Here is a 226,272-nt window from a genome sequence, read left to right on the forward strand (position 1 = left end):
CTTCTGCCAATCACGATGAAAGTTCTTCGTGGCAACCGCGAACAACACGCCCTGATCACTTTGGGTCAGGCTTTGACGGGTATCGTGGCAGCGGTTGTGTTGCTGGTGGTCTTTGGTGGCTCTGACAAAACTGCTTTCAACAACGGTCTGATCTTTGACGGTGTCACTCAGTGGATGGGTATCATTGCCCTGGCTGGTGCGGGTGCCGCGATGGTTATGATGTATGAAAATCCGGCGACTACGGGCAAGCAGTTCTCTGAACTGATCTTCCTGGCGATGAGCAGTGCGGTGGGGATGTTGATCCTGGTTTCCGCAGTGGACCTGCTGATGGTCTTCATCGGTCTGGAAATGATGTCTTTGGCACTGTACCTGATGATCGCCATGAGCCACGAGGAAAAACTTTCCAAAGAAGCGGCCTTGAAATACTTCATCCTGGGTTCTTTTGCTTCGGCATTGTTCCTTTACGGTGTGGCTTTCATCTTCGGTTCTACCGGTGGCACAAACATCCTGAGCTTCATGGACAACGCTGCTGAACTTGTTCAGACCAGCCGTTTGTTCCTGTTTGGTGTAACTTTCGTGATCCTGGGCTTCTGCTTCAAGGTTTCGATTGCTCCATTCCACGCTTGGACTCCGGACGTTTACCAGGGGGCTCCGACTCCGCACACGGCCTTCATGGCCACAGCGGTGAAAACAGTGTCCTTCGCAGCGTTCTTGAGAATCATCGCAACCAAGTCTTTGACGGGTTCTGATCAGTTGTTCGACATCCTTCAGTGGATGGCTGTTATCACCATGATCGTGGGTAATGCCGCGGCTATCATGCAGAACAACTTCAAACGCATGATTGCTTACTCTTCCGTGGCTCACTCTGGTTACCTGATGGTGGGTCTGATCACGGCGGGTGTCAGCGACAACGGTGCGTTTGGTGCTTCGGGCGTGATCTTCTATCTGCTGGCTTACGGTTTGATGACGATCGGTGCGTTTGCGATTGCGGCGATGCTGGAAAAATCTGAAAACCATATCGTGAACATCGATGATCTGGCTGGTTTTGCAAAACAACGTCCGATGCTGGCTTTGTGTTTGACGGTGTTCCTGCTTTCTTTGGCAGGTATTCCGCCAACACTGGGCTTCTTCGGTAAGTTCTACATGTTCAACGCAGCTATCGGTGAAGGCCTTCTGTGGCTGGCAATCTGGGGTATGTTGAACTCTGTGATCGGTGTTTACTACTACCTGCGCCCGATCGTTGTGATGTACATGAAAGAAGGAAACGCGGAAATCGCGGGTCACTCTTTGAATGCAACCACAGTGACGGCGGTGGTTATGGCTCTTGCCATTGTTTTGATGGGCTTTGTATCTGGTCCCATCTTCTCGGCTGTCGAAAAAAGTCTGTTGTAGGACTTTCGCCTTGTGAACAGGGCGGGATCTTAGAATAAGACATAAATAAAGCCTCGGTGAACCCGGGGCTTTTTTATTTTCCAAAAAAGGTTTGGTCACCGCCGCGACGGACCTTATCCTATCAGTCTATGAACACCAAGTTTCACGATCTGATTTCTGAAGCCTCGAAAGTTGTCCTGGATAAGAATGTGGAAATCCGTCTGGCCATGACGTGCCTGCTGGCCGGGGGACATTTGTTGATCGAGGATCTTCCGGGCGTGGGTAAAACCACGCTGGTGCAAGTGCTGGGAAAACTGACCGGCTTAAAAACCCGCCGTATTCAGTTCACAATTGATCTTTTGCCCGCAGATGCCATCGGTGGTCAGGTGTTTCATCCGCAAGAACAAAAGTTTGTGTTTCATCCGGGTCCTTTGTTTTCCCAGATGGTGATGGCTGATGAACTCAATCGCGCGAGCCCTCGCACTCAAAGTGCGCTGTTGCAGGCGATGGAGGAAGGTGAAGTGTCCGTGGACGGAACCACCTGGCCTTTGCCAAAACCTTTCTATGTGATCGCGACCCAGAATCCGCATCAACAAACCGGAACCTTCCCGCTGCCGGAAAGCCAACTGGATCGTTTTTTGATGAGCCTGGAACTTCACCACGCTTCGAAAGAAACTGAAGTGCGTCTGCTGCAAGGGGAAGATCCGCGCGTAAGACTGCAGAAGATTTCTTCCCTCTTTACTGACGGCGAAATTGAGGCGGCGTTGGCGTCTGTGCAATCCGTGACCGTGTCGCCGGTGGTGGCCGGATACATTGCGGAGATCTTAGAGCGTTCCCGCCGTGCGGGATTTGAAGGGGCGCCACTTTCCACTCGCGCTGGCATGGCGCTGGTGCGGGCGGCGAAAGCGTGGGCGTTCTTAGAGGGACGAGATTATGTTCGTCCCGATGATGTGCAACAGGTTCTGGTTCCGGTACTGGGACACCGACTGGGAGGAAATCATGGCATCAAACGAGGTCGTGAGTGGGCCCATGCCCTTCAAAAAGCGACTCCAGTCCCTGTTTAAGAAAAAAAAGAGAACCTATATCATGCCCTCCAGATTTGGAATGGCATTCGGGGCGATGGCCCTGACGCTGTTCTTTTTGGCCGTGGGGTATGCGAACAATCTGATTTATATCTTCGTGTTCTTTCTGATCTCGGTCGCCTTCACCGGGATTCTTTTGACCAATAAAAACATGGACGTCGTGCAAGTTGAGGGACTTGAGAACGAAGAGCTTTTTTCCGGCGAAGAAGGATTGCTGCGAATTTCCCTGGAAAACCCTTCCGTGACTCCGGCCTGGGATGTGGAAGCGGTGTTGGGTAAAGATAAAAACACCCTCCGTAAAACGTCAATCAAGCCGCTGTCCCATGGGGATTTGCAGATTCCCTATCGTCCCGGCAAACGAGGCTGGGTGAAACTTCCGCGCATCACTTTGCAAAGCACATATCCCTTTGGACTTTTGCGGGCGTGGAAATACATGACCTCTCAGGATTCCGTGTTGGTGTATCCGGCGCGTTTGGGTGAAAAACAATTCCCCACCGATGCGGTGGCCGGAGAAGGGCAGCAGGCCACGGGTTTATTTCGTGATCATCGCGGTTTTCAAAGTGCGGATTCGCTCAGTCGTATCGACTGGCGAGCCAGCGCGCGCCGGCAGGATCTGCTGGTGAAAAACTATGAAGAACCGGAAAAACCTGCTTTGCATTTTAAGTGGGAGCAGACGGAAAGCCTTTCAGATCTTGAAATGCGCATCAGTCAGTTGTGCCTGTGGGTGGATGAAGCCGAAAGGCAGGGCTTTCAATATTCACTGAGTGTCGGATCACAAGAGATCAAACAGAACAAAGGCCCGCACCACCGCGAAGCATGTCTGACGGTGCTGGCGTTACTTCAGCCGGAGGCGCTGTCATGAAACGTCAGTTCTTTGCCCAAACATCTCTGGCGGTTTCTTTCATCACCGCGATGGTGATGGTGGGGCTGGAAGTGTCGCCGTGGGTGGCGTTGTTTTCTTTGGGTCTTTTGATCTGGAAGTGGGGAGTTGAAAAGTTTCACTGGAGAAATCTGTCGCGCAAAGTGACGGGTGGTTTAAGTGTGCTGTTGCTGGCGCAGATTCTGGTGCAATACCGCACGCTGATTGGTCAGGATCCTTCTTACACATTCTTGCTGGGTCTTTCGGCCTTGCGGGTGATGGATTATGAAAACGAAAGGGATCATCGTTTTCTGGTTTTATTGGGTTTTGTTCTGATTTCTATCAAGGCCCTTTTCAGTCTGGATATTTACTGGATCGTTCCGTCGGGGCTGGCGTTTGCCGGTCTTTGGTATTCACTACTGTCACCGGAACTTCCTCAGCGCGGAAAGATTTTACTGAAGGTCTTTGCGCTGTCGGTTCCCGGGGCGGTGATCTTGTTCTTTGCTTTTCCAAGGTTTGTGCTTCCGTGGGCGATGTCTCGCGGTGAAGCCACGGGGCAGATTGGTTTTAGTGAAGAGCTCAATCCCGGACGCGTGGCTGAACTTGCCGGTGTCGCCAACATGGTTTTTCGGGCGAAGCTTTCTGATTTGCCGATCAAATCCAGTCAGGAACTTTATTGGCGTGGATCAGTTCTGGTGAATTCCCGCGGCTTAAGCTGGCGGCCGGGAATGCTGGGGATCAAACCCCGCAATGAAGCCGAAGGTGAAAAGCCTGCAGACAAACACTATGAAGTCGCCCTGGAGCCCCACGCGAACACGTTTTTATTTGTGCTTGAAGGCACTGAACAGGTGCAGCTTGAATTGGGGAATTCATTTTCTTTGAATGCCTCGGTGTTTCGCAGTGCCCGACCTTTGATGACCACGACCGTGTATCGCGGAAGATGGAATGAAGGCTCGATTGATCGTCAGACCCCGGATGAAGAGTATCTGAAAATTCCGGAACTGCGCGGGCAGGTGGCCGCCTGGGTGAACATCACCAAAGAAAAGCACCCTACACCGGCGGCAAGGATTGAAGCTTTGCAGGCGTTTTATCAGGAAAATGATTTTACCTACACTTTGAATCCCGGTGCTTATGGTGGCGTCAACGAACTGGAATCGTTTTTGTTCCATCGAAGACGCGGTTTTTGTGAACACTTTGCTGGCAGTTACGCGACCCTTGCCAGGGCTTTGGGGATTCCGGCCCGGGTGATCGTGGGTTATCAGGGTGGCAGATACAATCCGATGGGGGAATTCTGGCGGGTCAGTCAGCGCGATGCCCATGCCTGGGTTGAAATTTTCAACGACGGCCGCTGGCAACGGGTGGATCCCACCCAGTGGGTGGCGCCGTTACGTTTGGTGATCGGTGCCGAAGATTTCTTCAATCTGTCGGAAGAAGACCAAAAGGTCTTTGCCCGGGATATTCAGTGGCGTCCAAAGGCGGGGGATAGCATCACGTTGTGGGACCGCGTGGGCTTTGTGATGGATGATCTGAACTATCGATGGACCTACTTCCTGGTGGATTTTGATCGCACCTCGCAAAAAAGCTTCTGGCAAAGTCTGATCGATCTGAAACTGCAGCTTGTGGTGGGATTGATCTTTGTGGCGGTTCTTTGTGTTTTGATTTTCCGCAGTCTTTTCAAAAACAAAGGTTTACTGAGCGAAGAACAAGTTTTGTATCACGCGGTTTTAAGCTGGGGTCAAAAGCAGGACATCTTCCCGGAAGAAGCTGAAACTCCGCTGCAGTATCTCGAGCGTTTGGGGAAAGAACATCCATCCAAAAAAGCGATTTTACGCAAGGTCAGTGAATACTATGACCAGAAGGCTTACGCGAAAAAGCCGCTTTCCGGAGAAGGCGCAAAAATTCTGACGGAATGGAAAGAGGCCAGCCGGAATTAAATATCGTGCTGGCGAAGGGCATTGATCCCGGATTTGAAACCGATGCGCACGATGCGCGCCAGGATTTCCGGATTCAAGCTGAAGTGATCGACAAAGAACATTTCATAGTTCTGTGGGCGCGGAGCCACATAGATGTAATCCACTTCCGGACGATAGTTCACACGATTCCTAATGATTTCAAGGATCTTGTCCCGGTGTTCGCCCGGCAAGTTCTGCTGCTTGAAGTAACCATCGACTGCGTTGTAGATACCGCGGATGTCGTTTTTATACTGGATATGACGGGTGATCTTTTGCTGCACCACCTGATACAGCGCCTGATTGGCGATCAGGGGAATCCCATAATCATGAAGCGAGCCCATCTCTTTAGTGTAGTGATAGGGCTGGATGGAATATGAGGAAATCACAAGATCCGCGCCATAGTCCGCCGCCACGTGGGTGGACAGGGTGTCGCGGATTTCGCCGTCATAATAGAAGATCTCTTTGCCATCCGGGCGTTTGATTCCATACGGAGAAAACACCGGAGGCAAAGCCGTCGAACAAGCCACCGCATCACTGATCGTCGCATAGTTGATGTATTTGGTGGTCTCGGTTTTAAAGGAATCGGGGAAGTTCCCGAAGATGGCTTTGCGGGTGTGATTCAGTTGAGTTCCGATGATAAAGAGCTCAACCCCCAAACGGGCAAAGTCATTGTCGACCAGAACCTCTTTGCGCAGATAGTTCTCAATCCCCTTTGTGGAAAACAGGCCATTCAGTTTCAGCCCGTTTTTCAAAATGGATTCAAGACCCCCGGTGACCAGGGCTTTTTCCATGATCGAACGCGGGATGAACTTCATCAGGCCGGAAGAGTTTAAGTTAAACAGGCTGCGATAAGAAATCGGCTTCAGATAACGAAGATCGGATTTATCAAAAGTAGGATCAGAACCCGAACCGACCTGGAAAGCGTTGATCAAAGATTCCACTGGATAACCAGCGGCAAGAACCGAAGCGACAAACGCCCCGGCGCTCGAACCGACATAAAGACGGATCGTCATCGGATCATCGGACCCGAAGTTCTGACGCACCATCTCTTTGGTGCCGCCGGCAAATTTGAATCCCTTTTCTTGAAGGGCCAAGCAAACCCCGATGTGGAAGGCGGCGGCTTTGATGCCTCCACCACTTAGAACCAGGGCTACTTTCTTTTTATCTCTGATACGCATATAGCTAATTTAAATTATCGGGTCTTTGGTCAAAAGGCGCAAAGAATTCTTTTATTCCACCAGAAATCCATGACTTAGGGTTGCGTAGTCAGACTTTGGTCCAGTGAATAGGCAATGGCTAACCAGATCAAGGTCCTGAATTTAGTTGAATTTGAGTAAGTGTTCACACAAAATTTGACAGACTGAAGTCCTGTGATAATGTTGACTACGCAAGCTGAGTAGGGATACCACCTTCCTAAAAGGCTAGCTACTGAAGCTTCGGCGCCACCGAGGCAGAAAGTATAAGAGGATTTAATGAACGTTGAGAGCTACGGTTCTTGGTTACCGCTAACGGACTACTCTACTAAATACAAAATTAGTGTGAGTACCCTCCGCCGACGAATCAAAGCCGACGACATTAAGTTCCGCTTTGAAGACGGCAAGTACTTCATCATGGACGAACCGATGGGTACCCATCAAAGAGTACATCGCCCCTCCCAAGAAAGCGACCTGGCTTTGGTGGGTGCTCATCAAGGAATGATGAAAGGTTATGAAATGGCCACTTCAAAGGACGAAACAAAGACCACAGACCTTGCCGACAAAGTGGTAAAGGTGAAAAACGATGAGCCCATCCTGACAGCGGCCAACAAGCTGCTGAATGAGCTCAAGAAGGCCTACACCCAAATCCTTCATGAAAAAGAGGAGCAAATCCTCCACCTGAAGGAAGAAGTGACGGACCTGAAGACTCTTGTTCGTGTTCTTGAATCCGAAAACGACCGTTTAAAAGGTTTTAAACAGTAAATTCTTTTAAGTTCTTGTAATACTCTAACTGTTATTTCGTAGAGTCTCTTTTGCGAAATATTTTTTATATCTATCGTTTCACTTTGAAACAAGCCTGTTAAAGAATGATCTAAAATACTCCGTAAAGACTGTTATGCGGTTTATACGGAATTTTTTAAAACACACCGTCAGTATAACGACGATTCTAATTTCCCTTATGGGTTGTTCCGAGCAACAATTGGACTGGGTTGGTACCGGCAGTAAAATTTCGGGAAAGCTGGCCGGCTTTAATTTAGAAGGACTTTCAAATAAATCCGAATTTTCTACGCTGAGCTGTTCAGCTCCGCAAATCGAACTTTACAAGCTATCGACTAAAGGCGAACGAATTGAACCCGTGTTGGCGACCACCCCGGTGGCTGCCGACGGGACATATTCGTTCGTATTAAAAGATCTGAAACTAAAGTTGGTCGAAGGTAAGCCCACGGAGCCACTCATTCTGTCTGCCGTAGGATGCAATTCTCAGTTATCTCTGCGACCGGTCACTGGGTATTCCGAGCAGGATATTTCCAAAGGCTCCTCGTTGATCTCTTATATTCTGAATACCGACTATAGAGAACGCGTTATAGAGGTCTTAAAGGAAAAGCCCGAACAACTTAATCAGTTGATCGCAGCCCTGCAAAGTACGACGACCCTTGAAGAGGCTTATTCTGTTCTTTCTGGAAGTTCGACTGCAAATACCAGGTTTACTGAGATTTTCGGTGGATCTCCCAATATCCTGGTGTCCGCGGCACCTGAGGTGCAAGGTGTCAGTGTTCCAAGCATGACGTCGGAATTGCAAGTATTGAAGATGTCCGTGACGGTGACTCATTGGTCGCAAAGCTACGTTCCCACTTACAGATGGTTCCTGGATAACGTTTTAATTGGTAGCTCATCATCAGTGAGCACGACACCTGGGGCTAATTCTCAGGGGAATAAAACTGTGAAGCTATTGATTGGCGAAGCAGATGGGCATGGAGCAGTAGATCTTACGAAGCCCTATAAAGAGCTTACTTACATACTAAAGATTGAAAACAATGTCTTACCTACGGCGCCATCATTTACCGTAAAAAGCCCTGTTTTGACAGGAGCATCCCCAATAGGTACGCGCAGTCTTGTCCTTGAATTAAACACGGGTACACTGAAGGCTAACTGCGATTCATTTACCAATCTGCTGATAACTGAAAATAAATCAGCCCAACCGAAGAGTTCAGACTTTTCGTCTCTTTCGTGTACTAGCGAGGGAACTCAGGACATTAGTTATACCTTGTCGTCATCAGGAGACGGGGTAAAGACCCTCAGATTATGGGTGATGGACAGCGCGGGGACTGTTTCAAGTCTTCCATCCGAGGTATCCATTTCTATAGATACGGGAGCTCCGATCATCGACAGTCTGTCAACGCCTGCGACAATTACAAGCTTAGCTTCGCAGTCGTTTACATTCCAGGGCTCTGATAACGGTGGAGTGTTGGATCGTTATGAATGTCGTTTAAATTCAGAGCCTTTTTCTCCGTGCTCATCTCCTTTTACTGTGGGCCCGGTTGGACAGGGAAGCCATAAGTTTTCCGTGAAAGCCATCGACACCGCAGGAAATGAATCCGCAATAGTAGATAGAACTTGGATTGTGGATTTAACAGCACCCGTGCTGACTTTACTGTCGAAACCGATGACTCCCAATAATCAGTCTCTTCAGGAGTTCACTTTTAGTGCGACTGATCTTGGCGGTGGAGCCGTTGCTGGATACGTTTGTAAAGTTGACAGCGGTGCCTGGCAAAGCTGTTCATCTCCATTTTCGCTAGCGTTGCCTGCGGACACTCATTCATTCAGCGTAAAGGCCAAGGACACTGCCGGAAATACTTCTGATGCGGCTGTTTATAACTGGATTATCGATATGACGGCACCGAACGTGGCGCTTTTATCAAAACCACTGGCGACTACGAATGCAACGACGGCAAGTTTCTCTTTTGCTGGTTCGGACGTAGGCGGAGCTGGGGTTGCGGGATATCAGTGTAAGATTGATTCGGCTGATTTTTCATCCTGTACCAGCTCAAAATCCTATTCGGGTCTTTCGGCAGGAGGCCATACATTCGCAGTGCGTGCTTTGGATCATGCGGGCAACGTAGGCAGTGCCGCGTCTTATAGTTGGACCATTGATCTTACGACACCTTTAGCATCTATAAACGCATATCCTTCCAGTATCACAAATAACACCACAGCCACTTTTGAGTTTTCGGCGAACAACCCCAGTGGCGGAACGATTACTGGATATGAATGCTCTTTAGATGGAGCTTCCTTTGTAAATTGCGCCAGTCCCGCGGTATTTCCCGGATTGAGTGCAGGTAGCCATTCTTTCTCAGTAAGGTCTGTAGACAACAATGGCAGCAGAAGCAGCGCCAGTTTGTATTCATGGACGATTGATCTTAATAAGCCCGTACTTTCAATTATCAGCAAACCTGCAGCGCTGACTAATGATTCAACGGCAAGCTTCGTCTTTTCCTCTGTCGACACCGGCGGAGGATCGGTTGTCTTATTTGAATGTAAAATGAACTCGGGTGCATTTGTTCCTTGTGCTTCTCCGATCAATTTAAGTTCGTTAAGTCAGGGATCTTACGTCTATGAAATCAGATCATTGGACAGTGCAGGCAACTATTCTGATAGTGCGACGGTAAGTTGGAACATTGACTTAACTTCGCCGACTATTGTGATTAGTGCCAATCCTCAGGCTATTACCAATGCGCAAACAGGCACGTTCCAATTTTCTGGATCCGACACGGGTGGTGCGGGTGTAGATAAATATGAGTGTTCTTTAAATGGCGCAGAGTATTCATCTTGTGTCAGTCCTAAGACTTTCACTGGCATTTCCGCGGGATCGCAAGTTTTCAAGGTGAGGGCTTTGGATAAAGCCGGGAACTACAGCTTAGAGCAGAGCTTTAACTGGACTATTGATCTTATCCCTCCGACTGTTGCGATATACTCTAAACCTGCGGCAATTACTAATCAAACGTCTTCGGTGTTTTCATTTACAGGAAGTGACACGGGCGGTGGCCTGATAGATCACTATGAGTGTAAAATTGATTCAGGTTCTTATTCTGCCTGTACCACGGGCATTTCATATACGCTGACCCAAGGGGTTAGAACTTTCAAAGTGAAAGCGATAGACACCGCTGGCAATGTCAGTGCCGAGGAAAGCTATAGCTGGACCATTGATACGACCGCGCCCACGCTGGCCATTGCGACACCATCATCCAACGGGTCGGTAGTTCCAGCAAGCTCGGTTTCAAGTTTTGTAATTACGGGCACCTGTTCTGAAAATGGTCGCTCGGTTCAGATTTCCGGATCTGTAACAAGCACATCTTCTTGTAGCAGCGGGTTGTGGTCGACAACGATGGATCTTTCATCTGTAAGTGATGGAACATTGTCAGTCACGGCTTTGCAGACCGACGCCGCTGGAAATTCCGGATCAAGTTCAGCAAGAACATTTATAAAAGATACAATATCGCCGCAAATAAATATTACGACGCCTATACTGACTCGCGGGAATGGAACTTACGGATCTGTTTTCTGGACACTGACAGAATCCAATGTTGTCTCTGGATCAAGCTTTACTGTTGAACTGTATGATGGATCGCAATGGAATTCAGTGGGAAGCAAGGCTTTAACTCCGGGAGCAAACTCAAATACTTCATACAGTCTGATTAATTTCTTAGTTCCGGCTGTGGAATCTGCGGCAGCAATGATTCGTATTTCAGTTGTGGATGCGGCTGGAAATTCATCAACAAAGAACTCAGGCACGTTCACGATTGATTCCACCAGTCCGACTCTGAATAATGGATCATTCACCATTAATAATGGCGCATCCGAAACGGGCAGCAATTACCTTTCTCTTAACTTTGGTTTATCCGACAACAGAAGTGTGCACTCTTTCTGTGTAAAGCATAACTCAACGATACAGCCTGCCGCTGATGATACTTGTTGGGTTGAGGTGTCTGCGCCTATTGCCGGTTCTCATACACCGGGTCCTGTCATTTCGATTGCAGATTATGCTTATCAGTTGGGGTTTGGTGCTGGTAACTACCAAGTGTATCTTTGGGCTAAGGATGCGGCGGGAAATATTTCAACTCTTTCTAATTCCGGATCCGGTACCGCGGGTAAAGACTTTGCTATGATCAATTTTGATCCAGGGGCTGCGCCGGCCATTGTATCTTTTACTGCAACCGCGGTCGATTTGCCTCAGTCCCCGCCGTCCAGATCTGAACTTTCAGCGCCACTGAATTCAGATCTATATATTAGATGGCGAGTCACAGACGACCGGGCTTTGCCATCGGGTTCGATTTCTTTGTTCTACTATAATCTTACGAATAGCTCTTGGACTCAAATTCCGGGTGCCGCTGGACTTTCTAACGGCAGTGGATCGGGCTGTACGATAGATAATCCGGCTACTTCTCTTGAAGAGACCGGTTGTTTCCGCTGGACAGGAGGATCTCCGTCATCCAGTTCATATCAGATTCAAATTCGAGTTACAGATAGCAATGCGATGACATCGTTGACGACCTCGGCGCCCTTGAATTCTGGCAATATTCGAGTCATTGCCGGAAATACGGACCTGGGCGTTGGCGGCAGTGCCAAAGGTGCGATCTTTAAGATGGTTGGTGGCGGCGACCAAACCTGGCTTAATCAATTTGTTGTGGCTCCAAATGGATATATCTTTATCAGACAATCAGACGGGGTTTATCGAATTAAACCAAGTGATGGCGTACTTCGCCTTTTCTTAAAACAGAATGCATCTGCAGACAATGGAATTGGTGGGGTCGTTAGTGCCGCTTCATTTAGGTCTGTTAGCAGTCTTGCACTTGATCACTTTGGGCGAGTTTATGCGCGAACCTCCGGGGGAATATACAGATTCAATTCAGTCGATGAAGATCCGATTATTAGCCGTGTTGTTGGGGGAGGAACGTCAACAGAGGATGGCGTGACCTTGAATCAAGTGGCGATGGAAGGCACGAACATGGACTATCTTGTCATGACTATCACACCCAATAATAAAATCTATCTACCAGGCAACAATCGCCTTCGTGTTTTTGATCTGGATAATAATATAGCAAGCAGTATTAGTTTCACTGGAAAAGGCTTGTACGGATATCCCAATGTGGACATAGCCCAATGTCATCGTCCTGTAAACTATGGGTTGGCCTATAACAAGTCCACATCAGATTTGACGTACTTCTTGCTTGGTAACTGGCAGGTTCTAACTGAAGTTTGCGGAAATACCGGAAATGTATCTATGGGGCGTATCAATCCATCTACATTTGCGTTGATGAGTTCTTCCACTCAGCCTGCGAATACCGTCAGTCAAAGTTGGACGATGTTGGGAGCATTCAAAACGGGCATGGATGGTCGTATGTACACGACGTATCTTAAGGGTGGACGTTTTGCCGTTCTTAATGAGGCGACGAATACCTTTGATAACATTCTGGCAATTGGACAGGGAAATTGTATTGACGGCACTTTAGCAAAAGACTGTAAGGCTTCGCCTCAAGATATTTTTGTGGCACAAAATGGAACAATTTACTTCATTGATGCCGGACGTATTCGTACGATTTTGCCGGATAAGACAGTTAAGACCCTTTATGGTGCCTGGGGAGCCGACGGTGATGATGGCAGTCCTTTGGCGGCGCGACTAAGTGACGCTAACTATATTCAGAAAGCGACGGATGGAACTATTCAGGTCTTCCAGAATGCTTTCCATGTTATTCGTGAGTTTACTCAAAGTGGAAACATCACAAGACTGGCGGGAGACGGTAATGAGGCAAATCCGTCGCCATCCGTTGTTGCAAATGAAACTTCTATCAGAGGCACTAACTCTTGGAGTCTGACACCTAACTTCTATATGGACCCTGCGACCAAAGATACTTATTTGGCAATGCAAGATGCTGGTGTTTACAAACTGACCTATTCCACCAAAAAATGGACGAGAATTATGGGAACAGGCAGTGGCAGTGGGACCAATCCAGACGTTTCCGACGGAGTCGGTGGCATGTCCATTCGTGCAAATGGTGGTAACATCAATATTCTGGGAATTTACGATGGAAAGATTTATGTCAGTTTCCAAAGACAGATCGGTGGACCGACAGCGGGAACCTCTGCAGATCAAAAGCTGATTAAAACATATGATTTGGCATCACCTTATACCCAAAATCATTTTATCGGTGTGAATACATATGAGACCTCCGGCAACACATGTTCGGATGGCATGGCCTATTCCAGTTGCTATTTTAAACCAAGTATCAGCAATGGTGTTCCGGTCTATGATTCGGTTGGAGGTCGGTGGTACTTCCCGGCCGGTACGGAAGTATACTTAAGAAATTCGGATGGCACCTTCAAGAAAAAGACAACTCCTCGGAATTTCAATGTCAGTGCCTATCGAAGGATACCATTTGTGGCTCCGGCGACAGAGGACACAGAGCTGCTTTACTACTGCAGCAGCGGCCGATTGTACAAATGGAATCTAAATACGAATGTTGAGACCGCTCTTCCTTGGATCAGCGATACCAGTTTCTCTTGTGCGGGAAAGACGATGCTTTATGACAACTCTATTGGAAGCTTGGTTTTTGTTTACTCCAAGAATGGACTTAACGGCGTAGCTGAATACTATGATCCTTAGTTTGGCCCGCAAAGCCGCCTGAATTATTGGCAACTGAGTGGCCGCTTTAAATTCAAATTCTGGGAAAAGACCGTGCGCTGACGGCTGATTTTGGTTTGGATATCCCCGACGGTCTGTCCTTGATTTCGTTTTATGTAGCTTTCCGAAGCGTCCAGCTTCAGATCAAAAAGCACCGTATTAAAGCAGACATTGTTAGCGGCATTCAGCATGTCCGGGATGAAGTTGGCCGGCTCCACCCGCTGGCCTGATCTGGTGGCCAGGTACCCGATGTTGAAGGAATTGATGGTGAAATCCACATGGGGGTTTTGCAAAAGAACGGTTTCAGCCCGGGTGTTTTCATCCAGCTTGATCAAACTGCGATCGCTTTTTCGTAAACACAGATAATAAGTATTTGATGAGTACACTTCCGTCCCGGTGATAAACACTGAGGTTTTCGGCGTGATGCTGCTGCCGTTGGCCGTGGGCGGGGATTTCAAAATCACACTCACATAGTTAAACTTAATGGGGTTCCCCGCCGAGTCCACCCGTGCCTGGTCATCATAGGGATCCAAAGTCGCATTCAAGCGCATCGTGTGGGTGGACACCTTGTAGCGCCGGATGTACCGGCGATCGGCATCGACCAGAACAAGTTCCCGCGGCGATTTCGAAGTCCCGAACATGGAGCTGGTGGTGGCATCCGCCGTCAGGCGCAGTTCATGAGAGCTGCCGGTTTTATTCACATCAGCCATTTCAGACCAGGCGCGAAGCACACGTTCTGAACGCTGCTTTCGATCCAAAGTGGTGTAGCGGATGACCGAACCCGTGGAATCGTTCAGGCACACCGACGGTTCAAGGCCGGGTGTCAGAGAGGTCAGCCCGAAATAGGTAACACTGGAAGCTGAGGTCAGATTTTCCACCGGATCAAAACGGATGACATTACGGATGTCGCCTTCGGCATTTTTTAAAGCCATCGACATTTCAAGTTGTCCACCGGACCAGACTTCCAAATTGCGCTGCTCGGAAAAGAAGTTGTGAATCAGATAGGTCACAATCCCGATCACCACCGTGGAAATGCTTACCGCCAGCAAAAGCTCCATGACAGAGTCACCTGATTGTGAATCAGGCGGGCTCCGGTTCCGCTGGAATACCCGTGCACATGCAGGGTCACTTTTTTCAGTGTGTTGGAATATTTTGGAAGCTTCAACGACGGAGAACTGAAATCCGCACTGATACTGGTGGCAGGTTCAACCTCCCATACAACTTGAATGCTGTCTTTGGAGGGCTCCGGAAGTCCGCACAGCGGCGGGTTTCCGGCTTGAGTCACTTCGTTTTGAAATTCAGTCTGGTAATTGTATGTCCGAACGATGCAATTCCCGGGAAGGGGGATATCCGTGACCGCGCGGCCTTTCAGCTCGATGGCGTTGTTGGTCAGAATTTCTTTGAGGATGATAGAGCGATCCACTTCGGATTTGTGAGTGCGATTGGAAAGAGTCAGCTGCATCAGTACTGTCAAGCTGATCAGGGAAATCCCGATTGCAACAAGCACCTCCACCAGCGTCATGCCGGAATTGTTCAGAGGTTTCATATGCATCTATTGTCGGGTCTCCAGAATAGGCTGGTCAATCCCGATGATAGAGCCCAGGTTGCGGTAATCCACAGGTGGATCAGCATGAACAAAGATATAGCGTCCGTTATTCACTGATGGTTGAGTGCCATAGTAATCCGGCTGACTGGAGTAAGCTGCTTCCCGGTGAGTCAGGTTGGCCACAAGACAGGGCGTTCCCGGCGCCATCGGATTGTAATAAGCAGAGCTGGTCCATTGCATGTTTTTATGGGCCAAAGAAAACTGCGTTCCATAGTTTCCGCGCGTGTCGGTCACGGTGTGAAGTGGAGTGTTCAGATTTCTTTTTCCTGAAGGAACAAAATCATCAAATGTCGTGTACATGCGAATGCCGGTGAAAACCAGATCAGATTCCTCGCGAGTGGCATTAAGACCCGCGGCCCGCTGAACCCAGAAGATCGCAGAATAGTAGGATCTTGGGAAACGATCCGTGACACCATTATAGTATCTGGAACTGAGCGGAGGAATCGGAGAATTCGGTGCTGAATGATAAGGGGGAATATTGGCCGTCGTCAGAATGTCGTTGCCCGGAACGGGAGTCAGAGTGTGTCCCGCCATGGAAACCATACACAGATTGGAAGGGAACTGACTGTCGGTGGAATCAGGTCCGCTCCACAGGCCTCTCATTACAAAAGGATTTGAGGTGTCGATATTGGCATTGGTGATCAGACTGACATTTTCCATGCGGAAGGTGCGATACCCATAGCGGAAGCCGTCGTTTTCCTGGCGAATGTAATCTGTATAATTGTGCAATACAGGCCGAATCTGCCCGCTGACAACGGGCCAGTATCCCTGCAAATAGTTGTAGGTAGCTGGAACATATTGGGGACTCAGTAAGTGCACGCGTTCTGGCGACAGCAAAACCATCGGCAGCGGTTCTTTGCCCGCATTCGTGGCATCAGCATTAAAGACCACTTCGCGCAATCGTCCTGGATCCGTGTCCAGTGGCGAAGTGTTGTCCTGCTGATATCCGCGCAAGGCCAGAGTGTCTTCGGAAACAACCCACAAAGAAAAATTCTTTCTTGCCGCATTCGCCGACAGAGAGCCCAGCATCAAACCCTGAGAGGCGGTCTGGCGAATCTCGGTGGGTACTTTTGTGTAAACCACACGACGAAGAAGGCGCTCTTTTAAGGCCGGATTCGTCAGTTGCCCTGGATTGAAATTATTCAGGGCCAGGGAATTCATGTCGATGGTGGAAACCTGCCCACAGACGTTGGATCCGGAACTGGTGGCATATTTTTTCTGGAACTCCAGATCCCAGATGTCGCAATCCTGATAAGGGCTGGTGGGGGTGCTGATGACGGTGCCGCACGCTTGCGCATCTTCTTCAAGCGCTTCCATGTTATCCCAGTTCAAACTTGGAGAAGGAATTTCTTCCGCATCCGCGGTGAAAAGAGTTCCTTCAAGTCCTGCATCCTGACGCCATTTGGAAAAACCGCGCGGGAAGTGTTCGGAATGAGAACAGATCTTTTTAGTCGTGCCCGCATCGGATCTGGAAATACAGGTGGCATCAATACGGATACCAAAGCCGTTGGCCCCACCCCAGGCGTAGTTAAAGATGCTGTAGCGATCCGGATTATTAAAATAAGTCCCTGAATCTGTCGCGGACCATGATTGCAGGGGAGGTGTCCCGCCAAACAGGGCAATCGGATAAACTTCGCTGGCCACCGAGGCCTTGCTAAGCGGGCCCGGGGTTGCGTCAATCACCTGCTGCTTTAAGGTCTGTGCTTTGCTGTATGACCTTCCGAGATCAGTTCATAGTTCTTGGTGGTGAAATTGTACTTGGCTGAAACTTTCCACTTCATGCCGCCGGCAAGTTCGCCCTCGACATTGAAGTCCTCCGACTTCAGACAGGCGTTGTCCGGTGGCGGTTCCCACATGCGTCTTTGCAAAGCCGCTTCCATCACGGCAAAAGCTGACGTGGTGACTTCGTTCAAAAGCACCTGATCGTAATCTTTGGTTTTATAGTCGTAGTTGCGTTTGTGGATATCAGCCGAATTCAGGACGAAAATAGTCCCGATAGCACACAATACAGTTACGAACAGAAGGGTGCTTTGCTCCAGGCGGTTGAGTGTCATTACTTACAGAGTATGACTGTTAGTTGTTTAGCACAAGTTACAGGGGGTGTTTCTGGTCTTGCAGTGACAGAAAGTGTGTCATCACGAGACACATTCACGAGTGTGATTCCAAATAGACAGAAGGCCGGGTTTACCGGCCTTCTGCTGTAACATCACTTTTTGGGAGGGGCGATGTGTGGCTTGCGGATTAGGCCGCAAGCGATTTGGTCTTTTTCGGATCTTTCTTCGCGGCAGGCTTTTTCTCCTGACCTTTTGCCGACTTGTCGAAGGCAACTGCGAAGACTTCGTCCAGATTTTCTGCAAGGATGAAGTTGATCTTATCCTTGAACACCTTAGGGATATCAGCAAGATCCTTTTGGCAAGCCATCGGGATGATGATGTTTGTAATACCCAGGTTCAAAGCGGCAAGACACTTCTCACGGATACCACCGACCGGCAGTACACGTCCTTGCAAGGTCACTTCACCAGTCATCGCGATATCGTGACGAACCGGAGTGCCTGTCATCAAACTCACAAGAGCGGTCGTGAGAGTGATACCTGCAGATGGACCGTCTTTCGGGATCGCACCGGCTGGCAAGTGCACATGCACATCGTACTTTTCAAAGAAGTCCTCTGGGATACCCAGTTCTTCCTGGTGAGCACGAGCGTAAGACATTGCTGCGTGAGCGGACTCTTTCATCACGTCGCCAAGCTGGCCCGTCAATGCAAGATGTCCTTTACCTTTCATTTTCAAAGCTTCGATAGTGAGAACTTCACCACCCGCTTGTGTCCAGGCAAGACCCTGAACCACGCCCACCTGAGAATCCGCGATCTTGTCATCACGCTGGAATCTTGGAGGACCCAGAAGCTCCGGAACGGTTGTTGCGTTTACTTCAACAAAGTTCGTTTCTTCCATCACCACCATCTTAGCCACTTTACGGCAGACGGAACCCACTTCACGCTCCAGGTTACGAAGACCCGCTTCGCGAGTGTAGCCTGCGATCAGGTATTTGATACCTTCGTCAGTGAACTTGATGTTTTCCTCAGTGATACCGTTGGCTTCGATCTGTCTGCGGATCAAGTGTTTCTTCGTGATCAACAGCTTGTCATTCTCGGTGTAACCAGGAATGTTCAGGATCTCCATACGGTCACGCAAAGCTGGTGGAATATTTTCCAACACGTTGGCTGTTGCGATGAACAACACATTTGAAAGGTCGAAGTCGACATTCAGATAGTTGTCACGGAAAGTGGCGTTTTGTTCCGGATCCAGCACTTCCAGCATTGCTGCAGAAGGGTCACCACGGAAGTCAGAACCCAATTTGTCAATTTCATCCAGTACGATCACTGGATTGCTTGTTTTAGCCTGACGAAGAGCCTGGATGATTTTACCCGGCATCGCGCCCACATAAGTGCGGCGGTGACCACGGATTTCCGCTTCATCCTTCACGCCGCCCAGAGCGATACGGAAGTATTCACGGCCCATCGCACGAGCGATGGATTTACCCAGGGATGTTTTACCCACACCCGGAGGACCGCCGAAGCACAGGATTGGTCCTTTCAGGTTTGGTTTCAGCTTGCGAACCGCCAGGAATTCCATGATGCGGTCTTTGGCTTTTTCCAGTTCATAGTGATCTTCGTCCAGAATTTCTTTGGAACGTTTCAGGTCAATATGATCTTCAGATTTCTTGCTCCAAGGAAGATCCGCCATCCAGTCAAGGTATGTGCGAACCATTGTGGCTTCAGATGCATCCGGGTGCATACGCTCCAGACGGCCCAGTTGTTTCAGGGCTTCTGCTTCCACATGAGGAGGCATGCCGGCGTTCACCAGCTTTTCGCGCAACTCATCCATTTCCTCTGATTTGGAGTCGCCTTCTCCAAGCTCATTCTTTATAGCCTTCATCTGCTCACGCAGGAAGTATTCGCGCTGGGACTTGGACATGTCGTCCTTGGCGCCTGTGCGATTTTTGGATTGTGTCTGCATCACTTCAAGTTCAGCAGCCAGAATCTCGTTAACCAGTTTCAGTCTTTCTGTAGCATCAGAAGTTTCCAGAACCTTCTGTGCGTCCTGAACTTTGATGCCCAGGTTGGAAGCGATAAGGTCAGCAATACGGCCTGGATCAGAAACATCATCCAGAACCAGCAGGATGTCCGGAGAAAGAGGACGGCCCAAAGCGATGATGCGCTCGATGTGCTCTTTCGCGGTTCTGATCAAAGCTTCGTTTTCAACAACGGTTTTTTGAACCGGTGTTTCCTCGATCTTTTCAACAGCCACTTCAAAGGAAGGGGAGGTCTTGGTGAAATTTTTCACGCGGCCTTTAGCGACACCTTGGATAAGGATTTTCACGCGGCCGTCGGAAAGTTTTCTCATTCTCATGATCATCGCCACTGTACCAACAGTGTAGATGTTGTCTGGAGATGGATTTTCTTCAGTGATGTCTTTCTGGGAAGCCAGGAAGATCAGGCGATTTTTTGCCAAAGCTTCTTCAACTGAGCGGATCGAAGCGTCTCTGCCTACGAACAAAGGAATGATCATGTAGGGGAATACTACGATGTCTCTCACAGGTAGCATGGGAAGGGTCTGTGGGATTTCTAGGACTTTATCGTCAAAACTCATACCGCTCCTCCGCGTGATGCGGGAATTTATGTTTCTGGTATGAGTCTTCTCGGTGTGAGACAGTTTTTTCTAAACTGCAATCGTTGAATAATTTAAAAAATTGGACTGACATCCATGTCAGTGGACCTCATCCAATGAGTTTAAATATGAATGTTATTGGAAGAGGCCAGTCTGGCTTTCTTGTTCTTCCATGCAGTCAATACAAAGGGCTGTGAAAGGTCGTGCCTGCAGACGGCGAGCATTGATAATTTCAGTGCAGGATTCGCACTGGCCGTAGGTCCCGTCAGCGATCTTTCCCAAAGCTCTTTCGATCGCGTACAAAGCGGTACGGTCACGTTCGTGCAAGTGAATAGAGATATTGTTGGAGATATCCTGAGAAGCGGCTTCCGCTTCATCCGCAACCGCAGCCATGCTGGATTGTTCCTCTTTAAATTCATGTGATTTATTGAGGATCGTGCTCTTTTGGAAGAGCAGGGATTCTTTTAGATTTTGCAGTTCAGTTTCAGTCAACTCTGTGAGTTCGGTTGCGTTCATCTCACCCCCCGATATGATGATCCTTGGCCGAAAATTGATCGCATATTACGGGGGAATGATTATCTGTCACTAAAAATGCACAGCGTGATTATTTATCGCGCAAACTTACGACTTACCGCTTCTCGCATCTCGGCACCCTCGATGGACAAGCGAGTCCACGGAATTGCCAGCAACCTTTCAGATTCGATAAGTTCCTCGGTCTCTTCGCAGATTCCGAATGTGCCTTGCTCGATGCGAGCCAGGGCCATCTCGATCTCGACCAGTTGATTTCTCATGCGTGCTTGGGATATCAAAAAAGAATGTTCTTCGATGTGGGCGACAGATTGATCTGCTTCGTCACCGCCACGCTCCGCATGGACCAGTTCGCGCTGGGCTGTTCTGAAACGATTCAAAACATCCTGTTTCGCGGTAAGAAGTTTTCTTCTGCACTCCATCACTAAGTTTTCAGAGATACGACTTGTCATAACAACCCCCTTCTAAAGATTTGCGACTCTCTTGGTCGCTGGTGTTCCTAAGACAGGGCACCACAAGAAGGGGGTTAAAAAATCGTCATTAAATTAACTTATAGCTGCTATTTGCGGACTTTAAGGGGAATTACTTCGCCTTTTTCAATAGTTAGAGCGGTCACCGGGCGCTCAATTTCGCGCTCAGCATTAATACTGAGGCTTCCTAGCGATCCAGGGAACTTGTTGAGCTGGCCTAGCTTCTGCACCAATTCCTCGCGGGAGCTGGCTCCGGCGGCAATCAACTGACGCAGAATAAGACCCGCATCATAGGCCTGAATTTCAATCAATGAAGGTGGTTCATTGTAAAGGCTGCGGTATTCGTTCACGAAACGTGAGCGGTCCTGATTCGCTGGAGTCATGCTGTCCACAAACACCAGATTCTGCGCAAAGTTGCCGGCACGTTTGGCGATGTCTTTGGTGTTCCAAAGATTGGTGCCCAGAAGTTTCACACCACGCACGTCATTGTAAGACAGCATCGCTGAGATCTGTCCCATGGCGCGGGCCGAGTCGGGGATAAAGATCGCATCAAAGTCGGTGATGGGTGGCAGCACATTTTCAAGATTGCTCTGACGAACTGAGTGTTTCTTGCCGGAGCTTTGCAGTTCTTTTAAACGCATGTTGAACTCATCCTGACGGGCCTCACCGAAGTAAGTTCCCACCAGACGCTGCACAACCAGGCGGAAGTCTGTCTCTTTTACAGAGTAAGTCTGAACAGCGGTGATCTCGCCTCCACGGGCCAGCACCTCATCCCAGAAGATGTTGGTGAATTCGATGCCATAGGGATCGTTCGGGTAAAGCACCGCGAACTTTTTCATGCCCATGTCTTCCATCGCCGTGCGAACCAGCGCGCGCACCTGCATGCCGCTGGTCAGAGAATTTCTGAACACGGTCGGGCCCACTTCCGTCAAACCGGAACGCTGGGAAAGGGCAATGGTCGGCACACCCAGTTCATCGGACTTCGCCGCCACAGCCGGAGCCGTCTTGGAAAGCAAGCTTCCCACGATGGCGATAACGTTGTCTTCTTTCACCAGACGCTCGACTCCGCGGCGGGCGGAGTCAGGATTGCCTTCACTGTCCATCACGGCCAATTGGAAGCCCGAGCCGGGGATATGAAGGCCCAGGCCCATTTCAAGGCCCCGCAGCGCACGCTGGCCCACAGGGGCGTTACGGCCACTCAGTGGCAGCACCACGCCCACGGTCTGGGACTTTACGTTCTTGGCGGAATCAAGCTGCAGTATGATCTCCTGGGCTCTCAGTGCCAGATCGCTGCCCGGAACAAACTCCGTCACAGAATTAAAATACATTTTTGCATCGGAGGTGTCTTTTTTATCCAGGGAAATTTCCCCCAGGCGGAACATCGCATGCCCGCGCAGGAATCCAAAGTCGGATTCATCCGCCACGTCCTCAAGCTGATCTTCGTTCAATTTGTTTTCAACGATGTCGATTGCTTTAAGGCGGTAAGATTCCTGATCTGCTTTGCTGGGTGCTTGCACGGCCTGATTTACGAGGGACTTGAGTTGTCCCAGCACATCGGCGGTTGGAGTGGCAGGCACGCTCAAGGTTTCACTTTCAATCTGCTCTGGCGGTTTTCCGGTGGTCAGACCGCCGACGGCTTTTGGTTTTTTACCCGCAGCGGCCGTCGTTGCGGCCGGTTTCATCGGGGTGCGTTTCGTAGCTACTGTCGTACAGGAAGCCAGAAGGCCGGCCGTCAGCAAGAGTGAAAAGTAGAGTTTCATTTACGCGTCCTCATCAGTTGTGCGACTTTATCCTGGAAGGCTTTCACCAGCGGACTTGTGTCCGTGGTCTTGGCAAGTTCTTCCACCAGTTCTTTTTGTTTGTTGCTCAGGCTGCTTGGGGTGTCCACCAGAACGCGCACAAGCATGTCGCCGGATCCAAAGCCGCCCAGTTTAGGGAAACCTTTGCCCTTCAGACGGAAGGTCTGGCCAGAGTGTGTTCCCGGAGGAATGCGGATCATGGCTTTTCCCGTCAGGGTCGGAACTTCGATGTTGGTTCCCAAAATCGCATCGGTGTAAACAATCGGAAGATCCAATGTCACATCGTTTTCGTTTCGTTTAAACAGCGGGTGTTCCTGAATGTTGATAATCACATACAGGTCTCCGGCGGCAGCGCCTCCGGAAGCATCACCTTCGCCGGCCAGTTTCAGGCGCTGGCCTTCTTTCACGCCGGCAGGAACATTCACGGAAAGTTTCGCAGGCTCTTCACGGCCGCCACGCTGGCGCATGAAGCTGATGACTTTTTCGCTGCCCAAGGCGGATTCTTCAAAAGAGATATTCAGTGTATAGCGCAGGTCCGTGCCTTTGGAAGGACGGCGCGCGCGAGCTCCACCAGCTCCGGGTCCGCCACGGGCATTGCCGAAGATCTCACCAAAGACATCCCCGAAGATGTCCTGGAAGGGATCGCCACCGGCCCCGGCTCCAGCACCGCCAGCTCCGGCACCACCAAAGCCACCGAATCCCCCGGCACCGCCGAACGGGCCGCCAGCTCCGCCAAAGCCCTGGGCCCCGGCGTGACCGAACTGGTCGTACATTTCACGTTTTTTGGTATCACTCAAAACCTCGTAGGCTTCGGTGATTTCCTTGAATTTTTCCTCGGCCTTTTTATCGCCGGGATTTTTGTCCGGGTGATACTGCATAGCCAGCTTGCGATAAGATTTTTTGATCTCATCAGCAGTGGCCGAGCGGGAAACATTCAAAAGGGAGTAAAAATCTTTTTTAGACAAGCAGGTTCCTTACTCTGGCTTCTTGGCAACAACCACTTGGCCAGGTCTGATCACTTTATCATGAAGTTTGTAAGGCTTTTTAAACACACGCACCACGTGGCCAGGGGCCATTTGGTCTGTCGCTTCGCTGCTCAGCGCTTCGTGAACGTTCGGATCAAACGGTGCGCCTTGCGCCGGGATTTCGGTCACATTGTGACGCTGAAGCAGGGATTTTAATTCCTGAGCGGTCATATCCACACCCTGTTTGAAGGTGTTGAAGTTCTCAGCACTCACGTTCACGCTCAGGGCGCGGTCGAAATTGTCCACCACTTCCAGCAGGTCGCGCACCAGACGCTCGCCGCCGTACTTCGTCAACTCGGAACGTTCCTTGATCGCGTTGCGTTTGTAGTTTTCAAACTCAGCGCGCAGATAAAGATAGTCGTTTTTGAACTTTTCCGCTTGTTCCTGAAGTTTCTGGATCTCAGAAGCGATTTCGCCATTTTCTGGATTGGGAGGATTGGAGTTTTGAGAGTTGTTTTCTTCTGACATGAGACTTCCTTTCGCAATACTTAAGATTGTGTATTCACGAAGCAATGTCAATGTCAGGGGGGCGGAAGAAAAACTCCTAGCCCCTTAGAGATCTTCTTGAAGGAAAGTCAGTTCCTGGAAAACACGGTTGCTCAGCACAAGGCCCTCGCGCGTCAGTGACCAATGCCCGTTGTCATGGCGAATCCAGGATTTTTCTTCCAGATTTTTCATGATTTGCAGGACCTTTTCGCTGACGTTTTGCGGGAATTTGGCTTGAAGCTGGCCCACATTGAGTCCACGCATCAGACGCATCGAAGTATGACAAAAGTCTGTAAGCGCCTGATGCATTTCCAGCACTTCCACCTGATTCGATGGCAGATGGCGCACCGGAGAATCAAATTCCTGACCGTCAAATGCCAGAATTTGCTTTTGGTATTCGTTGATGGAATTGATGTTCCAGTAACGCGTGCCCCAGGCGGATTCTTTGGAATAGGAATGTGCGCTCAGGCCCAGGCTCCAATATGGTTCATCGACCCAGTAAAGCATGTTGTGACGGGACTCAAAACCGGGCAGGGCAAAGTTGGATATTTCGTACTGCTGAAAACCTTTGCGCGTCAGTTCATCAGCGATGATGTCAAACATTTCAACCTGTTCGTCGTCAATCGGGCGGCCTTTTGACAAAGGATGCCCGTCGGGAACTGTCAGACAATAAGGGCTGATATGTTTGGCCCCTTGTTCAACAGCGATTTCCACATCACGGCGCAGGCCCTCGACAGTTTGTGAAGGCAGTGCAAACAGAATATCAAAGCTGAAATTCACTCCATGAGCCCGAAGAAGGTCGAGAGTCTCCAGGGTTTGTTTGGCCGAATGCTCGCGATGAACCATTTTCAACAGGCGATCATCAAAGGTTTGAGCACCCACACTGAAACGGTTGATGCCGTTATCCAGATAGGTTTTCAGTTTTTCTTTGCTGACGGTCGCCGGATTGATCTCGATGGTGATCTCGGTGTCAGGTCTAGTTGTAAATCCATATCTACCCAGCTCTTTGATAATCGCTACAATGAGATTTGCAGGGATGAGGCTCGGCGTGCCTCCACCAAAGTAAATGGTGTCCAGACTTTGGGGAGTGTAATAGCGGTGCTTCTGGCGAATCTCCTTAAACAGGAGTTCGACGTACTGATCCGGCGGCAGAATCTTGCTTTGCTCATAAGTGGCAAAATCGCAGTAAGTACAGCGCTGGATACAGTAGGGAATGTGGATATAGACGCCAAATGCCATGGGAGTTATGTAGAGTATGTCTAAGAAATTTCAACTAAAAAACGGTATGAAAGTCCTTTTACTGGAAAGCCACAAGTCTCCGGTGGTCTCAGTGCAAATGTGGGTGAAAACAGGCTCGGCGGATGAAAAAAAGACCGAAGAGGGGATCTCTCACTTTATCGAGCATTTGGTGTTTAAGGGGACCCGCAAGTACAAGGTGGGTGAGATCGCGGCCACCGTGGAAGGCTCCGGCGGGGAGCTGAATGCCTACACCTCTTTTGACCAAACTGTGTTTTATGTGACCATTTCCAAACAATTCTCGGATGTGGCGCTGGATGTGATCAGCGAAATGATGGGCTATCCCACTTTTGACCCCCAGGAAATCGACAACGAACGCGAAGTGGTTCTGGAAGAGATCAAACGCGGACAGGACAGCCCGGGCCGCAGAGCCAGTCAGCTGCTATTCACCAACGTCTTCCCAAAAAGCCCTTACGGCATTCCGGTGATTGGTTATGACAAGGTCGTAAAAAAAGTTTCCGCAAAAAAAATCCGCGAATTTTATCAGTCCCGTTATGTGCCATCAAATATGTTCCTGGTGGTGTCCGGCGACTTTGATTCGAAAGAAATGAAGACCCGCGTGCAGCAGATGTTTGGCGGTTTTGCGCCGTACAAGCTGCGCAAAGTGGCGCGCAAAAAAGAACCGGCGCAAAAAACCGTCCGCATCAAGGTTGAGCAGGCGAAATTTGAACAGACCACCGCCTATCTGACCTGGAGAATCCCAAGCGTCAAACACAAGGACATCGCGGCCCTTGAGGTGATGTCAGCGATTCTGGGGCAGGGGGATTCCTGCCGTCTGATGCAGACCTTGCGCATTAAGGAGCCTCTGACCAATTCGGTGGGGTCATTTGCCTATTCCATGCAGGACGACGGTCTATTTGCCGTGTCGCTGGGCCTTGAAAAAGAGAATCTGACCAAAGCGCTCAGCGCGCTGATTCCGGAACTGGTCCGGATTGTGACGGAGCCACCCACGGTCGCAGAAATGCAAAAAGCCATCACCAACTTTGCCAGCCACGAAGTTTATTCCATGGAGACAGTGGATAACATTGCGAGAAAAGCCGGAAGTAACGAGTTCTATTACGGCGATCATGACTACTACAAAAAGTACATGAAGCAGGTCTATGCGCTGAAACCGGAAGATATTCAGAAGATCGCCAAAAAATATCTAAAGGCGGACAGCTTTGGTCTGTCCATGATGACAAACATGGATAAGAAAAACGCGGACCGCATCCTGAAAGCGTTTGCCAAAGACTTAAGAAAAGCCCTGCGTGAGGCAAAAGTCGTAAAGCAGAAAGCACCGCGCTTTGCCGCGAAGAAATTCAATATCAATGCCGGCGCGGCCAAGGGCGTTCCAACCACGGAGCGTATTGTACTGGATTCCGGTGCGACCCTGTTGATTCGCGAACAAAGTGATACGCCGTACGTGGCGATGAAAGCCGCGTTCCTGGGCGGGGCGCGTGTTGAGCCGGAAGGTCAAAACGGTCTGACGGAACTCTTTGCCAGAAACTGGATGTCGGGATCCAAAAACTTCACTGAAGATGACATCAATCTTCGGGTGGACGAGTTGGCAGCGGGGATTGGCGCATTTGGCGGCCGAAATTCCGCAGGTCTTTCCATGGATTACCTTTCACCATTTGAAGACAAAATGCTGGAGATCTATGCCGACTCCCTGCTGGCGCCGCAGTTCCCGGAAATCATCCTGGAGCGCGAAAAGGTTGTCCTGAAAAATCAGATCAAAGCCCGCAATGACAATCCGGCCCAGCTTTGCATTCTGGCCTTTATGCAGGAGATCTTCAAAGGGCATCCGTACTCCCGCGATCTGGTGGGAAGTGAGACGACGGTAAACGCCATCTCGTCCGCCGACCTTCTGGGCTATTACAAAAAAATCGCCATGGCGAAGAACGTGACGTTCTCGGTCGTCGGGGATGTGGACACCAAAAAATGGGTGAAGATGCTGAATGAAATCACGAAAGAGCTTCCCAAAGGGGAGCGCGTGAAAAATCATTTTGCCGCACCAAAAATCACAGAGTCCAAACGCCTGTTCCGTGAACTTAAAAAAGAACAAAGCCACATTATCGTGGGCTATCAGGGTCTGACACTTTCAAGTCCAGAGCGCTACACGATGGAAATCATTCAGTCCATCTTAAGTGGTCAGGGGGGACGGCTGTTCATCGAGCTTCGTGATAAAAACTCGTTGGCTTATTCCGTGTCACCAATGCACATGGAAGGGATTGAGTGTGGATATTTCGGTGGATACATCGGTTGTTCACCCGAGAAATCAGAAAAAGCCATCCAGATGCTGAAGGCGGAATTCAACAAGCTGGCGACAACGAAGATTTCCCCGGAAGAACTGGTGCGCGCGCAGAGATATTTGATCGGCAGACACGATATCGAACTGCAAAGAAAGAGCACCATCGGCAATGCCATCTTGTTCGATGATATCTATGGCCTGGATTATCGTGAAAGCCTGGATGTGGCGGACAAGTACTTTGCGGTCAGCCCTGAGGATGTTCAGAAGCTCGCGCAAAAAATCTTTTCCCAGCCTTCGATCGTCAGTCTGGTGGGACCTACGGATGTGAAATCCTAAAGTTCGCGACGGAAGTCCTCGATGATTCTTTGATTGAGGGCTTCCAGATTCTTGAATCCGCGGGGTTTGAGTTCTTCAGGCCCCTTGTTCAGCTCCAAGTTTAGATGTCTTTCTAAAATCGCAAACACCTTTGGAATCAAAGTGCGCTGATAGTTATCACTGCCAATGCGGGTTTTTACGATCTGCCAAAGTTCCCAACGCGCGGGCAGGAAGGCATAGTACAGATCACCGCCGAACTGCGAATAGAAAGGATATTCTTTTTTCCAGCGCTGGCGCGACAGGTGGTGGCGGCCGTCGGTAAAGTCACGAAGCTGCAAAACGGTGGAAGTGTGCGGGCGATAGTTTTCCCCGGTGCTTTTTAAAACTTTGGACATGGCCTTGGGGTCCTTTGTTGCCACCATGGACAGCGAATCCGCAAAGAGCTCGTGTACGGCGCTGCGAAGACTCCAATGGGCCGAAAGCTCCTTGCGGCGCTCGGCGATGGCGTCGATTTCTTTGATGACTTCATAGATTCTTCGGTCCAGATCCTGGCGAACTGCCGGGTCGGTGGTCTTTTCCTGTTCGGCCATTAAAGCATCATTCTTTGCGTGCAGGAGGTCTTCGCGAGTATGCAGGGAAATCTGCTCTTCGCGCAAAGTTTTGTAGCCGGGGGATTTTAAGGTCATGTTCTTTTCAAAAACCGCGTGGGCGTACTCATGCATCAGGGTGTTTTGATTGATGGACGGATGTTTTTTACCCATTTTTTCCGGGCGCACACCGACACTGATCTGATAGCTCTGGGCATTGAAGGTGGAAAAGATAAAAGCACTGTCGACCTGGATCTGCACTTCGTGGGGAACGGCGAGGTCACCCAAGAGGGAATTGATTTTATCAACTGTGTGGGCGTAGTCCCGGGCCGGAGGCCCTTTCTGACCGGAAGGTTTGACTTCAATCTGACCCAGCTTCGCATACTCGGAAGCAAAGACCGGCCCGCACTTTTCCCCGAAGGCCCACAGGGACCCGGGCGCAAAAGCGCTCAGCACTGCCAAAGTGATAGTCATCCATCTTAAGTTCATTCGGAGTACAGCTCCTTCAAACGGGCTTTCCTAAATGAAATGCAAAGAGGGCGCCGGAACAGTGTCCCATTGTGAGACTTTCGGCCAGCTTTGCAAAAAACAACTAACCGAAAACCATTCAGAATTTGTTAAACTAGCAGTATGCGGGAAAAGCGTTCGACACCGACAGTTGAGCTTTTTGTGAGCCCAGAGGGCTACTTCCAGGAACTGGTTCAGAAAGGTCTGTCCCAGCGTAAGGTTCAGACCTTTCCGATGGTTGAGGCCTATCTTGTGAACTTATTACAGCACTATTTGGATGCGCGAAATCTGCACGATCCAGCCTACGCCAGCGAAAGCGGCACCAGAAATCCCCAGACACTGGCAGAAATGTATCTGACAGCACAGAATGCCGAAAGTTTTGTGAAAGCTGAAATGCTGAGAAAACTCGGCGACCGAACTCTGTATATCAGCGGCTTCTTTGGGGATTCTCTTTCTCGCAAGATCATTGATGTGGATTACTATGCGGAGATTGGCGGAGCGGCTTACGCGTCATTGGCCCATTGCACCCGTGAAGACACCATGGCGCGTGTGTACACAGTATTCTCGGACCGTTTCCTGGAGTTTGTGGATGTGCTGACGTACATCAGTCATCATTCGTTTATCAAAAGCGATGAAAGCATTTTGAGGCTGTATGAGCGCTACATGAGAACAGGATCTGAGCTGGCTCGAGAAAAGCTTGAGGAAATGGGAGTTTTGACCCTTCCTCAGGATCAAGTAAAGCTTGGCAAGCAGAGCTGATTCCTCTATTCTGGCGCCATGTTTGGCTTAGGTATGTCTGAAATTATCTTCCTTGCGGTTCTTGCCCTGATTGTCATCGGGCCCAAAGAGCTTCCGGAACTGGCAAGGACTTTGGGGCGCTTTCTCAACGAGTTGAAAAGAAGCACCGATTCCATGGGTGATGAACTCAAGCAACAGATGCGCTTGGATAAGTTAGACAAGTTGAATATGGACACCATCCGCAATCCTCAACAACAAGCCCATCAGAATGAAGCAGAGCAAGCGCCGCTGGCTGCTTCCGCTGAGGCCGCGCCGATCGTTGAAGAACAGCTGGAGTTCCCGCAAGCCACCGCTGACGAAAAATCAGAAGAACAGAAGCCTTCATGAGACGCGAAGAACTCGATTCCAAAGCCCAATCTTTGTATGAGCACCTGTCAGATCTTCGTAAATGTCTGATCAACTGTGTCTGGATTTTGCTGATCGCAACCGGAATCTGTTACGGCTTCAGCGAAAAGATTTTCGATTTCGTGCGTGAACCAATTCGTCCCTACCTTCCAGGTGGCGGTCTGATCTATACCGGTCCTTTGGATAAATTCATCGCTCACTTAAAGCTATCCTTCGTGTGCGGGATCCTGTTGTCTTGCCCGTTCTGGCTTTATCAGGTTTGGAAGTTTATTGCTCCGGGCCTGTATGCCAAAGAACGCAAGTACACCATGGGCTTTATTGTTTCCGGCACGGGTTTGTTTGTGTTGGGGGCGGCGTTTTCTTATTGGATCGCGCTCCCGATGGCTTTCCAATTCCTGATGACTTTCGGGGGCGAGGTCGACAAGCCGATGATATCCATCGACCAGTACATGGGTTTCTTCACCCAGATGTGTTTGATGTTCGGTGTGGCGTTTGAGTTGCCGCTGGTGATTGTGGTTCTGGGAATGATGGGCATTGTGTCCCAGTCCTTCCTGCGCAAGAACCGTCGTTATGCCATCATGACCATTGCGGTGATTGCTGCCATCATCACTCCACCGGACCTTTTGAGCATGGTGATGATGCTGGCGCCGATGTGGGTTCTTTACGAAGCGGCGGTCCTGATCGTCGGTGTCTTTGAAAAGAAGCGTGAAGACAGCTACGCTGTAAACGAGCGCGAGTAGCCATAGTTCCTGCCCCGACAACAGTCGGGGTGTTCGGCATTTAATGTGAAATATGAGAATCTTAAGAGTACGCTCAAAAAGTGTACAAATGCATTCTTACGTTCATGGAGGAACTGTGAAGTCTTTGATCTTCTTGTCCCTGATGGGTCTTTCTTTGTCTGCGGCCGCCAATATTGCGGACTATGAAAAAGCATCAAAACAGTTTGCGTGTATCAATCAAGTCAACATGGCGACGATGGATATGGGCTTCGGCACAGAGCCGGACGGTGCTGCATTCGCTATCGGCACTGATGGTAAAACCAATGTTTTGGATTCCGGAAAAATCGTTTCCCGCGAAACCAAAGACGGCGTTGAAACGATCGTTTATAAAGCGAAAGTGGTGACCGGATTCAAAGACGGCAAACCGGTTTTTGAAACGGACCGCAAAACAGTGGCGATTCGCCGTGATGATCAGGGTCGCGTGGTGGCGGTGAACAAGGATATGAATCTGAAAACCCAGATTCAAAACCGTGATGCTTATCTGAAAACAGAATGGGGCAAACACGCCAAAGGTAACTATCCGTTGATCAAAGGAACTGAGTCCACGTTCACTTACGAAGGGGATTCCTGTGATGTCGCGCAAAGTGTTTACATGCAGATGCAGGACGAAAATTCCAAAGTGGAAAGTAAAGTCACTTATGACAAAGTTTTCTGCGACCGCATGAAGCCGATGATTTCTAAAATGGGTTCTCAGAACGCGGCTCAGTGTGGAAACTTGATCGGTATGGCTCAAGGCGCCTTCGATCAGCGTAACGCTGAACTTGCGAAAGAGGGCAAATCTATGGCCGGTGGTGCATTCGGTATGTACGCGAATCCTTACGGTGGCGCACCTTCTTCCAATGCCAAAACCAAACAAGCGGCTCAAAGCAGCGCCTTTAATATCGGCGGTGCGATTGCCATGTGTGCCTCTATGGCTGATGGTGGCATGGGCATGATGGGTGGCTACTACGGCACGGGTATGGGTGGCATCATGGGTGGTACCGGTGGTATCGTCGGTACTGGAGGTATTGGGGGGAGCGTTCCAGCGAAAGCCAAAACGAACCAGAAAGACGCTAAAGGCACCAAGTAAGACAAAATAAAAAAGGGGCTCCAAAGAGCCCCTTTTATTTTTTCCAAAATGTCGTCTGAAGACTATGGTTCTTCGAACTTGATCAGAACCGCTCCGGATTCAACCGAATCGCCCTGTTTCACGCGGATCTCTTTGATCTTCACATCACGAGTCGCACGCATTTCGTTTTCCATCTTCATCGCTTCCATGATCAGCAAAGGTTTGTTGGCCTTCACGATTTCACCTTCTTTGGCGAAGATTTCGATGATTTTGCCAGGCATACCGGATTTCAGTTCCTGATCGCCACCGAAACCGCCACCTTTCTTCAGGGATTCATGCAACAGCATTTCATCATTGAAGACCTTGATGGTGCGGAATGAGTTACGCGTAAAGACCGTGTACTCGGTGTCCTGTCCGATGACGTCGATCAGATAGGACTTACCGCCAAACAGGAAGCTGATGTATTGTTCAGCCTCTTTGTAGTCGTTTTTGGAGATGTCATAGTGGATCCAGTCTTTGCCCTCTTCCTGCAAGGAAACCTTCCAGGTCGTGCGGTGCTCGGTCACATCCACTTTAAATTTTTTACCTTTAAGTTCTGCCTCAAAGTACATGGTTACGTCCTCAATTGAAGTTTGCGGCTGATACGCTTCCAGTTGGAAGTCAGGTTCAGCTGGCGAACGTCTTTGGATTTACGATCGTTGTAAGCAGTGATTGCCGCCGCGATCAGGAATACAGGGTCTTCAACTTCTTTGAAAAGATTTGGTTCGATCACTTCGAAGTTCTTTTCAATGAACTGAGTTGTGTAAGAGCCATCACGGAATTTTGCGTGATCCAGGATGGTTTTATGAAGAACGATATTGGTTTTAATACCGGTCAACACGAACTCACTTAAAGCACGTTGCATTCTGTCGATGGCCTCTTCGCGCGTCTCACCCCAAGTGATCACTTTCGCGATCATTGGATCGTAGAAGATAGGCACTTCATAGCCAGGGTAGGCGTAGGAATCCACACGCATAAACGGACCTTGCGGGTGACGGCAGGCACGAATCACACCAGGGTGTGGTTTGTACGTGATCGGGTCTTCCGCGCAAATACGGGCTTCAATCGCGTGGCCTTTTTGTTTGATGTCTTCTTGTTTGAAGCTCAAAGGTTTGCCCGCAGCCACATAGATCTGCTCTTTCACCAGGTCATAACCCGTCACGATTTCGGTGATCGGATGTTCCACCTGAAGACGAGTGTTCATCTCCATGAAGTAGAATTCTTTGGTGGCGTTATCGAAGATGAACTCAATCGTTCCCGCGCCCACATAGTTGATCTGTTTTGCTGCGCGAACAGCGGCTTCACCCATGCGCAGGCGCACTTCGTGAGGCACAGATGGGGACGGACATTCCTCGATGATCTTCTGGTGACGGCGCTGCACAGAGCACTCACGTTCAAACAGGTGAACGTGGTTGTTGTGAGTGTCGCCGAACACCTGGATCTCGATGTGTTTCGGGTCGTTGATGAATTTTTCGATATATACTGTCGGATCCGCGAAATAGTTCTGACCTTCAGAGCGGCACGCACGGAAAGCGCTTTCCAGCTCGTCCATCTGACGAACCACACGCATCCCCTTACCACCACCACCGGCGGAAGCCTTGATGATGATTGGAAGGCCGATTTTTTCTGCGATCTTCTGGGCTTCCTCAACGGATTCAACGCCGCCATCAGAGCCTGGAACCGTCGGGACACCGGCTTTTTTCATCAAAGCCTTGGCGGAAAGTTTATCCCCCATGGCTTCAATGTTCGCAACTGTCGGTCCGATGAAGGTGATGCCTGCATCTTTCAAAGCTTGCGCAAAAGTGGTGTTTTCAGACAGGAAGCCGTAACCCGGGTGAACGGCGTCCACGCCGGCTTTTTTGCAGACCTCGATGATCTTGCTATAGTTCAGGTAGCTTTCACGCGAAGGGGACGGGCCAATGTGATAAGCCTCGTCCGCCAGGAATACGTGCAAACTGTCGCGGTCCGCATCGGAAAACACCGCCACAGATCCGATACCCAGCTCGCGGCAGGCACGAGTGATACGGATGGCGATTTCCCCGCGGTTGGCGATCAGGATTTTTTTAAACAATGCCATGTTCGCTCCTACAGAGGGATGTTTCCGTGCTTTTTAGCCGGAGTAACGTCACGTTTATGTTTCAGCATTTCCAAAGAGTCGATGATGCGTTTACGAGTCATCGCTGGCTCAATAACCTCATCTGTGTAGCCCAGTTCAGCGGAGACGTATGGATTGCTGAACTTGGCTTCGTATTCTGCCGTCAGGCGCGCGCGCTCGGCCACAGGGTCTTTGGCTTTGTTGATCTCTTCACGGAAGATGATGCTGACCGCACCATCAGCGCCCATAACCGCGATTTCTGCAGACGGGTAAGCCAGGTTCACGTCAGAGCGAAGAAGTTTCGAGCCCATAACGATGTAAGCACCGCCGTAAGCTTTGCGGGTGATAACGGTGATTTTTGGCACCGTCGCCTCGGCATAAGCATAAAGAAGCTTCGCACCGTGAGTGATGATGCCATTCCATTCCTGGTCTTTACCCGGCAGGAAGCCTGGTACGTCCACGAAGGAAACAACCGGGATGTTGAAGGCGTCACAGAAGCGGATGAAACGAGCACCTTTGCGGGACGCTTCGATGTTCAGGCAGCCAGCAAGGATGTTGGGCTGATTCGCCACGATACCCACAGGACGGCCGTTGAAGCGTGCAAAGCCCACGATCAGATTCTGAGCGAAGTGTTTGTGCACTTCCAGGAAGTAACCCTCATCCACGCACTCTGTGATGACAGAGATCATGTCGTAAGGTTTCTTTGGATTTTCCGGGATCAAAGAATTCAAAGCTTCAGTCAAACGGTCCGGACGGTCGTTGGTTGGAAGAACCGGAGCATCGTCAAGATTGTTGGATGGAAGGAAGTTCATCATCTCGCGGATCAGAAGCAAGCAGTGCTTGTCATCTTCAGCAGCAAAGTGAGCCACGCCGGATTTTGCAGAGTGAGTGGTCGCTCCACCCAGTTCTTCCTTGGTCACATCTTCGTGAGTCACAGTCTTGATAACATCAGGACCGGTCACGAACATGTAAGAGGTGTTTTTCACCATGAAGACAAAGTCCGTGATGGACGGGGAGTAAACCGCACCACCCGCGCACGGGCCCATGATAGCGGTGATCTGTGGGATCAAACCGGAAGCCATGGTGTTTCTGGTGAAGATGTCCGCGTAACCACCCAGGGATTCAATACCTTCCTGGATACGCGCGCCACCAGAGTCATTGATAGAGATAAAAGGAGCCCCGTTTTTCATCGCCAGATCCATCACTTTGCAGATCTTGTTGGCTTGAGTGCGGGACATGGATCCACCGATCACGGTGAAATCCTGAGAAGACAAATAAACCAGTTTGCCGTTGATACGGCCGTAACCCGTGATGACACCATCACCAGGAACCACGTTTTTATCCATGCCGAAGTTTGTGCAACGGTGAGAAACAAAACGATCCATTTCAACAAAGCTGCCTGGATCCAGCAAAACATCCACGCGCTCGCGTGCAGTCAGACGACCACCTTGTTTGTGTTTCGCCAAACGAGCTGCGCCACCACCGGCCATTGCGGCTTCGTTTCTTTTCTCAAGATCTGCCAATCGTGCTTGAATGCCAGATGAAACTTCTGTGCTCATAAAATTCCTTTTCTTGTGAGGAACCATCCTCAAAAAACAAGGAACCAATCTAGCACTTCAGTTCAAAGAATCATCTTAAAACTAGAGACGCAGAGCATACTTTTTATGCCCCGCGTGAATTGATCTATGTGTTTGAAATTACGGAACTAACTGCTGAATGTACTGAAGCGCCTTTTCGACATTGATGCGCCCTCGAGTATTTACTTTAAACTCGTGTCCGGAAGACACGTCCACAGACTTCAAAATTGCCTCTTTAACTTGCACTGCTGTGGCCGTCGGTTTGGCACTCCAAACCAGGGCTGCGGCACCACTGACGAACGGTGCTGCCATGCTGGTTCCTTCCATATAAGCAGTGGATCCGCCCGGCACGGTGGAAAGAATTCTTTCCCCCGGAGCCGCAACGTGCACCAGAGAAAAACCACTGTTGGACCAAGAGGTCATGAAGTCTGAAACCGAAGCGGCAGCCACTGTGATCTGATTGGCCATATTGAAGGACGCGGGGAATTCCGGATACACATCCACATCGCGCCCGTCATTACCCGCAGCGACGACAACCAGAATGCCCTTTTTCTCAAGCTCTACAAAAGCGTTTCGCAAAGAGGCCACACACGGAGCTCCACCCCAGCTGGCGTTGATGATCTTGGCCCCACGACTGGCAGAGTACTGCATGGCAAGAACGGCATCCCCCAAAGATCCACCGCCATCATTGGCAATAAACTGCGCGGGAATGATCTGCGCCTGGGGAGCCACACCTTCAATCGAACCATAGCGAGAATCCGCGGCGATGATACCCGCCACGTGTGAACCGTGCGAGCTTGGAGTCTGGTTGTTACCTGGCTGGGAAACAAAGGCCGCGCCATAGTAATCATCCACGATCCCGTTTTTATCGTCATCAATGCCGTTATTCGGGATTTCATCCGTGTTCACAGCAATGCGTGGAAGCAGTTGGGGATGGGACACATCCACGTAAGCATCCACCACGGCGACTTTCACGCCCTGGCCGTAAACGCCCTGGCTCCACACCGTCGGGGCGCCAATGCGCTGCTGACCCCAGCTGTCGGTGAAGGCTGTTGCCGACACTTCGCTGGATCTTTGCAGTTGGATCACGCGATCGTAATCAACGTGTTTGATATTTTCCAATTGAGGTTTGATGAAATTTTCTTTGAATTCTTCGGCATTGGCCGCGGTTTCAGTTGTGAAACTGCCGTCCTCCCATTGCACGATGAATTTGTTTTCAAGAGCCTGACCACGACAGGCGCTGGAATCAAGCGCGCCATTTTCTGGAAAGACTGTTTCAGCGGATTTCTGGCTACAAGCTGCAAATACAAAGACGCAAGCGACCGCCGAGAGAATTTTTTGAACATCCATGTTCACTCCCTGTGCGAGCCCAACGGGTCCCATCAATGGGACGCACTACAAAGGCCCGACCGGTTAGCTCTTCGGCTATTATATGTCTTATTTTGAGGCTAAATTTCAGAAACTGGACTGGACCGTTTTGTCAGGTCCAACCCATTAGATATGAGCGATGAACTCGCGCAAAAACGAGGAGAATTGCATCTCTACTTGCTTGGCTGTCTCTGTCACTTCGTCGTGGGAAAGCTTTTGAGAAGAAATCCCTGCCGCCAAATTCGTGATGCAAGAAAGAGCCGCGACACGCAGACCCAAGTGGTTGGCTGCGATGGTTTCTGGAACCGTGCTCATGCCGACCGCTTTACCGCCAATCAGTTTCAAGTAACGAACTTCAGACGGAGTTTCATAAGTAGGACCGCTCACACCGCAGTACACACCTTTGTGATAGCGTGTGCCCTGTTTCATCAGCACGTCTTCCATGATCTGGATCAGGCGCTTGTCGTAAGCTTCCGTCATGTCTGGGAAACGAGGGCCCAGTTCCTTGATGTTCGGACCCATCAAAGGATTCGTGCCCATCAGGTTGATGTGATCTTCGATGACCATGAAGTCACCGGCCTGCATGTTTTCACCGAAACCACCGGCAGAGTTGGTCAGAATCAAAGTTTCCACACCCAGCATCGCCAAAGTACGAGTCGGGAACACAACACTTTCCATGCTGTGGCCTTCGTAATAGTGGTTGCGACCCTGAAGGATCGCGATGGATTGACCATTGATTTTACCGAAGATCAGATTTCCGGAATGTCCTTCGACAGTCGGAGGGGAGAAGTGAGGAATGTCTTTGTAAGGAATGGTCGTTTCAACTTCCACTTCTTTCACAAAAGCGCCAAGGCCCGATCCCAATACAACACCGATTTTCGGTTTTGCCGAAGTCTTGGTGCGGATGTAGGTCATGGATTCTTGTAGCTTATTGAGTACCAAAATATTCTCCCTTTTCGACCTTGAGTATTAGCTCAAAGTTTTGAGTATCAAACTAGGCTTTGTCGTCTTTTGCAAGGAAATTGTCATTGCTGAACGAAGCATCGGCAGAGCTGATTGCAGCAGATCTTTGTCGTCGCCATGCAATGTAAACACAGTGTCGCCGACCTTCACTTCATCACCCACTTTCACATGGAATTCGATGCCCGCAGTTGGGGCAATGATGTCCGTGGTTTGTGCGCGACCCGCCTTGATCAAGATGCCCGCAACGCCAATGCTTTCGGTGTGGAAGCCACCCACCCAGCCGGCTTTGTCAGATTTGACTTCGATGGAATGTTTCGGTTTTGGCAGGGCCTTCAAATTGCCACCGTGGATGGAGCAAAGTTCTTCAAACTTCGCCATCGCTTTACCGGACACCAGAATGTCTTCAGCAATCTTGTAGGATTCTTCTTCGTTCTTGCCAACACCCGCCAAAAGCAGCATGTGCGCAGAAAGTTGCAGACTCAGTTCACGAGTGTCTTCGTAAAGATCATAACCGGCAGGGCCGATGAATTTTTCATTTTTCATGATGGCCACGCATTCTTCGACTTCCACCGAGTTGCCGGCATAGCGGCCCAGGGGCTGATCCATATTGGTCAGCAACGCGGTGACTTTTTTGCCGTAGCCTTTGGCAATCGCCATCAGGTTCACCGCCAGTTCTTCCGCCAGCACCGGGGTTTTCATGAAGGCACCGGATCCGAACTTCACGTCCAGCACCAGGCCATCAATGCCTTCCGCCATTTTCTTGGACATGATCGAAGCACAAATCAACGGCAGGCTTTCTACCGTCGCAGTCACATCACGAAGCGCATAGATTTTTTTATCAGCCGGGCAGATCTCTTTGGTCTGACCGATGAAGCAGATTTTGTGTTTGTGAACCAGCTCGATAAATTCAGGCAGGGACTTTTGCGTATTGAACCCCGGAATGGATTCCAGTTTGTCCAAGGTTCCGCCGGTGTGACCCAGGCCACGGCCGGAAATCATCGGCACCGGAATGCCGGCGGCGGCCACGATCGGCCCCAGAATCAAACTTGTCTTGTCGCCCACGCCACCGGTGGAGTGTTTGTCCACTTTGAATTCTTTTACGGAAGAAAAATCCACAACTTCACCGGAGTGAAGCATGGCTTTCGTCAACGAAAGAGTTTCTTCGGTGTTCATGCCACGGAAGAAGATCGCCATCAGCAAGGCTGACATCTGATAATCAGGAATCTGCCCGCGCGCATAGCCCAGGATGAATTCGTTGATTTCTTCATAAGAAAGCACGCCACCGTTGCGTTTGATTTTAATAATTTCAGCAGGAAGAAAAGCCATTAGTAACCACCTTGTACAGAGCCGCCTTGAATAATTGTGATCCCTGAGCTTGTGCCAAGACGGGTGGCTCCAGCGTCGATCATTGCTTTTGCTTGTTGGGCATCTTTGATGCCGCCGGAAGCTTTGACTTCCATGGATGAGCCCACAACGGACTTCATCAGTTTCACATCATCCACCGTGGCGCCGCCGCCCCCGAAGCCGGTGGAGGTCTTAACAAAATGTGCTCCGGCTTCCAGGGCTGCCTTGCACGCCAGGGTTTTGTCTTCCTGATTCAGCAACGAAGTTTCGATGATGACTTTCACGGTGTGACCAGCCGCTGCCTGAACCACGGCCTTGATGTCGTCACGAACATAGTTCAGACGGCGGTCTTTCAGTGCGCCGATCTGAATGACCATGTCGATTTCCTGCGCGCCGTTGGCGATGGCCGTTTTGGTTTCAAAGGCTTTGCTGGCCGTGTCCATGGCACCCAAAGGAAAGCCCACCACGCAGCAGACTTTCACAGAAGAGCCTTTCAAAAGTTCAGCGCAGGTTTTCACATAGGACGTGTTCACGCAGACAGAGAAGAAGTTGTGCTCTTTGGCTTCCGCGCACAGCTTTTCGATCTGGGCGGTTTGGGCTTCAGGCTTTAAAAGAGTATGGTCAATGTAACGACTTAGTTGCACGGGGCACCTCAAGAATGTTTAAATTAAAAAGTTATCTCAGATCATTGCAGGAGGCAATCATGACACCACAGAAGTGGACCTCAGTTTTACTCATATCTTTGCTCATTTTCACTTCATCCACTTCGACGGCCCAGGCCAATCGCAGTGTAAAACGCAATGTCGCCGCCGTCCTGTTTTCCACTCTGGGCGGGGCCATTCTGGGATTAAGCACGCTGTCTTTTTACGGTGAACCGCAGGAACACACCGGCAATATCACGACCGGTGCTCTGGTGGGTTTGTTAGGCGGGGTGGGGTATGTTATTTATGACTCTTCGCGCCCAGCGGCGCCTCAGTATGAGTATTCCCAGAACCTGGGGATGGACTTTAAAAACCGAAGGGCCTCGGAAACTTTCGTCGCCAAGGCCCCTCCCATGATTCAGTATTCGTTTACTTTCTAGTTTAGCCCACTTTGGTGCGTGGGGTGCCGCCAGCCATGGTCGCCCCTGGCTGTACGCTGGTGTCGCCACCACCGGCCTGACCCAGGAAGGTCTTGGCATCGGCTGCGGAAACTTTACCCTTACGAACCAGATCCTCAATGTACTTTTCAAACAGAACCATACCTTGAGTGGCACCGGTCTGCATGGCAGATGGGATCTGGTGGACTTTACCTTCACGAACCAAGTTCGAGATGGCTTTGGTGTTTCTCATGATCTCGTAAGCCGCCACACGACCTTGTCCGTCCGCGCGGGAGAACAGGGTCTGAGCGACAACTCCGCGCAGGGATTCAGCCAGCATCGTTCGGATCTGTTGCTGTTGACCGGCAGGGAATACGTCAATGATACGATCGATGGTTTTCGCCGCACTGTTGGTGTGCAGGGTTCCGAAAACGATATGACCTGTTTCGGCAGCAGTCAGTGCCAAAGAAATTGTTTCTAGGTCACGAAGCTCACCCACCAGCAGAATATCCGGGTCTTCACGCAGGGCCGCTTTCAGGGCGTTGGCGAAACTTTTGGTGTGGCTTCCCACCTCACGCTGATTGACCAAAGATTTCAAATTCGGGTGAACGAACTCGATCGGGTCTTCCACCGTGATGATGTGGGCTTCACGGGTCATGTTAATTTGGTGAATCATCGCCGCCAGAGTTGTGGACTTACCAGAACCTGTCGGACCGGTGACAAGAATCAGACCACGATCGCAATCGATCATGTCCATCACGGCCGGAGGCAATCCCAGTTCTTGGGCGGTTTTGATTTTTTCCGGGATGATACGCATAACGGCGCCAAGGCCTTTACGCTGCATAAAGATATTGCAACGGAAACGCCCGATACCTGACAAAGTGTAGGCGAAATCCAGTTCCCATTTTTCCACGAAAGCTTTTTTCTGCTTTTCAGAAAGAATCTCAAACAGCAGTCCCTGTACGTCCTGATTTGTGAGCTCGCGATAGTTCAATGGAACCATGTTTCCATGCAGGCGCAAATAAGGGGCGGCTCCACTTGTGATATGCAAGTCGGAGGCACCTTGTTCCACCATGAGTTTGAACAATTCATCAATTGTTGCCATCGTCGTCTCCTAAGGTCTCTAATTCAGTGATCTTTTCGGTCAGATATGTTTCAATATTAAATATTAATTGCTATCGGTCTTGTTTCTGGACTATTGAACTAAGACCAGCCCCGTTCAAGAGGGGTTATATTCGCCAAGGAGTCGCCTGTGTCTGCTGAAATTCTGATTAACGTTCGACCACAAGAGACACGTGTAGCCTATGTTGACGGCGGGATCCTGACCGATTTGAAAATTGAACGAAAAACGTCCCCCACCTTGGTCGGGTCCATCCATCGGGGCACGGTGATTCGTGTTCTTCCGGGCATGCAGGCGGCGTTTGTGGATATTGGTCTGGAAAAAGCAGCATTCCTGTATGTCGGGGATATCCGCGAAGACGTCGATGACAACTTCCTTTCCGCGGTGGACCGTGAAGAGCCGATGGATGAAGGGGATGACGACAAGCCGCTGACTCACGCAAATAAAACTCCGATTCAGGATCTAGTGAAAGAAGGCCAGAGCATTCTGGTTCAGGTTTCCAAGGATCCGCTGGGCACCAAGGGAGCACGTTTGACGACGCACCTGTCCCTGCCAGGCCGTTTCGTGGTGTTTTTGCCGACGGTGCGCCACCTGGGTATTTCCCGTCGTATCGAAGACGAAGGCGAGCGCGAGCGCCTAAGAAAACTGGTTCAGAAAATCAATCCTTCCGGTGGCGTGATCGTAAGAACCGCCGGGGATGGGGCTTCGGAAGAGATGTTGAAAGCCGACATCGAGTATCTGGATCGTTTGAGCAAAGAGATTTTCAAAAACTACGAAAAGAAAAAAACGCCGGGTCCGCTGCACACCGAACTTGATGTCGAGCTGCGCGCCCTTCGTGATCTGATGAGTGAGGACGTCACGAGCGTCTGGGTCGATGACGTTGAGATTCACAAAAAAGTTGTGAAGTTCGTGTCCCAGTTCATGCCCAAGTACAAACAAAACATCGTGCTTTATGAAGAGAAAAAGCCGTTGTTTGACCTGTACGACATCGATATTGAGATCTCCCGCTCGATGGAGCGCAAGATCTGGCTTAAATCCGGCGGTTACATCGTGATCGATGAAGCCGAAGCCCTGGTGGTTATCGACGTGAACACCGGTAAGTTCGTCGGTAAAAAAGATCTGGAAGACACCATCTTAAAAACCAATCTGGAAGCGGTTCGCGAGACCGCGCACCAACTGCGTGTGCGTAACTGCGGCGGCATTATCATCATCGACTTTATCGATATGGAAAAAGAATCCCACCGCGAAAAAGTTCTGGAGGCCTTGGCCGAAGAACTGGCGCGCGACCGTGCCCGCACCAACATCGTTTCCATGTCCCAGTTGGGCTTGGTGGAAATGACCCGTAAGCGCATCCGCCCAAGTCTGATCAAGACTTTGTGTGAACCGTGCTCTTACTGTGAAGGTAAAGGCTACATCAAACGCAAATCCACGGTGGCCAATGAAATCTTCCGTGAACTTGAGCGTGACGCTGACATGCTGATCAATAAAAAAACCAACGTGGTCATTCATTGTCACAGTGAAGTGGTGGACTGGATCTACGAAGTCGAAGGCGAAAGCCTGGAAGGCATCGAAAAGAAACTGGGCCGCTCTGTCGCGTTCAAAATCGAACCAAATTATCACCTAGAACAATACGAAATCTTCTTCGTCTAGGGCGGCTGAACCCTTTTGACCAGCCGCTAAGTTTTTCGGGAATTGTGGAATCATTTTGGGATTGCTGGACCTTGGGCTGTTGAGCCGGGGGTCTGGTGTTCCGATAGATTCTGTATGAAACATCTTTTGATTTTTCTTTTAGGCATTCTATTTTCTTTCGTTGCACACTCCGAGCCGCTTTTTTGCGGCCCGAAGCCTTACCAGCTAAAAGCTCTGGCGGATGTTTCCCGCAACACTTGTATGGAGACTTTGAAGTCCAAAGAGTGTCAGGATCTTTTTGCGAAGATGCGCGCCAATGGGGAAAAGCCTGAGGATAAAGCGCTGAAGTGCCATGATCAAAGCTCTCTTTCGCGTGTGGCGGAAAGCACCTGGGGTTACACTTCGGGTTGTGCGGTGGGTGGCTGGAATTTTGTAAAAGACTCTTTTGTCGCTATTGGTACGGCGATTGGTGAAGGGGCGGCGAAGATCGCGCTGGATATGGAAGCGGAAGCGGCTGCCAACAAAGCCTGCGAAGCTGATCCCAAAGGTAAAGAAAACCTGTTCAAACAATATAACAGCACGGTGCCGAAACTTTTGCAGGTGCAGATGCCTGAAGCCTCTGTTTTAAAGCGCGCCAACTGTGCGACCGTAAAACGCATCATCAAAATGCAGGGCATGGACAAGGGCAATGCAACCCTTCGCCTTGTTATGATGAAGGGGGATAAAAATCTTTCTGCCGATGAACGGGAATATGTTCAGTGGAGTCAGAAACAGGTCACGCCCTCAAACGTTGATCTGGTGGGGATGGCTAAAGCCAAACTTAAAGAGATGGGTGTGCAGATCGAATGCTACAACGCCCAGCAGGCCGCGGCGATCGTCTGTGAAGCTGTGGCCGAGGTGGCGACTTTGGCCGGCGGACCAGCCGGAGCGGCACTGAAGGCCGCCAAAGCCAAGAACATCATGAAACTGGCCGGGGTGAGTGCGGATGCTGGAAAGGCCTCTGCCGCGACCAGAACCGTGGCTTCTGCAGCGGAACTGGAAAAGGCCGCCAAGTTGTCTAATATAGAGCGTGTGGCCGCGGCGGAAAAATCCCTGGGTCGATCTTTAAGTGAGGCGGAAAAGAAAGCGCTGATCTCGGCCCATGAAGTGGGTAAGGGCACCGGCCGGGGTTATGGGACCTATTCAAAGACGGATCTCAGCGACAAGGCCAATATATTGAAGAACGCCGGGTTCAAAGCTGAAGAGCGCGATCTATTAATGCGTCAGGGATTGGCGGGAAGCCTGTCTGACACCAAGGCCGCGCGGGACTTTGCCAACAAGGCCCGTTTGGAAGCTGATAAGCTGCGTGTGTCCGGAAATATCTCAGAATCTACCAATAGTTACCGCAAGGCGTCTGACTCTTATGAAGTCTTTATGAACGATGTTAAAGCGCCCAAATCTTCGCGCGATTATTGGGTCGGGGCGAAGATGAATGCCTCGGCTGAAAGATATGATAAGGCTGCGGAATATTTCATCAAAACCGAGCAGGCCACCAGCCGTTCGGACGTGAAAGCGCAGAACATCTTTGATGCCCTTAACCGTGAAAAAGATGAGTTGCGCGTTATTGCTGCCCGGAATCCTGCCAGCAAGTCCGCCCAGAAAAATTATCAGGATCACAAAAAGCTGATTGAAGCGGTGGTTAATAGTAAAAATCTGCAGTTGGGTGACGCCTGGAAACGGGAACTTTTGAAGCCGTGAGTTAAGCTAAGGTGCTGAAAATATAGGCTTTTATTTAGCACCTAGACCTTGCCAACTTTTTCCAAAAATATTTGCATTTGAGGGGGGTTAAAGCTAACCTCTCTTTCTCTCGTAAAAAGCTGAAAAAAATAGCATGTATTAGGTTGACAAAGCCTAGTGCAAAGTGGCATTTACCATTGGCTTAATTCGGGTAGCTGGAGGTATTACATGTACGCGATTATTCGTACTGGCGGGAAACAATATAAAGTTCAAGCTGGTGACGTAGTTCAGGTTGATAAACTTGAACAAGCACTTGGTGCAGAGTTTGAAATCAACGAAGTTTTGATGGTTGGTGGTGAGTCCACTGCTGTTGGTCAACCTCTTGTTAAAGGTGCGAAAGTAACTGTTGTTGTTACTAAACAAGCTAAGACAAGAAAAGAGATCGTCTTCAAAAAGAAGCGTCGTCAAGGTTACAGAAAGTTCGCAACTCACAAACAAGAGTTCACCGAGCTGTTTGTTAAAGCAATTTCCTTCGATGGAAAAACTGCTAAATCTGATGAAGCAGCAACTGTTGTTGACGTGAAAGCAGTTCGTGCTGAAAAAGCACAAGCTCGCGTAGCAGCTCGTAAAGAGCGCGCAGCGAACAAAGGTACTGCAGAAGTTGTAAAAAAAGCGGCTAAAAAAGTAGCGAAAAAGAAAGTTGCGAAAAAAGCAGTTAAAAAGACTGGTACTAAATTCCACTTGGGTAACAACGTAAAAATGGGTCGCGACTACACTATCTATTCTGTAGTTGAAGGTCTTGTTAAATTTGAACGTTTCTCCAAAGAGCGTTTCAAAGTTAGCGTTTATCCTAAAGCTGTTTAATCAGTCTTAAGATAAACCGATACATTTTTTCACAAATGGAAAAGGAGCCATCCCATGGCTCCTTTTTTGTTGTATAGACAGTCAGTTATGAAATTCATTGATGAAGTCAGTATCTCTTTAGCTTCGGGACGTGGCGGCCCGGGTTGTGTAATGTGTATAAGAGACAGCTTTAGCTTCGGGACGTGGCGGCCCGGGTTGTGTCAGTTTTCGCCGCGAGTCCATGCAAGCCCGTGGCGGCCCAGACGGGGGCAACGGCGGCAAGGGCGGGGATGTTATTATCCGTACATCTCGTCATATCAATTCTCTGGTAGATATTAGACAAAATAAAAGATACGCCGCTCAATCTGGAAGAATGGGTGAGGGTCGTCAGAAATCCGGTATGGATGGCGAAGACCTTATCCTTGTTGTTCCTCAAGGCACTGTATTCCGTAATATGGATGGTGAAATCATCATCGATATGACCGGAATTTCCGAGCACACCCTGCTTAAAGGCGGTCGTGGTGGAAAAGGAAATGAGTTTTTCAAAAACAGTGTGAATCAGGCTCCAGAACATGCGCAACCCGGTGAAGAAGGTCAGGAAATTGAAGTTCGTCTGGAACTGAAACTGATTGCGGATGTGGGTATCGTTGGATTCCCGAACGCCGGCAAGTCCACACTGATTTCCCGTATTTCTGCAGCAAGACCGAAAATTGCGGATTATCCGTTCACAACCCTGACTCCGAATCTGGGAGTGGTGAAGGCCGGGGACTATTCCTCGTTCGTGGTGGCGGATATTCCGGGACTGGTGAAGGGCGCACACGCGGGTGTGGGTCTGGGTATCCAGTTCTTGAAACATATTGAACGTACACGCCTGTTCATCCATCTGGTTGATGCATCCGGAATGTCAGGCCGTGATCCTTTAGAGGATTTTACGGATATTAACAACGAACTTAAAATGTACGATGAAAACAACCAGGACAAAGAGGGTTTCTTCCCTCTATCCACGCGTCCTCAATTGGTTGTGCTGAACAAGATCGACACTTTAAGTGAATCTCAGCTGACGAAGCTGAAAAAACAGTTCAGGGAAGCCAGCGGCAGCGAGCCGTTTGCGATTTCCGCAGTGACTGGCAAAAACATCAAAGAATTTGTTCAGGAACTGGCTCGTCAGATTCTGAAAGAGGAAGAAGAATAATGAAAATAGGTATTTTCGGAGGCAGTTTCAACCCTCCACACATGGGTCACATCAACGCCATTCAAACCGTAGCGAAGAAAGCCGGTTTGGGCAAAGTTCACATCATCCCTGCGGCTCAGAATCCTCTGAAAACTCCGGTGGAAGGTCCAACGCCTGAACAGCGTGTGGAACTGACTCGTCTGGCGTTTGCCCAGTACGGTGAAACTTACTTCGTGGACGATCAGGAAATCAAACGTGGTGGCATGAGCTACACAGTTGATACCGTGATGAATCTGCGCAAATCCTATGATGCCAACGACCTTTACCTGGTTGTGGGCGCAGATAAATTTGAAGAGCTGGCTCAATGGAAGGACTATCAAAAGATCCTGACCGAGGCGAATCTGATTGTCACAACCCGCCCGGGTTACGACATGCCGGAATCTCTGGAAGAGATGCCGGGTTTCCTGAAGCCCCTGGTTGCAGAATTTGATTTCAACTTCATCGAACTGAACACGGGCCGCAACATCCAGTTCATCACTTTGCGTGATGTGGAAGTTTCCTCCAGCGAAGTTCGTAAATGGCTTCGTTCCGGCAAGCCGGTTGAAAAATACCTGCCATTGTCTGTTGAATCCTACATCAAGGAACACAAGCTTTACCGCAATCTGGGTGACCGTATTGGGGACTACAAAAAGTTCACCGCGTTCTGCGCCGATGTTCTGTTTGCGAAAAAAGGCATCAACGTCCGTGGTTTTGACCTGACTTCCATGTCGGCTCCAAGTGAATACACTTTGATCGCGTCCGGTACCTCCACCCGTCATGCGGCGGCGATGGCGGAAAACATCGTGATGGCGGTGAAAGAGGAATACAACGTACACCCACAAAGCATCGAGGGTGTGGACGAGGGCCGCTGGGTTCTTGTCGATTACGGTTCTTTGATCATCCACGTCTTCTACGACTTCGTTCGCCAGGAATACAGCCTGGAAAACCTGTGGAGAGAAGGCAAAGACATGGGATTGAAAGATCCTTATGTTGGCAAGGGTGAGCAGTAGTCATGAAGTTCATTTTGTACAACCTCGCAACGGCCAAGGAAGCCTGGGCGGACGAGGTCAGCGAGTTGTACAAGAAGAAGATTTCCTTCTTCATTCCCTTCGACATTCAGTCACTAAAAGCCAAAAAGTCCGCGCGTGAAGACGCGGACTTTAAGCGCAGCGAAGAATCCGATTTAATCCTTAAAAATATCAACAGCGACGACTATGTCGTGCTCTTTGACGAGCGCGGGTCCGTGCTGGATTCGATTCAGTTTTCAAAAAAAGTGGAAAACATTCTGGGAAGCTCCAAGAAGCGCGCGATTTTCATTATTGGCGGCGCTTTCGGAGTCAATGAAGACGTCCGTAAACGTGCGGACCTGAAGGTGGCTTTATCGCCCATGGTGATGAATCATCTGATGGCCCAGGCGATGAGCTTGGAGCAAATCTACCGGGCCTTTACGATCATCAAAAAAATCCCGTACCACAATATCTAGAGCCAAGGTGGCTCGTTACCCAGTTCTTTTTCCGGATCACGGTCCAGATCCAGCAGGCGGTTCCATTCAAGGCTTAGGAAGCTCTTTTGCTCCGAGATCGCCTCTTGTTCTGTCAGGGCCCGTGGATTCAGGCAGTCTGAACCCGGATCAAATGTTTTGTGGGAGCAGATGGTGTATTGCACCTGGCTTTTTTCGCCACCGACGGCTTTGTTCCATTCAACCAGTGTCACGGGTTTTTCCGGATTGATGGCTGGATCAAAAACATAAACGTCGTTACCCACGCGGTAAGTAACTGCGACGTGATACCACCAGGAAACGGAACCGCCCGGTGCGTTCTGAGTCGGCGCATACAAGTTTCCGAAGACAAAAATTTTCTTCGGTGTTGTGAAGTGATGTTCAATCAGCTCGGTGGCGGCCATTTCGGCGCGGGCATAACAGCCATCGTCCGGATACATCCAGGTCAGGCGGCGGGCAAAGGGTTCTGCATCGGTGATGAAGCGGGTGTCGCGAACGTATTTGAATTCACGCTCAAGATCCGCGTAAGAACCCACATCGGGAATCTCCTGGATGTTCAGCTCTTTCATGGGTTTTTTCATGCGATCAGGATAGCTGTTGCGACCGAAGAGTTCCCACACCGGAGTGCTGCGCTGGCGGGCAGCCTCAAAAGATTCACCAGAGTGTCGGATGGAAGAAAGACCGGCCACGGCCGTGGCGGAAGCAGACAGAATCATCAACGAAACGAAAAATGCCCTCATAAACCCCTCACTCTTTCGGTTCTAGGCCCGCTGTCAGGGACTGTCAAAGAATTTGCAGTGACGCGAAAGAATGAATTCTGTGTTGAAAACCCTTAAGACCCGACTGTCCGCCTGTCTGCATTGCGGATCGTTTCAGGTGGAACAGGCGGGCCTGTGTGTTCCCTGCCATGAGGTGCTGAATCATTACCCGCATCGCGCGCGCCGACGGCAGGATTGGCTGAGGGCTCTATATTCTTGGAATCCCGGGGAAAGTGATCTGTTGTCAGCACTGGTGCTCAGTTTGAAAGGCCGGCATAACAAGGCGGGGTGGGAGCACTTTGCCCGGAAGATGGTGCAGCAGCAGGTGCCCCGTCTTTCCGGCGGGCGAAGGTTGCACTTTGTTCCTGCTCCGTCGAAGTCCGGTGCTGAAGATCATGCTTCACTTTTTGCCCGGGCGCTGGCAGCGCACATGGGTGGTGTTTTTAACCCGTGTCTTCGTAAAGCCTCGTCAGGAAAACAAAGGCGGTCCGACCGGGGAGAGCGGGCTCTGATCGCCATGGAGCTGGTTGAAAAAAATACAGAGCTGTCTATAAACTCGACAGACATCCTCTGGATCTTTGTCGACGACATCCTAACCACCGGCTCTACAGCGCGCGCCGCCCGGCTGGCGCTCGGGAGTCCCCCTCACTTTGAAGTTTGGGTCTTGGCAGAGAGGGGCCTCTCTTGCGGAGCGTCCACGGATATGCTACAAAACCCGCATGCTTAGATCGACTCTTTCCCTGGTCCTGACATTCCTGTTTTCTTTGAGTGCTATGGCGGCCGTCACCGGCAACGGCGCTCTTCAGAAAGTCGCAAAAAAATACCGCACCACCAAGCTTGTGGAAATGAATGTGGAAAAGACTGTGAAGTCTGAACTGCTTGGCAAAGAAACCAAGTACGACGGCAAGATCTATCTGGCGAACGGAAAGTTCCGCTGGGAAAACACCAAGCCGGAAGAAACTCTGCTGGTGTTCGACGGTAAAACCATCTGGAGCGTGCAGGTGCCGCCAAAAGAATTCGGCGGACCGGTGCAGGTGGCAAAGGGCATCGTCGACAAAAAGACGAAATCCCATATCCTGATTTCCTCTTTGCTGGGCGAGGATCTGAACAAGAACTTCAAGATCCTGAAAGAGGAAAAAGACGGGGAGCTGGTCAACATCGAAGTGCAGCCGCTGAATGACGGCCTGACCGTGAAATCCCTGAAGCTGACTGTGAAGTCCAAGGACAACACTCTGCAGACGATTTCCTACCTGGACGATATCGGAAACCTGACGACCATGAAGTTTTCCGATGTGAAGTTCCTGAAAAAAGAAAATAAGAAACTGTTCAAATATCAACCGCCAAAAGATGCACAGGTAACCGACCTATGAAACAAGAGACTGCTCAAAACAAAAAAGTTCACTTTATCTCTCTGGGTTGCCCGAAGAATCTTGTCGACAGCGAAATCATGGCCGGCACTTTGATGAAAGACGGCTATGAAGTTGTGGGCGAAGCGGATCAGGCCGACACGGTTATCGTGAACACCTGTGGTTTCATCGAAGACTCCAAAAAAGAATCCATTCAGCGCATTCTGGACATGAGTGACCTGAAACAGGAAGGCAAAATCAAAAAGGTTGTTGTCGCGGGTTGCCTGACCCAGCGTTATAAAGACGACCTGGTGGAAGGTTTGCCGGAAGCGGACTTGTTCGTGGGCTCTGGTGAGTTCCAGAACATCGCAAAAATCCTGAAAAACTCTGACGAAGGCGAAAAACAGAAAACCTTCTTCAACCTGCCGACCTATCTGCAGGAAGAGGCGACTCCGCGTGTGAACTCCCAGCCGGGTCACCGCGCATATTTGAAAATCTCTGAAGGCTGCATGAAGCGTTGTGCATTCTGCGCGATCCCTCTGATCCGCGGCAACCTGCAGTCCCGCTCGATCGACGCGATCGTGGCCGAAGCCAAATTGCTGGTTGCCGGTGGCGTGAAAGAGCTGATCATCATCAGTCACGATTTCACTGATTACGGTTTTGATATCCGTCGTAAAGATCCGACTCGCAAGGAAAGCCCGGTGGAGCTTTTGAAAGCTCTGGATCAGGTTGAAGGTCTGCAGTGGATCCGTTTGATGTATCTGTATCCAGATGGCATCACGCAGGAAATGGTTCAGGTTATCAAAAACAGCACCAAGATCGTGAAATACTTCGACATGCCTTTGCAGCACGTGAACGATCAGGTTCTGAAATCCATGAACCGTAAAATGACCCGTGACGAAATCGAAACGGCACTGATGAACATCCGTGAACATCTGCCGGAAGCGGTGATCCGCACGCAGTTCATCGTGGGCTTCCCGGGTGAAACCCAGGAACAGTTCGAAGAGCTTCTGAACTTCGTGGCGGAACAGCAGTTCGACCGCGTGGGTTGCTTCAAGTACTCTCCGGAAGAAAACACTCCGGGCGGTCGCATGGAAAACCAGATCGACGAAGAAACAAAACAATACCGTCACGACGCTTTGATGGAAGTTCAGCAGAACATCTCCCGTGAAAAGCACAGCGACTTTGTGGGTAAAACTTTGCAGGTGATCGTGGAAGGCTTCTCAGAGGAAACAGACCTGTTGTTGCAGGGCCGTTTCTGGGGTCAGGCTCCGGACATCGACGGTGTGGTTCTGATCAATGACGGTCAGGCGCAGGTCGGTGACATGGTTAAAGTTCACATCACCGACAACATGGAATACGATCTCATTGGTGAGATCGTGGTGGAAAACTAGAACGTACAGTTTTCCGACGCCTGTTCAAACTGGTCGGTCCATTTGTTATTTTTCGCGTTTCTTAAAACTGTCGTGGCTCTTCTAAAGGCCACGGCATTTTTTTTATCAAATTTGCAGGCGTTTTTGTAAGCCATCAGTGAAATGTCATACTTGCGCAGCTCAAACGACGTGGTGGCAAGCCCCAGCCACGATCTTGCCGCCTGGCTGTCGGCTTCCGTGCCGGATTTAAACACCTTCATCGCATCGATATAATTCTTCTGCTCTTCCAGCAGGGCGCCATAGTGGTACTGCGCCAGCTCTGACTTGGGGAAGTCGTTGGCGGCCTTTTTAAGCGTTTTTACCGCGATGGCGTCTTCCCCCAGGGCCTTGTATGAAAGTCCCAGATAAACGTAAGCATCGGCGATTTTAGGGTCTTTCTGGATGGCTTCCTTGCAGGACTGCACCGCCGGTTCGTAAGTGCCGTCACGGGTGTTGATCTCACACAGCTTTCTTAAGTACTGCGGGCGCGGGCCGATGTTTTGAACCATGTCCTGCAAAAGAATGCGCAGTTCGTACAGATTCGGCGTATCGCGCTTTTCATAAAGCGAGATCAGACCGTCGTAAGCCGGTTCGTATTTCGCATTCAACTCGATGGATTTTTTGTAGGATTCCATCGCGTCCTTGGTTTTTCGCTGAAGGGTGTAGGCATTCCCCATCAGGCTGTAAGCCTCAAAGTCCTTTTCATCCTTACCCAGAAGCACGTTCAGGGAGCGGATCATTTCGGTGGGCTCTTTGCGTTTTTCATGGGATCTCGCCAGAATCAGAAGTCCGCGACGGTCGATTTTGTCGACGTGTTTCCACAAAAGCAAAGTGACCTTTTCGTATTCCTCTTTTTTGTAAAGCTCGTCAGCCAGATCGACAATCAGGCGGGCGTTTTTGGGGCTGGCGCGGATTTCCTTTTTCAGGCGCTCGATTTTTTGCTCAGGTGTTTCATCTGTCGGAACAGCTGCGACCGGAGCGGTAACCGCCTCGGGCTTTGGCACGGTGGCAGTTGCTTTTTCCGGAGCGGCCGGAGTGGCCGGTGCCGCAGGTGTGTCGACTTTCGGAGTCTCCACTTTGGGTGCCGTCACCGTAGGTTTAGTTACGGTCGGTTTGCTGATGGTGGGGGCGGTGGGTTTTACGACCGGAGGAGTCGGTGTCGCCGCCGGCTTCAGTTCCTCTTCAAAGAGAGAGAACTCGTCTTTGGTCTGCTCTGCCGCAAGGGCACGGGGCGGATCAATGACCAGAAATGAGACAAAAGCCAAGAACACTGTAAATATGAGTCGATTGAAATTCAGTCCATTGGGCATATGCTGTATTATGACCTAAATGCTCTTACGAGTGAAGAAATCTCAACTTACATCTGGACTACCCAGCGAGCGAGGTCAGGCCGCGCTCGAGTATGTCCTTATGCTCGTGATCATTGTCGCATTATTGATCGGGCTGACGTCTCAAATTATCAAACCCATGGATGCCTTCATCAAAAACTACATGGGTTCTTACGTGCAATGTTTGCTGGAAATGGGTGAGCTTCCTTCCGTGGGAAGTGAAGACACCACCGTAGCCGATGAAGGGTGCAACACCCGATTCCAGGCGGGAACGTGGGCGAACGGCCGTCCTCCGAATGGTAGTGGCGGCGGGGGTTCCAGCGGCAGTGGTTCGGGCTCCAATAAAGATGGATCAGGCAGCGGTTCTGGCAGTGATGGCGGTGGCGGCAGCGGAAGTGGTTCCAGTGGCGGCACTTATGCCGGTTCTCAGTCCCGTGGGGGCAGTCGTTTCATAAACCGGGGTCGTCGTCCGTCGTCCGGGGTGGAATCCGGTGGAGGCGCTCAAGGCAAGGTCGTTGAAATCGCCCTGGAGGGCGGTGGCAGCGGTGGATTCTTCCGGGGCAGCAGTGGTGGCAGCTATGGGCCCCGTCCCGTTAAAACCCGTTCCGTGGCGATTTCGGGGTTGACCGAAGCAGAGCGCAAAAAGCTTGAAAAGAAATCAAATGGCGAAGGAAAAGCCTCGATTGTTACGGGAGAGTCCTTGACTCCTCCGGTGAAGAAGCTGGCGGTGAAAAAACCGCCAGTCCAAACCTTTGAAAAAGAGGAAGAACCTTTCACCATTGGAAATTTTATAAGAATCCTGTTCATCGTCGCCATCATTCTGGCGCTGGTGGTGTTCTTGGGCGGTCAGGCACTGCAAATGTCGAAGAGTTTTGAAAAATAGTCTGCGTCGCGTTTAGAAATTCTTCATAGAAATTCTTAAGTTGTCTGTCATGTCGTTAATTTCTTGAAACAGTACATTCTTTAAAGGATACAGCCTATCTGTTCAGTGATGGGGGAGTTCCTTTGGAAAATGTGATTGAAATCAATCGCAATAAAACGTTCAGCTTGGATGAAGCACGCAAACTGCTTCCCGTCATTTACCGTATGACCGAAGAGGCCTGCCGTGAGGTGAAACAGCACCTGAACCGCATCGATGCCTATTCCGATAAAAGCCACCCGTCGGTGGCGGTTATTGAAACCCAGATCAACACCGTTATCGACCGCTGGCAGGTTAAAATCGAAAAGCTGGGCGGCGAGCCCAAGGGCCTGTGGATGGCTGATTTTGACAATGGGGATGGCTACTATTGCTGGAAGTATCCAGAAGTTGAAATTAATCACTGGCACGGCTACCAAGATGGCTTTTCTGGGCGTATAACGATTGAATGAGAATCGCCGTCGCCCAAATAAATCCAGTTCTTGCGGACTTTCAGTTTAACAAAGAAAAGATCCTCGATTTCGTCAACCAGGCCGTGCAAAGAAAATGTGATCTGGTTGTCTTCCCTGAATGCACCTTGTTTGGTTATCACCCGTTTGATCTTTTGGAGCGTGAAAAGCTCGTCGCCAAACAAGAATCCGAATTCAAAGACCTGATAAAAAAGCTTCCTAAAAATATCGGCGTGATCATGGGCCTGATCACCAAGAACCCGGCAAAAAAAGGGCGTCCCTATTTCAACAGTGCCGCTTTGATTGCCAAAGGTGAAAAGCCGCGCTTCTTCCATAAACAGCTTCTGCCGACGGGTGACGTCTTTGATGAAGCCCGTTTTATTGAGTCCGGCGATTTGTCGAAAAACTATTTCAAATGGAAAGGGAAGAAGTTCTTCCTGACCATCTGTGAAGACATCTGGGCGTGGCCCGATGCAAAAGGGAATTCGCCTTACCGTGAAAACCCCCTTTCCAAAGTTAAAAAACAAAAGATCGACATGGTCATCAATCTGAGCGCTTCGCCTTACTTTGTAGGCAAGATGAAGCAGCGGGAATATGTCACCCAGAAAACGGCGGCGTATTTCAATGCTCCGATCATGTATGTGAATCTGGTGGGCGCGCAGGATGAGATCATCTTTGATGGTGGCAGTTTCGTGCTGGATAAAAAAGGCAAAAAACTTCTGACCTGCCAGCAGTTTAGTGAAGACATTAACGTGATTGATCTTAACACCCAGGAAGTCTGGAACAAGAATCCCAAACTTGAAGCCATAGAAGAACTTCGTCGTGCGCTGGTGTTGGGAATCCGTGATTTCTGTGAAAAGACCGGCATTAAAAAAGTTCATTTGGGTCTTAGCGGCGGCATTGATTCCGCTGTTGTGGCGGCTTTGGCGGTGGATGCCCTGGGTCCTGCGAATGTTGTGGGTGTGGGGTTGCCGGGTCCGTTCAATGCTCCACAAAGTCTGACTTTGGCAAAAGATCTGGCATCCAATATGGGCGTGGATTTCAAAACTGTCGAAATCGGTCCGATGTATGAGTCCGTGTTGAAGGCTTTGAACAAGGGCCTGGGTCTTGAGGGTTTTAGCATCGTGAATGAAAATCTGCAGGCGCGTTTGCGTGGCCTGACTTTGATGGCGTGGTCCAACAAAGAAAACAGCATGCTGCTGACGACAGGAAACAAAAGTGAATATGCGTCCGGCTATTCCACTTTGTACGGGGATATGTGCGGTGGTTTGGCGCCACTGGGGGACCTGACCAAGGCGCAAGTGTATGCTCTGGCCCGATACTATAACAAACAAGGTGAAGTGATTCCGCAAGAGATCATTGACCGGCCACCATCGGCGGAACTTCGTCCGAACCAGAAAGATCAGGACTCTTTGCCTGAGTACGATGACCTGGACAAGGCTGTGACTTACTTGGTGGAAAAATCAGGTCCGGCAAAATCAGCGACTGAAAAATGGCTGTTGCCTGTTTTGATGCGCACGGAATTCAAGCGCTGGCAGGCGCCGCCGATTCTGAAAGTGTCGCAGCACTCGTTCGGCCGGGGCAGAAGATATCCGGTGGCTCACCGGGCGCGGGAAATCTAGAAACTAAAAAGCCCCTTTGCAGGGGCTTTTTTTATTTCGCACAGACAGAGACATCTTTGCAAAGCTGGATGCACTCGCGCTGGGCTCCGGCGATGGCGCCCCGGCACTCGGCTTCGGCCAGCATCTTCAGAACACGATCAAGGCCTTCGGGCATCGAGTTTAGACATTTAAAACTCCTTGAGCTGATAGAAATAAAAAAGGCCCCGAAGGGCCGTTTCTTAAAGACCTCCGAAGAAGTCCATTTGTTTTGGCTGGCGCACGATTTGCGGGAAACGCAGTTCGGGTTTGCCGGTCAGGGCGATCAGGTTTCCGACCTGCGGGGCCTGTCCGCCGATCGAGATTCTTTTCATCATCTGGCTGAACATGTGGCCCAGATAAGTCGCATCTTCTTCAGCGCGGTGGAAGTTGGAAGTTGGGATTTTCAAATGCTGAACCAAAGTTCCCAGTTTGTAGTTCGGAAGACCCGGGAAGACCTTACGCGCGATTGGCAGGCTGTCCAGAATCACTCCGCGAGGAGCTGTGGTTTCATGCTTTTTGATGTCAGCAATCAGGAACTGGGAGTCAAAAGGAGCATTGTGCGCCACCAGCACATCTTCACCGCAGAACTCAGCAAAGGCCGGCAGGATGGTGTCGATCAGGGGTTTGCCTTTAACCATATCATCAGAGATACCATTCACGGCGGAAGCCCCCGGCGGAATCGGGCGAAGTGGGTCAATCAAAGTGGCAAAGATCGCCTCGGGCTGGCCATCGATAAAACGAACGGCACCGATTTCTACGATTTGATCTACTCCAGGAACTGTACCAGTGGTCTCTAAGTCAAAAGCTATGAATCTCATAAAAACATTGATACAAAATGGATGGGGCTGTTTCAACTAAAGAGTGTCCCCGTGAAGGAGTTCCTGACTGTGTCATCCAAGTCTGGAAAAATTATAAGCTTTTTGCCTGAAAATATTGATGTCTCAGTGAGTCAAAAGGATCATTCCGTTTTGGATGTGGCCTTGCGGGCGAAGGTGCCGTTGAACCACACCTGTGGCGGAAACGCGACCTGCGGGACGTGCCGGGTTTTCGTGGTGAAGGGGCTGGAAAAGCTGCCTCCACGCAATGAGCTGGAGCAGGAGATGGCCGAGGACCGGGGCTTTCAGCCTTCGGAGCGGCTGGCCTGTCAGATCGAGCCCGTGGACGGGCTCACGGTTGAAATTCCACTAGCAGATGATTAAGGGCGAACGTAGAACGGGTTTGTGTAAATCCACGTGATCCATTTTTTGGCGTCCGGGATGGGCAGCATCGGACTGACCCGCACTTGCACGCGATAAGTTCCGGGCTCTTTCAGCTCAAACACCGTTTCAGGTTCGTTCTTTCTTGCCACCACTTCGCCGTCTTTGATGATCATGATTTCAAAAAAGTCCTGAGGCTTCGCGGGCAGAGTCACTTTCAGACTCATGTTTTTGCTGAATTTCACCTCTGAACCCATCATGTGGCTGTGACTGCCGTCTTCGATGGTGGCGGAAAACCCTTTCGGGTCACCCAGCGTGTCCAGTGCAATATAGAAGCTTCCGTTTTTAATGGCGTTGAAGATCTTGGTGCGGTCACTGTTGAAGCTTCCGGTCAGTTCGGATTTCAGCAGCACGTGATTGCTCATGAATTCAAAGCTGCGTTTGTAGCTTGGGAAGCGGATGAAATAATTCGCCAGTGGAATCGCCCGCGCCGAGGCTTCAGTTCCGGCATAAACAACCACTTTGCGCTGCTGGCTGAGTTTGTTTAAAAGCGCGATTTCATCCGTGGGTTCGGTGTAAAGTCGAATGAACGCCAGGCGCGGATTGAAAGGGTAAATCAAAAGACTCCAGATGGTAGAGACCTTGGATTCCGCCCAGGCGCGATTGATCAGACTTTTCATGTTCAAAAGCTCAAATCCATCAAGACCCGAAGGAATTTCACCGGACCAGGAATAACCCGCTTTGTAGGGATGAGCCAGAATCGTCAGGGTGTCTTTGCTGGCGCCGGTTTTCTGTGAAAGCAGATCGGACAGCTTCACCTGGGCGTCGCCAAGGTTTGCGCCGATGCTTTCCTGATTCAGGGAATAGTAGATAAGCCGTGAATCCAGATAGCTGTACTTGCCGGCGTTAAAGACGAGCAGATTTCCATGGTAGGATTCAAACGTCGTCGGGATGTTGAAGATATTGTAGTCGGTGAAAAAGATGAAATCCAGGTTGGCAAGTTTTGCCGACGTGATGACAAAACTTGAAGTGGCCGAACCACTGGAAAGATCGGTGTGCACGTTCAGCACACCTTTGTAGTCATACAGGTTTCTGGAGGAATGTTGCGAGGTGATCTGTGGCGGCACCACAGCCAGTTCGTACTGATTCAGATAAAATCCGTACAAGAAGAAGGTCACCAGTAAAAAAGAAAGAGTCGCAATTACTTTCATGGTCTTGTGAATTCCAACAGGACAAAGTCAGGAGAGATTTTTCGAATCTCTTTCATCTGCCATTGTTGTTCGGAAATCCACTTTGGTAAACCATTTCTCTCGCGCTTCACCAAATAAAAAACATTCCCTTGCGGTTCGGCCTCGGGAAGTGTGTCAAAGAAGTCATAACGGCTGATTCCCTTGAGCTTAAACACCGGAACCTTGCTGAAATACCAAAGTGAGGACGCCATCTGATAACTGCTGGCGTAAAGTGGACTCACTTCTTTGGCCACGGTGCTCAGTTCCTGGAAGACATAAGGTTCTTCCACTTTGTCACTGAGTTTGCGCAAAGATGGAGTGAACAGGGTGGCGAGCACAACAGCGACAATCGCTCCCCAGAAGATCATGTACACCTTGGTCCACTTTTGTACTTTAGGATGGAATAGGGCCAACGCCAGCACCGCCGGATAGGCGATGATCGGCCAGTTGGCCTCCACTAAAGCGCGGAAGGACGTGAACAGGAAAAACAGCAGTGGCCCCCAGCCAAAGTAAAATAGCCAGCGCAGGGTAGTGGGAACCTTCGCACGCAGGGCCGCCCAGAAAATCAGCGGGAACACGATCAGGATCTGTCCCAGAATATAGGACAGTGTCCATTCCGGATTGTAAGAGCTTTTTTCAAGGCCGTGTTTGATCTGAAATTCAAACGACGCAAAGTCGTTTTGATAATTCCACAAAAGAACCGGCGTGCAGAAGATCAGGCCGGACACTAGAGTCAGCAAAACCCCGCTCCAGCGCACATCCTTCCAGCGTTTTTCCAGGGTCAGATACGCCAGCAGGCACGGCACGAACAAAACGATGTGGTACTTGGAGCAGAATCCCAGACCCAAAGCCACACCCAGCCAGAGGTAGCTGGAAAGAGCTTTTTTGTCGAGAGCCTGCAGGGATAACAAGATGGCCAGGGACCAGAAGAACATCACCGGCAGATCCGGTGTTACGATCAAAGAGCCAAATCCCAGAAGCGGGGAGAACAGCACCAGATAGGTCCAAACTTTGATTTTATCAAAGTCGATCTTGTCTTTCAGGATATAGAACCATACTGCCAGTAAACCGTGGCCCAGAATCACTGCCGGCCAGCGGACCGCGTGCATGAAAGGCTCAAGGAAGTGTCCAAGATAGAACAGCCAGGACACCAGTGGGGGATGGTCGAAGTAGCTAAGCTGCGGGCGCTGCGCCCACACCCAGTAGTAAGCTTCATCAGCACTCAACGGGATGAGTGCTGACAGAACAAGTTTCACCAGAAGGCTGATCCACCAGATGCGGAATAGATCTTTCAAGATTAGTAGCTCAGACGGATTGGTTTACCAAGATCACCCGGAATGCCGATTTCTTTTCCATTCAAAATCAGATTCACAGCGCCACCGTTGGAGAAATTGATCTTCAGACCGCTTTTGCTTTTAAAGGTGTGAACCTGCTCTGCAGAAAGACGGATCTTTTGTGGTTTGCCGTTTGGAGCGGAGTACTCGATCTCCACAGAATCCAGTGCCTCAACGATCAGCTCAACAGGCTTTCCAGCCTCAGGTTTCGGAGTCGGAGTGGGTGTCGGGCTTGGAGACGGCGAAGCCACTGGCGTCGGCGACGGAGTGACTGTTGGAGCAGGACTTGGAGTTGTCGTCGGCTTCGGCGTTGCGGTCGGGGAAGCCGCCGGGGTCGCCGGCGTGGACACTGCCGGAGTCGGAGACGCTGCAGGGGTTGCTGTGGAGGACACCGGTGCCGCAGGCGTTGGTGCCGTCGTCAGGTTGCCCAACGGACCGGGAGTGGTGTTTGGTTCCACTTCCGTCAAAGTGCCGCCATCAATGGAGGTGTCGACCACCACCGGAGTTGCGCCTTCCATGGTTTGTGCCACTTCGGCGCTTGGAACTTCGGCTTCCTTGGAATACTTGTCGATCATTTTTTTTGTAAACAGAATCAAGCCGACCAGAACAACACCCAGACCCAGAATGATATAGGTTTTGGTGTTCTTGTTTTCTTTCAGGGACTGCATTCCGTGATTGGAGCTGGTTGGTGGCGGAGTCTTGCGAATCGGAGTGACCGTGGCTTCCGGAGCCGCTGTCGTTTCGGCAGTCACTTCGGTTGAGGCTGTTGCCGGTTTTGCCTCGGGTTCGGCCGGGGCCGCCGCTTTGGGTTCGTCAGTCTGGCGAATGTAAGGCTTTGGTTTTGTGGAACCCATTTCCTCGTAGAAGACTTCAAGGACCTGATCGGAGTTCAAGTGCAGGAAGTTGGCATAACTCTGTACAAAGCCGCGCAGGAAGGTCTTTGCCGGCAATTGGGTTTCGTCGCCCTCTTCAATGGCTTTCAGAACCTTGCTGCTGATTTTCAAAGAAAGACCAATTTCGTGCAGGGAGAGGCCTTTTTCCTCGCGGGCTTTCTTTAGAATTTCTCCGGTCTTTTTCATTAATGTCCCTTTCGAATCAAACTGAGCATTCCCTTGGCTTTGTCGCGGTACTTACCGGTGGGATAATATTTTATCAACTCTTCAAAGCGGGCGACAGATTTGGATTTTTCGCCCAGACGATAGTAGGAAAGTGCACTGTAGTAGTGGGGCTCATCGAACAGAATCTTCTGACAGAACCCGATGGCGCGATCCAAAGCTTCGGCAGCACGACCATAGTCCTTTTCCTCAAAGAATGTACGGCCGTAATAAGTGTTGGCAACGCAGTCGTCCGTTTGTGTGTCCATGACTTTGCCAAAAGCGGTGCGGGCAGCGCCGTACTCTTTTTGATTGAATTTCACCAGTCCCAGATTGATGTAGGCTTTTTCCGGATTTCCGTAGGTCAGATCATTGATCACCGTGCGAATTTCTTTTTCTGCGTCGGCGTAGCGGCCTTCTTCAATCAGCACGCGGCCCAGATTGTTGCGGGCGTCGGAATAGCGCGGCTCAAATTCCAGTGCCTGACGAAGATGTTTCTCGGCCAGATCAAAGCGATCGCGATAGAAATACACCTGACCCAGGTTGTTTTGAATGACGGGATTTTTCGGATCCAGCTCCTGAGCTTTCAGCAGTTCCTGCAAAGCGTAGGGATAGTTGCCGCTTTCAATGTGTGCAGCACCCAAACGAAGGTGAAGTTCAGCTTTTTGTTTTTCCTGTGCTGATCGGCTGGCACAACCCAGCATGGTCAGGGCGCACAGAGCGAGAATCCATTTACGCATGCTAAAAAGGTATCATTAGAGGACTAAGAGTCAACCCTGAGTTCCGCAATAGTTTCCACATGATCCGTCTGCGGGAACATCTCGAAAGTCTGCACCCGGTCGAGCTTGTACTTGATGCCCATTTTCTGCGTCTGAGCAAAGAACCAGTTAAGATCCCGAGCCAAAGACACCGGATGGCAGCTGATGTAAATGATCTTGCGCGGCTGGGCGGCGGCGAGGGTCTGCATGGTGTATTCACTGGCTCCGGCCCGCGGCGGATCCAGGACCACCAGATCATCTTTCCCGATGCTGGCCCGGCGCATGTAGGTTTCCACGTCCGACATGAAGTAGGTCATGCGTTTATCGGTGATTTTGGAGCGGGCGCGCTCCACGAGCTTCGGATTCAGCTCGACACCGATGATTTCTGAACTGGCGTATTTCGCGGCAAGGGGGAAGGTGAAGTTTCCGGCACCCGCATACAGGTCATAAACTTTTTTGTACGGACCGTCGCCCGCCCAGTCCAAAGCCGTGCGCAGCAGGTCTTCGTTCTGAAAGCGATTCACTTGAGAAAAACCGATGCCGTCATCCTCGTCCGTGATCAGGCCGTAGCGCACATCGCCTTCTTCAGCGATGTACATCTCAAGACGCTGAAGATCTTTCGCATTTTTCTTTTCGGCCCAGGCTTTCACCTCGGCAAACTTGTCGGTCAGGGTTTCTTCCGTGATCAGGCAGTCCATCGTTTCCACGATTTGGTGGGAATTGCGCGCAAAGAAGCCGAAGCGGCCGTTTTTGAACTTCGGCTGAATGCGGTTGCGATAGCGCAGCACACGTGGACTGGGCTGGATCGGCAGATAGTTGAATTCCAGATCGCGGTTGAACTTCTTGATCGTTTCCAGAACCAGAGTGTGTTTTTGGCGGCGCTGTTCTTCCTCGGTGATGTGCTGCCAGTTGCAGCCGCCGCAAGTGTGCGCCACCGGGCACGGTGGTTCGCGACGATGAGGGCTGGCGGACAGAACTTCGACCACGCGGGCTTCCATGAAGTTCTTTTTTACCAGAGTGATTTCCGCCAGGATTTCTTCATTGGGCGCTGCTTGAGGAACGAAGACAACCATGCCCTCGTGTCGAGCGACTCCAGCACCGCCAATGGCGAGTTTTTCAATATTCAATTTGATCTTTGAACCAAGAAGGGGAGCTTTCGCTCCCCTTTGGTTTGATTTCGCAGACATTTTATATCGCTAATTTCAAATTTGAATCTGTGAACGATTAAACGTTGCAGATTTCGTGTTTTTCGAAGAACAAAGCCAATTCACGAGCTGCAGACTCTGGAGAGTCAGAACCGTGAACAGCGTTTTCACCCACGTTGTCGCCGAATTTCGCGCGAACTGTGCCTGGGTTGGCTTTTTTAGGGTCAGTAGCGCCCATGATTTCGCGGTTTTTCAAAACTGCGCCTTCACCTTGAAGACACATCAACATAACCGGACCGGAAGTCATGAAGGACACAAGCTCACCGAAGAATGGGCGTGCTTTGTGTTCAGCGTAGAACTCTTCAGCTTTTGCAGTTGTAAGAACGGTGATTTTCGCAGCAGCGATTTTCAAGCCGTTAGCTTCAAACATGCTCACGATATCGCCGATAGCGTTTTTCTTCATGGCATTTGGTTTGATGATAGAGAATGTTTGTTCGATAGACATGGTGTCTCCTTGTTTATTAATGACAAACTGTTTTAGTAATCTCAAAGAACCTAGGAGTTTTAACGAATTGAGTGACACATGTCCACTCTTGGTTTCCTTGGTTTGCGGTGTTCACAACCAGTTTTGTCTGAACGGCCAGATCGTGACCTTCGGACGGGGTGGTGAAGTTCTGGTAGGTGATCTGATAGCTTTCGCGGTTCTGCCAAAGATTCAGGGTGAACTCGACATCTTCGGTGGTCATGATCTGGATTTCATCAATACGACCGGCGAACGCGGGACTGGCTGCCAGCAAGGCAAAAACCAATAATTTCTTCATCTTAGATCTCCTGGATGGCCCTTAAATAGAGGCCGGAAAGGGCGCTGTCAACGGAAAATTGCCGCATGGGGTTATAAGCTCTTCTATATTCGAACTGAATCCTGGGATAGCGTTTTTTCCATGCACTCTGCTAGATGGATCCTCACTTCTGTCGCGATTCATGCCCTGGCTTTGTCAGCCCTGTGGTTGGGAAAACCCGTGCCTGTCCAAGCGCCCACCAGTTCTGATCCTGTCCCGGTGGAATTTGCAGTTGTTGAAAAATCCCCAGTGCCTTCCGCAGGCCCGAAAAAAGGGATCCCTTCCGGAGCATCGAGACTTGAGGGCGCGAAATCAGCGGCAATCACCAAGTCCCTGTTTAAAACCTATGACTTCAGTGATCGCGAGGATGTCGCCGTAAACTCTGCAGGTCCCCAGAAAGACTTCCGGGATCGCGCCACTTATGCGCTGGAAAGCGCCAATACTTTTGCTGACACCGACAACTGGGATTATCACCGCGAAGTCTTTAAACGCATCGACAGCGAGCTGATGTTTGATTCTATTCTGGCCCAGTATAATCACTTCGGCACCGTGATGCTGCAGTTTGAAGTCGATGCAAAAGGTTATCTGCTGGAAAAATCCCTGCGCGCCTTTTCTGAAGATGCCGTTTTGAAAGTGCATGCCGTGCGCGCCGTAAGAAAGGCCCTGAAAGAACAGTTTAACGAGCTGAAGTGGAGTTCAGAAAGCACCATCTTCCAGGCCAAGTTTGAATTCCTGAGTGATTCGCATTCATTGAATTTTCGCAAGCAGCGGGAGTTTGGCAAACCGGTGCTGAATTTCACCCGCGCCACCCAAGAAAAGCCGGTGGCGACGAATCTGCAGGATCATCTGCTTTCCGGCGGAATTCATTACGACCCCTTTGCCCTGGCTGATCGATGGCAAAAGTACAACAAAAGAAAGCGCCTGGCGGTGGGCGAATATGATCCTTTCGCCCACTATCGCAAAGACCCGGCGTATCGTCTTTAGAACCGAATCTTAAACGAGAAACCCAGACTTAGCGGGAAGAAACTGTCGTCATCCTCGCTGTTAAGGCACTTTTTCAAAGACAGGCACAGGCCTTCCGGCAAAAAGAAACCCATCTCGAAACGGTCCGGGCTTGCCGGTTCGTTGATTGACGTATTGATGTTATCCACAATATTCAACGACTGCAGAATGGATTTTTCTTTGGCCATGCCTTCTATCGACGAAGAGCGCAGGCGCACGCGGCGGATGATGCGGTCGCTGGCTTCGCGGTCCTCATCACTCAGATGACGGGGAATATTTCTAAGAATGAAATGCACAAACGTGTGCCCGCGTTTGATTTCCTGAAGCATCGAAAGATCCGACACACGCACTTGCGCCACGGTGGCCGCGTCCCGACGAACGGCCACACGGATCATGTTGTTGGATTCCCGGGCTGAAGGCAGAAGGAACAACAGACTTGTGCGTCCGCCGCGCACGAAGCCGACATTGGAATCCCGGGCCGATCTTTCAGCCCTGCGCGAGCTGTCCACTTCGCCCATAAAGTCCCACTCATCAATTGGAATCGTCATCACCACAACACTGATGGGGTTGAGTTCATCAACGGCGCACAGATCCTCTTCCAAAGGCATAAAGGTTCGGATCTGATCCCGGGTTCTTTGGCAGTCGGCCTGATCGCGGGTGTCGGTGGCCACCATGATCCCGCGGGCATAGGTCTCGCGCTCTTCCAAGAACGAGTTCGCCTGCGTCGTCAGGGACGTCAGCATCATTGCAAATGTAAGTATCAGCTTGGCGTTTTTCATCGTCAAATCTGTCTGTCCCTTGGGTTAAATGGAGCGCATAAAGCTAAGCGCAAATTCCACGTTCTTTTTAATAGCTTCAATTTCTTTCATCTGAGCCGAGTTGATCAGGCTTTCCACATTCTTTTGCACTTCATCATAGATGTCAGATCCCTGGCTTTGTTTGTGCGAGGAAAGACGCTGAACCTGTTCCCAGTCTTGTTCAGTTGGCAAACCGTAACCATCCGCACCCTTCAGGAAGGCCGCTGGTTGCGAGAACATGTCGCTGATCTCAGTCAGCGCGGTCACGATTTCTTTCTGGCGGGTGGTCTCGCCACGTTTGGCGGCTTGTTTTTCTTCTCTGATCACATGCTGGGTCAGATCCGCCTTGATCGCCGCCGTCAGGAAGCGGTGAGCACCGTTTTCCAGCAATACAATAGCGGCCGCAGCTTTACGGCGGGTTTTGCCTTCCAGCTTGTTGATGCGGGAATACAGACTGCCACGCTGGGCAGCCGTCAGGGCTAGCAGCTCGCGGAAATCTTTTTGATTAACTCCAATGGTGTTTTTCAGAACCTTGAAGCTCATTTCATAACGGTCACGGTAAGAATCAAACAGGTAGCCGGTGTTGATGGCCTGAGTGCGGTTGGCAAAAACGCGGTTATCGGCAATCTTCAGACGCAACAGATCCTTTTCAAGACCAATCGGGGTTTTGGTTTGAAGATAGATCAGCTCGGGACGGAACAAAGAACCCTTCATCAGGTTCAGTGATTCCACCGCGCAGTTGTTCGAGGTGAAATAGTAGCGGCCATCGTAAGACCAGTGTGTTTCGATTGTGCGGGTCACGAACTGACGGATTTCATCACGGGAAAGATTCATCGGCACACTTCGAAGATCGCGCAGCTCGGTCTTGGTGTATTCCTCGATCACCTGATGCATCGGCACCAGGAACAGACGGGATGGATAGTCCCCGGTCAGACCTTTAAGGGTGTTGATTTGAATGCTGTTCACAAAGGCGCGGTAAGAAAGCACGATGTGCTGATCCAGATCTTTCAGGCAGTCAGGACCGACCTCTTTTCTTTCCGGAGCACACATCACCAGACGGAACATGGAATGACCCCAGCCGCTCATCATGGCTTCGCCCTCGGCCGCCAGCAGATAATGAACCTGATAGATGCGGCTTGGATCGATACTGCGAAGAGGGCTGTCTTTGCCTTTAAAGTCTGGAATCACATAGTTCAAAGGCACCTGACAGCGACTGTTCGGGAATGGTGTGTGATTGAATTTGGAACGGAACAGGTGATACAGCGAAGGCCGACGGCAGGCATAGTCCGGGTCCATCAGGAAGTATTCCATGTTCACCGGGAAGGACTCAAAGGCGCTGGTCAGCTCATAGATGTCAGGACTGCGGTGTTTCATCCACGATTCATCACTGTCGACAAAACCTGCGATCATCGTGAAATAAGGATTCTGCGAATAACTGCGATACATGTTTTCGTAAGGACGGCACTCGGGGCTGGTCTGGTTGTTCTGGCGATCGTCTTTTTCTTCTTTGCAGATGCGGATCATGCGGGATTCATCGGCATCATGCACATTCAGTTTGTCATAGGCGTGAATGGTTTCGTGAACCACTGTGGCCAGAATCTCACGATAGAAGGTTTTATGAGTGCGGTTGATGCGGGTGGCGTTGTTTTCACCACGGCGGATTTCTGCCACGGCCTTCAAATCAATGCGCACCTTGCCCCAGGACAGTTTTCCCAAGGCGTGATCGCCGTTTTCTTTTAAGCTTTCAAATCGGACTTCCAGTGGTTTTTTGAATTGGGATTTGATCGAAGCCGGCAGCAGTTGTTCTGCTTGTTTTAGCAGGATCTGGGCGTTTTGTCTGAACTGTTTGTCAGAAGGTCCCTCAGTCAAAGAGTAACTGAATGAAGCATGAGCGCTGGAAGCCATCAGCATCGCGGCGACAATCAATCCTGCTTTGTTCATCGGGCTCTCCTTGTTTCAAAATGAGACAAACCTGCCCGGACTTTGGAAAATCCAAGCCCTGCTCTGAAAGTTAATACAAATTCAGTGCCAGACTATGGGGACCTAAGTGATTGATTTGAAAATAAAAAAGGGCCACCTTGCGGCAGCCCTTTTCCAGAGAAGAGGAGGAGATAAAGCGCGAATTACATCTTCAAGATGCCTTCAGCGATCTCAAGATCGGAAGCCTGAAGTTTTGGGTTTTCAGCGCGGATTGCTTCCACAGCTTTTTGGAAAGAGACGCCACGGATAGCGCCATCAGAAGCAACCATCGTTGCGGCATCTTCTTTAGCTTCAACAACAAGTTTCAAAGTCTGACCAGAGATAGAAGCCGATGTCGCTACAACACCACCTGTAGTCATCAATGGAATCGCCAGGATGGAGTCTACTGTGGAAGTCACAGAAGCAGAGTATACCTGAGAAATCTCAGTAGCTTGAGCCATAGTAGCGGACAACAACAACGCAACGATAACGGACTTTTTCATGGGCACTCCTAAAAAGGGTTTAATGTGTTTTGGTTACTGGCTGGGGAGTATTGCAGCAACAGTGCCAAGGTGTCTCAGTACGGGAAATCACGCATTTGCCGGAAATTCGCGGTAAATCCGATGAGGGCTTGTGTTTAGGGATTGAACAGCGGGCGCCAATAAGCGCCCGTGTTTGCAGGAAAATCAGGAAACACTCACGCGGAGATTCTTAGAGTGTCTGCAGGAATTGAATCAGATTGTATTTGTCTTCGGCGGAAAGAATTTCTTTTCCATCTTTGATGAAGATGCCTTCATCGTGGCCCATGTTGCCCATGCCGGCTTTTCTTGTGTCGTACAAATGCTCGCGTGTCTTCCACGCTTTCGGTGTTTTGTCGCCTATCGGGTAGCCACCGCAGGCGAAGTCATAGTCGGTGTCTTTGTTCAGCGCTTCGCCGGAGTAATAAATCGACGGACGCTTCTTTGCCGGAGTCAGCAGGACACACAGATTCGGAATCGAGTTGTTGTGCATGTACGGCCATCGGGCCCAGATGCCCACCAGTGGTGGTGGCACATAGCCTTCCTGCGCTTTGATCACGATGCCGTTCTTTTTGGAGATCTCAAGGTCATTCAGTTGTTCCAAAGACTTCATCCCCTGACGGCGGTAGGGATCCGTGCCAACATTCACCACCGGGGTTTTTTCTTTGTAGCGGACTTCCACTGTTTTCAGGCGCTCCGCGGGCGACAGCACCAGGGCATGTGGCAGGTTCCAGGCTTTTTCATAGTTCCCGTGGCACTTGGCGCAGTTGTTTTTAAAGATCTGTTCGCCCGCTTTGGCGCGACCCAGATCAATTTTTTCCGCCGGATAAAAGTCAGTGATGTGCGGGGCTTCCGAAGCAAAAACGGCCGTGGTCAGCTCTTTGATCACATGATCATTTTCCGCCAGCCACTGTTCCAGTTCGTGCAAGTCGGCACCGCGGCCGATTTCATTCCAGATCAAATTGGTGAAAATGGGATTTCCGCTAAGAACACTTCCGTCTGACAGCCAGCGGTTTTTGTATTTTACATTCCACCAGACGGCAGGTTTTGAATCTGCAGGCTTGTCATCAAGATAGGCATCGGCACGCGGCGATCTTGCGGCTTTGTCGCTGTAGTTGGCGTAGCCGTCTTTCGCACGACGATTCAGCGACAGACTGACCTGCGCCAAAGACGTATCCAAGCCCAGTGCAATCGGCTGCTTCAGGGCGACGGACTTCAGGCGCTCTTTGGATTCCACCAGCAGGGCGGTTTCCGCATCGGTGGCGCGGGTGTACGCCTGAAAGATGTGGGGATCCATCAAAGGCATGACTTTCTTGGCCTTGATGAAGAATTCATTCGCGCGTGGGAATCGGTTGGTCATGCCCAGGACAGTTTTGCCAAACAGGTTCGATGAATGGCAGGCCGCACAGCTGAACGTGAAGCCTTCGGCGCCGTTTCGTTCAATCAATCCAAAACCCATCAGGGTGTCGGGGCGAATTTCGTCTGGATAGGGAACAGCATAAACCCCGCGCTCGTTTTCAAGCGGGTACTTGTGCAGGCCGAGGTTTTCTAAAACATCTTCAAAATTTTTGAATCCGCTGATTCCCTTCATCAGGCTTTGAATCCACTTGCGCAAAGGATTGCTGTTCTTTTCCTCGATCAGGCGGCGCACGGGTTCATAAGGGGGCAACATCCCGGTGACGGTGACCGGATAGACTTGGGCGTGGATCTTTCCCTTATTTTGAGACGTCTGGAAATCGAAATCGTTCCACGAGTATATGTTGGATCTCCCACCCGGAGGGACGGCAACTCCTGCAGTCCAGTCGGGTTCGGATTGGGCAAAAGCCGTTGCGGAGATCAGGGTCAGAAGGAAAAAGAACTTCGTCATTCCCGATGCTTACAATGTCGTAAGATTACTAGACAATAATATTCTGTCGTTTGACGGGGAGAGCAGGCCCCCAAAGCTTTTTAAATGGGGCCTTATGAAAAATTGTAATGGTGTGTTCCACAAATCTGGAAGGGAGCACTATCTGCGGACAGGATCTGGTGAAAGAAAAATTCTAAGTTAACATGAAATTGTTAACAGGAGTTTTATGGGTGCCGAGTCCGTTAAAGTGATTAAAGTAGTGCGTTCCTCTTCAACATCGCGAGTTGATTCCGGGGCTGCGCCATTAGCCGACAATATTACCGAGATTCGTGAAAAAGCCCGTGAGTTCTTGCTATCGGCTTTGCAGATGCTGGCGCCTGAGGCTGAAGGTATCGGTGTGGATATTGTCATTGGAGAAAAAACCACCCAGTACGTCGTGAGTTGTCCGAAAGAAGCCATTGGCCGTGTGATCGGTCAACGGGGTGCCACGATCATGTCCTTGCGCCAGGTTCTGGGTGCGATCATGGGGGCGGCCGGAGCCCGCGCCGTGATTGAAATTCCCTACTATCCTGCCGACAAATAAAAAACCCGCGGTTTTCACAGCGGGTTTTTTGAATTCTTATCTCATTTTTACCAGACTGTTCAGGCTGACATTGTGAGTGCCTGAGTAACCGTTCAGGGTCACCTGGGCAGTGCCATTGCCGAACACGGAAATCACTTTGCCGGTGTAGCTGCGATCATATGTCACGCGGTCACCAGCACAAATGCCTTTGGAGCAAGTCACAGGCTTAGTCAAACTTTGCAGGGACACGGTGTGAGTGCCGTTGTAACCTTCAATCGTGATCAAGGCCTGGCCATGACTGAAGACCTTCAGAACCTTGGCTTTCATGGTGAAATCATACATCAACTGATCGCCAGCACAGATGCCGCTGGCGCAAGTGACTTTTTTGCTCAAGGTGCTGATAGCCACTGTGTGAGTGCCATTATAACCTTCAATTGTGATCAGGGCCTGGCGGTTGTTGTAAACCTCGATGACCTTGGCTTCCATTGTGCGATCGTACATCAGGGAATCGCCTGCACAAACACCGTCAAGGCAGCGGGTGGGACGGGAGATTTCAGACACATTGATCATGTGAGTGCCGGAATAGCCTTCGATGGTCACCTGCACCTTGTTGTTGGAATAAACTTTCAGGATCTTCGCCTTCGTGGTGTTGTTGTACATCACAGAATCGCCAGCACACAGCTCACGCAGGCACTGGATGGAATTGGCAAGCTCTGAAATATTCACGATATGGAGGCCGGAATAGCCACTCAGCACCACTTGAGCTTTGCCATTGGTGAAGAGTTTTTTGATAGTTGCATCGTAGGAATTGCTATAAAGCACCTGGCGATTGATACAGAAGTTCTGGTGGCAGTCGACGGATTTGGCAAGTTCGCTCAAATTCACAATGTGCAAACCGGAATAACCATCCAGCACCACGCGGGCTTTTTTGTTCGCAAAGACTTCTTTAATTACGCCACTATAGCTATTAGAATAAAGAATGTTGTATCCACCGCAAAGTCCATCCAAACACGCCGTTTGAGTGGCGATTTCACGCAAATCCACATCATGAGTGCCGCTGTAACCATCCAACGTCACACGCACTTTTCCGCCGCCTAAAATTTGCGTGATCGTACCGACGTAAGAGCCGGAGTAGACGATCTTGGCGCCCTTGGCGATGGCTGACGGAGTGCTGTTTTGTACCGAAGGTTCGTTGCGCACAGGAACAACAGGATTGGAAGGTGCCGGAGGAGCCGTCGGAGTGGCAGCCACAGGCTCGACAACACTTTGCAGTGCCAGGCGAGGAACCTCGGTCGCACCAATGGCGCGCAGACGGATATTCGCAGCCCCACCATAGGATTCAGCAACCAGTTCGAGGGAAACAACGCGGTCGGACAGATTCAGATTTTCAGACGTCAGTGATTCCCAAGTGGAAAGCACGCGGCTGTCTCTGAATTCACGCACGGCAATCTGCTGACCACGCTCGGTGATGAGCGATGCAGAATGGATTTTCAGTTTGTTGACCTCTACGATCAGTTCCAGGCGGTTCAGGACCGCAGAGCGCTGCAGATCAATCTTATAAGTGGCGCCGCCGGATTTGCGCGACATCGAGGTGATGGAAAGTTCACCTTTAAACTCTGTCTGAACAGGTGCTGTCGGTGCCGCCGGTGCTGTTGTCTGGCTTTGAGTGGTGTCTTCCGCTGGCGGGGCAGGAGGCGTTGCGGGTGTTGTGACGACATCGCCTTCGAATTCGCCTGGGAAAGGCAAATCGACGATGATTTCAGCGCGGGCTGCATTGTGAGTCAAAGACAACAGGGCCATCAAAGTGGCCAAACCAGAACGTTTCATAAACTCTCCTAAATTGATCAACGCGTAGCTTGTTACAAGAGCTGTTCCATGAAAAATGAGCTTTGAAATAAAACAGGAGGCTTTAAAGGCGGGGGGACTGTCGTGGGATTAGACAGGGATCGAAAATGGTCAGCTTCGGAAACAAAAAAACCCACGACATTTCTGCCGTGGGTTTTTCAAAGTTGAATCTAAAAACTTAGAACTACTTTTTCAGCATGGATTGCATTGTCGTGCCCATGTCCGCTGGGGAACGGGAGATTTTGCAACCTGCAGCTTCAAGCGCTTTGAACTTCGCTTCAGCTGTGCCTTTGCCGCCGCTGATGATTGCACCAGCGTGACCCATACGTTTACCAGCCGGAGCCGCAGCACCCGCGATGAACGCCGTCACTGGCTTTTTGAAGTGAGCTTTGATGTACTCTGCAGCTTCTTCTTCAGCCGTACCACCGATTTCACCAATCATGATAACGCCGTCTGTATCTGGATCTTCATTGAACAATTTCAAAACGTCGATGAAGTTTGTGCCGTTCACCGGGTCACCACCGATACCCACGCAAGTGGATTGGCCGATACCAAGTGCCGTCAACTGACCCACAGCTTCGTAAGTCAATGTACCAGAGCGGGAAAGAACGCCGATACGGCCTGGTTTATGAATGTGGCCAGGCATGATACCGATTTTGCATTCACCTGGAGTGATAACGCCCGGGCAGTTAGGACCTACCAAACGAGTGCGTTTACCCTTCATGTATTCTTTCACTTTCACCATGTCCAAAACGGGAATGCCTTCAGTGATACAGATTACAAGATCCAGATCCGCATCAACTGCTTCCATGATGGAGTCCGCAGCGAATGGAGGTGGAACGAAGATCACGGAAGCGTTGCAACCCGTGGCTGCTTTGGCTTCTTTCACGGTGTTGAACACCGGAAGACCGATGTGAGTTGTGCCCCCTTTACCCGGAGTCACACCACCAACCATTTTAGTTCCGTATGCCAATGCCTGCTCAGAGTGGAAAGTCCCTTGAGCACCAGTGAAACCTTGGCAGATTACTTTTGTGTTTTTGTTAATAAGAATTGCCATGTTCGCTTATCCTTTAATCGCAGCAACGATCTTTTTAGCTGCATCAGTCAGGTTGTCGGCTGGAGTGATGTTCAAACCAGATTCTTTCAACATCTTTTTACCCAATTCCACGTTTGTACCTTCAAGGCGAACAACCAATGGAACTTTCAGGCCCAATTCTTTGGACGCCGCGATCACACCTTCTGCGATGATGTCACATTTCATGATACCACCGAAGATGTTAACCAGGATGCCCTTTACGTTTTTGTCTTTCAGGATGATTTTGAACGCCTCAGTCACTTTCTCTTTGTTGGCGCCGCCGCCAACATCCAGGAAGTTTGCAGGTTCAGCACCGTGCAATTTGATGATGTCCAAAGTCGCCATCGCCAGACCCGCACCGTTCACAAGGCAGCCGATGTTACCGTCAAGCTTGATGAACGCCAGATCGAACTTGGAAGCTTCGATTTCAGAAGGCTCTTCTTCGTTCAGGTCACGCATCTCAACGATGTCTGGATGACGGAACAAAGAGTTGGAGTCGAAGTTCATTTTTGCATCCAAGCAAAGAACGTCACCTTCTTTAGTCACAACCAATGGGTTGATTTCCGCGATAGAGCAGTCCGTGGCAACGAATGCGTTGTAAAGACCGGCGAAGAATTTCACCGCTTTGTTCACGATTGCTGGTTCCATACCGATTTGGAAAGCCAGTTCGCGAGCCTGGAACGGCATCAGACCCACAGTTGGATCGATGTCGACTTTTTTGATCGCGTCTGGATTGTGTTCAGCAACTTCCTCGATATCCATACCACCTTCGGAAGAAGCCATCATAGCGGCTCTGCCCGTAGCACGGTCGATCAGGCACGCAACGTAGTATTCTTTTGCGATGTTGCAGCCTTGTTCGATGAAGACTTTTTGAACAACTTTGCCTTCAGGGCCTGTTTGGTGAGTCACCAAAGTCATGCCGATCATTTTCTTGGTGTATTCAGAAACTTCGTCCAGGGACTTGGCAACTTTAACACCGCCGCCTTTACCGCGACCACCAGCGTGGATTTGGGCCTTAACAACCCAAACGCTTCCGCCGATTTCTTTTGCCGCAGCAACGGCCTCTTCAGGAGAGTGAGCAAGTTTGCCTTTCAGCGTAGCCACTCCGAACTTTCTCAAGACTTCTTTAGCCTGATACTCATGAATATTCATTTAATTACTCCTAAAATTCCCAACGAAAATAAAAACTTGCGTTCGATGACCCATTCAATATCAAATCGTATTTAGAGACAACCATTACCGCTGGGCGCAGAGGCTCCCAGAGAGAGAATCTGGACCGAATGAGCATCATCAGCCTGAAAGACGTGACAGTGGCCTTTGACGACCTGGTGGTGTTGAAGTCCATCAACCTGGAAATTCAGGCGGGCGAATCATTTGTGATTGTCGGACCCAGCGGGCAGGGTAAAACAACTTTGCTCAAGACCATGTCAGGCTTGGTAAGTCCCCGTAATGGCAAAGTATTTGTTGAACAAAAGGACTGGTCGACGCTAAGCAATAAAGAGCGTCTTCCGCTGCTTAAAAAGGTCGGGATTCTGTTTCAGAAAAACGCCCTTTTTGATTCCCTGACTTGTGTTCAAAATATCAGCTTTCCGTTGCGCGAAACCACAGCGTTGTCGGACTGGGAAATAACAAAAAAAGCAGAGTATTTCTTGGATGCTGTCGGCATTCCTCATGCCCGCGATTTGTATCCGGATGAAATCAGCGGCGGGATGCAAAAGCGCCTGGGAATCGCCCGGGCACTGGCTTTGGATCCCGAGATCATTTTCTATGATGACCCAACCGCAGGCCTTGATCCGATCACTTCGCGCAAGATCATCGATCTGATCATGACGTTGAAAAAAGAAAAAGGATCTACGGTTGTTGCGATCACCAACGACATGAATCGCGCTTTTCAAATGGCGGATCGAATCGGCATGGTGGTGGATCAGGAACTGCTTATCACCGGAACACCTGAAGAAACAAAGAATCACACCGATCCACGCGTGCATCAGTTCATTCGCGGATTACTTTCCGGCCCTCTCACCACAGCTAACGTCTAGTTTGTTAACATCATCGTACACTAGTCGTAGAAATGTCGGATTGACCGTGTGTGAACACGCCTCTACCATGAGTCAGTGATTGAGTTCAAAAACCTCGTGAAAAGATTCGGTACAAGGACAGTACTCAACGGATTAAATCTGAAAATCCGCGAGGGCGAGATCATCTTTATTCTGGGGACATCTGGGACAGGAAAATCCGTTCTTTTGAAAAACATCGTGGGTCTGCTGACTCCGGATGAAGGCGAAATCTGGATCGACGATGAAGAGGTCTCTAAATTCTCTGAAGAACAATATCTTCCTATCCGCAAAAAATGCGGCATGGTCTTTCAGCATCCGGCCCTTTTTGATTCCCTGACAATTTACGAAAATGTAGCCTTCGGGCTTCGCCGTCACTATCAACTGTCTGAAGAAGTCATTCAGGCAAAGGTTTCAAAGGCCCTGCGCCTGGTGAATTTGCACGGGGTGGAACAAAAACGTCCCGGCCAGATTTCTTACGGAATGCAAAAGCGCGTGAGCCTTGCCAGGACCGTGGCCCTTGAACCAAGAATTTTGCTTTTTGATGAGCCCACCACCGGACTTGATCCCGTCACGACAACGGCGGTGAATCAGTTGATTCTGGATCTTTCCCGAGAATTGAAAACAACTTCCCTGGTGGTCAGCCACGATATGAATTGTGCGCTTTCCATTGCCGATCGCATTGTCGTTCTGGACAAGGGAAATATTGTGGCCTTGGGTACTCCGGAAGAATTGAAAAAGTCAAATCAGCCACTGGTGAAAGACTTCCTGGCGGAGGTTTTAGAGGCATGAGTATGATCACCTCGTTCCTCGACCAGGTCGGGGCCACATTGTTATTTCTGCAAAAAATCCTGCGCACGATGATGTTTAAGAAACTCAAAACGCACGAAATTTTTGAGCAGATTTGGAAGGTCACTGTCGACAGCTTCCCGACCACCGCAATGGCCGGTTTCTTTGTCGGCGCAATCATGACCGTGCAGTTTGCGATGCAGGTGAAAGAGTTTGGCGCCCTGGGGTATCTGGGGGCTTTGGCCACCAGTGCGACTTTCCGGGAAGTGGGCCCGCTTTTGATCGCCTTCATGCTCAGCGGGAAAGTCGGGGCGTTTACTTCTGCGGAACTGGGGACCATGAAAGTCACTGAACAGATTGATGCCGTTCGCTGCCTGGGCGCAGATCCGATTCAGGAAATCATCGTTCCGCGATTTGTGGGCATCATTGTTTCAAGCTTCTTCCTGCTAGCGGCGGGTTTGATGATGTCGGTTTTTGGCGGCATGCTGCTGGGTGAGCTTTTTGCCGGTGTGAATTATGAAGAATACCTGCGCCATGTTCCTCTGATTGTCAGTCCGGTATCTATTTTAAGCGGCCTTGTGAAATGCGGCACTTTTGCGGTGGTGCTGGCGACGATTTGCACCTATCAGGGCTATTCCACAACCGGCGGAGCCAAAGGTGTGGGCCGCGCGGTGGTGGCAACTGCCGTGACGACGATGATTTGTATTGTGGTGATGGACTGGATGACCAGCTTTATCGGGGACATTATCCTGACGATGGTGCGGGGGTTTAGACCATGATCACATTGATTGCTGAAACCCTGACCGGGGTGTTCACTCCGCCGTTTCGTCGCAAGGAATTCTTCCAGCAGCTGCATTTTGTGGGCAATAAAAGCCTTTTTATCGTGGTTTTTTGTGTGTGTTTTGCCGCGATTGTCACAATCTTAGAATCCTCTTTCCATATGAAGAGTTTTGCCGCGATTGTCACAATCTTAGAATCCTCTTTCCATATGAAGATGGTCATTCAGAATGACTCGATGGTGCCGGGTTTTGCCGCTGTTTTGATTCTGCGGGAACTGGGGGCGATCGTTACGGCGTTGCTTTTAAGCTCGCGCGTGGGTGCGGGATACGCTTCCGAAGTGGGTTCCATGCAGATCACTGAACAGGTGGATGCGCTAAAAATGCTGGGGATTGATCCGGTCAATTATCTGGTGGTCCCGCGTTTTTTGGCCTGTGTTCTGGGTGGCATGATGATCACAGTCGTCGCCAATATGGCGTGCATCTTTTCGGCGATGGCGGTCAGTCAGTTTTATCTGGGTTACACACCGGGGATGTTTTTGACTTCGATGCAGCGTTTTGTGGATTTCAAGGATCTGATTTTTGCAATGATCAAGGGTGCGTGTTTCGGAGGCGTGATTCCACTTGTGGCTTGTTACTTTGGATTCCGTTGTCAGCAAGGTGCCGAAGGCGTGGGTCGTGCGACAACAAACACGGTGGTCGTGTCTTCGATTGCAATCATTGTGATTGATTTTATTTTGTCCTATACTTTTAGTTATCTTTACTAGGGGAACGTATGAAGGTTGAAACCAAAGTGGGCCTGTTGGCTCTGGTCTCGGTAGTTCTGATTGTGGTCTTTGCCTACTTCATGGGATTTATTTCCCCGTTCTCCAATTCCAAAGAACTGAATGTCATGTACAACTATGCCGGGGGGATTGAAGAAGGTTCTCCTGTGCGTGTGATGGGTATCAAAGTGGGCAAAGTAAAGGCAATCACTTTTGATCCGGGATACAAAGCGCCTTCCGGTGAAGAAGTAAAACTTCGCCTGACGATCACTGTCGACAAGAAAGCCTGGACCAGTGTCCGGAAAGATTCCAAATTCTTCATCAACCTTGCGGGTGTGATTGGGGAAAAGTTTCTGGAAATCTCGCCAGGCTCTGTGGATTCCGGTGAATTTTCCTCCGGCGACTATGTTCGCGGTGAAGATCCCCCGCGTGTGGATCAATTGATCTCTCAAGGTTACGGTTTGGCCGGCAAAATCATCGAACTTGTGGAAAAAAACGAAGGTTCGGTGACTAATATGATCCAGCAACTGAATTCTTTGACGACAAACTTCAATAAAACGCTGGTTCTGCTGGATAAAACCACGAAGAATAAAGAAATGGCCAGACTGCTTGATAATGCGGTCAAAATCAGCGATGACATGGCATATTTGACAGACAAAATGAGATCGAAGAAAGCGGAAGAGACTTATGAGCTGGTTCATAAGCTTCTTTTCAGGCTCGAACCGCTGGATGGTCCGGCTTTGAAGAAATTCTTCCAGCAAGAGGGTGTGAAAGCCCGCGTTTTCTAAGATCTCCTCGAGCACAGGGAGGTCCTCTATGTTGAAACTTTCTATCCGTCATGCGGTATCCACCGTGGTGTTTTTTGCAGCCCTGCAAACCCAAGCAGCCACGGTGATCCTGGGCGCAGACTCCAACACCATCAACACCAAAGCACGCTCTATCGAAACTGAATATGCCCAAGGCATGCGTGATGAGCGCCTGATGAACACTTATTCTTCGACATTAAGCATGCGCCAGCAGTTGAAAGTCGGCGCCGGTATGTCCGTGGGCGGAGCCCTGGGTACCATGGGCTTCAATTTGGAATTGAACGTGGAAGATGCTGACGGTGCCATCGCCGGATTCGGCACGGGTCATGGTTACAACTCTTTCCAACTGGCATGGAAACATGCTTTCGAGGGTGATTATCTGGCTCCTTATTTCACCGCCGGTTATTCCCGCTGGTATAATTCCAGCGGCAGCACGTCGGCTGCGAATCATTCCGGAATTCTGGACCGTGTTTTGACCACGGAAGAGAAAAAAACCGGCCGATTTGGCACAGATTTTGTGAATGCTTCGTTTGGCCTGCAATATAATCAGCTTTCCGGCGACTTCCGAGGTGTCTCGGTTTATGCAGAACTGATGGCCATGACCGAAATTAAACGCGGCATGCTAGTTCCGACCGGTACCGTAGGCGCCCTCTACTACTTCTGATCGGTTGGTGAAAAGGGCCCATCCACTTCGTTGTCGGGCCTTTTACTTCTCTCCGACGTGCTTGGAGCACGCCTCCGTTTCGTAAAAAACCCTCCGCCTCGCGGCTGAACCCTTTTGACCAACCTCAAGCTTTTTGGGTTGGTCTTTTTTTTACTGGCTCTCGCTTCGCGAATCGCGGGGCGCCTTGCTTTCGCAAGAGCGTTTTTTGGGATCTGTTTTTAATCGAGATTTTTTGGCGAAATTGAAAAATGGGAGTCGGCCGGAAAGCCGCTCTGGTGGCGGGTTTTGGGCATAAAAAAACCCCAGAGTTGCCTCTGGGGTTCAAGAACTAAAAACTAGTTCCTAAGAAAGACTACTTCGCAGCTTTCTTAGTAGCTTTTTTAGTAGCTTTCTTAGCTACTTTTTTTGTAGCTTTTTTTGCTACTTTTTTAGTAGTTTTTTTAACTGCTTTTTTTGTAGCTTTTTTAGCTGCTTTCTTTGCCATGTGCTCCTCCTAGGATGCAAACGTTGTTGTTGTTTCTTAACTTACAAAACTTTACTTACTTAAGTTTTTCCTAATTCGACCACCGACGTCAACAAAAAATTTACCTTGCATATTTTTTGCGAGCAACCGGGTTCAAGGAGGTGCCCTTTGCTCATCGTTTTTTCGATTTCGCTGTTCGGACATGCGCTCGTTCACCGAATTTTTTCATCGGTGGCGCGGGATTTTGCATTCTCTCAACACTGGGTTCGATCTTTTTCGATCATGAACCTGGTTGTGATCTGCTTTCTCACCGTCGCAGCCTCGACACCCACCTTGCTCTGGCTTTTCATCGGCATTCTTTTAATAACTTTAAAGTTTTTTCCGGCAATTTTGCGTTTTTTCTTAATTCGAAGACTGCGAAGTGCGCTGATTCCGCTTCTTGATTGCATGATTCTGGGTTTGCAAACCGGAAAATCCTTCCGCGCTTCGTTCTTTTCGGCCGTTGAATCACAAAGCGGTTGGGTGCGTGTGCAGATGTTTGAAGTGTTACATTCGCTGCAGTTTCCGGAATCAAACATCGCCGTGAAATCCGCTCTGCTGGCGGATTTCCTGTCAGAGATGCACACCATCGATCAGTCGCAGACCCGGTGTGTGGAGCAGGTCAAAGCCCTTCGCCGACATTATAAAATGCTCGAAGATTTTCGACGTAGGTCCGGACAAGTGAGTCAGCAGATCAAGATGCAGGCGATAATTGTCACCGCTCTTTATCTCGCGCTTTTTGTCTTTGTAATTATGCAATTTGGTTTCGAGAAGCATCGAAATCTGCTTTTTGGCTCCGGTTTGGTGTTCATCGCGGGCCTTGTTTTCATTTTTTATGTGGGTCGGAGGATGAAATGGACGGTGTAGCACCTCCGTTAAAGCTTTTATTGGAGGTTAAACGTGCGGTGGAGCGCGGGCAGTCGGTGCGTCAGGGTGTTTTATCTTATGTAAAGACCTCGCACGATGACTTTGTCCCCGTTGTAACCCAGTGGTTGGCGCTATTGCAGCAAGGACAGGATCCGAAAGAGGCGCTGAAGGCTGTGCCCTCCCTTTATCGCCGCAGTCTTCTGCAGGTTCTGGAGCGCGGTTTGCGGGGCGAGGCCGTTTTTAATGTGCTGGTGCAGTTGGAATCGGAGCTGGTGGAGGCCTGTCAGGAGGAAATTTCAGGAAAGATAGCGCGGTTGCCGTTTATATTGCTGATCCCGCTTCTTTTGTTTCAGTTTCCGGCGTTTCTGCTGCTCCTTTTTGGTCCTCTTCTTCAAAATTTTTTTCACTCTTTGGGAGGGGGGTGATAGAGTGCCTTCTGTTGGAGGATTCCTATGGCTCAGGCTGATAAAAAGCAGGTGGCACTTGAAAAACTGGTGGACGAGTTGATGAAAGATCAACCCAGTCGTCAGCTTGTTAAGCAGCTGACCAACGAGCTGGGAATGCCTTATTCCCTGGATCCAATGACTCAGATCAATACGGTCCTGCAGTCCATGAACACATCCCACCTTCGTTCCAACCGAAGAAAAGAACTAGAAAGATAGTCCCATGTCACAGATTTACGGTTCCATTCTCGAAGCTATCGGAAACACCCCGATGGTGCGTTTGAACAACGTCACCAAAGGTTCCAAACACCAGTTTTTCGCCAAAGTTGAGTACTTCAACCCGGGTGGAAGCATCAAAGACCGCGTTGCGGTGGCGATGATTGAAGAAGCGGAAAAGCGCGGGGACTTAAAACCCGGCGGCACTATTGTGGAAGCCACTTCCGGAAACACCGGTGTGGGTCTGGCTTTGGCAGCGGCGGTGAAGGGTTATAAGTGCATTTTCGTGATGCCAGAAAAGATGAGTGACGAAAAACGCGCGATCTTGCGTGCCTACGGCGCGAAAGTGGTTATCACACCGATGGTGATGCCGGAAGATCCGATGAGCCATTACTCTGTATCAAAAAAGATCGCCGATGAAACTCCGGGCGCGTTCCTGGTGAACCAATTCCACAATCCTGACAACCCTGAGCGTCACTATCGCACCACAGGTCCAGAAATCTGGAAGCAGATGGATGGAAAAGTCGACATGATCGTGGGTGGCGCAGGCACCGGCGGAACTTTGTCCGGTATCGCTCGCTACATGAAAGAGATGAATCCGCAGGTGAAGGCCATCTGTACGGATCCAATCGGCAGTATTTTGTATGATTTGTTCTATCATAAAAAAATCGTGGATCCTCCAGGCTCTTATAAAGTTGAAGGTGTTGGTGAGGACATGCTTCCTGACAACGTCCATCTGGACATCTATGACGGCTTTGTTCGTGTTTCTGATCCAGAAGCTTTCGCGATGACCCGTCGTTTGGTGGCTGAAGAAGGTCTCTTGGTCGGTCCATCCAGCGCTTTGGCCTTGGTAGGAGCGATGAAAGCGGCGGAAAAACTGGAAAAACCTTCCAACATCGTGGTGATTTTCCCGGATAGCGGTCGCGCTTATCTGAGCAAAGCCTTCAACGACAAATGGATGGTTGAAAACGAATTCCTGACTGATGCTGACATGAAAAACGCCTTCAATCGCGTGGTTTCTGCAGAAGAAGCCCTGGCTGACCTTAAAAAATAATAGAGCAGGTGAATGAGAAAAAAATGAACGACAATCTTGGTTTTTCCACTCGTGCGATTCATGCTGGCCAAGCTCCGGATCCTTCTACCGGCGCCATCATGACGCCGGTTTATTTGACCTCGACTTACGTACAAGAATCTCCGGGTGTTCACAAAGGCTGGGAATATTCCCGCACGCACAATCCCACTCGTCACGCCTATGAAAGCTGCATGGCAAGTCTTGAGGGAGGCAAACATGGTTTTGCGTTTTCTTCCGGTTGCGCGGCGACGACAACTGTTTTGCACCTTCTCAAAGGCGGCGATCATGTGATTGCCATGGATGACATGTACGGCGGCACTTTCCGTCTGTTTGACAAAATCCTTAAGCACGATGGCATGGAGTTTTCTTTCGTTGATCTGACGAAGGTTGAAAACTTTGAAAAAGCCGTAAAACCAAACACCAAGCTGGTGTGGTTGGAAACTCCGACCAATCCGACTTTGAAGCTGGTTGATATCAAAAAGATCGCAGCCATCGCCAAAGCCAAAGGCATTCTGGTTGCAGTTGATAACACGTTCATGAGCCCCTACTTCCAAAGACCTTTGGAGCTGGGTGCGGATATCGTGGTTCATTCTGCGACAAAATACATCGGCGGCCACAGTGACACTGTCGGTGGTATGGTCGTTGTATCCCGTGCGGATCTGGCAGAAAGAATGGCGTTCTTAAGCAACGGTATCGGGGCGACTCAAGGGGCGTTTGATTCCTTTATGTTCCTGCGAAGTTTGAAAACTTTGCCACTTCGTATGAAAGCCCATCAGGAAAATGCCATGGCGATTGCGAAGTTCTTGGAAGGACATCCAAAAGTGGACAAAGTCATCTATCCGGGTCTGGAAAGCCATCCTCAGCATGCTTTGGCGAAAGAACAAATGCATGGTTTCGGTGGGATGATCACTTTCTACATTAAAGGGGGCCTGGATTCGGCTCGTAAGTTCCTGGAAAACGTGAATGTCTTTTCATTGGCCGAGAGTTTGGGAGGGGTAGAGTCCCTGATCGAACATCCGGCGATTATGACGCATGCCTCCGTTCCGCCTGAAAACCGCAAGGCTTTGGGGATCGACGACACTCTGATCCGCCTTTCTGTGGGCGTAGAGGATCTGAACGACCTGATTGCCGACCTTAAAACTGCTTTTGATAAGGCTTAACTGTTGACATGCAGGGGGCCAATGGATAAACCTTTGGTCTCTTTGAACGCATATGTTCCAGTGGCTTGGTAGCTCAGTTGGTAGAGCAGAGGACTGAAAATCCTTGTGTCGGCGGTTCAATTCCGTCTCAAGCCACCATTTTTCTTCAAAAGTTCAAGGCAACTAAACCCGCTTAATCAGCGGGTTTTTTCGTTTTTGATCCCTAAAACGAAAAAAGACGGAGAATCCTCCGCCTTTTTTATTTTTCTATCTGGGTCAGTTTCCGACCCCATCCTACCGTTATTCGCAGGATTTATTTTTATCCAAGCAGTCAGTTACGCACTGACCAAACTGATCGTCAGAAGCCCCGTATTTGATAAGCAAATCGCAGTGATTGGCGCAGGTCATTTGTTCGCTGATGGAATAGGTAATTTCAGCAATGCATTTGTTGTATTCAGACTGACGGAATTCTTCAGTCACCTCAGGAATGCTCAGGATCAATTCGCAATCTGCTTTCGTCACATTGGCAGCATAAGAAATTTGAGAGAATAAAATTGCAGAAACAAGAACTAGTGATTTCATATTAACCCTTCTATGGAATGTAGATAGGGGTGTTTACCACTCTCTCTATCAGGGTTAAATAGAGATGTGTTTTGTTGTAAATATACCCCTAAATTGCACTTGTGCAATCAAGGAGCGAGCAAGAACTAAGTGAAATAAATCAGCAGACACAGGTACTGCAGGGCGGTTCCGCCCATCACGCAGACGTGCCATACGCCGTGGCCGTGTTTGATGCGTTCGTCATTCAGGAAAAAGAACATGCCGATGCCATAACTGATGAAGCCTGCGATGATCATCGCAAAACCCATCGGGGGAATCGCATCCATCAGATATTTGATAAACGGGAAGATGGTCACGGCCATGGTGGAATACAAAAGCAGCGAAGGCAGACGGTTCTTCGGATTTAGAAGTTCCCAGAAAATCCCCACCACCGCCAAAGACCAGACGATTCCCAGAATCACCCAACCCAAAGTTCCACGCAATGCCAGCAGGGCATACGGAGTATAACCTCCGGCGATCTTCAGATAGATGCCGATATAGTCCAGACGACGATACAGATTTTTTCGTTCTCCGCGGGTGCCGTGATAGATGGTGGAAATACAGTAAAGACCGACAGTACAGACCGCATAGACACCGAAGCTGAAGATTTTCCAAGTGTCATGCTTTGTGGCTGCAAGTCCCAGCAGCAGAGCGCACCCGATCAGTGCCAGTAACGCTCCGATGGCGTGGGTGACGACGTTGAGCCTTTCTCCATGTTCGATCTTTTGAATCATTCCCTAAAACCTGCTGAATATAACCTGTTCCGTATGGGTCCAGCTTACCATCATTGGTGTGTCCAGAATGAATAAAAAATTTTATCAGTCCAGTAAATTGATCACTTTTTAGAAACGAACAGATGATCGCGCAGATAAAAACGCAGAGGCCATTTTGCCGCTTCACCGGCATAGTCGACACCCACACGTGCCGTTGGGATAATTTGTTCTTTTGAAACTTTGAAATCATCGTCTGTCACATAAAGATCAGAACTATTTTTCCACAGCTTGAGCCCGTCATGCTTTCGGGTGATGTCGTAGTACTTGCAAAGCTTGCCCGGACCGTTGGTTTTTAGGTCTTTTTTTCGCAGATTTTCCTGTGCTGGCAGTGGTTCCACCGCACGAATCAAAACTGCTTCGGGATGTTCATGGGTGCGGGTCACGAAGTTCAGGCAAAAATACATTCCATAAATCATATACACATAAGAATGCCCGCCATTCAGATACATGGATTTGGTGCGTTTGGTGCGACGGTCTTCAAAGGTATGACAGGCGGGATCCTCAATGCCTAGATAGGCTTCGGTTTCAATGATGCGGGCTTGTTGGATTCCACAGTCAGTGCGGATATTCAGAACTTTTCCCAGAAGAGACTGAGCCACCAGGGTCGTGTCTTCAAGGTAAAATTCCTGCGGCAGTATCATGTGCGGCAGATGAAGCTGATCTGGCGCCCGGATTTTTCCTTGTCCCGGCGGTAAGAGTGAAATTCGCTGTTGGTGACCGTGTCGATATGCAGATCAAACAAGCGCTCTAGAACGATTCCCTCTTGTTCAAGCTGAGTGCGCACGACAAGATTCAGATCCACCAGGGACTTTCCATCAGTAAGATTTTCGAAATACTGAGCGCGTTCCGCCGGGCTTAAAGGTCCCAGACTGGATAGAATCTGATCGCGCACGTCGTTTCCGACCTCAAAACTGTTTTTCTGAATGTGCGGTCCGATGATCACGTTCAGCTCTGAAGCAGTTGCACCTTCAGAGATAAGTTTCTGTATGGTCTTGGGGATAATTCTGTTGGCAACTCCGCGCCAGCCGGCGTGGACACCAGAAATCAATTCCGTCCCGTGATGATAGAAAAGCACCGGCACACAGTCGGCGGTGATCACACACAAAGCCAAATTCTTGCTGCGAGAAAATTGCGCATCCCCCAGGACTTGATAGTCCAAAGAACTGTCTTTGCTTTCGACAACGGCATCGCTGTGAATTTGTTTTAGGCGGACAAAATCAAACTGAGGATAGGCGGATTTTAAGTCCGCCAGCGGAGCCGCAGCGCCGCCGAAGAAGGCCGTGATATGCGGGGTTTTGAGTTCATATCCAAGCGGGGTTTTTTCCAAATTCACAGCAAACCCCATTTTTTAATCAGCACCAGAACATCTTCTGGCCAGTCTTTTGTGAAGAACATGCGCTCTTTGGTGCGGGGATGAGTGAACCCCAGCTCTGCTGCGTGCAGCAGGAATCTTGGTAAAGTACGAAGGTCTTCCTGGGTCGCGCGGGCTTCGATGGATTTGATCTTGCGATCGGCTCCATACAAAGTGTCACCGGCAATCGGCAGACCGCTTTCAGACATGTGCACACGGATTTGGTGTGTACGTCCGGTTTCAAGCTTTAGTTTCAGATAGCTCATGCCGCTTTTTCTTTGCAGCACTTCAAAGTGGGTGACCGCCCACTTGCCCAGGCCCGGATCATCATTCGGATCAGTCAGGGGCTTGCGGTCATCCCCCAGTACAGACGCATAACGTTTGCGATCCACCGGGTGGCGGGCCAGGAAACTACGAACACTGCCGGACAAAGTACGCGCGGTTCCCAAACAGACGGCATAATAAATTCTATGTGTGCTGCGCTCTTTGAACTGTGAAGTCAGGGATTCATGGGCTTTGTCGTTTTTGGCAATAACGATGATGCCGCTGGTTTCTTTGTCCAGGCGGTGCACGATGCCGGGACGTTCTTCGCCAAACTTCATGGAAAGATCATCCGTATGATGGATCAAAGCATTCACCAAAGTGTCATGCGCATGTCCCGCCGCCGGGTGAACAACAAGGCCGGCGGGTTTGTTGATCACAATCAGATCTTCATCTTCAAACAGCACATCCAGTTTCAGATCAAAGGGCTGAAGTTCGGATGGTTCAGGTTCGGGCAGTTGAATTTCAATCAAGTCGTTTTCTTTGATGGCGACAGAGGCTTTGGTGGGTTTCCCGTTTAACAGAACCGCGTTGCTTTCAAGCAGATGGCTTGCGCGGGAGCGGGTGCCGATTTCAGGAATAAGGGCCATCGCTTTATCCAGGCGAAGTCCACTCATCTCTGCTGTGGCAGTGACCGAAATAGTCGTGTTGTTCTTATTTTCCAAGTTTGTTTTTAAAGTGTGTCATGTATGAGTCGGCGACCTTTTTTTCGTCCAGACCCAAAGCTTTGGCAATTTGCACCACATAACCACGAACGAAAACCACAACCGGCAGATTGCCCGGATCCATGTTTTCAATGGCTGTGACATAGTAGGAATTGATTTTGGTGATCTCACTCATGCGTTGAGTGGTGATCTTTTTGTACTCGCGAACCTTTTTAAGGAAAGCGCCATCCCAGTCGGTGCGGGCCGCGATTTCTTTTTCGAAGGTTTCATCCTTTTGATAAGCCGCTGCTGGTTTTTCAACTTTGGTTTCAGGGAAAACCTGTTTGCTGGCTTCCAGGATGGATTCATAAGTCAGATCGTTCAAAGAAGAACGGCCGGACAAAAGTCTTTGATCATAGATGTTGCGAAGGATCTTGTTACCAAGAACCTGATAGGCCTCTTCGATCACAACCAGAAGCTCGCGAGCTTCCTGTTCAGAGAAAATAGTGTAGATCGCCGGATTGTCCCCGGAATAAGTCGAGCGAGCGCGCTCATAGGCCGTCGTCACCTCATGTTGAGGAGCGTTGGCTGTGAGTTCCAGGACTTCGTAATAGTTGTATCTAGACGTCGCTTGCATCGTAGCTATTATACTACGGCGCGAAGCTCCTCTGGAGCAATAAGTTGTTTGCAGGTTGCCAAAAATTGTCCTGCAAGGGGAGTGAAGGGTTGGGCGACAAGCACGTGTTCTCTCACACGCACGGACTGCCACACCGCATTGTCATAGTCGATCGCGCCGATGTAATCAATACCAAGGTCGTAGTACTTGTTACAGACACTTTTCATCGAGTGACCCAAGTCATCGTTGGCCTGATTGCGGGATGTATTCACCAACAAACGAACTGGTGTTGAGGAAAGAGCCTCAAAGAAGTCATAGTGAATGCCGGTTTCCTCTTTCAGATAAGAACGGAAAGAGAACGGCTTGCTCAAAGTTCTTTGGCGGTGATTGCGCAAAGTGGAAATCATGTTGCCGTAAGCATCCGGCGTGGAATTTTCACGCAGGGAATAGCACATGAAAGATTCAATAAAACGATAGGTCTTTTCAATGCTGGTTGGTTCCGGAGTCGTGATCAGGAACTTTTCATCAGCCACTTTGAACAGCTCCAGGTGAGCTTCCAAAGCGCCAGCGCCCAGGTCCACGATCACATAATCCGCGCGCAGGTTTTTCAACTGCGGGATCAGGCTTTGAATCTGGTTTTGGGAAAAATCAGTCGGTGTCCAGGCATCCCAGAAGCCCTGAACATAGGAAAGATGCGGATACGGAGTCGGGATCACCAGCTCTTGCAGGGTCTTAGCACCTTCAAAATAGTGACGGATGTTCATGTGAGAAGGATTCAAACCCAGCACCGTGTGGATGTTGGAACCGGAAAGATCCAGATCGACGATCACAACCGAGTGGCCCAGCTTGGAAAGAGTCATGCCCAGGGAAGAGGATACAAACGTTTTACCCACGCCACCTTTACCGGAAGCGACCACCCATAGTTTGGTGTCATGATCTTTGTTTGCGTGAGTCGGTTTGAATTCCAATACAGCCTTATCCATGGTTGCATCCTCTTGCTATTTCAATGGTGAGATAAGAATCCCTTTTTTTGTCTCTTCGGCTTCAGATGCGCGAATATAAAGAGGAACAAACGATTTCCAGTCCAAAGTTTGACCTTTTTTTGCACGGGCTTCCGCCATCAGACCCAGCGTTGTCGCCAGCGGATAGTCCGGCAGGCCGGAATCGCGGTGCATTTTTTTCGCAAGCTCTTCAGGGAAGTATTCATGATAGGCCTCCCACCCGTCACCCACGACCAGGACGTCCTGACTGATGTGTTGGGAAAGTTCGCGAACGGGAATGGCCGCTGGACCTTTCAGATATTTCGGTTCTTCACCGGACATATCAAAAAGACCTGTGTACACCATGTTTTTATAGGCATTGATGATGGCCAGAACCGGCTTATCCGATCCGCGCGCGCGTTCAGCCAAAAGTATCAGCGAGTCAATAGTGACCAGGGGCTTGTTGAAGCTGTAGGAAAAAGTCTTTCCCGCATTGGCGGCAACCCGGATGCCGGTGAAACTGCCCGGGCCCTGGCCCACGGCAAAGACGTCGATGTCTTCCAATTTCAATCCGGCTTTAAGCAGACAGTTTTCAGTGAAGGGACTGATGATTTCGCTATGGGTTTTTTGCCGCAAAGTGGTTTCCTCGGCGACGATATTTCCATCCACGATGATGGCAACACCGCCGACGGCGGTGCTGGTTTCCATAGCTAATACTTTCATAGGCCAAACAAGCGGGTGAAGTCATTAAACAGGGCAAAGATCATAAGACTCATCAAAATCGCCAGACCCACTTGCTGGGCGATTTCCATTTTCTTCATGCTCAGCGGAGCACCTTTGACCAGCTCAATCACATAGAACACCAGATGACCACCGTCAAGCACCGGCACCGGCAGCAAATTCAGGATGAACAGATTCACCGAAATGATAGCCATCATCTGCAGGAACTGAGTGATACCAATCTTGAATGTCTCGCTGGCGGCCTGACCGATAGAGATCACACCACCGATATTTTTCGGAGAGATCTTGGCCTGGAACAAACGAACAAAGCTCATGACCGTCATGACCGACACTTCCCACGTTTTTTCCGTGCCGCGGATCAAAGCATCCACCGGGTTGGAAGAACGAAGGGTCATCAGCTCCGGCATAGCGATGTTCGGAATAGGCGAAATACCGATGGTATAACGCTTTTCCTCAGCACCGGATGCCGTCATCTGCTTGGTCATCTTCGGAGTGATTTCCAGATCAATGGTTTTGCCTTCACGCAGAACGGACAAAGACACCGGATTTTTGCCGTCGAAGGATTTGATGTTGTTCAGAACATCTTCCCATTTGGACAGGGTGATGTTGTTGATCTTCACCAGACGATCCCCGGCGCGCAGACCCGCGGCCTGAGCCGGGGAGCCTTCAATCACACGGGACAGATACAATTCAGAACTTTCAAGCCCCAAAGACGCCAGTGAAAACGCCTTGATGGATTCAATTGGCGCCATGGTCACGGTGATGGCTTTATCAGCCTTGTCACCTTCGCGCATGCCCATTACTTCCAGGGTCAACGGCTCTTTGGCGCTGAATTTTGCCAAAGTGTCTTCCAAGGATCTCCAGTAAGAAACCTTGACGCCATTAATGCTGGTGATGGTGTCACCGGTGCGAAGACCCAAAGCATGCAGCGGAGAGTTTTCCAAAACACCGATCGTTGTGCCCGCGGAATAAGGGGAAATCCCCTCCACATTGGCCATGTATTCATAGCTGGAAAGCACATTTGGATTGGGTTCCGGTTTGGCGGTGGTGGAAACCGTCAGGGATTCACCCGTGCCTTCACGTTTCACATCGACATCAATGTGCAGGTCGTGGCTTTCTTTCAAGGAAAGGGTGCGCTGAACATCTTCCCAGGTGGTGATCGGTTTTTGGTTGATGGAAACAATCTGATCCCCAGAGCGGAAGCCCGCCGTGTAGGCCGGAGAGTCTTTCGCCACATCACCCAGTACCGGGATCTTGGCATCTTCGCCAATCAGGGCCACGGTGAAGAACACCAGGATCGCAAAGAAGAAGTTCATCAGCGGGCCGGCCAGAACGATGGCGATACGCTGCCATACGTTTTTGTGGGTGAAAGAGACTTTCTTGTCTTCTTCCGAAATGCCTTCGCCGTTTTGTTCGCCGAACATTTTCACGTAACCACCCAGCGGGATCAAAGACAGTGCGTAAGTGGTGTCACCTTTTTTATAGGTCAGAAGCTTTTTGCCAAAGCCCAGACTGAAGACCTCAACACGCACTCCGCACCAGCGGGCAACAAGGAAGTGTCCCAGCTCATGAACGAAGATCAGGATCCCCAGCAGGATGACAAATGGAACAATTGCAGACAGACCAGATTGTAAGAATGAGAAAATATCCATTGGTCCATTCTAGAGTGAGCCAAGGATTAAGGGGTAGAAAATTAAGGGATTTTTCCTGTGGGGCTCGACGTTTCTCTTAAGACAAAAGATGAGACAGAATCAAAACTCCGCCTAAAACAACAGGACTTGCGAATAGGACGCCGTCGACTCGATCCAGGACACCACCATGACCCGGCATGATTTTGCCTGAATCCTTCACATCCGCCACACGTTTCAGCAGAGATTCGAAGAAGTCTCCGAATTGACCCACAAACCCGGAAACACCACCCAGAAGCAGGAAGACACCAACACTGTTTTCCGGGAACAGGAACAACCAGCAAATCAGACCCGCGGTCACAGAACCAATGATGCCACCGACCGAGCCCTGCCAGGTTTTCTTAGGGGAAACTGAAGGCATGACTTTATTTTTGCCAAACAGCACGCCAAACACGTACGCCAAAGTGTCACCGGCAAATACAACTGCCAGCAGGAAGATGAACCAATAAAGGCCATACGCCTGATCCAGCAAACGGAATGCAAAAGAAGGCAAAAGACCCATATAGAAAAGGCCCAGAGCCGATTTTGCCTGAACAGAAGCCATGTGTTCCAGGTTGCCTTCTTTATGCGAAGACAAAAGAACCGTGATGATCATTCCGATCACGGCCAAAGAATAAACGATGGACCCCATGCTCAGGGACGTGATCGACGCAATGAAAACCGCGTAGGTGAAAATTCTGAAAAGTGTTTTGATCAGTTGGGACTTTTCACGCTGGAACAAGATGGCCGTCAGTTCCCAGTTGCCGATAACAACAATCAGACCCACCGCAATTTTAAGTCCCATCAGCCCCAACGAAACATAAAGTCCGATGATCAGGGCCAGGGCCACAATTGCAGAAACAGATCTAGTTAGGAAGCTTTTCATGGTTGTTGTCATTGGATGAGACCTTGCCATAACGGCGTTGTCTCATCGCAAAAGCCTGAAGGGCTTCGTCGAGGTGAGACTCGGTGAAGTTGGGCCACAGTACTTCTGTGAAATAGAATTCAGAGTACGCAGCCTGCCACAGAAGGAAATTCGAAAGACGCTGTTCCCCACTGGTACGGACGATCAGATCCGGATCCGGTGTTGGGAAAGTGCTCAAAGAGGAGTTGATCACGGATTCGTCGATGTCAGCAGGGGACATTTCCCCGGCCGCGATCTTTTCCGCGATTTCACGCACAGCTTGAGTGATTTCCTGGCGAGAACCATAGCTCAAGGCAAAGACCAGATTCAGGCCTGTGCATTGAGATGTGGCTTCGATGGATTTTTCGATGGCATTGGCAACATCCAGCGGAAGGCGCGACAAATCGCCAATCACCGAGAAGCGGATGTTTTCTTTAACCAGGTTGTCTGTTTCGCGTTTCAGGTAACGGCTCAGGATCAGCATCAAAAGGCTGACTTCCTCTTGAGGGCGGAACCAGTTTTCAGTGCTGAAAGCGTACAGGGTCAGGTTTTTGATCCCACGGCGTGAACACGCCGTGATGATCTTTTTAGCGACACGGGTGCCTTTGATATGCCCGAACGTGCGAGGACGGCGCTTGAGCTGAGCCCAACGACCGTTCCCGTCCATAATGATGGCAATATGCTTTGGCAAACCCATGATCTTATAAGTCCCTGATTAGATGGTCAGGATCGCTTTTTCTTTTTCGTCAGCAACCTGATCCACTTTTTTGATGAAATCGTCAGTTACTTTTTGGATGTCTGCTTCGGCTTTTTTGCCTTCGTCTTCGCTGACAGCTTTGTCTTTTTGAAGTTTTTTAACTTCATCGTTGGCGTCACGACGAGCCATACGAACAGCGACGCGTGCTTCTTCAGCGATCTTTTTAACTTGTTTCGCCAGGTCTTTACGGCGCTCTTCAGTCAGGTCAGGAACTTTCAAACGAATCACTTTACCGTCGTTCATTGGGGCCATGCCCAGTTCAGACTTGATGATCGCTTGTTCGATGTCTTTAAGGATAGCGACTTCCCAAGGTGCAATCAGGAAGGATTTTGCATCCGGAGTGGAGATAGAAGCCACCTGGGATAGCGGGGATGGAGTTCCGTAGTAGTTCACACGGATACCGTCCAGCATGGAAACCTGAGCACGGCCTGTACGAACTTTTTTAAGTTCTTCAGACAAAGAGTTCAAAGTCTTTTCCATTTTTGCTTGTGCATTCTTTTTAACGTCTGCGATAGCCATAGCTGTCTCCTTATTAATGTACCAGCGTTCCGATGGTCTCACCCTGAACGGCTTTCAGGATGTTGCCCGGTACAGTGAGGTCAAAGGTGATAATAGGAAGTTTATTGTCCATGCACATGCTGATCGCCGTGGAATCCATCACCTGAAGTCCGCGGTTGAGCACGTCGATGTAGCTGATCTTGTCGAATTTCTTCGCGTCAGCGTGTTTAGCAGGGTCTTTGTCGTAGATACCGTCCACTTTGGTTGCCTTCATGATCACCTGAGCGTTGATCTCCATGGCGCGAAGGGAAGCCGCAGTGTCGGTCGTGAAGAAAGGATTCCCGGTGCCTGCGCCGAAAATCACCAGACGATTCTTTTCAAGGTGACGAATCGCTCTGCGACGGATGTAAGGTTCAGCGATTTCCGCCATTTCGATGGCAGTCTGAACACGTGTAGGAACGCCTTGTTTTTCCAAGGCGTCCTGAAGTGCCAGGGCATTGATACAGGTCGCAAGCATTCCCATATAGTCAGCACTTGCGCGATCCATGCCCTCAGCAGAGGCGGCAACACCACGATAGATATTGCCACCACCGATGACCAGGCCAATTTGAACGCCTGCTTTGTAAGCCGCTGCCACGTCCTGCGCGATCTGAGTGATCGTTGCAGTGTTGATACCAGTCCCTTGCTTTCCAGCCAGGGCTTCACCACTAAGTTTCAGCAAAATGCGCTTATAAACAGGCTCTTTCAAACTAGTGTCCTTTCATCTGAGCAGCAACTTCAGCTGCGAAGTCGTTGGTTTTCTTTTCGATACCAGCGCCCAGTTCGAAGCGAACGAAACGTTTTACAGTTACGTCTGCGCCGATTTCTTTGCCAACAGCTTTCGCCAGGTCAGACACTTTCATGTCCGGGTTCTTAACGAATGGCTGATCAAGAAGGCAGTTTTCAGCAAGGAACTTGCGGATTTGACCTTCAACGATCTTTTCGATCATTTCTGGTTTTTTGCCGGACTCAAGATTTTTTGCAGTCAGGATTTCTTTCTCTTTAGCAACAACATCCGCAGGGATCTGTTCAGAAGAGATCGCCATTGGGTTCATCGCAGCGATGTGCAATGCAACGTCTTGAGCGAAAGTTTTCAATGCAGGAGCGTTTGCAGCTTCTGGCTTGGAAACGGAGGCTTCAACCATAACACCGATCTTGCCTTCGCCGTGCAGGTACGTGTGTACCAGGGAAGTTGCAGTTGCAGTGTATTTTTCGTGACGACGAAGAACGATTTTTTCACCGATAGTAGCAGTTGCTTCAGTGAACAAATCACCCAGCTTTTTGGAAGAATCAGCAGCGTAAGGCTGAGCCAATACATCACCTTCAAGGTTTGTCTTAGCCAAGTGGGCAACTACGTTGCCAGCCAATGCTTTGAAACCATCGTTACGAGCAACGAAGTCAGTCTCAGAGTTGATTTCAACAACAACACCAGTGTTGCCATGAAGTTCTGCGAAGACAGCGCCTTCAGCAGCAATACGGTCAGCTTTCTTAGCGGCAGCGCCAAGACCTTTTACGCGCAACCATTCAACAGCAGCATTGAAATCGCCAGAAGTCGCCTCAAGCGCCTTTTTGCAATCCATCATACCTGCGTTAGTTTTTTCTCTTAGCTCTTTAACAAGAGTAGCGGAAATAGACATTAGGAAGACTCCTTAGTTTTTTGCATCGCGAGCGGGCCGCGGATGACAATATAAATTAAGTTTTTAGATTCAGGACAAAGAAAAGGGTGGCTAGGCCACCCTTTTTTGAACGATCTGCAGATTACTCTGCGGATTCGTCAGACTGGCCTTGTTCAAGCTCAGCTTGGATCTCAACTTCTTCTGCTGTACCAGCAGCAACAAGTTTGCGAGATTTAGTGGCTTTAACAACTGCAGGACCAGCGGATTTCTTAGGAGCTTCTTTTGCTCCGGCTTTCGCGCCAGCACCACGTCTCTTAGGAGCTTCTTCCTTGCCATCTGCTTTTGCTTCTTTAGCAACGTCAGATTGCTTGTCAGTCATAGTGCGAAGTTTACCTTCCCACTCTTTAGCACCTTCAAGGTAAGCATCAGCTACCAAGTTGGAGAACAACTTGATGGAGCGGATAGCATCGTCATTGCCTGGGATCGCGTATTCAACAGACTCTGGATCAGAGTTTGTATCAGCGATAGCAACAACCGGGATGCCCAAGCGTTTTGCTTCAGCAACTGCGATGTGCTCTTTTGGCAAATCAACTACGAACATTGCGGAAGGCATTTCCTTCATGTCGCGGATACCAGCAAGGAAATCAGTCAGGCGAAGGTATTCTTTTTCAAGCTTCGCGCGCTCTTTCTTAGTCAGGTAGTTGAATTCACCTTTTTCTTTCATGGTGTCGATCTTGCGAAGACGATCGATAGAAGACTTGATCGTTTCGAAGTTCGTCATCATGCCACCCAACCAACGCTTAGTAACATAGTACTGACCGCATTTTGCTGCAGCTTCTTGGATTGGTTCGATCGCTTGTTTTTTAGTACCAACGAAGATCAAACGACCACCGTTAGCAGCGATTTCTTTTACGAACTCAGCAGCTTTGTTTGCGCGTACAACAGTCTTTTGCAGGTCGATAATGTGAATACCGCCGCGAGCTGTGTATACATAAGGTTTCATCTTTGGGTTCCAACGCTGTGTTTGATGTCCGAAGTGGACGCCAGCGTCTAGCATTTCTTTCATGGTCACTTGTGCCATGGTAGTACTTCCTTTCTGGTTAATCGTCCTCGCAGGTAGAGCCAGCTTATTTTGTTTCGCCGGAAGACCCCCTTTTTCAGTACTTGGGGGACCAGTTGATGCCTGTGAGTGCTTATTGTTGGACTCTCGGGATATCACAGGGCGCCATTGACCGCAAGCAGTCTTTAAAGCTCTTTTCTGAGACGCTTTCGTTACAAACCACGGTCTTCATTAAAAGATGTTTAGACGCACTGAATAATAGCCGATGATAAATAGGTAATCTCCCAAAATAATCCAGAACGTAAGCGGTGGGGAATGAATCAGCAACGGGGCGGTCGGAACGATCCTGAAGTGCAGCGAATCTTCCTGGAGCAATCCAGGGAAATCCACATTCGCGTCGATCGTGGTTTTTCAATTCTTCTTTTAATTCAATGGGTTGCAGCTATCGTTATGGGTATATTGCTAACCCCTACAACGTGGCTGGGAAGCTTTTCGGGGGCGGTGGAAAACGCCTTTGTGGGCCTGATTTTCGGAGGGCTTTTCAGTCTGCCCGCAGTTTACTGTGTCTATGTCTTCCCTGGGGAAAAGTGGACCCGCCATGTGGTGGCGGTCTCACAGATGTGCTTTTCGATTCTGTTCATCCATTTGTCGGGGGGCCGGATTGAGACCCACTTCCATGTCTTTGTTTCACTGGCGGCGCTGGCCTTCTATAAGGATGTCGGGCTTTTGGGGGTGGCGTCCTTTATTGTGATCACGGATCACATCCTGCGCGGGTGCATGCTGCCGATCTCGCTGTACGGGGTGGCTGAAAGCAATCAGTGGCGGTGGCTGGAGCATGCGGCCTGGATCTTGATTGAAGACATCATCTTAATCATCGGGATCGAACGCATTCGCGGTGAGCTTTATGAGATGGCCTATTCCAAATATCAACTGGTGCAGGCCCGCGAAGAGGCTTTGCAGTTATCCTCAATCAAATCCACATTCTTAAGCAATATGAGCCATGAAATCCGCACACCCCTAAACAGTATCATCGGTTTTGCGGATATTCTGCGCGACACTCATCTGGACAAGGATCAGACTGACTATGTCGGTACGATCCAGCGCTGTTCGGATTCGCTTTTACACATCATCAATGACGTTCTGGATATTTCAAAAATTGAAAACGGACATCTGCAAATTGACCGGCACAAATTCGATGTGAAAGAGCTGCACACAGACATCTTTAAGATCTTCGAAGCCAAGTGCCAGGAAAAAAACCTGCAGTTGAAAGTCGACATCGATCCCAGTATTCCGGCCTTTGCGATGGGGGATTCCCACCGCCTGCGCCAGATTCTGATGAATCTTGTGGGGAATGCGGTGAAGTTCACTGACAAGGGCCGTGTTTGCATCAGCCTGCAAAGGCAGCCGGGGTCAGGGCATTATGTTTGGAAGGTCGCGGATACCGGCCGGGGCATTCGTGTGGAAAATATGTCGAAATTATTCCGCAGCTTTTCTCAGGAGGATGTCACGATTTCCCGCACCTATGGCGGTTCGGGGCTGGGTCTGATGATTTGCAAAAATCTTGTCGAGATGATGGGCGGGGATATCAAAGTGGACAGCAAGCCGGGTGAGGGAACCACGTTCCACTTCACCCTGCCGTTGGAAGAGGCTTAAAGAGCAGCCTCTGTCATGGATTCAGATTCATCGGATACAGAAGGCATTTCAGATGCTTCAACTTTGAAGCCCAAAGATGCCACGACCATTTCGGCCTGCAAAAGAGCGCCGACCAGGTTCTTCTGCTCGTGCACGGTTGCAGAGGCAATCCACAGATTTTCAAGTTCCGGCATTGTCATATTGGCGCTTAGTTTGATGTCGCCATTGCCCGCGATGATCGGAGTCACAAAGATTCTTTCAAGCTTCACGTTGTCCAAAGCTTCCGGATAAGCGCGTTTGATCTGGCGTTTGATTTTCTTCAAAGCCGTCCCCACAACTTCGCTGTCTTCAGTCACTTCCTGTTCGATGAAGGTCATCCACTGGGACGCCTGCAAAGGTGCACCCTCAACTTCAACCGGCGCATGGAACTTGCCCACGCATGGGCCGATTTCATCCTGAGTGGTGCCGTTCAAAACGTGCATCGCCGTGGAGTCCGTCACCGGTTTGGCGTGGCAGATATCCAGGCACAAAGAAGTCCAGTAAGTGTTTTTAGCAAGCTTCGTGCGGGCGCGAACAGAGATCGCGTCTTCCGGAAGAAGCAAAGCCAGATCCTTCACAGAGCCGGCAAAGATGAAGTTCTGAGCGTGCACAGTCTTGGAACCGTTCACCGTGACGTGAGTCACGCGCTCGCCTTCCTGGTGGAACTTGGTCACATAAGAACGCGGCATGAAAGTGCCGGTGAATTTTTCAAACAGCATCTGGGTCCACTGATAAGGCTCCACCGCCAGATCCAGGCGTTTGCTGGAAGTGAAGTAGCTGAACTCTTCATAGAACGCCGGTGGGTTTTCACCAAAACCCAGGAAGGTTTTGAAGTTTCCGCCTTCGTAGGTCACAGGAGCTTCTTCAGAAGCTTCCGGTGCCACATTCACGTCAATCAGGCTTCCCAAAAAGCGCAGGGCTTTTTCAGAAAGCACAGAGTCCGGAACAAAGCGCAGACCGTTATTCATCGGTCCGGTCGGGAAGTTGACCTTTTTGTTGGAGCCAAAAGGAAGATCGGCCGCTTCAATCAGGGCGATATTCTTTGTTTCGCGGCTAAGTGCCGCTGCGATGCTAAGTCCGGTAAGTCCGCTGCCAATAATTGCGTAATCGTAGATATGAGCCATGCAAATACCTTCCCTCATAAGGAAGCCGCTTTGCAAGCCTCAAACGGACGAATTATCTGCTAACGCATTTAATCAAAACGCGGAGAGCGGCTCTGACTGAGGGTTTCAGCCAGGAGTGCTTATCGAGTAAGCAAGCAATGCGAGGGGAGTACTTGTAGTAGACAGCGATGAACTTTCTGCCCCAGTTGTGGGTTCGCAGTTGTGTGTCGCGGAAGGCGCGAAGCTGCATGACCTCAAAGGCGGCAGGGTTTTCAAAAGCCGAGGTTGCGATAAAGCAACGAGGGCGTTCCTTGTCGGACATCTTCAGGAACTGTTTTACGATCTGTGGGTTCTTGGCGGTTTTCTGGAACGACTCAGCTTTGCGGATGATGTCCGGATAAATCGGCGTGAACTGGATGAACATGGAAAGCTGTTTCGCAGCATTCATCATGCGATCCTGATACTTTTCATGCGTGTCATAGATACGCAGCAAGTCCCAGTACACCGACGCCACCACGGTCAATTCGGTCGTGCGCGCGCTTTCCTTGAAAGCTTCCGGCTTCAGCTTTTCGCCTTTTTTGATGTCAAAAACGATGTCCAGAATTTTCAAATATTTTTCGTAGGAAATGGCGGCTTCAGAATAAAGCTTCTGACCCATGCACATGCGCGCTTTTTTAATCAGCATCACACGGCTTTTCCAAAGCTGCAGGCGGTGCTGCTCGCGGGCCCGTTCCTGCTGCATCAACACACCACCACTGCTGGTGGCAACGGTGCGCTTCAGATCTGAAATGCATCCCGCACAAACCTGTGGAGGCAAATTGCTTTCGCCAGCGGCCTGAAGCTTACTGATAAGCTCCGGATCCACCGGGTGCAATTCGGTCACTTGTATTCCACATCGCGGGCATTGAATCATTTTATCGGTCCTTAACCTTCTATTTTAGGTAAGGGCCGTCACTAAAGCAAACTCATTGGATCGATATCGATTAATATTTTGACCCCTGAAGGAACCCAATCCTGGTCACCCAAGAGTTGTCTTGAAAAGGGATTCGCGGCTGCGGGCTGCGTAGTTTTTATTAGAAGATGATATCGGAATTGGCCTCGCAGTTTCGACAGCGGAGCCTCTGCCGGGCCCAAGACTTCAATCGAGCCATATTGCGGGAACTGAGTTTTTAAAGCCTGAGCTCTTCTGGCCAATAGTCTCGCGGTTTCCTCAACCTGTCCCAGTTTGGTCCCTTGAATGCGGAAGCTGACCAAGCGACCCATCGGGGGGTAATGAAGGGCCGAGCGGATTTCCAGTTCATGCGTGGCAAAGCCTTCAAAGTCATGGTTCTTTGCAAACGTGATGCTGTCGTGTTCGGTGTTGAACGTCTGAATGATCACAAGCCCGGGGCTTTCTCCGTCTTTGACGTGTCGACCACTGCGGCCGCTCATCTGTGTGATCAGTTGAAAACTTCTTTCGGTGGCGCGGAAATCAGGAAGGTTGAAGCCCACATCCGCCAGTACCAATCCCACCAGTTTCAGCTTCGGGAAATCCAAACCTTTGGCGATCATTTGGGTGCCGACCAGAATGTCGATCTCACCGGATTCCATGTTGGCAATCAGATCTTCCAGATCTGCACGGCTTTGAATTTCATCGCGGTCCGCACGGGCAATTTTTTTACCCGGGAACAGGCGGGTCAGATCTGTTTCCAAAAGCTCGGTGCCCAGGCCGATGGCTTCCAGTTGGCCTTCTTTGCAATCAGGACATTTGGTTTTGAAATTTTCGTGATAGTCGCAGTAATGACAAATCAAATGCGAGTGCGCATGCAGGGTCAGTGAAATGTCGCAGTTGGGGCATTCCCGCGTGTGACCACAGGCCGGACACACCACCATCTGGGCAATGCCACGACGATTCAGGAACAACGCGGCCTGATCACCGCGATCCAATACCTGATGCATGCGCTCGTACAGGTCGGGGCTGAGCCAGAACGGCAGATGCGAGTACTTGGTGATGGCTTTTTGTTTTTCCTCGTCATCGGATTTCAATTTTCGTAAATCAATGACTTCAATGTCCGGCAAGGCACGATTGGCCACACGACGGCTAAGGCGGTGCAGGTGATACTTGCCTTCCACCGCGTTCTTCCACGTTTCAAGGCTTGGTGTGGCGGAACCCAGCACGACCGGGCAGTTCATTTGTTTGCCGAGCATCACGGCGGCATCGCGGCCGTTGTATTTCAGTTTTTCATCCTGCTTGAAGCTGGGCTCATGCTCTTCGTCGACGATGATCAGGCCCAGGTTGTCGATCGGGCAGAATAAAGCGGACCGTGCGCCGATCAGAATGGATTTTCGTCCCTCGACGATGTCCCACCACTGATTGGTGCGTTCGCGATCGGTCAGTTGGGAATGTAAAGCTGCAATCTTGTCGCCGAATCGGCGCGCAAAACGCTGAATCAACTGCGGGGTCAGAGAAATTTCCGGCACCAGCACGATGCCCCGTTTGCCTTCGGAAAGCACCTTGTCCAAAAGACGCAGGTACACTTCAGTTTTACCAGAGCCCGTCACACCAAAAAGCAGGTGCGTGGAAAAATTGGAAAACTTCGCAATGCTTTCAAAGCACGTTTGTTGTTCGTCTGTTAGGTGCAGGGCGGAATCCGCTTCCAGTTGCGGGATGACCGGTGGTCGCTTCGAGGCGCGCTGCTTTTCGGATTTTCGTAAAGGTGGAAAAGCCGATTGCACGACCTGACCCACGGGGTGCAGATAATACTGCGCCAGCCATTCCAGCCACTTTACATAGGGCTCTGGCAGGGGTGCGTATTCTTCCACAATACTATCCACAGTCTTGACTTCAAACTCGGGAACTTCCTGAGTCGGACCCAAAATCAGGCCGTGAACTTTTCGTCCCCCGCGGCCCAACGGCACGGTGACAAGCTGGCCTCTTTGCAGAGGCAGATCAGAGCTGTAGGTCAATGCCTCGGGAAGAGGAGCGTCGGCCGCAACTTTCCAAAGTTGCGTCGAACTCATCTAAACCTCGTGTAGAACTCCGTGATAACGTCTTTCGTTGCCAAAGAGTTGATACCATCCCATTTCAGGTTCGCATCCAAAGAGGAAGGCTGGAACAGCGCCACCGCCGTTTGTGGACGGGCCGAAGCGCTGATCAAGCGGATGGTCACAGTGTTGTTGCCCCAGCGAATCGTGCGGGAGCGCGGATAAGAAAGATTTCGGGCGAAATTGTTATAGTTGTTCGCGCTCATCTCCACCTGGCTTGGCAGGCGCAGCTTGCGCACGACGAACTCATCCTGCTGAATCCAGATCCCCGGCGAACCGGCTTCCTGATCCACCGGCGTCGCCACACCCAGCGCGTAGTTCACGACGCCCCCAGTGCGGGAAAAACGCACCCAGCTTTCCGGGTCATGTTTGATATCGGCGGCATTTTTTGGAAGAGGCTTCTTGTTAAATGCACCTGCGGGAACAATTTTGAAATGCGCCAGGGTGTTAGCGAAGATTTCCGGATTGCGCATGTTCAGGAATTTTTCCAAAAACTCTTCCGGTAGCTTTTCGCTTTTGCGGTTGCCGCCGGTCATGCTCCACTTCTGGCCGCCGTTATAGACAAACTGCAGACGGAAAGAGTTTTGCAAATCCTTGCCGCCAGTGACAGTCAGGCGCAGGGTGCGGTCGCTGTCGACCAGCCAGGTTTCTTTTACCAGAGTTGTTTCTTCGCCATTGGAAAACTGAACTTCCTGTTCGATGGCGTAAATGCCGGAACCGGCGTTCTCGCTGGTTTTTTGCAAAATCGTGCGAGTCGGAAGAATGTACGCCGTCGCCAAAGCTGGCAGCAGCAAAGTGGAAAGGGCGGCGGAGAAAATCATTTTCTTCATCGGGGACTCCTTACTTCAGTTTTTCAGCCAGGCTTAGAATATAGGATTTCAGTTCCTGATTCAGTTCCGGACTTTGCAAAGCCAGTTCAATATTGGCCTGCAGGTAACCCAGCTTGTCGCCAGCATCAAAGCGCTGCGCGGTGAAAGTCATCGCGTTCAGTCCATGCTGGGCACAAAGCACCTTCATGCTGTCAGTCAGTTGGATTTCTCCATTCAGGGTTGGTTTGGCATTTTGCAGAATATCCATGATCGCATTGTCGAAAACATAACGACCCGGAAGAGCCCAGCGGCTGTTGGTTTCACTGGCTTTGGGTTTTTCGACCAAAGAAGTCACTTTGAAGAAGCCCGTGGATTTTTCCTCGATCTCGGCAATGCCGTACTTGGAAACGTCTTTGTCTTCAACCTTCATGACCGAAATGGTGGAGGTTCCGGTTTCTTCAAAAGAGCTGACCAATTGGGAAGTCACATTCGGTTCACCGTGGAAGCCCATGGTGATTTCATCCCCCAGAAGAACCGCAAAGGGTTCTTTACCGACAATCGGAAGACCGCAAAGCACGGCGTGCCCCAGGCCCATGGCTTGCTTTTGGCGGATGCTGATGATGTTGGCGGAATCGCGGATGCGGGTCACACGCTCAAGCAGCTTCTCTTTGCCGTCCTTTGCCAGTTTGTCTTCCAGTTCGTAGGATGTATCGAAGAAATCCTCGATAGCATGTTTGCCACGCCCGGCAATCAGGATGATGTCCTCAATCCCGGCTTTCACGGCTTCTTCCACCACATACAGAATGATCGGAGCGTCCACGATGGTCAGCATTTCTTTCGGGACAGTCTTGGTGGCAGGCAGGAAACGGGTTCCGAGGCCGGCAGCGGGGATAATGGCTTTTTTAACTCTTGGCATAGACTATAAAATCTCAAACGTTTCATTCTAAGACAAGCCTTAACGAGGCCTGTCTCAATATGAAAAAGACTGCTGTTTTTCGCCAATATGCCGAAAAGAGATATGTTAGTCTAGGTACAGGGGAGTATTCCATGAAAGTGCGTTTTAAAAAGGCGACCTGGCGTGCAGCGGGCGGCATCTTTGCCTCCTTCGTGCTGATTGTGTCGTTCCAGAACTGCGGAAAGGCCGGATTTGATTCGGACCTGGGCAGTGAGGTGGAAGCCGGCCTGACAGATGCTGAACTTTCAGCGAAATATGGTTCCACAACCGGGGCCAAAGTATCCGCCATTCCATTTGCGTTTGATGCAGGGTTTGACACGATCACTTATAACTCCTGCGCGGACACTCATTTGCGCAACAATCCCGCTTTCTTTTCCATTAAAGCCGGTGCCTACAGTACCGGTGGTATTAAACTGACGAATGAATTCTTTGATTACGCGGATACGAATTTCAATCCCGTGTATCCGGCGACCGAGCTGACTGAAAACCAGTACAAGGAATATCTGGCGGACTCTCCGGCCAACAATGGTGCGGTGGCGACGATGGCGATTCGTGTGAAAAACAGCCTGACGGATGTTTACACAGCCACGAACAAACTGACGTTGTGGACCGATGTGATCCCTCTGGTGGCGCCCTTGACAGATTCCCTGGTGATGGATTCTTTTGCTCAGAAAAACACGACTGCGAACTATTTTCCGTTCTCGCCTGAGTCCCGTGTGATGGAAGCTCAGATGAGTTTCAACTCCAGTGAATCACTGGCGAACGAGTACCGCAGTACTTTTATGACGGCGGCTATCTTGAGTTTGACCTTTATGCCCAACAATGGCGAGCTTTATGAAGTTCGTGCGCCAGCGGCAACAGCGCCGGTGAAAACAGCGTACGGCAAGGGTTACTCCATGGTGTTCACGCCTGCGCCGGTAAGTGGTGCGGCGGTGAACAATCCGAATAATATTCTTTCCAGCATTACTGAATATGATCTGCAGAATCCGACGACAGTGACCAAGAACTGGAACTGTGGTCGTCGTTATGCAGTTATCAGAACTCAGGACGCATCTTCCCTTTGCCCGGCGCAGTCCTACAGTGACATCTCCGGCAATGCGACTTATCGCTCTGAATTGGCGGTGATGCGCCGTCATCTGCGTTCAGATCAGTGGGATGTGAATGTGGCTTTGAAATGTGTCGTTCCGAAGGGCGGAGTTTCCTGTTACAAGGAAGAATCCATCAACGGTGCGCCAGTCACGGAATATGACCTGAAGAAAGAATGCTTCCGCGAAAACGGAAGCTATTCAACCACGGTTCCCAACAGCCGTTGCATGCACTGGGTGACCGTGTGCACGCGTGACTAGTTTGCAGCTACGCGCGCTTCCAGCATCGCTTCCATGTGCGATGGATAAGATTTGATGTATTTGATAGGGTCGACCATTCGACCCTTTTTCTTTACGGCGAAATGCAGATGCGGGCGGGTGCAGTAACCTGTGCAACCCACTTCGCCGATTCTTTCCCCGGCAGAAACTCTTAAGCCCTGGCGGATTCTTTTATCAATGCGATGCAGGTGATTATAGGCCGTTTCCATCCCATTGGAGTGCAGCAGGATGATATAGTTGCCCGCGGCGTGATTGCGCCCATAACGGACCACTGTGCCCTTGCGGGGAGCATATACCGGCTCGCCCACCGGAAGCTCAAAGTCGATTCCCAGGTGCGGTTGCAGGCGTTTGGTGATCGGATGAACGCGGTTGGGTTTAAAGCGGCTGGCGATTTTCAGATAATCTACTGGTGCATAGAACGGCTTGTTTTCAAGCAGGTCGCCGGCGGCAAAGAAGACGCCTCCACCTTTGTTGTTACGGACAAACTTTTTCTGAACTGGTCGGCCATTGATATCCAGTGAAGTCTGCAGAACCTCTCCGTATTTCACGAACTGACCCTGTTCGAACTTTCTTTCCACCACCAGCCAGAAATCAGCGCCACGGCTGACGGCTCTGGGGGCGATATCAAAGGCATAGGCATCCATAAAGCGGGTCGCCACCCAGTTGCTGTTGATTTTGGAAAGGATGCTTCCCAGCAGGGATCCGTACACTTTTCCTTCCACGCGTGCATGGCTGATTTTGTACTGCGGATCATAAGCGAAGGCCTGAACCCTGCCGGATTTTTTAACGATGCGGAAAGCGTCCGAAGTTTGAGAATCAAACATGCGCAGCTCGGTTTCGCCCTTGGATTGGCGAACCAGATAGCGTGTGTCGAGAGTGAGGAAGAGGTTGCGAAGCTTGCTGTTAGAGCCTACAACTGATTCACGTTCACTCTGAGAAAAGCCATGCTGGCGCAGAATTGAAATCAGATTGTCGCCAAGACGAACAGGTTTTGCGGTAAATGTGCTGGCTCCGGCCTGGGCCGATTGATAGGATGTGAATGCCAAAAGAAATGCACTCACTAGTGTTACGAGGTGAAGATTCATGATGCCCCATCCTTTGAGCTTGTTAAAAAAACTTCCTGTTTTTTTCTGCTTTTATCTTATCGTGAACGTGGCCCATGCCCAAGTTTATAATTCCTCGACATCCGCAGCCACAGGTGGAACTGGACGTGCGACGGTGGAACCTGGTGATGTGTCATTCATGAATCCGGGTACTATGGTGCACTTAAAAGGCCGTCACTTCTTTTCTTCCTTCGCGGAAAATCAATTCGCTGTCAGTTTGAGCGATAACACAAAAGACAGCGCGATGCCGGCGGCACTGGCCTTCGTCAAAAAAACTTCGGACGTGTCGCTGGGTCAGTTGGAAGAAAGTGATCTGACTTTGACTCTGGCGGAATTTGCGACGGAAAAGTGGGCGATGGGTGTGACGGGTCACTATCGTGAACAAAAACTTCCGAATACTTCTTATCGTCAGACCAATGCGGATATCGGCTTCATCTACACGCCTCGCGCGAACATCGGTCTGGCTTTGGTGGGGTATAACTTGTTCGGTGAAGATAAGGATGCTCCTGAAGAGCTTCGCCGCAAAACCTCAGCCGGGGCGGGATTCAACTATATCCACAACCGCATGGTCCGTTTCCGTCTGGATGCCACGACGGAATCAGAAGTCATGGGGGGCCTTGAAACTTATGTGAACAATTTTTTGGTCAGCCGTCTGGGGTACTATAACGACACCAACGACAATAGGGAGCTTCTGACGGCCGGATTGGGCTTTAATGGCCCTAGATTCGCTTTGAACTATGCCTATGAAGGAAATCCCAAGGAGTCTGGGGATTACAGGCATTCAGTTGACTTGGGGATTCCGTTTTGATAACTAACTCATTCCGTTAAAAACCTAGGGGATAAAATGGCTTCAAAAACAAAAAAGACTGAATATATTCGCGAAAGAAAAAAAGCGACTAGCGGCAAAAAGCGTAAAGCTGCAGCTCGCACTAAGGGCACTACTAAATCTGCAAAGACTCTTTTCAAAGACTAATTGTCTTCTGATTTAAAGCACTTAGATCAAAGCCCCTGGAGACGTCCAAGGGCTTTTTTTTATGCTTAAAACGCCCTGGTAAGGGGCTGAAACGAAAAAAGGGCTCCGTCTGGAGCCCTTTTGTTTTTTGGTCTGTTCTTATCTCTGACCAACGCTGCGTCGCAACATCCCACCATCTTCCACTGCGCCACCTTTAAGGTCCCAGCGGAACGGCAGTTCAACCCAGCCTTCCTGACCTGGATAGAAGCGCCATTTTTTCAGCGCCGCCAGAGTCTTAGCATCCAGATTGCGGAAGCCGGTCGATTTCATCATTTTGAACTGCTGAGGATAACCCTCTTTCGTGATGTAGGCATAGAAGGCTACGGCACCCTGATCGCCGCGACGACGTTCTTCGCGTGAATATTGCGGGCGCGGGTTGCCGGGCATTTGACGAAGCTGATCCAGACTGCGAACTCCGGTTGGAGTTCCCGCCAGTTGTGTGCCCTGACCCGGAGAACCTGCGTTTCCGGCGCCTGCACCTTTACCCATACCACGTCCGTTACCTTCGCCACCAAGACCGGCTTTTTTACTGCGCGCTTCGCGTTCCGCAGCTTCACGAGCGGCTGCTGCCATTGCCGCCGCACGTTCGTTGGCTAAAGCCGAAGCAATTGCCTTGGAGTTTCTTTGGCGCAGGTCTGCTTGTTGCGCAGCCAGTTGGTCCGCTTCCGCTTTGTTTTCTTCATCCAAAGCGGCCAGAGTTTCATCCTGCTCGGAGGCAAGGGCCGCCGCCAGTGCATCCATGGACTTCTTTTCATTTTCGATCGCCGCCCCTTGAGCGCGATCCATGTTATCGAAGTCCTCGTTGAAGTCTTCATTCATGCTGGAGGCCACGGCGTGTTTAGCCAGTTGGCCTTCATCCAGTTCTGGAGCTTCAATATCATCAATCGTCATTGGAACAGCTTTGAACGCCGTCTTCGGAGCCACACTACGACCGCCCTTGGCTGCCGCCACAGACGCTTTCGCAGCAGATTTAGTGGCCTTTACTGGAACAGCTTTCGGAGCTTTTGCCACGTTCTTGGCTTTGGCTTCCGCTTTAGGTTTGGCAACAACCATATCACCCGGGCTGCCGGCGTCCTCGAGCTTTTCAACCACTGGAGTGTCTGCCGCAACTGGAGTTCCACCTTGAGTCGGCGGCACTTTTGCTCCACGAGGAGTGATCATTCGTTGAGGCACGTCTTCGATTTCAATCGTGATGGTTTCAGTTTTTACCTGCTCAACCAGGGGCACAGTGATCATTGCCACGATCAGGATTGCCGCCGCGTGAATGGTCGCAGAGATAGTCAGGAAGCGAGAGGTTTTGCTTTGTTCCGGTTCGCGGTGAGCCAACAGGAAGGCATCAAAATCAATAGCCGTATTGTCGGCAGCAGACTTCTTTGCCGGGGCAAAGTCAGCATTAGGCAGCTTGTAGTCGAACAGACTTAGCTGATCTTTTGACTTGTCATTATCGAGGTTAAAACCCATAGGCACTCCTGTAGCTATCCAAGAGTGCATTATCAATTCCCGGGCCACCCCTGCTGGGGCTGGTTTGCAGCTCGGGGGTGGTGGGCCTGTACTTATTTCAGGGGTGTTAGGGCGATTGTCAGCTTTTAATAAGCGGGGATGGTTAGGCTATAGGCCCTCAAGTAGTCAAAGTACAAATCAACCGCGGCGATCTCTTTGGGGGTTGCGCGGATATCGTAGATGGAGAGCGGCAGATACTTGTCCCCCAGCTTCAGATGTTTGGGCGTACTGTCCGTGTCGTTGTAGACCACCTCAATGGCGATGTCTTTGGTGCTGATTTTGCTAACACGAGACATATAGTCGTACTCGAATTCAAGTTTGGATCCATTGGGTTTGATAACAGAGATCATGCGATCATCATCGTTGTAGGTCATGGAAAACTTGTAGCGATCCACGACAACACCGGCCGCGACGTTTTCGTGGATGGCTTCCGCTACCAGAGAACGACCTGCGCCGACACGGTATTTGTAGAAGTAATTTTCCAGGACATTGGAGATCTTCACCACCAGTCCTCGGTCGTTGCGCACAATCTTAGTCAGCACATCGCCATTCAGCCTGCGTTCTTTGACCTCAATCACATTGCCGTGCTCGTCATATTTGAATTCTCTGCGAACGGCATCTTCGTCAAGCTCTGCCGCAAGAATTCTGCGATTGTCCATCGAATAGGTGTAGGAATAGGCTTTTTCAACGATCACATCGTTGTCACATTTCTTCGTAACTTTGACGGCATAGCGGGGAGGCTTTTTGGACTGGTCAACTTTATAGGAATAGTCTTCCGCACAGATGTCAGTGCCTTTCAACGCCAGCACCCAGTCGTTGGAGTTGTATGAAAGAAGAATTTCTTTTCCGTTGGGCCAGATGGCCTTTTTCATGTTGTTGTTCTTTTCGTAAGAGTACTTATAGGTGTTGCCCCAGAAGTTGGTGGCGCTGACCAGATTTTCACCTTGATACTCATACTTTCCAACCACCTGGGTCGGGGCTTTTGCACCTTTGTTCTTGAAGGTGATAGTTTGGACAAAGCCTGTCGGCGTTGCTTCAATCGTCACCACACGTCCGGAACTGTCGACAAGCTCTTTAGGCAGGCCGCGTTCATTGTACTTAAGTGCGACAAAGTCGCCGTTCTTTTTCACTTCCTGCAGTTTTCCGTGACTGTTAAATGTTTCAATCGTGCCGTCGGTGAAAACACGCTGGAAGACGTCGCCGGCTTTGCGGATAGTGCCGGGGCCCCCGGTGGTGGAGCGATAGTCTGAGCCCATTTTTTTGTATTCATGCTCCTGCCCGTCGCCGCAGTGGCGGATGGTGATTGCGTCTTCGTGATTGATCAGAACTGTCTCCAAGTCTGTGCACCAGCCGTAGCCAAACCATCCTTTGAAAGTGGAGCGACTGTTATATGTGCGCTCCAGCTTCACGCGCAGATCCAAACCTTTTCCGTCGAAATCAATCCAGGAATGCATGAATGAACCTGTGGAGGTATCAACCAATGCGTGGGCTTGAGATAATACTGACAAAGCCAGAATGAATACAGCGACCTTCTTCATGAACACTCCCTGATGCAAAACTATTATCTATTTATTTTTTTGGTCCTGTAAAAAGAAAAAGTTTCGACTTGGACTGAGGTGTGAATGTAACCTCGTTGAAGTAGGTAGGTGATCATGTTTGCAAAATTGATTGCAGTGGTGACGTTTGTATTTAGCTTCTGTGCTTATGCCTCTGATCCTAATATAGACAGTTACAAAAAAGCCGGCGAATGTTTCACGGACAGTCCCAAAGAAAAGTGTGTGTACTGTCCTGAAAAGAAAAAGTTCATACCACTTCCGTCCAGCTCTGCGGACACAACTCCGAAAGATAGCGACTACGAATTTATCGACAAGGCCGCGCCTGTTGAGGATGGTAAGCAGTAATGAAACGTCAGTCTGCTTTTGTTGTTCTTGTTGTGTGTGTGCTGGCGTTTGCAACTCCTGACACTTCTTATGGTATGGCAAAGACCATCAACTTCCTGTCAGCCGCGGGAAGCAAGATCGCAGATCTGTTCGGAAAAGCCAAAGGGGCCTTCAGCAGTTGCACGAACTGCGAGTCTGGCTATGATGGGCCCAAGCCGCCGGATTCAGCAGGGCTGCCGAAGTGGCAGATGCATCCACAAGGACAAGCTTGGACGAAGTATACTCTTGATGCGATTGATAAAGAGGGTCTGGCTAGTCTTAATCCCCGCGATGCTAAGAATTATTGTCCAAACTGGGATAAGTTGACGTTAGAGCAAAGACGCCAGTTTTGGTTGGTTTTGGTGGCCAAACTGTCGGAAATTGAAAGTTCATTCCGTCCAACGTTGTCTTTTCAGGAGACAAAAGGGCGATCGCGTGGAACTTCAAGCAATGGTTTGTTGCAGATGAGCGTGAAGCAGTGTTCGAATCTGCAGACTTCGGCAGACACCTATGATTCTCAGAAAAATCTGTCTTGCGGAGTCGAACTTATGAAGCGTTTGATTACCCAGACGGGAGAAATTGGTACAGGCGGGAATAGTGGTCTTTGCAAGAACTGGCAACCGTTCTGTGATAATCCCAAGCACTATGTGGCGCAAACAAGGGCCAATAAAGCCGCTATCTTACGCACGACTCGAGCAATTCCATTTTGTAGAATTGGTTACACAGAGCCTGCCCTGAATCCGAAGCCAGAGTCAAATACGACACCGGCTCCAGCAACGACCGAAGGCGCCAGATAGTTATTGTGACCCTTCCAATGATTCCAAGGCTTCATCGGCGATGAGGCGCACCTGTTTGGCGCAGCTGCCCACGACACTTCTTTTGATGCGATAGATGGAATTAAGCTCTGCTTCGATATCCCCAGCGGCTTCCGAGGGCGTGTACTCGCTGCTTTTGGATTTTGGTGCAGGCCCCAGGCTTAACAGTGCTTGGTTGGCGCGATTCAGTGAGGCATTGAGGCTTGCGGCTTTGGTGGCATGGCCCTTCAGGGTTTCCTGCAGCTTTGAGTACGCCAGCTGTAGCTTCTTTTGTGCCTGTGTCGTCTGATCGACGACTTTTTGTTGGGCATTGTTTTTACGCTCGCTGGAGGCTTTTTCGATTTCCTGCATGTGCGTACCGGAAAGATTCAGCGTGTTTTCTGCCTCGTCAATGACGACACGCAGATTCTGAATCTTCTTTTCAAGAACATCCTGACGCTGACGGGCGGCTTCGTTCACCGCGATTCTCTGCTGGTCAAAGTCGCTCATGCAAGAGTGATAGAAAGCCACCAGCTGCTGACGCTTTTCTTTGGCTTTGCCGATGTAAGTGGCAGGCGTCGTGTTGGCGCCAGGGTAAAGCTGAACAAACTCTTGTTGCAACTTTGCCAGTTCAGCAACGCACTTTCTTTTCGCCGCAGACTCGGACAGCATGATCAGCGTGCGGGCGCGGTCACGGTGGGACTGGGTTAGTTGCCCTTGCAGCTCCAATACCTCATCTCCCTTGCGGCGGATGATTTCTTTTACTTGGTTCTGTTCATTCTGAAAACTGACCAGTTGTTCGCGGCTGTCGCGCTCCAGCTGCAGTTTGTTTTCATTCAGTGTCTCGCGGGCTTCGGAAAGCTCTTTTTCAGTGTCAGTCATCATCTGGCTGAATTCATCCTGGTCGGCGATGCGTTCTTTGTTCAGCTCGTTCAGTTCCTCCTGAAGGTCTTTGATCTCTTCCGTGATCTTGTCTTTCTCGCTAAAGTAATCACGACCATTCATCTGTGGGCATGGTCCTTCTTTGCCCGCTAGGGCCGTGGCAGGAACACCCATCATAACAGCAAACGATGACAGAGCATCATAGGACGACGTTCCTGACTGTTCGGCGCATTGTTTGGCTTTGGTGACGCAATCAGAGCTGCCGGAAAGACCGCCCTTGCGGCAGGCTTCGGCGATCTTGCGATTGGATTCATCAATCTTTTCGACCGCCTTCTGGCAAGCTTGCGCCTCTTTATCGGCTTTCGCTGCGGCGGCTTGTTCGGCGCGGTGCTTGATCTTGTCTTCAAGCTCGCGCTCCTTCAGATCGTGTTTCTTCTTTTCCGCGATAGCTTCTGATTTTTTTGGAGCTGGCTTATCGTCTGCAAAGGAGGTGCAGGTTGCAAATAGTAGAACCCAACAGATCGTCTTGATAATGACCGTCATTGTTGCGGATCCTTTCATTACGGAAGCAGGCTGTGCTTCACAGCCTCATATCGATTTTTTACTTTAAGCCAGATATTTGAATGGGGACCCGTTATTCCGTCCACACCACTGGGAACTCCGTTTCCAGCAAGGCCGCGATAGGTGCCGGGTGCACCAGATTTGGGCAGGAATCTTTCTAGATCTGGATTTGATCCCATTTGATAGCCGGAAAGCGCTTTATAAGTTTTCTCTCCACCTTGATCTTCCAGATCTACTTTTTCGTATGTCTTTTCAGGTTCACCCTTGGTGCCAGAGGCAGATTGAGTGCCTGCCAGGATGTTGGTGTTAGGGCCCGGCTTTGCGCCTTTAAGACGCTTTTGGAGGCCACCCTGAAGATTCGGGGAGCCTAAGCTTGCTCCTGAGCCTTGGCGGCCGTCGACACTGTAGTCCGGCCCTGAAGGTGGGCGCTGGGCATGACCTTGAAGCCCAGCAAAGCCTACTTGGTCGCGGATGGCTGCGGTGCTACTTGGTTTGCCGATCTTGCGGCCTTCGCTTGTCATGTAAGGGGCCACTGATTCCTCAGTGGCTTTTTGATTCATACATTCTGGAGCTGTTGGGGTCTTTGAGCATATACAAACTCGGTTCGAGGTCATGTCGGGATGACTGCAATCCATTTTCGCTTGTTGCGCGCATCCGACCGCTGTCGGATCCGTCGCACAGATGTCAGGACTGCCAGTTCCGTTCGAAAGCATTGAGCATGCCTCGGAGTTGGCCTTGAGAGTTGCAAAGTTCTGAGCCGCAGCTGCAGCTTGGGTCATTTTTGTTGAGAAGCCTTGGCAGGAGGATAGGTTTCCAGCCATGGCCGTGCGGGCACTGGCGGTAGTTGATACAGAAGATTGGCTACCACTGCATTTCGGGATCAGCGGGGCTGAGCATGCCGACACGCAGCTGTTTACGGAGGTGCCGCAAAGCTGGCGATACCCCATCACCGCCACATTGGCGGCTTGGGCAACACGGCCCATCTTAGAGCAGCTTTCCTGAATACCCGCAGCAGACTTCTGACCGGCAATCACGCTGACCTCGGTGATCGCATTCATCGCGGCACTGAGGCCGGAGCCATTCTCATCGCAAGCACTGGCCGCCTTGAGAGTGGCTTGTTCGCAAGCGCCAACCTCGGCGTCGTAGTCTTCGCGGCATTGTTGGGCTGGAGGTGGATTTTCTTCGGCGGTAGTCGCTGGGCCGTCCGGAATTGTGCCGGGTTTGTCGGGAGGAGCTGGGCTGGGAGCGGGGGAGGGGCTTGTGCTTGTTCCGGGCCCATCTGATGGTAATAGGTTGTCTGACTCAAGTAAATTTTGTGAATTACTGAGCTTCTTTTCTTGTTCTACACAATATCTATAGCACTGCTTGAATTCTTCCTGCCGGGTCTTAATATCGCGAACTACGGTGAACACGCTATCGCAATCAGCGACGCACTTCTGGCTTGCCTGAGTGGGTAAATATGACAGCCATGTAATGAAAGAAATTAGCCTGAAAGTACTGATAAGATTTGTGAACATACCGTTACAATCGGACGGGCTATTTGTCGGCTGAATAGATATAAAGATTAATTGTTTATAATATAGTCGATGTATAGGAGATTCGGGTGGGCCGGGATTCATAGAAACAGAAGAGGGCCTTAAGTTGGTGAGCATTACGCGTGCTGGAACTGGTAGAGGCGGGAAGAGCTGCAACAAAGAGGGTCTTCTGTCCAGGATAGATGCTCACTATAACTTTATCAGACCCTTTCTTGAGTAGTGCGGTACCTAGTGTAGTTTGATGTGCACTATTCTGTGCTGCAACGATGGTTTTTAGTTCTATGCCTTCATTGGTTCCTAATGAAAAGCTCAATGTTCCTTTTTCTATTTTTGGTTTTATGCAGCTGCCAAGACAGTGGGGTGACGTCTACATTTGCCATTTCTTCAGATTCATCAATTATCAGAGGTGAGAACGTCGAGCCTCAAAGCGAAATTGCGCAAAGCTCTGTCGTTCTGACCACGTATTTTGAGAAAGATGGAAAAGTAGTTTATAAGAGTCGATGCTCCGGAGTACTAATCTCGCTAAGAAGTGTACTTACCGCGGCTCACTGTTTTATTCCGGACAACGTTGAGTATGCTTCGAGTCGGACATACGTCACATTTCTCGTGAATTTGGAGAATATAAAGGGATCAGACTCTCAATGGATTCAGTCTTGGGTGGCAAACCGTCAATATATCGATGGAAAAAAAGATCCGGAAAACGACATCGCAATTGCCCTTCTAAAAAGCGATGCTCCAAGTCCTTATAAACCTGCAAAGATTGCGAGAGCGGACCAGGTGCCAAAGCCTGGAGATTTCATTACTTCCGCCGGCTATGGGATTTCTTCTGAAGTTCCGAGGGTGGAATCAAATAGGTTGAAGAAGGTTCAGCTGAGGGTTCAAGGAGTCTACTACGCAATCGTTGTGGTAAATGAGACAGACCAGGGCTCTTCCTGCTTTGGAGACTCTGGTGGTCCGTCCTTTATTGATAGTGAAGATGGATTGATTTTATATGGAATCAACGTAAGTGGGCGAGGAGTAAACGGGAAGCATTGCAATCAGAGCGGGTCAATCTTACTGCTCTCATTTCATCGCAGTTTCATTGCCCCATATCTATAGATCTCTTTGAAAATAGTAAATGCAGGTATGTTTGTAATGATATACAAACAGGAAGTCTGATAAGGTTCCCCAAAAAATTTGAGGACCAGCATGCGGAACCTATCGATCCTAATTCTTTCTCTGTTCGCAATTTCGTGTAGTAATTCATCCAACAATTATCACGTCAGTGTTGAAGAGCAGTCCGCTATCATCGGCGGATCCCCAGTTGTTAAAACGAGTCCGATTGCCACTGGTACCGTTGGTGTTGGCGTGGTTTTTTATAACAAAGATCAGGTTGTGGCACGTACGCAGTGCTCGGGTGTGCTGATTTCTACCAAAGCAGTGTTAACTGCTGCGAGTTGTTTCTTTAAGCAAGGTGTAGCGACTAATTCCTATAAAGCTTTTGTCTTCTATGGAACAATTGTGAATGATCCCACCACCGTAACGGAGTGGGCGGGTAAGGTCGTCGTTCATCCGAACTACAACCCAGCAAATCCAGCGATGCAGTACAGAGATCTGGCTGTTGTTGAACTTGCCAAGCCAGCAAATAAACTTTATCAGCCAGTCAAGATTCTGAATGATCTTAGTAAAATCAGAGTGGGATCTACCCTTCTTTTTGCGGGCTTCGGGGTCGATAGCCTAGAGCCATTCCGTTATTCCAGTGTCATGAGATCCGCATTGATGTCGGTCCAAAAAGTAGGGATTTCTGAGTTTGAGATTGCTCCAACCAAGTATTCTCGAGTGTGCGTTGGTGACGCTGGAGGACCCGTATTCCTGAATACAACTGCCGGTATAGAGCTTGTGGGCGTGAATCGAAGCAATTTCAGTGGTGAAGGTGCGGATCAGTGTCAGACTGCCATTGGAGTTGCACGTATTGATTTCAACAAGGGATTCTTGGCTCCTTATCTGCAAGACAACAGAAGAAAACTTTATGTGTTGTCGGCAGTTACGGACAGGGGCTATCCAGTTCTTCAGATGGGTTATGGGCCCAATCGTGAATCGGTAGTTAAGCAGTTCGAGTATGGCGCGGCAATCAGACGGTACGTGAAGGAAGCTATTGAATGTAGCGAAGGCTGGGTTGCTACTGTTAATCATGCTCACTACAGAGTTCATGGCGCTTCATGTGGTGCTACTACGAAGGAACAATCACTTAGCAAGGCTCTGGAGAAGTGCCGCCAGGCAAATTCTCAATGTGGTGTCGCAGCAGCGGATCACAATATGTCGGTTTCTTGGGGCTACTTTGTGCCTGGTGATCATCTCGAAGTGCCGGACTATTTCTTCTTTGACGGGAAAAGTGACGGGGGTGGTGAGCACTGTGCCTTTGGCCAAAACTGCACTCCAATGGGTGCCGCAATGCTGAATCGTCTGGGCTTTGTCGATATCACAGGTAGACGATAAAAGTACTAAGACACCAACCGCAAGCTCACGCCATTACGGCCATTTTGTTTGACGGAATAGAGGGCTTCATCGGCTTGTTGAATCAGGCTGTCGATGTTGCCTTGTTTGTCGGTGGCGGTGTAGCAGGAAACTCCCGCACTGACCGTCACAGTCAGGTTCGGAGCCAGGTCCGTAAAATCACACAATGAAATTTCACGGCGAATGCGTTCTGCCACTTCTTTAGCCGGCAATGGATCTGTGAATGGCAAAATCGACAGGAATTCTTCCCCGCCAATTCGTCCAATCATATCGCCTTTGCGTAAAGCCTTCTGGCCTATTTCAGCAACACGTTTGATCACCTCATCACCCACGGCATGTCCGAAGGTGTCGTTGATGCGTTTGAAGTGATCGATATCAAAGATAATCACCGACATGCCTTTGCCCTGTCGTTGCGAGGTGCTGAGGCTTTGTGCGCCGTATTCCAGCACATGACGACGGTTCGGGATGCGGGTCAGCTCGTCCGTCATCGCCAGTTCGCGCATGCGGCGGGCTGTTCGCACCTGGCGGATAGTAAAGATCGCAGTCACGCTTAAAAGCAATGCAATCAGACTGAGCGACATCAGTTGCAGGCGCTGAATGCGATGAGCATCCTGCAGCTGTCGTTCCTGTGATTGATTTTGCGCTTTCAAGATTCGGTTGGCCTCTTCTTTTTTGCCCAGATCAAATTTGAAATTCAACTGGCGCAGTTGCTCATCGGCGCGGATCACGTGCATTTGGTCTGAATACTTTTTAAAGCCTTCTAAAGCTGCATAGGCCTGCTTCCACTGACCCGAGCTTTGATAGATGCGGCTTTCTTCCGAGAAAATATCCGCCGCCAACTGCACCGAATTAGGGTTGCTGTTCAGGCCGTGGGCCTTTTTCAAATTCAACAATGCTTGCTTGTTGTCGCCCAGCTTTGCATAAGTTCGACCCAACTCAAAATACAACTGCCCCAGAGATTTGGGCAGGTTCATGCCTTCCAGAGTAGTCACGGCTGTCTTCAGATGCTCCAGCGCCTTCAGCGGCTGGTTCATGCTGTTGTAAAGGCTTCCCAGAGCGCGCTCGACAACGGCGATGGACTTGGTATTGCCAAGTTCGCGATGAATCTTCAGGGACTCTGTGAAGTGCTCGCGTGATTTTTCAAACTGGTTCAGGTCTTCATAGCGGCGGCCCATGTTGTAGAGAACGACGGCGACGTTGCGGGTTTTGTTCAGGTCGCGATTTTTTTGCAGAACTTCAGCGAAGTATTCCAAAGCGCGTTCGTGTTCCCCCATGCGTCCGTAAAGCACCGCGATCGAGTTCAAAGTGATGCGCTCTTCGTTTGAGTCCTGCAGCTTTTTGAAGATTTCTTTGGCTTGCAACAGATGCTTCAGACTTTCCGAAAACTGATTTTGATAGGATAGCAACTGACCCATGTTCAGGTGTGCCTTGCCTTGCTGGGCGGGCAGGTTCAGCTTGCGGCTTTTTTCCAGCAGATAGGTCAGGCCTTCCATCGCCTTGGTCGCCTGGCCCGAGGCCTCCAGCGCTGAAAAATGACAAAGCTCCAGATTCATCAGCACATTAGGTGGCAAAGAAGCGTGACCCAGATAAGGGCTGGTGGATTTTAATGCTTCTTTGGGATCGTCATTGTCGACCAGGATCTCGCATTTCAGCAGATCCTTTTCGGCCTGCAGCAAGGCATCGTTTTTCGCAGCCGAGTTTTCAATCAGTGAAAGCAAATGCAGGGCTTTGCGAGGATCAGTCCCCGCAAGGGATTTGGCTTCGTCGATCTGTGATGTCGTCGAAGTTGCAAAAACCGAGGAACTGAAGAGCAGTCCCATAATGATACAGCCGGCTGCCAGTACGTGCATACTTCCAGATTCATCGGACAAAGCCGGGCTGGACTAAAGTGTTTGCCGGTTCGGGAATAAAAAAAGCCCGTCAAGAATCAGCCTGACGGGCTTTGGAAGTTTTAAACTTCAGTTCTGAAGTTCAGCAGACTAGTGGTTTTCTTCTTTCAAAGAACCCGCTGGAACTTCTTTTACTTTCACGGACTTGTTCAGGAAAGCGATCACTTTCTCTTCAGTCAGCATGTAAGTCAGGCGGGAAGCCTGCTCTGGACGACCGTAGAATTCCTTGATGCGGGATTCTTCGATACCAGTTTGTTGAGCGTACTCAGCAAATTTAGCATCCAAGTCTTCTTTTTTGCAGAACAAATCATGTTTCTTGGCAATAGCATCAACCAGGAAAGAAGACTGAATCATTTCAGCAGCCGTCTTTTCGAAATCGCCATCCCATTTTTCAACGTAAGAAGCGAAGTCATCTGGACCCATGCCTTGTTCAGACATGCGTTTTTTGAAGTCTTCAACCAAAGACGCTTTTTGTTCTTTCATCAAAGATGGAGGAACTTCAACCGGGTTTTCTTTAACCAAAGTTTTCAAAAGACGGTTTTTGAAAGCGTCTTCGATGCGTTTGGTTTCAGTTTGCTCAAGGTCTTCCTGGATGGACTTTTTCAAAGTCTCTAGATCAGAAGGACCGCCCAGAGTCGCCAGGAATTCGTTAGTCAGTTCCGGTAAAACTTTGGCTTTGATCTGGTTCAAAGTCACTTTGAACTCAACTGGTTTACCAGCAAGCTCTGCAGAGTGGTATGGATCCGGGAATTTCAAAGAAAGAGTTTTAGTCTCGCCTTTTTTCATGCCCACGATACCGTCTTCGAAACCTTCGATGAATTGTTTCGCGCCCAGTTCAAGGTGGTGATCTGTGCCGGAACCGTTTTCAAGAGGCTGGCCGCCCATGAAACCTTCAAAGTTGATAACAGCGATATCGCCCATTTTTACGGCGCGGTCTTCAGCAACAACTTCGAAAGTTGCGCGGGAAGCACGGATGTTTTCAAGAACCTGATCGATCTTCTTTGGATCGAATTCAGCTTTTTCTTTTTCAACTTCCAGGCCTTCGTATTTTTTCAGAGTGATCTCTGGACGAACATCGAATGCTGCAGAGAAAGAGAAGTCTTTGTTCTCTGTTGGATCTGCAAATTCGAATTCTGGGTAGCTGATTGGCTCAAGCTTGTGCTCATTCAATGCTTCAGCGTAGTGCTTCTGGATAAGATCCTGAACCACGTCTTGTTTTACACGGTCACCGTAAAGGCTTTTTACAGTCGCCAAAGGAGCTTTACCTTTGCGGAAGCCTTTGATGGTCACTTCTTTTTGGATGCCATTGAAGATCTTTTGGAAAGCTGTCTGAACTGCCGCAGCAGGAACTTCGATGTTCAACTTTCTGGAAAGGTTAGAGACCTTTTCTACGTTTGATTTCATGTCTATTTCTCCTAGATTACGCCAACGCGTTATAAACTGGTGGATACTAAAAGACGGGCCGACTTTAGGCAACTGTAATGCTATGCGTAATGCCTATAAATCAGAGGTCAGCGACACTCTTAGAACCTATGAAGCAAGAGATTCACTTTGTGACCGGAAAAGGGGGCGTGGGGAAGTCGGTTTTAGCCGCATCCCTGGCGCTTAAAAAGAGCCAAGAGGGTAAAAACACCCTCCTTGTCGAGCTTGGAGATCAAAGTTTCTTTAAGGATTTCTTTAATTTACCCCAAGTTGGATTCCAGCCAGTTTCGATCAGGCCCAACCTTTCCCTTGCGCTTTGGACGGGGGAGGCCTGTTTACAGGAATACGCCCGCCATTTCATCAAGGTGGAAAGTCTGGCGAAGCTCTTCTTTGAAAATGCTGTGATGAAGGCCTTTATCAACGTAGCTCCGGCACTGCCGGAACTTGCGATCTTGGGAAAAGTCACCAGCGGCCCCCGCAAACACGGTCCGCCGCTGCCGTTTGATTGCATCGTGGTGGATGCCTTCGCCACGGGGCACTTCATTGCTTTGCTTGAAGCCCCAAAGGGCATGGCCGAGGCGGTGCAGTTTGGTCCGATGGGGGAGCAAAGCCGCAGCATTGATGCTCATATTCGCAATCCTGAAATCTGCAAGTACCACGTGATCACGCTTCCGGAAGAGCTTCCGCTGAAAGAAGCCTCCGAACTGATCGCGCGATTGAAAAATGAATTCGGTGTCACCGCAGAGTTGATCATGAACAAGATGATCGAAGCCCCGGTGTCCGAGCAGACTCTGCAGGAAGTGCAGGCGGAAAATTCCGATCTTTCAAAATTTGCCGAGTATCTGGACGGTCACATTCGCCGCCAGAATCAGATGTGGCATCAGGCGCAAGGTTTAAGTTCGCAGGTCACACGCGTGCCTTTGTATTTTGAATCCAGCGCTTGGGCCCTGGTGGAAAAAGCGGCGGAGGTGTTGAAGTGAGCCTGTTTAAAGACACCAAAGTTTTAGTCTGCGTGGGAAGTGGCGGCGTCGGGAAGACCACGATTGCAGCATCATTGGCCGTGCTTGCAGCCCAGGAAGGCAAACGCGTCTTGGTACTGACCATCGATCCGGCGAAGCGTCTGGCGCAAACCCTGGGGATCGAAGGCACCAAAGACATCACCAAAGTTCCGGGACAGAATTTCAAGGGCGAACTTTATGCCTCGGTGATTGATCATAAGAAAACTTTTGATGACTTCGTGGCCCGCGCGGCAAAAAAGACCGAATCCGCACAGAAGATTTTCAACAACAGTCTGTACAAGCAGCTTTCAACCAATCTTAGCGGATCACAAGAGTTCACAGCGTTGGAAAAACTGTATTCTTGTTACGAATCCGGGCAGTTTGACCTGATCGTGCTGGATACGCCGCCGACAAAGCATGCGATTGATTTTTTGAATGCTCCCCAAAAGCTTTCAGCCTTGTTCAATGAAGGCGTGGCGAAGTGGTTCCGCGATCCGGAAGGAAAAAAAGGGGGCTTCTTCGGTCACCTGTTGCAGACCGGAACCCGTCAGGTTTTGAAAGTTCTGGAGTCATTGACTGGCTCGAACTTCATTCGTGAACTGGGTGACTTTTTCATCAATATTGAACAGTGGCAGGGAAAACTTCAGGCCCGCACTATTGATGTGCACCGAATGCTGGTGGCGCCTACCACGCAGTTTTGTCTGGTGACGGCCTTTGATCAGGCCAAGCTGAAGGAAGCAGAGTATTTCTCAAGGGAAATCAATAAAGGCGGCTACCATCTCGGAACGGTGGTTTTGAACCGGGTCTTCCCTTACTGGCTGGACCTCCGTTCGGCTCAAGAGGTTGGAAAAGGTCATGAGGATCTTGTGAAGTTGTATTCTCAGATGAGGTCCTACTACAATCAAAGGGATCAACTGTATCAGCAGTTTGAGTCGGGCATGAAGAATCAGGCCCGCATCTTCCGCATCCCTGATCTGGTGAAGGATATTTCCGACCTCGGGGGGCTTGAAGAGCTCAGCGCCCTGATCGTCGAAGGAGAAAAGAAAGCATGAGACTGATTCTGTCCGCCGCCCTGGTTCTGCTTTCAGGATGTTCCTTGCTGGGTCAACGAAGTCAGCCGGATGAAACTCAAGCGGTGCGAGCCACCGAGCTTGCGCAGATCACCAATGCGGAAAAAGTTCTGAACAACGGAAGCTTTGATCAGTCATTGATTCTGTATAAGGAATTTCAGGGCCTGCATCCCCAGTCCACCTTCTTGCAGGCGGCCCGCCTTGGGGAAGCGCAGTCTTTGGCCGGTCTTGAGCGCTGGCAGGAGGCTTTGGAGCTTTATCGCGACATCACAGTGAAAACGCGCAACTATCAGCCCGAAATTGCTGCCCAGGCTCTGTATCGGATGTCTTTTGCTTATGAGGCCCAAGGTGATGATCTGCGCACGGTTTCAACCTTGCTGGATGCAAAGAAACTGGGTCAGTATCTGCCGCTTGAAACTGCACTTGCAGAAATTCCAGCCCGTCTGGCCATCGTTTATGGTCGTCAGGATCGAGAAGACGACGCCGTGGCGTATTTGAACGAGGCCGAGCGTGGAATTGAAAAAGTTCAGGCGGAAAAAGGCACCGAACTTCCGAAAGAGTGGCTGGCAAAAACTTATGTGCAGATGGGTGGAGTTTCCACCAATCAGCTGGGTGTTCAGAACTTTTCAGCCTTCGTGCGCGGACAGAAGCTGGTGCAGATTTATTTGTTCCGCGCTGTGCGTTTGAATGACACGAACTGGTCCACTCGGGCAAAAACCCGTTTGCAGGAAACCTACCGAGATCTGTTCACCGTGGTGGAATCCCAGCGTGAGCAGCGTCGCTTGCAGTCTGCTTTGGGTGCCGAACTTTTGGGTTTGATTGACCAGGCCGAATTGTACCGGCCACCCACGGGTCAGAAAATGAATTCTCATGAAACAGAATTCTTCGCGTTTCTGGCTGATGTAAGAAAGAAAACTGAGGATATTGTATATACCAACGATGAAGTCATGGGGTTGACCGAGGAATCCCAGCGACTGAACAGTCTGCGCAGGTCCGGTCGAGTCAAAGCCGACTCGCTCTTGCCTGCTGAAGAGAAAGCCACTATACCTCTTCCTCCCAAAGTGGTTCCCTCGGAAGATCCTAATCTGTAATTTCTGTCGCTTTGGCCTTAAGGAGATACTATGGCGAAACTTATTCTGCACAAACAAACCCTCGCCAACATGAACGAGATCTGTGCCTGGTTTGCTTCCAAAACCGCAAACATGTCTTACCCGATCTATTCCAGCTATGACATCCGTGATTCGGGCTACAAGATTTCCAATGTGGATGCGAATATTTTTCCGGCAGGCTTTAACAATATCTGCCCAACCGACAAAGAGTCAGCGCCGGCTCTGGTCGACAAGTACCTCACCAAACACTATGGCGCTGGCATCAAGAACATCATGCTGGTGACCGAAGAGCATACCAACAACGCTTTTTACTGGGAAAACGTTCACACCATCCGCAAGCTGATTGAAGCCACCGGTCGCGTGGTGAAGGTCGCGATCCCTCGCGATCTGCCAGAGCCCTTGAAACTGACCAGTTCTGCTGGCAACGAAGTGATCGTTCATTCCGCCTTGAAGGGTGGAGAGCTTTTGAAAAGCTTCACTCCGGATCTGATCATCAGTAACAACGACTTTTCTGAAGCTTACGAGGAATGGGCGCCGACCATGAGCGAATTCCCGATGAATCCACCAAGGGAGCTTGGCTGGTATCAGCGCAAGAAAAGCACATACTTCAAATATTACAACCAGTTGGCCAGCGAATTTGCGGAAGTGGCCCAAATCGACCCGTTCCTGCTCAGAGTTGAAACCGAACTGTTTGAACACTTCGATATCGGAGACGAAAACAGCCGCAATGCCTTGGCGGAAAAAGTCGATCAGATGCTCGCGCGTCTGCGTGAAGACTATAAAAAACGCGGCATCAACCAAGAGCCCTTCGTGTTTGTGAAAAACAATGCCGGCACTTATGGTTTGGCGGTGATTCGCGTGGGTTCGGGCGAAGAAGTGAAAGCCTGGTCTTACAAGTCCCGCAAAAAAATGAAAGCGGCCAAGGGCGGTCGTGATGTGGAAGAAGTTATCATCCAGGAAGGCATTCCTTCCATCGTGGAAGCCGACGGGGCCAGCGCCGAGCCGGTGATCTATATGGTGGGCTGCGAGCTTGTTGGGGGCTTCCTGCGCACGCATGCCGAGAAAAGCTCCACCGAAAGCCTGAACAGTCCGGGAGCGGTTTATAAGCGTTTGTGTGTGTCAGACCTGGCAATCAATACTCCGGGCTGCCCGCAGGAAAACGTGTACGGCTGGACTGCTAAATTGGGTCTTTTGGCGATTGCCATGGAGGCGCAGGAAATGGGTGCGGTCTTTAAGGGCTACACACCGGTTGGTTGCGGCAAGCAATAGTTTGATTCTCTGAAAAACAAAAAAGGCCCCTCTGAAAAGAGTGGGCCTTTTTCTTTTGTCGTACCGAAGTCAGACTAGCGACAGGCGGGAAGTGACTGTGGATTTCCAGAGGCGGAAATGGCCACGGTGCCGTCACCATTGGCAAGGTTCTGGATAAACTGAACGTTGCCGTCGTCGTTCATGCAAGGGGTGCCCCCCAAGCCCACTTCGGTCAGGTTCATTTTTTTGTCGAATGTGAACGTCGTGTTGTAAACGCCTGTTTTGAACAGATCCGGAACCAGTTCGTAGGTGACGCCTTTGTAGTTCAGCTCAGTTTTCTTGTTTACAGTCCCATCAACGCGAATCACATTTTTGGCACGGTCAAAGAACCACAGATTGCCAAACACAGCGTATCCGTTGCTTTCCGGAATGATCAGCATAGGCAGGTTGCAGGCCCCCTCACGGGCAAAGTCAGCGTTCACTCGCAAGGTACGGATGTTTCCTTCATCCAGGGTCACACGGCCCATTTCGGCCACTTTGCTGTCGACACAAGCGTATTCCATGCCGCCGTGACCGAAGTACTGGTTGGCAGAAAGGGAGCCGGACAGAATGCGGCCCAATTGATCTATGAACAATTCGGAATTCGTCCAGAAACCTTCCGGCGTGGTGTATCCCAAAGAAAGCTTCAGGCCGTTTTCCTCGTAAGTGGTCAGATGCAGTTCCTGCAGCATTTTCAGATAATCTTTTTTCAGAAGGCTGCGCACGTGCTGGGCATGAATAACGCCGTTGAAGATGCGCACGCGTTCAGAGAACATCTCATTTGCAGGGCTGTTTATGACTTCGCGGTAGATAGCCTCGTGAAGGATCAAAGCGGCCTGATTGTCGGCATCAAGTTGATTCCACAAGTTGGCGTTTACCACGTAGCGGGCTTTGTTCAGAATGGACGGATTTCTTTGGAAGATGACCTGCTCAAGAGCGCAGTCCTGCGGCACTGTCACCAGGCCCAGGTCCGGAGTCTGGCGAATTCCCAGATCAGTCACAAACTGCGCCGAGTTCATGAAGTCCAAAGCGCTTTCTTGGTACTGGCGCATGCGAGCCGGATCCACAACTTCCAGGCGGGAAGCAAGATCCACGGCTTTATCCACAGCCGTGTCAGCCTTGGAGTATTTCACGACACCCAGATCACGAGTGGTGACTTCGTAAAGATCCAGCACGATCGGCGCTTTGCCGGTGCAGAACAGGGCAAAGCCGGCGTTGCCACGGTCATACCAGTTGTTGGCGTGAGCAGACACCGCGATCAGGGACAGCAGGGATGTGACGACTAGTTGGCTGAATCTCATTTTTGCACCTTCGTTACCGGGAACAGTTGCACGTTCAGATTGTAAACATCCGTTTTTGGTCCCTGAGTCATCAGGGTGGCCATTTTGCGGCGGAAGTTTCTGATCAGGCGTTTTGCTTCAGGGATTTTCTTGCGGTTCATTGGGAATGTGATCGAAGTCACATCACGCAAATCCAGCGGCACGCGGTCCATGTTGTCCAGAACCTGAACCAGAGATTGTTTGTGAGAGCGGCGCAGGGATTCAGAAGGGATGTTGTGGCTGGTTTCCAGTTGTTTGTGAGTGACGATGAATTTTCCGTCTTCGATCTGCAAAAGACCCAGACGGCACAGGCGTTCAATGGCGGCCTGGGCGACTTCAACCGGGATGTTCAGGCGGTCGGCAATCCAGTTGGCGTTGGGCTGGAATGTTTTTACTGGCACCAGTGCCAGAATTGCAAAGTGGTACCAGTCGCAGATAACACCGAATTCGTCTTCTTTAAGTTGAACTTCCGGCAGCAGAGTTTTGACTTTGCGTTTGTCGAATTCGATCAGGTTTTTCAAATGAATGAAGTCATTTTCACCCATACCCAGGCCCTTGATAACCTGTTTCCCCACGGACATGGTCATGATCCGGCGGCCGTTGATATAGTCACTGAGGCGGCTGGATGGAATGCCCAGAATCTTGGCGAATTGGGCATTGGTCAGTTGAGGCGCTGAAGAGCGTCGTCTTTGATACTCGTTTAATAGAAATTCGGACGTCTTATTCATAAGGATTGGGTTTATTGCATGCTTTTTCAGAGACTAAAAGGGGAAAAACCCAGAGGGAAAATAGAGGTAAAATCAGATTGGTAATTACCGTGTTTTAAGGGGATGACAAGTGTTCCAGCCCCGGAACACCGGAAAATATTTCAGGTAATCTTACGAGAATTTCATCTCGACCTTGGTAGGCAAATCCTGCGACCTACGGCCAGCCACTCACAAAGTAGGATATGTCGGAAAAACGCCGTGCTATCCTAAACAAAAGAGGGATCGCAAATATGAGAAAATTCTACGGAGTGGTCGGTCTGTTCACCGTGTGTTTTGTGGCAGGCTTTGCTTTCTTAAAATCCAACACTGACGAATATCAAATCAACCGTGATCCCGCGGCCGTCAGAAACAACTTCGACTTCTCTCACCTGCGTGGTGAACAACTGCAAGAGGCTGTCCGTCAAAGACTGCTGGCGGGTTTGGAAATCAGAAAAAACACTCAAGGGGCTGGCATCGGACTGGGACACTTTGTCTTTATCGATGAAAGCGGCAGCAAAAAACTGGCTTGTCAGGAATTCCAGAAAGTCTTCCTGAGCTTTGAGGCCGAGGGTGTTTCTATCGGCGGTGACAAGCCTCAGATGGAAGTCGAAGGTCGTTGTGATGTTTCTTCCGACATGTCCCGCATCAACGCCTTGTATGTCCCTGTTCAAAAAATTCTGGGCGAGCATCCGGGCGACGGGGAGTTTCAGTTCAATGAAGGTCCGAAAGTGACCGTGCGTTTTACGAATCTGCCGGAAGAATGGCCGCGCACATGGTTGTTGAAGTCCGTGAAACTGGTCAATGAAAGCGCTTCTGAGGCGCTGGTCGTGGAAAGCGACGAGGTGGCCAAAACTCTGGGCCACCCGGTCGTCTTTAGCTGGTAATCTGCTTCGTCATCGGCGGATTGCAGGATTATTTTCCTGAAACCGCAGAGTGTTCAATTCCGTCCATCGTGATGGCTTTGAACGCTTTGGCTTTATTATAGTGCGCCAGAACCACGCGGGTCGCACACATCACACCTTCACATTTATGAATCACCAGATCGCAGTCTTCGGCTTCCACCGTGCCGGTGCGATGATCGATGTGGGTCAGACGACCTTTCATTTTCACTTCTTCTGTCAGTTCCTTGCTGGCAATCACGGAATTGTCGCGATCCACAGCACTAGAAACTTCTTTTTCCATGGTGATGATCACATCTTCCAGGCCGTCATTAGAGTTGGACCGAACCCCTTTCAGATATTCAGGCATGAACTCCAAAGCGCTCATTTCTTGTTTTGTAAAGGTCTGCTTGTCGGTGCGACCGGAAGAAATCAGTTTTCCTGAGTAAGATCCTTTTTTCATGTGGATCATATTGCCATAGTTCATGGTGAACTTGTCTTTGGCGAAGGTCACAAAGCCGAAGTTCTTGTCGCAGGTGTACTGGATAGCCACCGTGGTTTTGATCATCTTTTCTGTTTCCTGCAGCTCACGCAGGTAAGAGTTCACATCGGCCAGAGAGGTTGAAGAAAAGGCCAAAAGAGCCATCAGGGAAAGTACCGGTTTTTTCATAATCTATCCTTTTTGGTTGATAGCCCCTAAAGAGCAAAGCCCTTGCCAGTCAGGCATTACCAAAAAAGCCGGGTACGGGGCCATGGGAGCCCATTTTAGAGGATTTGGCGCAGACGAGTGAACGGGATAAAAAAGAGGGGATGTCGCGGATTCAGTCAGTGGTGACAAAAAAAATCCCCTCGCAGCCAGGGCTGGAGGGGATGAAAGCTCTCAGATTGTGCCTGAAAAACTATGTGTACTGCTTCGCGATTTCAACGAAGGTACGGATCATCGCGCCGGAAGCGCCTTTCTTAGGGCAATAAGGCAAACGGTTGCCCACAGCCCAGCCAGTGCCCGCGATATCGAAGTGCGCCCAAGGGATGCCTTCGCCCACGAACTGCTCAAGGAAGGCAGCGGCTGTTGCAGAACCTGCACCTTTGCCGGAAGAGATGTTGGAAAGGTCAGCATAAGTGCCCTTCATGTCTTTCACATGGAAGTCTGTCAAAGGCATGTTCCAAACCCATTCGCCGGATTCAGCAGCCGCTTTTTCAACTTTCGTTTTCAAAGCAGAGTTGCGAGTGAAGTAACCCGTGTGAGTGTTACCCAACGCGATAACCATCGCACCCGTCAAAGTCGCTGCATCCACGATCATTTGTGGTTGCAGTTCAGTTGCGTAAGAAAGAGCGTCTGCAAGGATCAAACGACCTTCAGCGTCTGTGTTGTTCACTTCGAATGTTTTACCATTGCGAGCTGTGTGCACATCGCCTGGTTTTGTCGCAGAACCATTGATCAGGTTTTCAGTGGAAGCAACAAGGCCGACAGCGTTCACTTTCAGTTTCAATTTTGCGATCGCCAGCAATGTGCCGATAACGTTCGCGCCACCGCACATGTCGTATTTCATCTCTTCCATGCCAGCACCTGGCTTAATGGAGATACCACCGCAGTCAAAGGTCAGGCCTTTACCCACGAAGCAAACCGGCTTTTTGGAAGCGGCTGCGCCTTTGTATTCCATGATAATGAAACGTGGTTCCTGGTCAGAACCGTTGGAAACGCCCAGAAGGCCGCCCATTTTCTCTTTTTTGATGCGCGCTTTATCCCAAACAGTCACTTTCAGGTTGGCGATGCCTTTGGCACCTTCAACTGCAGAGTCTGCAAGAATGGTTGGAGTCATCAGGTTGCCTGGCAAATCGCCCAGACGGCGGGAGAAGTTCACAACAGAGCCCAGGATCGCGCCTTCGTTGAAAGCAGCCTTCACAGCTTTGTCGTTACCCATCTTGGAAACAACGTGAACGTTGATTTCTTTGGCTTCTTTTTTACCGGACATCAGTTCGTTGAACACGTATGAAGTCAGGATCAGACCTTCTGCAGTTGCTTTTGCAAAGTCAGCAGCGTCTTTTTTGCCAGCAGTGATGCCGTCGAAGTGAACGGCAGCTTCAGTCACGTTCAAAGCCTTGATCGCCTCGTAAGCAGAAGCCATGGATTGACGAACGGATTCGTGAGTGATTTCGTTTTCTTTACCAAGACCCACCACGATTACGTGACGGAAACCTTTGAAGCTGAATTCACGGAAAACAACAGTTTCCTGATGCTTGCCGGAGATCGTTTTTTCTTCCAAAGATGGCAGCAAAGCTTTGTGAAGCTCAGAATGAGTCACTTTTGCGAGCTTGTCTTTTTGAGAAGAAGACTTGGAAAACACGACCAAAGCCGGGCAGGTCAGTGTGTCGATGTCTTTGTTAAGTAAGTTGAAAGCCATAAAAACCCCTTAATATTATTCGGTTTTGTTGTGCGTTAATAGATGTAGCACAGCAGTTTTGGGGGTCAAAGGCTTTTTGATAAAGTCCTGCCATAGTATTCCGATAGGTAGCACAGTATGACACCTCAATCACAACCACAGGAGACAGCAGTGGCCCTCATACCTTACGTCATCGAGCAGACCTCAAAGGGTGAAAGATCTTACGATATTTACTCCCGACTACTAAAAGACCGCATTATCATTCTTGGTACTGCCGTTACTGATGAGGTGGCGAACTCTATCATTGCCCAGATGTTGTTCCTTGAAGTGGACAATCCTGAAAAACCGATTCATTTGTACATCAACTCTCCAGGCGGCAGCGTGTCTGCGGGTCTGGCGATCTACGACTTTATGCAGTTCGTAAAGTGCGACGTGGCGACCTATTGTATGGGTATGGCTGCGAGCATGGGTTCGTTGCTGCTGACCGCGGGTACGAAGGGCATGCGTTACAGTCTGCCGAACACTCGTATCATGATTCACCAGCCGCTTTTGTCCGGCGGGGGTCTATCCGGTCAGGTGACGGACATTGAAATCCACGCCAAAGAACTGGTGAAGACAAAAGAGAAATTGACTCGCATCTACGAGACACACACTGGCAGAGACTATGACACCTTGAGAGCGGCCATGGAACGCGATAACTTCATGGATCCTTATCAGGCGAAAGAGTTCGGTTTGCTTGATCATGTGGTTGAATCCCGTAAGGCAAAAAAAGGATAAGAGCCGATGACTACTAAAGATACCAATGGTGCTTTGAGATGCAGCTTCTGTGGCAAGGGCCAAAAAGAGGTCAAGAAATTGATCGCCGGTCCTGGCGTTTACATCTGCGACGAGTGTATCGATCTTTGCAATGACATCATTGACGAGGAAAAAGAGCGCGAGACGGCAGTTAAGGGCACGTTCAAAGTTCCCAAACCTTCCGATATCAAAACTTATCTTGATGACTATGTGATTGGTCAGACGCAAGCCAAGAAAACCCTGGCGGTTGCGGTTCACAATCACTACAAGCGTGTGAATGCAATGTCTCAGGGTAAAAAATCCGCAGACGTTGAAATGCAAAAATCCAACATCCTTCTGATCGGTCCGACAGGTTCCGGTAAGACTTTGTTGGCTCAGACAATTGCCAAGGTTCTGAATGTGCCATTTGCGATGGCCGATGCGACAACTTTGACGGAAGCCGGTTATGTCGGTGAAGACGTTGAAAACGTGGTGTTGAACCTGCTTCAGGCTTCTGACTATGACGTGGAAAAAGCGCAAAAAGGCGTGATCTACGTGGATGAGATCGACAAGATCTCCCGTAAGTCTGAAAACCCGTCCATCACGCGTGACGTGAGTGGTGAGGGTGTGCAGCAGGCGTTGCTGAAAATCCTTGAGGGTACTGTGGCGAACCTGCCTCCAAAGGGCGGTCGTAAGCATCCTCAGCAGGAATTCATCCAGGTTGATACGACGAACATCCTCTTCATCGTGGGTGGTGCGTTCGTGGGTCTGGATAAGATCATCGAACAAAGAACGACGAACAAAACCATGGGTATCGCGGCGGACATCCGCACATCCGAGGAAGTTGAAAAGAGCGCGAATCTGCTTTCCAAAGTGGAGCCGGACGATCTTTCCAAATTCGGTCTGATCCCAGAGTTCATCGGTCGTTTGCCGGCGATTGCGGTTCTGGCTCCATTGGATGAAGAAGCTTTGCTCGACATCCTGGTTCGTCCGAAGAACGCGATCACGAAGCAGTACCAGAAGCTCTTCAGCTTTGAGGGTGTGGAACTGAAATTTACGGAAAAAGCCCTGCGTGCCGTGGCCCAGATGGCTTTGAAACGTAAAACCGGTGCCCGCGGCTTGCGTGGAGTTCTGGAAACAGCGATGCTGGATGTGATGTACGACATTCCTTCAAAAAACAATGTGAAGGAAGTTGTGATCGATGAAAACGTGATCAACGAAGGCGCTCAGCCGATGCTCGTCTACAAAACGGACGAAGAAATTCGTGCTGAGGAAGAAGAAGCGAAAAAGAAAAGCTCCGCCTAGTCGGGGAGCTTTTCAAGAAATACACAAGATTAAGTAACTGTTTTGACGATCCGAAGGCCTCATTGTCTAATCAACTGATGGCACTCGGATCGTTTCTTTTTTTATTCCTGCACGCTTTCTTGGTGGCTCAGCCTGCGAGTGCGGCTGAGGTTGTGCAGGTGGGTCTGATTGAAGATGTGCTGCGGGATTACAAATTATTCCTGCAGGAACGTGATCCGGTGAAAATCACTAAATTTGATGGCAAGCATTCACGGCGTGATGTCGTTGAAGTTGTTCTATTCATGCAGGCTTTGCGACATGGAAAGTTTGCGGGGCAGGTGCAACTGGTGGGGCTTCCCTCCACGGGGCGCCTTCTTGAGCAGTTGCGAAAGGGCAAGGTGGCGGCCCTGGCAAATTCAGCCTGGGCGGAAAGTGTGCCTGATTCCGAAGTGCTGAAGACCGAACCATTGATTCGTGATGGAGAATTCGTGGTGGGGATTTACACCCGTCCCGGGCATCAGAAGCTTCTGAATGCCAAACTTCCTGAACATTTCCCGAATTTTTCCGCTGTCACCAATCCCGACTGGGGGCCGGACGTAAAAGCACTTCACAACCTGAACGTGGGAAAGGTTTTTGAAGTCGGCCACTGGGAGCTGATGACGAAGATGGTTTCTTCAGGACGGGTGGATTTTACTCTGGCACCATTTAGAAACACCCTCGACAAGACCTTCACAGTGGGGAAAGAGATTTATGTGCCGGTCCGAAACTACAAGGTGAACCTGAAGGGCACGCGCCACTGGATGACTTCCAAAAAATATCCTGGAGGTATGGAGTTGCATCAGGCCCTTGAAAAGGGACGTCATTTCCTGGATCAGGAGGGGATTCTTCACCGCGCTTACCGCGAATCGGGATTTTTTCAGGAGGATGTGAAGGATTGGATGCTCTTAAACCGCTGAGTCTGAAAGCTTCAGGTCTTCACGGACAGCATCGCCCAGGCGGCTGAAATCCACGGGCTTGCTTAAGAAACGGGTGGCCCCCAGGGATTCGGCCTTGTTGCGGAATTCCGAGGATTCATAGGCGCTGACCATATAGAAGGGCACCTTGATATGCAGGCCCTTTACCGCTTGAAGCAGTTCAAACCCGTCCATGCCGGGCATGTTGATATCTGAAAGAATCAAGTCGACCTGGGCCCCTTCCGGGGTGTTTAGAAAGTCCAGGCAGTCCGTCGCATTCAGGAAAGAGGTCAGATTAAGATCTCCCCAGTGCGCAAACAGCTTTTTGAACTTCAATTTATAAAGCAGATGTGTGTCTGCTTCATCATCGACTATCACAATGTGGATCATGAATTCGGTCTTTCGTGTGTAAGGGGCAGGGACATCGAAAACTCAGTCCATTGCCCGAACTCGCTATTGTATTTTAATGTGCCACCGTGTTTCTGGGCAATATTAAATGCAACAGTCAGGCCGAGTCCAGCTCCTTCACCCGCGGATTTTGTCGTCAGGAACGGATCGAAGATTTTTTCACCAAGAATTGTCGGGATGCCCACACCATTGTCGCGGATGGTGATTTCCACCATGTCCCCGCGCACGGCTGTGGACAAAATAAGTTCTGGTTCAAAGTTCTTATTTGCACGCACTTTCTTTTCCAAAGCATGGATCGCATTGTCCACGATGTTGGATAGGGCTCGCAGTAGCGACGTGGTGTAAACCGGTGCTTTGACCGACTCACCCAGGCGGTAAGTCACTTTCGGCGGCACATAGCTTGAACCCAATGAGCGGGTTGAAACCGTGTCCTGATAGGACTGTTTCACGATCTCATTGATGTCAGCAACCTCCAGCACGTCGCTGTCGTAACCCGACAGGATCTGCATGGAGCGGACGATCTGGTCGATGCGCTGACTGTGTTTCAGAATCACACGGCTGATCTCTTTGATCTCTTCCAGGTTTTCTGAGTCGGTCAGAAGCTCACTGAAGTTCAGAACAAAGTTCAGTGGATTGCGGATTTCATGCGCCACGCTGGCAGTCAGGCTTCCCAAGGATGCCAGACGTTCCTGAGCAACCAGTGTCGCCTGCATGCGTTTGATCTGCATCATCGCCTTTTCCAGGCTTTCATTTTTGGTGGTCAACTGGCGCGTGCGTTCAGCAACCTTTTGTTCCAGGGCCTGATTCAGGCTTTCCAGTTTTTGGTTGGCTTCCAGCAATTCTGAACGGAACTGATTGATGGACTCCACCAGAACATCCAGTTCATCCTGGCCCTTGTGGGCCCGGCGCTTCAGCTCAAGATCCTTGGCATCGCGGCCGCGGTTTTCCGCCAGATACCGGGCGATGTGCTGAATGTGAACGACCAGAATGCGGTTGAAGATGAAATAAAGGAAGAACACCACGACCGCTGTTTTGGCAGCCTGTCGGATAAAGATCCAAATAGCTTCCTGGAAGTACTTTTCACGTAGGCTCTTGATATCAAGTTCGACATCCAAAGCGCCCAGGATTTCGTTGGTGTTTTTGTGATAGATGTCGAAGCGCTTGTGGCTTTCTTCGGTCGGGTCGGATTTCCCGGTTTCGTAGATGGTTTTGTTGTCAGCCACCAAACGCAGATAACTTACACCCTGCAAACGACCCAGACCATCGAGCTGAATTTCCAAAAGTCTTGTGTCATATGACCACAGATGTTCGGCCATGGAATCAAGGTAAGAGTTCTTGATGATGGTAAAGTTGTTCTGCAACTTATCAAAATCTCTTTGATAGTCCATGATGAGTTGAAATGCGGTAAGAATCAGTGTCGCAAACGAGCTTACAGCCCAAGTCGCTATGAGCAGCTTGAGTGATAGCGAGTTGGTGCGGAACCATCTTTTGCTGTCTCTGGGTGTCACATAGCACTTATCGAACAAAATGGGCTAAAAGGGCATAAAAATGTTAGGACCTGGAATTACAATTAGGAAAGATTCTCAATTTCCGACACTTATTAGAATTATTTTCGGTTAGCATTAGGGCTCATTATGATGCCTAAATTTAGGGCAAATTGGACTCGCTGCTAGGACCAGAAGTCTTTTTCACTGCAATATATTTACTTCCCAGTAATCGTTCACATAGTTAGACTGAGTATAAGAATTTGCTCAGGGTTGAGATGGATTTTTTAACCTAAGCAGATTTGGTTCGGTTCTAAGTTAGGAACGAGCCTGCTCGTTAACCCACAGGGAGGGATAGGATTATGAGCGAGGGAAAAGTACAACAACTACCACTTTTGCCCCTAAGAGACCTCATCATTTTTCCGCATATGATGATGCCTTTGTTTGTCGGTCGTGAAAAGAGCATCAACGCTCTTGAAGAGGCGATGAGCAAACAAACCGACATCGTTTTGGCCGCTCAAAAGGACGCCAAAACCAACAATCCCGAACCTAAAGATATCTTTGCAATCGGCACGGTTGGAACAATCATCCAATTGCTTCGTTTGCCGGATGGAACTGTGAAGGTTCTGGTTGAAGGTAAACGTCGCGTAAAGATTAAGAATTTCGTAAACAACGATAACTTCTTCACAGTGGCTGTTGAGGCTCTGGATGAAGATCCGACAAACATCGTTGAAGCGCAGGCTTTGGTTCGCTCCGTAAAAGGAACGTTCGAGACCTACGTGAAGCTGAACAAGCGTATCCCGCCTGAAATTCTGATGCGTGTATCCACCATCGAAAATCCAGGGGAGCTTGCAGACATTATCGTGGCTCAACTGAACCTGAAACTTGAAGACAAACAGACTGTTTTGGAGATCATCGATCCTTCCAAGCGTCTGGAACACCTTCTGAACCTGATGACCGGCGAGATCGAAATCCTTGAAGTGGAAAAGAAGATCCGCACGCGCGTGAAGAAACAGATGGAGCGCTCTCAGAAAGAGTACTATCTGAATGAACAGATGCAGGCCATCCAGAAGGAGCTTGGTGAGAAAGACGATTACCAGGCAGAACTTCAGGATCTTGAGATCAAGACCAAGAACAAAAAAATGAGCCAGGAAGCCAAAGACAAGGTCATGAAAGAGATTAAAAAGCTCAAAATGATGTCACCTATGTCTGCGGAAGCGACAGTCGTTCGCAACTACATCGACTGGGTTCTGTCTTTGCCTTGGGCTGATTACACAGAAGAAAAACACGACATCAAAAATGCCCAGCGCATTCTTGATGACGATCACTGGGGTCTGGAAAAAGTCAAAGACCGTATCCTGGAGTACCTGGCAGTTTTGTCCATCTCCAAAGACATGAAAGGCCCTATCTTGTGTCTGGCGGGTCCTCCGGGGGTGGGTAAAACTTCCCTGGCTAGATCCATCGCGGAATCTTTGAATCGTCCCTTCGCGCGTATCTCTTTGGGTGGTGTGCGTGACGAAGCGGAAATTCGCGGTCACAGAAAAACATACGTGGGTGCGATGCCAGGTAAAATCCTGCAGGCGCTTCGTAAAGTGGACAAAGGCAATCCACTGGTTCTTCTGGATGAAATCGACAAAATGGCCAATGATTTCAGAGGTGACCCGGCTGCTGCGATGCTTGAGGTTTTGGACCCTGAGCAGAACAACAACTTCCAGGATCACTACCTGGAGCTTGAATATGACCTGTCCAAAGTGATGTTTATCGCGACAGCGAACTCCTTGCACACGATTCCAAGACCTCTTTTGGATCGTATGGAGATCATCAACCTTGAAGGTTATATCGAGCAGGAAAAATTCCACATTGCGAAGAACTACCTGGTTCCGAAGCAGTTGGAAAACCACGGCTTGAAAGACTACAAAGTCACCATCAAGGATGAAACTATCCGTGATGTGATCCGCTACTACACTCGTGAAGCGGGCGTTCGTAACCTGGAAAGACAGTTTGCAAACGTGGCTCGTAAGGTCGCCAAAGACATCGTGATGAACGAAACTTTGGAAAACTTCAAAGCTGAAGCTAAAACCGAGAAAAAAGCTGCTGCAGCCAAAAAAGGCGCGAAAACAGCGAAGACCTCCACGAAGAAGAACGAAGGTTATGTGGTTACTCCGCAGAAACTGGTCGAGCTTCTGGGTCCGCACAAGTACAAGTTCGGTATGATCGAGACTGAAAACGAAATCGGTCTGACGAACGGTATGGCTTGGACGGAAGTGGGCGGTGACCTTCTGGCTGTCGAGGTGAGCGTGGTGCCTGGTAAAGGCAAGTTCACTGTGACCGGTCAGTTGGGTGATGTGATGAAAGAATCCTGTGCGGCGGCGATGAGCTATGTTCGATCCAGAGGTCCTTTGTTCGGTTTGGACAAAGAATACTTCTCTAACATCGACGTGCACATCCACTTGCCAGAGGGTGCAGTTCCTAAGGACGGTCCTTCTGCAGGTATCGCACTGACGACTTCCATCGTGTCAGCGATCATGAAAGTCCCTGTGAAGCGCACAGTGGCGATGACGGGTGAAGTTTCATTGCGTGGACGTGTGATGGCCATCGGTGGTCTGAAAGAGAAGATCCTTGCTGCTCACCGCGGTGGCATCAAGCTGATCATCTGCCCTAAGGAGAACGAAAAGGATCTTAAGGACATCCCTAAGGATGTAATGAAGGATCTGAAAGTGATCCTGGTGGACCATGTGGATCAGGTTCTGATCAATGCTCTGGATATCAAGTCTCCAAAAGAATTGTTCAAGATTCAAAAGGAGCGCGAGTTCGGAATCAAAGCTCAGTACACGGGTCAGTCGGTACACCACCACTAAGAGTGGTTGGAAATTAGAGATTGGAAATTTGATTTAGGTCGAATTGGAAAGGCCGGTAGAAATACCGGCCTTTTTGTTTTTGCAATTTGGTTTTTATCTCTTGCTGCGGGATGCGCGCAGGTCTTTGGCGGTGAAGCCGCGTTTGCAGAAGTTTTTGAGTGCTGTTTCATAGGAGGCATAGTCCATCATGTTGCGGCTGGTGTAAGGAACCGCCTGATAGTCAGAAAGCTGAGTCATTCCGTCTGAATATACAACGTTGTACGTGCCCTTATAGTTGCTATCGTGAACCGTCAGGATGTAGCCATTCGCGGTTCTTTTCATGTCTACCACCAGCCAGGCGTGCGCCGTGATGCCTTCAATCTGCAGCATTTGGTAAGGGATGATCCCTTTACTGACTTCCACATACAACTCATCCATGCGTTTTTTCATTTCCGCTGCGGGAATGCTGTGATTGCCGGTGACACCGCGAACCCAACCGAACATCAGGCCACCGTCGACGATTTGACCTTCTTCCAAAGCCTGTTGAATTTCGTTCCTGTGAGCATATGAAAACTCGGACAAATTTTTAAAGCCCGGAATCTCAACAACGCCTCGGTTGGCGGAAATGTCCATGATGATCTGGCGGACTTCGTTGCGATTGGGGCGGGGTTCTTCGGGACGATAGATGGTCAGATAATTTGCGTTGCGGGTGAACATGGAATGCCACCAGCAAACACCCGCATCACCCAAACCACCGCGATTGGTGAAGGAAAGCTGGTTCTCGGTATCAGCCAGAAGGGCTCGCATAGCGGCCGGTTTGTGGGCCATTTCGCAGAATTCGGCTTTCGTGGTGGGGGCTTTGGCGTGGGCCCAGGCTGCGATTAAACTGGTGGCGGCAAAGGCGGTAAAAGCTTTCCATTTCATGGCGGACTCCTTGTTCCTGTAAGCTAGGGCAAGGCAGGTGCCAAAATAAAAGGGATTCAGATATCTCTGACTCCCTCCCTGAGTTTCCGCGAAGTACCTCGGCTGCCACAGGGCCAACAGGTGTCTATTCTTTAGACGCCTCTTTTACTGGGGCTTTGTCACGCATCGGAAGCCGACGTTATTCATCTTCAGATTCCAGGACGCCGGGGCCTGCATCTCATCGGCGGTAATATCCCCGATGTTGGCGGTGAAGATTCCCGTAACACCTTTGGAATGAATGCAAAGGGCGCCTCCGCGAATGACTTTGCCAGAGCTTCCTCCGAACAAATTCCCCATCGAAGTGTCTTTCTTTCCGGCATCTGCAAGACCCGTGAAATCAAACAGCGCTTTGGAGCCCGGTTTCACGTCCCAGTTGTTGTTGTGATACTGGCGTCCATAGAAACTTGAAAGATCCGGATTGTACGAGTTGCCATAAATGGTGTCGCTGACCCACTCCCAGGCATTGCCACCGAAATCCCAGATCACTTTGCCGCTGGCAAGAACAAACGTTCGGCGCTCGCTGCCACTGGTTTTGCCGGTGCTGTCGTAAGGGTTGGTGACATCTTTGATTTCCACGGGCTCACTCCATCCGGAATAGTAGCCGGTGTACAGGGTGTCTTTCTTGTTTTTATCAATCCAGTTTTCCTGGGTGTTGTAAATTTCCAAAGCTGCCGCATTCCACTCGGAATTTGTTGGCAGGCGGTAACCCGCACCCAGAGCGGCACACGCGTCGGTGGCTACGGCTTTGGTGGCCAGCCAAGGTTTGTTCGCGGCCGTCGAAACAGCTTTTCCGCCCACTTTTTTCATTTCAAATTTCGCGATACAGAATGCTTCGGTTTTCACCGTGCTGTTGGCAGCAACAAGTTCATAGTTCTCTGGACAACCACTGATGGGAGTCGGCACAGGCTCAGGAACTGGTGCGGGTTCAGGCACAGGCACCGGAGTCGGAGTTGGTGTCGGCTCTGGTGTTGGCTCCGGAGCGGGTTCTGGCGCCGGCGCGGGAGTCGGTGCTGGAGTTGGCTCGGGTGCTGGTTCCGGAGCCGGTTGTGGAGCCGGCGCAGGGCTTGGTTCCGGCGCAGGGGCTGGCGAAGGCTCTGGAGTTGGAACTGGAGCAGGAGCAGGCTCTTCCGGAGTTGGAGCTGGTGATGGCGATGGCTCTGGAGTCGGAGCCGGTTCTTCCGGCGCAGGCGCTGGAACTGGCTCAGGGCTTGGCTCAGCAGGCGTCGGCGTTGGCGCCGGAGTCTGCTGGCTTGGTGGTTGCGTTGGATTTGCCTGGGGAGGATTCTCCGCAGTCTGATCTTCTTGTCCTGATTTCTTTCCGCTAAAACTTCCTGAGCACGCAGAAAGAGTTGTCGTCAGACTCAAACACAAAATAATCAGTGGCAGGTTCTTCATTCAGAATCCTTCGTTAGGGGGCTGAACTTATTTTCACTGATTTTTAACGAACTTCGGAAAATTACTTATGTTAGCAGTCAAAACTCGCCTTAAGCCTTTCGCCTGAAAGGGTTACTCATTTTTTTTGCCAGCCCTTGGGTGGGTCGTGGTAAAGGATGTGTTATGAACGACAACAACCCGGAAAACGCCACCCCTATTGAGATTCCCAAAGAAGCCCTGAGTGAACAGGCCCTGCGCGGAGTGATTGATAACTTCATTCAGCGTGAAGGCACCGACTATGGTGTGAATGAAATCTCTTACGAAACCAAGATGCAGCAGGTGCAAAAGCAGATCGACAAAGGGCACGTGCGCATCGTTTTTGATCCCAACACCGAAAGCGTCAGCTTGATGCCCGAGCATGAGTGGAAGAAGTTCCAGAGGCGCTGAAAAGCGCTCTCCTAGCGATTTCTTCACCTCACACGCCGCAATAATGCAGCTGGTTTCATTACCGGCGCATTACATTCCTGAAATCAATTCTCACTATGCTCAAATTTTCAGCAACTGTCCGCGTCTTACATTGACGTATTCCTGACAATCTGTAAAAACCTGTCCCTCGCGAGTAATTTGTTTTTTGTTTTGGAGTTTTAAGACCTTATGAGCCCTACTGATCGTGCTTTCGAGCTCGGCAAGCTTTACTACGACCGGGGAGAGTTCACGCCTGCCGTGGACAATCTTCAGGAAGCGACGAAAGCTTTCTTTGCCGAGAAGAATTTCTCTCAATACTTGAAGTGCATCAATTTGCTTCTGCGTATCTTTGCAGAGCGTGAGCAATTTGAAGAAGTGAATCTGACAAAAGAAAAACTCCAGGATTTGGTTCTGAAAGAGGGCTTCGAACTGAATTCCAAGACGTACTACACGCTCGCGGTGTGTGCGTCGTACAAAGGTCAAATCGACACAGCCATGGACTATCTCCAAAAGGCCCTGGCTATCGCGCTTGCTTCTGACAACAAGGAAGACATCTGTCACGCCATCTTCGGTCTTGCGATGGTGTACTCTCATCCGTCTTCCGCTCGCTATTCTGATGCTTTGAAAGAGATCTACAATCTTCAGGTCTTCTTCCAGGTTTATCAGATGCCGGATCTGCAGGCGTCCTCCCTGTTCCTGAATGCAGACATCCTGAAACAGATGAAAAAGTATGACGAAGCTATCGAGGTCCTGTGGAAGGCCTACGATATCGTTCGTGAAACCCGCAACGTGGTTATGTCCAACTATCTGATGGGCGCCCTGGCGGACACATACTTTGAAATCGGCGACAAGGACATGGCCCGCACTTACATCACTCTGGCGCAAAGATCTGTGGACACTGAAAACCACAAACGTCTGGCGCGCATGGTGAAAAACCTGGCGGAAAAAATCGGTGGCGAAACCCAGAGCAACTTCGACCTTATCTTTGATGAGGCCAACCACTCTGTGATCGAAAAGAAACTGGGTCGCATTGATTTTAAAAACCAGTTCATATTATTGGATCGATCTTCTGCGCCTGTTCGTTCAGAACCAGGGTCAGATTTATTCCAAAGAATTCCTGGTTGAGAATGTCTGGAAGCAGCCTTATGATCCTGCCATCCACGACAATAAGATTTACGTGACGATCAAACGTCTGCGTAAACTGATTGAACCGGATTACGAAAAACCTAAATATATCTTTAGAGCCAAAAACGGATATTACATGAATAAAGCGGCTCGAGTTCATTTCGAGCACTAAGGGGGATTCATGTTGAGCAAAATTTTGATCGCAACTTTGGTGACTCTATCGGGACTGACGTTCTCTGCAACTGCCTTTGCGAAGGATGAAGAGCACATCATGCCAGCCAGTGATGACCGCTGGGTCCCATGGCCAATGCACTTGGCACAGCCATTCCCATGGCAGGACATCCAGGGTCTTTGGAAAGCCCAACAGGGTGATTTCACGTCCTACTTTGCTCTGAAAGTGGTTCGTCAGAAATCCACTGGTGTTCGCCAGCTTCAGGTGAAGCAGTTCGACGGCGAAACCTGCCGTGTGATTGCGACGGGCGTGGGTATTGAAAGAAACAAAAAGGTTCTTTCTCAGATGACCAGCAAGGGCGGAACAACCTTCCGTGTTCAACTGACGGCCTTTGATCAGAAAGATTCTCCACTTCCACCGTTGCGCGGGAACCTGCCGACGGAGGCTGTGATGCTTCTATCCTTCGGGGCGCTGGAGCAGCGTGGGACCGAAGAGCTGATTCATATGCAAATTATGAAGATTTCAGCGACTTTGACCCAGAAAACGTGCATGGACGACCTGAAGGCACTAAAAAAGTACTAAAATTAAAAAAAGATATTGATTAAGGGACGGACCGTTGTTAGAAATGGTCCTCTCAAGACGATAGGGAATTAGCTCAGTTGGTAGAGCGCCACCCTTACAAGGTGGATGTCGTCGGTTCGAATCCGGCATTCCCTACCAAACTTCTTCTAAGAAGTTTAAATCAACCACCGCCAAGGTGGTTTTTTTATGCCTAAAATCTGCCGCCGCATATTTAGCCCTCCTTTGCTTGAACAAAATTCCTGAATACACAATTGTTACACAATGCACAAATTTTGTACGGGCTATGTAATCTTTCTGCTAGAAGCTCTCCATCTTGAAACGACGAATTTCGTCCCTGAGGCGGAATAATTTTCTAAAGAGGAGAGATCATGAATCGTCTACTGACTGTATTTGGCCTTCTGCTGGTGGCAACTTTGGCCTCCTTCAATGCTTTTGCTCAATCTTCCGCTCTGGAGCGCAAACTGATGGTAGAGGATTCTTACGAAGCTCCTCGTGGCCGTTTGTTCAATGAACAGGCTTATCTGCGTGGTGAAACTTACCTGAGCCAGTACACGAACGTGATCGTCATCAATAAAGCGGCATCCGGCTCCCAGGCTCAGACTCTGCGCTTGTACACAAACCGTCAGTTGATGCTTTCCACATATGTTTCCACTGGCCGTGAAGACGTTGAATACATCAGCAAAGTGCGCGGTGTTGTGAACAAGATCTTTAAAGGCACGACGTCTTCCCACTGGAGACATACTACTCGCGGCTTCTATACTATTAAGCGCGTTCACGGTTACAACTACCGTTCTGGCGAATCCAAATTCCAGATGCCATTTGCGATGTTCTTCAATGAACAGCGCGGCTTGGCAGTTCACCAGGTGCCGCCGGATCTTTCCGGCGGTGAAGCAGCTGGTGAGGCGATGCTGGGTAAACGTGCGTCCTCTGGTTGCGTGCGCGTTCATAAATCTCAAATTCAAACCATCCACCGTGCTGTGACTGCAGCGGACCGTGGCATTGTTCCAGTGCTGGATACTCGCACTGGTAAGCCTAAGTACGATCAGAACGGCAAAATCCGTTACGAAAGCGGTTACAAAACTATCGTTATCGTAGAGGAATATTAAGAGCGGGGCTTTAATAAGCCCCGATCTCTCGCGACACGCTCTGGTGGCTTGTTGACCTCGCCCCGAAAGGGGCATAAAAAGGCTGGGTTTCCCCGGCCTTTTTGTATTTTAGGAGTGACTATGAACCTGATTGAAATCGTAAACACCCCCGATGAACAACGTGACCATCAGTGGGAGATCGACTTTTTCATGGCGGTCACTCAAGGCAACGTCAAGCTGATCCATGAAGTCCCTCAACAAGGTCCGGATGGCTGGCCTTACCTGCTGGTGGAAACCGGCGCAGAGGCGACAGAGCCCGCAAACAAAATCATGCAATGGGCCGCAACCAAAGGTGTGGGCCTGGTTGTGAATCCCATGAAGTCCTATCCCGACTATGTATTCACTTACGGCATGCTTTGGAACTTCAAAGAAACCGGCCGATTCTATCAAGAGGCTGCTCAGTCTCCGGTAGGCACCGTGGAAATGGAAAAAGGTCAGGGTCTGCATGCAGGTCCCCCAGCGCCACACTATCTGCCTCAGTACGTTCGCAACATCCTGAAAGAATTCTTCCGCGATCAGGGCGTTCTGCGCCCACGCATTCTGGTGATGAGCCAGGACCGCAAACACTACGACCTGGCATTCTCCCTGGAGTCTTTGGGGAACCCACCAACCAAAGAACACCAGGGCATCGCCGAAGCCCTGAGCTGGTTCCTGCCACCGCACTATTCCGTGGTGCTGGTCTCCGAAATCGGTTTGCCACAATTCTCAGATCTATAAAAAAACAAAAACCCCGCCAACAAAGCGGGGTTTTTTTATTAAGCTCCTAAATCCAATTCCCAATCTCAAATTTCCAATCGCCACCTAGTATTCAACCACCACAGTTTTCACTTCAATGGTCTTCGTGCTCTGAGAGCCATCCTCATGGGTCACCAGAACCTGGCGCTGATAGCCTTGAGTCGACATCTTGGGAATCATCGTTGTGCTCGGAGTGATGTAGGCGGTTTGCAAAGGCTCAAGCACTTTGCCGCCAGAGCGAAGTTCCAGATTCATTTTGTCTTCGGAAGTCCAATTCAGTTCAAAGTTCACAACACCTTTTTGCGAGCGCACGGAAGTGATCAGTTGGCGATTGATGTAAACATCCACCACCGCACCGTCTCTGGCTTCTGTCAGAATGCTCAGGGCTTTGATATCGCGAAGCTGGGAAGGCTCGCTGGTGACGTCGGAGGAAAGGCGGCCAGCTTCCACGATAGTCAGGCTCACTCCGATAGTCCCGCTGGTCATGCCCGCAGAGGCGGAAAACGCACTAAGAAGCAAAGAACAAAACAGCAGGGAGGTGGCAGCGATCTTCATGGAACAGACTCCTTGGTTGATTTCAAGCTTCTGTCTAAAGCAAGGCCTGTACCTGTTTTAAATAATGCTGCTTAGATTTGACCAAACGGAGCTGTCTAAAGTTAAGACACCTGATGCCTTAAAGAGGGCGATACCAGCAAGCGGGGCGTTCTTGCAAAAGCGCACTGGCGCGGAACGTGTCCAGTCTGCATTGCGGGCTTGGGTAGCCTAACAACGTGGCTGGCGGCAGATTTGTTTCTTCGGCATCTAAAGCCGGGACCGGCTGATTATTTGAAAACACATTCCACTGCAAGCGAGCCATCAGGGCGCCGGACTGCAAAGCGCGACGGCAGACGGTGGGTTTGGCGGAATTAGCACAAGTCTGCTCAAGCAAAGCTTCATCGCGTTCTGACAGGCGCACTGTCGGGGTTTTCATCATTGAAGCTATGCGGGTGAAGCAGCCACGAATGGAATAATAGTCCGCCGCGCCTTCGGCCGAAGCCCACGTGTCTTTGCCGTCGCCGTCCGGGAAGTAGGGTTTGCCGCCTTTGTGGTGGCCGACCTCATGGCAGATCATCAGGGCCAGGCTGTCTGGGGTGGTGGTGGGCTCGCGCACCAATCCGCCATAGACGATGATCAGCTTGGATTCATCAAACCGCAGGGCCTGGGCATTGATGGTGTTGTTAAACCAGCTCGATTGAAAGTCGATGTCGGGATAGATTTTTTGGAAAAGCGTCAGCAGTTGATTCAGTTGGTCTTCAGAAAGGCCTTGGTCAACCTCGGTGCTGGCATTGACCGGCAGCAGGGCCGGGCACAGCACACGTTGCACGGCCACCTGGGAAGGGGCCAGCACGGCAAGAAGAAGAAGGGTGAACAGCAGCACTTTCATCAGGCCGGGATCATAAACCCGGGTTCGAAGGGGCTCCACTCAAATGGCGGCCAACTGAAAAGATTGCAAAAAAATCGCGGGATCTTTCGACCCCGCGACTGGTGGTTTTCGTGGTGTTTTAATCAAGCTCGCCCGGGCGGGGCAGCAGATCCATCAGGCACTCACGCCAGTACTCCGGCGCCTCGTCGCTGTAGTCCACAGCCACATAGAAACCTTTTTTACCCAGAAGCTGCGTGCGCGTAATCACGCCAGAAACTTCAAGATTCATTTCCTCCAGATGCATGAACACGCGGTCGCCAATCAGGCAATCCAGGGTCAGCGTCTTGCGCAGGGCTGATGGAATCAGATCCTCGCGCTTCACCAGAAGCAAAAGTCCGGTGGAAGAGGCTTCGACGATCTCACTGTTCTTTGCGATCTTTGCAAAGTCATCCAGTGATGTGAGATACGAAATATGAATGGGAGAGACTTCGGTCCTTGGAGCCACTCTGCGGTTGTATTTTGAACTTCCCATTTTTCACCTACCTTAAAAACAAACTGCATTAGCGTCGGTTAATAAACTCTTCGGCAGGACTCGACCAAAGTTAAGAGGGAAAAATAAAAAAGGCCAAACTCCAGGTGGAAATTTTCTTCACGACACCCCTGTTTTCAGAGGAGGAATTAAACGTTTCATAGTTTGAAAGACGGAATGTCTCAGTCTGAGAATCTATATTTTCCCACGACCCTATAGAAATTTTAGAGATCACCGAGGGCTGATCATAGGAACGAAGTGCTTTAAAACAAGCCTCTTTCGCACACCACAAAGCCGCCGCACCGGGGGCCGTCGCCAGTTCCTCTGGTGATGACACGCGAGCCACCGTTTTGTCGCTCACACGTTCGGTGACTTCAACATCGACACCAATCGGATGGGGGGAAAGCACGATGACACCCAATCCTTCCGTGTGGGAAGTGGATGAATGCCAGTTTTCAGGAAGAAGTTTTTGAATTTCCGCACGGATCAAGTCGCGATGTGCGGGATTGTGGCTTCCCCATTCCGGGCGGGCATGAACTTGCAAGCCCGGTGACTGAAGAAGCTTTTGCGCGGACTCTGTCAGTTGTTCAGAAAGAACCAAAGAGTCCATAAAGAATTAAACCGTGAATTCCGCAGGCCAGCTGACGGGTTTGCCGCTGGTGATGTCCATCATGCGATCCAAAGACACCTTGGCTTTCAGGCGCAATGCCTCATCCAGGCCCACTTGCGGCTGGAATGTTTCCAAAGCGTGTTTGATTTTTTCCATGTTGTTCATCTTCATGTACGGGCAGTTGTTGCAAGAACAACCTGCATCCAGAACCGGTGCCTGAATCAGCGTCACGTCCGGACGAAGTTTCTGCATTTGGTGGAAGATGCCGGTTTCAGTGGCCACGATGAACTTCTTCGCCGGGTTCTTTTGAACCTCTTCCAGCAAACGGGAAGTGGAGCCTGCCACGGATGCATACTGCAACACGGATTCATCGCACTCCGGGTGCGCAATCACCACCGCATCCGGGTGCTGGGCAATCAGTTCGTGAAGTTTTCTGGCATTGAACAGCACGTGCACTTCGCACGCCCCTGGCCACAGGACAAATTCACGATTCAGTTTTTTCATCAACCAACGACCCAGATGCTGATCCGGTCCGAACAAAATCTTGCGGTCTTTGGGAATGGATTCCACGATCTGCTGGGCATTGGAAGAAGTGATGATCACATCAGAAATGGATTTCACTTCCGCACTGGAGTTGATGTAAGTCACCGCAATCCCGTCCGGGTGCTGCCGGCGCCAAGCCAGGTACTGATCGTAAGGCGCGCCTTTAACAAGAGAACAACTGGCTTCCATGTCCGGAACCAAAACTGTTTTGGTGGGATTTAGGATCTTCACGCTTTCAGCCATGAACACAACACCGGCAAGCAGGATGGTGTCTTGCTGAACTTGTTGGCCCATTTTCGCCAGATAGAAGCTGTCACCGACATAATCGGCGATATCCTGAATATCACCATCTTCATAATAGTGAGCCAGAATGACGGCGTTTTTTTCTTTTTTCAGGCGCTGAATATCAGCAGCAATATCATAAGACATATCTACCTCGGGCCTATTGTAACCCAAATGAATACAGATGGGCCTCATATAGCACGAAGAGAACGAAATGCAACCCCACAAAAGCCCAGCCCTGACGGCCAAACTCTATAGAGTGGTGCCACCTTTCAACACGTTGATAATGGATTTAGAAACGGTTTTAAGCGATTCAAAGACGCCACGGCCTTCAGAAGCGCAGCCTTCGATTTCAGGGGCGTTATAAGGGTTCAGAGCGCTTCTAAGCTCTGCCAGGGACGCCACGTTCGGCAAATCACGCTTGTTGTACTGCATGATCAGCGGGATTTCGCGGATGTCATAGCCTTGTTGTTCCAAGTTTCTTTCCAGATTGCGCAGGGACTCTAAGTTTTCATCCATACGCTCAATTTGAGAGTCCGCCACGAAGATCACGCCGTCCAGTCCTTTCAGGATCAGCTTGCGGGAAGCATCGTAAACAACCTGACCCGGAACGGTGTACAGGTGGAAGCGGGTTTTAAAACCACGGATGTCACCGACGTTCAGTGGCAGGAAGTCAAAGAACAAGGTGCGCTCAATGTCCGTATTCAATGCCACCAGCTTGGATTTTTGGTCCTCTGCTGTTTTTTGATAAACCCACTGGATGTTCGTGGTTTTACCGCCCAAGGAGGGGCCGTAGTACACGACTTTGCAGTGAATTTCTTTGGCATTGTAGTTAATAAAGGACATTACAGCTCCACGCGGTTTTGCAGGGCGCGACCCATCGTTCTATCATCTACGAAATCGATGTCGCTGCCAATAGGAACTCCATGGGCAATGCGAGAAAGTTTCAAGCCTTTGCCCTGCAGTTGCTTCGCCAGGTACAAAATGGTGGTGTCGCCCTCAAGGTCCGCATCCAATGCAAGGATGATTTCCTTGATCGCAGGACCCGTGCCGTTCAAACCGTCTTCAACTCGGTCGATCAGCTCTTTGATTTTCAATTCTTTAGGACCAATGCCTTCCAGTGGAGAGATCGCCCCATGCAAAACATGGTAGCGGCCACGGAACGCGCCCGAAGATTCAATTCTCATGATATCGGATGGTTCTTCCACGACACAGATGGATTCGTCGGAACGGTGAGAATCCTCACAATAACGGCAGACATCGGTGTCGGTGTAGTTGAAGCAGGTCGGGCAGTCGTGAACTTCAGCCTTGACGCGCAAAAGCGCCTCACTCAAACGTTCCGGGTATTCGTTCCCGGTGCGCAGAATGTAATAAGCCAGACGCTGAGCAGTCTTTGGCCCGATACCAGGCAGACGGCTCAACTCGTGGACTAATTTTTCAAGGGCGCTAATGTGTAACATCTAAATTAAAACATTCCTGGGATATTCAGGCCGCCAGTGATTTTTTCCATTTCTTTAGCGGAAGTATCACGGGCTGTTTTAACTGCTTCGTTGGTTGCAGACAGGATCATGTCCTGAAGCATCTCAACATCGCCAGCTTTCAAAACTTCAGGGTCGATGGTCAAAGCAGTGATCAAGTGGTCGCCGTTCACTTTTACTTTTACAGCGCCGCCACCGGAAGTCGCTTCGTACTCAACTTTTGCAAGTTCTTCCTGGGCTTTCTTCATTTTCATCTGCATTTGGTTGGCTTGCTTCATCAGCTGGGCCATTCCGCCGGGCATACCCTTCATAAAATCTCCTTTTTTAGTGGCCGCGCTTGTTCAGTTCAACGATGGACTTGATCTGTCCCTTGAACACGGTTTGAGCGGCTTTAACCATCGGGTTTTCAATGATCTTGTTGCGCAGATCCTCTTCGGCCATCTGCACTTTTTTCTGCTGGATGGCTTGGGCGGATTCGCCGACCTGATCACGACTCATCAATACTTCAAAAGAATACCCAGCACCCCAGTACGAATCAATAAATCCCTGTAGTTTTTTGCGCACTTGGGCGTCAGCCATTTGGTCTTTCAGGAAGGCCAATTTCACAGGAACGCCAAGGCTGATCAGCTTTCCCTCTTCCTTAACAAACAGTAAATTTTCCACTTTTGCTGCAAACAAAGCGTCGTCCTGGCGAAGCAGTTCGACAAAGTTCACCCAGCGCTCTTTAGAGGTGGAACCAGAGGCAATTTTCGGTTTGCTTTCAACAACCGGAGTTGGTTGAGCTGCCGGAACCGGAGCGGCCGGTGCGGTCGCCGCAGGCTTTGCCACTGGTGCGGGATTTGATTTCAGGGAAGAGGCCGCGGAAGAAGCTTTGTTCAGCGCTGCCTTCATCGCCTCAAGGCCGGTCGGGCCATCAAGAACCTTCTGGGATTCCTCGATGCGATCATGTCCTTTTACGGGAAGGCTTACCGGCGGAACGTAGGGCCTGGCCCCACCTGCGCTGTGAGTGGGAATAGATCCGCCTTGCAACAAAGTCTTCAGATCCACAAGTTTGGGAGCAGAAGCCATGCGCAGCAAAGTCACTTCAAGCACAATGCGAGGATCCTGGGCGCGAGGAATGTCCGAACCGCCTTTTAAAGCCATGTCGAAGAGCATGTGGATGTCCTCTTCCGGCAGACGCTGAGCCATTTCGCTCAAAGCCTGCAGTTCAGAATCCGGCATTTCCAGAATCTGACTGGCTTGCGCTTCAGACACCTTGATCAGAAGCAGGTTGCGGATCATTTCCAAAAGATCCTGAGAATACAAGTGCGGCTCAAAACCGGCCGCAGCGATTTTCTCAATCACTTTCAAAACCGCCTGAGAGTTGCGATCAATCAGAGCGTTCAAAGTTTCAAAAAGCAAAGCCCGGTCCGTCAGTCCCAGGATTTCAACCACACTGGCGCGGGTCAAAGGACCGTTGGCAAAAGTGATCACCTGATCCAGCAAACTTTGCGAGTCACGCATGGATCCATCACCCTGACGAGCCACCACCCACAAAGCTTCATCATCCGCTGTCACGCCTTCACGATCACAGATCAGTTTCAGGCGCTCGGTGATAGAGCGGGTGGAGATACGGCGGAAATCAAAACGCTGACAGCGGGACAGAATCGTCTGCGGGATCTTGTGCACTTCGGTGGTGGCCATGATGAACACCACGTGGGAAGGCGGCTCTTCCAATGTCTTCAACAGGGCGTTGAAGGCGCTGGTGGAAAGCATGTGCACTTCGTCGATGATATAGATTTTGTATTTTCCACTGGAAGGCATGAAAGCCACAGTGTCGCGAAGCTCACGGATCGCATCCACACCGTTGTTGGAAGCTCCATCGATTTCGATCACGTCGATGCTGGAACCCCCTGCGATTTCTTTACAGGAATCGCACTCGTTGCACGGAACAAAGTTCTGGGCATTCGGGCAGCGAAGGGCTTTGGCAAGGATACGAGCGGAAGAGGTTTTTCCTGTACCACGCGGACCTGTGAAAAGCAGGGCGTGAGGCAAGCGACCGTTTTTAAGGGCATTGGAAAGTGTTTGGGTAATATGATTTTGCCCGACAACGTCGGTAAATGATTGGGGACGCCATTTGCGTGCAATCACCTGATAAGACAAAACCCACCCCTCATCACAAACAGGAAAAAAAGTGGCCGAGCACCCCATATCACATAGTCCCTCGAGTGCCGTTGCTTCCTTCCGGACCTAGCGGGATTCGTCAAGAGAGCTATTGTATGGGACCCGGCCACCGCTGGATGTATCCCATTGGTGGGGGGATTACATTCGATAACTCGCCGCGCATTTCAGTTAGTTTGGGAGGGGAACCCCGCTTCGTCGGGCACGCCGTCCGGGCTCTGCTGGCGCCGGGGCGGGGCCCCGGTTCGGGCCGTCCGGGCCCCGCCAGAGGCCCTCCTTCGGGGGTTCCCCTCCCAAACTAACTGAAATACCCGAAGCTATCGAAAATACTGGGGAATGGGATAACTGGGCGGTGGTGCTTGGGGATTTTCTGGCTGGCCCTGCGGGCGCCGCGGTTTTTCTGGCTGGCCTTCGGCGCCGCCTTTTTGGGGCTTGGCCCCTTTCCCCCCGGGGATGGGGAGCGGGGGAGAGGGTTAACTGGGAATTGTTGGGTTAACTGGGAATTGTTGGGGTGGGTCGTTGCTTGCTGTTCCTCATTCCTTGCGCGAGGATTATTCAACTTACCGAGGTGAATCCTATGATGAAATTGATCCTTTCCCTGTCCCTGATCAGCTCCTTTGCTTTTGCTCAATCCGTCGGCGTGAAAGACATCCCGGCTGATGGCGACACCACCATCGAAATCAAAAAAGGCTCTAAAACTCAAAACGAGTACGAAGTCATCCAAAGCGAAGACGAAATCGAAGGCGATGCAGCTCCACTCCTGAAAGAAGCCCGTGTGAATTGGAAAAAAGCCTGCGCCGATTGGAAAGCTGAAACCAAAGATCTGAACAAAGAAAACCGTGTCTTGACCCTGAGCTGCGGAAAAATGGAGTGCTCCACCGTTGCGATGGAATCCACTTGCCGCTCTAAAACCAACGCCAAGATTAAAGTTAAGGTAAAATAGGGTAATTCTTTCCACGCCTATTTCGAATAAAGCTCAACGTGTCTATATTTCCGGGCATGTTGAGCTTTTTTATTTCCCTTCTTCTTTCTTCCGTTTCTCCGGTTCAAGCGGCCACTGTGGGTTCCTGCAAAGGCGTAAACGGTGCAGTTCGTGAAGTGATCTTTCTCGAGCACCAGGACTGTGAACTGGCGGCAAGTCTGTCTGACATCTTCAATGAAATGGCTCAGACCTTTCAATCCACCGCCTCCGTGAATCTTGTGATCGGGGGGCCTTCTGATAATGCCAGCTTTGACAACGGCTCTATCGTGCAGGTGCCTTATCGTATGTTGTTTTACGGAAAGTACGGGCGCAGTTACGAAGTGCCGCTTTCAAATTTGTACGTCAGTGCGGCTCACGAATATGGTCATGCGATTTTCCACGAGGCTCTTCGCAAGTCGGCCGGGGATGAGTATAAAAATCTTTTTGCAAAGCTGGATGATCTTTCGGCACGCAAGCTGGCAATTCTAAAAGGGGCTTCGGATGTGAATTTTGTCGGTGATTCGACGGCGCTTTACTATTCGCCCGAGTTTCGTCACATCAGTTCGCGCATGGGGGCGTATTCGGAATTCTTTGCTGATGTGCTGGCTGTGTATCACTTCAATGACCGCCGGGCGATGGTGAAAGCGCTTTATCACGATGGTCTTGATGACTTTCAATATAACTATATTCGGATGCGTGATTTTTCTTCTGATCCTGATCCCAAGTGGCAACATCTTATGACCGAAGATCACGCCAAGCTCGCGCCCACCAGGGCTTTCGTGGGTCGGCACCTGTGGCCCGAAACTTCGGTTCAGGCCGGGGAGCTGGCGGACTGGATTTTATTTTCGGTGCTTCGTATGCTGACCGAAGACCTGATGGATGACGAAGAGCCGGAATGGGAACTCGCCAACCAGAATCTGATTCGCGAGCTTGAAAGTTTACCGCCTACAGTTGGCAAAGCGGCTTCTGTTCGGTAAGTCCTCCGTCTTGCGGGGTTGTCAGGAACTTGCAGGGATCATATCCCTTGTCCTGCAAAAATATCGTCAGGTCCTTCAGTGTCGCGGCGGGCAGATCCGGAGTGCGTGACAGAATCCAGCCGTAATCGCGGCTTGGGTGGCCCACCACCGCGAACTGATAGTTTTCATCCAAGCGGATGATCCAGTACTTTCCTCCAAAAATGTAAATCCAGCGGTCGCCAATTTTTACGAACGTCACTTTCAGTTTGGCGTTCGTCGTGGGATCCACGACTTTGCCACGGCCCTCAGACTGACTGCGATCGCCGCTGGCGGTCTGACACGAATTCAGAACTTTCACTTCGTTGGTGTCGGTCAGTAGTTCGTACTCTGCGGTGGTGTTACTCACACATTGTTTTTGAAAAGATTGAGGAATCGAGGCGATCTCGTGCCACTTTCCCATATAGCGGGGAATGTCCACTTGATCCACCACCGGCAGATCTGCGGCAAAGGCGAAGCTCGTGGAAGAGAACAACAGTAAGCACAACAGCAGTGGCTTCATGAAAACTCCTTGGTGTTTGAACTTTATACCTCTTTTGGTCTTGAAGGGGTTGGTCCTGTGCTAAAAGACAAATCTTCTTTCAGAGTATTCTCTGAACTGGATGCGCTTATTTAAAGCTGCCTCGCTTTTTACTAACCCTTCCTCCAGAACGAGAGGGTCCTGTCTATGAAAAATATGTAAGCATTGTAGGCTGACACTTCCTTGCGAAAACGCAATGAAGGAGATCAGATGAAAATTAAGAATCACGCTATCACTATGATCGTCGCTCTGGGCTTGCCTCTTATCGGATGTCAGGGCGGATCAGAAGACTTCCAGAACTATTCCAGCACTTCTTCAGCACAAAACGATTCCCAAAATATCACCGACCCCACAGACACCACGGTCGAAGACAGTCACGATATCGCCGATCACATTCACAACGACATTACGGAAGCCATCAGCGAAGACATTCAGGCGCTGGGTTGTGTGAAAGCTTCCACGTCACAAAAAAAGCAAGTGAACCTGGGGCTGTCCAAAAAAGAAGAGTTCCTTGCAAAATGCTCCAAAGAGACCAACGGCTCTTCCTGGTGTGATGAGCTGGTTCGTCCGAATCCACGCAGTGTGAACACATTCCGTTGCACCTACGGTTCGTCCCAGGCGCACAACCTGATTCACCCGGATGAAAGCACCTGGAAATATCCAATCGCGGGTGTGCGCATCCTTCAGGATCTTTCTGCGAAAGGCCTTAAAATCAGCCAGATCTACAACTGGTGGAGACCTGAGCCCTACAACAAAAACGTCGGCGGGGCCGCCGGTCGCCATCCGTACGGAACTTCCATCGACGTTCGTTTCGCCAGCAACAGTGAAGCGGACCGCGCCTTCCGCGAGCTTTGCAAAATGCGTAAAGCCAAACGCCTGCGTGCGATTGGTCACTATGGCAGCGCCTCTTTGCACATTGGTGTGGGTGATAGAACCGCCAACACCTGGGGCAAAAGCTGCAACTGATTTTAATCTAATATCCAAGATTGTCCGTCCCTGAATCTGGACGGACCGGACGCCGAAGACCCTCTTCGGCGTTTCTATTTGAGCTGGCGGGGCCGCGAGTCTGGCCCGGGACTTGATATCTCCTACTTCCGAAAATAGGAGATGCTATGAAATCACTTTTTACCGTCCTTCCGTTTGCTCTGGTTCTGGCGGCTTGTCAGCCGGGTTCTGACTCCAACGGCGACCGTCCCCAAGAAGTCGTTCAGACTGCAAATCCCGACGACCCTCAGAATCCGGACTCGAAGTCCACTTCAGAGCCCTCCGTCACAGTGTCTTTAGATCGTGAAGCAGAGCCCGGTGCAGTTATGGTTCGTATCACCAAAGATAACAGTTCTTTCGGCATCGAGACGGTCGAAAGACTCGAAGTGAGCTCGGGCACTTCGGTCAGCGTTCCGGTCAACGGGGTGGATGTTGTTGATCGTCTTACCACCTCACGCAATGACCTGCGCCCTTGGCACTATAAATATGTCATTCACACAAATCACGGCCAGTTGGTTAAAGAGGTTCGGGTTTTAAAGGATTGGACCTTGGCAGAATCTGTTCGTATCTCTGATTTCAAAATCGAATCCAATCGTATTGAGCTTCGCAAACTGATTCTGAAAGAGGGAGCTGTCCTGATCACTGAGGGGCGTGACCTGCAGATTGACGCCGATGAACTTCGCAGTGACGCTTACACAAGCCTTCAAACCTTCACCGCTAAAGACATTGAAATGTCCAACACCACAAAGGTTCCTGGTCAGGGTGGGGGACGTCTGATTCTGAATTTTAAATATGCGACCGGCCTGTTGAAAATTGAAATGCGCGGACATCGCGGTTCTCGTGGTGAAAAAGGCATTGATGCGACTCAAGAGCGTCCGGCCCAAGCTGCCAGTGGCACGGCGGGAGCATTTCATCCGGGTTTTCCGGGCGGCCTTGATAACGGTGGCGAGCGTCCGAGCTGTGTCAGACAGCCTACCGACGGTCAGAGAGGTGCGAATGGCGTAGCGGGTGCCGACGGCTTCAATGGCTTCCAAGGAGGTTCTTCCGGTTCACTTTATCTGACGCTGCAATCAGCAAGGTTCTTTGACTACGAAGTCGTCTTTGTTCCTGGTGAAGGAGGCGAGGGTGGTGAGGGCGGCAAAGGCCAGCCGGGAGGCTTGGGTGGTCCGGCAGGAGCTTCTGCGCCTCTTTGCAGAAAAGCGAAAGCTGGAGCAGATGGTGCCAGCGGAGCTACCGGCCTTAAAGGCCAACAAGGCGCTGTGGGTATTTTGGGTGAATTCTGTCTAACGGTGGGGAGCAAAGGCACTTCTTGTGTGACCCGCGATCGATTCTCTGGAGGTTTATAATGAAAAACAAACTTATTCCCCTGACGGTAAGTGTGGTGCTGACCTTGTCTGCTTGTGCCCCTCAAAAAGAGACAGTGCGGGAGATCGTTCGTACAGGGGACAGCGCCGATATTCTCGATAACACATCATTATTTCCATTCTGGGAACAGGTGGCGGCGGGCAGAAGCCCGAACCCAGCCCTGGCCGAGCTGTTGATCCCGTATTTGTCAGAGCAGGATCGCTCCAAGTATCTGACAGCCAATGCGGCTGATGACACTGTTCTTGCGGCACTTGAAAGTGACCGTCAGATGGCTAAAAACATTTATCTGCTACAAACCCTGGGCTTCCGAAATGATCCCTCGGTTTTGAATTTTACTTTGAACTATAAATACAACCAGATGTCCTTTAGTGCGAAGGGCCTCAGGGATGATTTCAATTTGAAATTGCAGATTCAGAGGCAGAATCAGGCCATGGACAGTCTGTTGAAAACTTACTCTGAAAGAGCGCAGAAGCTGGCAACCGAACTGATGCCGGCCTACATTCAGCAGCTAAGCCCCGAGGATCAGAAAAAACTTTCTGCTGCTGTTAAGGGTCCTCGCGCTGAGGCCATTGAAAATACAGTTGAGATCCTGAAACGTTACGACAAAATTCTTGCCGCTTATAGTTTCCACGACGAAGACAACACCAAGCTGGTTGTTATCGGGCTTGTGGCCGGGGCTGTGGTGGATCACCTGGCAAAGCAACCCAGCATCCAAGAGCTGATTAAGAAAGCCCGTGAGGTCGGAGATATTGCTGCAAAGGTGCGTGAAGCCGCGTCCTTGGTTCAGCTGATCCAGGACAGTCGTCAAAAGATGGGCGACGACTGGAAGTCGGCCAAAGGCGCCATGGAAGCAATCCTTCAGGAAATCAAAAAAAGCAAATGGGAGCTTGAGTTCCGCCCAGAGACCCGTGTGGAATCTCTGCGCTTGATGAGCGACGCCCTGACCGGGAATCTGCAGTCCGCCGAGGGGCAAGGGCCTTTAAGTGAACCACAGGCCATCAATAAGAATATTGAAACATTTGTTAACAGTGCAGCTTCGGCGGCCGGTCGTCTGGACACGATCTTGAATGCGACGGAAAAACTGGCGGTCACGCTGGGAATCAAAATTGATCCGGGTGTGCAAAAGGCTATTGATACGGCTCGCACTGTGGCCTCGGTAGTAAATCTGACTCAGTCGGTGATGAGCGCTTATGCCTCTGGAGGATTGATCGGTGCGATGAGCATGGTGGCTGGTGGTCCGGGGCCGGCATTGATGGGGGCTGTTTCCGGAGCGGCGATGCAGGCAGAAATGGCGGCCGACCTTAAGGCCATCCGTCGTGAGCTTGCAGAAATCAAACAACTGCAAAAGCAGATGATCGAAATTCAGCTTGAAACCATGAAAATGATCCGCGAACTCGCAGTTGTTGTTGAAGCTTATCACAAGATAGAAATGCGCAAGCTTCAAGAAATCAAGTCCATGATTGTGATGGATATCGAGGCGCAAAGACTTCTCACGCACTCAGAAATTAATTCTTGCGAAAAGATGATTCAATACGGTGTCAGCATGAATGCTGATCGTTCCCAGCCGTATCGCTTGGGTAGTGTTCGTACCGTTGAGGCCACAAGGCAGCTTCTGAAAACCTCTTTGCAGGAAAAAGGAGCGCTGGTGCGATTTGCCCGTTCCTCGGGAGAGTCTAACTATGAAACCTGCCAGCGAAGCATGACCAAAGCTTTTGGCAGCAAAAACGCCAACGAAAATCCGGTTCAGTTTGTGGCAAACTTCCGCAATGACGAGCTGGCGACTTTTCACAAAGATATTTACCAGCCTCTGGTGGAAGCTCTTCAAAGCAAAAAGATTATTTCTTATCCGGTCATGCTGACGGGTTTGCATCTTCCGGCGGTCAATGCAGATTCTTTAAGACGTAAGGTTGAATATGCAATCCGTGGTGAAGGAGCTGTTCACGGTGTTGAACAGTATGACCTGATCAATCTGATTTCAACGGAGGGGCTTGAACGCTACGTGGAAAATCTGCTGGTGCTTCATCCAATTCTTTCTTATGACAAGGCTGATTGGCTGGCGGCAGAAAAAGACGTCAACACTCTGAAAGAGCGCTACAATATCAGCTGGGCCAGATCTAATTATTGGCTTGAAAATGCGCTGTCTCTGGTGCAGTCCGCGATTGCCCAGGAAAGTCTGATGGCTGGAGAGCCCTTGATGCCGGGTTTGGCGGATCAGTTTGGCAGCTTGAGTGAAGTCACAGAATGCAGGGAAGACAATCTTCCCAGCCAGCGTTTGGCGTGTGCCGTCCGTCGCAATGGGATTTTGAACAAGAACCTTCTTGGTTTCGTGATCAGACAGCGTATTCCGGTCGAAGGGTTGCGAACTCACTATCAGAAGGCGCTTTCCGGACTTAAGACTCAGGCCCTTGAGCAGGCTTTGGGGTTGGACTTTGCTGGTAAAATCAAAGTGAAAGAGCCTAAAGAAAAGGAGGAGGGCAAAGAAAAGTATCTGGTCTTTTCCTGGCCGGATAAAGACGGGCTTTACGAAACCCGTTTGCCATCTCCTGATGAAGTCATTCGTGGGGAAATTGTATATACCAGCAACATGAAGCGCCTGCTGGTACTTCAGGATAAGCTGATTGAAGCCTATCTTGAGGTGACTCCAATGGCGGTGGATGAAAGCGTGCAAAAACAAGTGCGCCGGATGATTCTGCAGAAATAAAAAAAAGAGGAGCCTTGCGGGGCTCCTCTTTCATTTTGTCTTTTAGGACAAATCAATTACATGGAAAGAGCTTTTTTCAAGTTCTCATCCAACTTCGCCAGGAACGGCTCAGTGTTCATGTACTTGTCAGCTGGAACTTTGTCGCCATAGATGCAAACGGCAAGGTCTTTGGTCATGAAACCAGCTTCAACAGTCTCAACGCAGACTTTTTCCAAAGTCTGAGCGAACTTCACAAGCTCCTGGTTGTTATCCAGGTTACCACGGTGCTCAAGACCGCGAGTCCATGCAAAGATGGAAGCGATTGGATTCGTGGAAGTTGGCTTGCCTTGCTGGTGCTGACGGTAGTGACGAGTCACTGTGCCGTGCGCTGCTTCAGATTCCATGGTTTTACCGTCTGGAGTGACCAATACGGAAGTCATCAGACCCAAAGAACCGAAACCCTGAGCCACGGTATCGGACTGAACGTCGCCGTCGTAGTTCTTACATGCCCATACGAAGTTACCATTCCATTTCAAAGCGGAAGCAACCATGTCGTCGATCAGACGGTGCTCGTAAGTGATGCCGGCAGCATCGAACTTCACTTTGAATTCTTTTTGATAGATCTCTTCGAAGATGTCTTTGAAGCGACCATCGTATTTTTTCAGGATGGTGTTTTTAGTGGATAGGTACAACGGCCATTTTTTGCTCAACGCCTGGTTGAAGCAAGAACGTGCGAAACCAGTGATGGATTCGTCAGTGTTGTACATGGTCAATGCAACGCCATCACCTTTGAAGTTGTAAACTTCGTGAGTGATCGTTTCGCCACCGTTTTCAGGCTGGAAAGTCACAGTCAGCTTGCCTTTGCCTTTGGTAACGAAATCAGTTGCACGGTATTGGTCACCGAAAGCGTGACGACCGATGCAGATGGGCGCTGTCCAGTTAGGAACCAAACGAGGCACGTTTTTGCAGATGATTGGTTCACGGAAAACAGTACCATCCAAAATGTTACGGATAGTGCCGTTCGGGGACTTCCACATTTGTTTCAGGTTGAATTCTTTTACGCGAGCTTCGTCCGGAGTGATCGTCGCGCATTTGATACCCACGTTGTACTTTTTGATCGCTTCCGCAGCGTCAACAGTCACTTGGTCGTTGGTGGCATCACGATGCTCCATGCCCAAGTCGTAGTACTTAATGTCGATATCAAGGTATGGAAGGATCAATTGTTGTTTGATGAATTTCCAGATGATTCTTGTCATTTCATCACCGTCGAGTTCAACGACGGGATTGGCAACTTTGATTTTTTTCATAAGTCGGTGTCCTTTGTGATTGGATTATAGAAGCCCTGAAAATATAGAATGCCCCTGCCGCGATGACAAAGAAAAACAGGGCATCAAAACCTTCGGACAGCGCCTGAATGGCTGTTTAAGCCACAAAACTGAAGTGAATGCCCTGTTAACGCAAAGTATTGAAATCTCGGAAGAGTTCAAAAACTTCTATTTCAAAAGCGCTCGTTCCAGAAAGACCAGATGGCCGTCGATAGCTTCGTTCAAAGCGGCCTTATTGGTCAGGCTTTGGAATTGACCATCGATCATCAAAACCGAGAAACCATGAATGCCGGACCAAACCGACCGGCCCGCCTCTTCGGGATTGGATTTTTTAAAGATCTGGGACTTCATGCCGTCGTGCAGGCAGTCGGCCAGAATCGCAAAGGCCTTATAGCCCGCGGCTTCAAGCTCTGCGCGCTGGTCTTTGGCGCAGCGAAGCTCCTGATGAAACATCGCCCGGTAATGACCTGAATGGCTTAAGGCAAACTCAATATAAGTTCTTCCCAAAGCCGTGAGACGCTGACGGGGGCTGCGAAGGCCTGCGGTGGAATTTTCAAAAGCGGCAATAAGGTTGTTAAAACCCTCTTCGGCGATATGTGAAAGCAGATCCTGCTTGGATTTAAAGTGGCGGTAAACAGCGGTGTGGCTCACTTTGAGGCTTTGCGCGATTTCGCGTAAAGTAAAATCGGCTTCGCCTTTTTTTTGAATGATTTCAACCGTCTTTTTAATGGCGGCCGTTTTAAGGTCACCATGATGATATGTCTTTGCCATGAAATAAAGACTAGCACCCCTTTTCTATGTTTACAATGGTCACATTAATGTTAACATTGTAAACATGAAAAAGCTCAATGCCTTTTACCGTATGTTAATCGTGTTTTCTTTGTTGGCGCTGGCGGCCAAGGCCGGCGGACTGCTGGCCACCTGGAGGGAGGTCCCTCTGTGGATCATGATTCAGGTCTTTTTCTTTGCCGGGGTCAGTCACTTTACGCCGCTTCGTCATGAGTTCGTGAAAATGATTCCGCCGGTGTTGCCGGCGAAAATGCTTTTGGTCTATGTGACCGGGGCGCTGGAAATTCTGGGCGCCGTGGATCTGGCAGATCCGGTCACGCGTCCTTTTGCCGCCAAGGCGCTGATTGTGTTTTTGATTCTGGTTTTCCCGGCCAATTACTATGCCGCCAAGCATGACATCCGCTTCCGGGGTGCCAAGCCATTGTCAGTGCTTCAGCGCGGTTTGGTGCAGGCCGCTTTCATTGCCGCTTTGTATGTGGGGGGTGTCGCATGAAAAAGATTTTGATCCTGAACGGTCATCCGAACGAAGCAGCACTTTGCGGGTCCTTGGCGCAAAAATACTTTGATGGTGCGAAGGATGCCGGATTTGACGTGAAGTTGGTGCATCTGTCACGTTTGCAGTTTGATCCAATTTTGCATAAAGGTTATCTGCAGATTCAGGAGCTAGAGCCTGACCTGGTTCAAATTCAAAAAGACATCCTGTGGTCGGAACACATTGTGATCGTTCATCCCATCTGGTGGGGAACGGTGCCGGCTTTGTTAAAAGGTTTCCTGGATCGAGTCCTGCTTCCGGGTTTTGCATTTAAGTATCGCAAGGACAATCCGTTGTGGGATCGTTTGTTGAAAGGTCGCACGGGCAGACTGATTATTACGACGGATGCACCATGGTGGTGGAACAAGTTTGTAAATTGGAATCCGGCGATTCATATGATGAAAACCACCGTGTTGGAGTTCTGTGGCGTCAAACCGGTGAAGGTCACACAGTTTGATGAAGTCAAAAACAGAAAGGCCCCACAGATAGAGGCCTTCCTGCAAAAAACTTACGAATTGGGAAAGAAGGGGATTTAAGCCCCCTTCCACCGATTACCTTTGCAGACTGAAAGGGTTTTGTAAGCGGGTTTCCAACAGCTTGGTTTCTGTCTCCAAAGTCTCGAAAGACTTTTCTGGATTTGAATAGCGCACCAGTTTCGGTCCATTGATCGTCCAAGACGCCAATGCAAGCATCATCCTTGTGGATTTGTACGCGAGGTACAGAAGGAAGCTTGTTACTTGACCGGCCTTTTTCACGCTTTCAACAGAAACATCAGCTGAGGTTTCGACGAGACTCATAAAGTATCGTTCGTTTTGGAATTCCCATTCTTTCTTCTTACGCATTAGAGCGTTCATAGCTTCCTCCTCAGGATTAATGATGCTTGCAAGGCGCGGTGGCAAAAGGCCGTTTTGACCGTGCGGATGCAAGAGTTGAAATTTCAGACCGTCAGGCGAAATCGCCCCATGCGAACACGCCTGAGGGACTGAAAAAATAAAATTGTTTTTGGGTTAAGATCCAAGAATCAGACGCGGCAAAGCGTTTTAATTCTTAGAATAGCAGTTCAATTGTCGTGGGATTGAATCTGAGTACCTATGATTGGATATCAGAGGCCATCCCGATGACTGCGGATCCGTGGTGATTGGATTTTTTAATGTTCATCAATTTCATTGATGGCCTCCTTTCAATAGAGTGATTTCAAATATCGGCGAAGATGCTGAAAAAGTAAACTAAATTTTTTGAAATCATTGATCAGAGCCAGTTCCAAGTTGGAACTTGAATGCGTAATTACGTTTTCTTTGTCAGAGATTCGACAAGTTGTTTGAAATACGGCGGCATTTCGGTGCGTGGATACCATGCAAGCGCCACGGAATAATCCAGATGCAAATCACTCGCAAGAAGACAAAGACTGCCCTCTTTAATATAAGGCCGCGCGAATTCTTCCGTCAGAGTCGAATAACCCAGTCCCTGTTGCAGCATGTAGGTCAGCGCATCGATGTTGTTGGCATAGTTACGTAATTTTTGCGCTTTTCCGGCAAGTTTGTACTTCTTTAGCAGATCCAACGTCACCGTGTCTTGAGGATCAAAATCAATAATCGGTTCGTTGGTTAAAATATCATCGAGCGTTCTTTTCTTCCACGCAGAAGCTCCCACCAGAACATATCGTTCCGGGGCGAGCGTCTTGGAATCCAGCTCCAGCCCCACTTGACTTGCAGGCAAAGCCCCAATCTGGGCAAAGCCGGTTTTTAGTTTTCCTAAAACACTGTCGGTGTCGGTGATATCAAAGCGCACGCGCAGCTTCGGATTCTTTTTCATCACCAAGCTGGCTTTAGGGATGATCCGCGAACGCATCAGTGTGGAAGTTCCACTGATGCAGACTTCAAAGAAGCTGGATTCTTTTTTGCCGGAAATTTTAGACAGGGTGTCCCCTTCGAGATCGCGGGCGGCCTGGACATAGCGCAGAAGGGATTCCCCTTCCTGGGTCAGACGCATGCCTTTACGGGAGCGGGTGAACAGCGTCACACCCAGTTGCTTTTCCAGGCTCCGGATTCGTTGGGTCACCCCTGTCTGGGTGAGATTTACCATTTTAGCAGCTTCCAGGACCGTGCCCTTTTGGACGACGGCCCAGAAAGCTTCAAGGGAAGGGCTCAGTAAACTCATTTAAAATCATATTAAAATAAAATATATGAATTATACAAATACTTTGTTTGAAAATAATTTCGCCTCCAACAACGTAGGAGGTTGTCGTGAAATTTAAGTCTTTGATGGTTCTTTCCGGTTTGATTCTTTCCACCACAGCGGCGCAGGCGGATTGTTTCCTTGATCGTGCCAGCAGTTATCAGTGTTCTTTCCCGAAGCAGATCACCTGCACGAAAGAAGCGGACCCTGCCACTGGCGGTAACACGCAGCAATTGTCTGTAACTTTCGATGACCAAGGGAAAGTGACTTACGATCTTTCAACTTGGGTTGCTGGGAAATGTCCAAGCCGTAACTGCGGCAGCGAAGTCCAATACACGAACGAAGGTTCCAGCGCAGAGCCAGGAAAAACCGGCGGCGTGAACAACTACAATGATCACCAGTTGGTTTTGAATGTTGCAAACGGCAATGGCCTTGAGTTCCTGATGATCCTGGAGCACAAAATGCCACAGGCTTTGCAGTCCTTTGTTCCGATGACTGTGAAGACTTTGCAGGTTCAAGGCACAGAGCTGACAGGAAAAGGCACAAAGTGGGTCTGCCACTAGTCTGCTGACCGGATTATCCCACGACAAAGTGGTATTTCGGGGCTTCTGAGTCGCGGTTTAAAGGGTCTTTTTGACAAAAGACTTGGAAAACCGTCAACTGATTCAGGGGACAAACTAAGGCCGATGCCTTTATAGTGGCCTCGGGTTTTAGTTTGGACAAAGGAGTCCCGGATGAAAAAACTTTTAGCAGGTGTCTTTGGTATTGTGGCGATGAGCATGTCGGCACAAGCGGAAAAAAAGGCATCGAACTGTGAAGTCACGGGACTTGTGGATCGCATGACCTGCCCTTACTTGGAAAAGCTGGTGTCCGGTCCGCACCTGACTCGTCATGTGAAATACTCCCTGCCTAAGGGAAAAACGCCGAAAGCGGGATGGCCCACGGTCATTCTGTATCAGGGCAGCCTTTTCCCGGTGGAGTTTTCCCGCAGCAGTCTGATGATTGCCGGGGGTTATAACGAAATTCGTCTGATCCAGACGCTGCTTGATTCCGGTTTCGCGGTGATTGCGCCGCCGGCAATTGAAGGCGTGGCCTGGATGACGAATATCGTGGGCATTGACTATGACACTTCTGAAGATCGCTATTTCGTGGAAGAGCTATTAGTAGCCATGGGGAATGGGGAATTCGGGAAGTTGAACATGGATCGTCTGTATGCCACAGGGATCTCCAGCGGTGGATATCATTCCAGCCGTATGGCGGTGGCCTTCCCAGGGGTGTTTAAAGCCCTTGCGGTTCACTCGGCGTCTTATGCTGATTGCGGGGGGCCGATGTGTTTTGTTCCGGCACAAGTTCCGGAAAATCATCCACCAACAATCTTTCTGCACGGCCGATTGGATCCGGTGGTTCCAGTGCGCACGATGTATCCATATCACGAGACTTTGAAAAATCAGGGTGTTGAAACCGAGATGTTCGTCAGCCCTTGGGCTCGTCACGAATGGCTGGAAGAAGCTCCCGAGCTGATCACCAACTGGTTCATCAACCATAAATAGTTGAAATAGATATCGTTCAATTAACAAAAGCCAGGCGTCACAACCTGGCTTTTTTCATTTCTTAACTGATCAATCACAAGCAGATTGACGTCCTCTTGTGCCTTGCGGGTCTTGGTGGGTGTAAGGTTGCAACTATCTCAGAAAAAAGACGACCGAACTTTTTCTTCAGTTCAACCTAGGCTTCCAAATTCAAACCAAACCAAGACGAGGAGGTCTTTATGAAAGTAAGAAATATTATTGCGGGCTTAGTATTCCTGGCAGCGAACTACGCGGTGGCGTATCCGATGGTGGGGGATAAAGTGGAATGGAAAGGCACGGTAGTGGGCACTGACGGCACTTCTACAGAGGTGTTGGGTTCTAAAGAAGTTCTTGAGCAGGATCCAACCACAATGAAGTGGCTGGTGAAATCCTGGTACAAAATGGGCAAGTGGGAAAAAATGGAAACGAAGTACGCTAAAAAAATGTGGACTCCGGAAAAGTGGACGACTCTTCAGACAAACTGCGTGGCAAGGGGCGGGGTGCTTGAAGACGTGACCGTTCCAGCGGGCACCTACAGCACTTGTAAGCTTACGAAGTCTTCCGAGGACTTTGTCGGTCTTGGCAAGCATGATGATGACGATGATGGAACCATGACAATGTGGATGGGGGATGTTCCATTTGGCGTGGTGAAAGTCATGCACACAGGGGACAAAGGAACAAAAACGATCGAGTTGAATACCGTTACTTTGGGCCAGTAAGTGCCTGACTTTCAACTTCAAGAGCCGCCCAGTGCGGCTCTTGTTTTATAACAGCAAGGACATGATTTTAAAGGCCACCCGGAAAGAGTTCTCTACACTAGAGTCAGCAACATGAACAAACCGAGGAGCCAATCATGAGACATGAACAAGTAAGAGAAAGTTCACGTGGCAGAAAAGCCGTTCGCGCCAGTTCTGTCGGCAGCTCAAAAAAAACGCGCAGAAAATCCGCCAGCGCAAAAAAAGCGGTCGGTGGATCCAAAGTTCGCAGCGTTCGTAAAAAAGCCGCGGCAAGCAAAACCGCCAAACCTAAATCCGCAGCAAAAACCCGCACGCGTCGCGCAGGGGCGTCTAAAACCATCGGTGGCACGGCTAAAAGAAAATCCGCCAGCAGCAAGGCCACACCACGAGCCCGCAATGAGGCCACAATTGACGAGATGAGCTTTGCTCGCGGCAGTGAAGAAAGATATTCGCGCGCAACGGCTCAGCCTAAAATGAGATTGCCACGCAAAGGGTTGCAAAAAGGAATTTCAAACCTCAGTGCCCGTGCTGAAAAGGACATTCTGCCTTCAAATTCCATCAACCCGGCACTTCGTCGACGTTGATTCTTTCAACAGAATGGCTGAAATGAAAAGACCCGCTGTTATGCGGGTCTTTCTTTATCCGATCTTCCAGGCGATCTTTTCCAGGGCTTCAACTTCTTCCGCCCAATAGGTGTATTTGTTAAATTCCGGGAACAGGCGCGGAAAGCTTGGATCTGTCCAGCGTTTTGCAATCCATCCGGCATAGGAAACAATCCGCAAACCCCGAAGCATCGGGATCCAGGACCACTGATGATCCGGGAATTCGCGCAGTTCTTCATAGCCTTGAATGATCTGCATGCGCTCGTCATCCAGACTGTCTTCATCACCTGACAACAGCATCCAGAAATCCTGAATGACCGGGCCGTTGACGAAATCATCAAAGTCGACCAGGAAGAATTCTTTGCCGTTATTCAGTAAATTGCCTTTATGGCAGTCGCCGTGAATGCGGATAAATTCGGACGTATCAAAGCTGTCGTCAATGGCGTACAGAATATCTTCTGCGGCGATGTTGTAGCGTTCACGCAGTTCCGGGGTGATCCAGTCTTGCAAGAAATCCAATGTGTCCCAACCACCATAATAGCTGGTATCCAAAGTCGGACGGTGCGGGGCGGGCTTTCTTGCGCCGACGTTATGAACCTGCGCCATCAGGCGGCCGACCTTATGCAGTTCGCCGGATAAAAATTCTTGCGGCATACGGCCCAGAACCTTTGGGAAGAAAGCGACGTACATGCCATCGACTTCCTGGATGGTGGAATCATGGCCCTGGAACAGGGGGGCCACCGCCGGGATGCCTTCGGCTTTCAGAGACAGCAGAAATTCATGTTCTTCCAGGATGGCGTCTTTGCTCCAGCGCTGGGGGCGATAGAATTTGGCGATGACATTGTTGCTTTGGGCGCCGGGAAAGCTCGGCTGTTCCAGCTTGATATCAAAAACGCGGTTTTCATAGGAATTTAGCTGCGTGAATTCGCCGGTAGGATAAAAGCCCGCGTGTTCTGCTGCCAGCAGCACTTTTTCAGGGTCTAGACTGTAAAAAGAAGAGCTTTTATCCATTATCAGATCTTGCCAGTTTTTAAGGCTTAAGTCATTCTCTGACTGATGAGCGGCAAAGAAACTTTTCTCTTCGCAAAATGGCCTGTAGAGGTGCATCGACGGAATTTTCGTCGCTCGGTTTCCATTTATCTTTATCCCAATAAACCCATCAAGGTTGTCGCGGCGAAAAGCACGCCCCAGAAGGTCATCGTTGATTTTCTGATGGCGAAAAAAGACTGGATCGAAAAGAACTTTGAAAAGTTCCAGGAAATCGCCGAAAAGTTCCCGGATAAAAAGATCAAAGCCTATGAAAACTTCCCGTTCAAAGGCAAAGAGCGAAAACTAAAAGTCGTCATCACCCTTCACAAAAAAACCTTTGTGTCGGTGACCGATGAACATCTGCTGCTTCACATTCCAAGAAACGACTGGAGTGCCAATTCCCTGATCGAAGAGCATCCGACCGCTTTAAAGGAAATCCGCCACTTCTACAAACGTGAAGCCGTGGATTTTTTAAGTGAGCGTGTGAAGTTTTGGGCGGGTGAAATGAACCTGCATCCTTCACAGGTGAAATTCCGCGAACAAAAGACCCGCTGGGGCAGTTGTTCTTCGCGCAAGGTGATCAATTTGAACTGGCGCCTGATTGTGTTTACCCAGGAAATCATCGACTACGTGATTGTGCATGAGCTTGCGCACTTGCAGCACATGAATCATTCCAGCCACTTCTGGAGTCTGGTCGAAAAGTACGTGGAAAACTATAAAGACATCGTCAAAACAATGAAGGAATCCCAGTATCTGGTGGAATTCCTTTCTGAAACCTAGCTAGTAAATGCCGTTGCTGGTTTTCTTGCGCATCAGTTGCAGGGCCAGCAAAGTGCCGACATAACCCACACACGCACCAAAGATAATATCGCTGACAAAGTGGTCATGCACCACCACGCGGGTCAGGCAAATCAGCATCGCAAACGGAATCCAGAACCATTTGAATCTTGGGAATGCCACGCTCAGCATGGTTGCCACGGTGAAGATCACCTGCGAATGGCCGGAAGAAAACGAATGCCAGTGCCAATGCGTCGTAAAATGATCAAAGACGTAGGGATCGAAATCCGGTGTTTTGTGCGGACGCTGACGGCCGACGTTGAATTTGATGATATGGGTGATGGCACCAGAAACCAGCAGGGCCACAAAGAAATTCAAAGCCCAGCGGCGATAGTAGTCCACGCGGTCCAGATGTGTTTGCAGGAAGCTTAAACGGGGGCCGATCCATTTACAGAAGATCCACACCAGCAAAGCACCCACGAAATAGTACTCGGATAAAGCGATGTCCGTCAGGATGCGGGCAGGGGCGCGGATCAGGCCTTTGACTTCTTGTTCAGCAAAATACAAAGAAGCTTGTTGATCCACGAACACCAAGGCCAAACCAGCCAGGACCAGGGCGATCAGGGTGACTTTAAGAATATGTCGAATCAGTTTTTTTGGGTCGCTCAGAAGCTCGCCGAATTGTTGTACAGGCATGTAATTCCTTCTAAAAGCCAGTCTAAAACCTATCTGTATTGAAATACAAGGCCTGATGAGGGGTGACGAAATCTGGCCCGAGCCTTGCTAAAGGTCCTTTCTGAATTGGTTTATAGAAAGAATACTTGGAGGTTTCTCATGTTACCAATGCTTCACAAGCATACAATCATTACGGCCGCTTTGTTGGCTTCTTTGTCTCTTACTGCGTGTGGTAAGAAAAAAGACGTATTCAGTGAGCCTAAAAAAGAGGCGACTCAAACAGACTCTAATAAGACGAGCGATACCAACGATAAATTAGGTGGCGGTCTTCCTGACCCTGCAGATCCTAATGCGGGCTCTAAGCCTCAACCACTTCCGGGTAAACAGCCGTCAACTCCGACGCCTCCTCCTCCACCAAAAACTCCAGAGGCGCCTCAGACTTCCAATCCAACACCTCCACCGGCACCAGTTCCAACGACTCCGCCGCCAGTGGTGGGCACTCGTCCCGCTCCGGCTCCAGGCACGAATGTGATTCCTGGGGACTATAACGAAAAAGACCCGAACAGTCTGAATCGTGACAATCTGACAAAACGTATGACTGGTGGCGTGACTGAAGACGGTCTGGTTTATACTTCGTCATCTACCGATGAGCTTTTGAACTATCTAAGAGCTCGTAACGAAAAAGTTAGCTATGAAACTCGTCGTTTGAACAACGAAGCGGCGGCTTCTGTTCAGTCTGCGAAAATGTCTGTGGATGGTTTGTCCGGTGACGTGATCATCACTTTGAAAATCAAAGAAGGTAATGACATTAAAGTGTACAACGTAGCGGGTTCTTCCGGTGAAGGTGCTGCTTCTCCGGTAAGATCTGTGCGCGCTGGTAATGGTGAACGTTCCACAGGCACTCGCGCTTTGGAAGGCACTGTGAAATGTGTGGACTTGGATGGTCTTTGCGAAACAACTTTCGCGCGCTTGAAAATCGGTTCCAGCCCCACTTCTGCGATCATCAATATCGTATTCAGAAACTCTTCTGCTGACTTGTTCTTCAAACTTCCAGGCAACTACTCTGACAACCCAGAGTATCTGGTTCTGCGTGAGTTCATGAGAAACACTTACTTGAATGAAAACACTCAAGATAAAGTGAAGTCCGTGAAAATGTCCTCTTTCGAAGTTGTAAACGGTCGTTCCGGTTTCACAGTTCTGATGAAAGGTGGCAACAGCGAATTGCTGGCTTTTGCCGGTCCGTTGCTGGCTCCTGAAGCGGGTACGGGTGTGAACATTCCTCTTTCCCGTATCGCGAAAGATCAGGAAGACACTTTGGATTTGATCTCTTTGAACAACACCAAACTGACTTATGCTAACTGGATCGGCGAAGCTCGTCTTGTGGCGAACAACGGTTTGGGGCAGATTCGTTTGGCTTTGAAAATGAGAAAACGCGCAACTTATGCTCAAGATCAGTTCGCGATCACGTTCATGCGTAAGATCAAACCTATCGTTGATCTTACTGATGACAACTTGAAATAGTCCCTAAAAGAACCCTTTCGAGGGTGGTTAATGTGTTGAGGGTCACTGATACTCCAAGGTCAGTGGCCCTTTTTTCGTTTTTCAGGGTCATTTTGGCCTCCAAAGGGTTGGTACGCGGGTTGCTTTAAGGGTCGGTGGGGGAACTTTCTAACCACTTGGGGGACATAATGACTCTAAAAAACAGCCTTTTACTCTCTTTTGCCGCAATTACTTTATTCACCGCTGCTGCTGAAGCCTATATCGTGCCGGGTGGTTCTCGTCCGGGCCCAGCTCCGATTCCAGATGTCGGCCCTGGCTTCCCAGGTGATTTCGGACCGGGCGGTGATTTTGGACCAGCTCCAGGTTATCCGGGGGACGACTTCGGTAATGGCGGTGGTTATGGCCGTCAGGAACGTAAGGTCATCTATTTGAACCGTCGTGTGAACAACGAAACTTTGCACCTTCGCCAGTTGGCGGGCATCGGTGAAAACTATCGTGGTTATGTTGTTGAGTCCGTGGAAGCGGAATTCCGCAGCAGCGGTTACAACACGGAAGTCATTTTGCTGACTGATGGCCGTCGTGAGGAAAGTGTTTATTCTCCTCAAGGGTCTGTTCTGCTTCGCCCGCAGTATCGTGCCGTTTTGGGTGAAGACATCCGCACTTTGCAACTAGAAATCCGTGGCAATGCCCAGCTTGAATCCGTCACTGTAAACTTGCGTGAACAGGATTCATACAATCCTCCAGGTCGTCCTGAGCGCACAATCGACGTGCCGTTGTATGTGAACCGTCGTTTGTACGGGAATGACCGTTTGGATCTGGGCATGTACCTGGATATGAACCGCTACCGTGGTTACAGAATCCAGGCGATCGAAATCGAGGCCAATGCTGTTTATAACGTGGCTTTGATGGATCTTCTGATCAACGGCTTTAACCAGGGTCAAACAATCCAGGTAGATCGTTACGGTCGTCGCCAGACTGTGTACCCGCAAAATGCTGTGATCGGTCAGACGGCTTCCAGCATCGTGCTTTACACTCGCGGGGACTTGGATGTTCGCGGAGTGACTTTGAAGTTGTCCCGTCGCTAATTGCTGAACGTTTTAAAACTTAGACTAGGAAAAGGGGCTCCAACAGGGGGCCCTTTTTTTATGCCTTGCAATAAGTTAAGGATCTTTGCGCCAAATCCGCTTGTTTTGAGGATTCAAATCAGGTGAACTAGTTTGAGTGCAAAGGAGAACCATTTCTATGCAAAACCGCCAGCCAGAGTTTAGCAAAGGCAAAGAAATTTCAATGGGTTCGCTCGTTCCGCCCGTATTATCTGATTACATGAACTATCGCCAGTTCTTGGCGGACTTCTATCTGTTTAAACGTAAGGCTTCCAAAGGCTCTTTGCGCGCATACACGTATGCCGTGTTCTCTGCCGCAGCCAATATCAAATCCCCGAATTACTTGAAAATGATCATCGAAGGAAAAAGAAATCTTTCCGACGACATGATCGGCAAGTTCGGTAAAGCCCTGGGCTTTATGAAAGATCAGACCGAAGAATTCCGTTTGCTGGTTCAATTCACGCAAGCGATGGATCCGGCTGAACGCAACATGTACCTCAAGAAATTGAGCGAACACCGTGTGGCGGGGAAACTGAAATCCGGCGAAATCGATCGCAAGACCTGGGAAAAAGTTCCGAACTGGGTGGCGTGGATCATTTACGCAATGATCGATCAGGACGGTGTTTCCTTCGATACAGCGACGCTGAAAAACCTTCTGCGTGGCAAAGCTTCTGAAGATGAAATCGATAACGCCCTTTCCACTTTGATCAGCTCTGGCGACCTTCGCCGTGACGAAGTGACGGGTGAATTGAAAAAAGCCCGCAGCCTGACTGAATCCCCGGAAGAAATCCCGGTGGCTTTGGTTCGCAAGCTGCAATCCCAGTTGATGTACTTGGGCCTTGAATCCCTGTACCAGGATCAACCAACCGAGCGTGAGTTCGGCACGTTGACTCTTTCTTTGACCAAGTCCGAGTTTGAAGAGATCAAATTCAAACTGCGCCAGATGAGAAAAGCCCTGCACAAGGACAACTCCATCGCGCGCATGAAGGACAAGGGCGAAAGAGTTTACCAGTTGAACATCCAACTGTTCCCGGTGACTAACGCGGTTGAAACTGCGGTGAAAGCACCAGCAATGAAGTCGGCTTTGGATATCCAGGTTGAGACTCCGATCGTTGAGACGACCCCTGTGGAAGCACCGGTGATGATGGCTGAGGCTCCAGCGGTTCCTCAAGCAGCAGCTCCGGCTGCCCCTGTCAGCGCTAAAGAACAGAAGAATGAACGCTCCAATGTGAGCTCTCTTGCCGCAACTGCAGCGTCCGCTGCCGACCTTTTCCGTTAATTCTGCACAATCTAAGGGCTGTCATTGAACGTGACAGCCCCTCGGATAAATTTAAGATTCTTAAATTTTGGTGTCAGTTTTGCCCCATTTTTCAGCCAACAATGTGGATAACTCTGTGGAATAGCCCCATAAATGGTGGATATCTCAACCGTTTGGCGTAAATTGTCCCTTGCTAACGTTAGGATCTGGTTAGGATGACACCACCCAAGCAAGACAAAAGTCCTGCGTCACGAAAAATTTAATCGTTGAAAACAGGGGTCCGAGTGGGAAGGATAAACGATTTTCATTTTCCCGCGAAATGCGAGATGATGAGAAAGAACTGTTTCACAACATGGGGGCGTACTGGCTTCGACGTGGGTGCTGAAGCATAAGGAGCATACCGGGGCGCATGAGGACCTCGTTAAAAACGTGCACTTTGTAATTGGCAACGATTACGCACTTGCAGCTTAATTAAGCAGCACGATCAACCTTGTGGTGGTTCCGCACTTGGATTGATCGTCATTTAGGGACCTCGGCGTGTTGGGTTTTCTCCAGCAGACATGCTTAAATTTACTGGGGGAGAGGTCTTAGGGATTTTGTCTGTGGAAGCCCGAGGACCAATCTAAAACACTGACTAAGTATGTAGCGCCTTATCGTGGATCATTTGCGGACGGGGGTTCAATTCCCCCCGCCTCCACCATTTACTGCCATTGAACCTGAATTAAATAGTATTAAATGTATAGATGCTTCCCCTTTTTGGGGAGGGAGATTAGTTTAAATAGTCGTGTTAGTTTTTTGCTTTAGATAGCAATAATAAGATTTCCCCAATGTAACCAAGTTTTCTGTTGGACATCCGTCTAGAAGTGTCTTTAAAAACATAGTTAAGTTTACCAATCAATAAACTAAATTTAGTATTTACATCATTGTGGCAACGATTGACGGAATTCAAATATATAAAGATCCGACTATATGTCTGTGCATCATCAACTCTTTCACTCCCGCTCTTAAAGAGTGTGCAAAGAAGCGACTTGTATCTGTGTGCCATGGTTCAAGTAGGGCTGAACTAGACGGTGAGTTCTATACATATAATTCCACTATCAAAGAGTTTTGGGAGAGGCTGAAAGAAAAAGACCCGCCGAAGAAAATGGGAATGGTCGCGGAATTTTTAACCCATGTTCTAATTTTGGAAATCTTTAAGGACTTCTTTCCTGCCAGTGTATTCTTCAATCTTGAAGAGCGGAGCGTAAAAAAAGGTTTTGATCTGGTTTTTAAAAATAAAGCGGAGATATGGATAACGGAAATCAAATCAGGGCTCAAAAACACTACAGACACATCTAATGATCGCATTAAAGAGCTAATTTCGATCGCCAAGAGAGATATCAAAGAGAAATTAAAAGAAGATCGATCTACCCTGTGGCAAAATGCAGTTAATCATGTGGACATTGCTTTAGTCCAAAGCGACGAGCGTAAGGCTATCAAATCTATTCTGATGCAAGGTAAAACGGCAGCCCTTGCTGGAACTGCTCAACATCAAAATCATAATGTGGTTCTTGTAGCAGGTCTGTTTGCGAACGTAAGCGACCTCATACAGGACACGACCATTAAAATGGCGGCACAAGCAATTCGAAATGAGAATATTTTTAAAAAGGAAATCGTCATAGCCTTTCAAAAGAACACTTTTGAAACTGTTGTTAACTTTTTTGAAAGCGAAGCGCAGAATGCCTGATATTACTTTTACCACCCTTAGAAAGAAGGACGGGGATTTTACGGCGTTTCGTGAGCTTTATACTAAGCTCTTACTAAACCAGCAGCTAGATGAATTTCAACTTCAAAAGCTATTACAGATTGCAATCGTGTTCCTAAACTCAAAACGCGAACTTGTTCGATTTTTCGGCTATCGAATAATTCTTCAATATGCCTTGGCAAAAAACGATTTTACTGCTTTGAACGACATCTCCTTAAACTTGGGATATATTCCCATCTCAAAAATCCTGGAAAAAACATCTATCAATTCAGAATTTCAGGGAGAGTTTTTTAAAGAATTTCTGAGTTCTTATAAAAACTCCTTTCGCACAAGTGCTGGAACCTTTTTGACAGAGGGGCAGCGTGCTTTGCAGAGAGATCTTTTTGATAAGAAGAAAGACTCTAATAATGTCGTAATCGCGCCCACCTCATACGGTAAGTCGGAGGCCATTGTCTCTACAGCTCTCGAGGTTCCAAAGAGCTGTATCATTGTCCCAACAAAAGCACTTTTAGCGCAGACCAAGAAACGCTTCCTAAACTCTGGCGCTGATCTATCCGCAAAGACGATAATTATTCATCATGAAATGTATTCGCCTTCTCAAGACAATTTAATTGCAATTCTCACCCAGGAAAGGTTGTTGAGTCTTTTGCAAGAGAATCCCAAGGCATACTTTGATAAAGTTTATGTGGATGAGGCACATAACTTATTGGAAAAGGATTCAAGAGCAAACTTACTCGCCTCTTGCTTGGTTCTCTTGAAGTATCGAAATAAGAATACGGTTTTCAATTTTTTTACACCATTCTTAAATGATGCGAGAAATCTTGAAACCAAGTTTCTTAGCTTGAATGCAGCTGAGCTTCGTAAAAATGAATATATAAAATCCGAGAAAATATTCTTGATTGATTTTAGAAGGTCCGATGAGGCCTTGCTCCACTTGTATGATCAGTTCATGAATGAATTTATTGAGATTCCAGAGGCTACATATCGTTCTGATGTTGAATTTATAAATAGGCAGGCAGCTCATAAAAACATCATATACTTTAATACACCTAAAGATGTAGAATCGTATTGTTCTCAACTAATAAAAAGCCGACCTCTGATAACTTCAGATTTTGTGTCAAAAGCATATGAAAGTATTAAAAACTACATTCATAAAGACTATTTTTTGCTGAGATGCCTGTCTCGGGGAATTGTTTATCATCACGGCTCGATGCCAGATAACGTAAAGTTGTATATAGAGCAACTCTACATTGAAGAGCCACAGATTCAGTTTATAGTTACAACGTCGACGCTTCTTGAAGGCGTCAATATCCCAGCAGATCAAATCTTTATAATGTCGACGTCTAAAGGCATTCGGGATTTGTCATCATCTCAGTTTAAAAACTTAATTGGCCGGGTGTGTCGATATGGTGACATTTTTTCTGGCGGGAATCCCGAAAATCTTCAAAAGCTTATGCCGAAGATATTCTTGCTAGGAACAGAGTACTCGAGATCAAAATACAGAGGTAGATGATAAGTCGACAGAAAAATCTCTTGTGGAGTTGATGGAAAGTATTGAAAAAAATTCAACTGGCGTCGAGGTGAGAAGAGCTACCACAGCATTTGGAAAATCATGTTTCAAAAATCGCATTTCAGAATTCGATATTTTTGAATTTGAGGGAGAAGGTCAAGAGAGTGTCGAGGCGCTGTTGTATGCCAAGAGAAAGGCCGATGACGTCCTGAAGGTCATGGAATTGGTCTTTGAGCTATTCGTGGAGCCTGTAAGAAGTAAATATATAGATTCGGGCAATGATGATCTTCTTAAGAAGGAGTATAAATTCTTTCAGCTGGCAATCCAAGGGGCCCGAAATGCTTATGCCATGTATTTACGTTGGAAATCAGAAAGCATTTCTTTCAGTCAAATGATTGCAGTTGTTGTGCAGCATTGGAAGCAAAATAACGAAGATGGGCTTGTCTATGTTGGCAAATGGGGCGATGTCAGTAGGGATAGGATGGGTATATGGAAAAACTGGATAAATATAAAAAAGAAGACTGAATACGAATTGGTAAACATTGCCATTGTGAGAGTCAAGGATGAGCAAGACTATGTTGATCATTCTCTATTCAAGTTTATTGAAGTTCTAAATGATATGGGACTTGTTGAGGAAGACTTATTCCTGAAATTGAAGTACGGTACTGCAGATCAAAATAAGATATTTTTTATCAAGGCTGGCTTTAGCTCGTCATTAACAAACCTATTGATTAATAAGTACAAGGATAAAGTGACTTTTGATATAGAGAAGAATGTGATTGTGATAGATCCAACTCTAATTGTAATGATGAATCAGAACGAGGAAAATGAGATCGTGATTCATGAAGTTACATATCACATCAAATCTTAGATATGGTGAATTTAAGTTGGGAAGCTTGATGCCTTGATTTCTTTTTTTCTTCGGCTTAAATATGCGATCACTACTTGTAAGGAATCTTCATGGAACTACCATTCTCCGCCGCTGCCGATCGTAATAAAGAACCCATCCTGGAAGTTCTTAAAAAAGTCATCCGTCACGAAGACCATAATCTGCTCGAGGTCGGTGCCGGCATGGGACAACACGCGGTTTACCTTGCGCCCTTCTTCCCAAAGATGGAATGGACTCCGACCGAAGTGGCAGAAAACCTGCCGATGCTTCGTGAGCGTATCCAACAAAGCGGGATTCCGAATATCAAAACTCCGTTCCGAATGGTTGTCGGGGAGGATGATTTCCCGATTCGCACTTTCGACGTGATTTTGACGATCAATACATTCCACATCATGTCCTGGAAAGAGTGTAAGACTTTTATCAAATTGATCGCGGGCCGTTTAGAGGAAGGCGGGAAGGTTCTGATTTACGGGCCGTTCAACTATAACGGCCAGTTCACGACCCCCAGCAATGAAGAATTCGACAAATCCTTGCGCGAACGAGATCCGCAAAGTGGCATCCGCAATTTTGAAGACGTCTTAAGCGCGATGTTTAAAAATGGTTTTGAGTTCGTGAAAGACTTCGAAATGCCAGCGAACAATCGCATGCTGCTTTTCCGCAGGCTTAAATTCGTAAGAAAGAAATAGTCCTCATTTAAATTTAAAGGTCTCAGGCTTTGTTGTTAGCAACTATTTTGATATAAAGCCCGCCAAGAATAAGGGCCGTTGCAATAAAAAGTCTGAGACTTGTTTTTTCATTCAAAAGCAAGATTCCACCAAAGGCCGCGATGACCGGGCTTGACAGCATGGCCACGGCAGCAGTGCTTGTTTTCAGACTTTGCATGACGATATACCACAGTAAATATCCCAGCGCCGATGTCAGTGCTCCGGACAAAACGGCCCAAGTGGCACCCATGGTTGTCAGTTTTAGACCAAACACAAGATACAAAGCCAAAACGACCGGAAGGGTGAAGATAAAGTTCATTGCGGTCGCGGTGACGGGATCAGCGGCTTTCTTTCCAAGAATAGAATAAATCCCCCAGGATATTCCTGAAAGAGCCATCAATATAGAGGCCTGAACCGGAGGAACATCAAAGCCCGGAAGCACTAGATAAACCAATCCGGAAAGCGCGATGATCACGCCCAGCTTTTCAAAGCGTGACAGTTTTGCCCCGTTGTACATCGAGTATCCCAGCATCGTCATTTGCGCCGCCGGAAATACAATCAAAGCGCCCGTACTGGCGGTCATCTGTACATAAGCCAGAGAAAAGAAAAGGGCATAGGAAAACAGCATGAACGCCGGGAGTAGGGCCACCCTATTAACGATGATTTTTTTGTCGTGGTAGGCCTTCAGGGCCAAAGGCAATAGAATCGCAGCCCCAGCAAATAATCTTAAGATAGTAAAAGAAACCGGATCATTTGAGTGGTCGCTCAACGCCAGCCTGCAGAAAATGGAATTTGCTGCAAAAGCCGCCATCGTCAGTGAAGTGAGTAGGATGATCCTAAGGTTCATTCAAGCATTCAACGTCACTGACTTTGGTTTTGCATCAGTAAAGAGGGTTTCTAGGTTCTTTATCTGATGTTCAACATACGGGTGACTGAAGGCAGTCTTTTTAATTTTTGGTCTGTAATATCACGATGGCTTGTCCGGTGCCTTTGATCGCAAGTTTTCCACTTTGCGCAAGAAGGCCGTCACCGTCTTTTATGTCTTTCCCGTTCCAAGAAAGATCCCCAATAGAAACCGCATAGGCGAACTTGTCTTCAGGAATTTCAAAGACCTGTTCGTCACCTTCAATCTTAGCAGCATACAACCACACATCCTGTCGGATATTCAGTGGGGCAGCACTAGGCCCCGCCAACAGATTGAAGCCCTTTTGGGTAAGACCTGCTTGCTGCACCACCGGCGTTCCCGATTTTGAATTCGGATGGATCCAGATCTGCAGCAGACGCAAAGGTTGGTCGCTGAGGTTCCCTTCCGCATGAAAAATCCCATCGCGAGCACTCATTAGTTGCAGATGCTCCGCCGGGACTTCCTGATTCGTTCCTTTGTCATCCAGATGCTGAAGCTTTCCATGAACCACCCAGGTCAGGATCTCCATGTCGTTGTGGGGATGATCGGGGAAGCGGGATTTGGGTTGGATTTTCGCATCAGCCAAAACCAGCAGATTTTTCAGTTGTTCGCCGCGACCTGAATAAGGTCCCACGGTTGCGATAAAGTGATCTTTCAAAGACAGCCAGCCCAGATTCATTTCTGGCAACTGGGAATAAGGCCTAACTTGAATTTCGGATGTTTTTGAATTCATAGAGCTGTCTCCTAAAATCGCAAAGTGAAACAAAGCCGCCACTGAAAGAATTCCGATACCGGCAAACACAAGGAATCTTTTTCTCATTCTTCACGGCTCCTTATGGTATTCTGGGGCAGGTGGTATCTTTAGTAAAGTAGGGGTATTTTGGAAACTAGTTTCCTGGAGTGAACTAATGGCAAAAAGTAAATCATTGGAAGCCTGCCCGGTATATAAGACGGCGATGATTCTGGACGGAAAGTGGACGATTCTCATTTTTAGAGACTTGCTGGCTAATAAAGTCGTCCGGTTTAACGAACTTCGCCGGTCCCTGGGATCCATCAGTCCCAAAACCCTGACCGAGCGCCTGACGGAGCTTGAAGATCAAGGTTTGGTGAACAGAAAAGTCTACGCTGAGGTCCCGCCACGGGTGGAGTACTCGCTGACTGAAAAAGGCAAAGGCCTTTCTGCAGTTTTTGATTCCATGGCGAAATTCGGAGACAAGTGGCTGAGTTAGATCAAGCCACCTTCCTGAAGCAGAAGCCTGCCGGAAATTTCAGGCAGCTCTGTCGCCAGGCTTTTTAGCAAGAATTCAAAACGTGCGATAGCGGCTTCTTTTCGTTCTTGATCAGTGCCTTCAAGGCCATCCGCCAGTTCGCGCCATTCCGGTGATCTTAAAAGGACTTCCTGCAATGACTTGGTGAACACATCCGCCCACGTCGGTTGGCTGAATGTAAAGTTCAGTGAAAGGGATTCTTCTTCGGTGGTTGTTTCATGCCAATAACCGCGGGGAACAAACAAAACACAGCCCGGCTTCATTATGACTTCCATGCTGTCTTCATCCAAAGCATCGATCAGGTGAGCGTGGCACTGTTTTTCCAGGGCTGCCGGCATTTCTTCTGAACCCGTCGTAAAACGTTCGGTCGGGAATTCCACGGATTCATTCGGTGCAAGTCTCCATGTCTTGGTGCCTTTGATTTGAATAATGAAGTTTGCATTGGCATCAAAGTGCAGACGGGTGCCGCAACCAGCTGGTGTGGCATAGGCAATCGAACGTGCTTTGCACAGATCGTTTTCAGCTCCACCTGTTACCAACCCCAAGTCCGCGCGGACGTTCCCCAGCATGTCGGCAATTGTTGCATCCTGGCTTTGCATAGAATCAAAAACCAAGGTCATGTTGTTGCGATAGGCTTTCAGTGCATCACTGGGTTCAAGATGGATCGAGCTGTATTCGTCGTCAAAATCAGGCAGACACGCACGAACCTTGCGCTGACGGGCCGAGATCAAATTTTTAAGGTCTTGCATTTGCTCTAAGGCAAAGATGTCCTGCAGTTTCCCCGGGGTCGCCGGAATAAACAAAGGCTCTACAGGCCAGTGGGAATTAAAGAATTCAGGAAGCGTGACAGGGGCCAATAGTTCTGCAAGACCAAGTTTTTTCATGTCTTGATTTAACCCCGAGAAACCGATCAGCGCTATCTATTCTTTACGGTGCAAGCTCTTCAGCAAAGACTTTTTCGGTCACACGCCAGAACTTGTCCTGTTTTCTGGCGATGACAAAGATCGGGGAGCGGAAAAGCTTCTGGAACCGGATGACTTCCTGAGGGCTTGTCAGATCCACGGCCAGTTCCGGCAGTCTGAGGTGGGATCTTAAGAAGTTGATATTGAACTTCTTCACAGCTGTTGTGTTGTTGAAGAAGTGGACTTCGCTGAGGTAATTGGATTCCAGATCGTAATAACGGATTTCAAGGTAAGGATTTGAATTCTTGTCCTTGCGCTCTTCAAAGGAAATCCGGTCCGGAGTCATCACATGGGCGTTCTTGGAAAGCTTCGCCTGCTTCAGTTTGGCTTCAGCATCAATTAAGACGGCATCGCACTTTTCGCAAGCCTTGGCCGTGATGTCGTTTTCACAGGAACAGTTATGGCAAAGTTTAAATCTGAAGCGGAATCCGCAGGGCTTGATTTCCAATGTGTTCGGGTCTTGAGAGGCCCCTTTGCATTTTCTGCCGAAATGTTCAAAGACCACGCCGTCATCATCGGCATAACCCCAGAAATCATTTTCAAAGGCACACTGGGGGCAGGCCACTTTGACCGGGACGGTGTCCTTGGCCGGGCGCTTGTCGCTGATCTCCGGGGCATAGATGTCGTGACCGACCCCGGTGTAATCCAGAACGTAACAGTCTTTTTTGTCTTCAGATAAACGAAGTCCGCGACCCACAATCTGCTGATACAGACTGTTGGATTCCGTGGGGCGCAAGATCGCAATAACATCGACGTGAGGCGCATCAAATCCGGTGGTCAGGACGGAGACGTTGACCAGGTACTTGAATTTCTTCTGTTTAAAGTCGTGGATGATCTGCGCACGCTCTTTGATATCCGTGTCACCAAAGACAACGCGGGCCTGATCCGCCGGAAGATAGGTCATGATTTCTTCAGCATGTTTAATGGTGCTGGCAAAAATCATCACACCCTGACGGTCGTACTTTTCCGTGATGTCGATGATGTTGTTGATAATCAAAGGGGTCAGGCGCTTTTGATTCTTAAGAACTTCTTCAACTTCGGCGGTGGTGAAGGCGCGGTCTTTTCCCAGCAGGTCTGAAAAGTCATAACATGTGACCGGAATATCAACTTTCACCGGGATGGTCAGATAGCCGTGGCGGATCATGTAGGACAGTGGCAGTTCATACACGCACTGCTTGAAGAATCGACTTTGTTCGGTTTTAAGCTCGCCGCCTTGATTGTATTCATAGATCCAGCCTAAGCCCATGCGGTAAGGCGTGGCCGTCAGGCCCAAGACACACAAAGTGGGGTTGCGGTCCTGCAGCTTTTTAACGACTTCTTGATATTGTGTTGCGCCCTCTTCGGCGACACGATGGCATTCATCGATGATCAGCAAAGAAAAGTTGTTGAAGAATTCATCCGGGGCGCGGGCCACGGACTGCACGCTTCCAAAGATGGCCTTCTGATCGTGATCTTTCTTCCCCAGGCTGGCAGAAAAGATGCCGGCTTCCAGGCCATAGCTTCGGTACTTGTCATGGTTTTGTTCGACCAGCTCTTTGACGTGTGCCAATACCAGGATGCGGCCACGGGCGATGCGGGCCAATTCGGCAATAACCAAACTTTTTCCCGCACCTGTCGGCAGCACAATAACAGCCGGTTCCCGTTTTTTCTGGAAATACCGGATCGTATTTGTAACCGCCTGCTGTTGATAGTCACGTAACCTGTACATGGGCCTACTTTACAGGATTAGGCTGAAAATCTCACTTCTTAAGTTTCTCTGGACACAAGCTTATTTACAGCTGAAAGCGCCATGACTAAACTGATTTTACAGGAGGTCTATATGGATGAAAGTGATTTTGAGGGAACCTTGGTTCTTGAGAAAATTGCAGAGATCAATAAGATTGACGAGTTCTTTGAGGCTCTGGATTCCGACGACTTTGACCAGGCCCGAGCCCTGATGAGACGCGCCGGGGTGGACGGCGAGACCATTATGATGGTTTTAAGAAAAATGCGTGCGGCGGACGGCGAACACTGAAATTGTCCCCGTTCGCAGATTGCTTGAATGATCCAATCCGGTTAGATATGATCCCATGTACTGCTAGAGGGACGTGGTTTTGGCGTTAAACGACAAGAAAAAGACAATTGAGTATTTTAGTTCATGGCATGTCCAGAACAAGATCACTTTGATCTGCCTGATTTCCATTTTGCTGCTTTCAGCCCTGTTTGTGGCGGCAGCGATCCTTCTACCGGCCATCACCACCACGCAAATTATTGCTTTTATTATTCTGATTCCAGCCATCGCCTGCTTCGGCATTGCAACCTGCCATTCTTCCGGTCTGGAGTTGGAAAAAGCCCGTCGTGACTACGACAAAATGGCGCAGCGTTTGTCCGAAACCGAAGATTCGCAAATCACTCTGGATCGTTTCTTTACCATTTCCAATGACCTGATGGCGGTGGCGGGGAAAGACGGGCGTCTTAAGAAAGTCAGCAAGTCCCTGGTGAATACTCTGGGGTACAGTGAAGAGACTTTGCTCAGCACTCCGTTTTTTGAATTCATTCATCCAGATGACCGCGTATCCACCCGCGAAAACATCAAGGCCTTAAGTTTGGGTCTGCGTTCCGTGGACTTTGTGAATCGCTATCGCACGGCCGAGGGCTCTTATCGCACCCTGAGCTGGAGTGCCGCCGCCGACGACGAACTGGGTGTTCGTTTTGCTTCGGCCCGCGATGTGACCGATGAAAGAAACTTCAGAACCCGTATGCAGCAGATCCTGGATTCGGCTCCGTTCCTGCTGATTGTGAAAGACACCGAAGGCACTATCACCAATTGCAATGACGCCTTTGCCGGGATGGTGGGTTTCACCCGCGAATCCCTTTTGGGAAAAAACATCCGGCTTTTAAAATCTCCATTCCACTCGGCTCCTTCTGAAAAAGAGCAGGAAGTTCTAAGATCGCAGATCCCGGTCACCTATGACGAAGTGTTGGTGACAAATGGGACTGAAGAAAAGTATCTTTCCACGGTGTTCCCGATTGTGGATCAGACGGGCAAAGCGATTTCGATCGGTAAAGTTTCAGTAAAGGTTTTACAGTAACCTTGGGAGGCCTTCATGGCTGCTAACGACAAAAAGATTTTGATCTATCTTCCAGATGAATACGCGGACTGGGAGGGCGCTTACCTGATGAGCGAACTTTCCCAGAACAAGATTCCTTTTACCGTTGTGTCTGAAACGAAGAACACCATCACCTCCATCGGAAGCCTGAAAGTGCAGCCTCAGGCGGCTGTCTCAGACTTTACCGCAGATCAGGTGTCCGCTTTGATTCTGATCGGCGGGGAAAACTGGCCGAATATGGATCGCAATAAAGACGCGCGCGCACTGGCAGCCCAGGTTCTGAAGCAAAACTCTTTGCTGGCGGCGATCTGCGGGGCGACTTTTGCGCTGGCGCAAGAAGGTTTGCTGAAAGACCGCAAACACACCAGTAATGATCTGAATATGCTAAAGGCTTTTGTGCCGACTTACGCTGAAGACGCCAATTACCAGAACAAGCTTGCAGTGACGGATGGAAATCTGATCACGGCATCCGGTGCCGGCCCGGTGGACTTCACGTTGGAGCTTTTGCGCGCTTTGGATGTTTACACCGAAGAAAAGCGTCAGCACTGGTATAACCTGTTTAAAAACGGAACCCCGCCACCGGCAGAGTTCTGGACATAGTTTTCGAGGGCGCCGACGGGAATCTGAAGGGGAGCCATGATTAAATCTCACAGCAATAATTTCCAGGCCGAACATTCCTTTTCGATCAGCTCTGAAGATGAGCTGGTGAAATCGTTCCGTGTGCGTGATCAGAAGAAATTGGTTCTGCCCGATCGCCTGCGCTATCCGCTGAACATTCGTTCTTACTTCACCTGGAAAGAGCCTTCCGGCGTTTACACCTATCTGGTGATGAAGATGCCGAACTGGGATCTTCCCAAAGGGGTTGCGTTTAAAAGAACAGCTCCCAGCGGTGAGCCCACGGGCGGGCTGTGCAACTGGTGCCACGCCTATGGATCTTCAGAAGAAATCGGCCTCTTGTCGGTGGCGATGAGTGCCAATGTCAGTAATTCGTACATGATCTGTCAGGACTTGCGTTGTATCGAAAAGATCGAAGAAGCGGCGATGCTGGCTGGAAAAGATCCTGAAAAGAACATCAACGAGCTTTATCAGAAGATGCAAAAGCTCTTTGAAAATATCAGCGGCTATCGTCCTGATTAGGCTTTTAGAATTTCAAAATATCTTTTTAAGGAATCATAAAGAGCATTAAAGGCTTTGGGGTCTTCAAGGCCTTTTAGCATTCCGTAAAAACCCTCATGCGCCATCACCACGAAATGCGCCACCTGACGGGTGTTGATATCTTCACGCAGATACCCCGCTTTTTTGGCGCGCTTGAGTTCCTGATCCATACCATCGATCCAATAGTTCAGAGCATCTTGCAAACGTGCTTTAAAGCCCGGATCCACCGGAGCCATTTCCTGCACCAGATTATTCAAAGGACAACCATAGCGAAGTTCCTGAGGATCGGCTTTGCCGATCAGGTTTTTTAGCTGCAACAAGATCCCTTCCAGGGGGTTTTCATAGGTTTTCAGTGGATCAATCCAGCGGGCGTAGGTCATCGGTTTGATGACTTCATCGACCAGGGCATAGCCCAGATCCAGTTTTGTCGGGAACTGATGGTAAAAGGCCCCTTTGGTCATCGATGTCTTTTTGACAATTTCATCGATGCTAACCCCTTGAAATCCGCGGGTAAAGACCTCCCAAAAGGCCGCATCTAAAATCTCTTTGCGGGACTTTTCCAGGTTTCGGGTCTTTTTAACGGGTGCTTTCTGCCCCTTTTTTCCTTCTTCCATGTAAAGAGTCTAGCAAAAAAGACCGATCTTTACAACATACTAAATAGTATGTTAATGTTTCTCATATAGGAGGTCGTTATGTTGATCAAAGTAGTCGTGGGTATGCTGGTTGTCGTGGCACTGTTTTTGGCCTTTATCGCCACTCGCAAGGGTGAGTTCCGTTATGAAGTCAGCGAAGTGATCGCGGCTCCGCCGGAAAAGATCTTTCCATATATTAGTGATTTGAAGCTGGGCGGGGAGTGGTCTCCTTTTGAAAAAGTGGACCCCAACATGAAAAAAGAATTTATCGGTGAACCGAATCAAGTCGGCAGCAAAATGACCTTTGCGGGGAACAAAGACGCTGGCGCAGGATCAATAGAAATTATCCGAATTATTCCCAACGAGCTGGTGCAGCTTCGTCTGCTGATGACGGAGCCCTTGGCTGCTGACAACATTGTGGAATACCGCCTGACCCCCGAAGGACAAGGCACCCGTTTCAGTTGGTCCATGTCCGGTAATGGCGGTTATGTTGGAAAACTTGTTACATTCTTTATCGATTGCGAAAAAATGGTCACGGATCAATTCCGCCAGGGTTTTGAAAATCTTAAAGCCATCGTGGAAGTAAAGTAAGGAGCTGCAAATGAAAGGTGAATTTTGGATCAACCTTCCTTCGAAAGACATTGAAAAGACCCGCAAGTTCTATACGGAGCTGGGTTTTGAAATGAACACCGCCCATGCAGCCCCGCACATGGTGGGAATGTTTTTGGGAAGCAAGAAGGTGGTGCTGAACATATTTCCGGATGTGATGTTTAAGGAATTTATTGGTGGATCTGCTGTGACGGAAAGTCATGAATCCGGAGAAGTGTTGTTTTCATTGGGTGCGGACTCGGTCGAGGAAGTGGATGATTGGGCCCGCCGCGCTGAAAAAGCAGGGGCTAAATCCTTTGGGGATCCTGGAGACAAAGACGGTTGGATGTACGGATGTGGCTTTGCCGATCCCGATGGCCACCGCTGGAATATTTTATTTATGAACATGAGCAAGATGCCGAAATAGGAGGCCGTTATGAAGATTGATCCAAAGCTTGATCTGGTGCTTGAAAGAGTTATTGATTTGACCCTTGAACAGGTATGGAAGGGCTGGACGACTCCAGAGATTCTGACCAAGTGGTTCTGTCCAGAACCATGGAAAACCATCGAAGCCGAAGTGGATCTGAAGCCCGGTGGGATCTTCCGCACGGTGATGCAGTCTCCGGAAGGTGACAAGTACCCGAATGTCGGCTGCTTCCTGGAAGTTGAAAAAAACAAGAAGCTTGTGTGGACCGATGTTTTGGCTCCTGGATTCCGTCCGGTTCCGACGGTGGAATCTGGCGCGGGCTTCCCGATGACGGCTTTCATTTTGCTGGAAGAGCATCAGGGTAAAACCAAGTACACGGCCGTGGCTCGCCATCGCAGTGAAGAGGACCTGAAAAAACACGAAGCCATGGGTTTTCACGAGGGCTGGGGCATTTGTGCCGATCAGCTTGTGAAAGTGATGAAGAGTCTTTAAAAAGAAAAAGCGGCTTGTAACAAAGCCGCGTTTTTTATTTCTTCAGTGTCAGGCGCACCGGACAGTGGTCAGAGCCCATCACATCCGGGCAGTGAGCCGCTGCTTTGAGGCGGTCGGAAGCCTCTTTGTTCACCAGGAAATAATCCAAGCGCCATCCGATGTTCTTTTCGCGAACTCCGGGCCGGTAGCTCCACCAGGTATAATGATCAGGCCCCTGTTCAAATTTTCTGAAACTGTCGACCCATTCAAGCTTATCCAGGAACCGTGTCATCCATGCGCGTTCTTCGGGAAGGAATCCGGCATTTTTCATATTGGATTTCGGATTGCGCAGATCGATCTCTTTGTGGGCGATATTAAAGTCTCCGCAAATGATGACCTCGCGGCCTTTTTTTCTGAGTGCCTGCAGGCGCTTTTCCGCCGCCGCACAGAATTCAAGCTTAAAGGGCAAACGGGTGTGTTCGCGCTGACTGTTTGGCCAATAGCTGTTCACAACGGTGATGGGGCCAAAATCCGCCTCCAGCCAGCGGCCTTCGACATCAAACTTGGCAATACCCAAACCAATGCGCACATCGTCGGGTTCTTTCTTGGAATAAAGCGCCAGGCCGGAATAACCGGCTTTTTCCGCAAAAGCCCAAGAAGAATGGTATTTCGCTGGATGATAGAATTCTTCATCCTTTTTGATGGCTTCGTCGGTGATTTTAATTTCCTGCAGGCAGACGATGTCGGCTTTTTCTTTTTCGAACCATTCGCGGAAATTTTTGCGGTGGACCGAGCGCAACCCATTAACATTCCAAGAGATCATTTTCATAAGCCCTACAATAGGGGGTTTTGCCGATGGAGGTCAAGGCCGGTCGAGGGTTGCCGTCGCCCGGGTTTTGATATTATAAAAGGCTCAGCTTTCAGGGACGTTTAAAGATGAATATGAACGAATTTAACATCGCAGCTCAGGACTTTTTGCAGAGGGTATTCAACAAATTGGATGCTCAGAATATCCAATTGGATAAGCACTGGTTCATTGACCATCTTTGTTATCGCGTTTCTTCTTTGGAAAATTATAACGCCTTCAAAGTGCAGTTCGCGTCCTTTGCCGAACTTTTGATTGAAAGCGACGTGAACGGGCGTCCAATTGCCACGTACAAGTTTGCAGAGCCGATTCTTTTTAGAGATTGGTCGATTCAGGTGGTGGAACTTCCGGCACCCAAGCCGGGTAAAGTCACTATTGAAGGTTTCGAACACTTTGAGGTGGTCGCCGATATCGGCTTTGATGAAATCAAGTCTCGCTATCCAAATGCGGTATTCAGTGAATCAGGCTTAAAAAAGGATTTTAATCCGGAGCTTGAAATTTCGCTGGATGAACTGGCGATCAAATTTCATCCACTGTCTTTGGAATCTGTTATCCGACTGGAAAAGAACGAAGCCGTTTATGCGGCTGTGAAAAGTTCAGGTGTTCTGAAATCCCTGAAGGAACATCAGCCCCTGTTGGTGGGAACTTACCCGCTGGGTCTGAATGTTTCCGGATCTGACGTGGATGTTCTGATCAACGTTCCAGATCTGACGACAGCCGAGACCTTGTTTAAAAAGCATTTCTCCGGCTTTGAAAAATTCAAGGCCGAAACCCACGGGCAGTATGCTGCGGTGACAGCTTCTTTTGACTTCCACGGCGTGGCCTTTGAGGTCTTTGCTCAAGCGAAAGACACAGCCAAACAAAACGGAAACCTGCACTTCCTGGCAGAAGAGCGTCTGTTGCATGTGGGTGGATCATCATTGGCTGAAAAGATTCTGGCTTTGCGTAAGGGCGGGGATAAGACCGAGCCTGCTTTTGCCAAGGCTTTGAATTTGTCAGGCAATCCTTATGACGAGCTTTTGCGATTACAAAAGCTCATTGAGTCTGAGCTTCGTCAGCTTCTGAAATAAAAGAAAGGCCGTGGGTATTCACGGCCTTTTTCATTCTTACTTTTTTGCCAGTAAGTCTTCCAGTTTGTCGAAGGATCCGGTCCATCCTTGAGTCATTCCGGCGCGGCCCTGAACAAAGGTTGCCAGTTCCTCTTTCGTCCAAGTGCCGTGAGCTTCCCAGGTGATTGTGACCCGGGTTTCATCCGGCGCTTCCTCGGTCAGCAGTACCGTGGTCTTCATGGATTCAGGCCATGTGGGCGCCAGTGGGTGACGGGATGGTTTTTCGTCCTTATCACAGAACTGCTGCGTGTACACGATGCGGTCCGGGCGATTGATTTCCAGATAGTGAGCGCGGCTATAGAATTCGACCCCCTGTCCGTTGGTCATCATGCAAAGCGTGCTACCGCCAGTTTTAATATCCGCACGCAGGAACTTCATGGTGAACCCTGTCGGTGGAATCCATTTGGCAAAGTGTTCTGGATTCGTCCACATTTCAAACACCGTGTGGATCGGTGCTTCAAACGAACGGTTGATCACAAAGGTCTCGTGTCCGGTGGATTCCTTTTCCAGATATTCTGCCAGACGGTCCCAAGTGGAATTGCCACCTGCAGCTTTGATAAACTTTTTGGTTTCTTGAGCGGCTTCCGGTGTCGGCAAAGTCATGGTCATTTCAAGTTTGGTTTTGCCTTTGACGTCCTGGAATGTCGCCGTCACACGGAACAGAGGAGGCCTGTCATCATTACCTCCATGATCGTACACCAGGCGGGAACGCTCTACGACTTCATGATAGATGGTTTTGTTTTCCCAGTTGGTTCCGTCAGGTCCATGCATGGTGTAAGCCCAGTGGCCGCCGGGGCGCAGGTCCTTGCTGTGAGTGGTGATTGTGAATCCTCGCGGACCCCACCACTTGGCGACTTGATCAGGGTCCGTCCAGGCATCCCACACGGCCTTCACCGGAGCATCGTAGATTCTGGTAATTTTAATTTCGTTGGATTTACTTTTTGCGGCCATGTTTTTTCCCTTTCGGTTTTTCTTTCACAGTGACGGTTTTTAAGTAGGCATCTAAGCGATCAAGGCTTTCTTCCCAGAAGACCCGGTATTGCTCCATCCAGTCGGCGACATCTTTTAAGCCGTCGCCATTCAATTTGCAGGGGCGCCACTGGGCCTCTTTGGATTTCGTAATCAGGCCCGCTTTTTCCAGGACCTTCAGATGTTTGGTGACAGCAGGCAGGCTCATTTCCTTTAGAAATGGCTTTGCCAAATCCGATACATTGGCTTCACCTTTTGAAAGCTGAGCCAGCATCGCCCGGCGGGTCGGGTCGGCAAGGGCGGCAAAGGTCAGGCTAAGATGGTCTTGCATAATACACCTATCGGTTAATTAACTAATAAGTTAAATATAAACCTCTGGAAAGGGTCTGTCAAATTTAGCCTTAAACCAAGTGATTTCAGTAAGTTATAAATATCACAAAAACGCGTGGCAAAGGCCCTGGTCTGTAATAGAACACAGCCATGGTGAAAGTTTCCCGAATCCTGCATGCTGGTTACGTCTTTGAGTGCGAGGGCACGCGTGTGGCCTTTGATACGATCTTTGAAAATCCCTTCAGTCGTAATTGCCATGCATTTCCTGCGGTGGAATTTGATAAGGAGCAGATTCGGGATCTGAAATTTTCCGCCGTTTTTATTTCACACTATCATGACGACCACTGTTCTTTGGACAGCTTGAACCTGCTGGATCGAAGCACGCCGATATACATGTACTGTGTTTTTGACGAGATCTTTGATTGGATTCGACAACTTGGGTTCACGAACGTGAACTCTTTGGCGCTGAATGTGCCAGTCAAGATCGGGGAATTTGAAATCATCCCGCGCCGGGCTTTGGATGCGGATGTGGATTCGTTGTTTCAGATCAAGGCCAAAGGTTTAAACATTCTGAATGTCGTGGATTCCTGGATTGACTACGACACTTTGGATTTGTTGCGTGCCCAAGGTCCCTGGGACCTGATTATGTGGCCTTTTCAGACCATGCGGGAAATTGAAGTCATCGCCCCCAGAAGTGCGGCCCCGTCCGATGGTTTGATCCCAAAAGAATGGGCCGAACAGCTTAAGGCACTTAATCCCCGTTTTGTGATCCCAAGCTCTTGTCAGTTTTCGATGGAAAGCTGGTCTTGGTATAATCATGCCTTTTTCCCTGTGTCCTATGCCGGATTTCAAAAGCAGCTAAAGGACCTTTTGCCACAAGCGCAGGTGGTCCGCTTGAATCCGTCCTGCAGTGTAATACTGAATGGGGAAGGTGTGAGCCCGGCCGCGGCGCTGCCTTGGATTAAACCAGTGGGACCGCAGGATGTTGACTATGACTATCAGCCGAAACTGGTTCCGCCTAAAACCGCAGAAATCGCCAAGCGCTTTCCGGCTCTGACGGCGGAACAATTCCGCCGTGTGATTGAATACTGCCAGTCAGACCTTTTGGAAAAGTACCGTTCAATGGGTCCCCCGGAAGATGTCTATTTCGAAAATCCTCGTCTGTGGCGACTTTCCGTTTTTGATCACCAAGGTCAGGGTCAGGAATTCTTGTATCAGGTCCACGGGGCCGAGATCGAAACGCGGACCGCTGCCACCGAAGACATTGGCTGGACGACGGAAGTGTCTCTTTACAAGCTGCATGCGGCCTTGCAGGCAGGCGAGACCCTGACATCCATGTACATGCGGATTAACGATTATGATTTTGCACCCGAACTAAGTTCCGCTGTGGCTGAAGTGGACGTCGTGGAAGATCCGCTGGTGCGCTGCCTGTTCAACGGTGTCTTTGGGGCTTACCAACTGGCACAACTTCGTCGTCTGACAGGATGTCAGTGAACAGAGCTTTAATCCGTTCTATCCATTGACTGATGTTTACAGCAATTCTAAAACTGATATGTGCTTAAACGTCTGATAACCTCTTTTATTTTTTTGCTGGCGCTGCAACCCTGTTGGGGTGGTCCGCTGGGAACCATTCCAACAATTGAAGAAGACAATCTGCGACTGATCTTCGATTTTCGATCGGACCTTTGGTCTTCGCCCTACACCTACAAAGATTCACCCGTGCGAATCGTGGGTGGAGACATCCGAATTCCCATTTATAAAAGCGAAACCTGGAGCGCATCAGCCCGCATATTCGACGAGAACCTTCAGTTGGGCCGGGCCCAGTTCAATCTTGGTGGAGAAAACATCTTCATTGGAACCGCCCTGCAGAATCAGGGCATGGGCTTTGGTGTGCGAAAAGTTTTCGCCAGCGGCAGCATGATGAGTGTTTTTGCCTCTTATGCCACCGCGAGCGATGTTCCCTGGGGTGCCCCACGCAATGACTACTTTGACGGGACGATTTCCTACCGAATGGTGACAGGCAAAGACTATCATTGGATCTTTGCGGTGAATCAGTCGGACAATCGTGGGATTTACAATGGCATGCCGTATCCGTTCATTGGGGTGGTCCAGGATATCTGGCCGGGCTTTCGTTTCAGTTTGGGGCTGCCTTTCCTGATGCTGGAATGGGGGGCTGGTGAAGAGTGGGTGACAAACTTCAGCCTGACTCCATTTGGCGTTAGATTGGCTACCAGCAAGCAGATGGATCATGGCTTCGTCTTCCAGGCCAGGACTGCACTGACGGTGCGGTCCTATATGTTTGACACTCGCAAAGACAACGCCGACCGCTTGTATTATCAAGAGATATTCGCCGAAGGAGCGTTGAAAAAGTTCGTGACCCCTCAGACCGGTATTTCTTTTGCTTTGGGGGCGGCGGTGGATCGTCGTTTGTATGAATCCGAACGTATTTATGTTCCAAATTCGAAAGTGACCACGATCAAAAATGACTTCTATGGCCGTCTGGGCGTGGAGTTCAGATTATGATGAAGTGGGCATTCTATCTTTCCGCATTTGTCCTGACCAGTTCCTGCGCGCCGTTCGTGGATTCACCTTTTTCTGACAATCTGCTGCGCCCTGAGCGTAATTTGAACGAAGTCGCCATCAGCCGCTTGGGGGACATCGAGGGCGACGGAGTCATTCGCATCGGTGTTTACTCTGATTCGCATCAGAACTACAAGGCTACGGACAAAATGGCCTATCAGATGAATCAGGCCACCGATCTTGATTTTGTAGCAGGTTTGGGGGATTTCACCAACTCTGCCTACAACCTGGAATACGATGAATTTATGGAAGCCATCGGGCGCCTGGATCAGATCAATATCAATGCGGTGGGAAATCACGATTCCATCGGGGCAGGCCCGGAGCTTTATCGCAAGGCTTTTGGCAAATCGAATTTCTATTTCGAGTCCGCGACCTACAGATATATCTTCTTCAATTCCAACAACCTGGAAAACCCGGCTGAATTCGATCCGCGGTGGCTTAAGGACCGGGTGGATGAAACCGGCAAGAACATCATGATCTTTTCGCATGTGCAGTTGCGCGATAACGAGCGCTATTTCAACGACGATGCCACGATTCTGGGTTATGTGATCGAACACCCCAGAGTGAAGGTGATTTTTAATGGTCACAACCACGTCTATGATCTGTCGAAAGATCACGACACCATCATGATGCAATGTGGGCGTGTTGCAGGGGATGATGGCACCCATTGGCTGACGATCACCGTGCAGGGCGGACAGTTCTGTGTGAAACGTATGGATACAGGAGTCACCACATGCGAAAACATCAAGTAGGTCTTTTCGTGGCGATGTTGCTGCTGGGTCTTTCGGCGCAAGCCGGAGACTGGCGTGCGGTTGTGGAGCGAGCAGGCTTCATGGGTACAGTGGCGGCGGGCTTTAGTTACGAGTGGGAGCCTGAACATGCGGTGGATCTGTCCCTGGGGGCTTACCCGCTGGATGATCAGACCTATTACCAGACAAATTTTGTCTATCGGTATTCCCGCTGGACCAGTCCGGTGGGGGAGGACATGTGGCGGCCGCTGCAGTTTGGCTTCTTCATGGCGTACTCTCTGGATCAGGAGCATTACTTTATGAAGTCCCCGGATAAGTATCCGTATCCGGAATACTATGACTGGACCGCTCTTCGTTATGGACTGGAGTTTGGAACAACTTACACCTTTATGCCCAGCCGAATCGGGCTGGCTTATCGCATTCGTATTTTTGATAATGGGGTGATTGCGTTGTTCAATAATTCCAATCGCGACCTGCAGTATTACGTGTCTTCAGGATTCTCGCTTCAGTATTTGTTTTAGAAAGTGGCTGAAAGGTTGACAGATTTTTTGTCTTTCAGCCGGGACGTCCTGTTTAAAAACGAGATTCGCACGCAATGCCACGATCCGATTGAGAATTAATCCTTTTCACGAAAAAAATTTGTCAGAATGGATCCAGGAGATTCCTCATGGATCAAAGAGCCGCGCCAGTTCTGGGCGCCATAGATGACTGCATCGAAAAGTTCGCCGCAGAAAGAAAGCAGCACATTGCCCCCTTCATTGAAAAGCATTTTTCCGTGTCTGAAACAATCCGGATTCAGAAAAGGCATCTGCCTCTGGATCTGCTGTTAAGTCCGGTGAATGCCCTCTGGTCGATTCCCTATCTGATGCTAAAAAAAGCTGTAGAGACTTCCGACAAAATGGGCTGGCCGGCGCTAAATCCTCTGATCGACATTCTTCCGGCAAGTTTTAAAACGGGCTATCAAAAGGACATCGAAAAGCTGATTGCAACAGAACTTGTGGGTGAAGACATCCTGATGGACTGTCTGCGCAAGGATGCCGTGCTGGGGCCGATGCTGGCGTCGGGGGCGGTTGAGCTGAATCAACGCAAGATCCGCAGTGAAGTGCTGAAAGAGATTGAAAAGTACACCTCCAGTCAGGCCATGATCAATGATATCTGCAGTTCTCTTCTGACTCTGGCGGCAGGATGGATTTATTTCGGAGACAAATCGCTGGGGGTCATGGGAATAGGAAGCAAGATTGCCCGTCAGATGGCCCGCGAAAAGGCGTCGTCGAACTTTTTCCTGGGTGAAAAAGTGGGGTCGGTGTTTTATGGAGTTTTTCCTCCGGCGCCCACAAATACCCAGGTGGTGCTGGCGACTCTGGCGGTGGGAACACTGCTGACGGCCTGCAGTTTGGTGGTCAGTGTTTTGAGTGACCCCGCCCGCAAACGTTTCGGCCTGCATGATAAAAAGCTTCATGCTCTGGTGGACAATCTGGAGGAAAGACTCTTTATTGCCTTAAAAAAAGACCTGAAGAGTCATATCCGCCAGTCTGCCCCCATGAAGCAGGCAAGTTGATCAGAAGTATTTTTTATGTTCGATGATCAGGCAGCGGTTGGAAACGACTTTGAGACCCGCTTTTTCAGCGCGGGCTTCCGCCTCGGGGTTGGTAATCCCCAACTGCAGCCATAACACTTCCACTCCACCAACAGCCAAGGCTTCATCGACGACTTCGTCGATGCGGTCCGAACTGCGAAAGACATCCACAAACTTGCGATACTCCGCCGGAACTTCAGCAAGACTGTTATAGATTTTAAATCCTCCGGCTTCATGTTTTTTGGGGTAAGTTCCCACCATGTCCCAGCCATGGTCACGCATGTAAGCCGGAACATAGTGGCTGGCTTTCGTGGCATCAGGGCTTAGACCATAGACGGAAAATTTTTTGTACTTTTCCAGCAGGGCTTTGAATTCGCTGTCTTTGACATTCATTAGGGCACCTCGGGTTGTATCCATTATGTTCAGCGAGCGACGCTTTAAGTTCAAGCATTCAGAGGGAATTTCGTGCAATAACAGCATGCAATCTCTGTGCGTACTTTGTTTTAATCAAACATCTTGATTAAGTTTATCGATTTTTAAAATGAACTGCCCTGAGCTACATTGGATTTATCAGGAGGCAGAAAATATGAAATGTCCAAACTGTAAAGAACCAAATCTGGTGATCTCTGAACGCAAAGGGATTGAAATTGACTATTGCCCTGAGTGCCGCGGCATCTGGCTGGATCGCGGCGAGCTTGATAAGATCATCGAAAGATCCGCAGAATACGAGGCGGCTCCAAAACGCGAAGAGGTTGTTCAACATCAACAACCCCCTCAATATCAGCAGCAGCATCAGCAGCCCTATCAGTATCAGAAACCTTACAAACGCAGAAAATCATTCCTGGAAGAACTGTTCGACTAGGACTTCTTTTCCGTAAGGAAGTAAGCAAAGGCGAGGGCTGGCATCAGGAACCCCACCCACGATGTCAGCTCCCAGCCGCCACGGGCATACGCCCACGCACCCAGTGTAGATCCCACCGCTCCTCCCACAAAAATCGTCGCGATAAAGAGTCCGTTCAAACGACTGCGGTATTCCGCATTTAGTGAGAAAATCGCTCTTTGACCCATCACCAGGTTGGCGGTGATGCCTGCATCCAGCAGGATTGCGGAAATCACCAGCGCGGCCAATGAAGCCGTAGAACCACCGTCAAAGAAGTGACTTAACAAAAATGAAAAGGCCGAAACCGTCATGGCAATCATGGTCGCTATGCGGCTGTGACCTTTGTCGGCGGCTTTACCGGCAATGGGTGCAATCACCGCTCCGGAAACTCCGACCAATGCAAAGATCGCAATGGCTGACTGGGACAGGTTGAACTTCGGCCCGGCCAGCAGCAGGGGACTTGCGGTCCAGAACAGACAGAATGCTCCAAACATAAAGGCCTGATAGGCGCCACGACGGCGGACCACCGGTGTTTCAACAAACAGTCTTCCCATGGATTTCAGCAGATCAAAATAGTGGATGTTTTTATTCTCGGGATGACGTTCCGGCATCACTTTATAAAGAATGATGGCAAGGACCGTCATCAGTGCGGCAGACAGAACAAAAACCGCATGCCACGAAAATAAATCCGTCAGCAGGCTTGAGACCGGACGGGACAGCATAATCCCGATCATCAATCCGCTCATCAGGCTGCCAACGACCTGACCTCGTTTTACTTCCGGGGCAAAGTGCGCCGTGTAGGGCACAAGAATTTGCACGGTCGAAGCCCCAAGTCCGGTGGCGAACGCGGCGATAAAGTAAGGCGTCAGTTGCGAGGCAAACGCCAGGCCCAGAACACCCAGTACTGCAATCCCAATCATGGTCAGAACCAGACGGCGATTTTCGATGATGTCACCCAAAGGCACAATCAGCAAAACTCCCAGTCCATATCCGATCTGAGTAAGGGTCACGACAAGACCGGCAGCGCTGGGATCCAGTCCCAAAGCCTGACTGATCATGGCGGTGATGGGTTGAGCATAATATAAGTTGGCAACAATGATTCCGACGGCAGCCATCAGAAGCAGGACCAACCCGCGAGTTAAAGTCGGGTGTACAGTGTCCGTTTTCATATTTCCGAAGCTACGCCTGTCTATGCGATTGCGCAAGGTCAGTGATGAAAGCCGACTTGTGCTCGGTATTCACTAAGGATTGCTAAATGGATTATTGATTTCAAGTCAAAGATCAATTGCGGTTTTAGGTCTGAATCAGCAACAGTGAAAATGTTAGATTAGCCTTATCAAAACGTATCTTTGATGAGGAGAACTCTATGAAAATGCCACAAATCGGACTTGGAACCTTTCGCTTAAAAGGCGCCGACGCCGAAAACTCAGTAAGAATGGGACTGGAGCTGGGCTATCGCCATATCGACACGGCTCAGATCTATGACAATGAAACCGAAGTGGGGAAGGTGCTGACAGAAAGCGGGATACCCCGCGCTGACGTGTTTTTGACCACCAAAATCTGGACAGAGAATCTGTCCAAAGCAAGTCTGATTCCAAGCTTGAAGGAAAGTCTTCAGAAGCTGCAAACAGACTATGTGGATTTGGTGTTGATTCACTGGCCATCTCCGGAAGGAAAAGTTCCCTTGGCCGAGACTTTGGAAGCCCTGATGCAGGCAAAGTCCCTGGGGTTGAGCAAAGAGATCGGGGTTTCCAACTTCCCGATCAGTGAAATGAAGAAGGCTGTTGAAATTGTCGGGGCCAAGAACATATTCACCAATCAGATCGAGGTTCATCCGTATCTGCAAAACCGAAAGCTGGTTGATTACCTGCAGTCGGTGGGTGTGACCGTAACGGCCTATATGCCGCTGGCTTATGGGAAAGTCATGAAAGATGAAACACTGCTGAAGATCGCAAGCCGACATGGAATGACACCGGCGGATGTGGTTTTGTCCTGGCTGATGGATCAGGAAATGGTGGTCATTCCCTCTTCGACCAAAAAACAGAATCTGCAGGCACGCCGGGGGCTTTTGACTGCGGAAGAAAAAGAACTGATTGCCAGCCTGAACTCGGGGGAACGACTGGCGAATCCGGCTTTTGCGCCGGCGTGGGATTAATGCGGGTTCTTGCCTCGCTTACATGATCCGCAAAAGATCTTCCAGGCGGTTGTAGCTTTCGCTAAGTCCGCGGTGCATGCCTGACTGTAAAACCATATCTCGCGCAGTTTTGGATTCGTAGCGCAAGACCACCGTGTGCAGCGTGGTTTTGCCGTCTTCGGTCAGCGAAAGGTCATTCAGGCCCTCACCCGGATACCAGGGCTCATCGAAGAGCTCGGTGGTTTGCAGATGGTCGGGGCGGTGAATCTCTTTTACCACTCCGTGCATTCCCATTTCGCGGCCGTCCTCGTGGCGCCACAAATAGTGGTATTGGCCTCCGGGATGGGGATCCAGAGTGCAAACGGGCAGGGTCCATCCTTCCGGGCCCAGCAGCCAGCGTTTCAAATATTCCGGTTTCGTGTAGGCATCAAAGATTTTTTCTTTAGAGGCTTTGAATGTGCGGGTGATGACGATATTGCGGTCACCTGCGGGTACGACTTTTAAATCGTTCATGCGTCCTCCTATTTTGGCGGCTCTTCTCCAGAATAGCTGACAATCTCCCAGACATGTCCGTCCAGATCCTCAAAACTGCGGCTGTACATAAAACCATAGTCCGTGGGCGGCCGTGGGGACAGGCCTCCGGCTTTTTTGGCTTTGTCGATCAGCGCTTCCACCTGTTCTTTTGAATCGACGGAAAAGCAGGTAATGACTTCAATGTTCTTACGGGCATCCATGATGGTTTTGTCGGTGAAAGTCTGGAAGAAGTTTTCATCCAGAAGCATGGCGAAGATATCTTTTCCCATGACCATGCAGGCGGCGCTGTCGTTGGTGAACTTCATGTTGTATTCAAAACCCAGCTTGCTGAAGAACTCCATGGATCTTTTCAGATTCTTGACAGGAAGATTCACGTAGATTTGCTTAACCATGCATTTCTCCTTCCAGAACGGGCCTGGTTCCATATATTGTTATTAACGTGGCAATAAGTCTCAAGTGACGATGAAGGAATACATAGAAACATAACGGAGGAATCACATGGCAAAATACGTAGATGGATTTGTACTGACTGTTCCCAAGAAAAACATGGCACAGTATCGCAAGATGGCGATGCAGGCCTCAAAAATCTTTTTGAAGTACGGGGCGCTGGAATACAAAGAATGTGTCGGCGATGACATGAATATCGAATGGGCGCTGCCATTTCCTAAGCTGACCAAGGCAAAATCCGATGAAGTGATTGTGTTTTCATGGATCACCTACAAATCCCGTGCGGCTCGGGACCGTGCGAACAAGGCCATGATGAATGATCCGAAGATGAAGGACATGCAGCCGGATAAAATGCCATTTGATATGAAGCGCATGGCCTACGGCGGCTTCAAAACGATCGTGGATAAATAGGTTCGGAAAGTCTATGAAAACGTTTGGAATAATAGTTGGTTCCCTGGTGGCATTGATTCTGGTGCTGGGACTTCTGGCACCCAAGGACTTTAAGGTCAGCCGTGACATCATTATCGATAGGCCCCAGTCTGAAGTTTACGCCTATGTGAAACAACTGAAGAATCAGAACCTGTGGAATGCCTGGTTTCTGAAAGACCCCAAAGTTAAGATGGAATACCAAGGCGAGGACGGGACCATCGGTTTTGTCGCTTCCTGGGAAAGCGCGATGAAAGAGGTCGGAGTGGGTGAGCAGGAGATCAAAGGTCTTTCTGAAAACACTCGCGTGGACACCGAGATCCGTTTTAAGATCCCGATGGAAGCCAGCTTTGATTCTTACGTGACCACGGAGGCTGTGGACGCCGGTCAGACCCGCGTCACCATGGGAATGCATGATGAGATGTCCATCCCCATGAATGTGATGAGCTTCCTGTTTAACAAGATTTTTGGCGGCGAAGACCATATCATCCGGGACATGGATCAGAGTCTGATAAATTTGAAAACACAGCTTGAGCAGAAATAAGGAGAGAGAGTTTTATGCGATCTAAATTGGCAACAGGTTCCCGTTATTTACTGGGTTTGATTTACTTTGTTTTTGGATTGAACGGCTTTTTGCAGTTCATTCCCGCACCACCAACAATGCCAGAAGGGGCGATGGCCTTTATGGGGGGGATGATGGCGGCGCCTTATTTTTTCCCGGTATTGAAAGGCACGGAAGTGATCTGTGGAGCTTTGCTGCTGAGTGGATTTGCGGTCCCGCTGGCTTTGGTGATTCTGGCGCCAATCACTTTGCAGATTTTCCTTTTCCATTCCTTCCTTACGCCGGGTCTTGAGAATGTCATCATGCCTGTGGTGATGATAGCCCTGCATGTACTGGCAGCCACTGGATACTGGAATCTTTATAAGCCATTGTTTAAAAGAGGCTGAGGTCGTGGCGGGCTTTTTCCCGTCAGGCGCAGCACTTCTTTGACAATGCTTTTGATCGGACTGGGTTTGCTTAAATGCTGCTGGAAACCGGATTCCAGCGCTTTGCGAATGTCTTCGGTGCTGGTATACGCCGACAGGGCAATTGCCGGCAGGTGACGGTTTCGCGGGCCTTCCCAGTCCCGCAATGCCCGAATCAGTTCATATCCGTCCATCTCAGGCATGCCAATATCTGAAATCAGAATATCAAACTGACCTTCTTTTAACTGAGCCAAGGCTTGTTTCGGTAAAGACGTGTCAGTCACCAGAGCCCCTTCCCGCTGCAGCAGGCGTTTGATCAGCACCAACGTGTCCTCTGAGTCGTCCACCAAAAACACCCGCAGCCCCGACAATGATCCTTTTGCATCTTCGTCGATGAATTGCAGCTTTTCGGTGTTTCCACTTAAGTTCATTGCCGGAGCCTGCGTGGCTTCCATCGAAACCAGCGGCAACTGGAACCTGAAGGTCGCACCCCGGTTTTTTCCACCACTGCTGACTTCGATGCTGCCGCCGTGAAGTTCGGTCATATGTTTTGCAATCGAAAGGCCCAATCCCAGTCCCATGCGCTTGCGATTCATGCCGGAATCCTCCTGCCAGAACTTTTCAAACATATAGGGAAGATTTTCCGGTTCAATGCCCTGACCTGAGTCCTTCACTGAAACACTGAATTGCGAGTCGTACTTTTGGCAATCCACGTGAATATGACCGCCATGAGGTGTGAACTTGATGGCGTTGGAAAGAAGATTCCACAGGATCTGGCGGAATCGATCCGGATCGACCACGGCAGGCGTTGCGGCTTCGCTGCAGGTGAATTGCAGTGAAATGCCCTTGGCATTGGCGGCGGTTTCAAGGGATTCCATCACGGATTGAATCAGCTCCTGTACAATCACTTTCTTCAGGCTTAATTTGGTCTTCCCGGTGGTGATGCGAGAAATTTCCAGCGTGTCGGAAACCAGGCGTATTTCGTGATTCAGATTTCGCTCAATGGCCTCCAGCGCATCGTGATATTCCCGTGACAGGGGATCTGAGCCTTTTAAAAGATCCAGGCCCCCTTTGATGATGTTCAGCGGGGTGCGCAGTTCATGGGACAGGGTCGCCAGAAAGTCATCTTTCTTTCTGTGGGCAGTGTGAAGCTGCTGAATCCGCTCTTCCAGCTCTTTGTGAAGGGCATTGCGGCTCATGGCGATGGAAAGAGTGTTCACCAGGGACTGGACGAAACGGACCTCCTCTTCGGAAAAGTGGCGGATGGACCTGTTCATCAGTAAAAGCAGGCCAAACTTCTGGTCTTTCTCAAGTCCCTGCACTGGAACAATCAGGCAGGAGTTAAAGCCCTCTTCCCGCAGGTCCCGGGTAGAAGATAGCTTCATCGCCAGATCTCCATCCAGCAAAAGTTTCGGCGTGCGCAGATTCCAAAAGCTGGACCGGGCGAATTCTTCTGACATTTTTTCTGAATCACGACGGATCATTTCGACAGCGGAAAGTTTCAGGCACTTCAGGGCGCTTTGCCTTAAGTGTTCGATCATCTGCTCGGGATAGGCCTCGGTCATGACAAATTTCGAGAAATCAAAAAGAATCTGCATCTGCTCGAACTGCTGTCGCATCAGCACTTCGGCGGATTTTCTTTCAATGGCGGCATAGATTCCGCGCACCATTGCTTCGGATGTCAGTTCCGACTTGCAAAGATAGTCCTGCGCACCTTCGTGCACTTTTTTGAGGGCGAATTCCCGGTCTTCCAAGGCAGACAGGATGATGATTGGGGCATCCGGCAAAATGGCCTGCATACGGGGCAGGGTTTCATCCAGGTCACTGTCCGGCAAACGCAGGTCCAGCAACACCAAGTCATATCTTTTGGTGTCTATCAGTTGAAGAGCGGTCTTTAGCATCGCGGCGCGATCCAGGGTGATTTCGGGAACGTCCTTCACACGGCGAATATAGCGCGAAATGATGAAGGCGTGTTCATCGTTGTCCTCCACCAGCAGAATATTCAGTGGCTTCAGGGGTGACATCACGGCTCCTTTTCGGCCTCGGGCTTGGAAATATTGCGATTCCAAACGCCCCAATAGGTGGCCATGCTTTCCACCATTTTCTTAAGATCATCGGCTTGCAATGGCTTTACCAGATAACTATTGGCGTGCAGATCGTAGGCTTTCATTTTGTCGACTTCTGCATCTGAAGTGGTCAGCACGATGATGGGAATTTTGCGAAGCCGCGCGTCGTCTTTCACCTCGGAAAGAACTTCGTGTCCGTCAAGGCGGGGTAATTTCAGATCCAGCAGGATGATGTCCGGCTTTTCCCGGTGCTCATAGGGGGTCAGGCCGCGCAGATACTGAAGTGCCTGCACGCCGTCGCTGACGCGGTCCACTTTGTGGACGAAGGATTCTTTCTTCAGGTTTCTCATGACAATCAGGGCGTGATCATCGTTGTCTTCCACCAGAAGAATTCTTAAAGGGTGTTTGGCATCATGACTTGGCTGCATCGAAGACTCCTCGCTCGGTGAAGAATTTTGGGAAGGCCAGCCAGAATGTGGCTCCTTCATTTTCCCGCGATTCCACCCAGGCGCGCCCACCGTGCAGTTGCATGATTCTTTGCACGATAGCCAGCCCCACGCCTGTTCCTTCTTTCGAGTTGTCCAGACGCTGAAACAGTCCAAATATTTTGCGATGATAGGCCGGGGCAATCCCCGGGCCGTTGTCCTTCACACCCACCAGCATTTCCGTGGGCGCATCCTTCGTCAGGATTTGGATTTGCGGATTGGGATTCTCGGTTCCGTATTTCAGGGCATTGGTGATCAGATTCTCCATCACCTGATACAGGCGGCGACGGTCGCCGATCACTTTCGGGAGTTCGACGGGAACCTGCACATCTATTTTGCGGTCGCTGAAGCGGTTTGAGAAGTTTTCCAGAATTTCATTCAGGATGTCATTCATACTGACGTCACTTAGGTTCAGTTCCATGCGGCCGGCTCGGCTTAATTGCAGCAGATCGTTGATAAGTTCCTGCATGCGCTTGTGGGCTTTTTCCAGACGGTCGATGGAATCAGCGACATCATCCATGTTGCCGCTTTTAATATCTTCTTTGATGAATTCAATGAATGAAGAACTGGTCACCAGGGGTGATTTCAAGTCATGGGAAACCGTGTATACGAATTGTTCCATCTCCTGATTCTTCTGCTGAAGCTCATCATAGGCGTGTTTCAGACGGGTTTCGATCGTCTTTCTTTCCGTGATGTCGACGATGGAAGCAATCGCATAGTTGCTGTTGTCGATAGTAATGTGGTTCAGTCCGATTTCCACCGGAATTTCTTTACCATCCTTGCAAAGTCCGCTGAGATCACGCCCCGCCCCCATCTGGCGTTTGGCCGGGTTTTGCATGAAGCTTTCGCGATGTTTGGGATGGTTGTGCCGCGACCCCATCGGTACCAGTCGTTCTATCGCCGAACCCTTGAGTTCGCCGGGATTGTATCCGAACATTTTTTCCATCTCTGCGTTGCACAGGACGATGAATCCGGCTTTGTTCACCATGACGATACCTGTGGGCAAAGACTCGATGATGGTTTTAAACCGGTTCTCATGCTCGAAGGCTACAGTTTCCACACATCCCCCTTTATTCCTAAGCACAATTTCAGTTTGTTTAGGCAAAAATGCGGACGCAATATGTTTAATCACAAGTGTGTTTTCACAGTGGATTTTTCTTTAGCACCACTTAGCGGTTCATTTTAGCAAAGCACGCGAATCAACTTTCTCTTTCGTTTAATTTCGCTACCTTCTGGCTGTGAAAGAATTTTCACCAACGCAGGATTCAAGGAGGATGATATGCGTTTCTCGAAGTTAATTCTGACTTTGTTTTTAGTCACAGCCACATCACTGACAGCAAAAGGCTTCGTGATGACAGATGCGCAATACGCGCCCTTGCACGATGACCCACAACCCCCGGGATGGTCCGCCTGGACAAGCGTTGGCGGGGTGGGCACTTCAGATCCCGCCAGTTGCTCCCGCAGCAACTTCCGCACGGATCTGTTCGTGCGTGGTACAGACAATGCTCTTTGGTATCGTCACTGGAACGGATCCAGTTGGGGTTCTTGGACGTCGCTGGGGGGTTTCCTGACGTCTTCACCCGCGGCGGCTTGCTGGGGCCCCAACCGCATTGATGTCTTCGTGCGTGGCGGAGACAACGCTCTTTGGCAGCGCACGTTCCGTCACGGAGTGTGGCAACCGTGGGTGTCGCTTGGTGGCTTTCTGACTTCGGGCCCAGCCGCGGCCACGTGGTCGGGGGGACGTCTTGATGTGTTCGTTCGCGGTGGTGACAACGCCCTCTGGCATAAGTGGTTCACTGGGGGAGCTTGGTCTGGATGGGAGTCGCTGGGAGGAGTGCTGACGTCAGATCCTGCTGCGGTCTCTTGGTCCAGCGGACGGATTGATGTGTTTGTGCGAGGAACAGACAACGCCCTTTGGCACATCTGGTATTGGGGAGGCTGGTCCGGATGGGAATCCCTGGGCGGAGTTTTAACTTCGTCACCGGGGGTTTCATCATGGGGTAATGGCCGTCTTGATGTGTATGTACGGGGAACTGACAATGCCCTCTGGCACAAGTGGTACAGCGGCGGCTGGTCCGCTTGGGAATCTTTAGGAGGCGTTTTAACCTCCGGGCCGGATGCCACATCATCTGCGCGAAATCGAACGCTGGTGTTTGTAAAAGGCACGGACAACGCGATTTGGTATCGATCGTGGAAACAGTAGAAATAAAAAGGCCGGGTTTTTAGACCCGGCTTTTTCTTTATTGTCCTGGCATCACATAGAGCAGATTTGCTCCCGGTCCCAGTGGCAGCTTCAGGCCGATCCACGCAAACAGCAACAACGACCAGAAGATCGTAAAGGCGATCGAGTACGGCAGCATCAGGGCGATCAAAGTTCCCAGGCGTGCTTTGGGCTCATACTTGTTCGCAAATGCCAGAATCAGCGGGAAGTACGGCATCAATGGCGAGATAATATTCACGACGGAATCCGCCACACGGTAAGAAGCTTGCGTTAGTTCCGGCGCAATTCCCAGCAGCATGAACATCGGCACAAACACCGGAGCCATCAGGGCCCATTTCGCTGAAGCACTTCCCAGGAACAGATCCACCACGCAAGTCAGAATGATGAAGCCAATCATCAGCGGGATGGCGCTTAAGTTCATATCCTTCAGAAGTTCAGAGCCCTTCACCGCCAGAATCAATCCAACGTTCGAGGAGTTGAACAAAGCAATAAACTGCGCGGCAAAGAAGACCATGACCAGATACGGAGCCATCGTTGCCATGGCGTCTTGCATGGCGCTGGTGACGTCAGTTTGGGATTTGAAGGTTTTTGCCGCAAAGCCATAGACCACACCAGTGGAGGCGGCAAGGAAGAACACCATCGGGATGATGCCCTTTAAAAACGGCGAATCCAACAAAGAGCCATTGGCAGGATTTCTTAAGAAGCCAGTTTCAGGGACTGTGCCCCACAAAACCAGCAGAGCGAAGATCGCAAACACAACGCCGGCCCACAGCAGACCCTTTCTTTCGTAGGCATTCAAAGACTCTGGAGCCGTGCGCTCGGCTGCACCTTTGTATTCACCCAAAAACGGCAGCGTGATCTTTTTGGCCACAAGAGTTCCCACACCAATGATGAGCACAGAGGAAACTGACATAAAGTACCAGTTTACCACCGGAGTGACGGTGTAAGCAGGATCGATGATTCGCGCGGCTTCCTGAGAAAGACCTGAAAGCACAGTGTCGGCCACACTCAGCATGAAGTTGGCTGCAAAACCCCCAGACACCCCGGCAAAACAAATTGCCAGACCAGCCAGAGGGTTCAGACCCGCACTATGAAAGGCCATCGCTGAAAGGGGAATCAACAGCACATAGCCGATGTCTCCGGCGGTGTGGGACATGATTCCGGCCAACAGCACCGCGGGCACCAGAAGCTGACGCGGGGACTTGATCACCAGCAGGCGCAGCAAAGCGCCCAGCAATCCACTTTTTTCTGTCAGACTGAAACCCAGCATCGCCACCAGCACCGTTCCTAGGGGAGCAAAGCCGGTGAAGTTTTTCAGCATGTCAGTCAGAACCATGTGCAGGCCCGATACGGAAAGAAGGTTCACCGCAGTGATGCTTTCTTTTTTGACCGGATGAATGGCCTCAACGCCCGAACCACTGATGACCGCCGACAGCAGAACCACCAGAATTGTTAATAACAGGAACATCAAAGCCGGTTGTGGCAGGGCGTTCCCCGCGCGTTCGACCTTTAGCAGAAAGCGATACAACGGTCCGGACTCTACAGTATTATCAGTACTCGACATGTGAAAATTTCCCCCTCAGGCGAATATCTTTTAATATTTGTAAGTACTTGTCACATATTAAAGACAAAGTAAGATGAGTTATGAGCGAAGTATTTTCAGAGAAGGTTCTTAAACTGATCAAAAAGATCCCGGCAGGGAAAGTGGCCACCTATGGCCAGATTGCGGCCTTGGCGGGAAAGCCTCAGGGATCCCGTGCTGTGGCGTGGTTGCTGCACTCGTGTTCGGAAAGTCATGATCTGCCCTGGCAGCGGGTGTTGAACTCGAAAGGAAAGATTTCATTTCCGCCGGGGACGAAGTCCTATCGGCAGCAGAAAAAGCTTTTGGTTTCCGAGGGCGTGCGCTTCGGCGAGGGTGACGTGATCGAGATGTCGCTTTTTCAGTGGAAGAAAAAACCGGTATCTGCGAAAGTTTCTGCCAAGAAGCCACGGATGTTTTCGTAATAAGTTATTTCGGAGTGTCCTATTTCGGAGTGTCCTCGCAAAATCCGCTCTGGTAGCGGGTTTTCAGTTTGTTTGTTTGCGCCTCTTTGGTCTTAATTAGGTCTGGAAACTGGGCTAAGGGTCTTTTCAGTTACAGCGCTGTTAACTAAGACTCAGGCAATGACAAAATACACAAACTTAAAAAGTGTCTTAAAGTCCTCGAATGAAAGTAAATTTCCCATTCGGTTTTTGCTGGTCTTGGCGGGTTTTTCCCTCGTGGTAGGATGTGCTGGTGCCTCTGGAGATGGGGAATGGGCTTCTGGAAATCCCGACAGCGCTCAAGGAGGCGTAACACCAGAGCCGGAAGTCCCAGAAGTCACGACACCACCATTGGCGGGGTTGTATTTTTCTTTCAAACCCGGCACCCAGACGCTGGCCTATGGCTTGGGTAAAACCTGGGATGGCTGTGACAAAGAAGCGATCGTTCGTGGCGGTTATGACAGCGACACGAAATGTGGTAACGGCACGGTGTTGCCTGCGTATGCTGAACATTTGAATAAACACTTTTTTGGCTGCGTGGAAAAAGGTTCTTTGGCGGCGGGGTATTCTCAACCGGACCGGGTGTTCATCCGTCACTGGGGAACTTATGTGAATCGCAACGCAAGAAATTCAAGCAGTCTCAGCATGCATGCCTATGCCCGTGCGATTGATATCGTGAAGTTTATTATTTATGACCGCACCGGCAAAGCAACCTCTGTCAGCACTCATGTGCGGGACTTTAAAGGGACGACGGCAAAGTTTTATAATGCTTTCCGCCAGTGCTGGAAGGACACGATGCCGTCGAAGTGTCGACCGGGGCAGCGGGAATACAGCGGCTCGATTGGTATTCCTGGGTCAGAACTGGGCGGGAACAGTTTGCACAACGACCATATTCATCTCTCATTTCCATTCTGTGCGGGGTAACTTATGAAAAAAATGATTTATACTTGGATGACTTTAATGGGGATCTCTTTGACGGCTATGGCGGCCACCGATGTGGTGGGCGAAAAGACTGTGGATCTAAAAGGGGGCGGCCAGGCCATGGTCACGACTCGCAAAGTCGGCGACAAGCTGGGTAAACCCTATACCATGGAGCTTCGCGTGAACTGCCAGGGCGGACGTATCGCATGGCAGGAGCTTCCGGTGAAGGATCAGGAGTCCGTCTGTGACGTGAAACCCCAATCGGCGAAACTGTCTGAAGATGGTAAAAACATCGTGGTTTTGATTCGGGAGACAGATGCTGATGAATTCAACCGTCTTTCCAAGCAGACTCCGGCGGGAATCCTGGGCGAAGTGGAGCCGCAGTGTAAAAAAGAAGCGGCCGAGTTCAAGTTCCCGGTGGAAAGTTATTGTTTGCGCTAGTTCCAGTCGAATCTGCCCCGAAGCTGTGATAGTTTGGGGGCATGAGTTCAACTTGTTGTGTATGCCAAAAGCCCAAAGCCACGCTTCAGTGTGGCTGTTGCAAAGAAGCGGTCTGTAAGAACTGTGCGCAGTTTCTGGAAGAGGGCCGCTTTTCCTTTATGACCAAGGTTCCGGAAATGCTTTCTCATGGAGCTTACTGCACCCCTTGTTTTGATTTCAAAGTGATGCCTGAAGTGGATGCCTACGATGCGGATGTAAAGGCCGCGCGTAACATCGCGGTCTTTTTCAAGGATCAATCCAAAGAGACTCGTCTGATGAAACGCACTGAAAAGCCGTTTAAGATTGTGGACTGCGAGGATCGTGACGAGACTTTGCTGCGACTGGCGTATTTTGCGGTTCAGGCGAAGTTTAATGCGATCATCGATGTGGAAATCACCTCCAGGAAAGTTCGCAATGGCGCTTATCAGACTCATCTTTGGAGTGGTACGGCCATTCCCACGAACTATACGGCCCGCCGTTAGGAAATGCATAGCCCCGTCCTGGTTTGAACGGGGCCCTTGCCCGGAACGCTCCATCACAACGTGCTCTATTGAACTGTAATCCACACATTGGCTTTGCCATAACTTCGCACCAGACGGTTGAAGACGTATCCGTTGTCCGGGTGCATGCGTATGCAACCGTGCGAAGCGCGCGTTCCTAGCTTAGACCAGTTGCCCTGAGGGGTGCCATGCAGGGCAAATCCTCCGGTGATAAAGACGGCATAAGGCATGTTACCTAGCCCCTTATAATCGCCACCGGGAAACTTGCTGGAGCTGTAGCGGTCATAAATGCGACCATTGGGATGTCTGTCAAAGTTGGGCGTTCCATAGCCGGCCATGCCGGTGGATACCAGCCATGATCCTCGCAGTGAACCGTTCACATACAAGTACATTCGCTGACTGGATTTCACCACCTGTGCCCAGACCGCACAGGTATTGCGAGTGCAGCCACCAAAGATGTTGACCAGTTCATCAAGATAAGTTTCTGGAAGGTGAGCCGATTGTCCGGTTTCTTCTTCATAAATTTTATCGAATTGTTCCAGCACTTGTTCGATGTTTGGGTCAAAGGGGTTGATCTCATCGATCACTGTGGGACTGCGTTTTTGCATTGTTTCGGTGGGCTCTGCCTGGGCAGTATTCACTGTCAAAAACAGCAGAGCAGCGATGGCTCCTGTTATTTGTTGTAGAGTTCTCATGCCACACCTCATTGGTTAGAGAGTTGGGATTTGTCCTCATTGTACTTTGTGGGGGCAAAAAATTGGTAATTTCCGTACAAGCATGGACGGATGACAGAGATATTTTCAGAGGGACAGACAGACGAAGGGAACCTTCATGCAAGTTCAGAAAGAGAACGACACAGAGGTCTGGTGTGAAGGATGGGGACAGAATGTGAGCATGTTGAATCTCTTCAACATGCTCATTAGCAGCCGGCTAGGACTTAAATGGCAAAGCGCCCAGGAAGTCTTTTTTACCAATCTCGACGCCATTGTGACGAAGGATGGAATAAGCTGTGGTGACATGGAAATAGATGTTCGGAATCGCGTGATGCAAAACATAATCTTCGCCAGTCAGATATTTTCCTTCCCAGCGCGGTTGGCTGATGTGCTTTTTATCTGCACCCTCAAAGTCCTTGGCGGAGACGGACTCAAGGAAGGCAATCGTGCTTTCAATGCGCGTCTTTAGTTCCGGCAAAGTTTTTTCCGTGTCGGGGTGGGAAGGCGCTTCTTTGCCTGTCAGGCGAGCCACACCCAGTTTCGCCGTGTCACAGGCGATCTGAATCTGACGAGTCAGCGGAAACTGATCCGGCGCCAGACGGGAGTTCAGCAGAACCTCGACGTCAAACTTTTTTGTCTCGGCCAGGTGGGCGCCTTTGTCCAGAATGGCAGAAAGATTTTTAAGGGTTTTGATAAAAGGGGGAACAGTCATTTCGTAAAGCATGGAAACCTCCGGTGAACAGTGCAGAAGAATTAGAGCAGAGGCTTTTCCCAGTGACAAGTTTCCTGTGCAGGTTAGACTCAAGTTTGAAACGGGAGTCAGGCGTTTGGATTTAAAGCAGTACCAGGAGCGTAAAACACAGCAGCAGAGCGGTCCTGCCATGAGACCCCTGTGTTATTCCTGTCTGCAGCCCGGAAAAGCCTGCTATTGCCATGCCATTCAAAGATTTGATCCTGGAATCAGCTTTGTCCTGTTGATTCATCCCATTGAAGTGCGCCGGCGTATTGCCACCGGGCGTATGACGTCGCTATGTCTGGATAATTCTCATCTTATTTCGGGTCAGGACTTCAGTGAAAATTCACAGGTGAATGCGCTGATCAAGGATCCGGCAAATCACTGTGTGATTTTGTATCCGGGGCCGGATTCCAGTGACCTGTCGGTGATGAATCAGACGGCGCGCAACAGCCTGGTGCCGGATGGAAAAAGGCTGACGGTGTTTGTGATTGATGGCACCTGGGCCACGGCAAAAAAGATGATGCGTGAAAGCCGCAACCTGCACGCGCTTCCCAAGATCTGTTTTTCCCCTGATAAGCCCTCGGGCTTTCGCGTGCGCAAGCAGCCCAAGGAATTGTGTTATTCCACCATCGAGGCCGTTCATCAGACGATTGATCTTTTAGGTGGGGCGTTGGGTTTGGATCTGACCCGACGACGTCCGCATGACAACCTGCTGGACGTCTTTGATCTGATGGTGGAGCGTCAGTTGCTTCACCTGCGCCATGCGGAAGAAATTCACGGGCCTTTCAATTCACGTGATCTCAAGGCCCGTCACAGTCGTTAGTGAGTCACTTGCTTGGAAGCCAGGTACTCTTCGTAAGTGATGTGATTGTCGTAAACCACACCCTGATCGATTTCGATAATTCTGTTGGCCACGGTTTGAATCAGCTCATGGTCATGGGAGGTGAAGATCACTGTTCCCTTGAAACGGCTCAAGCCTTCATTGACCGCCGTGATGCTTTCCAGATCCAGGTGATTCGTGGGTCCATCCAGAATCAGAATGTTCGCACCTGACAGCATCAGTTTAGAGAACATGCAGCGAACCTTTTCGCCCCCGGAAAGAACTTTCGGCTGTTTCAGTGCATCTGTGCCGCCGAAAAGCATTTTCCCAAGAAATCCGCGCAGGAAGGTTTCGTCTTTTTCCGTGGAGTACGGGCGCAACCAGTCCACCAGGGTTTCCTCATCACCATTGAAATAGCGGGAGTTGTCTGTCGGGAAGTAGCCGACGGAGGTTGTGATACCCCAGTTGTAAGTTCCGGAATCCGCCTGCATTTCACCGGCGATGATTTCCAAAAGCAGGGTCTTTGCCAGGTCATTGCGGCCCAGAAGTGCGACCTTGTCGCCTTTTTTTAAAGTGAAGCTGAGGTTTTTAAGCAGCGTTTCGCCTTCCCATGTTTTGGTCAGCTTATCCACGACCAGAACGTCGTTCCCCAGTTCGCGCTTGATATCAAAACCGATAAACGGTTTTTTACGGGAAGAAGCCGGCAGATCGACGAACTCGAGCTTTTCCAGTTGTTTCTGACGGGAGGAAGCCTGACGGGATTTCGAGGCGTTGGCGCTGAAACGGGCGATGAAGGCTTTCAGCTCTTCAGCCTTGTCAGAGCTTTTTTTGTTCTGATCTTCGCGCAGGCGCTGATTCAGCTCGCTGGCTTGTCTCCAGAAGTCATAGTTACCGGTATAGGTGGTCACTTTGCCAAAGTCGATATCGGCAATGTGAGAGCAGACTTTGTTCAGGAAATGACGATCGTGCGAAATAACGATGACGGTGTTTTCAAAGTTCAGCAGGAACTCTTCCAGCCACTGGATCGCATAGATGTCCAGGTGATTCGTCGGCTCATCCAGCAAAAGAATGTCCGGGCGCCCAAACAGAGCCTGCGCCAGAAGGACCTTTACTTTTTCGCCGCCATTAAGCTCCTTCATCAGCTTGCCGTGCATCTCTTCCGGAATCGCCAGGCCGGCCAGCATCACGGCCGCTTCGGATTCAGCCTCCCAGCCGTTAAGTTCTGCGAACTCAGTCTCAAGTTCGGAAGCGCGCACGCCGTCAGCCTCAGAAAAATCCGGTTTTGCATAAAGAGCGTCTTTTTCTTCCATCACCTTGTACAGGCGCTCGTTCCCCATAAGAACGGTTTTAAGCACCGGGTATTCATCATAGGCATAGTGATCCTGTTTCAGGATTGAAAGGCGCTGATCCGCACCGATGATCACTTCGCCGGTGTTGGGTTCGATTTCTTTGGAAAGGATTTTCAGGAATGTCGATTTTCCAGCCCCGTTGGCGCCAATCAGGCCATAGCAGTTGCCGGGGGTGAATTTGACGTTCACTTCTTCGAAGAGTTTTTTGCCGCCAAAACGCAGACTTACATTATTCGTGCTGATCATCGGAAGGGTCCTTTTGAAAGCTGTTTTTTTACGTGTTTCAGGCGGGAAACGCAACCCTTTCCGGGGCCGAAGCCCGCCCTTGGAAAAATCTCCCGGTGAAAAAGGCTGGCCGTGTGCTCTGGGCTTGAAAATAGGGGGGCTTGGCGGCTTAATAAATGAATTATGTTTGTAGGAGGACTTATGAAGTTTGCAGCATTGTTGGCCCTGTTTATCAGTCCCTTGGCTTTGGCCGCCGAGACCGAAGTGAAAGAGTTTGATGCGAAAACCATTCACAGTTTCGATATCGAGAACCTGAACGGAAATATCAAAATTGAGGGGGGTCACGAGGAGAAGATCGTGATCACGGCTGAAAAGACCGATTTCACCAAATCCTGCCGTCTGGAAATCAAACAAAAAGGCGCGGACCTGGATGTGAAAGTTTCCCGCAAAGGCGTATTCAAAAAGTCGGACTGCACCACCCATTTCACCGTCCTTTTGCCAAAAGTGATTGAGCTGGAATTGAAATCGGGCTCGGGCAATATCGCCATCACCGGCACTAAAGGGGATATCGATTTTAAAATCGGCAACGGCCAGGTGACGATTGATGCCGACGTTCACGAACTGGATGGTTCAGCGGGGAATGCGGATATCAATGTGAAGTCCCTGACCGGTAAAACCGAGCTGAAAATGGGCTCAGGCACGGTGAAGGCCGCTTATGCCGCTTTGCCTGCCACGGGTGAGTTTGAAATCAAATCCGGCAGCGGGAATGTGGAGCTGACTTTGCCAGCCGATGCCAAGATTCAGACAAGCTTCATCTCTGTTGGCGGAAAAATGACCAACGAAGTGGGCGACACGCCGAATGCGGGATTCAAAGTGAAACTGAAATCGGGCGCCGCCAACCTGCATATCAAGAAGGCGCTTTAATCAGCCATGGCCAAAAGAGCACCCGTCGTTATCGAGGTTTTAAACAAAGTCACAGCCGCATCCGTGGAAAAACACACGGGCAAAAACTGGGATCAGTGGATCAAAATTCTGAATGAGCAAGGTGCAAAAAATCTTTCCCACAAAGAGATTGTGGCTTTGCTGGGAAAGAGGACTTTCAAGATGAAAGAGTGGTGGCGCCAGATTGTGACTTCGGGTTACGAGGTTCATATTGGCCGCCGTCAGGAAGGCCGCAATCAAAAAGGTGAACTGTCGGCCACGGTCAGCCGAACTTTCTATATCAGTGCCGACAAACTTTGGAAGCTTCTGGAATCCGCCGAAGGCCAGGCCGTCTGGTTAAAGCCATTGTCGTACTTCAAGTTCAAGGCCAAGAATGTTTTTGAAACCGAAGACGGCTATTTTGGGGAAATCCGCACGATGAAAGAGGGTGAACGCCTGCGCATGAGCTGGCAGGATCCCGAGTGGCACAAGCCCACGATTGTGCAGGTCTATGTGATGGGCCGGGAAGAGAACAAATCCATGCTGGCCTTCATGCATGACGGCATCAAAGACACCCGTTCCAAAGCGGCAATTCGAGAGCGCTGGAATGAAGCCGTCAACGCCCTGTCAGAGATGACGCCCGCGGCCCCAGTCAGAAAAAAGAAATCCTAACGAACAGTCACGTTCGTGCGATCCGTAATATATTTCAGCAGTGTTTCACGGCTGATGCCGCGTTCTTTCAACGGGCCCTGGGTGCTGATGTGCCCGGTTTCTTTGATCCAGCTTTTCACGGTTGAAAGTGTCGATTTGGAAGTCGGAACAAATCCCGCCGCCAAATCCAGGCAGATCCCCCGGGCCGCGCCGGCCTTGGGTGAATAGTCGTGGGATACAAAGATCCCGTTGTAGCGCCATTTGTTGTCGCGATCGATGTCAGGATAGACTTTACGGTTTAATTGCGCCCACACATCGCAGTACTCGGCATTGTTCATGTCCGAGCGCAACTGATAAGCAAAAGTCTGCACGGAATCCAGAATCCAGTCCGTCAATTCCGGCTGCAGGGCCGTTGCTAATTCGGAGCGGAGCTTTGTAAATTTCAAGGTACTGACACGAAGTTTTGGATCGAACAGGGCCTGGGGCACCAAGTCCGGATAGCGGGATCCGTTTTGTTTCGCCCAGATTTGCGTCGCTTCATAGTTCACGCAGGAATCAAAGAATGACACCGGCATATGACCCAGCAAAGTCTGATAGAAAGGCTGACGGCACGCTTTCAGAACGCGCTCTTTGTCGGTGTTGGTCAGGCCGTCGTCGCGGTCGATCTCTTTTTGGAATTTTTTTGAAACGCCGGTGTCACCGCAGTTTTTACTGGAGGTGTATTCCTGTCCGTCGTGCACCAGATACTTGATCAGGTTGTACTTTTCTGCGGATTTTTTCTTCAGCAGATTCGGACTAAAGCGGTAGGCCGTCACGCTTTCGGCGAAATCTTCAAAAGGGTTCGATTCGCCATAGCGGGAAACGAAAGGGTGACCCTGCAGGGCTTTTTTCTTTTCAACTTCAAAGCCGCCGGCTTTGGATTCTTTCCAGTTGCTCAGTTCCAGCCATGTCACGGAACGATCATAGTCTGAAAACTGATTGTCCGAATGGTTGTGGGCGATTTCGTGATAAAGCGTGTACTGACGCATGATCGAGGACTGTTCAGACCAGGAATCGAAAAGTTCGATTGAGGCATTGGCCAGAACTTTCCCGCCGTCATTGCCGTAAGAGGCCCGGGTGTAGCCGCGTTTGAACTTGATCAGTTGTTTGTTGAATCCAAATGGCAGTTGGTCCGGTTTCACCAGTTCGAAAGTGCGAATGACATCGGCGATCTCGCCAGCGGTGAAAAGGGAGGCGCTGGTAAATGAATAAGGCGAGGTGTTCACATCGAACCTGTCCATCAGGTAAAGCATCTGCGGACCAACATCTGCGCCGAAAATCTTTTGAGCCGCGCAAAGAGCCTTGTCACAGCCGGGCCCGATTTTAAACTCTTTCTGAAAGTCCTTGATCACTTTTTCCGGAGACGCGCTTTCGCGTCCCAAAGTCAGCAGACGGCTGAAGGCCAGAACCAGATGGGGGCGTTCATTGTTCAGGACAACCCCCGCGACCTCGTGGGTGCCGGCTTCATAGCCGTCTTCGACGGGAAGATTTTTATAGTAGCGCTGAATTTCTTCGGTGGTGACGGGCAGCTTTAAACGGCACACAGCGGACTTGACCTGGCGTTCGTTGGCGGCCCACCAGTCAAGTTCTTCAGCGGCTGGCGTTCGTTTGTGGGGAGGAAGAGGCACGACCTTGTCTGTCAGGAGTGAACTTTCATTCACCGGTGTTTTGGTCAGATGAGTGCATGCGGAAAGTACAAAAACGGCTGCCAAAATCAGGCGGGATAAAAACAAGCGTAACTCCTCAGAAGTAGATCCAATATTGTCTTTTCGGAGAAGGTCCGAAGGGCTTAACAGCGCCCTTCAGAAATCTCAAATTAACACAGGACTTTCAGAGAGGAATTCGCGATTAGAAACTTTCGAAGGTGCCTTTTTCGCGATTCTTGCGAACCTGAGGCACATTGAACACCTGGTTGTGGAAGGAAATGTAGAATCCCGGTTGCAGAAGTTTAGCTGACAGCAGGGCTTCGGTGACATTCTGAGCGGCATCGCTGTCGTCAAAACCCATTGGGATCATGGCGCCAGTGAAGACCACAGGAACTTTCGGTGTGCCGATTTCTTTAAAGCAGTGTTCGGCAGAAACGTGCATGGTGTCGGTTCCATGCAGAACGACGATCGGGCTTCCACGCTGCATTTGATCTTTGACCGTGGCAGAAATCAGGGCGCGGTCCTCATCTGTCATGTACAGGGAGTCTTTGCTCAGCAGGGGATACACCATGATATTGGTGTACGGCAGACGCATCTTGGAAAGAATGCGGTTTTTAATGCTGGTGCCTCTGTTTTCCAGAGATCCATCGAACTCATTATAAGTTTTTTCGATGGTGCCACCGGTGGTGATAATGATGACGTCTTGAATAGCTGTGCCCATGGTCCGAGATCCTATGTCAACTTTCGGAGGCTGGCAAGAAAAGCAAGAAAGCGGATGCTCGCGGAAAAGGCCCTGTGTTAGCATCTGAGTGCAAGCGAGGTGGATTATGGAAGCACGACTGACGATGATCACGCTGGGCGTTCAAAACCTGGCAGTATCCCGCGAATTCTATGAAAAGGGACTGAAGTGGCCCGTTTCATCAGCAAGCAATGAAAACGTGGTCTTCCTGCGCACCGGCGGAGTGGTTTTGGCACTGTTTCCTTCCGAGGAGCTGGCAAAAGACGCCGGTGTCGATCCGCAGGGCAGTGGCTTTCGGGATTTCACCATCGCGCACAATGTGAACAGCAAAGAGGAAGTGGCCAGAGTGCTGGCACAGGCTGAAAAAGCCGGAGGCCGCATAATTAAACCTGCCCAGGATGTGTTCTGGGGAGGTCATAGTGGATACTTTGAAGATCCGGATCGTTTCCTGTGGGAAGTGGCGTGGAATCCTATGGCGCCACTGAACGAAAAAGGCGAGATGCAACTGCCTTAGTTCGCCTGCTGTCCTACCAGATATTGATAATGTCGTATTCGCGAATCTGAGGGCCGTTTTCGACAACGGCCACGCCGCCGACCTTCTGATCCAGAAGTGCTTCGCCCAAAGGGCTGTTCGGTGTGACCACCTGAATGTTCTTTCCTTCAAACTGCACATTGACGCCGCCGCCTTTGGCAAGAATGAAGAAGAAGCTGGTTTTGCCGTTATGCTCAACTTCGATGACCGCCGAAGACGAAATGCCGTCGTTGGGTCCGAAGTCACGCACCGACAGGTGTTTTAGCAGCAACAAAACCTCTTCAATGTCGGCAATGCGCTTGGCTTGTCCACGCGCCAGATAAGAAGCCTCAAGGCCACGGGTGTCGTATTCGTTTTCAGCTTTGCTTTCTTCATTGGTGGCCGCATCGATAGTAGCTTTAACAGCCTCTTTAAGAGCAGTCATGTCCGCGACAAGTTGTGTGCGAATGGCTTCAATCAGTTTCTTTTTATCCAAGGGACACCTCTGTCGTCAGTATCGTCTTTTGTGTGGACACAGGCAATCGATAAAATAGAAGAGGGCTTGACGGGGAATCAAGCCCTCTGAGGGAAGGAAGAAGGATTAGTGGGACGAAGATGCGGACTTGTTGTCTTCGGCTGCGGAGCTTTTGGCTGCTAACAGCTTGTCGAAGAAACCCCCTTTTTGAGTTTGAATTTCAATTCTTTGGGCTTTCGCCACCGGAGCTTTCGGCAGATAAATGCTGAGAACTCCGTCTTCGTGATGGGCTTCAATTTTTGCGCCATCGACGGTGTCGGGAACGGTGAAGCTGCGACTGAAAGTGCTTAACACTTTTTCATCACGCTTTCGTTCGCCTGAGATGGTCAGAAGATTTCCGTTCATCTCGATTTGAATGTTTTCTTTTTTGAATCCAGGCAGATCAACACTCAGTAAGTAATGATCTTCGGATTCGGCCACTTCACATGTGGGTTTAAATAGACGCTCCTGATTCTCGGTGAAGGGGACCGCTGCAAGATTTTCAAACATACGATCCATCTCTTCAAAGATATTGGATGTCATTCTGCGAGTGGGCCAATAAGGTGTAATCAGTCTCATTATAAACCTCCTTTGCAGGTTTCGTTCTTACACTCTAACGATGTGGTGGCTTGTGCGACTGTCAAGTTCGGGGGATCAAAAATTTTTGCGCCAACCACAACCAAAGCTGTCAGATAAAGTGCAATCAGAAGTTCTTTAATAAGATGTTTTATTGAAAAAGAATCGGTTCGTCTCATGACCAACAACCTCCTTTCGTGGGTCAAAAAGAGGAACTTCAAATCAGTTTGTTGCCATAAATCTGGGTCCGATATTTTTGTTGTCAAGCTGCGTGCAAGTGCTTGTTATTTGTCAATAATTTTAGGACTCTGGATGAACGTGTTAGGATGGATCTATCTGTGAGGTCGAATGTGAAGGTGGCAATTGCCGGAGCCAGCGGTTTTGTTGGCAAGGCCCTGATCCAGGAACTGCAAGGACATCATGAAATCGTTGCGCTTAGCCGGTCCAGTAAAAAGGATTCGGCTGCTGGCATCGAGTGGCGGTCCTGTGATCTGTTCAGTCTGCTGGATGCGGAAAAAGCTTTGGAGGGCTGTGACGTTGCCGTTTATCTTGTGCATTCCATGCGCCCCTCGGCCCAACTGACTCAAGGGACCTTTGAAGACTTTGATTTGATTGTCGCGGATAACTTTGTGCGTGCCGCAGAAACCTGCGGAGTCAAACGCATCTTCTATCTGGGTGGCATGTGCCCTGAAAATTCTCAAGAAATGTCCCGGCACCTGCACAGCCGTCAAGAGGTTGAAGGTGTTTTTAAAACCAGTCGCATCCCCGCAACAATTCTGCGGGCGGCAGTGATACTGGGGCCTGAGGGTTCATCCTTTCATATAATGACCCGCTTGGTGGACCGATTGCCAGCCATGGTCTGTCCAAAATGGACCAGTACGCAAAGCCAGCCGGTGGCCTTAAAGGATGTTGTGCGAAGTCTGCGCTACTGTATTGAAACCGCAGAAACCCAGAATCATATTTATGATATCGGCGGTCCGGATGTGATCAGCTATCTTGATATGATGAAGATGATCGCGCGCATGCAGGGGCTTAAGCGGGCGCTGTTGCCAATTCCCCTTTTAAGCCCGCGACTGTCCACCTTATGGGTGTGCCTTGTGACTGGCGCCCCGAAAGCCCTGGTGGCACCTTTGGTGGAAGGATTGCGATCCACCTTGCTGGTCAGTGACAAGCGTCGACTGAATATTCCGGGATACAAGTTCATGCCGGTAGCTGAAGCGCTAGAAGAGGCGCTTTCTGAATTTACAGAAAAGAAGACGCCGCTGGCATTTCAAAAAAGCCCCCTGGGCAGCTATGAAGTGCGCTCTGTGCAAAGGCTGCTGATTCCGGAAGGGGTCACTGCGGATGAGGTGGCGCGTGCTTACATGGAATTCTTACCCAGCATGCGACCAGGCCTGATGAAGGTGGAAGTCAACGGACGCTGGGTGAACTTCTGCTGGAGTTTTCCGTATGTGCGCCTTTTAATTCTGGAGTATTCTCCTGAAAGAAGCTGGTCGCATCGTCAGTTGTTTTATGTGCGCGGGGGACTGCTGGCGCAAAAAACAGTGCGGGGGCGCCTGGAGTTCAGGGAAACCCTGGGTGGAAAGGCTGTTATCGCAGCCATTCACGAGTTCAAACCCCGTATGCCGTGGTTCTTGTACCGGTGGACCCAGGCATTGTTTCATATCTGGGTTATGCGTCAGTTCGGACTTTACTTGAATCGACCCAAGTCAGCGCGTTAGTCTTAAGTGCAAGGAGGCCCGCATGGCCAAATCAGATCATTCCAGCTTTATCGGTTATATTCTTTGGATTTTTGGTTTCATGGGCGCACACCGTTTTTATTTCGGCAAATCCATCACCGGGACCATCTGGTTTTTCACCTTCGGCCTGGCGGGCATTGGCTGGCTGATTGATATTTTTCTGATCCCAAGCATGAGCCGCAGTGCCCAGCGCAGTTATCGCAGTGGACGTGTGGACTATAACGTCAGCTGGATTCTGCTGACGTTCCTGGGAATCTTTGGTGTGCACCGATTCTATATGGGCAAATGGCTGTCAGGTTTGATCTGGCTTTGTACCGGCGGTCTTTTCCTGATCGGTTACTTGTATGACTATTGGACTTTGAATGAGCAGATTTCCGACGTGAACCGCGAGGCGGCTTAACCACGCAGCCCCCAGCGATCCCCAGCTGATCAAAAGCGCATCAAAGGGAACGCGGAAACGGTTTTCCGATTTAAAGAACCACACCGTCAAAAACAGCGAAAGCATCAGAAGAATTGTCGCTTTGTTAAAGGGTTCTTCTGACTTTCGCAGCACCAACAGACCCAGTAGGGTCAGTGGCAGCATGGCATAATAGAAAAAACTTTCCCAAGGATAGTAAAGTTCCTTGGTGGGGTTTGAAATGATCGGCCACAGTGGATTTCCCCACGCCAGATAGTAGATATATCTCATACTTGAAACCAGCACGGCCGGATTTTTAGCCACACACTTCAGACCTTCCTTCCAGAAATAGGCCTGATTGGTGAAAGGCTGATCCCACTGTTTGAATGTTCGTTCGTTGGTAAAGTGAAACAGCGGAGACATCCAGCGCGCGCCAGACGAATCGGCGTTGTCTTTGGACGGGCATTTGCCTTCGATAAAGTTTAAAGCCCCGGCCGTGGGTCCCAGCTGGGGTTTGCCATAGTGTTTCCACGTCCAAGCCATGTGGGGAACCACGATCAGCAGGCAGCCGATGGCCATCACCGTCACTTTTATAAATGCGCGCGTAAAGTGATGGCGTTCACGGTAAAGCAGCCACAGGCCCAGAATCGGAATAAAGAACGCATGATTGCCCTTGAAATAAAACGCCACGGCCAGAAGAAGCCCCATAAGGAAATAGCCGGACAGCTTTTCATTTTTAAAGGTCTTCATCATCAGCCACAGGAACAGCGTGATTAAAAAGGCATAGGCATTTTCCGCCATGTGGAATGTCGCAAATCCGGCAAGGGGAATATAGGTTGCGGAAATAAGAGCCGAGAAAGCCCCCGCCAAAGCGCCAAAGCGTTCCCGTACCATCAGATAAATTAAGACGACTGTTCCCCAGGACAAAAACACCTGGGACCAGTTGAAAAGCTCAAAACCGCCAAGCTGACGCAGCCACAGACTCCACAATGTGAAGCCGGCAGGCTGGAAAAGCTGGCTCAGGGTGTATTCACCGCGCATGATTTCCTCGCCGCGGTGAAAGTATCCTGCCATGTCCGAAAACAGACTGAATTCCGGAGGGGCTTTTATAAACACCAGCCAAAAACGGAATAAGAAGGCGCCGCCTAGAACAGCGGCGATGAAAGCCCGTTCAGCCAGAGGCACCGGCAGCTTCGTCATAAGCATCATCATCAAAGAGACCACAACCAGTGCCAGGCCCAGGGCCACGGGAAGATCGGTCCAGTCTTTTTCAAGCAGGACACCGTAGCTGTCGCCCTTGGTGCTACCGGCAAAGTGCCAGGTGGTTTCTTTGGCAAGGCTTGCACCCGTGTTGTTTAATTTGAATCCGGCCAAGTTATCACAGCGGGTGTTTAGATCCGTGGGTAAGTTCCAGTCGCCGTGCTGAGTGCTCATCTCATGCACGCAGTTCATGGTGCGAAGCTTAAGATGTTTCAAAGGATAGATCATCGGGGTGGTGGTGAACTTAACCCAGTAAAGGCCTTCGCGTTCGGGATTCATGTCCTGAAACTGAAAGCTCGCCAGGGAGTCCTGAACGGTGTTTAGATCCGGTTTGATGATTTCAATATTGTGGGCGCGAGGAGTCAGCAGAAACAGCCAGCTCATTGCCAGAGTGAAAAGGACAAGGCCCAGGCCGAAGAATACGTTGGATTTCAAAGAGTTTTTCATGGCTGGGGACTTTCTACTGAAAGGAACTCCCTGCCTTCAAGTTACGAAACCCTTAGTGAACAAGTCGTAATAGAGACGTGTTGTGGAAAAAGACCAACAACAAATACGGCAGGGTGGTGGTCACCAGCACGCCCCAGGGTTTTGGGTTGTGCAGGATATGCAGGCCTGAAATTACGAAAATCAAGGGGGCGAACACCACCAGCGTGGCCGGAACCGCGAAATTCAGCAGAAGAACGGCGCCACCGATGATCTCCATTAATTTGACCGTGGGCATGATAAAGCGGGTTTCAAGGCAGGCATTCACAAAGGCATCGATCTTGGGATCTGAAGGTGGAATCTTCACCCAGTGGAAGAAGCCGTTCAGGCCCCAGAAAAACATTTGCAGTCCAAAAATCCACCGGCAGACAATCTCGATGTATTCAATCATGCTGTCAGTGTAGCGGAAGGGTCCGGGCAGATCAATGCGGGATTCTTGCATGATTCTTACCACTGGACTTCGCCAAACCTCCAATTGCCATGAACCCCTTGATAGCTTTGGAAAAGACAGGGAGGTCGATGTGGATATGGAATTGGCGAAGGTGGATCGCGAGATTATTAACAACGAAGCTTATGATCATCTCGCGGACCGCTGGTACGAGGCGCAGGATGACCCTATCGCTCTTTTGCGCAACCAACACAAAGTGGAAATGCCGTGGATATTGGAAGCCATCCGCCGCAACATTGGTTACAAAGCCGAAATTCTGGATATGGGCTGTGGCGCGGGCTTTCTGGCAAATGATCTTGCGGCGGCCGGGCATAAGGTGACTGGAATTGATCTTTCCACCTCCAGTCTGAAGGTGGCGGAATCTCGTGATCTCACCCATTCAGTGCACTATCGGCAAGGGGACGTCTATCAGGTTCCTTTTGCCAACGAAAGCTTCGATGTGGTGGCGGCGATGGATTTGCTGGAGCATGTGTCTGATCCGCAACGGGTGATCGCCGAAGCCTCGCGGGTGCTGCGTCCGGGCGGGCTGTTCTTCTTTAACACCTTCAACAAAAATCCCCTGGCGTGGCTGGTGGTAATTAAGGGCATGGAGTGGTTCGTAAAGAACACACCCAATGATTATCACGTGTACTCACTTTTCATTGAGCCGAAAAAATTGAAACTGTGGCTGGAGGATTTTAGCCTGGATACCACTGAAATTCGTGGTATTCGTCCGGTGTTCGCTCAAAAAGCGCTGTGGCAGTTGATTCGCACCGGTGTCGTACCGAAAGATTTTAAGTTCACATTTTCACGGGCGCCTTTGATTGCGTACACGGGCTTTGCGAAGAAGTCGCGGGGATTCAATTGATTAACAAAAAGCAACTTGAGGAGCGATAAACAAAGGAATATAGATTTCGACATGAACGTTTCCACTCTTCTTAGATATTGCGGCTTGCTCTTGGTGGGCATGATGGCGGGCAGCTCCTTCGCCTTTGTTTTGGGTATGGGCCCGGCGATGGAGCAACTGTCGATCACTTCCTATATGGAATTCCACCGCTCGATGGAAACTCCGTTCAATATTTTCAGTCCATTGATCTATCTGCTGGCTATCGCAACTTTGGTGGCTAGTCTTTTTCAAATCCGCCAGTCGTGGAAGTCGATGGAGTTTCTTCTGATCGTGTTTGCGCTTTTGTGTGTGGTGGACGAGCTTCTGATGACCCGTTTTGGAAATCTGCCTTTGAATCACGTCATCAGTCAGTGGGATTTGATCGCTCCGCCACCGGATTGGATGGAGATCCGCTCTCAGTGGCTGCGTTTCATGTACATCCGCAGTGCTTTGCTGGTGTCAGGATTCGCACTGCTTTTGGCGTCGACGTTCTTTATGAAACGGTCTCCGGCTTCCCCACAAGATGTCTTTGCTGTCGCTTAGGCAGATTGATTCGGTTTGATCCATCTCCAGATATCTTCTGATTTTTTTCTTCGCCCTTTTTCAGGAAGCGCGGGATTTCTTTTTTTCCCGTGGCCAGATAATCTTCGGCCAGCAGGTCCTTGGCTTTTTCTTCCGGCCAATGCTGGCTTTCAGTCAGGTACACCAATGCCGATTCAAACAGGTTCAGTTGGGAAATACCGTGGGATTGGGCATGGCGCTTGGACATAAAGTCGTTGAAGTCATAGAACTGCCAGAAGAAGGACTTGTGTTCCTGCTCCTGCGCTTTTTCTTTCAGACTTTCGACGAACTTTTTGAACGTTCCGCTGTTGGCGTAAAGGTCCCAGTACTTGGCAAAACGATTCATCACCTGCAGGGTCGCAAAATCCATGGATTTGGTGCGCAGGATCTGGAACGGAGGATGATTGGAATAAACCATCTCCCATTCCATGTCGTGGCGGGCGATCGGGGCGCCTTTCAGGCGCTTCAAAATGCCCACCTGGATTTCGTCCGGACGAAGTTCCGCCAAAGTATCAAACCCACGCGCAAAGCTGTGAATGTCTTCACCAGGCAGACCCACGATCAGATCGGCATGAGTGTGCACGCCGGTTTCTGAAGCCAGGAAGCGGAAATTGTCTTTTACTTTTTCCAGGTCATTTCTGCGGCTGACCAAGCGAGCCACATCGGTGTTCCAGGTCTGGATGCCAATTTCAAACTGCAGGGCTCCGGCCGGGAACTTTTTGATTAATTCTCTGATTTCGGTCGGCAGGCGGTCCGGCACCATCTCAAAATGCAGGAACAGTCCCAAGTGCACTCGCTCCAGGAAGAATTCCAAAATCTGGGTGCAGGTGGTGGGACTTAAATTGAAAGTGCGGTCGATGAACTTAAACTGACGGGCTCCTCGGTCCATCAATTTCTGCATGTCCGCCAAAAATGCCGGGACGTCAAAGTTTCGAACCGCTTTGTCCAGGGACGACAGGCAGTATTCACAGCGGTACGGACAGCCCCGGGACACCTCGACATACAAAACCCGGTTCTGAATATCTTCGTCAGAGTAAAATTCATAAGGGGTTTTGATGGTTTTAATATCCGGCAGGATGTTGGTGACAAACTTTTGGGCCGGCAGTGTTCCGTCAGTCAGGAAGTTTTTGCAGAAGTCGCGGAACAGGAAGTCCGCCTCGCCTTTGA

The 226,272-nt window shown here is 49.8% G+C and carries 229 protein-coding genes, 2 tRNA genes, 2 other RNA genes and 1 pseudogene (2 of these 234 running past the window's edge); 116 read left to right on the plus strand and 118 right to left on the minus strand.

Annotation, left to right across the window (positions count from 1 at the left end):
- The 4 genes from B9G79_RS00290 to B9G79_RS00305 all read left to right on the plus strand — a co-directional run.
- Positions 1-1,392, plus strand: partial view of an NADH-quinone oxidoreductase subunit N gene (locus tag B9G79_RS00290; protein WP_088563778.1) — the 3' portion only. It extends 69 nt beyond the left edge of the window; 1,392 of the gene's 1,461 nt are visible here — the last part of the coding sequence; its start codon lies off the left edge, out of view; its stop codon occupies positions 1,390-1,392.
- A gap of 128 nt (positions 1,393-1,520) precedes the next feature.
- Positions 1,521-2,435, plus strand: coding sequence for an AAA family ATPase (locus tag B9G79_RS00295; RefSeq protein WP_198298033.1), 915 nt, complete (start codon positions 1,521-1,523; stop codon positions 2,433-2,435).
- Between the two features lie 22 nt (positions 2,436-2,457).
- The gene (locus tag B9G79_RS00300) at positions 2,458-3,315 is read left to right on the plus strand and encodes a DUF58 domain-containing protein (RefSeq protein WP_232468926.1); all 858 of its coding nucleotides are present in this window, start codon (positions 2,458-2,460) and stop codon (positions 3,313-3,315) included.
- Positions 3,312-5,246 (plus strand): transglutaminase TgpA family protein, encoded by a 1,935-nt coding sequence (locus tag B9G79_RS00305; protein ID WP_088563781.1) that lies wholly within the window; start codon positions 3,312-3,314, stop codon positions 5,244-5,246. Before B9G79_RS00300 ends, B9G79_RS00305 begins: the two co-directional genes overlap by 4 nt.
- Here B9G79_RS00305 and B9G79_RS00310 read toward each other — a convergent pair.
- Positions 5,243-6,442, minus strand: a complete 1,200-nt coding sequence (locus B9G79_RS00310; protein WP_088563782.1) for a patatin-like phospholipase family protein — start codon at positions 6,440-6,442, stop codon at positions 5,243-5,245. The genes B9G79_RS00305 and B9G79_RS00310 overlap by 4 nt on opposite strands.
- A gap of 294 nt (positions 6,443-6,736) precedes the next feature.
- Between B9G79_RS00310 and B9G79_RS00315 the strand changes: the two genes are divergently transcribed.
- Together B9G79_RS00315 and B9G79_RS18110 are read left to right on the plus strand one after the other, a co-directional pair.
- Complete coding sequence (locus B9G79_RS00315; protein ID WP_088563783.1) at positions 6,737-7,222, plus strand: hypothetical protein; 486 nt, start codon at positions 6,737-6,739, stop codon at positions 7,220-7,222.
- 217 nt (positions 7,223-7,439) lie between these two features.
- On the plus strand, positions 7,440-13,898 hold the full coding sequence (locus B9G79_RS18110) for a hypothetical protein (protein WP_198298034.1): 6,459 nt from the start codon (positions 7,440-7,442) through the stop codon (positions 13,896-13,898).
- A 23-nt stretch (positions 13,899-13,921) separates the two neighbouring features.
- Here the strand turns inward: B9G79_RS18110 and B9G79_RS00340 are convergent, their stop codons facing one another.
- The 11 genes from B9G79_RS00340 to hemW all read right to left on the minus strand — a co-directional run bounded on the left by B9G79_RS00340 (position 13,922) and on the right by hemW (position 25,734).
- Complete coding sequence (locus B9G79_RS00340; protein ID WP_088563788.1) at positions 13,922-14,974, minus strand: hypothetical protein; 1,053 nt, start codon at positions 14,972-14,974, stop codon at positions 13,922-13,924.
- Positions 14,953-15,468 carry a PilW family protein gene (locus B9G79_RS00345; protein ID WP_088563789.1) on the minus strand — a complete coding sequence of 172 codons (516 nt, stop codon included), beginning with the start codon at positions 15,466-15,468 and terminating at the stop codon, positions 14,953-14,955. Before B9G79_RS00345 ends, B9G79_RS00340 begins: the two co-directional genes overlap by 22 nt.
- Positions 15,469-17,205 carry a hypothetical protein gene (locus B9G79_RS00350; protein ID WP_232468927.1) on the minus strand — a complete coding sequence of 579 codons (1,737 nt, stop codon included), beginning with the start codon at positions 17,203-17,205 and terminating at the stop codon, positions 15,469-15,471.
- An 8-nt stretch (positions 17,206-17,213) separates the two neighbouring features.
- Entirely contained in the window at positions 17,214-17,576 is a 363-nt protein-coding gene (locus B9G79_RS18230) for a hypothetical protein (protein WP_232468928.1), read from the minus strand.
- Between the two features lie 187 nt (positions 17,577-17,763).
- A complete protein-coding gene (lon, locus tag B9G79_RS00355; RefSeq protein ID WP_088563790.1) occupies positions 17,764-20,169 on the minus strand; it encodes an endopeptidase La in 2,406 nt (801 codons plus the stop codon).
- A gap of 153 nt (positions 20,170-20,322) precedes the next feature.
- A complete protein-coding gene (locus tag B9G79_RS00360; RefSeq protein ID WP_088563791.1) occupies positions 20,323-20,703 on the minus strand; it encodes a TraR/DksA family transcriptional regulator in 381 nt (126 codons plus the stop codon).
- A 92-nt stretch (positions 20,704-20,795) separates the two neighbouring features.
- A complete protein-coding gene (locus tag B9G79_RS00365) occupies positions 20,796-21,167 on the minus strand; it encodes a TraR/DksA family transcriptional regulator (RefSeq protein WP_088563792.1) in 372 nt (123 codons plus the stop codon).
- A 107-nt stretch (positions 21,168-21,274) separates the two neighbouring features.
- A complete protein-coding gene (locus tag B9G79_RS00370; RefSeq protein ID WP_088563793.1) occupies positions 21,275-22,945 on the minus strand; it encodes a penicillin-binding protein activator in 1,671 nt (556 codons plus the stop codon).
- Complete coding sequence (locus B9G79_RS00375; RefSeq protein WP_088563794.1) at positions 22,942-23,949, minus strand: DnaJ C-terminal domain-containing protein; 1,008 nt, start codon at positions 23,947-23,949, stop codon at positions 22,942-22,944. Before B9G79_RS00375 ends, B9G79_RS00370 begins: the two co-directional genes overlap by 4 nt.
- A 9-nt stretch (positions 23,950-23,958) precedes the next feature.
- Complete coding sequence (gene grpE, locus B9G79_RS00380; RefSeq protein ID WP_088563795.1) at positions 23,959-24,477, minus strand: nucleotide exchange factor GrpE; 519 nt, start codon at positions 24,475-24,477, stop codon at positions 23,959-23,961.
- 84 nt (positions 24,478-24,561) lie between these two features.
- Positions 24,562-25,734 (minus strand): radical SAM family heme chaperone HemW, encoded by a 1,173-nt coding sequence (gene hemW, locus B9G79_RS00385; protein WP_088563796.1) that lies wholly within the window; start codon positions 25,732-25,734, stop codon positions 24,562-24,564.
- 16 nt (positions 25,735-25,750) lie between these two features.
- Here hemW and B9G79_RS00390 point away from each other — a divergent pair, with 16 nt between their 5' ends.
- The gene (locus tag B9G79_RS00390; RefSeq protein ID WP_088563797.1) at positions 25,751-28,357 is read left to right on the plus strand and encodes a M16 family metallopeptidase; all 2,607 of its coding nucleotides are present in this window, start codon (positions 25,751-25,753) and stop codon (positions 28,355-28,357) included.
- Here the strand turns inward: B9G79_RS00390 and B9G79_RS00395 are convergent.
- Positions 28,354-29,412, minus strand: coding sequence for a hypothetical protein (locus B9G79_RS00395; protein ID WP_088563798.1), 1,059 nt, complete (start codon positions 29,410-29,412; stop codon positions 28,354-28,356). The genes B9G79_RS00390 and B9G79_RS00395 overlap by 4 nt on opposite strands.
- 180 nt (positions 29,413-29,592) lie before the next feature.
- Between B9G79_RS00395 and B9G79_RS00400 the strand changes: the two genes are divergently transcribed.
- The 4 genes from B9G79_RS00400 to B9G79_RS00415 all read left to right on the plus strand — a co-directional run bounded on the left by B9G79_RS00400 (position 29,593) and on the right by B9G79_RS00415 (position 32,421).
- Positions 29,593-30,189: a hypothetical protein gene (locus tag B9G79_RS00400; protein WP_232468929.1), complete on the plus strand. Its 597-nt coding sequence runs from the start codon at positions 29,593-29,595 to the stop codon at positions 30,187-30,189.
- Positions 30,190-30,222: 33 nt separating this feature from the next.
- A complete protein-coding gene (locus B9G79_RS00405; protein WP_232468930.1) occupies positions 30,223-30,555 on the plus strand; it encodes a Sec-independent protein translocase subunit TatA/TatB in 333 nt (110 codons plus the stop codon).
- Entirely contained in the window at positions 30,552-31,313 is a 762-nt protein-coding gene (tatC, locus tag B9G79_RS00410) for a twin-arginine translocase subunit TatC (protein ID WP_088563801.1), read from the plus strand. The genes B9G79_RS00405 and tatC overlap by 4 nt, the downstream gene beginning before the upstream one ends.
- 115 nt (positions 31,314-31,428) lie before the next feature.
- A complete protein-coding gene (locus tag B9G79_RS00415) occupies positions 31,429-32,421 on the plus strand; it encodes a hypothetical protein (protein ID WP_232468931.1) in 993 nt (330 codons plus the stop codon).
- 62 nt (positions 32,422-32,483) lie between these two features.
- Here the strand turns inward: B9G79_RS00415 and B9G79_RS00420 are convergent, their stop codons facing one another.
- The 7 genes from B9G79_RS00420 to deoC all read right to left on the minus strand — a co-directional run bounded on the left by B9G79_RS00420 (position 32,484) and on the right by deoC (position 40,430).
- Positions 32,484-33,011 (minus strand): acetyl-CoA carboxylase biotin carboxyl carrier protein subunit, encoded by a 528-nt coding sequence (locus tag B9G79_RS00420; RefSeq protein WP_088563803.1) that lies wholly within the window; start codon positions 33,009-33,011, stop codon positions 32,484-32,486.
- 2 nt (positions 33,012-33,013) lie between these two features.
- Positions 33,014-34,516 (minus strand): acetyl-CoA carboxylase biotin carboxylase subunit, encoded by a 1,503-nt coding sequence (gene accC, locus B9G79_RS00425; protein WP_088563804.1) that lies wholly within the window; start codon positions 34,514-34,516, stop codon positions 33,014-33,016.
- An 8-nt stretch (positions 34,517-34,524) separates the two neighbouring features.
- Positions 34,525-36,093, minus strand: a complete 1,569-nt coding sequence (locus B9G79_RS00430) for an acyl-CoA carboxylase subunit beta (protein WP_088563805.1) — start codon at positions 36,091-36,093, stop codon at positions 34,525-34,527.
- Positions 36,094-36,231: 138 nt separating this feature from the next.
- Positions 36,232-37,461 carry a S8 family peptidase gene (locus tag B9G79_RS00435; protein WP_088563806.1) on the minus strand — a complete coding sequence of 410 codons (1,230 nt, stop codon included), beginning with the start codon at positions 37,459-37,461 and terminating at the stop codon, positions 36,232-36,234.
- Between the two features lie 144 nt (positions 37,462-37,605).
- Entirely contained in the window at positions 37,606-38,394 is a 789-nt protein-coding gene (locus tag B9G79_RS00440) for a purine-nucleoside phosphorylase (protein ID WP_420042860.1), read from the minus strand.
- Positions 38,395-38,448: 54 nt separating this feature from the next.
- On the minus strand, positions 38,449-39,768 hold the full coding sequence (locus B9G79_RS00445) for a thymidine phosphorylase (RefSeq protein ID WP_088563808.1): 1,320 nt from the start codon (positions 39,766-39,768) through the stop codon (positions 38,449-38,451).
- Positions 39,768-40,430: a deoxyribose-phosphate aldolase gene (gene deoC, locus B9G79_RS00450; RefSeq protein WP_088563809.1), complete on the minus strand. Its 663-nt coding sequence runs from the start codon at positions 40,428-40,430 to the stop codon at positions 39,768-39,770. The genes B9G79_RS00445 and deoC overlap by 1 nt, the downstream gene beginning before the upstream one ends.
- Before the next feature lie 59 nt (positions 40,431-40,489).
- Here deoC and B9G79_RS00455 point away from each other — a divergent pair, with 59 nt between their 5' ends.
- Positions 40,490-40,867 carry a hypothetical protein gene (locus B9G79_RS00455; protein WP_232468932.1) on the plus strand — a complete coding sequence of 126 codons (378 nt, stop codon included), beginning with the start codon at positions 40,490-40,492 and terminating at the stop codon, positions 40,865-40,867.
- Position 40,868: 1 nt separating this feature from the next.
- Here the strand turns inward: B9G79_RS00455 and B9G79_RS00460 are convergent, their stop codons facing one another.
- Positions 40,869-41,969: a type IV pilus twitching motility protein PilT gene (locus tag B9G79_RS00460; RefSeq protein WP_088563811.1), complete on the minus strand. Its 1,101-nt coding sequence runs from the start codon at positions 41,967-41,969 to the stop codon at positions 40,869-40,871.
- 147 nt (positions 41,970-42,116) lie between these two features.
- Here B9G79_RS00460 and B9G79_RS00465 point away from each other — a divergent pair, with 147 nt between their 5' ends.
- From B9G79_RS00465 to B9G79_RS00490, 6 genes and pseudogenes are all read left to right on the plus strand, one after another.
- Entirely contained in the window at positions 42,117-43,634 is a 1,518-nt protein-coding gene (locus tag B9G79_RS00465; protein ID WP_088563812.1) for an Rne/Rng family ribonuclease, read from the plus strand.
- Between the two features lie 114 nt (positions 43,635-43,748).
- The gene (locus B9G79_RS00470; protein ID WP_088563813.1) at positions 43,749-45,350 is read left to right on the plus strand and encodes a hypothetical protein; all 1,602 of its coding nucleotides are present in this window, start codon (positions 43,749-43,751) and stop codon (positions 45,348-45,350) included.
- Between the two features lie 207 nt (positions 45,351-45,557).
- Positions 45,558-46,193 carry a 50S ribosomal protein L21 gene (rplU, locus tag B9G79_RS18555; RefSeq protein ID WP_088563814.1) on the plus strand — a complete coding sequence of 212 codons (636 nt, stop codon included), beginning with the start codon at positions 45,558-45,560 and terminating at the stop codon, positions 46,191-46,193.
- Between the two features lie 166 nt (positions 46,194-46,359).
- Positions 46,360-47,364: pseudogene (gene obgE, locus B9G79_RS00480) on the plus strand (GTPase ObgE); the annotation flags it as partial.
- Entirely contained in the window at positions 47,364-48,392 is a 1,029-nt protein-coding gene (gene nadD / locus B9G79_RS00485; protein ID WP_088563815.1) for a nicotinate (nicotinamide) nucleotide adenylyltransferase, read from the plus strand. The pseudogene obgE and the gene nadD, both read left to right, overlap by 1 nt.
- 2 nt (positions 48,393-48,394) lie before the next feature.
- The gene (locus tag B9G79_RS00490; protein WP_088563816.1) at positions 48,395-48,865 is read left to right on the plus strand and encodes a 23S rRNA (pseudouridine(1915)-N(3))-methyltransferase RlmH; all 471 of its coding nucleotides are present in this window, start codon (positions 48,395-48,397) and stop codon (positions 48,863-48,865) included.
- Here B9G79_RS00490 and B9G79_RS00495 read toward each other — a convergent pair.
- Entirely contained in the window at positions 48,862-49,620 is a 759-nt protein-coding gene (locus B9G79_RS00495) for a protein-glutamine glutaminase family protein (RefSeq protein WP_088563817.1), read from the minus strand. The two genes, B9G79_RS00490 and B9G79_RS00495, sit on opposite strands and share 4 nt — an antisense overlap.
- A 79-nt stretch (positions 49,621-49,699) precedes the next feature.
- Here B9G79_RS00495 and B9G79_RS00500 point away from each other — a divergent pair, with 79 nt between their 5' ends.
- Genes B9G79_RS00500 through rimO form a run of 3 tightly spaced genes read left to right on the plus strand, consistent with a single transcriptional unit; the run spans position 49,700 to position 52,378 of the window.
- Positions 49,700-50,365, plus strand: a complete 666-nt coding sequence (locus B9G79_RS00500) for a ComF family protein (protein WP_157678686.1) — start codon at positions 49,700-49,702, stop codon at positions 50,363-50,365.
- Positions 50,358-51,008, plus strand: coding sequence for a LolA family protein (locus tag B9G79_RS00505; protein ID WP_088563819.1), 651 nt, complete (start codon positions 50,358-50,360; stop codon positions 51,006-51,008). The genes B9G79_RS00500 and B9G79_RS00505 overlap by 8 nt, the downstream gene beginning before the upstream one ends.
- Positions 51,005-52,378 (plus strand): 30S ribosomal protein S12 methylthiotransferase RimO, encoded by a 1,374-nt coding sequence (rimO, locus tag B9G79_RS00510; RefSeq protein WP_011166141.1) that lies wholly within the window; start codon positions 51,005-51,007, stop codon positions 52,376-52,378. Before B9G79_RS00505 ends, rimO begins: the two co-directional genes overlap by 4 nt.
- Here rimO and B9G79_RS00515 read toward each other — a convergent pair.
- Entirely contained in the window at positions 52,375-53,667 is a 1,293-nt protein-coding gene (locus tag B9G79_RS00515; RefSeq protein ID WP_232469322.1) for a tetratricopeptide repeat protein, read from the minus strand. The genes rimO and B9G79_RS00515 overlap by 4 nt on opposite strands.
- Before the next feature lie 139 nt (positions 53,668-53,806).
- Between B9G79_RS00515 and B9G79_RS00520 the strand changes: the two genes are divergently transcribed.
- From B9G79_RS00520 to B9G79_RS00530, 3 genes are all read left to right on the plus strand, one after another.
- The gene (locus tag B9G79_RS00520) at positions 53,807-54,607 is read left to right on the plus strand and encodes a hypothetical protein (RefSeq protein ID WP_232468933.1); all 801 of its coding nucleotides are present in this window, start codon (positions 53,807-53,809) and stop codon (positions 54,605-54,607) included.
- Between the two features lie 131 nt (positions 54,608-54,738).
- The gene (locus tag B9G79_RS00525; RefSeq protein WP_232469323.1) at positions 54,739-55,092 is read left to right on the plus strand and encodes a DUF2203 domain-containing protein; all 354 of its coding nucleotides are present in this window, start codon (positions 54,739-54,741) and stop codon (positions 55,090-55,092) included.
- Positions 55,089-56,711: an NAD+ synthase gene (locus B9G79_RS00530; RefSeq protein WP_088563822.1), complete on the plus strand. Its 1,623-nt coding sequence runs from the start codon at positions 55,089-55,091 to the stop codon at positions 56,709-56,711. Before B9G79_RS00525 ends, B9G79_RS00530 begins: the two co-directional genes overlap by 4 nt.
- Before the next feature lie 31 nt (positions 56,712-56,742).
- On the opposite strand, the gene B9G79_RS18450 is transcribed toward B9G79_RS00530, so the two are convergent.
- Both B9G79_RS18450 and B9G79_RS00535 read right to left on the minus strand, forming a co-directional pair.
- A complete protein-coding gene (locus tag B9G79_RS18450) occupies positions 56,743-56,865 on the minus strand; it encodes a hypothetical protein (protein WP_269768124.1) in 123 nt (40 codons plus the stop codon).
- A 64-nt stretch (positions 56,866-56,929) separates the two neighbouring features.
- Complete coding sequence (locus tag B9G79_RS00535; RefSeq protein ID WP_048349893.1) at positions 56,930-57,547, minus strand: 3'-5' exonuclease; 618 nt, start codon at positions 57,545-57,547, stop codon at positions 56,930-56,932.
- 51 nt (positions 57,548-57,598) lie between these two features.
- On the opposite strand from B9G79_RS00535, the gene B9G79_RS00540 reads away from it, so the two are divergent.
- Entirely contained in the window at positions 57,599-57,928 is a 330-nt protein-coding gene (locus tag B9G79_RS00540) for a 2Fe-2S iron-sulfur cluster-binding protein (protein ID WP_088563823.1), read from the plus strand.
- Here B9G79_RS00540 and B9G79_RS00545 read toward each other — a convergent pair.
- The 7 genes from B9G79_RS00545 to B9G79_RS00575 form a co-directional block, all read right to left on the minus strand.
- Positions 57,925-59,136, minus strand: a complete 1,212-nt coding sequence (locus B9G79_RS00545) for a hypothetical protein (RefSeq protein WP_088563824.1) — start codon at positions 59,134-59,136, stop codon at positions 57,925-57,927. The two genes, B9G79_RS00540 and B9G79_RS00545, sit on opposite strands and share 4 nt — an antisense overlap.
- Positions 59,133-60,449: an ArnT family glycosyltransferase gene (locus B9G79_RS00550; RefSeq protein WP_232468934.1), complete on the minus strand. Its 1,317-nt coding sequence runs from the start codon at positions 60,447-60,449 to the stop codon at positions 59,133-59,135. The genes B9G79_RS00545 and B9G79_RS00550 overlap by 4 nt, the downstream gene beginning before the upstream one ends.
- A 2-nt stretch (positions 60,450-60,451) precedes the next feature.
- Complete coding sequence (locus B9G79_RS00555; protein WP_088563825.1) at positions 60,452-61,567, minus strand: helix-turn-helix domain-containing protein; 1,116 nt, start codon at positions 61,565-61,567, stop codon at positions 60,452-60,454.
- Positions 61,567-62,322 carry a tetratricopeptide repeat protein gene (locus tag B9G79_RS00560; RefSeq protein WP_088563826.1) on the minus strand — a complete coding sequence of 252 codons (756 nt, stop codon included), beginning with the start codon at positions 62,320-62,322 and terminating at the stop codon, positions 61,567-61,569. The genes B9G79_RS00555 and B9G79_RS00560 overlap by 1 nt, the downstream gene beginning before the upstream one ends.
- A 23-nt stretch (positions 62,323-62,345) precedes the next feature.
- Positions 62,346-63,467, minus strand: coding sequence for a class I SAM-dependent RNA methyltransferase (locus tag B9G79_RS00565; protein ID WP_232468935.1), 1,122 nt, complete (start codon positions 63,465-63,467; stop codon positions 62,346-62,348).
- 97 nt (positions 63,468-63,564) lie between these two features.
- The gene (gene ndk / locus B9G79_RS00570; protein WP_011166128.1) at positions 63,565-63,990 is read right to left on the minus strand and encodes a nucleoside-diphosphate kinase; all 426 of its coding nucleotides are present in this window, start codon (positions 63,988-63,990) and stop codon (positions 63,565-63,567) included.
- 16 nt (positions 63,991-64,006) lie between these two features.
- Entirely contained in the window at positions 64,007-64,306 is a 300-nt protein-coding gene (locus B9G79_RS00575) for a hypothetical protein (RefSeq protein WP_038450351.1), read from the minus strand.
- 120 nt (positions 64,307-64,426) lie between these two features.
- Here B9G79_RS00575 and B9G79_RS00580 point away from each other — a divergent pair, with 120 nt between their 5' ends.
- Entirely contained in the window at positions 64,427-65,308 is an 882-nt protein-coding gene (locus B9G79_RS00580) for a hypothetical protein (protein WP_088563828.1), read from the plus strand.
- On the opposite strand, the gene B9G79_RS00585 is transcribed toward B9G79_RS00580, so the two are convergent.
- The 4 genes from B9G79_RS00585 to B9G79_RS00600 form a co-directional block, all read right to left on the minus strand.
- Complete coding sequence (locus tag B9G79_RS00585) at positions 65,305-66,105, minus strand: hypothetical protein (RefSeq protein ID WP_232468937.1); 801 nt, start codon at positions 66,103-66,105, stop codon at positions 65,305-65,307. The genes B9G79_RS00580 and B9G79_RS00585 overlap by 4 nt on opposite strands.
- Positions 66,106-66,129: 24 nt before the next feature.
- The gene (locus tag B9G79_RS00590; RefSeq protein WP_088563829.1) at positions 66,130-68,064 is read right to left on the minus strand and encodes a DUF7844 domain-containing protein; all 1,935 of its coding nucleotides are present in this window, start codon (positions 68,062-68,064) and stop codon (positions 66,130-66,132) included.
- A gap of 182 nt (positions 68,065-68,246) precedes the next feature.
- Positions 68,247-68,585 carry a DUF2388 domain-containing protein gene (locus tag B9G79_RS00595; protein WP_088563830.1) on the minus strand — a complete coding sequence of 113 codons (339 nt, stop codon included), beginning with the start codon at positions 68,583-68,585 and terminating at the stop codon, positions 68,247-68,249.
- Positions 68,586-68,793: 208 nt separating this feature from the next.
- Entirely contained in the window at positions 68,794-70,467 is a 1,674-nt protein-coding gene (locus B9G79_RS00600) for a cytochrome c (protein ID WP_088563831.1), read from the minus strand.
- 205 nt (positions 70,468-70,672) lie between these two features.
- Between B9G79_RS00600 and B9G79_RS00605 the strand changes: the two genes are divergently transcribed.
- Positions 70,673-71,029 carry a KH domain-containing protein gene (locus tag B9G79_RS00605; RefSeq protein WP_088563832.1) on the plus strand — a complete coding sequence of 119 codons (357 nt, stop codon included), beginning with the start codon at positions 70,673-70,675 and terminating at the stop codon, positions 71,027-71,029.
- A 36-nt stretch (positions 71,030-71,065) separates the two neighbouring features.
- Here B9G79_RS00605 and B9G79_RS00610 read toward each other — a convergent pair whose 3' ends face one another.
- From B9G79_RS00610 to sucC, 3 genes are all read right to left on the minus strand, one after another.
- Positions 71,066-72,835: a beta-sandwich domain-containing protein gene (locus B9G79_RS00610; protein ID WP_088563833.1), complete on the minus strand. Its 1,770-nt coding sequence runs from the start codon at positions 72,833-72,835 to the stop codon at positions 71,066-71,068.
- A gap of 202 nt (positions 72,836-73,037) precedes the next feature.
- Positions 73,038-73,910 (minus strand): succinate--CoA ligase subunit alpha, encoded by an 873-nt coding sequence (gene sucD / locus B9G79_RS00615; protein WP_011166112.1) that lies wholly within the window; start codon positions 73,908-73,910, stop codon positions 73,038-73,040.
- Between the two features lie 6 nt (positions 73,911-73,916).
- A complete protein-coding gene (sucC, locus tag B9G79_RS00620) occupies positions 73,917-75,080 on the minus strand; it encodes an ADP-forming succinate--CoA ligase subunit beta (RefSeq protein ID WP_015092760.1) in 1,164 nt (387 codons plus the stop codon).
- Positions 75,081-75,208: 128 nt separating this feature from the next.
- Here sucC and B9G79_RS00625 point away from each other — a divergent pair, with 128 nt between their 5' ends.
- From B9G79_RS00625 to B9G79_RS00650, 6 genes are all read left to right on the plus strand, one after another.
- Entirely contained in the window at positions 75,209-75,967 is a 759-nt protein-coding gene (locus tag B9G79_RS00625) for an ABC transporter ATP-binding protein (protein ID WP_088563834.1), read from the plus strand.
- Between the two features lie 75 nt (positions 75,968-76,042).
- Positions 76,043-76,774 carry an ABC transporter ATP-binding protein gene (locus B9G79_RS00630; RefSeq protein WP_088563835.1) on the plus strand — a complete coding sequence of 244 codons (732 nt, stop codon included), beginning with the start codon at positions 76,043-76,045 and terminating at the stop codon, positions 76,772-76,774.
- Entirely contained in the window at positions 76,771-77,550 is a 780-nt protein-coding gene (locus B9G79_RS00635; RefSeq protein ID WP_088563836.1) for an MlaE family ABC transporter permease, read from the plus strand. The genes B9G79_RS00630 and B9G79_RS00635 overlap by 4 nt, the downstream gene beginning before the upstream one ends.
- The gene (locus B9G79_RS00640) at positions 77,547-78,314 is read left to right on the plus strand and encodes an MlaE family ABC transporter permease (RefSeq protein ID WP_088563837.1); all 768 of its coding nucleotides are present in this window, start codon (positions 77,547-77,549) and stop codon (positions 78,312-78,314) included. The genes B9G79_RS00635 and B9G79_RS00640 overlap by 4 nt, the downstream gene beginning before the upstream one ends.
- Positions 78,315-78,322: 8 nt before the next feature.
- Positions 78,323-79,099: an MlaD family protein gene (locus B9G79_RS00645; RefSeq protein ID WP_011166106.1), complete on the plus strand. Its 777-nt coding sequence runs from the start codon at positions 78,323-78,325 to the stop codon at positions 79,097-79,099.
- 28 nt (positions 79,100-79,127) lie between these two features.
- Positions 79,128-79,781 carry a hypothetical protein gene (locus B9G79_RS00650; protein WP_088563838.1) on the plus strand — a complete coding sequence of 218 codons (654 nt, stop codon included), beginning with the start codon at positions 79,128-79,130 and terminating at the stop codon, positions 79,779-79,781.
- 352 nt (positions 79,782-80,133) lie between these two features.
- Here B9G79_RS00650 and B9G79_RS18455 read toward each other — a convergent pair whose 3' ends face one another.
- Positions 80,134-80,265 (minus strand): hypothetical protein, encoded by a 132-nt coding sequence (locus B9G79_RS18455; RefSeq protein ID WP_011166103.1) that lies wholly within the window; start codon positions 80,263-80,265, stop codon positions 80,134-80,136.
- A 147-nt stretch (positions 80,266-80,412) separates the two neighbouring features.
- On the opposite strand from B9G79_RS18455, the gene B9G79_RS18115 reads away from it, so the two are divergent.
- The 6 genes from B9G79_RS18115 to B9G79_RS00690 all read left to right on the plus strand — a co-directional run bounded on the left by B9G79_RS18115 (position 80,413) and on the right by B9G79_RS00690 (position 84,179).
- Positions 80,413-81,150 carry a hypothetical protein gene (locus B9G79_RS18115; RefSeq protein WP_157678688.1) on the plus strand — a complete coding sequence of 246 codons (738 nt, stop codon included), beginning with the start codon at positions 80,413-80,415 and terminating at the stop codon, positions 81,148-81,150.
- On the plus strand, positions 81,138-81,575 hold the full coding sequence (locus tag B9G79_RS00670) for a hypothetical protein (protein WP_088563840.1): 438 nt from the start codon (positions 81,138-81,140) through the stop codon (positions 81,573-81,575). Before B9G79_RS18115 ends, B9G79_RS00670 begins: the two co-directional genes overlap by 13 nt.
- A gap of 27 nt (positions 81,576-81,602) precedes the next feature.
- Positions 81,603-81,812, plus strand: a complete 210-nt coding sequence (locus tag B9G79_RS00675) for a hypothetical protein (protein ID WP_015092751.1) — start codon at positions 81,603-81,605, stop codon at positions 81,810-81,812.
- A 4-nt stretch (positions 81,813-81,816) separates the two neighbouring features.
- The gene (locus B9G79_RS00680) at positions 81,817-82,863 is read left to right on the plus strand and encodes a PLP-dependent cysteine synthase family protein (RefSeq protein WP_088563841.1); all 1,047 of its coding nucleotides are present in this window, start codon (positions 81,817-81,819) and stop codon (positions 82,861-82,863) included.
- 23 nt (positions 82,864-82,886) lie between these two features.
- Complete coding sequence (locus tag B9G79_RS00685; RefSeq protein ID WP_088566726.1) at positions 82,887-84,041, plus strand: cystathionine gamma-synthase; 1,155 nt, start codon at positions 82,887-82,889, stop codon at positions 84,039-84,041.
- 62 nt (positions 84,042-84,103) lie between these two features.
- A tRNA-Phe gene (locus B9G79_RS00690) sits at positions 84,104-84,179 on the plus strand.
- Positions 84,180-84,320: 141 nt separating this feature from the next.
- Here the strand turns inward: B9G79_RS00690 and B9G79_RS00695 are convergent.
- The 15 genes from B9G79_RS00695 to rpsB all read right to left on the minus strand — a co-directional run bounded on the left by B9G79_RS00695 (position 84,321) and on the right by rpsB (position 96,608).
- Positions 84,321-84,602: a hypothetical protein gene (locus B9G79_RS00695; protein ID WP_088563842.1), complete on the minus strand. Its 282-nt coding sequence runs from the start codon at positions 84,600-84,602 to the stop codon at positions 84,321-84,323.
- Positions 84,603-84,727: 125 nt separating this feature from the next.
- On the minus strand, positions 84,728-85,354 hold the full coding sequence (gene trhA / locus B9G79_RS00700) for a PAQR family membrane homeostasis protein TrhA (RefSeq protein ID WP_088563843.1): 627 nt from the start codon (positions 85,352-85,354) through the stop codon (positions 84,728-84,730).
- A gap of 101 nt (positions 85,355-85,455) precedes the next feature.
- Entirely contained in the window at positions 85,456-86,034 is a 579-nt protein-coding gene (locus tag B9G79_RS00705) for a DNA-3-methyladenine glycosylase (protein ID WP_088563844.1), read from the minus strand.
- Positions 86,031-86,726, minus strand: coding sequence for a peptidoglycan editing factor PgeF (gene pgeF / locus B9G79_RS00710; protein WP_088566727.1), 696 nt, complete (start codon positions 86,724-86,726; stop codon positions 86,031-86,033). Before pgeF ends, B9G79_RS00705 begins: the two co-directional genes overlap by 4 nt.
- Positions 86,723-87,682, minus strand: a complete 960-nt coding sequence (locus B9G79_RS00715; RefSeq protein WP_088563845.1) for an RluA family pseudouridine synthase — start codon at positions 87,680-87,682, stop codon at positions 86,723-86,725. Before B9G79_RS00715 ends, pgeF begins: the two co-directional genes overlap by 4 nt.
- Positions 87,683-87,719: 37 nt before the next feature.
- Positions 87,720-88,346 (minus strand): helix-turn-helix domain-containing protein, encoded by a 627-nt coding sequence (locus B9G79_RS00720; protein WP_088563846.1) that lies wholly within the window; start codon positions 88,344-88,346, stop codon positions 87,720-87,722.
- A gap of 8 nt (positions 88,347-88,354) precedes the next feature.
- Positions 88,355-89,308: a P-loop NTPase gene (locus B9G79_RS00725; RefSeq protein ID WP_088563847.1), complete on the minus strand. Its 954-nt coding sequence runs from the start codon at positions 89,306-89,308 to the stop codon at positions 88,355-88,357.
- Between the two features lie 15 nt (positions 89,309-89,323).
- Entirely contained in the window at positions 89,324-90,028 is a 705-nt protein-coding gene (gene tsaB, locus B9G79_RS00730) for a tRNA (adenosine(37)-N6)-threonylcarbamoyltransferase complex dimerization subunit type 1 TsaB (protein ID WP_088563848.1), read from the minus strand.
- A complete protein-coding gene (gene rseP / locus B9G79_RS00735; protein WP_088563849.1) occupies positions 90,025-91,698 on the minus strand; it encodes an RIP metalloprotease RseP in 1,674 nt (557 codons plus the stop codon). The genes tsaB and rseP overlap by 4 nt, the downstream gene beginning before the upstream one ends.
- Before the next feature lie 76 nt (positions 91,699-91,774).
- Positions 91,775-92,599: a phosphatidate cytidylyltransferase gene (locus tag B9G79_RS00740; protein ID WP_088563850.1), complete on the minus strand. Its 825-nt coding sequence runs from the start codon at positions 92,597-92,599 to the stop codon at positions 91,775-91,777.
- Positions 92,580-93,314: an isoprenyl transferase gene (locus B9G79_RS00745; protein ID WP_088563851.1), complete on the minus strand. Its 735-nt coding sequence runs from the start codon at positions 93,312-93,314 to the stop codon at positions 92,580-92,582. The genes B9G79_RS00740 and B9G79_RS00745 overlap by 20 nt, the downstream gene beginning before the upstream one ends.
- A gap of 18 nt (positions 93,315-93,332) precedes the next feature.
- Positions 93,333-93,893: a ribosome recycling factor gene (gene frr, locus B9G79_RS00750; RefSeq protein ID WP_088563852.1), complete on the minus strand. Its 561-nt coding sequence runs from the start codon at positions 93,891-93,893 to the stop codon at positions 93,333-93,335.
- Positions 93,894-93,906: 13 nt separating this feature from the next.
- The gene (gene pyrH, locus B9G79_RS00755; protein WP_011166086.1) at positions 93,907-94,620 is read right to left on the minus strand and encodes a UMP kinase; all 714 of its coding nucleotides are present in this window, start codon (positions 94,618-94,620) and stop codon (positions 93,907-93,909) included.
- A gap of 1 nt (position 94,621) precedes the next feature.
- Complete coding sequence (gene tsf, locus B9G79_RS00760) at positions 94,622-95,548, minus strand: translation elongation factor Ts (RefSeq protein ID WP_088563853.1); 927 nt, start codon at positions 95,546-95,548, stop codon at positions 94,622-94,624.
- Between the two features lie 121 nt (positions 95,549-95,669).
- Positions 95,670-96,608, minus strand: coding sequence for a 30S ribosomal protein S2 (gene rpsB / locus B9G79_RS00765; protein ID WP_088563854.1), 939 nt, complete (start codon positions 96,606-96,608; stop codon positions 95,670-95,672).
- Between the two features lie 294 nt (positions 96,609-96,902).
- On the opposite strand from rpsB, the gene B9G79_RS00770 reads away from it, so the two are divergent.
- On the plus strand, positions 96,903-98,240 hold the full coding sequence (locus tag B9G79_RS00770; RefSeq protein ID WP_088563855.1) for a sensor histidine kinase: 1,338 nt from the start codon (positions 96,903-96,905) through the stop codon (positions 98,238-98,240).
- Here the strand turns inward: B9G79_RS00770 and B9G79_RS00775 are convergent.
- The 5 genes from B9G79_RS00775 to galU all read right to left on the minus strand — a co-directional run bounded on the left by B9G79_RS00775 (position 98,237) and on the right by galU (position 104,110).
- Entirely contained in the window at positions 98,237-99,382 is a 1,146-nt protein-coding gene (locus B9G79_RS00775; protein WP_088563856.1) for an NAD(P)-binding protein, read from the minus strand. The two genes, B9G79_RS00770 and B9G79_RS00775, sit on opposite strands and share 4 nt — an antisense overlap.
- A 52-nt stretch (positions 99,383-99,434) precedes the next feature.
- Positions 99,435-100,244 carry a CFI-box-CTERM domain-containing protein gene (locus tag B9G79_RS00780; RefSeq protein ID WP_232468954.1) on the minus strand — a complete coding sequence of 270 codons (810 nt, stop codon included), beginning with the start codon at positions 100,242-100,244 and terminating at the stop codon, positions 99,435-99,437.
- 71 nt (positions 100,245-100,315) lie between these two features.
- A complete protein-coding gene (gene priA / locus B9G79_RS00785) occupies positions 100,316-102,361 on the minus strand; it encodes a replication restart helicase PriA (RefSeq protein ID WP_088563858.1) in 2,046 nt (681 codons plus the stop codon).
- The gene (locus B9G79_RS00790; RefSeq protein WP_088563859.1) at positions 102,358-103,215 is read right to left on the minus strand and encodes a hypothetical protein; all 858 of its coding nucleotides are present in this window, start codon (positions 103,213-103,215) and stop codon (positions 102,358-102,360) included. Before B9G79_RS00790 ends, priA begins: the two co-directional genes overlap by 4 nt.
- Positions 103,216-103,225: 10 nt before the next feature.
- Positions 103,226-104,110, minus strand: a complete 885-nt coding sequence (gene galU, locus B9G79_RS00795) for a UTP--glucose-1-phosphate uridylyltransferase GalU (RefSeq protein WP_011166078.1) — start codon at positions 104,108-104,110, stop codon at positions 103,226-103,228.
- A 131-nt stretch (positions 104,111-104,241) separates the two neighbouring features.
- Between galU and B9G79_RS00800 the strand changes: the two genes are divergently transcribed.
- Positions 104,242-105,495, plus strand: a complete 1,254-nt coding sequence (locus B9G79_RS00800; protein WP_088563860.1) for a hypothetical protein — start codon at positions 104,242-104,244, stop codon at positions 105,493-105,495.
- Here B9G79_RS00800 and B9G79_RS00805 read toward each other — a convergent pair.
- Positions 105,492-106,598: a M23 family metallopeptidase gene (locus B9G79_RS00805; protein ID WP_088563861.1), complete on the minus strand. Its 1,107-nt coding sequence runs from the start codon at positions 106,596-106,598 to the stop codon at positions 105,492-105,494. The genes B9G79_RS00800 and B9G79_RS00805 overlap by 4 nt on opposite strands.
- Here B9G79_RS00805 and B9G79_RS00810 point away from each other — a divergent pair.
- Both B9G79_RS00810 and B9G79_RS18460 read left to right on the plus strand, forming a co-directional pair.
- Positions 106,597-107,424 (plus strand): hypothetical protein, encoded by an 828-nt coding sequence (locus B9G79_RS00810; protein WP_088563862.1) that lies wholly within the window; start codon positions 106,597-106,599, stop codon positions 107,422-107,424. The genes B9G79_RS00805 and B9G79_RS00810 overlap by 2 nt on opposite strands.
- A gap of 36 nt (positions 107,425-107,460) precedes the next feature.
- Positions 107,461-107,589 (plus strand): hypothetical protein, encoded by a 129-nt coding sequence (locus B9G79_RS18460; RefSeq protein WP_269768125.1) that lies wholly within the window; start codon positions 107,461-107,463, stop codon positions 107,587-107,589.
- A gap of 138 nt (positions 107,590-107,727) precedes the next feature.
- On the opposite strand, the gene B9G79_RS00815 is transcribed toward B9G79_RS18460, so the two are convergent.
- Both B9G79_RS00815 and B9G79_RS00820 read right to left on the minus strand, forming a co-directional pair.
- Entirely contained in the window at positions 107,728-109,089 is a 1,362-nt protein-coding gene (locus B9G79_RS00815) for an energy transducer TonB (RefSeq protein WP_088563863.1), read from the minus strand.
- A 125-nt stretch (positions 109,090-109,214) separates the two neighbouring features.
- Complete coding sequence (locus tag B9G79_RS00820) at positions 109,215-110,666, minus strand: DUF6531 domain-containing protein (RefSeq protein ID WP_088563864.1); 1,452 nt, start codon at positions 110,664-110,666, stop codon at positions 109,215-109,217.
- A gap of 114 nt (positions 110,667-110,780) precedes the next feature.
- Between B9G79_RS00820 and B9G79_RS00825 the strand changes: the two genes are divergently transcribed.
- Positions 110,781-111,029 (plus strand): hypothetical protein, encoded by a 249-nt coding sequence (locus B9G79_RS00825; RefSeq protein WP_157678690.1) that lies wholly within the window; start codon positions 110,781-110,783, stop codon positions 111,027-111,029.
- The gene (locus B9G79_RS00830; protein ID WP_088563866.1) at positions 111,029-111,844 is read left to right on the plus strand and encodes a hypothetical protein; all 816 of its coding nucleotides are present in this window, start codon (positions 111,029-111,031) and stop codon (positions 111,842-111,844) included. Before B9G79_RS00825 ends, B9G79_RS00830 begins: the two co-directional genes overlap by 1 nt.
- Here the strand turns inward: B9G79_RS00830 and B9G79_RS00835 are convergent, their stop codons facing one another.
- Together B9G79_RS00835 and B9G79_RS18120 are read right to left on the minus strand one after the other, a co-directional pair.
- Positions 111,845-113,266, minus strand: coding sequence for a hypothetical protein (locus tag B9G79_RS00835; protein WP_088563867.1), 1,422 nt, complete (start codon positions 113,264-113,266; stop codon positions 111,845-111,847). It lies immediately after the preceding gene.
- A gap of 17 nt (positions 113,267-113,283) precedes the next feature.
- Positions 113,284-114,342 (minus strand): hypothetical protein, encoded by a 1,059-nt coding sequence (locus B9G79_RS18120; protein WP_157678692.1) that lies wholly within the window; start codon positions 114,340-114,342, stop codon positions 113,284-113,286.
- A gap of 837 nt (positions 114,343-115,179) precedes the next feature.
- Between B9G79_RS18120 and B9G79_RS00850 the strand changes: the two genes are divergently transcribed.
- Positions 115,180-115,917, plus strand: coding sequence for a S1 family peptidase (locus B9G79_RS00850; RefSeq protein WP_198298035.1), 738 nt, complete (start codon positions 115,180-115,182; stop codon positions 115,915-115,917).
- 90 nt (positions 115,918-116,007) lie between these two features.
- Positions 116,008-117,294, plus strand: coding sequence for a trypsin-like serine protease (locus B9G79_RS00855; RefSeq protein WP_088563871.1), 1,287 nt, complete (start codon positions 116,008-116,010; stop codon positions 117,292-117,294).
- Between the two features lie 5 nt (positions 117,295-117,299).
- Here B9G79_RS00855 and B9G79_RS00860 read toward each other — a convergent pair whose 3' ends face one another.
- The gene (locus B9G79_RS00860; RefSeq protein ID WP_088563872.1) at positions 117,300-119,162 is read right to left on the minus strand and encodes a tetratricopeptide repeat-containing diguanylate cyclase; all 1,863 of its coding nucleotides are present in this window, start codon (positions 119,160-119,162) and stop codon (positions 117,300-117,302) included.
- Between the two features lie 129 nt (positions 119,163-119,291).
- Positions 119,292-120,605, minus strand: coding sequence for a trigger factor (gene tig, locus B9G79_RS00865; RefSeq protein ID WP_088563873.1), 1,314 nt, complete (start codon positions 120,603-120,605; stop codon positions 119,292-119,294).
- A gap of 128 nt (positions 120,606-120,733) precedes the next feature.
- Between tig and B9G79_RS00870 the strand changes: the two genes are divergently transcribed.
- The 4 genes from B9G79_RS00870 to gshA are packed head-to-tail and all read left to right on the plus strand — an operon-like array spanning position 120,734 to position 125,069.
- Complete coding sequence (locus B9G79_RS00870; protein ID WP_232468956.1) at positions 120,734-121,603, plus strand: ArsA family ATPase; 870 nt, start codon at positions 120,734-120,736, stop codon at positions 121,601-121,603.
- The gene (locus B9G79_RS00875) at positions 121,600-122,673 is read left to right on the plus strand and encodes an ArsA family ATPase (RefSeq protein ID WP_088563875.1); all 1,074 of its coding nucleotides are present in this window, start codon (positions 121,600-121,602) and stop codon (positions 122,671-122,673) included. The genes B9G79_RS00870 and B9G79_RS00875 overlap by 4 nt, the downstream gene beginning before the upstream one ends.
- Positions 122,670-123,782, plus strand: coding sequence for a tetratricopeptide repeat protein (locus B9G79_RS00880; protein ID WP_088563876.1), 1,113 nt, complete (start codon positions 122,670-122,672; stop codon positions 123,780-123,782). The genes B9G79_RS00875 and B9G79_RS00880 overlap by 4 nt, the downstream gene beginning before the upstream one ends.
- 30 nt (positions 123,783-123,812) lie before the next feature.
- Positions 123,813-125,069, plus strand: a complete 1,257-nt coding sequence (gene gshA, locus B9G79_RS00885; RefSeq protein WP_088563877.1) for a glutamate--cysteine ligase — start codon at positions 123,813-123,815, stop codon at positions 125,067-125,069.
- Between the two features lie 74 nt (positions 125,070-125,143).
- On the opposite strand, the gene B9G79_RS00890 is transcribed toward gshA, so the two are convergent.
- Complete coding sequence (locus B9G79_RS00890) at positions 125,144-126,388, minus strand: hypothetical protein (protein ID WP_088563878.1); 1,245 nt, start codon at positions 126,386-126,388, stop codon at positions 125,144-125,146.
- Positions 126,385-127,134 carry a TIGR02147 family protein gene (locus tag B9G79_RS00895; RefSeq protein WP_011166063.1) on the minus strand — a complete coding sequence of 250 codons (750 nt, stop codon included), beginning with the start codon at positions 127,132-127,134 and terminating at the stop codon, positions 126,385-126,387. The genes B9G79_RS00890 and B9G79_RS00895 overlap by 4 nt, the downstream gene beginning before the upstream one ends.
- Positions 127,135-127,403: 269 nt before the next feature.
- Between B9G79_RS00895 and B9G79_RS00900 the strand changes: the two genes are divergently transcribed.
- Positions 127,404-128,036, plus strand: a complete 633-nt coding sequence (locus B9G79_RS00900) for a hypothetical protein (protein ID WP_232468957.1) — start codon at positions 127,404-127,406, stop codon at positions 128,034-128,036.
- Positions 128,037-128,064: 28 nt separating this feature from the next.
- Here the strand turns inward: B9G79_RS00900 and B9G79_RS00905 are convergent, their stop codons facing one another.
- Together B9G79_RS00905 and B9G79_RS00910 are read right to left on the minus strand one after the other, a co-directional pair.
- Complete coding sequence (locus tag B9G79_RS00905; protein WP_088563879.1) at positions 128,065-128,700, minus strand: hypothetical protein; 636 nt, start codon at positions 128,698-128,700, stop codon at positions 128,065-128,067.
- Positions 128,701-128,929: 229 nt separating this feature from the next.
- The gene (locus B9G79_RS00910; RefSeq protein WP_088563880.1) at positions 128,930-130,432 is read right to left on the minus strand and encodes a leucyl aminopeptidase; all 1,503 of its coding nucleotides are present in this window, start codon (positions 130,430-130,432) and stop codon (positions 128,930-128,932) included.
- 117 nt (positions 130,433-130,549) lie between these two features.
- Between B9G79_RS00910 and B9G79_RS00915 the strand changes: the two genes are divergently transcribed.
- From B9G79_RS00915 to B9G79_RS00925, 3 genes are all read left to right on the plus strand, one after another.
- Positions 130,550-131,188 (plus strand): ATP-dependent Clp protease proteolytic subunit, encoded by a 639-nt coding sequence (locus tag B9G79_RS00915; protein WP_011166059.1) that lies wholly within the window; start codon positions 130,550-130,552, stop codon positions 131,186-131,188.
- Positions 131,189-131,194: 6 nt separating this feature from the next.
- Positions 131,195-132,490 (plus strand): ATP-dependent Clp protease ATP-binding subunit ClpX, encoded by a 1,296-nt coding sequence (clpX, locus tag B9G79_RS00920; RefSeq protein WP_088563881.1) that lies wholly within the window; start codon positions 131,195-131,197, stop codon positions 132,488-132,490.
- A gap of 62 nt (positions 132,491-132,552) precedes the next feature.
- Entirely contained in the window at positions 132,553-133,425 is an 873-nt protein-coding gene (locus tag B9G79_RS00925) for a hypothetical protein (RefSeq protein ID WP_088563882.1), read from the plus strand.
- On the opposite strand, the gene B9G79_RS00930 is transcribed toward B9G79_RS00925, so the two are convergent.
- Together B9G79_RS00930 and B9G79_RS00935 are read right to left on the minus strand one after the other, a co-directional pair.
- Positions 133,414-133,812 (minus strand): response regulator, encoded by a 399-nt coding sequence (locus B9G79_RS00930; RefSeq protein WP_011166056.1) that lies wholly within the window; start codon positions 133,810-133,812, stop codon positions 133,414-133,416. The two genes, B9G79_RS00925 and B9G79_RS00930, sit on opposite strands and share 12 nt — an antisense overlap.
- A complete protein-coding gene (locus B9G79_RS00935) occupies positions 133,809-135,191 on the minus strand; it encodes a sensor histidine kinase (RefSeq protein ID WP_232468958.1) in 1,383 nt (460 codons plus the stop codon). Before B9G79_RS00935 ends, B9G79_RS00930 begins: the two co-directional genes overlap by 4 nt.
- Positions 135,192-135,676: 485 nt before the next feature.
- Between B9G79_RS00935 and lon (B9G79_RS00940) the strand changes: the two genes are divergently transcribed.
- Positions 135,677-138,172 (plus strand): endopeptidase La, encoded by a 2,496-nt coding sequence (gene lon, locus B9G79_RS00940; protein ID WP_088563884.1) that lies wholly within the window; start codon positions 135,677-135,679, stop codon positions 138,170-138,172.
- Positions 138,173-138,265: 93 nt separating this feature from the next.
- On the opposite strand, the gene B9G79_RS00945 is transcribed toward lon (B9G79_RS00940), so the two are convergent.
- Positions 138,266-139,075: a hypothetical protein gene (locus B9G79_RS00945; protein WP_088563885.1), complete on the minus strand. Its 810-nt coding sequence runs from the start codon at positions 139,073-139,075 to the stop codon at positions 138,266-138,268.
- Positions 139,076-139,219: 144 nt separating this feature from the next.
- Positions 139,220-140,047, minus strand: a complete 828-nt coding sequence (locus B9G79_RS00950; RefSeq protein WP_157678696.1) for an SUMF1/EgtB/PvdO family nonheme iron enzyme — start codon at positions 140,045-140,047, stop codon at positions 139,220-139,222.
- Positions 140,048-140,067: 20 nt separating this feature from the next.
- Here B9G79_RS00950 and B9G79_RS00955 point away from each other — a divergent pair, with 20 nt between their 5' ends.
- The 8 genes from B9G79_RS00955 (at position 140,068) to B9G79_RS00985 (ending at position 144,694) form a co-directional block, all read left to right on the plus strand.
- Positions 140,068-140,439 carry a hypothetical protein gene (locus tag B9G79_RS00955; protein ID WP_157678698.1) on the plus strand — a complete coding sequence of 124 codons (372 nt, stop codon included), beginning with the start codon at positions 140,068-140,070 and terminating at the stop codon, positions 140,437-140,439.
- A 232-nt stretch (positions 140,440-140,671) separates the two neighbouring features.
- On the plus strand, positions 140,672-140,935 hold the full coding sequence (locus B9G79_RS00960) for a YheU family protein (protein WP_088563888.1): 264 nt from the start codon (positions 140,672-140,674) through the stop codon (positions 140,933-140,935).
- A gap of 207 nt (positions 140,936-141,142) precedes the next feature.
- Entirely contained in the window at positions 141,143-142,078 is a 936-nt protein-coding gene (locus tag B9G79_RS00965; RefSeq protein WP_232468960.1) for a tetratricopeptide repeat protein, read from the plus strand.
- Complete coding sequence (locus B9G79_RS18240; RefSeq protein ID WP_232468961.1) at positions 141,984-142,250, plus strand: winged helix-turn-helix domain-containing protein; 267 nt, start codon at positions 141,984-141,986, stop codon at positions 142,248-142,250. The genes B9G79_RS00965 and B9G79_RS18240 overlap by 95 nt, the downstream gene beginning before the upstream one ends.
- A 9-nt stretch (positions 142,251-142,259) precedes the next feature.
- On the plus strand, positions 142,260-142,832 hold the full coding sequence (locus tag B9G79_RS00970; RefSeq protein ID WP_088563889.1) for a hypothetical protein: 573 nt from the start codon (positions 142,260-142,262) through the stop codon (positions 142,830-142,832).
- Positions 142,833-142,894: 62 nt separating this feature from the next.
- Positions 142,895-142,970, plus strand: a tRNA-Val gene (locus B9G79_RS00975).
- A 230-nt stretch (positions 142,971-143,200) separates the two neighbouring features.
- Positions 143,201-143,938 carry a L,D-transpeptidase gene (locus B9G79_RS00980; RefSeq protein ID WP_088563890.1) on the plus strand — a complete coding sequence of 246 codons (738 nt, stop codon included), beginning with the start codon at positions 143,201-143,203 and terminating at the stop codon, positions 143,936-143,938.
- A 120-nt stretch (positions 143,939-144,058) separates the two neighbouring features.
- Positions 144,059-144,694: a hypothetical protein gene (locus B9G79_RS00985; protein WP_088563891.1), complete on the plus strand. Its 636-nt coding sequence runs from the start codon at positions 144,059-144,061 to the stop codon at positions 144,692-144,694.
- Positions 144,695-144,778: 84 nt separating this feature from the next.
- Here B9G79_RS00985 and B9G79_RS00990 read toward each other — a convergent pair whose 3' ends face one another.
- The 10 genes from B9G79_RS00990 to ffs form a co-directional block, all read right to left on the minus strand.
- Positions 144,779-145,267 (minus strand): hypothetical protein, encoded by a 489-nt coding sequence (locus B9G79_RS00990; protein ID WP_088563892.1) that lies wholly within the window; start codon positions 145,265-145,267, stop codon positions 144,779-144,781.
- 118 nt (positions 145,268-145,385) lie between these two features.
- Positions 145,386-146,135, minus strand: a complete 750-nt coding sequence (locus tag B9G79_RS00995) for a hypothetical protein (RefSeq protein ID WP_088563893.1) — start codon at positions 146,133-146,135, stop codon at positions 145,386-145,388.
- Positions 146,136-146,253: 118 nt separating this feature from the next.
- Positions 146,254-146,646 (minus strand): hypothetical protein, encoded by a 393-nt coding sequence (locus B9G79_RS01000; protein ID WP_088563894.1) that lies wholly within the window; start codon positions 146,644-146,646, stop codon positions 146,254-146,256.
- A 70-nt stretch (positions 146,647-146,716) separates the two neighbouring features.
- Positions 146,717-147,253, minus strand: a complete 537-nt coding sequence (locus B9G79_RS01005) for a 4'-phosphopantetheinyl transferase superfamily protein (RefSeq protein WP_088563895.1) — start codon at positions 147,251-147,253, stop codon at positions 146,717-146,719.
- A gap of 6 nt (positions 147,254-147,259) precedes the next feature.
- Complete coding sequence (gene nadA / locus B9G79_RS01010; protein ID WP_011166042.1) at positions 147,260-148,225, minus strand: quinolinate synthase NadA; 966 nt, start codon at positions 148,223-148,225, stop codon at positions 147,260-147,262.
- 105 nt (positions 148,226-148,330) lie between these two features.
- Positions 148,331-148,924: a GTPase MglA gene (gene mglA, locus B9G79_RS01015; protein ID WP_011166041.1), complete on the minus strand. Its 594-nt coding sequence runs from the start codon at positions 148,922-148,924 to the stop codon at positions 148,331-148,333.
- On the minus strand, positions 148,924-149,538 hold the full coding sequence (gene recR / locus B9G79_RS01020; RefSeq protein WP_088563896.1) for a recombination mediator RecR: 615 nt from the start codon (positions 149,536-149,538) through the stop codon (positions 148,924-148,926). The genes mglA and recR overlap by 1 nt, the downstream gene beginning before the upstream one ends.
- Before the next feature lie 5 nt (positions 149,539-149,543).
- Entirely contained in the window at positions 149,544-149,867 is a 324-nt protein-coding gene (locus B9G79_RS01025) for a YbaB/EbfC family nucleoid-associated protein (protein ID WP_011166039.1), read from the minus strand.
- 13 nt (positions 149,868-149,880) lie between these two features.
- A complete protein-coding gene (gene dnaX / locus B9G79_RS01030; protein WP_088563897.1) occupies positions 149,881-151,698 on the minus strand; it encodes a DNA polymerase III subunit gamma/tau in 1,818 nt (605 codons plus the stop codon).
- A 30-nt stretch (positions 151,699-151,728) separates the two neighbouring features.
- Positions 151,729-151,827: signal recognition particle sRNA small type (ffs, locus tag B9G79_RS01035), an RNA gene on the minus strand.
- A 466-nt stretch (positions 151,828-152,293) separates the two neighbouring features.
- Between ffs and B9G79_RS01040 the strand changes: the two genes are divergently transcribed.
- Together B9G79_RS01040 and B9G79_RS01045 are read left to right on the plus strand one after the other, a co-directional pair.
- The gene (locus B9G79_RS01040; RefSeq protein ID WP_038450262.1) at positions 152,294-152,659 is read left to right on the plus strand and encodes a hypothetical protein; all 366 of its coding nucleotides are present in this window, start codon (positions 152,294-152,296) and stop codon (positions 152,657-152,659) included.
- A 56-nt stretch (positions 152,660-152,715) separates the two neighbouring features.
- Positions 152,716-153,654, plus strand: coding sequence for a hypothetical protein (locus B9G79_RS01045; protein WP_088563898.1), 939 nt, complete (start codon positions 152,716-152,718; stop codon positions 153,652-153,654).
- Here the strand turns inward: B9G79_RS01045 and B9G79_RS01050 are convergent.
- Positions 153,623-154,192: a lipocalin family protein gene (locus B9G79_RS01050; RefSeq protein ID WP_088563899.1), complete on the minus strand. Its 570-nt coding sequence runs from the start codon at positions 154,190-154,192 to the stop codon at positions 153,623-153,625. The genes B9G79_RS01045 and B9G79_RS01050 overlap by 32 nt on opposite strands.
- 228 nt (positions 154,193-154,420) lie before the next feature.
- On the opposite strand from B9G79_RS01050, the gene B9G79_RS01055 reads away from it, so the two are divergent.
- The 3 genes from B9G79_RS01055 to B9G79_RS01065 all read left to right on the plus strand — a co-directional run bounded on the left by B9G79_RS01055 (position 154,421) and on the right by B9G79_RS01065 (position 159,260).
- Positions 154,421-155,176 (plus strand): hypothetical protein, encoded by a 756-nt coding sequence (locus B9G79_RS01055; RefSeq protein ID WP_088563900.1) that lies wholly within the window; start codon positions 154,421-154,423, stop codon positions 155,174-155,176.
- A gap of 146 nt (positions 155,177-155,322) precedes the next feature.
- Positions 155,323-156,540: a hypothetical protein gene (locus B9G79_RS01060; protein WP_232468962.1), complete on the plus strand. Its 1,218-nt coding sequence runs from the start codon at positions 155,323-155,325 to the stop codon at positions 156,538-156,540.
- Positions 156,540-159,260, plus strand: a complete 2,721-nt coding sequence (locus tag B9G79_RS01065; RefSeq protein ID WP_088563901.1) for a hypothetical protein — start codon at positions 156,540-156,542, stop codon at positions 159,258-159,260. Before B9G79_RS01060 ends, B9G79_RS01065 begins: the two co-directional genes overlap by 1 nt.
- A gap of 56 nt (positions 159,261-159,316) precedes the next feature.
- Here B9G79_RS01065 and B9G79_RS01070 read toward each other — a convergent pair whose 3' ends face one another.
- Positions 159,317-160,546 (minus strand): NADP-dependent isocitrate dehydrogenase, encoded by a 1,230-nt coding sequence (locus B9G79_RS01070; protein ID WP_088563902.1) that lies wholly within the window; start codon positions 160,544-160,546, stop codon positions 159,317-159,319.
- Positions 160,547-160,732: 186 nt separating this feature from the next.
- Positions 160,733-161,335 (minus strand): TetR/AcrR family transcriptional regulator, encoded by a 603-nt coding sequence (locus B9G79_RS01075; RefSeq protein ID WP_088563903.1) that lies wholly within the window; start codon positions 161,333-161,335, stop codon positions 160,733-160,735.
- A gap of 64 nt (positions 161,336-161,399) precedes the next feature.
- On the opposite strand from B9G79_RS01075, the gene B9G79_RS01080 reads away from it, so the two are divergent.
- Both B9G79_RS01080 and B9G79_RS01085 read left to right on the plus strand, forming a co-directional pair.
- A complete protein-coding gene (locus B9G79_RS01080; RefSeq protein WP_088563904.1) occupies positions 161,400-161,846 on the plus strand; it encodes a DoxX family protein in 447 nt (148 codons plus the stop codon).
- Positions 161,843-162,421 (plus strand): NAD(P)H-dependent oxidoreductase, encoded by a 579-nt coding sequence (locus B9G79_RS01085; RefSeq protein ID WP_088563905.1) that lies wholly within the window; start codon positions 161,843-161,845, stop codon positions 162,419-162,421. The genes B9G79_RS01080 and B9G79_RS01085 overlap by 4 nt, the downstream gene beginning before the upstream one ends.
- A 15-nt stretch (positions 162,422-162,436) precedes the next feature.
- Here the strand turns inward: B9G79_RS01085 and B9G79_RS01090 are convergent, their stop codons facing one another.
- Positions 162,437-162,739 carry a hypothetical protein gene (locus tag B9G79_RS01090; protein ID WP_088563906.1) on the minus strand — a complete coding sequence of 101 codons (303 nt, stop codon included), beginning with the start codon at positions 162,737-162,739 and terminating at the stop codon, positions 162,437-162,439.
- A 430-nt stretch (positions 162,740-163,169) separates the two neighbouring features.
- A complete protein-coding gene (locus B9G79_RS01095; RefSeq protein WP_088563907.1) occupies positions 163,170-164,042 on the minus strand; it encodes a LysR family transcriptional regulator in 873 nt (290 codons plus the stop codon).
- 86 nt (positions 164,043-164,128) lie between these two features.
- On the opposite strand from B9G79_RS01095, the gene B9G79_RS01100 reads away from it, so the two are divergent.
- The 4 genes from B9G79_RS01100 (at position 164,129) to B9G79_RS01115 (ending at position 166,949) form a co-directional block, all read left to right on the plus strand.
- Complete coding sequence (locus B9G79_RS01100) at positions 164,129-164,623, plus strand: hypothetical protein (RefSeq protein ID WP_088563908.1); 495 nt, start codon at positions 164,129-164,131, stop codon at positions 164,621-164,623.
- Positions 164,624-164,794: 171 nt separating this feature from the next.
- Positions 164,795-165,610: an extracellular medium-chain-length polyhydroxyalkanoate depolymerase gene (locus B9G79_RS01105; RefSeq protein ID WP_088563909.1), complete on the plus strand. Its 816-nt coding sequence runs from the start codon at positions 164,795-164,797 to the stop codon at positions 165,608-165,610.
- Positions 165,611-165,828: 218 nt separating this feature from the next.
- Complete coding sequence (locus B9G79_RS01110; RefSeq protein ID WP_088563910.1) at positions 165,829-166,347, plus strand: hypothetical protein; 519 nt, start codon at positions 165,829-165,831, stop codon at positions 166,345-166,347.
- A 134-nt stretch (positions 166,348-166,481) separates the two neighbouring features.
- Positions 166,482-166,949, plus strand: a complete 468-nt coding sequence (locus B9G79_RS01115; RefSeq protein WP_088563911.1) for a hypothetical protein — start codon at positions 166,482-166,484, stop codon at positions 166,947-166,949.
- A gap of 54 nt (positions 166,950-167,003) precedes the next feature.
- On the opposite strand, the gene B9G79_RS01120 is transcribed toward B9G79_RS01115, so the two are convergent.
- A complete protein-coding gene (locus tag B9G79_RS01120) occupies positions 167,004-167,978 on the minus strand; it encodes a serine/threonine protein kinase (RefSeq protein ID WP_088563912.1) in 975 nt (324 codons plus the stop codon).
- Between the two features lie 90 nt (positions 167,979-168,068).
- On the opposite strand from B9G79_RS01120, the gene B9G79_RS01125 reads away from it, so the two are divergent.
- Complete coding sequence (locus B9G79_RS01125) at positions 168,069-168,776, plus strand: YgjP family zinc-dependent metalloprotease (RefSeq protein WP_232468963.1); 708 nt, start codon at positions 168,069-168,071, stop codon at positions 168,774-168,776.
- Here the strand turns inward: B9G79_RS01125 and B9G79_RS01130 are convergent, their stop codons facing one another.
- Complete coding sequence (locus tag B9G79_RS01130; protein ID WP_088563914.1) at positions 168,777-169,469, minus strand: phosphatase PAP2 family protein; 693 nt, start codon at positions 169,467-169,469, stop codon at positions 168,777-168,779.
- Positions 169,470-169,607: 138 nt separating this feature from the next.
- Here B9G79_RS01130 and B9G79_RS01135 point away from each other — a divergent pair, with 138 nt between their 5' ends.
- The 8 genes from B9G79_RS01135 to B9G79_RS01170 all read left to right on the plus strand — a co-directional run bounded on the left by B9G79_RS01135 (position 169,608) and on the right by B9G79_RS01170 (position 178,138).
- Positions 169,608-170,969, plus strand: a complete 1,362-nt coding sequence (locus tag B9G79_RS01135; protein ID WP_232468964.1) for a hypothetical protein — start codon at positions 169,608-169,610, stop codon at positions 170,967-170,969.
- Between the two features lie 167 nt (positions 170,970-171,136).
- On the plus strand, positions 171,137-172,033 hold the full coding sequence (locus B9G79_RS01140; RefSeq protein WP_088563916.1) for a hypothetical protein: 897 nt from the start codon (positions 171,137-171,139) through the stop codon (positions 172,031-172,033).
- Between the two features lie 157 nt (positions 172,034-172,190).
- Positions 172,191-173,330, plus strand: a complete 1,140-nt coding sequence (locus B9G79_RS01145; RefSeq protein ID WP_088563917.1) for a DUF4423 domain-containing protein — start codon at positions 172,191-172,193, stop codon at positions 173,328-173,330.
- A 333-nt stretch (positions 173,331-173,663) separates the two neighbouring features.
- Positions 173,664-174,009: a transfer-messenger RNA gene (gene ssrA, locus B9G79_RS01150) on the plus strand.
- Positions 174,010-174,234: 225 nt separating this feature from the next.
- Positions 174,235-175,035, plus strand: coding sequence for a hypothetical protein (locus tag B9G79_RS01155; protein ID WP_157678700.1), 801 nt, complete (start codon positions 174,235-174,237; stop codon positions 175,033-175,035).
- The gene (locus tag B9G79_RS01160; RefSeq protein WP_198298036.1) at positions 174,989-176,566 is read left to right on the plus strand and encodes a DEAD/DEAH box helicase; all 1,578 of its coding nucleotides are present in this window, start codon (positions 174,989-174,991) and stop codon (positions 176,564-176,566) included. The genes B9G79_RS01155 and B9G79_RS01160 overlap by 47 nt, the downstream gene beginning before the upstream one ends.
- A gap of 31 nt (positions 176,567-176,597) precedes the next feature.
- Positions 176,598-177,434: a hypothetical protein gene (locus B9G79_RS01165; RefSeq protein WP_088563920.1), complete on the plus strand. Its 837-nt coding sequence runs from the start codon at positions 176,598-176,600 to the stop codon at positions 177,432-177,434.
- Between the two features lie 89 nt (positions 177,435-177,523).
- A complete protein-coding gene (locus B9G79_RS01170) occupies positions 177,524-178,138 on the plus strand; it encodes a DUF938 domain-containing protein (protein ID WP_088563921.1) in 615 nt (204 codons plus the stop codon).
- Positions 178,139-178,160: 22 nt separating this feature from the next.
- Here the strand turns inward: B9G79_RS01170 and B9G79_RS01175 are convergent, their stop codons facing one another.
- Both B9G79_RS01175 and B9G79_RS01180 read right to left on the minus strand, forming a co-directional pair.
- A complete protein-coding gene (locus tag B9G79_RS01175; protein WP_442857622.1) occupies positions 178,161-178,925 on the minus strand; it encodes a DMT family transporter in 765 nt (254 codons plus the stop codon).
- A gap of 178 nt (positions 178,926-179,103) precedes the next feature.
- The gene (locus B9G79_RS01180) at positions 179,104-179,880 is read right to left on the minus strand and encodes a pirin family protein (protein ID WP_232468965.1); all 777 of its coding nucleotides are present in this window, start codon (positions 179,878-179,880) and stop codon (positions 179,104-179,106) included.
- 88 nt (positions 179,881-179,968) lie between these two features.
- On the opposite strand from B9G79_RS01180, the gene B9G79_RS01185 reads away from it, so the two are divergent.
- Complete coding sequence (locus tag B9G79_RS01185) at positions 179,969-180,289, plus strand: winged helix-turn-helix transcriptional regulator (RefSeq protein WP_088563923.1); 321 nt, start codon at positions 179,969-179,971, stop codon at positions 180,287-180,289.
- Here B9G79_RS01185 and B9G79_RS01190 read toward each other — a convergent pair.
- Together B9G79_RS01190 and B9G79_RS01195 are read right to left on the minus strand one after the other, a co-directional pair.
- Positions 180,286-181,212 carry a JmjC domain-containing protein gene (locus B9G79_RS01190; RefSeq protein WP_088563924.1) on the minus strand — a complete coding sequence of 309 codons (927 nt, stop codon included), beginning with the start codon at positions 181,210-181,212 and terminating at the stop codon, positions 180,286-180,288. The genes B9G79_RS01185 and B9G79_RS01190 overlap by 4 nt on opposite strands.
- 43 nt (positions 181,213-181,255) lie before the next feature.
- Positions 181,256-182,998, minus strand: coding sequence for a DEAD/DEAH box helicase (locus B9G79_RS01195; RefSeq protein WP_088563925.1), 1,743 nt, complete (start codon positions 182,996-182,998; stop codon positions 181,256-181,258).
- Positions 182,999-183,079: 81 nt separating this feature from the next.
- On the opposite strand from B9G79_RS01195, the gene B9G79_RS01200 reads away from it, so the two are divergent.
- The 4 genes from B9G79_RS01200 (at position 183,080) to B9G79_RS01215 (ending at position 185,516) form a co-directional block, all read left to right on the plus strand.
- On the plus strand, positions 183,080-183,304 hold the full coding sequence (locus tag B9G79_RS01200; protein WP_088563926.1) for a hypothetical protein: 225 nt from the start codon (positions 183,080-183,082) through the stop codon (positions 183,302-183,304).
- A gap of 73 nt (positions 183,305-183,377) precedes the next feature.
- Entirely contained in the window at positions 183,378-184,361 is a 984-nt protein-coding gene (locus B9G79_RS01205) for a PAS domain-containing protein (protein ID WP_088563927.1), read from the plus strand.
- Positions 184,362-184,376: 15 nt separating this feature from the next.
- Positions 184,377-184,979, plus strand: a complete 603-nt coding sequence (locus B9G79_RS01210) for a type 1 glutamine amidotransferase family protein (RefSeq protein ID WP_088563928.1) — start codon at positions 184,377-184,379, stop codon at positions 184,977-184,979.
- A gap of 36 nt (positions 184,980-185,015) precedes the next feature.
- Positions 185,016-185,516, plus strand: a complete 501-nt coding sequence (locus B9G79_RS01215) for an FBP domain-containing protein (protein ID WP_088563929.1) — start codon at positions 185,016-185,018, stop codon at positions 185,514-185,516.
- Here B9G79_RS01215 and B9G79_RS01220 read toward each other — a convergent pair.
- A complete protein-coding gene (locus tag B9G79_RS01220) occupies positions 185,513-186,148 on the minus strand; it encodes a TetR/AcrR family transcriptional regulator (RefSeq protein ID WP_088563930.1) in 636 nt (211 codons plus the stop codon). The genes B9G79_RS01215 and B9G79_RS01220 overlap by 4 nt on opposite strands.
- A 78-nt stretch (positions 186,149-186,226) precedes the next feature.
- Between B9G79_RS01220 and B9G79_RS01225 the strand changes: the two genes are divergently transcribed.
- Genes B9G79_RS01225 through B9G79_RS01235 form a run of 3 tightly spaced genes read left to right on the plus strand, consistent with a single transcriptional unit; the run spans position 186,227 to position 187,673 of the window.
- The gene (locus B9G79_RS01225) at positions 186,227-186,757 is read left to right on the plus strand and encodes an SRPBCC family protein (RefSeq protein WP_088563931.1); all 531 of its coding nucleotides are present in this window, start codon (positions 186,227-186,229) and stop codon (positions 186,755-186,757) included.
- A gap of 10 nt (positions 186,758-186,767) precedes the next feature.
- The gene (locus tag B9G79_RS01230) at positions 186,768-187,181 is read left to right on the plus strand and encodes a VOC family protein (protein ID WP_088563932.1); all 414 of its coding nucleotides are present in this window, start codon (positions 186,768-186,770) and stop codon (positions 187,179-187,181) included.
- A gap of 9 nt (positions 187,182-187,190) precedes the next feature.
- The gene (locus tag B9G79_RS01235; protein WP_088563933.1) at positions 187,191-187,673 is read left to right on the plus strand and encodes an SRPBCC family protein; all 483 of its coding nucleotides are present in this window, start codon (positions 187,191-187,193) and stop codon (positions 187,671-187,673) included.
- Positions 187,674-187,707: 34 nt separating this feature from the next.
- On the opposite strand, the gene B9G79_RS01240 is transcribed toward B9G79_RS01235, so the two are convergent.
- Positions 187,708-188,481 carry an exodeoxyribonuclease III gene (locus tag B9G79_RS01240; protein ID WP_088563934.1) on the minus strand — a complete coding sequence of 258 codons (774 nt, stop codon included), beginning with the start codon at positions 188,479-188,481 and terminating at the stop codon, positions 187,708-187,710.
- A 113-nt stretch (positions 188,482-188,594) separates the two neighbouring features.
- Here B9G79_RS01240 and B9G79_RS01245 point away from each other — a divergent pair, with 113 nt between their 5' ends.
- Positions 188,595-189,587 carry a VOC family protein gene (locus tag B9G79_RS01245; RefSeq protein ID WP_232468966.1) on the plus strand — a complete coding sequence of 331 codons (993 nt, stop codon included), beginning with the start codon at positions 188,595-188,597 and terminating at the stop codon, positions 189,585-189,587.
- 36 nt (positions 189,588-189,623) lie between these two features.
- On the opposite strand, the gene B9G79_RS01250 is transcribed toward B9G79_RS01245, so the two are convergent.
- Positions 189,624-190,577, minus strand: coding sequence for an SRPBCC family protein (locus tag B9G79_RS01250; RefSeq protein ID WP_088563936.1), 954 nt, complete (start codon positions 190,575-190,577; stop codon positions 189,624-189,626).
- Entirely contained in the window at positions 190,561-190,926 is a 366-nt protein-coding gene (locus tag B9G79_RS01255; RefSeq protein ID WP_088563937.1) for an ArsR/SmtB family transcription factor, read from the minus strand. The genes B9G79_RS01250 and B9G79_RS01255 overlap by 17 nt, the downstream gene beginning before the upstream one ends.
- A gap of 149 nt (positions 190,927-191,075) precedes the next feature.
- Here B9G79_RS01255 and B9G79_RS01260 point away from each other — a divergent pair, with 149 nt between their 5' ends.
- The 5 genes from B9G79_RS01260 to B9G79_RS01280 all read left to right on the plus strand — a co-directional run bounded on the left by B9G79_RS01260 (position 191,076) and on the right by B9G79_RS01280 (position 195,812).
- Positions 191,076-192,419, plus strand: coding sequence for an MBL fold metallo-hydrolase (locus B9G79_RS01260; protein ID WP_088563938.1), 1,344 nt, complete (start codon positions 191,076-191,078; stop codon positions 192,417-192,419).
- Between the two features lie 60 nt (positions 192,420-192,479).
- Entirely contained in the window at positions 192,480-193,448 is a 969-nt protein-coding gene (locus B9G79_RS01265; protein WP_198298037.1) for a hypothetical protein, read from the plus strand.
- Entirely contained in the window at positions 193,445-194,257 is an 813-nt protein-coding gene (locus B9G79_RS01270; RefSeq protein ID WP_088563939.1) for a metallophosphoesterase family protein, read from the plus strand. The genes B9G79_RS01265 and B9G79_RS01270 overlap by 4 nt, the downstream gene beginning before the upstream one ends.
- Entirely contained in the window at positions 194,239-194,775 is a 537-nt protein-coding gene (locus B9G79_RS01275; RefSeq protein WP_232468967.1) for a hypothetical protein, read from the plus strand. Before B9G79_RS01270 ends, B9G79_RS01275 begins: the two co-directional genes overlap by 19 nt.
- Positions 194,776-194,921: 146 nt before the next feature.
- Positions 194,922-195,812, plus strand: a complete 891-nt coding sequence (locus B9G79_RS01280; protein ID WP_232468968.1) for a DUF6635 family protein — start codon at positions 194,922-194,924, stop codon at positions 195,810-195,812.
- Here the strand turns inward: B9G79_RS01280 and B9G79_RS01285 are convergent, their stop codons facing one another.
- Complete coding sequence (locus B9G79_RS01285) at positions 195,813-196,223, minus strand: CoA-binding protein (RefSeq protein WP_088563940.1); 411 nt, start codon at positions 196,221-196,223, stop codon at positions 195,813-195,815. It abuts the gene before it with no gap.
- Between the two features lie 193 nt (positions 196,224-196,416).
- Between B9G79_RS01285 and B9G79_RS01290 the strand changes: the two genes are divergently transcribed.
- Positions 196,417-196,692, plus strand: coding sequence for a TFIIB-type zinc ribbon-containing protein (locus tag B9G79_RS01290; protein WP_088563941.1), 276 nt, complete (start codon positions 196,417-196,419; stop codon positions 196,690-196,692).
- Here B9G79_RS01290 and B9G79_RS01295 read toward each other — a convergent pair.
- On the minus strand, positions 196,689-197,879 hold the full coding sequence (locus tag B9G79_RS01295) for an MFS transporter (protein ID WP_088563942.1): 1,191 nt from the start codon (positions 197,877-197,879) through the stop codon (positions 196,689-196,691). The genes B9G79_RS01290 and B9G79_RS01295 overlap by 4 nt on opposite strands.
- Positions 197,880-198,076: 197 nt before the next feature.
- Between B9G79_RS01295 and dkgB the strand changes: the two genes are divergently transcribed.
- Complete coding sequence (gene dkgB, locus B9G79_RS01300) at positions 198,077-198,865, plus strand: 2,5-didehydrogluconate reductase DkgB (RefSeq protein WP_088563943.1); 789 nt, start codon at positions 198,077-198,079, stop codon at positions 198,863-198,865.
- Between the two features lie 18 nt (positions 198,866-198,883).
- Here dkgB and B9G79_RS01305 read toward each other — a convergent pair whose 3' ends face one another.
- A complete protein-coding gene (locus B9G79_RS01305) occupies positions 198,884-199,357 on the minus strand; it encodes an SRPBCC family protein (RefSeq protein WP_088563944.1) in 474 nt (157 codons plus the stop codon).
- A gap of 8 nt (positions 199,358-199,365) precedes the next feature.
- Entirely contained in the window at positions 199,366-199,770 is a 405-nt protein-coding gene (locus B9G79_RS01310; RefSeq protein WP_088563945.1) for a VOC family protein, read from the minus strand.
- A 106-nt stretch (positions 199,771-199,876) separates the two neighbouring features.
- Here B9G79_RS01310 and B9G79_RS01315 point away from each other — a divergent pair, with 106 nt between their 5' ends.
- From B9G79_RS01315 to B9G79_RS01325, 3 genes are read left to right on the plus strand one after another with little or no spacing between them, the layout of a single operon-like run.
- The gene (locus tag B9G79_RS01315; protein WP_088563946.1) at positions 199,877-200,236 is read left to right on the plus strand and encodes a DUF1428 domain-containing protein; all 360 of its coding nucleotides are present in this window, start codon (positions 199,877-199,879) and stop codon (positions 200,234-200,236) included.
- Positions 200,237-200,249: 13 nt separating this feature from the next.
- Positions 200,250-200,795, plus strand: a complete 546-nt coding sequence (locus B9G79_RS01320; RefSeq protein WP_088563947.1) for an SRPBCC family protein — start codon at positions 200,250-200,252, stop codon at positions 200,793-200,795.
- Positions 200,796-200,809: 14 nt separating this feature from the next.
- On the plus strand, positions 200,810-201,199 hold the full coding sequence (locus B9G79_RS01325; protein WP_088563948.1) for an acyltransferase: 390 nt from the start codon (positions 200,810-200,812) through the stop codon (positions 201,197-201,199).
- On the opposite strand, the gene B9G79_RS01330 is transcribed toward B9G79_RS01325, so the two are convergent.
- From B9G79_RS01330 to B9G79_RS01340, 3 genes are read right to left on the minus strand one after another with little or no spacing between them, the layout of a single operon-like run.
- Positions 201,172-203,241: a hybrid sensor histidine kinase/response regulator gene (locus B9G79_RS01330; protein ID WP_088563949.1), complete on the minus strand. Its 2,070-nt coding sequence runs from the start codon at positions 203,239-203,241 to the stop codon at positions 201,172-201,174. The two genes, B9G79_RS01325 and B9G79_RS01330, sit on opposite strands and share 28 nt — an antisense overlap.
- Positions 203,241-203,711, minus strand: a complete 471-nt coding sequence (locus B9G79_RS01335; RefSeq protein WP_088563950.1) for a response regulator — start codon at positions 203,709-203,711, stop codon at positions 203,241-203,243. The genes B9G79_RS01330 and B9G79_RS01335 overlap by 1 nt, the downstream gene beginning before the upstream one ends.
- Positions 203,695-204,828, minus strand: a complete 1,134-nt coding sequence (locus tag B9G79_RS01340; protein ID WP_088563951.1) for a sensor histidine kinase — start codon at positions 204,826-204,828, stop codon at positions 203,695-203,697. The genes B9G79_RS01335 and B9G79_RS01340 overlap by 17 nt, the downstream gene beginning before the upstream one ends.
- 219 nt (positions 204,829-205,047) lie before the next feature.
- On the opposite strand from B9G79_RS01340, the gene B9G79_RS01345 reads away from it, so the two are divergent.
- The gene (locus B9G79_RS01345) at positions 205,048-205,971 is read left to right on the plus strand and encodes a hypothetical protein (protein ID WP_088563952.1); all 924 of its coding nucleotides are present in this window, start codon (positions 205,048-205,050) and stop codon (positions 205,969-205,971) included.
- 37 nt (positions 205,972-206,008) lie between these two features.
- Here B9G79_RS01345 and B9G79_RS01350 read toward each other — a convergent pair whose 3' ends face one another.
- A complete protein-coding gene (locus B9G79_RS01350) occupies positions 206,009-207,553 on the minus strand; it encodes an AbgT family transporter (protein WP_088563953.1) in 1,545 nt (514 codons plus the stop codon).
- 80 nt (positions 207,554-207,633) lie between these two features.
- On the opposite strand from B9G79_RS01350, the gene B9G79_RS01355 reads away from it, so the two are divergent.
- The 4 genes from B9G79_RS01355 to B9G79_RS01370 all read left to right on the plus strand — a co-directional run bounded on the left by B9G79_RS01355 (position 207,634) and on the right by B9G79_RS01370 (position 209,894).
- Positions 207,634-207,993, plus strand: a complete 360-nt coding sequence (locus tag B9G79_RS01355; RefSeq protein ID WP_088563954.1) for an MGMT family protein — start codon at positions 207,634-207,636, stop codon at positions 207,991-207,993.
- A 255-nt stretch (positions 207,994-208,248) separates the two neighbouring features.
- A complete protein-coding gene (locus B9G79_RS01360; RefSeq protein WP_232468969.1) occupies positions 208,249-208,935 on the plus strand; it encodes a hypothetical protein in 687 nt (228 codons plus the stop codon).
- Positions 208,936-208,938: 3 nt separating this feature from the next.
- On the plus strand, positions 208,939-209,373 hold the full coding sequence (locus B9G79_RS01365; protein ID WP_088563956.1) for a hypothetical protein: 435 nt from the start codon (positions 208,939-208,941) through the stop codon (positions 209,371-209,373).
- A 41-nt stretch (positions 209,374-209,414) separates the two neighbouring features.
- Entirely contained in the window at positions 209,415-209,894 is a 480-nt protein-coding gene (locus B9G79_RS01370; RefSeq protein WP_088563957.1) for a hypothetical protein, read from the plus strand.
- 65 nt (positions 209,895-209,959) lie between these two features.
- Here B9G79_RS01370 and B9G79_RS01375 read toward each other — a convergent pair whose 3' ends face one another.
- A complete protein-coding gene (locus tag B9G79_RS01375) occupies positions 209,960-210,607 on the minus strand; it encodes a L,D-transpeptidase (RefSeq protein ID WP_232468970.1) in 648 nt (215 codons plus the stop codon).
- Positions 210,608-210,842: 235 nt separating this feature from the next.
- Positions 210,843-211,349 carry a DUF1993 domain-containing protein gene (locus B9G79_RS01380; protein WP_088563958.1) on the minus strand — a complete coding sequence of 169 codons (507 nt, stop codon included), beginning with the start codon at positions 211,347-211,349 and terminating at the stop codon, positions 210,843-210,845.
- A gap of 157 nt (positions 211,350-211,506) precedes the next feature.
- Here B9G79_RS01380 and B9G79_RS01385 point away from each other — a divergent pair, with 157 nt between their 5' ends.
- On the plus strand, positions 211,507-212,184 hold the full coding sequence (locus tag B9G79_RS01385) for a tRNA-uridine aminocarboxypropyltransferase (protein WP_232468971.1): 678 nt from the start codon (positions 211,507-211,509) through the stop codon (positions 212,182-212,184).
- Here the strand turns inward: B9G79_RS01385 and B9G79_RS01390 are convergent.
- On the minus strand, positions 212,181-213,776 hold the full coding sequence (locus tag B9G79_RS01390) for an ABC-F family ATP-binding cassette domain-containing protein (RefSeq protein WP_088563959.1): 1,596 nt from the start codon (positions 213,774-213,776) through the stop codon (positions 212,181-212,183). The two genes, B9G79_RS01385 and B9G79_RS01390, sit on opposite strands and share 4 nt — an antisense overlap.
- A gap of 180 nt (positions 213,777-213,956) precedes the next feature.
- Here B9G79_RS01390 and B9G79_RS01395 point away from each other — a divergent pair, with 180 nt between their 5' ends.
- Together B9G79_RS01395 and B9G79_RS01400 are read left to right on the plus strand one after the other, a co-directional pair.
- Complete coding sequence (locus B9G79_RS01395) at positions 213,957-214,679, plus strand: DUF4097 family beta strand repeat-containing protein (protein ID WP_232468972.1); 723 nt, start codon at positions 213,957-213,959, stop codon at positions 214,677-214,679.
- 6 nt (positions 214,680-214,685) lie between these two features.
- Complete coding sequence (locus B9G79_RS01400; RefSeq protein WP_088563961.1) at positions 214,686-215,348, plus strand: hypothetical protein; 663 nt, start codon at positions 214,686-214,688, stop codon at positions 215,346-215,348.
- On the opposite strand, the gene B9G79_RS01405 is transcribed toward B9G79_RS01400, so the two are convergent.
- Positions 215,345-217,099, minus strand: a complete 1,755-nt coding sequence (locus tag B9G79_RS01405; protein WP_088563962.1) for a hypothetical protein — start codon at positions 217,097-217,099, stop codon at positions 215,345-215,347. The genes B9G79_RS01400 and B9G79_RS01405 overlap by 4 nt on opposite strands.
- Before the next feature lie 115 nt (positions 217,100-217,214).
- Entirely contained in the window at positions 217,215-217,733 is a 519-nt protein-coding gene (locus B9G79_RS01410; protein WP_011165953.1) for an asparaginase domain-containing protein, read from the minus strand.
- Between the two features lie 106 nt (positions 217,734-217,839).
- Here B9G79_RS01410 and B9G79_RS01415 point away from each other — a divergent pair, with 106 nt between their 5' ends.
- Positions 217,840-218,265 (plus strand): VOC family protein, encoded by a 426-nt coding sequence (locus tag B9G79_RS01415; RefSeq protein WP_088563963.1) that lies wholly within the window; start codon positions 217,840-217,842, stop codon positions 218,263-218,265.
- A 13-nt stretch (positions 218,266-218,278) separates the two neighbouring features.
- Here B9G79_RS01415 and B9G79_RS01420 read toward each other — a convergent pair whose 3' ends face one another.
- Both B9G79_RS01420 and B9G79_RS01425 read right to left on the minus strand, forming a co-directional pair.
- Positions 218,279-218,758 carry a hypothetical protein gene (locus B9G79_RS01420; protein ID WP_088563964.1) on the minus strand — a complete coding sequence of 160 codons (480 nt, stop codon included), beginning with the start codon at positions 218,756-218,758 and terminating at the stop codon, positions 218,279-218,281.
- A 105-nt stretch (positions 218,759-218,863) separates the two neighbouring features.
- Positions 218,864-219,355: an Hsp20/alpha crystallin family protein gene (locus tag B9G79_RS01425; RefSeq protein WP_088563965.1), complete on the minus strand. Its 492-nt coding sequence runs from the start codon at positions 219,353-219,355 to the stop codon at positions 218,864-218,866.
- A gap of 347 nt (positions 219,356-219,702) precedes the next feature.
- Between B9G79_RS01425 and B9G79_RS01430 the strand changes: the two genes are divergently transcribed.
- Together B9G79_RS01430 and B9G79_RS01435 are read left to right on the plus strand one after the other, a co-directional pair.
- Positions 219,703-221,073, plus strand: coding sequence for an NAD(P)H-binding protein (locus B9G79_RS01430; protein ID WP_088563966.1), 1,371 nt, complete (start codon positions 219,703-219,705; stop codon positions 221,071-221,073).
- 22 nt (positions 221,074-221,095) lie between these two features.
- The gene (locus B9G79_RS01435; RefSeq protein ID WP_088563967.1) at positions 221,096-221,491 is read left to right on the plus strand and encodes an NINE protein; all 396 of its coding nucleotides are present in this window, start codon (positions 221,096-221,098) and stop codon (positions 221,489-221,491) included.
- On the opposite strand, the gene B9G79_RS01440 is transcribed toward B9G79_RS01435, so the two are convergent.
- Both B9G79_RS01440 and B9G79_RS01445 read right to left on the minus strand, forming a co-directional pair.
- Positions 221,384-223,195, minus strand: coding sequence for an ArnT family glycosyltransferase (locus tag B9G79_RS01440; protein WP_088563968.1), 1,812 nt, complete (start codon positions 223,193-223,195; stop codon positions 221,384-221,386). The genes B9G79_RS01435 and B9G79_RS01440 overlap by 108 nt on opposite strands.
- Positions 223,196-223,247: 52 nt before the next feature.
- Complete coding sequence (locus B9G79_RS01445) at positions 223,248-223,685, minus strand: hypothetical protein (protein ID WP_232468973.1); 438 nt, start codon at positions 223,683-223,685, stop codon at positions 223,248-223,250.
- Positions 223,686-223,758: 73 nt separating this feature from the next.
- Here B9G79_RS01445 and ubiG point away from each other — a divergent pair, with 73 nt between their 5' ends.
- Both ubiG and B9G79_RS01455 read left to right on the plus strand, forming a co-directional pair.
- Entirely contained in the window at positions 223,759-224,526 is a 768-nt protein-coding gene (gene ubiG / locus B9G79_RS01450) for a bifunctional 2-polyprenyl-6-hydroxyphenol methylase/3-demethylubiquinol 3-O-methyltransferase UbiG (protein ID WP_232469305.1), read from the plus strand.
- Between the two features lie 51 nt (positions 224,527-224,577).
- The gene (locus B9G79_RS01455; protein ID WP_088563971.1) at positions 224,578-225,087 is read left to right on the plus strand and encodes a DUF1772 domain-containing protein; all 510 of its coding nucleotides are present in this window, start codon (positions 224,578-224,580) and stop codon (positions 225,085-225,087) included.
- Here the strand turns inward: B9G79_RS01455 and B9G79_RS01460 are convergent.
- Positions 225,038-226,272: the 3' portion of a B12-binding domain-containing radical SAM protein gene (locus B9G79_RS01460; RefSeq protein WP_088563972.1), read on the minus strand. 337 nt of this gene lie beyond the right edge of the window; 1,235 of the gene's 1,572 nt are visible here — the last part of the coding sequence; the start codon falls outside the window, past its right edge; its stop codon occupies positions 225,038-225,040. The genes B9G79_RS01455 and B9G79_RS01460 overlap by 50 nt on opposite strands.

The organism is Bdellovibrio bacteriovorus (assembly GCF_002208115.1).
Classification (GTDB): domain Bacteria; phylum Bdellovibrionota; class Bdellovibrionia; order Bdellovibrionales; family Bdellovibrionaceae; genus Bdellovibrio; species Bdellovibrio bacteriovorus_C.

Coding starts and splice junctions, on each gene's coding strand:
- B9G79_RS00295 (WP_198298033.1), top strand. CDS start 1,521: ATGAACACCAAGTTTCACGATCTGATTTCTGAAGCCTCGAAAGTTGTC.
- B9G79_RS00300 (WP_232468926.1), top strand. CDS start 2,458: ATGCCCTCCAGATTTGGAATGGCATTCGGGGCGATGGCCCTGACGCTG.
- B9G79_RS00305 (WP_088563781.1), top strand. CDS start 3,312: ATGAAACGTCAGTTCTTTGCCCAAACATCTCTGGCGGTTTCTTTCATC.
- B9G79_RS00310 (WP_088563782.1), bottom strand. CDS start 6,442: ATGCGTATCAGAGATAAAAAGAAAGTAGCCCTGGTTCTAAGTGGTGGA.
- B9G79_RS00315 (WP_088563783.1), top strand. CDS start 6,737: ATGAACGTTGAGAGCTACGGTTCTTGGTTACCGCTAACGGACTACTCT.
- B9G79_RS00340 (WP_088563788.1), bottom strand. CDS start 14,974: ATGGAGCTTTTGCTGGCGGTAAGCATTTCCACGGTGGTGATCGGGATT.
- B9G79_RS00345 (WP_088563789.1), bottom strand. CDS start 15,468: ATGCATATGAAACCTCTGAACAATTCCGGCATGACGCTGGTGGAGGTG.
- B9G79_RS18230 (WP_232468928.1), bottom strand. CDS start 17,576: ATGACACTCAACCGCCTGGAGCAAAGCACCCTTCTGTTCGTAACTGTA.
- lon (WP_088563790.1), bottom strand. CDS start 20,169: ATGAGTTTTGACGATAAAGTCCTAGAAATCCCACAGACCCTTCCCATG.
- B9G79_RS00360 (WP_088563791.1), bottom strand. CDS start 20,703: ATGAACGCAACCGAACTCACAGAGTTGACTGAAACTGAACTGCAAAAT.
- B9G79_RS00365 (WP_088563792.1), bottom strand. CDS start 21,167: ATGACAAGTCGTATCTCTGAAAACTTAGTGATGGAGTGCAGAAGAAAA.
- B9G79_RS00370 (WP_088563793.1), bottom strand. CDS start 22,945: ATGAAACTCTACTTTTCACTCTTGCTGACGGCCGGCCTTCTGGCTTCC.
- grpE (WP_088563795.1), bottom strand. CDS start 24,477: ATGTCAGAAGAAAACAACTCTCAAAACTCCAATCCTCCCAATCCAGAA.
- hemW (WP_088563796.1), bottom strand. CDS start 25,734: ATGGCATTTGGCGTCTATATCCACATTCCCTACTGTATCCAGCGCTGT.
- B9G79_RS00390 (WP_088563797.1), top strand. CDS start 25,751: ATGTCTAAGAAATTTCAACTAAAAAACGGTATGAAAGTCCTTTTACTG.
- B9G79_RS00395 (WP_088563798.1), bottom strand. CDS start 29,412: ATGAACTTAAGATGGATGACTATCACTTTGGCAGTGCTGAGCGCTTTT.
- B9G79_RS00405 (WP_232468930.1), top strand. CDS start 30,223: ATGTCTGAAATTATCTTCCTTGCGGTTCTTGCCCTGATTGTCATCGGG.
- tatC (WP_088563801.1), top strand. CDS start 30,552: ATGAGACGCGAAGAACTCGATTCCAAAGCCCAATCTTTGTATGAGCAC.
- B9G79_RS00420 (WP_088563803.1), bottom strand. CDS start 33,011: ATGTACTTTGAGGCAGAACTTAAAGGTAAAAAATTTAAAGTGGATGTG.
- accC (WP_088563804.1), bottom strand. CDS start 34,516: ATGGCATTGTTTAAAAAAATCCTGATCGCCAACCGCGGGGAAATCGCC.
- B9G79_RS00430 (WP_088563805.1), bottom strand. CDS start 36,093: ATGAGCACAGAAGTTTCATCTGGCATTCAAGCACGATTGGCAGATCTT.
- B9G79_RS00435 (WP_088563806.1), bottom strand. CDS start 37,461: ATGGATGTTCAAAAAATTCTCTCGGCGGTCGCTTGCGTCTTTGTATTT.
- B9G79_RS00440 (WP_420042860.1), bottom strand. CDS start 38,394: ATGACCTACATCCGCACCAAGACTTCGGCAAAACCGAAAATCGGTGTT.
- B9G79_RS00445 (WP_088563808.1), bottom strand. CDS start 39,768: ATGGCTTTTCTTCCTGCTGAAATTATTAAAATCAAACGCAACGGTGGC.
- B9G79_RS00455 (WP_232468932.1), top strand. CDS start 40,490: ATGACACCACAGAAGTGGACCTCAGTTTTACTCATATCTTTGCTCATT.
- B9G79_RS00460 (WP_088563811.1), bottom strand. CDS start 41,969: ATGGCAACAATTGATGAATTGTTCAAACTCATGGTGGAACAAGGTGCC.
- B9G79_RS00470 (WP_088563813.1), top strand. CDS start 43,749: ATGAAACATCTTTTGATTTTTCTTTTAGGCATTCTATTTTCTTTCGTT.
- rplU (WP_088563814.1), top strand. CDS start 45,558: ATGTACGCGATTATTCGTACTGGCGGGAAACAATATAAAGTTCAAGCT.
- nadD (WP_088563815.1), top strand. CDS start 47,364: ATGAAAATAGGTATTTTCGGAGGCAGTTTCAACCCTCCACACATGGGT.
- B9G79_RS00490 (WP_088563816.1), top strand. CDS start 48,395: ATGAAGTTCATTTTGTACAACCTCGCAACGGCCAAGGAAGCCTGGGCG.
- B9G79_RS00495 (WP_088563817.1), bottom strand. CDS start 49,620: ATGAGGGCATTTTTCGTTTCGTTGATGATTCTGTCTGCTTCCGCCACG.
- B9G79_RS00505 (WP_088563819.1), top strand. CDS start 50,358: ATGCTTAGATCGACTCTTTCCCTGGTCCTGACATTCCTGTTTTCTTTG.
- rimO (WP_011166141.1), top strand. CDS start 51,005: ATGAAACAAGAGACTGCTCAAAACAAAAAAGTTCACTTTATCTCTCTG.
- B9G79_RS00520 (WP_232468933.1), top strand. CDS start 53,807: ATGCTCGTGATCATTGTCGCATTATTGATCGGGCTGACGTCTCAAATT.
- B9G79_RS00530 (WP_088563822.1), top strand. CDS start 55,089: ATGAGAATCGCCGTCGCCCAAATAAATCCAGTTCTTGCGGACTTTCAG.
- B9G79_RS18450 (WP_269768124.1), bottom strand. CDS start 56,865: ATGCCCGAAGGCCTTGATCGTGTTCTGAAGATGCTGGCCGAAGCCGAG.
- B9G79_RS00535 (WP_048349893.1), bottom strand. CDS start 57,547: ATGAGATTCATAGCTTTTGACTTAGAGACCACTGGTACAGTTCCTGGA.
- B9G79_RS00545 (WP_088563824.1), bottom strand. CDS start 59,136: ATGAAAGTAATTGCGACTCTTTCTTTTTTACTGGTGACCTTCTTCTTG.
- B9G79_RS00555 (WP_088563825.1), bottom strand. CDS start 61,567: ATGAAAAAGACCGGAGAAATTCTAAAGAAAGCCCGCGAGGAAAAAGGC.
- B9G79_RS00560 (WP_088563826.1), bottom strand. CDS start 62,322: ATGCGTAAATGGATTCTCGCTCTGTGCGCCCTGACCATGCTGGGTTGT.
- ndk (WP_011166128.1), bottom strand. CDS start 63,990: ATGTCTATCGAACAAACATTCTCTATCATCAAACCAAATGCCATGAAG.
- B9G79_RS00575 (WP_038450351.1), bottom strand. CDS start 64,306: ATGAAGAAATTATTGGTTTTTGCCTTGCTGGCAGCCAGTCCCGCGTTC.
- B9G79_RS00580 (WP_088563828.1), top strand. CDS start 64,427: ATGCACTCTGCTAGATGGATCCTCACTTCTGTCGCGATTCATGCCCTG.
- B9G79_RS00585 (WP_232468937.1), bottom strand. CDS start 66,105: ATGAAAAACGCCAAGCTGATACTTACATTTGCAATGATGCTGACGTCC.
- B9G79_RS00590 (WP_088563829.1), bottom strand. CDS start 68,064: ATGAACAAAGCAGGATTGATTGTCGCCGCGATGCTGATGGCTTCCAGC.
- B9G79_RS00595 (WP_088563830.1), bottom strand. CDS start 68,585: ATGAAAAAGTCCGTTATCGTTGCGTTGTTGTTGTCCGCTACTATGGCT.
- B9G79_RS00600 (WP_088563831.1), bottom strand. CDS start 70,467: ATGACGAAGTTCTTTTTCCTTCTGACCCTGATCTCCGCAACGGCTTTT.
- B9G79_RS00605 (WP_088563832.1), top strand. CDS start 70,673: ATGGGTGCCGAGTCCGTTAAAGTGATTAAAGTAGTGCGTTCCTCTTCA.
- B9G79_RS00610 (WP_088563833.1), bottom strand. CDS start 72,835: ATGAAACGTTCTGGTTTGGCCACTTTGATGGCCCTGTTGTCTTTGACT.
- sucD (WP_011166112.1), bottom strand. CDS start 73,910: ATGGCAATTCTTATTAACAAAAACACAAAAGTAATCTGCCAAGGTTTC.
- sucC (WP_015092760.1), bottom strand. CDS start 75,080: ATGAATATTCATGAGTATCAGGCTAAAGAAGTCTTGAGAAAGTTCGGA.
- B9G79_RS00625 (WP_088563834.1), top strand. CDS start 75,209: ATGAGCATCATCAGCCTGAAAGACGTGACAGTGGCCTTTGACGACCTG.
- B9G79_RS00635 (WP_088563836.1), top strand. CDS start 76,771: ATGAGTATGATCACCTCGTTCCTCGACCAGGTCGGGGCCACATTGTTA.
- B9G79_RS00640 (WP_088563837.1), top strand. CDS start 77,547: ATGATCACATTGATTGCTGAAACCCTGACCGGGGTGTTCACTCCGCCG.
- B9G79_RS00645 (WP_011166106.1), top strand. CDS start 78,323: ATGAAGGTTGAAACCAAAGTGGGCCTGTTGGCTCTGGTCTCGGTAGTT.
- B9G79_RS00650 (WP_088563838.1), top strand. CDS start 79,128: ATGTTGAAACTTTCTATCCGTCATGCGGTATCCACCGTGGTGTTTTTT.
- B9G79_RS18455 (WP_011166103.1), bottom strand. CDS start 80,265: ATGGCAAAGAAAGCAGCTAAAAAAGCTACAAAAAAAGCAGTTAAAAAA.
- B9G79_RS00670 (WP_088563840.1), top strand. CDS start 81,138: ATGGACGGTGTAGCACCTCCGTTAAAGCTTTTATTGGAGGTTAAACGT.
- B9G79_RS00675 (WP_015092751.1), top strand. CDS start 81,603: ATGGCTCAGGCTGATAAAAAGCAGGTGGCACTTGAAAAACTGGTGGAC.
- B9G79_RS00680 (WP_088563841.1), top strand. CDS start 81,817: ATGTCACAGATTTACGGTTCCATTCTCGAAGCTATCGGAAACACCCCG.
- B9G79_RS00685 (WP_088566726.1), top strand. CDS start 82,887: ATGAACGACAATCTTGGTTTTTCCACTCGTGCGATTCATGCTGGCCAA.
- B9G79_RS00695 (WP_088563842.1), bottom strand. CDS start 84,602: ATGAAATCACTAGTTCTTGTTTCTGCAATTTTATTCTCTCAAATTTCT.
- trhA (WP_088563843.1), bottom strand. CDS start 85,354: ATGATTCAAAAGATCGAACATGGAGAAAGGCTCAACGTCGTCACCCAC.
- B9G79_RS00705 (WP_088563844.1), bottom strand. CDS start 86,034: ATGATACTGCCGCAGGAATTTTACCTTGAAGACACGACCCTGGTGGCT.
- B9G79_RS00715 (WP_088563845.1), bottom strand. CDS start 87,682: ATGAGTGGACTTCGCCTGGATAAAGCGATGGCCCTTATTCCTGAAATC.
- B9G79_RS00720 (WP_088563846.1), bottom strand. CDS start 88,346: ATGCAAGCGACGTCTAGATACAACTATTACGAAGTCCTGGAACTCACA.
- B9G79_RS00725 (WP_088563847.1), bottom strand. CDS start 89,308: ATGGATAAGGCTGTATTGGAATTCAAACCGACTCACGCAAACAAAGAT.
- tsaB (WP_088563848.1), bottom strand. CDS start 90,028: ATGAAAGTATTAGCTATGGAAACCAGCACCGCCGTCGGCGGTGTTGCC.
- rseP (WP_088563849.1), bottom strand. CDS start 91,698: ATGGATATTTTCTCATTCTTACAATCTGGTCTGTCTGCAATTGTTCCA.
- B9G79_RS00740 (WP_088563850.1), bottom strand. CDS start 92,599: ATGAAAAGCTTCCTAACTAGATCTGTTTCTGCAATTGTGGCCCTGGCC.
- B9G79_RS00745 (WP_088563851.1), bottom strand. CDS start 93,314: ATGGGTTTGCCAAAGCATATTGCCATCATTATGGACGGGAACGGTCGT.
- frr (WP_088563852.1), bottom strand. CDS start 93,893: ATGGCTATCGCAGACGTTAAAAAGAATGCACAAGCAAAAATGGAAAAG.
- tsf (WP_088563853.1), bottom strand. CDS start 95,548: ATGTCTATTTCCGCTACTCTTGTTAAAGAGCTAAGAGAAAAAACTAAC.
- rpsB (WP_088563854.1), bottom strand. CDS start 96,608: ATGGCACAAGTGACCATGAAAGAAATGCTAGACGCTGGCGTCCACTTC.
- B9G79_RS00770 (WP_088563855.1), top strand. CDS start 96,903: ATGAATCAGCAACGGGGCGGTCGGAACGATCCTGAAGTGCAGCGAATC.
- B9G79_RS00775 (WP_088563856.1), bottom strand. CDS start 99,382: ATGGCTCATATCTACGATTACGCAATTATTGGCAGCGGACTTACCGGA.
- priA (WP_088563858.1), bottom strand. CDS start 102,361: ATGAGTTCGACGCAACTTTGGAAAGTTGCGGCCGACGCTCCTCTTCCC.
- B9G79_RS00790 (WP_088563859.1), bottom strand. CDS start 103,215: ATGAAGAAAATGATTTTCTCCGCCGCCCTTTCCACTTTGCTGCTGCCA.
- galU (WP_011166078.1), bottom strand. CDS start 104,110: ATGCCAAGAGTTAAAAAAGCCATTATCCCCGCTGCCGGCCTCGGAACC.
- B9G79_RS00800 (WP_088563860.1), top strand. CDS start 104,242: ATGAAAGTGCGTTTTAAAAAGGCGACCTGGCGTGCAGCGGGCGGCATC.
- B9G79_RS00810 (WP_088563862.1), top strand. CDS start 106,597: ATGATGCCCCATCCTTTGAGCTTGTTAAAAAAACTTCCTGTTTTTTTC.
- B9G79_RS00805 (WP_088563861.1), bottom strand. CDS start 106,598: ATGAATCTTCACCTCGTAACACTAGTGAGTGCATTTCTTTTGGCATTC.
- B9G79_RS18460 (WP_269768125.1), top strand. CDS start 107,461: ATGGCTTCAAAAACAAAAAAGACTGAATATATTCGCGAAAGAAAAAAA.
- B9G79_RS00815 (WP_088563863.1), bottom strand. CDS start 109,089: ATGGGTTTTAACCTCGATAATGACAAGTCAAAAGATCAGCTAAGTCTG.
- B9G79_RS00820 (WP_088563864.1), bottom strand. CDS start 110,666: ATGAAGAAGGTCGCTGTATTCATTCTGGCTTTGTCAGTATTATCTCAA.
- B9G79_RS00825 (WP_157678690.1), top strand. CDS start 110,781: ATGTTTGCAAAATTGATTGCAGTGGTGACGTTTGTATTTAGCTTCTGT.
- B9G79_RS00830 (WP_088563866.1), top strand. CDS start 111,029: ATGAAACGTCAGTCTGCTTTTGTTGTTCTTGTTGTGTGTGTGCTGGCG.
- B9G79_RS00835 (WP_088563867.1), bottom strand. CDS start 113,266: ATGACGGTCATTATCAAGACGATCTGTTGGGTTCTACTATTTGCAACC.
- B9G79_RS18120 (WP_157678692.1), bottom strand. CDS start 114,342: ATGAATGCGATCACCGAGGTCAGCGTGATTGCCGGTCAGAAGTCTGCT.
- B9G79_RS00855 (WP_088563871.1), top strand. CDS start 116,008: ATGCGGAACCTATCGATCCTAATTCTTTCTCTGTTCGCAATTTCGTGT.
- B9G79_RS00860 (WP_088563872.1), bottom strand. CDS start 119,162: ATGCACGTACTGGCAGCCGGCTGTATCATTATGGGACTGCTCTTCAGT.
- tig (WP_088563873.1), bottom strand. CDS start 120,605: ATGAAATCAAACGTAGAAAAGGTCTCTAACCTTTCCAGAAAGTTGAAC.
- B9G79_RS00870 (WP_232468956.1), top strand. CDS start 120,734: ATGAAGCAAGAGATTCACTTTGTGACCGGAAAAGGGGGCGTGGGGAAG.
- B9G79_RS00880 (WP_088563876.1), top strand. CDS start 122,670: ATGAGACTGATTCTGTCCGCCGCCCTGGTTCTGCTTTCAGGATGTTCC.
- gshA (WP_088563877.1), top strand. CDS start 123,813: ATGGCGAAACTTATTCTGCACAAACAAACCCTCGCCAACATGAACGAG.
- B9G79_RS00890 (WP_088563878.1), bottom strand. CDS start 126,388: ATGAGATTCAGCCAACTAGTCGTCACATCCCTGCTGTCCCTGATCGCG.
- B9G79_RS00895 (WP_011166063.1), bottom strand. CDS start 127,134: ATGAATAAGACGTCCGAATTTCTATTAAACGAGTATCAAAGACGACGC.
- B9G79_RS00900 (WP_232468957.1), top strand. CDS start 127,404: ATGAGAAAATTCTACGGAGTGGTCGGTCTGTTCACCGTGTGTTTTGTG.
- B9G79_RS00905 (WP_088563879.1), bottom strand. CDS start 128,700: ATGAAAAAACCGGTACTTTCCCTGATGGCTCTTTTGGCCTTTTCTTCA.
- B9G79_RS00910 (WP_088563880.1), bottom strand. CDS start 130,432: ATGGCTTTCAACTTACTTAACAAAGACATCGACACACTGACCTGCCCG.
- B9G79_RS00915 (WP_011166059.1), top strand. CDS start 130,550: ATGACACCTCAATCACAACCACAGGAGACAGCAGTGGCCCTCATACCT.
- clpX (WP_088563881.1), top strand. CDS start 131,195: ATGACTACTAAAGATACCAATGGTGCTTTGAGATGCAGCTTCTGTGGC.
- B9G79_RS00930 (WP_011166056.1), bottom strand. CDS start 133,812: ATGATCCACATTGTGATAGTCGATGATGAAGCAGACACACATCTGCTT.
- lon (WP_088563884.1), top strand. CDS start 135,677: ATGAGCGAGGGAAAAGTACAACAACTACCACTTTTGCCCCTAAGAGAC.
- B9G79_RS00945 (WP_088563885.1), bottom strand. CDS start 139,075: ATGAAATGGAAAGCTTTTACCGCCTTTGCCGCCACCAGTTTAATCGCA.
- B9G79_RS00960 (WP_088563888.1), top strand. CDS start 140,672: ATGAACGACAACAACCCGGAAAACGCCACCCCTATTGAGATTCCCAAA.
- B9G79_RS00965 (WP_232468960.1), top strand. CDS start 141,143: ATGAGCCCTACTGATCGTGCTTTCGAGCTCGGCAAGCTTTACTACGAC.
- B9G79_RS00970 (WP_088563889.1), top strand. CDS start 142,260: ATGTTGAGCAAAATTTTGATCGCAACTTTGGTGACTCTATCGGGACTG.
- B9G79_RS00980 (WP_088563890.1), top strand. CDS start 143,201: ATGAATCGTCTACTGACTGTATTTGGCCTTCTGCTGGTGGCAACTTTG.
- B9G79_RS00985 (WP_088563891.1), top strand. CDS start 144,059: ATGAACCTGATTGAAATCGTAAACACCCCCGATGAACAACGTGACCAT.
- B9G79_RS00990 (WP_088563892.1), bottom strand. CDS start 145,267: ATGAAGATCGCTGCCACCTCCCTGCTGTTTTGTTCTTTGCTTCTTAGT.
- B9G79_RS00995 (WP_088563893.1), bottom strand. CDS start 146,135: ATGAAAGTGCTGCTGTTCACCCTTCTTCTTCTTGCCGTGCTGGCCCCT.
- B9G79_RS01000 (WP_088563894.1), bottom strand. CDS start 146,646: ATGGGAAGTTCAAAATACAACCGCAGAGTGGCTCCAAGGACCGAAGTC.
- B9G79_RS01005 (WP_088563895.1), bottom strand. CDS start 147,253: ATGGACTCTTTGGTTCTTTCTGAACAACTGACAGAGTCCGCGCAAAAG.
- nadA (WP_011166042.1), bottom strand. CDS start 148,225: ATGTCTTATGATATTGCTGCTGATATTCAGCGCCTGAAAAAAGAAAAA.
- mglA (WP_011166041.1), bottom strand. CDS start 148,924: ATGTCCTTTATTAACTACAATGCCAAAGAAATTCACTGCAAAGTCGTG.
- recR (WP_088563896.1), bottom strand. CDS start 149,538: ATGTTACACATTAGCGCCCTTGAAAAATTAGTCCACGAGTTGAGCCGT.
- B9G79_RS01025 (WP_011166039.1), bottom strand. CDS start 149,867: ATGAAGGGTATGCCCGGCGGAATGGCCCAGCTGATGAAGCAAGCCAAC.
- B9G79_RS01040 (WP_038450262.1), top strand. CDS start 152,294: ATGATGAAATTGATCCTTTCCCTGTCCCTGATCAGCTCCTTTGCTTTT.
- B9G79_RS01045 (WP_088563898.1), top strand. CDS start 152,716: ATGTTGAGCTTTTTTATTTCCCTTCTTCTTTCTTCCGTTTCTCCGGTT.
- B9G79_RS01050 (WP_088563899.1), bottom strand. CDS start 154,192: ATGAAGCCACTGCTGTTGTGCTTACTGTTGTTCTCTTCCACGAGCTTC.
- B9G79_RS01055 (WP_088563900.1), top strand. CDS start 154,421: ATGAAAATTAAGAATCACGCTATCACTATGATCGTCGCTCTGGGCTTG.
- B9G79_RS01060 (WP_232468962.1), top strand. CDS start 155,323: ATGAAATCACTTTTTACCGTCCTTCCGTTTGCTCTGGTTCTGGCGGCT.
- B9G79_RS01065 (WP_088563901.1), top strand. CDS start 156,540: ATGAAAAACAAACTTATTCCCCTGACGGTAAGTGTGGTGCTGACCTTG.
- B9G79_RS01070 (WP_088563902.1), bottom strand. CDS start 160,546: ATGAAAAAAATCAAAGTTGCCAATCCCGTCGTTGAACTCGACGGTGAT.
- B9G79_RS01075 (WP_088563903.1), bottom strand. CDS start 161,335: ATGGCAAAGACATATCATCATGGTGACCTTAAAACGGCCGCCATTAAA.
- B9G79_RS01080 (WP_088563904.1), top strand. CDS start 161,400: ATGAAAAAGCTCAATGCCTTTTACCGTATGTTAATCGTGTTTTCTTTG.
- B9G79_RS01085 (WP_088563905.1), top strand. CDS start 161,843: ATGAAAAAGATTTTGATCCTGAACGGTCATCCGAACGAAGCAGCACTT.
- B9G79_RS01090 (WP_088563906.1), bottom strand. CDS start 162,739: ATGAACGCTCTAATGCGTAAGAAGAAAGAATGGGAATTCCAAAACGAA.
- B9G79_RS01095 (WP_088563907.1), bottom strand. CDS start 164,042: ATGAGTTTACTGAGCCCTTCCCTTGAAGCTTTCTGGGCCGTCGTCCAA.
- B9G79_RS01105 (WP_088563909.1), top strand. CDS start 164,795: ATGAAAAAACTTTTAGCAGGTGTCTTTGGTATTGTGGCGATGAGCATG.
- B9G79_RS01110 (WP_088563910.1), top strand. CDS start 165,829: ATGAAAGTAAGAAATATTATTGCGGGCTTAGTATTCCTGGCAGCGAAC.
- B9G79_RS01115 (WP_088563911.1), top strand. CDS start 166,482: ATGAGACATGAACAAGTAAGAGAAAGTTCACGTGGCAGAAAAGCCGTT.
- B9G79_RS01120 (WP_088563912.1), bottom strand. CDS start 167,978: ATGGATAAAAGCTCTTCTTTTTACAGTCTAGACCCTGAAAAAGTGCTG.
- B9G79_RS01130 (WP_088563914.1), bottom strand. CDS start 169,469: ATGCCTGTACAACAATTCGGCGAGCTTCTGAGCGACCCAAAAAAACTG.
- B9G79_RS01135 (WP_232468964.1), top strand. CDS start 169,608: ATGTTACCAATGCTTCACAAGCATACAATCATTACGGCCGCTTTGTTG.
- B9G79_RS01140 (WP_088563916.1), top strand. CDS start 171,137: ATGACTCTAAAAAACAGCCTTTTACTCTCTTTTGCCGCAATTACTTTA.
- B9G79_RS01145 (WP_088563917.1), top strand. CDS start 172,191: ATGCAAAACCGCCAGCCAGAGTTTAGCAAAGGCAAAGAAATTTCAATG.
- B9G79_RS01165 (WP_088563920.1), top strand. CDS start 176,598: ATGGAAAGTATTGAAAAAAATTCAACTGGCGTCGAGGTGAGAAGAGCT.
- B9G79_RS01170 (WP_088563921.1), top strand. CDS start 177,524: ATGGAACTACCATTCTCCGCCGCTGCCGATCGTAATAAAGAACCCATC.
- B9G79_RS01180 (WP_232468965.1), bottom strand. CDS start 179,880: ATGAGAAAAAGATTCCTTGTGTTTGCCGGTATCGGAATTCTTTCAGTG.
- B9G79_RS01185 (WP_088563923.1), top strand. CDS start 179,969: ATGGCAAAAAGTAAATCATTGGAAGCCTGCCCGGTATATAAGACGGCG.
- B9G79_RS01190 (WP_088563924.1), bottom strand. CDS start 181,212: ATGAAAAAACTTGGTCTTGCAGAACTATTGGCCCCTGTCACGCTTCCT.
- B9G79_RS01195 (WP_088563925.1), bottom strand. CDS start 182,998: ATGTACAGGTTACGTGACTATCAACAGCAGGCGGTTACAAATACGATC.
- B9G79_RS01200 (WP_088563926.1), top strand. CDS start 183,080: ATGACTAAACTGATTTTACAGGAGGTCTATATGGATGAAAGTGATTTT.
- B9G79_RS01210 (WP_088563928.1), top strand. CDS start 184,377: ATGGCTGCTAACGACAAAAAGATTTTGATCTATCTTCCAGATGAATAC.
- B9G79_RS01215 (WP_088563929.1), top strand. CDS start 185,016: ATGATTAAATCTCACAGCAATAATTTCCAGGCCGAACATTCCTTTTCG.
- B9G79_RS01220 (WP_088563930.1), bottom strand. CDS start 186,148: ATGGAAGAAGGAAAAAAGGGGCAGAAAGCACCCGTTAAAAAGACCCGA.
- B9G79_RS01225 (WP_088563931.1), top strand. CDS start 186,227: ATGTTGATCAAAGTAGTCGTGGGTATGCTGGTTGTCGTGGCACTGTTT.
- B9G79_RS01230 (WP_088563932.1), top strand. CDS start 186,768: ATGAAAGGTGAATTTTGGATCAACCTTCCTTCGAAAGACATTGAAAAG.
- B9G79_RS01235 (WP_088563933.1), top strand. CDS start 187,191: ATGAAGATTGATCCAAAGCTTGATCTGGTGCTTGAAAGAGTTATTGAT.
- B9G79_RS01240 (WP_088563934.1), bottom strand. CDS start 188,481: ATGAAAATGATCTCTTGGAATGTTAATGGGTTGCGCTCGGTCCACCGC.
- B9G79_RS01245 (WP_232468966.1), top strand. CDS start 188,595: ATGAACGAATTTAACATCGCAGCTCAGGACTTTTTGCAGAGGGTATTC.
- B9G79_RS01250 (WP_088563936.1), bottom strand. CDS start 190,577: ATGGCCGCAAAAAGTAAATCCAACGAAATTAAAATTACCAGAATCTAC.
- B9G79_RS01255 (WP_088563937.1), bottom strand. CDS start 190,926: ATGCAAGACCATCTTAGCCTGACCTTTGCCGCCCTTGCCGACCCGACC.
- B9G79_RS01260 (WP_088563938.1), top strand. CDS start 191,076: ATGGTGAAAGTTTCCCGAATCCTGCATGCTGGTTACGTCTTTGAGTGC.
- B9G79_RS01270 (WP_088563939.1), top strand. CDS start 193,445: ATGATGAAGTGGGCATTCTATCTTTCCGCATTTGTCCTGACCAGTTCC.
- B9G79_RS01275 (WP_232468967.1), top strand. CDS start 194,239: ATGCGAAAACATCAAGTAGGTCTTTTCGTGGCGATGTTGCTGCTGGGT.
- B9G79_RS01280 (WP_232468968.1), top strand. CDS start 194,922: ATGGATCAAAGAGCCGCGCCAGTTCTGGGCGCCATAGATGACTGCATC.
- B9G79_RS01285 (WP_088563940.1), bottom strand. CDS start 196,223: ATGAATGTCAAAGACAGCGAATTCAAAGCCCTGCTGGAAAAGTACAAA.
- B9G79_RS01290 (WP_088563941.1), top strand. CDS start 196,417: ATGAAATGTCCAAACTGTAAAGAACCAAATCTGGTGATCTCTGAACGC.
- B9G79_RS01295 (WP_088563942.1), bottom strand. CDS start 197,879: ATGAAAACGGACACTGTACACCCGACTTTAACTCGCGGGTTGGTCCTG.
- dkgB (WP_088563943.1), top strand. CDS start 198,077: ATGAAAATGCCACAAATCGGACTTGGAACCTTTCGCTTAAAAGGCGCC.
- B9G79_RS01305 (WP_088563944.1), bottom strand. CDS start 199,357: ATGAACGATTTAAAAGTCGTACCCGCAGGTGACCGCAATATCGTCATC.
- B9G79_RS01310 (WP_088563945.1), bottom strand. CDS start 199,770: ATGGTTAAGCAAATCTACGTGAATCTTCCTGTCAAGAATCTGAAAAGA.
- B9G79_RS01315 (WP_088563946.1), top strand. CDS start 199,877: ATGGCAAAATACGTAGATGGATTTGTACTGACTGTTCCCAAGAAAAAC.
- B9G79_RS01320 (WP_088563947.1), top strand. CDS start 200,250: ATGAAAACGTTTGGAATAATAGTTGGTTCCCTGGTGGCATTGATTCTG.
- B9G79_RS01325 (WP_088563948.1), top strand. CDS start 200,810: ATGCGATCTAAATTGGCAACAGGTTCCCGTTATTTACTGGGTTTGATT.
- B9G79_RS01330 (WP_088563949.1), bottom strand. CDS start 203,241: ATGTCACCCCTGAAGCCACTGAATATTCTGCTGGTGGAGGACAACGAT.
- B9G79_RS01335 (WP_088563950.1), bottom strand. CDS start 203,711: ATGCAGCCAAGTCATGATGCCAAACACCCTTTAAGAATTCTTCTGGTG.
- B9G79_RS01345 (WP_088563952.1), top strand. CDS start 205,048: ATGCGTTTCTCGAAGTTAATTCTGACTTTGTTTTTAGTCACAGCCACA.
- B9G79_RS01350 (WP_088563953.1), bottom strand. CDS start 207,553: ATGTCGAGTACTGATAATACTGTAGAGTCCGGACCGTTGTATCGCTTT.
- B9G79_RS01355 (WP_088563954.1), top strand. CDS start 207,634: ATGAGCGAAGTATTTTCAGAGAAGGTTCTTAAACTGATCAAAAAGATC.
- B9G79_RS01365 (WP_088563956.1), top strand. CDS start 208,939: ATGAAAAAAATGATTTATACTTGGATGACTTTAATGGGGATCTCTTTG.
- B9G79_RS01370 (WP_088563957.1), top strand. CDS start 209,415: ATGAGTTCAACTTGTTGTGTATGCCAAAAGCCCAAAGCCACGCTTCAG.
- B9G79_RS01375 (WP_232468970.1), bottom strand. CDS start 210,607: ATGAGAACTCTACAACAAATAACAGGAGCCATCGCTGCTCTGCTGTTT.
- B9G79_RS01380 (WP_088563958.1), bottom strand. CDS start 211,349: ATGCTTTACGAAATGACTGTTCCCCCTTTTATCAAAACCCTTAAAAAT.
- B9G79_RS01385 (WP_232468971.1), top strand. CDS start 211,507: ATGAGACCCCTGTGTTATTCCTGTCTGCAGCCCGGAAAAGCCTGCTAT.
- B9G79_RS01390 (WP_088563959.1), bottom strand. CDS start 213,776: ATGATCAGCACGAATAATGTAAGTCTGCGTTTTGGCGGCAAAAAACTC.
- B9G79_RS01395 (WP_232468972.1), top strand. CDS start 213,957: ATGAAGTTTGCAGCATTGTTGGCCCTGTTTATCAGTCCCTTGGCTTTG.
- B9G79_RS01400 (WP_088563961.1), top strand. CDS start 214,686: ATGGCCAAAAGAGCACCCGTCGTTATCGAGGTTTTAAACAAAGTCACA.
- B9G79_RS01410 (WP_011165953.1), bottom strand. CDS start 217,733: ATGGGCACAGCTATTCAAGACGTCATCATTATCACCACCGGTGGCACC.
- B9G79_RS01415 (WP_088563963.1), top strand. CDS start 217,840: ATGGAAGCACGACTGACGATGATCACGCTGGGCGTTCAAAACCTGGCA.
- B9G79_RS01425 (WP_088563965.1), bottom strand. CDS start 219,355: ATGAGACTGATTACACCTTATTGGCCCACTCGCAGAATGACATCCAAT.
- B9G79_RS01435 (WP_088563967.1), top strand. CDS start 221,096: ATGGCCAAATCAGATCATTCCAGCTTTATCGGTTATATTCTTTGGATT.
- B9G79_RS01440 (WP_088563968.1), bottom strand. CDS start 223,195: ATGAAAAACTCTTTGAAATCCAACGTATTCTTCGGCCTGGGCCTTGTC.
- ubiG (WP_232469305.1), top strand. CDS start 223,759: ATGGAATTGGCGAAGGTGGATCGCGAGATTATTAACAACGAAGCTTAT.
- B9G79_RS01455 (WP_088563971.1), top strand. CDS start 224,578: ATGAACGTTTCCACTCTTCTTAGATATTGCGGCTTGCTCTTGGTGGGC.